The following is a 214,982-nucleotide window of genomic DNA, read 5'->3' as shown; positions in this document are numbered from 1 at the left end:
CGCGCAGGGCCGGGCGTGCGCCCGGCCCCCCCGGCCCGACGCCGTTGTGGGTGCGGGTCAGTGGACGCGGATCAGGCCCCAGAGGCCTTCGGTCAGGGCCCAGCGCCATGCGCCCGATCGGTAGGCGTAGTCCCCTGGGGGACCGGCCCTGAACGTCAGGGTGCGGAGGCTGCCGTTGGTCAGGCCGCCTATCGCGCCCACGCGCGGGGCGTCGAGGTGTTCTTCCATGGGCCAGGTCTGGCCGTGAATGTAGAAGGTGTGATTGCGCGGCCGGTCGGCTCCCACCACGAGGTGGACCCGGACGAGGTCGCCCGAGCGGCAGCGCAGGACCGGAGTGCGCGGGTGCGTGACCGCCAGGGACGGGCGGGTGGGGAGCAGATGGGCGCTGCGGTAGTTGAACGCCTTCTGCCCGGAGTCCTCCGGTTCGTCCTCCAGATCGGTGACGGGCTGGGTGGGATCGCCGTGGTGGTACTGGCGTACGCCGTCCTGGAGGAGCAGGACCAGTTCGTGGACGGTCTCGCCATCAGGGCGCCGGATGGTCGCCTGGTGGCCCGTCCAGGCTCCGCGGTCGGGAGTGGCGTCGGACGGTTCCACCACGAGGGCGCCCACCAGGCCGCGGTGGCGGTGGGTACGGAGGTCGGCGCGGTCCTCCAGGAGGATCACGCCGGGGGTGTCCGCGTACCAGCGGTAGGTGGCCTCACCGCCGGGCTTGACCGTGCCGTTGCCGTTGCGGCCCACGTACGCGCCGTCGCTGTCGCGCACGTCGTAGCGCAGCGGGCCCACCGGATGCAGCGACACCCGTGCAGACACCTCGCGTTCGGCCGGATCGTCCAGGGCCGGGAGCGGTGGATCGTACGGCGTCGGCTGGGGCGGGACGTCCACCTCGTTCGTGAGCGTCACTTCGATCCATTCGCCGGCCCGGCAGCGCAGGACGAGTGGTTCGTCCTGGGGTGACCCGTCGACGGTGTAGACCAGGCCGAACGGGTCGCTGCGCCGGTCGCTGTAGGGGATCTCGCGGGCGACCGCCCGTACGTGGTGGCGCCGGGCGGTACGGGCATCGAACGGCGGGAGTCCGCCGCCGGACGCGCCCGGGAGCGGCGGGAGGTCGTCCTGCGGCTCCTCGTGCAGGCGGAACAGTCCCCAGCAGCCCAGCCAGGTGTCGTCGATGGCGGAGAAGGCCCACATGTGATCGCCCGGCCCGGCCGTGTCGTCGATGTGCAGGCTGAACGCCTCGGAGATGCCGATGGTCTGCTGCGTGCGCAGCGGCGAGCGCGGGTCGTCCCGCCAGGCGTGCCAGCGCATGCCGTGCACCGTGAAGCCGTGCTGCTCCTCGTGCGATCCCTGGTAGAGGCGGACGCGCAGGCGCTCGCCCGGGTACGCGCGCAGCAGCGGGGTCCGCGGGTCGCCGTGCACGTCGCTGGAGAACCAGTCGGACGGGTCGCCGGGGCGCTCGTGGAGGGGCTCGCACCGGTACCCGACGGCCATGGTGCCCTGATCGTCGAGGGCGCCGGGGAACGCGGGCGGGTTGATCGGGTCACCGGCCTCCCCGGCACCGTGCGCGACCAGCGGGACGAAGTCGGCCACCGGGATCACCTGCTCGCGGAACGCGTCCCCGCCGGGCGGCCGCACCACGGCCGTGGCCGCGTTGCGGACCTCCCGGCCGTGATCGTGCGGGTCGAGCCAGACGGCGCCCTCCGGCTCGGCGATCATGGCGCCGAACAGCCCGTGCCGCTGCCGCTCGTTGGCCAGCAGATGGTCGTGGAAGAAGACGACGCCGAACTCCTCGTCGCACAGCCACCGGTAGACCCAGGAGCCGTACCGCTCGTGGTCCTGCTCGCCCGCGTCGGACGTGGTCGTACCGGACAGGTAGTTCCAGCCGACGCTGGCGCCGTCGGCCACCAGCGGGTCGAACTTCACCAGGTGGACGTGCAGCCCGCACTCCGGCTGGAACGGCAGGACGGGATCGAACGCCGTCTCCTCGTGGCACCCGGGTGGGAGCGCGTTGGTCAGGGTGAGTTCGAGGATCTCGCCCTTGTTCGCGCGGATCGCGATCGGTTCGACCTGCCGGGTGCCCTCCTCCAGTTCCCGCTGGAAGTTCTCGATCCCGCCGGCGGCGTCGAGCTCCTCCTGGAGCACGTAGAACACGCCGCGATGGTCGTGCCAGGTGCTCCGGTGCCCGCCCCCGTGCTGGTTGGCACTGTGTTGTCCGGCACCGTGGTCGCGGCTCTCGTAGTAGTGCAGCGTCCCCTGCATGGCCACCAGGTGGTAGCGGCGTACCGGTACGTCCCCGTCCGGCGTGACCTTGGTGAACGCCTCGCCCGGCTGCGGATCGGGGACGAACGCGGCCCGTTCCAGCTCGGTCGGCTCCCGTCCCATGCCCTCCGGCATCGCCGGTGTGCGCGGCGGCCGGGGCGACTTCTGCGGGAACGGCCCCGGCATGAACGCGGGGAAGCCCGGCCGTTCGGTGGTGGGAGCGGGCGGGGACAGGTGGTCCGGCAGCGGGCGGAGCGGCGCGATGGACGTGCCGTCCGGGTACCGTCCGCCGCCGTCCTGGAGCACGTCGAAGACGCGCCACATGCCCCACATTCCGGCGTGGAAGTGCGGATACAGGTGGCAGTGGAAGATGATGTCGCCGGTCGCTCGCTGCATCGAGCCCGCGCCGCCGATCGGCTCGATCGTGAACGCCTGCTGCGGGCCGATGGTGATCGAGTCGATGATGGGCGACTCGTCGTGCCCGGGGACCGCCCTCCACTGGTGCAGGTGGAGGTGGAAGACATGGGTCTCCTTCACCCCGGCGTGCACCACCCTGATCCTGGCCGGGTCGCCGCGGTAGGCACGGAAGATCGGCGTCGCCGGATCCCCGAACAGCCAGGAGCTGTGGTGCTGCTCCTCGCCCACCATCGCGTCCCGTTCCGGGTCGATCGCGCCCGCTTCGAGAAGCCGCTCGTACGCGAGGGAGCGCCAGCCCATCGGCTCGGTGCGGTAGCTCATGAGCATCATCGAGGCGGCGTGCTCGTTCTGCTCGCGGTCGTGCCCGTGGTCGTCGTCGTGGTCCGGGAACAGGACGGGTGCCAGCCGCTCCCCGCCGGCGGCGGGCGCGTGCGTGTGCGGCTGGGGCCGGTCGCATTCGTAGAGCGGGTGTGGCGGGAGGACGGGGTTGTCGTTGGGCGTCTCGTCCTGCATGAACAGCGCGTACTCGCGGAAGCTCGGCTCTCCCGGGACGTGGACGTCGGCGTAGAGGCCGTCCAGCAGGGGACCGCCCGTCACCGGATCGGTCCAGGTCGCGCCCTCGGGTTCGACGACCAGCGCGCCGAACAGGCCGTGCGCCTGGGAGCCGTCCTGGCCGCCGCGCAGATCGGCGAGATCGCCGAGGAAGAAGACGCCCTCCTCCGCGGCGTCCCACTCGTAGGTGATGGCGCCGCCCGGCTCGACGGCCGAGTCCGGGTTCCGGCCGACCGCGCCCCCGTCGGCGGTCCTCACCTCGTACCCGACGCCCTGGGCGTGGATCCCGGCCCGCTGCCGCAGCTTGTTGCGGAAACGGACGATCACCCGTTCCCCGGCGCGGGCCCGCAGCACGAGCGGGCGGACCAGCGGATGCGGGTCCGGAAGCCGTTCCGGCTCGGTCAGCGGGTTCGGGAAGGGCGCGGGAAAGCCCTTCCTGACCTCGTCCAACGCCGCCTCGTGCTCGGCCAGCGTGTAGACCATTCCGTTGCGGTCATGGTCCCCGTGCGCGTCGTAGACGATGGGAACGTGCAGCGCCACGACGTCGTACACCCTCTTCACGGGCATGTGGTTCCCCCTGGAACTCCCGTTGTCTCCGGGCCGCCCGTTCGAGCTGGACGGCCCCCGGCCTGCGCGGGGTGACGGGGTGTGCGGGGTTCACGCGGGGTGCGATGGGTTAGACGCACTCCGCCCACCGAAAGGTTCCGGGCCGGATCCGGCCACTCCGGGACGGCCGGTCCTTCCTCGGGAGCCGGTTCCTCGTTGAGTTTCGTTCAAGTCTGGTTCCGGTCCAGGTCCGGGTCCTCCCTGCAATATCCCTGCGCCTGGACGTCATGAACGCCTCTCAGGGCCGCCCAGGCGATGAAAAGACCCTGCTGTTTCCCAACGGGTGGCAAATCCCGCGGGCCGGGCGGAAGTCCTCCGACGTTTCCCATTCGAGGCCGGTGGAATGACCTGGCGGTTCCAGGTGATCGAGGAAACCGTTCTCGGGTTCCTCAGGGGAAAGCACAGAAACGGGGGAAAGGGATGAGACGAACTCTTGCGGGCTCGCTCGCCACGGTCATGCTGCTGGGCGGGCTCGCCGCCTTCGCGCCCGCCGGGCAGGCGTCGGCGGTACCGTCCGATGGCGGGGGCGAGATTCACGTGGTCAAGCCGGGGCGCTCGATCCAGAAGGCGGTGAACAGGGCCAAGCCGGGTGATGTCATCCAGCTCAAGGCCGGCCACTACAAGGGCGGCGTCCTCGTCCGCAAGCGGCTCACGATCCGGGGCGTGGGCAAGAAGACCGTGCTCAAGCCGGGCGGCCACGACCACTGCAAGAAGGCCAAGGTCCCCGGCATGGGGATCTGCGTGATCGGGACGGCCAAGCGGCCGGTCAAGGGCGTGAAGATCGAGCGGCTGACCGTACGGAAGTTCAAGGGCTCAGGGGTGTTCGGCAACTACACCGACCGGCTGAAGGTGGAGTGGGTCCACGCCAAGCGCAACGGCGAGTACGGCATCGCGGAGTACCGCTCGACCCGTAGCCGGCTCGCGGGGAACCGTACCGTCGGCAACCGTCACGACGCCGGGCTCTACATCGGGGACATCGCCAACTCGCACGGGACCGTCGTCGTCGGGAACCACGCGTCCGGCAACGCGCTGGGCCTACTGATCCGGCACGCCCGCCACATCAAGGTCTGGGGCAACACGTTCGTCGGCAACTGCACGGGCGTCGCGCTGGTCGATGACAGCCAGCCCGGTGGGCAGGGGCACAACCGGATCTGGAAGAACACCATCTCCAAGAACAACCGTTCCTGCGCGCCGTACGGGCGGGTTCCGGCTCTCGGTGGCACCGGGGTCCTGTTCTTCGGTGGTGACCACAACAGGGTCGAGAACAACAGGGTCGAGGGCAACAAGGGGAAGCTGCCCTATTCCGGGGGCATCGTGCTCTTCCCCGGGACGGAGCCGAAGAAGCGGCCGGCCCACCACAACCAGATCGTGCGCAACATCGTCCGCGGCAACTCGCCGTTCGACCTGGTCAACAAGAGTGGCAGCCCCACGAACCGGTTCCACGGCAACAACTGCGTGACCTCCAGCCCAGGCGGTCTCTGCTGAGTCGATTCTGAGGGGGGAGATCGCGCCGTTTCGTTCCGGCGCGATCTCCTCTCCCTTGAGCACGACCAGTGGCGACTATCGGCTTGGTGGGTGGTGCCGTGTCCAGTCGGTCACCGGCTGGACTCCCAATGGTCGGCCCATCGCCTGGTCAGATGAGCGTGCATCAGAACCCAGTCCTCCGAGGTGTCGCGTTGCGCGTTCCGGGCCCATTTGCTCGCGAACACCTTCGTGAACAGGCCGAGGTCGGCGAGGGGCGCCTGTGACCACGAGCCGAACCTCGTCACGAACGCTTCGGCCTCGCGTGGAGAGTGCCCAGCCTTCAGCAACCACGGGATGAGCAGCCCCAGCTCGACCCAGGCCGCGCCACGGGCGACGAAGGCCCAGTCCACCACGTAGGCACGGCCGTCAGAGGTGATGAGGAAGTTGTCCTCGTTCAGGTCCGTGTGCAGCAGGGAACCTCCGGCCATCGGCTGCACGGTCAGGGCCTCGGACGCCCAGCGGCGTTCCACCTGCATCTTCACCACGCTCGGTGCCGCCATGAGCTGGAGAGTGTCAATGACCTTCTCCAGAACCTCCAGATCCCCCGAGCCAGGGGCGAAGTCCGCGGGCCGCCCGGCGACGTGCTCGAACCCCAGAGCGAGCCACTCCCCGGCTTCCACCTTCCAGTGGAGCCGGGGAGCGAACTCGGGCACGAAGGGATTGATGGCAGCCTCACGGCGCAGCGACATGACCTCTGGCCCGTCCTGGTCGGCCAGCTTCCGTGCCGCCTTGACGAACACCGGCCCGCCGGAGGCGTGGAGCGTGGAAGCGATGGCGGCGTGGTTGCCGGTGGGCGCGGGGTCGATCCGGGTGACCGGGCCGGTCTCGGCGAGGATCGCCTCCCGGACCTGGGCGGGCAGATCGGTCCAGTCGATGCGCATGAGGCTCCCTATCGTTCGGACTCGGTCAGAACGCGATGGTCAGCGGCCCGCCGGGGATCCGGCCCTCCCAGGAGCCGAGGAATACGCCGCCCTGGCTAGCGCACTCGGGCGGGCAGCACGACGACCCGGACTCCTCGTTCCAGAACTCCGGATCGACACGCAGGCCCGTACGGTGCAGGTACGGGATGGTGCGCGCGAGCGCGGCCCCGGAGGCGATGTCGTCGTCCATCACGGGCCGGTGGTGGATCACCGAGCCCGCGAAGGCCAGACTCACCGGAAGGTACACCTCGGTCCGCTGGAGCGCCGCGTGCCACGCCTCGTCGACGGGCCTGCTCGGGACGAGCCTGACGTAGCCGGCGGGGTCGCGGCGTGCTTCGCGGCGGATCTGGCCGGCAGCTTTCAGGAACACCAGCAGCTGGCCGACGACGCGCTCGGCGTAGGCGTGTGAGACGTGGTGCTTCTTGCGGAAGTCCTGGGCCAGCAGGCTGAACGCCCAGGTGGGGATCAGTGTGCGCGGATCCCGGACGACCTGTGCCGTCCGCTCTGTCGCGATGGTCATGCGAACCTCCTGCGCGCGGATGGACTGAACGGCTCCGGTTGCGCGCACCTCCGGAGCCGAGATCTGGGTGGGGCGGACCGGGGCGGCCGCCGCGCTGGTCATGGGGGGCGCCAGGGCAGGTGCCGCGGTACGGACGCCGAGGCGCTCCAGGCGTCGGCCGAGTTCGGCGGGGCTGTCGGCGTCGATGAGGCGGTCGGCGCCGAACCGGTCGCGGGTCAGCGCCCACCACTGCTTCGTGGCCTGGCCCCACCACGTGCGCACGCCGGGGAAGCGGCGGCGCAACTCGGCCACCACGCGATCGATGTCGACGCTGGCCGCCGTCCGCGGCGCTACCGCGTTCACTGCCCGGCTCCAGCCCTGATCGCCATGCAGGCACGCAACAGTTGGCCAGGTGCCCCTTGATGGCCACGGCGGCATCGACGAGCTTGTCCGCTTCCGCGATCGGCTTTCCCCAGCCGTTGTAGAACCACATCCGGTCGCCGTCATCGGGACGCGGGCGGCATGTGATCGTCTCTGACGCGCACGCCACGTGGCAGTAGTCGGCGGCGTTGGGGGCCGTCACGGTCAGCCCGAGCGCGGTGAGGTCGATGGCGAACCTGCGGGAGCCGAGGTGCGCACCGAGCGCGGCGAGCCGCCGCTCGGAGGTCGTAACATCTGCCATTGGGCCGGAACCAACTTTCCGGTCAAGGCCCCGGGTTCCTGGTGTTAGCCCACCAGTCCGGGGCCGCTTTGCTGTTCATCGGCTATGCAAGCGGCGTCCGGGCTAGCGTGGAAGATGCTGTCTGCTGCCCGTATCAACAGGCAGGTAGGCAGCATTGGCAGCACGTGGCGGCCCCTGGCGGACGGATCGTTCATGGCGACCTTCTGCGAGACGATGAGAGCCCTCCTGTCCGAGCGCGACATATCGCTGCGCGCACTGGCAGGGATCGTGCACCACACCGACGGCTACCTGTCGCGGCTCTCGCGCGACCTGCGCGTGCCGTCCGCCGAAGTAGCCGCCAGCGTCGACGACGCTCTCGGGGCTGACGGCGAGCTGATCGCCCTCGCTCAGGCAGCGGCGAGCAGTGGTGGCCGGGCGGCTAACGTGGACAGCGAGGCGCACCCGATCCCTGAGGACGACGACGAGATGCAACGACGCCGGCTGCTGCAGGCCTTGGCCACGCTCGGGGCCACGTCTTCCCCGGCGGTCGAAGCCCTTCAGTGCATCCGCTCCGGCGTCGACCGGGCCCTGGCCCGTGACGAGGACAGCCACCTGGACGAGTGGGAGGAGGCGGTCGCCGAGTACGGCTACAGCTATCTGCTGCTTCCCCCGCACCGGCTGTTGCCGGACCTGGCCGCCGACCTGGTGGCGGTACAGCAGATCGCTGCGCGCCACGCCCGTGGGCGGTTGCACGCGGACTGGTGCCGGGTGGCCGGCGGCCTCGCTCTGCTCATGGCCAAGACGCTGTGCAATGCGGGGCAGCCTCGCCTGGCGCGGGACTGGTGGATCACAGCCCAGCACGCGGCGGACTCATCCGGGGACATCGACCTCGGCCTGTGGATCGCCGGGGAGCGTCTCACCCACGGTCTCTATGAGCATCGCCCGGTAGCGGTCCTGCTGCGCAAGGCCGGAGATTTGATCGAGCGCTCTCCCCGTGCCCCCTGCCGCGGCCTGGCCATCGTGGGCACGGTGCGGGCGCAGCTGCTCGCGCTGGAGGGCCGCGCCCGGGAGGCGGCGGCAGAGCTGCGGACCTGCGAGGAGATCTTCCAGGCACTGCCCGTATCGGCCACCGACGTACGGTCGGTCAGGGGGTGGGCCGAGGATCGAGTGCGGCACAGTGAGGCGTGGGTGTACGCCCATGTCGGTGACCGTGTCCGGCTGGAGGAGTCGGTCGCGCGAACCAAGGCGCTCGTGCCGTCCACTGATGCTCGGGTGCACACGCAGCTCGGTCTGCTGCGGGCGTCCGGCCATGTCCGCGAGGGGGACGTGAGCGAGGGGGTCCGGCTCGCTCACAGCGTCTACGAGGCCCACCCGGCCGAGCACCGTACCGCCATGGTGAGCAGCCTGGCCCGTCAGGTCGCCGAGGCCGTCCCCCAGCGCAGCCGCACCGAGCCGGTTGTCGTCGGCTATCGGGAGCTGCTGGCCGCGTCCCGCGGCAAGTCGATCACGTAGATCTCGAACGCTGCTTCAGCTTCACCAGGCTGTCCAGGCGTCCGTCCAACGTGCCTCCACCCCCACCGCCGGTACATTCGCTGGACATCGCGGTCGTCGGGTGCGGTCGCGAGCGTGGCCCGTTCCTCGGCGCGTCCGGCAAGCAGCTCGTCCAGGAGGCGCCGCCCCATGCCTTGGCCGCGGTGGACGGGCCGCACGGCCAGGTCGATCACGGCGAACGTCCGCGCTCCGGTCTCGGTGATGAAGTCGGGAGGTGGGACGGGCTCCAGTCCCTCCCACCAGGACGACCGGGCCGACAGCGGCAGGCCGTAGACGAAGCCGGCGAGTGCGCCGTCAAGGCGGGCCGTCACCGCCTCGAAACCCGAGAAGGTGATCTGGCGTCCCGTGCGGGCCCGCCAGTCGCCGAGGTCGGAGCGCGGGAACGCCTCGGCGTACACGGTTTCGATCTCGCCGAGGCGATCCCGCGTGCCCGCTCCGTCCAGATGCTCCAGGTGCATTCGTCGATCAGATCACAGTGGTCTCCAATGGTGGACGGCGCGCTGCAGGAACTGGCGCCAGTAGTTCCAGATCCTGGCCGTCTGCGGGACGTCACGGTCGATCGCGGGTGCGCTGTCTGTCACGGCGGCTTCCGCGCGACCCTGTTTCCACGCGCCCCTTGCCCGTCGATCGGGACCTATGGCCGCTGGGTGCGGTAGTGCTGGACGATCAGTGCGGTGGCGCAGCCGAGGGTGACGATCCCGAAGAGGATGTTGCCGATGATGTTCAGGCCGCTGGTCGAGACGACCATGTTGCCCGCGGCGCTGATCGCCAGCACGACCCACAGCACCGGCCGTACGGCGCCGTTCCCTGCGGGCGGGGGCTCGGAGGACGGCCGGGAGTGGGCGTCGGGGTCGGGCACGGTCGTCCTCCTCGGTGGGTTCGAGCGAACCCACGCTAGGGACGGGAATGTATCGGGACAATCCAGCCACCCCGCCGGATTTGGTACAGCAGGCTGTACTCCCAGGCCGGAACGGTCTGACAAGATCGACTCGCTGCCCTAGGGTCCGCCAGGTGACTCTCACCAGGCGGACCGGGCGGGCGAGCGCCCTCAAGCGTGCCCGAGCCGTGCTGGACGCGCTCGAACACCTCGTCGGCGGCCTCGGCACGGCACTGCTGGCGTTCATGGTGCTGGCCTGGGTCGTCCTGGTCGCGCTCCTGTGCGCCGTCGGCGTCGGCCTGCTTCTCGCGCGTACGCTGCCCCGGCTCATCCGGGCCCCGGCCGAGCGCGAGCGCGCCCGGCTGTCCCGGTGGGGCCCCGAGATCATCGCGATGGGACCGGCGCCGCCCCAGGTGCGGATGGCCCTCGCCGATCCGGTGATCCGGCGGGAACTGCGCTGGCTGGCGGCACACGGCACGCTGGGCCTGGCCCTCGGCGGGGGTGGGGCGACACTGGCGATGCAGGCCGTGCAGGACGTCACGTACCCGCTGTGGTGGCGGGTGCTGCCCCCCGAGGAGTCCAGCCCCAACTTCGTGTTCTGGAGTGTACGGAACGACATCGACGCCCTGGGCGTCCTGTTCTTCGGCCTGCTGCTGGGTGCGGCCTTCGTGGTCCTCGGACCGGGAATGGCCCGGCTGCAAGCGTGGCCTGGACGGCGGTTGCTGGTACCCCCGCCCGACATCGACCTTTCGATGCAGGTCGCGCGGCTCTCCGCGACCCGAGCCGCGGCTCTGGACGCGCACGCGACGGAGTTGCGGCGCATCGAGCGTTCCCTCCACGACGGGACGCAGAACCGGCTCGTCGCCGTCACCGTCCTGATCGGCGCGACCCGCCGCGCGCTGGCGCGCGACCCGGCCGCCGCCGAGGCCGCGCTCGCGCAGGCCCAGGACGCGGCCGAAGCGGCCCTCGCCGAACTCCGTACGGTCGTGCGCGGGATCCTGCCGCCCGTCCTGGCCGACCGGGGCCTCGCCGGCGCGCTCGCCGGGCTCGCCGCGAACTGCGCCGTACCGTGCCGGACGGACGTCGACCTGCCCGGCCGGTGTGCCGTCTCCGTCGAGGCCACCGCCTACTTCGTGACCGCCGAGGCGCTGACCAACATCTCCCGGCACAGCCGGGCCACGAACGCCTCCGTGATCGGACGGACGCACGGCGGCCTGCTGTCGCTGCGGATCGAGGACGACGGGGTCGGCGGTGCGGACGCGGGCGAAGGGTCCGGGCTCGCCGGCATCCGTAGCCGGATCGAGGCCCACGACGGCACGCTCACGGTGACCAGCCCGCCCGGCGGCCCGACCGTTCTCGAGATGGAGTTGCCATGCGGATCGTGATCGCGGAGGACGACCCGCTGCTGCGCGAGGGGGTCGCGATGCTGCTGCGCGCGGAGTCCCTGGACGTGGTGGCCACCACCGACGGCCCGGATTCCTTCCTGGCGGCCGTGGACCGGCATGACCCGGATGTCGCCATCGTCGACGTCCGGATGCCCCCGACGCACACCGACGAGGGGATCAAGGCGGCGGTCGAGGCCAGGCGCCGCCGTCCCGGCCTGGCCGTGCTCGTCCTGTCCGCCTACGTGGAGCAGGCGTTCGCCACCGAACTGCTCGCGAGCGGCACCGCCCGGCTCGGCTACCTGCTCAAGGAGAGGGTCGGCCGCGTCGAGACGTTCCTCGACGCCCTGCACCGGGTGGCCGGGGGCGGTACGGCCATCGATCCCGACGTCGTCGCGCAGCTGCTGACGAGATCCCGTCCCGACGGCGGGCTGGCACGGCTGACCGCCAGGGAACGCGACGTACTCGCCCTGATGGCGGAGGGCCTGGGCAACGCGGCCATCGCCGAGCGGCTGTTCGTCACCGAGGGCGCCGTGCACAAGCACATCCGCAGCATCTTCGCCAAGCTCGACCTGGCGCCCACCGACCGGGCCGACCGCAGGGTCACCGCCGTCCTGCGCTATTTGGAGAGCACCCAGAGCCGCGGTTGACCACCTCGCGGCCCGACGCGGTGATCATGAATCGATCGTGCACCCGAGCTCCCGGACACCGCCCCGCCAGAACCTAGGTTGACTCGTGGCGTGTTCGCCTTCACGGGCGAAGCCGGGGGCGAACACGCCACGAGTCAACATGAGGGGTTACTCGCGGATGCCGATGCCCTCGACGGGTGGGGTACGCAGGAGCCGGCCGATCGGCAGCACCGTGGCGACCAGCGCGAGCGCGATGGTGCCGCCGATGATGATGACCCAGCCGAGGGCCGGTACGTACGGGACGGGCTGCCCCGCGATGGCGTTGACGATCGAGGACAGCGTGACCGCCGCGATCGCGATGCCGATCGTGAGCGCGACGCCCAGCAGCGCGGCCTGTTCGGCGTGGGCCATCCGCCTCACCTGGCCGCGGGTCACCCCGACCAGGCGCAGCAGGGACAGCTCCCGGGTCCGGGCGAGGGCGGCCATGATCAGGGTGTTCGCAGCCGCGAGCACCGCGTACCCGATCAGCACGGCGACCAGCAGCTTGTTGAGCCAGGAGCTGATCGCCAGGTCCTTGGCCAGCTCGCCGGTGAACTGCTCGCTGCCGGTCACGGTGCTCGCCGGGTACGCGCTCGCGAGCTTCGCCAGGGCCGGCCCCACATTGGCCTCGGGAGCGCTGCGGATCAGCACGTGGTCGTCGAGGCCGGTCGCGGTGTGGCCGGCGAGCGTCTCGTTGTTCAGCGTGACGTCGCCGAAACCGAAGCTCCGCTCGTAGACCGCGACGACCTTCAGGCTGACCGGCGTGCCGTCGCCGAGCCACAGCTTGGCCGTGCCGCCGACCTTCCAGCCGGACGTGTCGGCCTGCGAGGAGGACACCGCCACGGTGCCGGCCCGCAGATCATCGATCTTCCCGGACGTCACGTTCAGGTCCATGGTCCGGCTCGCGCCCTGCTGGTCGATGCCCTGCGCGACCACCGCCATCGCCTCGCTCATGAAGGGCACGAGCACCGACGTGCGCCGGACCCCGGTCGCGGCCACCACCCCCGGGATCTGCCGGGCCTGCGCGGCGGCCGTCGCAGGCAGGCCGGCGCCGCCGACCAGCGAGTGCTGGGCGAGCGTGCCCTGCTCGCTCTGGATCACCGTCTGGCGCTGCAGGTTGTCCTGCAGGAACCAGATGGTGCCGCCGAACCCGACGGAGAGCACCAGTGCGGTCAGGACGGCGACCATGCCGCGCGCGTTCGCCCGCAGGTTCGCGGCGGCCAGGTAACCGCTCGTCCCGAAGACGGCCCGCAGGACCGGGGCGAGCACCATGGCGGCGGCCCGGTTGATCCACGGGGCGAGCAGCGCGACCGCCAGCACGAACGTGTAGAGCATGCCCACGGCGGCGCCCATGGCGGTCTGGCCGCCGGTGCTGCCGGTGAGGACGATCAGGACGACCGCGCCGCCGAGGAACGCCAGTCCGGCGACGATCCGGACCTTGCCGCCCAGGGTCGCCTCGACGGCCGCCTCGCCGAGCGCCTCGGTGGGACGGATCCGCGTCGTACGCCGCGCCGCGATCCAGGCGGAGAGCAGCGCGACGGCCGCCACCGCCAAGGTCACCGCCGGCGAGGACAGGAACCCGCCGCTCATGGTGAAGCTCTCCGGGACGAACCCGCGGGTCACCAGCTGGTCCCGCAGCCATACGGTGGCGAGCAGGCCGATCGGGACGCCCACCACGGCGGCGAGCAGGCTGAGCATGCCCACCTCGCCGAGGATCAGCAGCCGTACCTGGCCCGGGGTCGCCGCGATCGCCCGCAGCAGGGCGAAGTCGCGGCGGCGGTGCCGGACCGAAAGGCCGACCGTCGCGGCGACCACGAAACCGATGATCAGCGCGGCGTAGCCGCCGAACGCGCCGCCGGCCTCCAGGGTGAAGCTCTTCGCGGCGGCCGCCTCCGGCTGCGCGGCCAGCCCCCGCTCGTCTCCCGTGTAGGCCTTGGCCCCCGCACTCTCCGCGACGCGTTCGACAGCGGCGGCCACGGCGTCCCGGTCGGCGCCCTTCGCGGGCAGAACGCCGATCGCGTCGACGTGGCCCGGACGCGGATACAGCCGGGCCGCCTGCGCGTCGGTGAAGAACAGCGCCGCCTGCGGACCGCTCGTACCGGACGCCTTCACGACGCCGCTCACCCGGACCTGCTGAACGGTCCCGCCGGTGAGGATCGCCGTGGCGCTGCCGGGACGCAGCTTCCCCGCCGTGGCGAGCCGCTCGTCGACGGCGATCTCACCCTCGATCCGCGGCGCCGTACCGGACACCACCTTGTACGGGGTGAGCGCCGCGCTACCCCAGCCGTGGCCCATGGCCGGCACCTTCGGCGCGGCCGCCGCCGCGACGGCGATCGAACGGTCCGCCACCGCGCTCGCCACGCCCGGCACCGCGGCGACCTTGCCGACCAGCGATTCCGGGACGCGGCCGCGCTCGGGCAGCGCCATCGTGGCGCTCTCGCGCTCGCCGAACCTCTCCGGACCCTGGATCGTGATGTCGTGCTTGGCGACGACGGTGAGCGCGCCGCCGTACCGCTGCGGCTGCCCGTTGTAGCGCAGCCCCGACTCCACGAGCATCCCGCACACCGTCAGGACCATGACGCCGGCGGCGAGCGCGATGAACGTCGCGACGAAACTGCCCTTGCGGAAGCGCAGCATCTGCGCGGCCAGTCCGAGCACGGCTCAGCCCTCCCGGCTCGCGACGGGCTGCCGGCGGCCGAGCATCGCCAGCTGCTCGGCGATCCGCTGGACGCCGGGCTGCGGCATGTCCCGGACGATCCGGCCATCGGCGAGGACCATGACGCGGTCGGCATAGGACGCGGCGACCGGGTCGTGGGTCACCATGATGACGGTCTGCCCGGTCTCGTCGACCGCCGAGCGGAGCAGCGTCAGCACCTCCGCCGCGGACTGCGTGTCGAGCGCCCCCGTGGGCTCGTCGCAGAACATCACCTCGGGCCTGGTGACGAGTGCGCGGGCGATCGCCACCCGCTGCTGCTGGCCGCCGGACAGCTCCGTCGGCCGGTGCCGGAGCCGCTGCCCCAGTCCGACCCGTTCGACCACCTCGGTGACCCACGCCGGATCCGGGCGGCTGCCCGACAGCCGCGAAGGCAGCAGGATGTTCTGCTCCACGGTGAGCGCGCCCACCAGGTTGAACGCCTGGAACACGAAGCCGACCCGGCTGCGGCGCAGCTTGGTCAGCTGCTTCTCGGACATCGACGACAGATCGGTGGCACCGATCCGGACCCGTCCCGAGGTCGGGCGATCCAGGCCGGCCGCGCAGTGCAGCAGCGTGCTCTTGCCTGAACCGGACGGCCCCATTACCGCCGTCATCGTTCCCCGCTGGAACCGGGCGTCCACCTCGGCCAGCGCCACGACGGACTGCCCGTCTCCGTACGTCTTGCTGACACGTTCGACGCTGACGGCGTCTTCGGGCGGGGGGACTGACATGGCGACTGCCTTCCGGGAGCTCTGTTTTCGGGCCGGACGAATTTCGGACCAGGCGAATCTCGGGCCGGGTGAATCTCGCGTCGGGTGAATTCGACGGTCCCCCGACGCTATGGAGATCGCCGGCCGCTCACCATGCAGCCAGTGGCCCATGCGTAGTAGTGCAGGCACTACCAAGCGCTCCGACACCTCACCTGCCGTAACCACACCTGCCGTAACCATGGCCAGGCCGCAGGGCGCCGCTGCCCGGGACTCGGCCACATCAGTTGCGAACGGGGTGACAACCGGGTGCCGGGCTGCAAGGCTTTCGTCGCACCTTGCTTGCCTTTGTGGTGAGCTTGCCTTTGTGGTGATCGGGATGCCGTCGGCCGGCGCCGCTCTCGGGAGCGCGCGGCACAGGAACACGAGGAGGCGACGGTTGTGACCGTCTCGATGGTGAAGGGCCAGCGGATCTCGCTGGAGAAGCCCGGCGGAGAGCTGCGCATGGTCCGGATGGGCCTGGGCTGGGACGCGGTGCGCAAACAGGGCTTCTTCGGCTCCCGGGAGCGAGAGATCGATCTGGACGCCTCCTGCGTGCTCTTCGCCGACGGCCGCATCGCCGACGTCGTCTACTTCGGCAAGCTGGTCAGCGACGACGGCTCGGTCCGGCACACCGGCGACAACCTGACCGGCGCGGGCGACGGCGACGACGAGTCGGTGATCGTCGATCTGGCCCGGCTGCCGGTGCACGTCACCTCGCTGGTGTTCACCGTCAGCTCGTTCAACGGGCAGACCTTCAACGAGGTGGACAACGCGTTCTGCCGGGTGGTCAACGAGATGGACGGCGGCGAGCTGGCCCGGTACACGCTGACGGGCGGCGGCGCCCACACCGCCATGGTGATGGCCCGGCTCTACCGGCACGGTGACGGATGGAAGATGAACGCCGTCGGCGAGCCGTGCCACGGCCGTACCTTCGAGGACATGCTGCCGACGATCGCCGCGCTGGCCTGACCGATGCTCGAACTCCTGCGCGGTGCCAATACCCCGCTGCCCGCACGCCAGGTGACCGCCACCGTCTCCTGCGCCGTGCCCGTGGACGTCTGCGCCCTGCTGGTGGGGCCTGACCTGCGCGTACGTACCGACGCCGACCTGGTGTTCTTCAACGCCCCCGAGGCACCCGGCGTGCGCTGGACCGACGGCGGCGGCCGCCAGCGCGTCGACCTCGACCTGGACGCCGTTCCCGCGGACGTCCAGGCGGTGCTCATCGCGGTCAGCCTGACCGGGGGCGGGGTCTCGTTCGGGGCGGTGCCGGCACCGCAGCTCCAGCTGACCACGGCCAGTGGCGACACGATGGCCCTGTACACGGTCGCAGGGCTGGGCCCGGAGAAGGCGATCCTCGGGTTCGAGATCTACCGCCGGGCCGACCGGTGGAAGGTGCGCGCCGTCGGGCAGGGGTACGCCGGCGGGCTGTCCGAGCTGGTCGAGGCGCACGGAGTCGAGGTGGACGACCCGGGCGAGGCGGAAGCCGGCATGGGCGCCCCACCTCCCGGCCCTGCCGTAGGGGCGCCGCCGGGACGGCCCCACCTCCCGCCTCTGCCGCAGGCGCCGCCCGTACCGCAGGCACCGTCGTCCACGGAGGTCGGCTACCTGGAACGCTGCTGGATGGTCTGGGAGGACGCGAGCCGTTCGCTGGCCGCGTTCCGCGCGTCCACCGACCACGCGCTCAACATCCGCAACGACGAGGTCGCCGGGCGCGCGCCGCGCGGGCGGTTCGACCAGCTCATGGCGGCGGCCGACCAGCGGCTACGCGCCGATACCGCACAGCTGCGCGACGAGATGGCCCGGGTGGAGCCCCACGTCACCGCTGAGGCGGCGCCGTTCGACGCGCCCTCCTGGCTGACCTGGCTGCCCCGTACCGACCTGGCCGAAGGAGTGCTGCTGGGACGGCTGTCCACCGCCGAACTGCCCGATCTGCGGGTACCGCTCGTCCTGCGAGTGCCCTGGCGGCGCGGCGTGTGGATCGGGCGCGGCACGGTGCCCGGAGACGCCGCCGCCTACGCCTGGTCGCTGGTGACCCGGTTCATGGCCGCCGTACCGCCCGGGCTGGTCGGCCTCGAGGTGATCGACGCGGTGGGACTGTCGGGCGCCGGCTGGCTGAACACGCTCGACCCGGCCGGCGACGGCCGGCTGCTGGGCGGCGGGGTGGCCACCGGACCGGCGGCGGCCGAGCGGCTCCGGCGGCTGCTCGACCTGGTGGACCTGCGCCGGATCGGCGGCCCGGACGAGCAGCTCGCCGGGCCGGGCGGCGGCCCCCCGGTACGGCTCGTGGTGATCATGGACGCCGGCGCCGCCCTCAACGGCGACCAGGCGCACGAACTGCTCCGCCTGGTGGAGGACGGCCCGCTGGTCGGTATGCCGGTGCTGCTGGTGGAGACCGACACCTCGGTCGGCGACTCCGTGCGCGCCATCCGGATCCAGCAGTCCTGCAACAACCTTCCGTCCAGCCCCGGCCCGATCGGCGACTCGTGGGTGGGCATGGACTGGACGCTCACCCCCGAGGTGCTCCCGGACGGCGGCGACGGCACGCGCCCCCCGGCACTGCTCGCGCACGTCCTCGGAGCCCACGCCCGCACCATCGCCTCGTACGACTAGAACGTTGACTCGTGGCATGTTCGCCCCTGGCCTCGCCTGTGGAGGCGAACACGCCACGAGTCAACGTAAGGCAGGCGCTCCGCCTCAGTTGCGCTGGACGGTGAAGGTCGAACAGCCGGTACCGCTGACGTCGCCCTGGATCTGATCGGGCTTAGCGGGTGACAGCTGTGCGCTCAGCGAGACCATCTGGTAGACGCCCGGCCTGTTGATCCAGGAGTCGCCGTCCAGTCGCAGCGAACCGCCGGCGAGGGTCCCGCTCATGTTGTAGGAACCCGTGGGCACCGTGGGGTTGCTCGGATCGGCCGAGAAGCGGAGGATGCCGGCGATCCTCTCGCCCGAGGTGTGGGTGAGCGTGAGATGCAGCCGCGTGAGTCCCTGGTTGCAGGTGTACGTGCCCTCCCAGATGCCGTTCACCGACATCGGCAGGCCATCCGGCGACGACGGGTCCGGCGGGAGCTCCCGGGTGGGCTCCGCGATCGGGTTGAGGCCTTCCAGCGAGCAGCCGGACCCGAGCAACCCCATCGCGGCGATGACCGCGACGACCGCGATGCTCCTGGAACGGCCATGCCGCTGACCTTTGCCGAACTGGCGACTTCGCATGATCCGAACCCTTAGCTGCCGTCATCCACCACGAGCTGCCGTCATCCTGCACGCGACCATTCGGGATGCATCATGCCAGAACCCCCATAGCGCGCCCAGGGCATTCGCGCGTCCTGGCGCGCGGCGGCCAGGCGCGGAGACCAGGAACGAGGAGGCCTGGGCCGCGTCGGCCCGCTCCAGCGCGGGCCGTCAGAACCCTGCTCGGTGGCCAGGGAGACGGCGCTGACGAGCTTCGGTCATCGCCACCACCCACCAGTTTTTTGCGGGAAATGGTAGTGCTGAACTTTATGAATCCTGATGAGCTCTATGCCGCAGGGGATCGTCTCTACTGGCCTGGACTGGCCGTATTTCAGAACAAGGTCGTCATTTCCCTGTCCAATCGAGGCCGACCGGTACATGCTCTCCACGTGGAGAGGGGAAATGATGAAACGTTCCGTTACGGCCATAGTGGTGGTCGGTGTTCTCCTCACCCTTGGCGCCAAGTGTGAGCCGACCGCAACGCCCGCGGCGGCAGGCTCAGAGAGCGCGATGCCGTCCACGCCTGCGAGCACCGCAGCGTCCTCGCCTATGGTCGAGAAGCGCATCGTCACCGAGACCAAGGCGATTCCGTTCAAGACCAAGAAGGTGAGCGACCGCGGACTTGCCGAAGGCAAGAGCAAGGTGAGAAGTCGCGGGGTCGCGGGTGTCAGGACCTTCACGTACGAAGTCACTTTCACCGACGGCGTACGGACAGGCAGAAAGCTGGTACGTCAGGTGGTGACCAAGGCTCCGGTCGCCCGGGTCGTCGCCGTCGGTACCAAGCAGGCGTCACGGTGCGACCCGAACTACAGCGGTTCCTGCGTGCCGGTCGCGAGTGATGTCGACTGCGCGGGTGGCAGCGGAAACGGCCCAACCTATGCGCAAGGGCCCGTTCGCATCGTCGGTTCGGACATCTACGACCTGGACCGCGACGGCGACGGTATCGCCTGTGACGACTGATCTGGCGTTATTGCCGAATCTGCATGTTTGCCTGATCGGCAAATTTTGCTACGGTGGTCCGTATGACGGCTGGTGGGGACGATCGGATCGGGCTGCGTGAGCGCAAGAAGCGGGAGACGCGCGCCGCGCTGAGCCAGGCGGCGATCGGCCTGTGCGTGGAGCGTGGGTGGAACAACGTCACCGTGGACGACATCGCCGCCACGGCGAACGTGTCGGTGCGTACCTTCGGCAACTACTTCGCCAACAAGGCCGAGGCGATCGCCGCCAGGCATCTCGATCGCATGCTGGCGATCGCCGACGAGTTGCGTGCGCGGCCCGCCTCCGAGCCTCTCTGGGACGCGATCGTCATCGCGGCACAGGCCCAGTTCGGGCCGGGAGAGCAGCCAAGTGGAAACTCCGTCGGCGACGATCGCTGGCGGGACGGGCTTCGGTTGATGCTGGCCGAACCGGCGCTGCACGGCGAGGTCGCCAAGGCGAACGCGGCCGCGCAGGACGAGCTGGCCGCGGCGATCGCCGAGCGCACCGGCACCGATGTGGCCCGTGACGTGTACCCGCAACTGGTCGCCGCAGTGGTCGGCGCGGGCAGTGCCGTGGCCGTCACGCGGTGCCTGAGCACCGACCCGCCCGCTCCGCTCGTCCCCACATTGCGTGAGGTGTTCGAGCAGATCGCCGCCGGCCTGCCCGCTCCCTGACACGACTTACCCACCGTTGATGCCGGGCCGCCGTCCGGCCGGTCGGTCATGCCCGTTTTCGTCCATGTCTCATCTTGTCCATCTTCAAGGAGGACGCCCATGCTCGCCGATGCCGTGATCGTCGGAGGCGGCCCGAACGGGCTGATGCTGGCCTGCGAACTGAGCCTGGCCGGTGTACGGCCCATCGTGCTGGAACGCCTGCTGGAGCCGAGCGAGGAGCCGAAGGCCAACGGCCTGCTCGGGCAGGTCGTGAAGATGATCGACCACCGGGGCCTGTACGAGCGCCTCAGCGGTGGATCGGGGCCGCCGCAGCCGAACTCGGCGTACTTCATGTTCGCCGCGATGGGCATGGACCTGAGCCTGCCGGACGCCAGCCCGATCCATACCCTTCCGGCGCCGCAGCGCCACATCGTTCAGGTCCTGGAGGAACGGGCCCTGGAGTTGGGCGTGGAAATCCGGCGGGGGCATCAGGTCGTCGGCCTGTCGCAGGACGACGAAGCGGTCACCGTCGAAGTGGCCGCCCCGGACGCGCCGTACCGGCTCCAGGCCCGGTACCTCATCGGCGCCGACGGCGCGCACAGCCTCACCCGAAAGCTGTCGGGAATCGGATTCCCCGGGATCAGCTATGACCGGACGACCACGCGGACGGCCCATGCCACCGTCCCGGCGGACTGGATCGACCCCGCGACCGGTGCGCTGAACGTGCCTGGATACGGGGCCGTCATGCCGTTCCTGCCGCACCGTACCGAACACGGCGGCTTCTCCTACGCGCCGTTCCCCGGCCACCCGCCATTGATCAGCACCGTCGAGTGGGACCGTCCCGAGACCACGTCCGCGATGAGTCTTGAGGAGATGCGGGCGAGCGTCCGCCGCGTTCTGGACGCGGAGTTGCCACTCGGGTCGCCCTCCGGCGAAGACCCGCACGTGCTGCGCCGGCTGGCCGGGGGCAACACCCGGGTGGCCGAGCGATTCTCCGACCGCAGGGTCTTCCTGATCGGCGACGCCGCGCATGTCTACGCCTCGGGCGGCGGGCCCGGACTCAACCTGGGACTCCAGGACGCGACCAACCTCGGCTGGAAGCTCGCCGTCCAGATCCGCGGCGGCGCACCCGCCGGACTGCTGGACAGCTATGAGACCGAGCGCCGGCAGGCCGCCCGCCGCATGATCGTCAACGCCCAGGCGCAGGCCGCGCTGACGGCCCCGGGTGATGACGTCACCGCCCTGCGCGAGTTGTTCACCGAACTCCTGGGCTACCGGGACACCGTCCAGCACCTCGCCGACCTCACCGCGGGTGCCGACATCCGCTACGACATGGGGATCAATGACGCGCATCCGCTCATCGGCCGATTCGTCCCGGACATGGAGCTGCGTACCCCGGCCGGAACGGTACGGCTGGCGGAGCTGACCAGAGCCGCGCGTCCACTGCTGCTCGACCTGACCGAGAACGCCTCCCTGTCCGGAACGCTGGCCGACCGCGATGACCAGGTCGAGACCATCACCGCACGTTCCCCGTCTCCTGCGGCCACCGGCCTGCTCCTGCGGCCGGACTGCTACGTGGCCTGGGCGACGTCATCACCTGACCCCGATGCGCAAGAGCGAGAGTCGCTTCGGGCCGCCGTACGGCGATGGTTCGGCGTTCCCGCAGGCATAGAACGGTGATTCCGGGCTGCTGCCCGTTCTAGGGTGCGGGCATGTCGTACGTGCTCCAGGGTGTCGTCGGTGACTTCGACCGCCTCCGATCGCTGTCGGACGGTCTGCCGCAAGCTGTGGTCGTGCCGCTCTGGCAACGGCTGGGGCTGCTGCCGGTGACCGACGAGATCTTCGACGAGCTGACCGACGAGCGGCAGGGAGGCGGGCCGTTCATGCTCATGTCCCCGGCGTTCGCCGAGAGGCTGGCGGACTGGTCACGCGGCGGACGTGTCGCTTACGTGGAGGCGGAGTTCTTCGGTGGTGCCGGAACCCAGGCCGCTGCCCTGTGGGAGAACGGCCTTCAGACCTGGGGTCCCGAGCACGCTGAACTCGTTGCGGGACCGCGCGAGAACTGGCCGATCAACGCCGTGCTCGCGCGCCTCGGAGCGGTCGCGACGGGTGCGTTCGACCTCTTCGACACGGTCGGCTTCGGGCAGGAGCGTGGCATGGACGGGTGGCACCAGGCGGGCCTATGTGCCCTGGACGCCGCCGACTATGACGCCTGGGAGGCCGCGTTTCGTACGAAGGAAGAGGCCGATGCCCGCGCGGGCGCCCAGGACCTCTGAGGTAGCGGCCCGCTCATCGGCGTAGTCCCGCGACGAGGATCGCCACCAGTTGGCGCGCGTCGTAGCGGGGGTCGCTGTCGGCGCCGATGCAGAGGTTCCCGATGCCGCGCATGACCTGGTACGGGTCGAGGCCGGAACGGATCTCGCCGGAGGCGGCGGCAGCGTCGAGCAGCTGGGTGCACACCGGCAGCAGGCGGTCGAGGAAGTAGGCGTGCAGCGTCTCGAAGCCGGCGTTGTCGGTCTGCAGTGCGGCCGCGAGGCCGTGCTTGGTGACCAGGAAGTCGACGAAGAGGTCGACCCATTGTCCGAGGGCGGCGTGCGGTGTAGGGCTGGACTGCAGCAGGGCCGGCCCGGCTTCCGCGCAGGCGTCGACCTGGTGGCGGAAGACCGCGATGATCAAGTCCGCCCGGGTGGGGAAGTGGCGGTAGATCGTGCCCATCCCGACGCCGGCCTTGGCCGCGATGTCGCGTACCGGTGCTTCCACTCCCGAGGTGACGAAGACCGCGGCGGCCGCGTCCAGGAGAGCCTGCTGGTTGCGCCGGGCGTCCTTGCGCTTGGATCCGGCCGCGCTTCCCGCGCTCTGGCCGCTGTCGTTCACCACCGGCACTCCTTCCGTGACCGAACCTGCCATGACCGGGCCTGCCATGACCGAACTTGCAAAGCGGAACATTGCTCCGTATTGTTAGCGGAGCACGGTTCCGTTTTGTCCATGGTGGCAGATCGGGCCCCGTCCGTCTATCGGAAGGCACGTCATGTCCGACTTGAACACCGCGAACGCGCAGCAGACCGCGGCTGCGCCCACTCTGGTGGTATCCGCGGGGCCGGTCGTCCTGCCCGCCCCGGGCCGGGGCGAGGACCTCCAGGTCCGCGTGTCCGCACCCGCGACCGGCGGCGACCTACCCGTGATCGTCTTCTCGCACGGCTTCGGCGGGTCGATGAAGGGCTACGCGCCGCTGGCGGACTTCTGGGCCGCGCACGGCTTCGTGGTCCTGCAGCCCACCCACCTCGACTCCAGGACGCTCGGCCTTCTACCCGAGGACCCCCGTACGCCGCGGATCTGGCGCATCCGCATCGAGGACCTCACGCGGGTGCTGGACGGGCTCGACGTTCTGGAAGCCGCCGTGCCCGGCCTCGCCGGGCGCCTCGACCGCAGCCGCATCGCCGTGGCCGGCCACTCCTGGGGAGCCCAGACGGCGAGCACGCTGCTGGGCGCGCGCGTCCTGGACTCCGACGGTGTGCCCGGCGAGGACATGTCCGACCCCCGGGTCAAGGCGGCTGTGCTGCTCGCTCTGACCGGACTGGGCGACGACCTGACGCCTTTCGCCGTCGAGAACTTCTCCTTCATGAGGCCGTCCTTCGACGCCATGACCCCGCCGGCCCTCATCGTCGCCGGAGACCGCGACCAGTCCGCGCTGTCCACCCGCGGCCCGGACTGGTTCACCGACCCCTACGCCTACAGCCCGGGAAGCAAGAGCCTGCTCACGCTGTTCGGCGCGGAGCACTCGCTTGGAGGAATCCCTGGGTACAAGGTCGCGGAAACGACGGACGAGAACCCCGCGCGCGTCGCTCTGATCCAGCAACTCAGCACGGCTTTCCTGCGCAGCGCCCTCAACCCCGGGGACATCAGCTGGAAGGCGGCGGTCACCGCACTGGAGGGGGACCCCGACCCGCTGGGCCGGCTGCAGAGCAAGGAGTGATCGGACGGCTCAGCGGGCCCGGTCGTAGACCATGGTGAGCTCGCCCAATGGGCCGGCCTGCTGCTGGGTGAGCGTCCACTTGGTCGCCGGGAGACCGTCGTCGAACAGCCGCTCCCCGACCCCGGCGATCTCGGGCGTGATCATGAGGTAGAGCCGGTCGAGGAGGTCGGCCGACAGGAGCGCCTTGATGAGGCTCGCGCTGGTGTTGACGAGGATGTCGCCCGTACCGGTGGCCTTGAGGTCGGTGACGACGTCGGCGACGGGAGCGTTCACCACGCGGGTGCGTTCCCAGGGCGCTTCGGTCAGCGTGGTGGAGAAGACCACCTTTTCCGCGTCGACCAGCCACTTCGCGTATCCGCGATCGCGCGGGTCGGCGGTCTCGTCCGCGGCCACCGATGGCCAGAATCCCAGGAACCCCTCGGCGTTGACCCGGCCGAGCAGCGCCGTCGTCGCGCTCTCCCAGATGCGGGTGAGGTGGTCGCGCGCGACGTCGGTGGTCGCGTACGGGACGATCGCGCCCAGGTCACCGGCCCCGCCAGGGCCGTTGTACCGGCCATCGAGGGACAGGTTGATGTTCGCGGTCACCCGGCGGCCGGTGCTCTGCTCCGTCATTTCGTACTCCCTGTGTCGGTGTTGTCGGTGCTGGAGGAATCGGCGGCGATGGTCGCCGCGAGCCTGTCGAGGCTCTGGCCGAAGCCGATCTCGATGCCCGCGATGAAGTCCGCGGACTCGACCGTGCTGTCGGTGAGCCGCAAGTGGACGTCGAGTTCGGTGCCGGCGTCGCCGGGGCGGAGGGTGAGGTCGACGTGGGCGGTGAAGGCCGGGCCGCCGTCGGGACCCAGCGGGGAGAGCCGGTAGGCCAGCCGCTCGCCGGGGCGTACGTCCTCGACGACTCCCTCCGCGCGCCCGGCGACCTGGTCGGAGCCGTCGGTGTCCTCGACGTCGCGGTACTCCTGGACGATCCGCGCGCCCGGCCTCGCCTCGAAGACGAGTTCGGAGACGCGCAGGTCGTCGGGCGTCCACCAGCGGGCGAGCAGCGAGGTCTCGGTCAGGTGCCGCCAGACCAGCTCGGGGCGTCCCGTCAGGGAACGCAGGAACCTGAACGAGCGGCCGTCGGCCCACCCCGGCTCCTGTGCGGCGAGCCGTTCGAGGTCCATGCTGCGCCCGTAGCGGTCGTACGTCTCGCGCGGCGCACCGCCTTGGTCGGCGAGCCGGTTGAGCTCAGCCGCCAGATCACGCAGGGGGCCGGGACGCAGCGCGTAGATGCGGCGCTGGCCGGTGCGCTGGGACGTGACGACGCCGGCGCGTTCGAGGGTCTGCAGGTGCTTGGTCGTCTGCGGCTGGCGCGCCCCGGCGAGCTGGGCCAGGACCCCGACCGGCCGGGGTCGCTCGGCCAGCAGGCTGACCAGCCGCCACCGAGCCGGGTCGGCCAGAGCGGTAAGGAGTGCGTCCATGAGGACAAGTATTCACTATGGAGAATATTCGTGTCAACGAATGAATCGCCGAGAATGAGTGCCTCAGCCACTGCGCGAGCGCGTTACCTGCCCGGTGCGGCGATCGTGCCGTAGGCGCCTCGGTGGAACAGGAGGGGTGTGTCGCCGTCGCCCAGTTGCAGGTGGACGACCCGCCCGATGACGATGTGGTGGTCTCCGGCGTCGTGCAGTTGCTCGGTGACGCAGTCGATCCAGGCGACCGCGCCGTTGATGATCGGGTTGCCGGCGGGGGAGGGCCGCCAGCCGATGTCGTGGAACTTGTCCGTCTTGCGCATCGCCACGGCACGGCAGACATCCTCCTGGTCGGCGGAGAGGACGTTCACGCAGAACCGTTCCCCCGACTCGCGTAGCGCCCGCCATGAGCTGGAGTTCTTGTCGGGCAGGAAGGCCACCAGCGGCGGGTCCAGCGAGACCGAGGTGAACGAGCCGACGGTCATGCCGATGGCGGTCCCGGCCTGGTCGAGCGCGGTCACTACGACGACGCCGGTCGGGTAGTGGCCCAGGACGTTCCGGAAGCGGGCCTGATCGAGGACCGGCGTACCGGCTCCGTTGGCTGTCAGGGGCATGACAGGACTCCTCCCTGTAGTGATCACTACAGAGACTGCCATGAGTGACCCCGGCGTGACAACCGTCGCGTTCCCGTGAGACCCGGGAGATTCGCCCGGCCGGGCGGCGGCGGGGCCGGTCAGGCGGCGGCGACGGCCTGCTCGACGATGGTCACGATGATCGTGATGAAGTCGTCGGGATCCCAGGTGTCGCCGACCTGGTGGGCCAGGAAGAGCCCGTCGGTGGAGGCCACGACGATCCGGGCCAGGTCCATCGCGAGCTCGGGGTGGCGGGCCTGCAGTTCGGTGCTGAAGTACGAGGTGAACCAGGCCGCGATGCTGTTGGTCACCGAGTCGCGGGTGGCCAGGAAGTACTGGCGCCCCTCCGCCTCCACCTCGCGGGACTCCAGCAGCAGCATGTGCCCGATGCGGAGGAAGTCAGGGGCTGCGGGCAGGGTGCGTACCGACCGCGAGAGGATCGCGCGCAGTCCCTCGGCCAGCGAGCGCTCGTCGCGGGGATCGCGCTGCCAGCGCGGCTCGGCGGAGATCCACTGCTCGAAGCTGTGCCGGACGACCTCGGCGAGCAGGTGGTCCTTGTCCCGGAAGAACCAGTAGACGGAGCTGGCCGGCAATCCGGACCGCTTGGTGACCCGCGAGATCGTGGTGCCCTCGTAGCCGCACTCGGCGGCGATCTCGGCGGCGGCCTTGAGAATGCGGACCCGGGAGATCTCCCGGTCGTCGTCGGGGCGGCGGGTGGACGGTGTGGACGGCATCGTGCTCACGCCGCCTCGGCGAGCCAGGTCACGGCCTGCGCGTGCACGCCGGCGGCGATCAGGTCGACCAGCCGCTCCAGGTTCCAGCCCCGGCCGGATCGGACGCCGACGTAGAGCCCGTCCATGACGGCGAGATGGAACCGGGCCAGCCGGTCGGCGACGTCCCGTGCCTGTTCGGGGGAATCTGCGGGCAGTACCTGCTCCCACCAGTCGCGGATGGCATCGCGGGTCTCGGCGCGGACCTCGATGTAGCGCCGCCGTGCCGCCGGCTCCTTCGGACGGTTGGCCAGGCCGAGCATCAGGCCGAGGCTCCAGAACTCCGGGCTGTCGGTGATGGCGCGCGAGGCGCGCTGCAGCCGGTCGCGGATCTCCTCGGCCGGGTCGGAGATCCCGACCCGCCCCTGCCAGGTCGGTGCGGTCTCCCGCCAGCGCCGGTAGCTGAACTCCAGGGTCTCGGCGAGCAGCCCGTCCTTGTTGCGGAAGTGCCAGTAGACGGAGCTGGGGGGTAGCCCGGTGGCCTCCGTGACCAAGGCGATCGAGGTGCCGTCGTAGCCGCGCTCGGCCGCGATGGCGAGGGTGGCCTCCAGGATCCGCAGCCTCGATTCCTCGCCCTGCTGGTGGCGCCGTGCCGTCTTCCGCATCCGCACATCCTTCCTGCTCACCGCGAACCCGGGCTCGGTGGGGGTTGTGTCGACCATCACATCATGGGTACGGTCACCTCGCGTCCCTGTAGCGATCACTCCAATCAATGTAGTGATCAATACGGAGCGAACGGAGACGAACGATGCCCACCCCACCCAGCCATCTCCGCCGTCGGCGGCTGATCGCCCCCCTCCTGGCCACGCTGACGGCGGCCGCGACCCTGACCGCCTGCGGTACCGGTGACGCGGGCGTCACCGCCGCGGACGCCAAGGCCCAGGCCGCCGACCTCGTCAAGGTCCTCAAGCTCCCGGCCGGCACCGGCCTGGGCGGTGACGTCACGTTCAAGCTCGGTGCCGCCCTCACCCTGTCGGGCCCGTCCGCGAGCAACGGCGAGTCGATGCGGAACGCCATCGAGCTCGCGATCGAGCAGATCAAGGCGGCCGGCGGGCCCACGATCGAGCTGAGCGTCAAGGACATCAAGGGCCCCGATCCCGTCGCCGCCAAGCAGGCCGCGTCGGAACTGGCGGCCGAAGGCGTTCCGGCCAAGATCACCTCGATGGGCGACGGCCTCGGCGCGATGCTGGGCGACACCGACAAGAACAAGATCCTCAGCCTGGACGGTGTCGGCGGCGCCCAGGTCTTCACCAAGGGCACGCAGTACTTCTACGGCACCCGCGAGGTCGCGCCGTCCGACGCGGTGCCCGGCGCCCTGGAGTGGTTCAAGCGCACCCGGCCCAAGGGCAAGACCGTCGGCCTGGTCGGCGTCGACCTCGGCCCGCTGAACGCGGCCATCCAGGCGGACATGAAGACGAAGATCGAGGCCGCCGGCCTGACCTTCAACGGCCTGTGGGAGACCGTCGCGCCGAGCTCGCAGGACTACGCGAGCATGATCGCGAAGGTCAAGAAGAACCAGCCGGACCTGCTCTGGGTGGCCTTCGGCGGTGCGGCGCCGGGTGCGTTCGCGGCTCAGGCGAAGAGCGCCGGGCTCGACAGCCAGTTGCTCGGCATCGAGTTCACGCAGGAAGCGGTCAAGTCGTCCAAGGGCGTGCTCGACGCCGACGGCTTCACGTTCGCGATGGACTACTTCGACGCGTCCGCGCCGTCCAACCCGCTGGCCAAGCTCTTCGCCGACGCGTACAAGAAGGCGTACGGCGAACCGGCGGACTTCTACGCGGCGAACGCGTACGAGGAGACCCTGATGATCTGGGACCTCATCCGCCGGGTCAAGGCGGCCGGCGGGAAGCCGGACGACAGCTCGCAGCTCAAGGCGGCGCTGGAGAAGAACCCCGCCTTCGCCTCGGTCTACGGCGGTGACGCCGGCACGGCGGGCGTGCTCGAGATCGACCTGGCGACGCACGGTGTCGCCCGCCGCCCGATGGGGGTCTTCGAGTACAAGGACGGCAAGGTCAAGGCGCTGGCCACCTACGACGTCGAGGGCCAGGACTTCCGCCTCGCGGACTGACCGGCTTCGCGTTTCGGGGGGCGGCCCGCGGCGGGCCGTCCCTCCTCCCTCGATTCCGGAGGATCCATGCAAGCCCTACTGGACAGCGAACTCTGGCAGCTGACCGCCAATGGACTCGTCCGCGGCACGTTCTATGCCGCCCTCGGCGCCGGGCTGGCCCTCGTCATCGGGGTCACCACCCGCTTCCACTTCGCCTACGCGCTGACCTACACCGTGGCGCCCTATGCGGCCTTCTGGATCATGGACGGTGTCGGCGTGCCGTTCTGGCCGGCGGCGCTCATCGGCCTGGCCGCGGCGGTCGCCGTGAGCGTGCTGCTGGAGTCCGGTGTGTACGAGCCCGTCGCGCGCCGCGCGGCCGACCGCGCCATGCTCGCCGTACTGGTGACCTCGATCGGTGTCAGTACCGCCGGGCTCGCGCTGCTCCAGTTGAAGTTCGGTACGAGCGGCCTGCCGTTCGACGGGCCGGAGCCGTCGCGGTACGACCTCGGCCCGGTGCGGATCTCCAGCTTCGACCTCGAGCAGGCGGCCACCTGCCTGGTGCTCGTCATCGGTCTCGCCGCGTTCCTGGCACGGACGCCGATCGGCCGCTCGATCAAGGCGGTCCGCAGCAATCCGGGGCTTGCCGGCGTGCTGGGGATCAGCGTCCGGCGGATCAACCTCGTCTGCTTCGCCGTCGCGGGGCTCATCTCCGGTGCGTGCGCGCTCTGGTACGCCCTGCTCTACACGGCACAGCCGGCCATGGGTGACACGGTGGTCGTCTACGGCTTCGTGGTGGCCTTCCTCGCGGGCACCCGTTCCTCGCCGCTGCGCGCGCTGCCGGTGGGCATCGGGCTCGGGTTGCTGGAGCAGTGGGCATCGCATTGGCTGCCGCTGCAGTGGACCCAGACCGCCGTCTTCATCGTCCTCACCGGCTATCTCGCGTTCCTCGCGGGCAAGGACCGCCTGCCGCGGCTCCGTACCGCCCGTCCCGCACCGTCGAAGCCCGCGCCGCTGGAGCCCGCGCCGCTGGAGCCCGCAACGTCGAAGCGCGCGCCGCTGAAGAAGGTCTGACACCATGTGGATCAACTATCTGGACCAGGCGCTGCTGCTCGCCGCGCTCGCCGTCAGCGTCAACCTGCTCGTCGGGTACGCCGGGCAGGTGTCGGTCGCGCACGCCGCCTTCGCGGGCGTCGGCGGGTACACCGTCTGCTTTCTCGCCGGCGAGCACCGCTGGCCCTACCTCGCCTCGCTCGCCCTCGCCGTACTGATCGCGACCGCGTTCGGCGTCGTGATCGGGCTGATCGCGCTCGGGCTCGCCCAGGAGTTCCTCATCCTGATGACGCTGGCGTTCTCGCTGGGGATCATCGGCGTCTTCGCGACCTTCGACTCGCTCGGCGGCGTCATGGGCATCACCGGTGTCGACGGGCTGCGGCTGTTCGGGGTGGCGTTGGACTCCCCGTCCGACTGGCTGATCCCGTCGGCGGCGGTCCTCGCCCTGGTCTACGCCGTCTGTCGGCGCCTGGGTGAATCGCCGTTCGGTCGGGTGCTCAAGGGCATCCGCGAGGACACCGTGGCCACCCGGGCGCTGGGTAAGAACACCTTCGGCTACAAGATCGGCATTTTCGCGATCACCAGTGGGCTGGCCGGGCTGGTCGGCGGCGTCTACTCGGGCTGGCTCGGCCAGGCGACCCCGTCGGCGTTCGGGTTCCCGCTCGCGATGACGGTTTTCGCGATGGTCATCGTCGGCGGCAGCGCCAACCTCACCGGCTCGATCGTGGCCGGCGTCGCGCTCACGATGATCGAGCCGGCGCTGCGCGAGGGCCTCGGCGTACAGAGCACCCAGGCCGCGCTGCTGCAGGTGGTCCTGTACGGCGTGCTGCTGGTGCTCGTCATGATCGTCCGGCCGCAGGGCCTGTTCCCCGAGCGCTCCCGGCAGCCCGTCGCACCCGCCGCCGGACCCGCCGAGTCGCGCGCGCGGGTATCCCCGCGTCTCGATCTGGCGGGCGAGGCGCCCGGCCGCGTTCCCTACGGCGAGACCGACGTGGTGCTACGGGCGGAGGGGCTGTCCAAGAGCTTCGGCGGCATCACCGCTGCCAAGGACATCGGGCTTGAACTGCGGCGCGGCACCATCACGGCGCTCGTCGGCCCGAACGGTGCCGGCAAGACGACGGCGTTCAACCTGCTCACCGGCACCATCGTCCCGGACGCGGGATCGGTACTGCTGAACGGCACGGAGCTGGTCGGGATGCGCCCGGACCGGATCGTCCGCGCCGGGCTGGTGCGCACCTTCCAGGACGTCCGGCTCCTCGACCGCCTGACCTGCCTGGAGAACGTCATGCTCGCCGTACCCGGGCAGCCGGGGGAGCGGCTGGACCGTCTCTTCGTGCCCGGCCGCAGCGTCTCCCGGGCGGACCGGGAGGTCGCCGAGCAGGCGATGCGGTGGCTGGAGTTCGTCGGCCTGGCCGACCAGGCCGGAACGGCGGCGGACGCGCTCTCCTACGGCCAGTCGAAGCTGGTCTCGCTAGCGCGGGCGCTGGCCACCCGCGCGGATGTGCTGCTGCTCGACGAGCCCGCCTCCGGTGTGGACGCGGCCTGGGTGGACACGATGCTCTCGATGGTCGCCGCCGTACGGGACGAGGGCCGCACCGTCTGCCTGGTCGAGCACAACCTGGACGTGGTGCGCGAGCTGTCCGACCACACCTGCTTCATGGAACTCGGTGAGATCACCGCGTCCGGAACGCTCGCCGAGCTGACCGGCTCGGCCCGGCTCGCCGAGGCCTACTTCGGTGCCCAGTAACACACTTCGTGCCCAGTAAGGAGACTCATGACCCAGGACAGCGCGGTACTGGACGGGCCGCTGCTCGAAGTGAGCGACCTGGTGGCCGGCTACGGACGCAAGGAGGTACTGCACGGGGTCGGCCTCCGGGTCGGGGCCGGTGAGATCGTGACCCTGATGGGGCACAACGGCGCGGGCAAGACCACCATGATCCGATCCGTGCTCGGCGCGGTCCGCCCGCGCTCGGGATCGGTTCGGATCGCAGGCCGGGACACCACCCGCCGGCCGGTTCGTACGGCCGTGGCGGCCGGCGTCGCGATGATCCCGTCGGAACGGTTCGTGTTTCCCGACCTGTCGGTGCACGACAACCTGCTGCTCGGCGCCGCCAACGCGCCGTCCGGCTCCGATACCGCCGAACGGCTCGCGACGGTCATCGAGCTCTTTCCGATCCTGACGGAGCGTGCGAAGCAGCCGGCCGGCTCGATGTCGGGCGGGCAGCAGCGGATGGTCAGCCTGGGCATGGCGCTGATGGCCCGGCCAAAGCTGCTGCTGCTGGACGAGCCGTCCCTGGGGCTCGCTCCCTCGGTGGTGGAGACCATCTTCGGGCGGCTGCGCGCACTCGCCGACGACGAGCGGATCGGCATCCTGCTGCTCGAGCAGAACGTCAAGCAGGCCCTGCGGATCACCGACCGCGCGTACGCCATGCGCTCGGGGCGAGTGATCCTGGAGGAGAGCGCGGAGCAACTGCGGCTCCGCACCGACTTCTGGGATCTGTTCTAGGCGTTGATCGCAGTAGCTCAGCCACCGCGCGAGCGCGTTGACTGCCCGGGCGAGGCGACGCCGGAGGCGAGCCTCACCCGGGCAGATCGCGAAGCGATGCAGCGCTCGCACAAGGCACGGTCAGGTGCGAGCCGCCAGGCGAGTACCTGGGCCGGGACTTAATAAAACCTGTGCTCCATCTCGCCGATGCCTTCCACCCAGGTGCGCAGCGTCTCCCCGGATCGCAGGAAGCGCTGCGGGCTCATCCCGAAGCCGACGCCGTCGGGCGTACCGGTGAAGATCACGTCGCCGGGTCGCAGGGTGATCACCTCCGACAGCTTCGCGATCGTGCGCGGGATGGAGTAGAGCAGCTTGGACGTGCGCCCGCTCTGTACCGTCTCGCCATCGATCGAGCAGCCCAGCGCGAGGTCATCGCGGTCGGCGATCTCGTCCAGGGTCACCAGCCAGGGACCGATCGGCGCGAAGCCCGGGTAGGACTTGGCGAAGCCGAACTGCGGGGCCTGGCCGGTGAACTGCAGGATCCGTTCCGACAGGTCCTGGCCTACCGACAGGCCGGCCACGTGGTCCCAGGCCGCGTCGGCCGTGACCCGGTGGGCCGTCCGGCCGATGACGACGACGACCTCGACCTCCCAGTCGGTGTGGCCGCCGTCCGGCAACTCGATCTCGCCGTAGGGCCCGGTGATGGACGAGGCGAACTTGGTGAAGACCGGTGGCAGGTGCTCCGGCGGCTCGAACCCGGTCTCCGCCGCGTGGTCGGCGTAGTTCAGCCCGATCGCGACCACCTGCGACGGGGCCGGCGACGGCGACCCGAGCCCGGCCTTGCCGAGTTCGACGTCCGGTACGGGGACGGCGGTCGACGCCCAGGCCGTGAAGGCGTCCCAGTCGTCGTAGACGCCCTGCGGGTCCGGGCCGAAGCGGCCGCCCGAGGCGGTCGCGATGTCGGCGGCCTTGCCGTCGGAGCCGACGATCACGGCCCGGCCCTCGTGGTTGGCGATGCGCATGTACGTTCCTTAGATCCGGCCGTCGATCAGGCCCATCAGGAGCCGCTCGAAGGTCTCGGGGTGCTCGATCTGGGTCCAGTGGCCGCACTGCCCGATCACGTAGAGGTCGGCGTTCGGCAGTTTGGCGGCGAAGTACTCGCTCGCGTCGACCGGGATGATCCGGTCGTCGCGCCCGTGGACGCAGAGCACCTCGTGGGGGATGGTCGCGAGCTCCTCGGGAGTGAAGAAGCGGCGGGCCCCGTCCGGGTCGAACGACGCCTCGTGCGACCGGCGGACGTCCTCCCTGGTCACGTACGACATCCGTTCCGCCACAACGCGGTCCACGGTGTCGAGCAGGGGTTCGAGGTCGTACACGAACTCGGTCAGCAGCCCCTTGAGGGACTCCGCGGAGGGGTCCGCGTAGAACTCGCGGAGGTGCTTGAGGCCGGGACTGGCCGGAAGTCCCGGCGCGCCACCGCTGCCCATCAGCAGCACCTTGCCGACCAGTTGCGGCCGGGCCAGCGTCATCAGGAGGGCGAGCTGGCCGCCCATCGAGTTGCCGACCAGGTGGACCTTCTCCAGGCCCAGACCGTCCACCAGCGCCAGCAGCGCCTCGGCCCGCAGGTCGTTGAACGGGCCCATCCCGCGCGGTGCGTCCAGCGGATGCGAGGAGTCCCCGAACCCGATCTGGTCCGGCGCCAGGCACCAGAACCGGTGCCCGAGGTCGGAGATGATCCGTTTCCAGTTCGACAGCCCGGTCGCGCCGGGGCCGGAGCCGTGCAGGAACAGGACGGCCTCCGTACCGCGCTCGCCGGTCTCGTGCAGCCGGAACGTCAGCTCGCCGCCGCGTACCCGGACAGCGACATCCGAGGAGGTGATGGGAGCGGTCACAGGTGCACCACCGCGAGCTTCTCGGCACCGAGGTGCCGGCCGCCCCAGGCCTTGGCCAGCGGGTCGTCGAAGAGGAAAGCGTGGCTGCCGGCCGCGATGGCGTCCTGGAACCTGGCCTGGAGCGGATGGTCGATGAAGGCCGAACGGCCCGACGAGACCCGCATCAGCGCCTGCACCGTGTCGATCGCCGCGTTCGCCGACCGGGCGACGTCCCAGCGCCAGAAGGCGCGCTGCTCCAGGGAGGGGATCTCGCCGCGCTCGGCGTGCTCCATCAGCTCGTCGGCGGTCCGCTTGACCTTCAGGACGGCGGCGTCGAGCTGCCAGGCCCCCTCGGCGAGGTGGTTCTGCACGACGGGCTCCTCGCGGAGCAGCTGGCCGTAGTTGGTGCGGCGGCCGCGGGTCTCGGCGACCCACTGGTCGTAGAAGCCGAGGCAGGCACCGAGCGCCCCGGCGGCGATGATCAGGTTGAAGGTGACGGCCCACGGCGTCCGGTACAGCGGCCCGTCGTTGAGCTCCTGGCCGGGCAGCGGCGTACCGAGGCCGTGCGTGTAGTGGACGTGCGACTGGCCGCGGTGCTCCGGTACGAAGACGCCGTCCACGACGATGTCGTTGGAGCCGGTACCGCGCAGGCCCGCGACGTTCCAGGTCTCCTCGATCCGGTAGTCGGCGCGGTCCAGGATCACGGACGTGAAGTCGGGATATTCGGTCCCGTTCACCTCGCGCCGCCCGGCGATGCCGCCGAGGATGACGCCGGAGCAGATCCCGCTGCCGGAGGAGAAGCTCCACCGGCCCGACACCTGGTAGCCGCCGGACACCTTCTCGATCTTGCCGGTCGGGGTGTACGAGGAGGCGATCCTGCGCGCCGGGTCGGCGCCCCAGATCTCCTGCTGTGCCTGCTCGGAGAAGAGGGCGATCTGCCACGGGTGGACGCCGATGACGGAGGCCACCCAGCCGGCCGACGCGGAGGCGCGGCCGATCTCGATCACCGTCTCGGCGTACTCCGCCAGATGGACCTCGCCGCCGCCCCACCGGGCCGGCTGAAGCGCGCGCAGCACCCCGGTCGAGTCGAGTGCCGCGACGGCCTCGTCGGTGAGCCGCCCCTGGTCCGCGCTCGGCGCGTCGGCGGCGGCGAGGGCGGCCGCGGCGGCCCTCGCCTTGTCGATCATGCTCATGTCCATCCCGTCTCGGTTGCTTCCTGGGGCGGACCCCAGACCCCAGGGCTCCGCCCGAACAGCCCAGTTGCTTTCTGGGGGCGGACCCCCAGACCCCCAGGGCTCCGCCCGAACAGCGGCTTAGTTTTCGACGAAGGTGCGCAGGATCGACTGGAAGCGCGCCGCCTGCTCGATCTGGGTCCAGTGGCCGCACTTGTCGATCACGTAGAGATCCGCCTGCGGCAGGTGCTCGGCCAGGTAGTGGCCGCACTCCAGCGGCACGATGACGTCCTGGCGGCCGTGCACCACCAGCGTCGGCTTGTCGATCTCGGCCAGGTCCTCCGGTGCGAAGCTGAGCATCTCTGGGCCGAACATGGCCCGGTGCCCGGCCTCGATCCAGGGGCGCCGCACGATCGGCATCCGCTCGGCCGCCACCGCCTCGACGGTGTCGCCGAACGCGGCCTTGTCGTGCACGAACCGGATGAGCAGATCGGCCATCGCCTCGACGGTCGGGTCGTCGAAGTAGGTGATGAGCTTGATCAGCTCCGGGGTCGGCTCCAGGCCCGGCATGCCGCCCGAGCCCATCAGCACGATCTTGTCGATGAGGTCCGGCCGCAGCTGCGCCATGCGCAGCGAGTACATCCCGCCCATCGAGTTGCCGACCAGGACGACCTTCTCCAGGCCCAGCGCGTCGATGAGCTGGAACAGCGCTTCGATGCGTACCTCGGCCTGCGCGGCGAAGCCCTGCGGCTGCGGATCCGGGTGGCTGGAGTCGCCGAAGCCCAGGATGTCGGGGGCGACGCAGTGGAACGTGTCGCCGAGGCCCTCGATGACCGCCCGCCAGTTGGACGCGGCGGTCACGCCCGGTCCGGAGCCGTGCAGCAGGAGCAGGGCGGGCGCGCCCAGGGTGCCGGTCTGGTTGACGCGCAGGTGGCGGCCGCCACCGATCGCGATGTCCTCGACGCGGATCGCGGCGGTCATCCGGCCGCCTCCTTCTCGGTGATCGTACGGAAGATTCCGGGCGGTCCGTCGAGGTAGGCCTGGGCGCGGTGGTGCCCCCAGATCGACGGCAGGTCGTGGCTGCCCGCGACCCAGGTGAGGTCGTCCACGGTGACGCCGCCGTGGCCGTACTCGATCTGCATCGAGGACGGGGTCTGCACGTAGATGGAGGTCATCAGGTCGTTGGAGTGCCGGCCGAGCGACAGCAGGATCTCCCGGTCCGGGTCGGCCGTGAACAGGTCGATCGCGGTGCCCAGGTCGTCGAACGACTCGACCTCCAGCATCAGGTGGTTGATGCCGGTCATGCCGGGGATCTCGGCGACGGCCAGTGAGTGGTGGCGGCCGTTGCAGTGGTAGAAGCGCAGGTTGAAGACGTCGCTCTTCACCCGGTCCGACAGCCGGAAGCCCATCGTCTCGGCGTAGAACGCGTCGGCCCGTTCGAGGTCGGGCACGATGAGCACGATGTGGCCCAGGCCGAGGTCGCCGGTGACGAAGCGGCCGCGCATGGGGCGGGCCGGGAAGAACGAGTTGGGCGTGGAGTGCTGGCCCCAGACGATCTCGTGCCGGTTGCCGAACGGGTCGGTGAACCAGTAGAGCTCGGCGACCTGGCGTTCCTTGAGCTCCCCGGCGCCGCCGGCGTGCAGCTCGATGCCCTTGTCCCGCAGTTCGGCGGCGTACGCCCGCAGGCCCGTCTCGTTGCCGCAGTCCCAGCCGACGTAGCGGAGCTCGTCCCGCTCCGCCGGGTGGACGGCGATGCGGTAGCCCTTGTCATCGACCTTGACCCGGACCGCGCCGTCCGCGCCGTCCTCGGCGATGACCGCGCCGAGCAGCCGGGTGGCGTAGTCGCGCCACTCCTCGGCCTTCGGGGACGCGATCCCCAGGTACGCGAGTTGCGAAATCACAGCATGACCTCCGGGGCGGTGGAGCCGAGCAGGGCGGCGCCGTAGTACTGGCCGACGCCGTCGGACACGAGGAACGCGTGGCCGAGTTCGGCGGTCACGTCCTGGAAGAGGCGGTGCAGCGGGTGGTCGACGAAGACGGTGCGGCCCGAGGCGACCCGCATCAGCTTGTTGACCGCGAAGCCGGCCTCCTGGCAGCCCTTGGTGACGTTCCAGCGCAGCCGGGCCCGCTGCCGCTTGTCCAGGAAGACCCCGGCCTCGGCGGCCTCGGTGATCGTGTCGATCGCGTCGTACATCTTCAGGACGGCCGCGTCGTGGATCCACTCGGCCTCGGCCAGGTGCATCTGCATCAGCGGGTCGTCGGCGTAGGTGCCGCCCCAGTTCGCCTTGCGGACGCTGGTGTCGGCCGTCCAGTCGTCCAGGACGCGGCGGCCGAGACCGAGCATCGGCGCGACGAGGACCAGGTTGAACATGACGGCCCACGGCACCTTGTAGAGGGCGGCCGGGTTGGCCTCCATGCCGGGGGCGGGGCGGTCGGGGTTGTACTCGTAGAGCGGGCTGGACAGGAAGCGGCGCGCCGGGATGAACGCGTCCGCGACGACGATGTCCTTGCTTCCCGTACCGCGTGAGCCGCGGACGTGCCAGGTGTCCTCGATGACGTACTGGTCGCGGTACAGCAGCGCGGATCCGTAGTTCGGGACCTCGACGCCCGGCGCGGCCTCGACCTTCCCGGCGAACCCGCCGAGGATCACGCCCTGGGCGTGGTCGCAGCCGGAGGAGAACGACCAGCGGCCGGAGACCCGGTAGCCGCCGTCGACCGGCTCGATCCTGCCGGTGGGGGCGTACGAGGAGGAGGCGTTCCAGTCCGGGTCGGACTCCCAGATCTCGGTCTGCGTCTCCTCGGGGAACAGCGCCAGCTGCCACGGGTGCGATCCCATGACCCCGGCCACCCAGCCCGCCGAGGGGGCGATCCGGCCGAGTTCGTAGACGCCGGTGAGGTGCTCGCGCAGGGACAGTTCGGCGCCGCCCCAGCGCTTGGGCTGGAGGCCGCGCATGAGGCCGGTCTCCTGCATGTGGGTGAAGGCCCGGCCGGTCAGCGAGCGCTGGTCGGCCGAAAGGTCCTCCTCGGCGCGAAACTCCGGCTCGAGCCGGCGGATCTCGTCCAGGACGGTCATCGGCGAGGTTCCTTCGGTTGTGAGGGCGGGGTGGGTGACGTGACCGGCATCTCTGTAACAGTCACTACATGGAACCGTAGAGCGGTCACTCCAGAGAAGGCAAGGGATCGCGCCGGAAATCTCTGCCTGCGAGCACAGTCGAACTTGCCCCGGGCCTGCGGATCGCCGCATGTCGCGGAGGTGTCGCTCCTCTGGTTCGAAGGCGTGGGATCGGAGTTGAGGCAGCCGAACGCCACGGCGGGGCGACGGTCGGCCGGCTTGCCGGGGTTGCGCTACGTGGGTGACTGGTGTCACGGTTAGGCTCTGTAGTAATCGCTACATGGAGGAGTCGCTGTGCCGCATCCCTCACCCTGGGAGCCGGGCCTGCTCCCGTCGCTGACCGGCGTCGGCCCCGGCCCGAGCGCCCGTGACAAGCGGGTCGCGCTGCGCTCCGCGCTGGCCGCAGCGGGGGCCGGGCAGGGCGGGGCGATCGAGCCCTTGGTACTGCCGGGCGCGACCGACGCCCTGGGCGCACGGCTCATCGAGGAGGCCGGGTTCGCCGCCGTCTACGCCACCGGTGCCGGGCTGGCCAACGCCGGCTTCGGCCTGCCCGACATCGGGCTGATCTCCCAGACGGAGGTCGTCGATCATGCAGGCAGGCTCGCCGAGGCGACCCGCGTCCCGCTGATCTGCGACGCCGACACCGGCTACGGCGGCCCGCTCGCCGCGATGCGCACCGTCCGGCTGCTGGAACGCGCCGGGGTGGCCGGCCTCCAGCTGGAGGACCAGGAGATGCCCAAGCGGTGCGGCCATTTCGACTCCCACACGCTCATCCCGGCCGGCCATATGCAGACCAAGATCGCGGCGGCGTGCGAGGCGCGGAGCGCGGGGGCGGGCGCCGATGACGGGCTCGTGATCATCGCCCGTACGGACGCCCGGTCCGCCGACGGGATCGACGAGGCGATCGAGCGTGGCCGCGCCTACGCCGAGGCCGGTGCCGACGTGCTGTTCATCGAGGCGCCCCGGACGGTCGGCGAGCTCGCCCTGGTCGGCCGCGAGCTGGCCGGCGTACCGCTGATCGTCAACGTCGTCGAGGGCGGCAAGACCCCGCAGCTGGAGCTGGCGGAGTACGCCGAGCTTGGCTTCGGTGTCGTGCTGTTCGCCAACTACCTGATGCGCTCGATGCATCTGGCCGGCCGGGAGGCGCTGGAGCATCTGCGCGAGCACGGCGAGACCGCCTCCCGGGCCGACCGGATGGCCGGCTGGTCGGAGCGGCAGAACCTGTTCAACCTGCCGCGGTTCAGCGCCGCCGAGACTGCGCTGGACCGGGAGCTGGGGAGCGCCACGTGAGCTCCGTCCCCGGCCTGCCGGTCGAGACGGACCCGCCCGAGCACGTCGGCGTCCTGGTCCTCGGCGCCGGCCTCGCCGGATGCGCCGCGCTGCTGGCGGCCGCCGAGGCGGGCCGGTACGCCGTACTGCTGGAGAAGACCGGCGAGATCGGCGGCTCCACCGTGAAGTCCGCGGGCCTGTCCGCGTTCGCCGGTACCGACGAGCAGGCCGAGCAGGGCATCGCCGACTCCGTCGAACTGCTCCGCGAGGACCTGCTCGAAGTCGGGAGGCGGCGCAGCGATCCGGCGCTGGTCGAGCTGTACTGCGAGCACCAGCTGGCGACCTACCGCTGGCTGAAGGAGCACGGCGTCCGGTACGGCGAGATCCACGCGGCCTCGGGCCAGTCGGTGCCGCGCAGCCACCCCACCGACACCACCCGCATGCTGGAACTGCTGCTCAAGGCGGCCGGTGGGCTCGGCGCCCGGATCATGTTCGACGCGCCGGCCGCCCGGCTGCTGTGCGACGGCTCCCGGGTGACCGGGGCCCGGCTCGCCGGCGGCCGCGAGGTACGGGCCGACGCCGTCGTGCTCGCCACCGGCGGCTTCTCGATGAACGCGGAACTGCTCGAAACGTTCGCGCCGCAGATGGAGCACGCGCTGCGCCAGGGCGGCACCGGCAACCAGGGCGACGGCCTCAAGATGGCCATGGCGCTGGGAGCGGGAGTACGCGACACCCCGTACATCAAGGGAACCTACGGGCACTTCCACGTCGAGCACCCGGACGAGGACGGCACCGGCATCCTCGCCGTCTACAAGGGCGCGATCGCGGTCAACCGCGAAGGACGCCGGTTCGTCGACGAGTCGAAGAACTACAAGGAGATCGGCGACGCCGCGCTCGCCCAGCCCGGCGTGACCACCTGGCAGGTCTTCGACGCCCGGACGATGGCCCTGGCCAACGACGAGGTACCGATCTACGAGTTCGCCGGACGCGAGCGGGCCGGGATGCTCCTCAAGGCGGACACGATCGCCGGGCTGGAGACCGAGATCGGCCTCCCCGAGGGCTCTCTGCAGCGCACGGTCGGCGAGTACAACACCGCGACCGCACAGGGCCAGGACGACCCGTTCGGACGAGCGCACCTGTCCGGCGGGGTCGGCCGACCGGTACCGATCGACCGGCCGCCCTTCTACGCCCACCCGTCGGGGACCGTCGTGCTCGCCACGTACTGCGGACTCACCGTCGACACCCGCATGCGGGTCACCGACTGGTGGGGCAAGCCGATCGAAGGCCTCTACGCGGCCGGCGAGATCACCGGCGGCTTCCACGGCGTCGGCTACATGACCGGGACCTCCATCGGGAAGTCGGGCGTCTTCGGCCGGCTCGCCGGCCGGAACGCCGCCGGCGAGGAAAGCGAGATCCAGTGGTGACGGTGCTGCCTCTGGGGGCGGACCCCCAGACCCCCGGGGCTTCGCCCGAAGTGCCAGTGCTGCCTCTGGGGGCGGACCCCCAGACCCCCGGGGTGCGTTCTAGGGGACCGTTCGACATGACCGGCCAGGTCGCCTTGGTGGTCGGTGCTGCCGCCGGTGGCCTCGGCGAACGCGCCGCGCAGGCTCTGGCGGGCGCCGGTGCGAAGGTCGCCGTCGCCGACCTGGCTTCGCGCGCCGAGGACCTCGCCGCCACGGCGCGGGCCTGCGAGGCGAGCACGCATGAGGTCGACGTCACCGACGAGGGCTCCGTCGCGGCCCTCATCGACGGCGCCATCGCCGCGCACGGCCGGCTCGACGTCGTGGTCAATGCCGCGGGCGTCATGCTGCGCAAACCGTACGACGAGACCTCGGTCGAGGAGTTCGAACGGGTCGTCCGGGTCAACCTCACCGGGACCTGGCTGGTCGGTCGCGAGGCGGGCAAGGCGCTCACCAGGCAGGGCAGTGGCGGCCGCATCGTCAACCTCACCACCGTCTACGCCGAGCGTGTCGGACCCGTCCCCGAGTCGGCGTACTACGCGTCCAAGGCCGGCGTCGTGAACGTGACCCGGTCGCTGGCCGCCGAACTCGGCCCGCACGGCATCAACGTCAACTGCCTGGCCCCCGGCGTCTTCTACCCCACCCAGATGACCGCCGCGCTCGGCGCCGAGCCCGACCGGCTGCGGTGGTTCGGCGAACGGACCATGCTCGGCCGGCTCGGCGATCCCGACACCGACCTCACCGGCCCCCTGCTCCTGCTCGCGAGCCCCGCCGCCTCGTACATGACCGGCCAGGTCGTGTACGTCGACGGCGGCTGGTCCGCCTGGTAACGCCCATTTCGACCCCCAAGGAGATTGTGATGACCGCAGCAAAGAAGGCCCTGCTCATGCTCGACTACCAGGTCGCGCTCTGCGAGGAGGGGCCCCACCTGCGGATGCCCCCGCTCGCCGCGCAGATCGCCGAACGAGGCGTCCTGGCGACGGCCGAGCGGGTGCTCACCGCCGCCCGCGCGGCCGGGGTGCTCGTCGTCCATGTACGGCTCGCGTTCGACCCGTCCTACAAGCTGCGCACCAACCGGCTGCCCCGCTTCGACCCGTACGAGGAGCAGCGCGCGATGCTCGCGGACTCGCCCGAGGCGCAGATCGTCAAGGCGCTGGCACCGGTCGCGGGCGAGCCCGTCATCGACAAGGGCTGCGTCGACCCGTTCGTGGGGACGGCGCTGCGCGAGGTCCTGGCGGCCGAAGGGGTCACCGAGGTCGTCCTCGGCGGCGTCGCCACCAACCTGGTCGTCGAGTCGGCGGCCCGGCACGCCTCCGACTCCGGCCTGCAGGTGACCGTCGTCGAGGACATGTGCGCTTCGTTCCGTCCCGACTTCCACGAGTTCTCCGTGACGAACATCCTGCCGCTGTTCGGCTCCGTGACCGGTTCCGCCGAGCTCGGGTTCTGAGGGCCGATCATGACCGAGCAGACCCACCGGTACGACGTCGTCGTGGTCGGCGGCGGAGTCGCGGGCCTGTCGGCCGCGGTCGCGGCGGCCGAGGACGGCGCCCGCGTCGCCGTTCTGGAGCGCTCCCCGGAGGCCGAGACCGGCGGCAACACCCGCCACACCGAGGCGTTCCTGCGGATGAAGTCGGCGGAGGAGGTCGCGGACGGCTTCGAGGACGCCCTCGTGGACGACTTCATGGGGCACCCCGATCCGTCCGTCGTCGACGACGCGGTGCTCCCGCCCCGGCGGCAGAGCGCGCTCTACCGCGCCACCCACACCATCGACCCGGACTACGTCGCCACGCTGGCCGAGAGCGCGCCGCCGACGCTGCGCTGGATGTCGGGCCACGGCGTCCGGTTCGACTTCATGCCGACCCCGTTCCTCACCCGGTCGACGACCCGGATGGCGCCGGTCGGCGGCGGCCTCGCCATCGTGGAGACGATGGGCAAGGTCGCGCGCGGGCTCGGTGTGGAGTTCCACTTCGAGACCACGGCCCGCCGGCTCACCTTCTCTGAACGGGGCGTCAGCGGTGTGTTCGCGCACACCTCCGGCGGTCCCGCGACGTTCGAGGGCGCCGTCGTCCTCGCCAGCGGCGGCTACCAGGGCAACGCCGAACTGATGGCCCGCTACCACGGCGACAGGGCGCTGACCTGCCGTCCCGTCGCCAGGGGTGGCAACTACAACAAGGGTGAAGGGCTGGAGATGGCGCTGGCGCTCGGCGCCGCCACCGCCGGGAACTTCGCCCTCTTCCACGCCGAGCCGGTCGACCCGCGCAGCGGCGAGGCCGAGGCCGCGATCTTCTGCTTCCCGTACGGCGTGCTGATCAACAAGGAGGGGCGGCGGTTCGTCGACGAGGCGCGCGGCACCGTCGACGCCTGGTACGAGCGGACCACCCGTGCCATCCAGGACCAGACCGACGGGATCGCCTGGGTGATCCTCGATCAGCAGGGGCTGGCGGTGCCGAACCTGATGGCGGGCGTCCGCACCGACATTCCGCCGGTCACCGCCGGCGGCATCGGCGAACTCGCATCACGGTTGGGACTGCCCGTCGCGGCCGTGGAAACCACCATCGAGGCGTACAACGCCGCCTGCCCTTCCTCGGACGGCTTCGACCCCACCATCCCCGACGGCCTCGCGACCGACGGCCTCGCAACTGACGGGAGCGTCCCCCCGAAGTCGAACTGGAGCCGGCCCATCGCGCAAGGGCCGTTCGCCGCGTACCCGATCATGGCGGCCAACGTCTTCACCTTCGGCGGCCTCAAGACCACCGCCGCCGCCGAGGTCGTCGACCGCGACGGCCGTTCCATGACCGGCCTGTACGCGGCGGGAGAGCTGACCGGGCTGTACTACTCCAACTACACCGGCTCCACCTCGGTGCTGCGCGGCGCGACGTTCGGCCGGATCGCCGGAGTGAACGCGGCCGCGTTCATGGCGGGGGCGTGAGCATGCGGATCTGGCACCAATCGTTCACGGTCCTCGATGACGTACCGCACTACCGCGACGCGCTGGCCCGCCACCTGCGGTCACAGGCGGGTCCCGGCACCGAGATCGACTTTCACGGGATGAAGCCCGGCACGTACCCGTCGGACTACCCGGGGACGCACATCGGCTACGCCTACCTCGCCGGGCTGCATAAGGAGCAGTTCGTGCACGCCGCTCTGCGGGCGGAGGACGAGGGATATGACGCCTTCCTTATCGCGACGATCCCCGACACCGCGTACGAGGAGGTCCGGACGGTCGTCGACATCCCGGTCGTCGCGTTCGGCCAGACCTCGGTACTCATGGCAGGTGCGCTCGGCGACCGTGTCGGGATCGTCAACTTCATCGGCGCCCTGGAACCCCAACTGCGCCGCAACCTGCGCAACTACAGGCTGGACCAGCTCGTCGGCCCCATCGTCCAGGTCGAGGCGGAGTTCACCGACGTGATGGCCGCGTACGCCGACCCGAAGCCCCTGCTGGACGCGTTCGTCCGGGCCGCACGCAAAGCGATCGAGGCAGGCGCGAACGTCATCGTCCCCGGCGAGGGACCGCTCAACGTGTTCCTCGCCGACCAGGGACTGTCCCGGGTCGACGACGTGCCGGTGCTCGACTCCCTCGGTACCTGCGTCCGCGTCGCGGAGCTGCGCGCGGCCCAGTTCCAGACCAGCGGGCTCGCCCCGGCACGGAAGGGGTTCTACGGCGCGCGCCCGCCCCGCCCGCTGATCGACGCCGCGCGGGACTTCTACGGTACGAGCAGGACCCTCACGTGACAGCGGACGGCTGGGACACCGAGGTCGACGTCGCCATAGTCGGCGGCGGGGCGTGCGGTGTGATGGCCGCCCTCCGAGCGGCACGCGATCCCGCCCTCATCGTCGCCGTCTTCGAGAAGTCCACCCGCGAGGGCTGCAACGCCGCCATCTCCTCGGGCTCTCTCGCCGCCGGAGGCACCCGCTGGCAGGCGGCCGCGGGTATCGACGACTCGCCGCGGCGGCACGCCGACGACATCCTCCGCGCCAGCGGCGACGAGGAATGGCGCCCGGTGGTGGAGGCGCTCTGCGCGGCGGCCCCGGAACTCGTGGAATGGATCGCCGACACCGGCTACCCCATCGAGCTCGGCGCCGACATGCCCCGCGCGGGCATGACGGCCCCGCGCCTGCACACCGACACCGGACGGCTCGGTGGCGCCCGTCTCATGCGCCACCTGCGTGCCCTCCTCGAAGCCCACGACAACATCGCCTTCGTCGACGAGGCCCCCGCCGTCGACCTCGTGTCCCACGACGGCGAGGTCGCCGGCGTCGTCATCTCTCAGAACGGCTCCCTGCAACGCGTCCGGGCAGAAGCCGTCGTCCTCGCCACCGACGGCTTCGCAGGCGACCAGGCCCTGGTCAAGGAGCACCTGCCCCACATCGGAACCCCCTTCTACGGCGGGGTCTCCACCTCGACCGGCGACGGGCTCGCCTGGGCGCGCCGTCTCGGCGGGCAGGTGCGGAACATGGGCTCCGGCCTGCGCTCCGGCCTCGTCGTCGTCGACCACGGCACCCGGGTGTCCCCGGCGCTGCCGTTCAACGGCGCGGTCCTGGTCGGCCTCGACGGCGAGCGCTTCGTCGATGAGGAGTCCAAGGGCTACTCGTCCATGGCCGGCATCCTGGCGCGGCAGCCGGGCGAACGCGCCGCGATGATCTGGGACGCCACCGCGATGGCCGCCACCCGCGAGTCGGAGATGATGCGGGAATCCCTCGCCGCAGGCGCCATCCACGACAGCCCCACCATCGAGGACCTGGCCGCCTCGCTGGGCCGGACGCTCGAAGAGACCGAGCGCGCCCTGACCCCGCTGCCCGGCCGCCGCCACCTCACCGCGCCGTACCATCTCGCCTGGGTCACCCACGGCCTGCTCGCCACTCAGGGCGGCCTCGTGATCGACCCGTACGGCCGTGTCCTGGACGGCATGGGCGCACCGATCCCCCGCCTGTACGCCGGCGGCGGCACCGCCTGCGGCCTGGCCGGCCCCCACTCCGACGGCTACCTGTCAGGAAACGGCCTGCTCTCCGCCTTCGGCATGGGCTGGATCATCGGCAACGGACTGGCCGCCGGATGAGCCCGCCAGCTTCGACCCCGCGCGGTCAATCGGCTCGCGCGGGGGCCAGGCGGCTGCCCAGTAGGCGGCCGAAGGAGAGGGCCGGGGTGACGAGCATGCCGCCGCAGAAGCTGTTGCCGCAGGTGGCGGCGGCGCCGATCACTTCGCCGGCGGCGTAGACCCCGTCCATCGGGGTGCCGTCGGTGCGGCGCACGCGCAGCTGCTCGTCGACGTCCAGGCCGGAGAACGTGATGAGCGTGATGGCGTGGTTCTGGATGGCGAAGAACGGGGGTTCCGCGATGGGGGCGGGCAGATGGGTGCGGCCGAACTCGGCGTCGTGCCGGGCTTCGACCGCCTCGTTGTAACGCTCGACGGTGGCGGTGAGGCCGTCCGGGGCGATGCCGGTGAGGGCGGCCAGTTCGGTGAGCGTGTCCGCCTTGTGGATGCCGGGGCGCACGCCCGCCTTGGCCGCGACATCGTCGGGGCTCCAGCCGATGACCATCGGGACCGAGGCGAGCCGCGCCGTGTCGTCGAAGACCGTCCAGAACGTCCCGTCGGCGGAGGTGGCGAGCGCACGTTCCTTGAGGTCGATGCTGGGCTCGTCCTCGGCGACGAACCGGCGGCCGGTGCGGTCGACGTAGATCTCCCACGGGGGGCGTTCGGAGGCGATCAGCAGTGGGCGCTCGTCGTAGTAGGCCTTGCCGGGAGTGGTGGGGTGCGGGAGCCCGCCGAAGGTCGGCAGGTACTGGCCGCGTCCGGCGATCGCCGCGCCCGCCTCCCGCGCGATGACGATGCCGTCGCCGGTGGACGTCGGATGCGCGGCGCTGACGAGGGTCGCTCCCTCGATCTCCTCGAACAGTTCCCGATCGGAGGCGAAGCCGCCGGTGGCGATCACGACCGCCGGGGCATGCACGTCGACCTCCTCGACCCCGTTGCGCAGGACGGTGACGCTCGGGGTGCCGCCGGGCCGTTCGGTGAGGCCGATCGTGGCGCTGCCGAGCCACAGGTCGACGCGTCCGGCGGCGATCTGCTCGTCCAGCAGGCGCCGGAGCACGGCGAGGATGGAGAGGCCGGCGTCCTTGCCGTAGTGGGTCCGGGGGATGCCGTACGGCTCGTGCCCGTAGACCAGCCGGGGCGACTCGGCCGCGAACTCGAATCCCTGGGCGTCCAGCCAGTCGATGGTCTCGGGAGCGTGCCGGGCGGCCAGCTCGACCAGGTCGGAACGGGCGGTGCCGCCGCTGATCCGCTCGATGTCGGCGATGTGCTCCTGCACAGAGTCCTCGATACCGCGCTCCCGCTGCCGCCGGGTGCCGCCGGCCGACATGTGGCCGCCGGTGGTGTGCAGGGTGCCGCCGATCCGGGAGTCCTTCTCCACCAATAGGACTTGTGCGCCCCGGGCCGCGGCCTCGATGGCGCACGGGATGCCGCCGGTACCGGCTCCGACGATGACGAGGTCGTACCGCTGATCCGTCCGCACCTGCTGATCCGTCGGCACGCTCGCTCCTTCGTTCCGTTTAAAGGAACAATGTTCCACTGATCTGGTTCCATGGTGCCCGTGATGGCGTTCCGGTGCAAGGTCATGGCGCTTCGCTGGAAGGTGGACGGTTGACGCCTGCGAACACCCCGGCCTAGGTTGCCGTCGAAATGAAACATTGTTCCACTGGAGGAAATATGCCGCTCGGAGCCGTCATCGAGGCCGTGGTGGCCACGCGTGACCTCGCCGCGTCCGTCGACTTCCACACCCGCGCGTTCGGCCTGGACGTCCTGCACCGGGACGCGGACGGTGCGCTGCTCGGCGCACCGGGAGGCGACACCGGACGGCTCCGGCTGGTGGCGGCGCCGGACGCCCCCGACCTGCCCGCCCCCAGGCTCTGGGACATCGGGCCGCGCCTGCTCGGCATCTACTCGCGCGACCTGGAGCGGACGGCCGCCGCCATCGACGCCGCCGGCGGCCGGTCCCGCGACCGGGTGACCTACCCCTACGGCGCCGCGACGCTCAGCGAGTTCGTCGCGCTCGGCGCGGACGGCGTCTGGTGGACGATCCCGCGAGCCGTCGCCGGCGGCCACCGGCCGAGCCCGGCGCTGGAGGGGGACCCCGCCCGGCCGCACGGCGAACTGCACACCGCGGTGATCGTTCCCGCCGACCACGACGCCGCCGTCGGCTTCTTCGTCGAGGCGGGCGGCCTGCAGATCCTCTTCGAGGGCGAGATGTCGGGCGAGCCGTTCGACCGGATGACCGGGATCCCCGCAGACGGGTCCCTGCGGCTGACGTTCCTCGTCTCGCCCGGTCACGCGCCCGCCCGGCTGGAGATCATGTCGTTCGGCGGGGTGGACGCCGAGGACCTGTCCGGCCGCCCGCTCGGCCTGCGCCGCCTGGTGTTCGCGTCCGACGACCCGGCCGCCACCCTGGCGGACCTGGTCAAGGCGGGCGGTGCCCCTATCGACGCCACCTCGCTGCGGGGCCCGGCCGGTGTCGAGATCGAAGTCCGCCCGACGAAGAGGTCCTGAGCGCTGTCACCACCACCAGGTCACCACCACCAGGGCGCCGCGTCCTCGGGGGAACGGATCAGGAAGGAGCGCTGCCGCTGGAAACGGCGGATGGAGGCGGCGCCCATCCTGGATCCGCCGAGGCCCGAGGACTTGAAGGCGTTCTTCTCGCCGTCCTGGACGAACCCGGTCAGGGACGCGTCGTTGATGCTGATCCCGCCCGCCTCCAGCCGTTCCCCGACCGCGAGGGCGGCCTCGGTGGTGGCGGCGAACACGGCGGCGGACAGGCCGAACTCGCTGTCGTTCGCCAGCGCCACCGCCTCGTCGGTGCCGCTGAACGGCATGACCGGCAGCACCGGCCCGAACGTCTCCTCCCGCATGATCTTCATCGTGTGGTCGACGCCGGTGAGGACGGTGGGCTCCAGGTAGGAGCCGCCGCCGAGGACGCGGATCTCGCCACCGCAGTGGACGGTCGCGCCACGGGCGACCGCGTCGGCGAGTTGCTCCTCGATGATCGCCACCTGGGCTGCGGAGATCACCGGGCCGAGTTCGCCGTCGGTCACCTCGGGGTAGGCCAGGCCGATCTTGCGGGCCCGCCCGACCAGCAGGCCGACGAACTCCTCGAACGCGGGCTCGGCCACGTAGACGCGTTCGATCGACATGCAGGAGTGGCCGGTGTTGACCGCCCCGCCGTACAGGATCGCCCGCGCGGCGCGGTCGAGGTCGGCGTCCGCGCAGACGATCGCGGGGTCCTTGCCGCCGAGTTCGAGGAACGCGGGGATGAACCTGGCCGCCGCCGCGGCGCCGACCGCGCGGCCGGTCCGCACGCTTCCGGTGAAGCAGACCAGGTCCACTGTGCCGACGACGGCCGCGCCGGTCGCGCCGTCCCCGTCGATGACGCCGAGGACGCCGTCCAGCGCGGCGGCCGTGACGCAGTCGCGCAGGACGGCGGCGAAGCGCGGGGTGATCTCGCTCGGTTTGAGCAGGACGGCGGAGCCGGCCAGCAGCGCGGGCACGGTATCGATCATCGCGAGCAGCAGCGGGAAGTTCCACGGGCTGATCACGCCGGTCACCGCGTACGGCAGCGGATCCTGCCGCAGGCCGACCCCCGGCATCGAGGTCGGGACGGTGCCGGGCTCCGGGAGCAGGCCCGGTGCCCGATCGCACCAGCGGTCCAGGGACGCCAGGACGCTGTCGACCTCCAGCCGGGAGACCGCCAGCCGGCCGGTGTCGCGGACCAGCGCGGCCACCATCGCCTCGCCGCGTTCCGCGAGCGCGTCCCGGAACCGGCGCAGCGCGGCCACGCGGCCCGGCACGCCGAGGGCGAGCCACTCCGGCTGCGCGGCGCGGGCCGAGGCGGCCGCCGCGCCGACCTCTGCCGCGTCCGCGCACGTGAGGGTGTGGTCCGCGCGCCCGGTACGGGGATCGCGTACGTCGATCGTTCGTCCCATCGGACCTCCCGAGAGTTCGTTCCGGCGACTGTGCTCGTTCACGTGCGTGATTTTGTTCCGCCGACTGTAACGGTGTTCCGAGAAAACCGGAATGATGGTACGAATAATAGTCTGACGTTTACCCCCCGACGGAGGATCCGTGACCGGCACCCATGGCTGGACCCTGCACAGCTGGGCGATCCTGCTGCACATCGTCCTCTTCGTCTACTGGCTGGGCGGCGACCTCGGCGTCTTCTACTCCAGCCGGTTCATCCTGAAGCGGGAGCTGTCCACCGAGGCCCGCGGGGTCGCGGTGAAGATCATGCACGTCGTCGACATGGCGCCGCGGATCTGCCTGGTGCTCTTCCTGCCCAGCGGCATCACGCTGATGGCCGCTGACGAGCTCGGCCGCGACACCTTCGGCGGTTGGCGGCTCGCCGCGATCTGGGTCCTCGCGCTGATCTGGCTCTGGCTCGTGATCGCCGACTACCGTCGAAAGCCCGGCCGGTTCGGCGACCTGGTGCACCGTACCGACCTGGTGGTGCGCGGCGGCCTCATCGCGGTCCTGCTCGGCGCCGCCGCGTACACCTTCGTGGTGGACGAGCCGTTCGGTGTGACGTCCAACCCCAAGTGGCTGGCGGGCAAGGTCGCCGCCTACGCCCTCTGCATCGCCGCCGGCCTGATGATCCGGGTGAAGCTCCAGCCGTTCGGTGCCGCTTGGGGCACGCTGGTCGCCAAGGGCAGTGACCCCGCAGTGGAACGTGACATCCGTGGCGCCGTGCAGGGCAGCATCCCGTACGTCCTGGCCATCTGGACGCTCGTCGTCGTCGCGGCGGTGCTGGGTGTGGTCAAGCCTGGGATGACGGCGTACTGAATGCGTGACCTCGGCGAACGTTCTCCCGGCGTGCCGGGCCGGTCGGGCGTGCCGGGATGGTCCGGTGTGCCTGGCCGGTCGTCAGGCGGGACGGTGGCCGAACCGCTCCGACAGCCGCCGCACCGCCTGCAGCAGCGCCTCGGCGCAGGCCTCGGCCTCCTGGGTGAACCGGTCGATCGGGCCGCTGACACTGATCACGGCGATCGGCCGGTTCCGCTCGTCCAGGATCGGCGCGGCGACCGACGCCGCGCCCGACTGCCGCTCGGCGGTGGAGCGGGCGTAGCCGCGGGCGCGGATCTCCTCGACCTCGCGGCGCAGCCCGGCGGCGTTCGCGATGGTCGCCGGGGTGAGCTGCTCCAGCGAGGGCTGCGCCAGGTAGTGCTCCACCTCCTCGTCCGACAGGAAGGCCAGGAACGCCTTGGACGACGCGCCGGCGTGCAGCGGGTAGGGGACGCCGAGCGTCACCGACATGATCAGCTCGCGGCGCGGCGGCACCTGGTCGATGTACGAGCGCGTCCAGCCGGACCGGACCGACAGCGTCGCGGTCTCGATCGTGAGCTCGGAGAGGGCGACGAGTTCGGGACGGGCGACCGACCGCACGTCGATCCGTTCCAGATAGGCCATCCCGAGCTTCATCGCGCCGAGGCCGAGCGAGTAGCGCCGGGTCGACTCGTCCAGTTCGATCAGCGCGTGCCCGCGCAGCGAGGTGAGGATGCGGTGCACCGCCGCCTTGGAGAGCCCGAGCGCGTTGGCCACCTCGGTGACGCCGAGGGTCGCCGACCGCTGCTCCGCGAAGTACATGAGGACGTCGGAGGCACGCTCCACCGTGGCGATGGTCTGGCTGGTGCCCCCGCGCTCCTCGGCGAGAGGGGAGGGCTCGCTCGGGCGGACGGTGCTGGTCATGGACGTGGTTCCTTCCAGATCCTCTGGCCGGACGTCGGCCGGACATGAGAGGTGATGGCTGTTTCGTTCAGTGTAAAGCCGTTCCACTGGAAGGCGCCCCCGAGCGCCCTTCCGAAACCGTAGCCGACCCACGAAGGGAACACGAACATGCCCGCTGAACAGGGCGGAAAACCGGCGGGAACCCCGCTCGCCGCGGCCGAGGACATGCTGCGGGCGGTCATCGACCGCGACCTCGACGCCGTACTCGACGCGTTCTCCGGCGAATCCGACGCCTACGTCTTTCCCGAGGGACCGCGCTGGACCACCCGCGGCGGCGACCGGATCCAGCAGGGGTGGCGTGCCTACTTCGAGGCCCCCATCAGGATCGACGCCTACCAGTGGGTCGAGGGCCCGCATGTGTTCGAGTCCGGCTCGCTCGGCCAGGTCACCGGCGTCGTCGACTACGACGTCTGCGGAGACGGCCATGAGGGCCGGCTCCGGATGCGGATGACCTGGCTGCTGCGCCTGGAGGGCGAGCGCTGGCGGATCGTCCACGAGCACGGCTCCCAGCCGCTCGCCGACCCGTACGGTGCGGGCGACTGGTGGCCGGACGGCGCCCGCCCCCTCGGCGCGACGGGCTGACGCGGCGGGCTGAAAGAGCCCTTCCCTCACCCCGCCCGCGATGCGGGCGGGGTGAGGGGATCAGTGGGATCGCTCACTGCCAGCGGGAGCGGCCGTTCAGGTAGCGGCCGGCGTCCTCCAGGTCATGCGGCTGGTACGGGGTGTAGAGGTTCGGCTCGAAGCGGCTCGTGTACTTCTCGAACACCGGCCGGTAGAGGTCCCAGTGGATGTCGGGCTGGCGGTGGGCCGCCCGGAACGACGCGATCGGGATCTGCGCGAGGATCAGCTTCTCGAACTTGCTGTCGGCGGCGGCGATGGCCTGGCCGTCCGGGCCGTAGACGGCCGAGCCGCCCGCCCCGGTGTCCTCGAAGAAGCTCGTCTCGCGGTCCAGCACCGAGTTGTTGACGATGGCGCAGTAGACCCGGTTGTGCAGCGCCGACGCGCGGACGTCCACCTCCGAGAAGCTGCCGCTGGCGGTGCGCAGGAACACCTCCGCCCCCTTGATCGCCAGTGCCCGGAACAACTCCGGTTCCAGTTGGGTGGATGACATCGAGATGTTGCCGAGCCCCGTCCGCGCCACCGGGAGCACCGCGTCCGCCCCGTACATCTCCGCGTACCGGTCCAGCACGTCGTAGGTCGTCGTGGTGAACAGCTCGAAGCCGCGGAACACGCCCTTGACGTTGCGCGCCTTCCAGTGCTTGGCGATGATCTCGCCGTCGGGGCCGATCAGCGTGGTGATGCTGAGCACGTGGCCCGGCCAGTCCGGGTCGCGGACGTAGGCACCGAACGCGATGTGGCAGCCGTGCTCGCGCGCCTTGGCCGAGATCCGCTCGGTCTCCGGCCCGGGGATCTCGATGCAGCGCCGCTCGGTCTCCGCCTTCGTCCACCGGTCCCAGCCACTGATCGGGAACTCGTGGAAGAACAGCAGGTCGGGGGCGGGTCCGAAGCCGGTGTGGAAGGAGTTGTCGATCAGCCGCAGCATGTGCGCGAGGTTGGCCTCCTGCGCCGCGTCGTCGGTGGCCGGATGGACCCGCGACTGGACGACCCCGAGCGTCCAGGCGTCCTTGGCCAGGTCCGCGGTGGCGTATCCGCCGTCGTCCCGCTGGCTGATGCCCCCGTCCCGCGTGGGCTCGGTCATGAGGTCTCCTTCGTCATGTCTGCTCGTTGTCGGCGGCGGGTGATGCGATGGACGTCAGTTCCGCGAGGCGGAGGCAGGCCGCCTGGCGGCCGTCCCCGGAGTCCTCCAGGATGGGCTCGGTCCGCCGGCAGGCGTCGGCGGCGGACGGGCAGCGGGTGTGGAAGCGGCAGCCGGACGGGATGTCGACAGCCGACGGGACGTCCCCGGCCAACGGAGGCGGCGGTACTCCTGCCCCGTCCCCGAGGCCGGCGAGGCCGGGGACGGCCGCCAGCAGCGACCGCGTGTACGGGTGCCGGGGATCGCCGAAGACCTGCTCGGCGTCGCCGTACTCCACGAGCCGGCCCAGGTACATGACCGCGACCTGGTCGGCCATGTGCCGGGCGATCTCGATCTCGTGGGTGATCAGCACATAGCTCAGCCCGAGCCGCCGCTGCAGGTCGAGCAGCAGGTTCACCAGCAGCGCCTTCACGCTGACGTCCAGGCTGGCGGTCGGCTCGTCCAGCACGAGCGCCTCCGGCTCGACCGCGAGGGCGCGCGCGACCGTGACGCGCTGCAGCTCGCCGCCGCTCACCCCACCGGGCCGGCGGGTGAGGTAGTCGGGCGACAGCCCGACCAGGCCGAGCAGCTCCTCGGCCCGCGCGGTACGGGCGGCGCGGCCGGTCGCCAGGCCGTGCACGGCGAGCGGCTGCTCCAGCGCGTGCCGGATGCTCTTGCGGCGGTTGAGCGCCGACCAGGGGTTCTGCGACACGAGCTGGATGGCGCGGGCGTCGATCCGTTCCTCGCCTTGGACGAGGACGCGGCCGGAGGTCGGGCGGACGAGCCGGACGAGCATCCGCGCGATCGTCGACTTGCCGCAGCCGGACTCGCCGACGATCGCCAGCGTCCGTCCCGGCGGCACCTCGAACGAGACGTCGTCGACGGCGTGCACGACGCGTCCCTTCGCCCGGCCGCCCGACCGCACGGGGTAGTGCTTGGTGAGATTCTCCGCGGTGATGGCGTTCATGGGACCTCGTCCGCTCGGTGACAGCTGACCGTGGACGCGCCGAGGGTGCGCGCGGCCGGATGCTCCTCGGCGCAGATGTCGGCGGCCATGTCGCAGCGCGGCGCGAACGGGCAGCCCGGCAGGAGGTTCGCGCCGCCGACCGTGCCGGGAATCGTGCGCAGCGGCTCGCCCCGGGGACGCAGGCCCGGCATCGCGCCGATCAGGGCGCGCGTGTACGGATGGCGGGGGGCGGCGAACAGCTCCCGGACCGGTGCCGTCTCGACCAGCCGTCCCGCGTACATCACCCCGACCCGGTCGCTGATCTGCGAGATCACCCCGAGATCGTGGGTCACGAAGATCATGGACAGCCCGACCCGGTCGCGTAGCTCCAGCAGCAGCCGGAGCACCTGCGCCTGGACGGTCGCGTCGAGCGTCGTGGTCGGCTCGTCGGCCAGCAGCAGCTCGGGGCGGCGGCCGAGCGCGGCGACCGCGATCAGCATCCGCTGGAGCTGGCCGCCGGAGAACTCGAACGGGTAGCCGCCCAGCCGGTCCAGGACGGAGCCGAGCCCGACCTCGCGCAGCAGCTTCGCGAGCAGGTCGTCCTCGCCGCTCCCGTCCCTTCCGCCCGTACCGCCGCCGGCCTTCACGCCCGGTTCCGCGGGCAGGTGCCAGCGGAGCTGGCGGCCGATCGGCGTGGTCGGCGACAGCGACGTCATCGGGCGCTGCGGGATCAGGCCGATGCGATCGCCGCGCAGCCGGCGCATCCGGTCCTCGCGCAGCCCGAGCAGGTCGGTGCCGTCGAAGCGGACGTGCCCGGCGGACGCGGCGGCGTTGCCGGGCAGCATCCGCATCAGCGCGGTCAGCACCGTGCTCTTGCCCGATCCGGACTCGCCGACGAGGCCGAGGATCTCGCCCGGCGCCACATCGAAGGAGACGTCCCGGACCGCGCGGGTCTCTCCCGTCCGGGTCCGGAACGAGACGGACAGGTCCGCGACCGACAGCAGCGCGCCGTCCCGGCGGCCCGCCGCCCCGCCGCCGGAACCGGGACCGGCGGCGGGTACGGTGTCGTCGGTTCCGGTGCCCGCGGCAGGGGCCGGGCGCTCTCGCGAGCGGCGCATCAGGCCGCTCGCACCGAGGCCACGTCGATCCGGCTGACGCTCATCTGCGTCTTGTCCAGCGCGGTGATCTCGGTGCGCTGCGCCATGACGAGCTTGGGGTGGACGGGCGGGATCGCGATGGCGTCGGCGGCGACCAGCCCGTTGATCTCCTTGCAGACGGCGGCGCGCTCGGCGTCGTCGGTGGTCGCCCACGCCTTGGCGAGCAGCGCGTCCACCTTGGCGTTCTTGTAGCCGAAGTTCAGCGGGTTCTCGGAGCTGAGCGCGCCCAGCAGCGTGAACGCGGTCTGCCCGCCGCCGAAGCCGCCGTCGAACCCCGTCATCGCCATCTGGTAGTCGCCGGTGGCCCACTTCTTCACCCAGGGGCTGATGTCGAGCGTCTCCAAAGTGCAGTTGATCCCGGCCTGCTTCCAGCCCTGCGCCAGCACCTGCCCGACGTTCTTCAGCACCGGGTCGCTGGTGACCATCAGGGTGAACTCCAGGCCGGACACTCCGGCCTCGGCGAGCAGCGCCTTGGCCTTGGCGATGTCGGGCGCCTCCCCGTACAGCTTCAGAGCGGCGTCGTGGCCCTCGGTCGCCGGGCCGATCGGGCCCTGGGCGATGTCGGCCGCGCCGCCGTAGACGATGTCGCGGACGGCCTTGCGGTCCATCGCGAACGCGAGCGCCTGCCGGACCTTCACGTCGTCGAACGGCTTCTTGTTCGCGACGAAGTAGGTGACGAGGTCCTTGGGGGCGGCGACCTCGTGCACGCTCACGTCGGCGGACTTCTTCAGCAGCTTGACGCTCTCCGGCGGGACGTCCGTCATGATCTGGATCTTGTCCTCGCGGAGGTTGACCATCCGCGTCGCCGGGTCGGGGACCGCCTGGAAGGTGATCCCGGTGAGGGCCGGCTTCGTCCCGTGGTAGCCGTCGAAGCGGGCCAGCACGACCCGCTGCCCCTGGGTGATGGCGCCCATCGAGAACGGGCCGGTGCCCATGGTGGTACCGGTCTTGGCGACGAAGTCGCGGTGCACGATCGGCAGGTTGGTCAGATGGGAGCGCAGCACCCCGAACGGCGTGGTCAACTTGATCGTGACGGTGTGGTCGTCGGTCGCGGTGGCCTTCTTGACGTAGCCGACGAAGTAGGTGGTCCAGTCGCTCGTGCTCTTCGGGTCGGTGACGAAGTCGAAGGTGGCGACGACGTCGGCGGCGGTGAGCGCGTCGCCGTTGTGGAACGTGATGCCCTTCTTCAGCTTGATCGTCCAGGTCAGCCCGTCGTCGGAGATCTCCGGCTCCCCGTCGGCCAGCAGCGGCACCGACTCCAGCGACGCGTCGAAGGTGTAGAGCGACTCCACGACCGACTCGGTGATCCAGTGGACCCGGCTGGAGGTGGTGCTGAGCGGGTTGAGGTAGTCGGAGATGGAGGTGACGCCGAACGCGAGCGTGCCGGACTTCTTGACGGCGCCGCCGTCCGATGTCCCGTCCCCGCCGCACGCGGCGACGGCGGCGGCTCCGGCGGTCAGGACGCCGGTGGCCACGAGGAAGCGGCGGCGGCTCAGGACCTTGCCGCCGGGGACGTGCTGGTTCGAGTCGGACGGTGAGTCGGGCATCGAGTCGGGCATCGGGTGCTCCTCAGAGAAGGGGGGAGAGAAGGGCCAGTGGTGCGTTGCCGGGACGTTCAGCCGCGGCCGTCGGCGTCGAGGGCGTCGCCGAGGCCGTCGCCGACGAGGTTGAAGCCGACCGTGGCGACGAGGATGACCAGGCCGGGGACGATCGAGTACCACCAGGCGCCGAGCAGCAGGTAGCCGGTCGCGTCGCCGAGGATGTTGCCGAGGCTCGGCTGCGGCGGCTGGATGCCGAGGCCGAGGAAGCTCAGCGCGCTCTCGGCGAAGATCGCCACACCGAGCCAGAGGAACGCCTGGACCAGGACCGGGGGCAGCACGTTCACCAGCAGCTCGCCGCCGATGATCCGCCACCGCGGGACGCCGAGCACGCGCAGCGCGTCGACGTAGTCCTCCTGTGCCTCCACGAGGGTCGCCGACCGCGTGACCCGCGCGAAGTACGGGATGAACCCGACGCCGAGCAGCAGGACGACCTTGGCGGTGGCCGATACCGTCAGCGGCCCGATGTGCGAGTCGCCGGTGCCGGTGACGCCGAGGACGAACAGCGCGAAGACGAACAGCGGCAGGGCCTGCAGCGCCTCCAGGATCCGCATGATCAGGTCGTCCGGCCAGCGCCCGCCGTAGTAGCCGGCGACCAGCCCGGCGGGCACCGCGACGAGGAGGCCGAACGCGACGCCCGCGAAGGCGACCAGCATCGACACCCGCGCGCCGGACGCGGTCCGGGCGAACAGGTCGCGCTGGAGGTGGTCGGTGCCGAACAGGTACTGGAGGCTGGGAGAGGCGAGTTGCTCGCCCGTTCGCGCGCTCGGGTCGCCGGCGAACATCGGGCCGAACACCGCCAGGATCAGGAACAGACCGAGCAGGACGATCCCGCTCCAGGTCAGGGCCGATGGCCGGGGGAGGGCGCGGCGGCGCTCGGACGGTCGCGGCACGGCGGGCCGCGGGGCCGTGGTCAGGGTCTCGGTCGCGTCCATCAGTCCGTCCCGTTCAGGAACCCCGCGCGGATCCGCGGATCGAGCGCGAAGTAGAGGAAGTCGACGGCGAGGTTGGCGACCAGGAACACCACCGCGGTGACCAGGGTGCAGGCGATCGCCAGCGGGTAGTCGTGCTGCCGGAACGCGCCGACGATGGTCTGGCCGATCCCGGGGACGTTGAAGACGGTCTCCACCAGGACCGTTCCACTGATGAACATCCCGACCATCAGGCCGATCACCGTGGCGGTCGGGATGATCGCGTTGCGCAGCGCGATCCGGCGCAGGATGCCGTTCTCGGACATGCCCATCGCGCGGGCGAACGAGACGTAGTCGGTGCGGTGCGTCTCGATCAGCGAGCCGCGCAGCGTGCGGGCGATGACCGCGCTGGAGCCGAGGCCGAGGGCGAGCGCGGGGAGCACGACGCTCCGCAGGTTGCCCGCCGGATCCTCGCCGAACGCGACCCAGCCGCTGGACGGGAGCACGCCCTTGACGTAGAGCCCGAACACGACGACCAGGACCAGGCCCAGCCAGAAGCTCGGGATCGACAGGGCGATGACGCTGACGACGCGGACGGCGCCGTCGACGAGGGAGTCCCGCCGCCGCGCGGCCAGGGTGCCGGCGGCCAGGCCGATGACGACCCAGAACAGCAGGGACAGGATCCCCAGTTCCAGGGTGACGGGCAGCCGTTCCCCGATGATCTCGGTGACCGGGCGGTCGCTGAACAGCGAGTCGCCGAGGTCGCCGCGCAGCAGGTTGCCGACGAACGTGGCGTACTGCGTCCAGATCGGCTGGTCGAGCCCGAACCGGTGCTCGACGGCGGCGCGCTTCTCGGGGGTGGGGTTCATCCCGAGGTAGGCGTCGACGGGGGAGCCGGGCGCGGCCCGCAGCATGAAGAAGACCATGGTGAGGACGAGGAACAGGACCAGTACGAGTCCGGCGATCCGTCGTCCGAGGTACCGCAGCATCCGCTGTCCTCTGTAGTGGGAAGAGCCGCGAGTGAGGCCAAAAACGAAACAGCGTTCCTAGGGATGGAATAGTAGGCCGAGACTCTCCGGCCCGGAAGGGGTTCGGCGCAGAAATCTGGAACGCTGCAATCGGGCGGAACGCGGCAGTGCGGGGCCACTGCGGGGCCAGTGCGGCGGCGGGCGGGGGCCGCCTCGGTGGCCCCCGCGAGCGCCGGCTCAGGCGACCTTGGACTCGCTGATGATCGTGCGCCTGACCAGGCGGTCGCCGTCCATCCAGTGCCAGGTACGGCACTTGTGCAGCCCGTCGCGCGACAGCTGGATGAGCTCGTACAGGTAGTTGTTCGCGTCGTCCTTGTACGACCAGGTCAGGACGATCGACTGGTCGTCCACCTGGCTCATCTCGCCGATGATCCGCTCGTTGTCGAAGTGGCAGACCGCGCCGCGCAGGGTGCCGCCGAACTCCAGCGACTGCACCCGGCCGTCCGGCCAGGTGTAGGTGTTGACCTGGAAGATGTCGTACGAGCCGTCCTCGGGGACCCAGCACCGCAGGTGCGAGGCGTGCCGGTCGATGATCGTTCCGTCGGCGTCGAGGTGGATGTACTCGCCTCGCCATTCGCCGAGGTGCTTGGCGTTGACGGGCATGCCCGGGACTCCGGCGCGCATGGGTCTCCTCCTGGTCGCAGGCGATGGTGGGGGGCGGCCGGCGTTGACAGGCCGCCGCCCGAAGCCTAGCGTCAGCCGGCAGAATAATGGAACGATATTCCGTTCTGAGGAACACAATGAGCCCGGGGAACACAGTGAGCCCGGGGAACATGACGGGACCGAGGAACATGAAGGGATCGCGCATGAGCGACCACGGACCGGCCCCGCTGGTGGAGGGCATCACCGCCGCGATCGTCGGCGTCCGCGACGTCGATCCCCATCTCGCCTTCTACCGCGACCGGCTCGGCTACGAGGTGGCCGCGGAGGGCACCGTCCCCGCCGCCGTCGCGGACGCGCTCTGGGGGACCGGGACCGCCGGCGTCGAGGCCGTCGCCCTGGCCGCGGCCGGCGCGGATACCGGCCGGATCCACCTCGTCCGGGTCCCCGAGCCGCTCGCCCCCGCCGAGCAGCCGCACAACCTCGACGTCGGCCTGATCGGCATCGACATGTACGCCAGGGACATCGAGACCGCCTACGCCCAGTTCACCGAGGCGGGCCTCGCCTGGTCGACCCCGCCCGCCACCTACGGGGTGGCGGTCGGAGAGCAGGAGGTCATGGTCACCCAGGGCGTGTGCCCGGCGCCCGACGGCACGGCGGTCGTGTTCGTGCAGCCCGCCACCGTTCGGGGGACCGCCGCCTGGGACGCCGACCCCGGCCGCCTCTACACCGAGCTGACCTCGGTGGTCTGCCACGTCCCCGACGCGGACGCCGAGGTCGGGTTCTGGGGGCCGGACGGGCTCGGCATGTCCGTCTGGTACGACGTGGTGTTCTCCTCCCCGGGCTTCGACACGGTCGCGGGCCTGCCGTCCGGGACCCGGATGCGGCTGGCGTTCCTCGCCGGGGAGAAGACGGCCCGGATCGAGGTCACGTCGGCGGAGGGCGAGCACGGCGTCGACCGCCGCCCCACCCAGCGTCCGGGCCGTTCGCTCGGACACAGCGGCTGGGCGGTGCGTACCCGCGACCTGGACGCGGCGCTGGACAGTGTCCGGCGCACGGGCGGCAGCGTCCTCGGCGAGCCGGTCGAGACCGCCGACCCGCTGCACGGCAAGGGGGCCGCGGCGTCGGTCACCACACCGAACGGCGTCTCCGTCACCCTCTACGAGCCCCGCGCCTGACAGCGATGATGTAGGTGAGCGTCTCCTGGCGGGGTCTGACCCGACGCCTGATGGTGGCCCCGCGACGGGTCGTCCCGGTGAACGTCCAGCCGGACGGCTCGCCGCGACCCGCCGCGGAGCGAGCGGCTTCAGGCCGTCCAGAGCTCGAGGTGGACGCCGTCCGGGCTGGCGGCGGTGAAGGCGCGGCCACCGCGCAGGCCGCTCTCGACGATGGCGCCGGTACGGGCACCGGCCCCGGTGAGCAGGGCGTGGGCGGCGTCCAGGCCGGGGACGGGGAACACGCCCGCGCGCATGCCCGAGGCGAACGCGTCGTCGCCCTTCGGAAGGTCGAGGGTGGGGAAGCTGATCAGCTCGACGCGGGCGCCGTGACCGTCCCAGAACAGGTCCAGGACGATCTCGGCGTCCGGGTCGTCGAGACCGATGAGCGCGGCCACCGCCGGGTTCACCAGCCGCTGCGAGTAGAGCGACTCCAGGCCGAGCTTCGTCCAGAAGTCCGCGTCGCACCCGTAGGTGAGATGGACGGCGGCCTGCAGTTCGGAGTGCCGGCGGGACGCGTCGCCGTCGAGCAGGCTCGCCCGCCGCGACGTGCCCTCGACCAGGACGGCCCTGATGCCGCCGGGGCCGATGATCCCGCATTCGGCGAAGGGGCGGCCGCCGAGTTCCCAGCGGGCGAGCGGGGACGCGGTGCCGCCCGCCGCGACCAGGTCGGCGACGCTCGCCTCGATGTCGCGGGTGTAGAAGTCGACGCCGTAGCCGCCGGCGGCGATGGCCGTGCTCCCCTCCGGTGCCGCGACGAGGAGAAGGCCCCCGCTCTCGGCGCCCTCAGGGAGGTAGAGGACCTCCTCGGCGGGGCCGGCGAGCCCGTAGAGGGCCGCGGCGGCGCCCGCGTCCAGGACGTCCCGGCGCCGTTCGGTGAAGCCGAGGACGGACAGGAACGGCGCGGCGGCGGTGAGGTCGTGGCATCCGAGGACGGCGTGCCGGGGACTGCTGAGCATGGGCGCTCTCCGGAGATCGGCGACGGGGACGGGCCGGATGCTATCTGAAACGATGTTCCAAAAGAAGAAACACCATCCGGGAGAAGTCAGTGACCCTGTATCTCGATGACGTGGACCCGGCCGGGCCGGGACTGCCCTGGAAGCCGTTCACGATCCCGGGCTCGACCCCGGCCGTGGACCTGATGCGCCTGGAGGCCGACCCGGCGGACGGAGCCTCGACCCTGCTCGTCCGCTTCCCGCCCGGCTGGAACCGTCCCGGCCCGGGGCACTACCTCAGCGGCGAGGAGTTCGTCGTTCTGGAAGGGGCACTCACCGTTTCCGGAGTGCTCTACGGGCCGGGCGATCGCGGCTGGGTTCCGGCTGGCGCCACCCGCCGCGACTCCGGTACGGAGACCGGCGCACTGGCTCTGGCCTGGTTCTCCGGTGCTCCCGCCTACGTCGAGGGCGAGGCCGCCGAGCCGTCCGGCCGGACCGCCGAGCGGACGCCGCTGCTCACCGTACCGATCCCGGACGGCGGGCTGCCGCTGCGCTCGGGGGACACGGGGGAGACCCGGCTGTACGAGCGCGCCCCCGCCTCGTTCGCCGCGGCGGCGCGGGTGCTGTGGCCGGACGGGACGGACGGGCCGCGCTGGACGGCGTTCGGCCCGGGCGATCCGGTCCCGGCAGGGAGGGCCGGCCGCGCCTTCGTCCACCTCAGGTATTCCATTTAACGGAAAGCTGTTACAAGATGTCGGCTGCGACCGTCGCACGTGACGATGTTGCGCCTAGCGGAACAGGTCTAGCGGAACATGGAGGCCACTGCATGATCTATCTCGTCTACCGGATGAAGCTGAGCGAGCGTTCCCGGCGGAACCAGAAGCAGTTCTGGGCCTGGCTGGAGGACCGCGAGCGCTGGTTCTACCGCGACCTGCCCATGGTCAAGGAGGTCCGCTGGTACTACAGCGTGATCGGCGAGGTCTACACGATCGAGAACTGGGCGGCCTTCGAGGACGAGGCCGCGTGGGGCGCGTACCGCACCGCCCTCGGCGGGCTGAAGGGCGATGCCGAGTGGGAGGGCGAGCGCGTCACCCAGGACGACTGGTGGGAGTTCCTGGACACGAGGATCGTCACCGACCCGCCCGTGCCCATCGGCCTGCGCCGGGACTGAGAAGGGACCCCCGCCATGTCCCAGCAGACCGGCGCCTCCGAACGGCTCGGGAAGCCCGAACGGCTCGGGCAGTCGGCCTCGACGGTGGAGCGGGCGGCGGACGTGCTGGTGCTGTTCGCCGAGGCCGGCTCCCGGACGCTGGGCGTCACCGAGATCGCCGACGCGCTCGGGATCTCCAAGCCGGCCGTGCACCGGATCCTCACCTCGCTGCGCAGCCGCCGGCTGGTCCAGGTGGACGAGCAGACCCGCAGGTACGCGCTCGGGCTGACCGCGATGCGGCTCGGCCTGGCCTATCTGGACCACATCGACGTCCGCCGGCTGGCGGCCCCGGACCTGGCCGAACTGTCGCGCGCGACCCGGGAGACCGCGACGCTGTCGTCCCGGATCGGGACGCAGCGCGTCTACGTCGACCAGGTGACCCCGGCCAGGGAAGTGATCATGTCGGTCGCGCTGGGCGTGCCGTACCCGCTGCACGCGGGCGCGTCGTCGAAGGCGTTCCTGGCGTTCCTGCCGGAGGCGGAGATCGACGGCTACCTCTCGGTGGACCATCTCAGCCGGGTCACCGACCGGACGGTCGTCGATCCGGACGAGCTGCGCGAGGAACTGCGCGACATCCGGCGGCGCGGCTACGCCCGCTCGTTCGCCGAGCGACAGTCGGGCGCGGCCTCGGTCGCGGCGCCGGTCTTCGACCACCACGGCCTGCCCGCGGCGGTGGTGAGCGTCTGCGGGCCGGTCGAGCGATTCCGGAACGAGGCCGCGGCGTGCGCCGAGGCGCTGCTCGCCGCCACGGGACGGCTCTCCGCTCTGATGGGCCACGTCACCGAATCGCACTGAGTCACTGAACCGCACTGAGTCACTGAAACGCGAGTCACCGAAACGCACCGGCCGGAGGGCGTCACCCTGCCGTGCCCGCCATCGCGGCCGCTCCCGGCGGGCACGGCAAATCTCGACATTCCCGCAGCTCACCACGTAACAAAAACGTCATCGGCGAAAAAGTCAGACCTATTGACACTCCGAGCGGCCGCTCTATAGCGTCCATCTCTACGGAATCGCGTTCCGTCAAACGGAACACTCTGGCGGAGGTGCCGATGCGCAGATCAGCAGTCACGATCACCGCGGGGCTCGCGGCGCTCGCCGTGACCGCGACCGGATGCTCGGGCAAGAGCGCGGGCGACAAGCCGGAGATCGAGATCGGGTTGATCTCCCCGATGAGCGGCCCCTTCGCGGTGCTGGGCATCTCGCAGCAGAACTCGCTGAACGTGGAGATCGAGCGGATCAACGCCGCCGGCGGGCTGAACGGCTCCCAGCTGAAGCTCGTCGTCCGCGACTCGGGCCTGGACCCGGGCAAGGCCGTCCAGGCCGCCAACGAGATGGCCGGCAACGACGCGGTCAAGCTCGTCATCGGCCCCTCGCTGACCGCGTTCTACGACGCCGCCAAGGGCTCGTACGAGAAGAGCAAGAAGCTCAACTGCCAGCCTGCCGTCTCCACCGGCAGCTTCGCCGACCTGAAGTACGGGTTCCGTTCGCAGGACCCCTTCGACCTCGACGGCAAGATGGTCGTCGACTGGCTGAAGAAGGAGGGCGTCAAGTCGCTCGGTCTCGTCTACGAGGCCGACGACACCGGCGAGAACACCGACGCCCTGATGAAGAAGCTGCTTCCCGAGGCGGGCATCGAGTACCTCGGCTGGGAGAAGAGCCGGGCCGACGACCAGAGCCATCGCGCCTACGTGGACACGTTCAAGGACGCCGGGGCGATCATGGTGTCCAGCAGCGTCGGCGGTTCCAAGACCATGGCCGCCGCGTCGGAGTCCGGCTACAAGGGCAAGCTCGTCGGCGCCGGTTCCGGCATGCAGAACATCTCGTTCATCGAGGCCTCCGGGGACGCCGCCAAGGGCGGGGTCTTCCCGGCGGCGCTCTACCAGTACCCCGAGCGCATCGACCGGGCGCAGTGGAAGCCCGGCTACCGCAAGCACATCGAGGCGATCGAGACCAAGTACGGCAAGAACGTCGGCCCGAAGACCGGGGCGACCTCGCCGAAGGGCGCGGCGATCACCGCCGACTGCGTCTACGCCTTCGAGCAGGTGGTGAAGTCCACCAAGAGCACCGACTCCGCGAAGCTCGCGCCGGCCATCGAGGCGCTGGACCTCACGGCCGAGCAGACCCCGTCCGGCAACGCCATCAAGCCCGGGCCGAGCCACGAGTTCTACCACCAGGTGCACCTCTACCAGTGGACCAAGGACGGCAAGGGCTGGTACACCAAGGAGATCACTCCGTCGTGAGCGCGCAGGTCTGGATCGACGGGCTGTTCGCCGGGTCGGTGTACGCGCTGGTCGCACTGGCGCTGGCGATCGTCTTCCAGCCCACCCGGGTGATGAACTTCGCCCAGGGCGAGCCGATCGTGCTCGGCGCGGCCATCAGCTACCAGGTGGTCGCGCTGTGGCAGTGGGGATGGCCGGCGGCGCTGCTGGTCACCCTCGTCCTCGGCGTGGGAATGGGCCTGCTCAGCGAACGAATGATCATGCTGCCGGTGCGGCTGTCGGGCTCCCGGTACGCCTGGATCATCGCGACGCTCGCGGCGGCGATGATCTTCCAGGCGCTGTTCACCCTCGGCTACTTCGACGTGGACTCGCTGCGGCCGAAGGCGCTGGCACCCGGGCATCTGGAGATCTTCGGGCAGCGGATCGGCTGGCAGCAGCTGCTCACCATCGCCGTCGCGCTGACCGTGATGGCCGGGTACGACGCGTTCCTGCGGCGCACCGCCTACGGGCGGGCCATCCGGGCCGCCTCGCACGACCCGGACGCCGCCGTGATCATGGGCGTCCCGGTCCGCCGGGTGGTCCTGCTCAGCTTCGTGCTCGCGGCGGTGATCTGCGCCTTCGCGGGCCTGCTGGCCGCGCCCCTGCTGTTCATCGGGCCGGCCTCCGGGCTGCTGTTCACCATCAAGGGCTTCACCGCCGCGGTGATCGGCGGCGTCGGCTCGCCGCGCGGCGCGCTGGCGGGCGGCATGATCGTCGGGCTGCTGGACGCCGTCGTCCGCAACCTCGCCGGCGCCACGACCGGCGACTTCGTCGTCTTCGGGCTGCTGGCGCTGATCCTGGTGGCGTTCCCGTCCGGCCTGTTCGGCAAGCCGATGGCGGCGCACTGATGACCGGCGACCCGAAGACCCGCGCACCGATGGAGGCGCACCGATGAGCGCACCGACCAAAGCGCAGGTGAAGCCGCCGGCCAGGGCGTCCCTGCTGGACATCCTGCTGCGCCGGCTGCCCGCGGCACTGACCGTCGTGGTCGCGGCCGTGCTGCTCGCCTGGCCCGCGATCACCGACTTCTACAGCTACAACTCCGCGTACTACAACGGGCTCGTCGCCTCCGCCGCGATCAGCGCGATCCTGACGATCTCGCTGAACCTGTCGATGGGGTACGGCGGGCTGCTGTCGATGATGCACACCGGCATGCAACTGCTCGGCGGCTACGCCGTCGCCGTCACCACCGTCAAGTCGGGCCTGCCGTGGCTCGTCGGGGTGGCGCTGGCGATGGTGCTCGGCGCCGTCTTCTCCGGGCTGGTGCTGGTGATCAGCCTGCGCGCCACCTACCTGTACTTCGGCATGATCACGCTGGCCGCCAACCTGATCATGGTCGAGGGCGGCAAGGCCTGGCACGCGCTCACCGGCGGCGTCACCGGCATCGTCGGGGTGACCCCCGGCGGCTTCAGCAAGATCCAGTTCTACTACGTCACGCTCGCCGCGCTGGTGCTGGTCTACATCGTCCAGCGCAACCTGGTCCGCAGCGGTGTCGGGCGCGCGGTGATGGCGGTCAAGGAGAGCCCCGACACCGCCGCCGCCATGGGGATCAGGCCGACCCGTACCAAGACCCTCGTCTTCACCCTCTCCGGCGCGATCGCCGGGCTGTCCGGCGGCCTGTACGCGCTGCAGCTCGGCTTCATCAACCCGGACGTGGGGATCCTGGACAACGGACTGGTGTTCTTCGTCGGGCTGTTCCTCGGCGGCATCGGGACCCTCGTCGGCCCGGTGCTCGGCGTCGCGGTCATCGCGACCGTCGTCGAGCTGATCAAGGACCATGCCCGGTACACCACCCTGCTCCTCGGCTGCACCCTGCTGCTCGCGATGATGCTGGTCCCGAAGGGGCTCGTCGGTACGTGGCGGAGCAGCCGGCTCGGCCGTCCCGCCGAGGGCGAGGACCGCGAGCCGTCCGGCGGCCTTCCCGAGTCGGTCCTGCCCGGCGCGGTCGACCCCGACGTCCCCGCCCTGGAGGGGCGCGGGCTGGTCAAGCACTTCGGCGGCGTCAAGGCCGTCGACGGCGTCGACATCTCGGTCGCCCCGGGCAGCGTCCACGGCATCATCGGGCCGAACGGATCCGGCAAGTCGACCACCGTCGCCTGCCTCACCCGGTTCCACAAGGCGGACGCGGGCGAGGTGCTGATCTGCGGCGAGCCGGCACCGGACCGCCCGTTCGCGGTCGCCGAGAGCGGCGTCACCCGCGTCTTCCAGGTCCCGCACCTGTTCGACCAGCAGAGCGTTCTGGACAACGTCCTCGCCGGGATGCGCGGGCGCGAGAAGTACGGCCTGCCGTCGGCGATCCTGCGGCTGCCCGCCTACCGGCGCCGCGAGGCCGCCTCCCGCGCGGAGGCCGCCGAACTGCTGGCGTTCGCGGGCCTGTCGGGACGGTCGGAGCAGCTCGCGGGCTCGCTGTCGCATGGCCAGAAGCGCCTCCTGGAGGTGATCAGGGCCGTCGCGTCCGGGCCGCGCGTGCTGATCCTGGACGAGCCCGCCACCGGCCTCGTCCCGGCCGAGATCGACGCGCTCACCCGGCTGTGCCGCGCGTTCCGCGACCACGGCCTCGCGGTCGTGCTGATCGAGCACAACATGGACTTCGTGATGGACGTCTGCGACCGGCTCACCGTCATCGACAGCGGCAAGGTGATCGCCTGCGGCCCGCCACGGGAGGTCCGTGCCGACCCCGCGGTCCTGGACGCCTACCTGGGCCGCCCCGACCTGGTGGAGGACCTGACGTGAGCGCGTTGCTGGAGATGACCGGGATCAAAGCGGGCTACGGCGGCGTCAAGGTCCTGGACGAGGTGGACGTGACGGTGGGGGAGGGCGAGTTCGTCGTCCTGCTCGGCCCGAACGGTGCCGGCAAGAGCACGACCCTCAAGGTCCTGTCGGGCCTGCTGAAGCCGTCCTCGGGGACGGTGTCGTTCGCCGGCAAGGACATCACCCGCGTCCCCGGGTGGCGCCGTACCGGGCTCGGCATCGGCCACGTCCCCGAGGGGCGCCGGATCTTCCCCGACCACACGGTGCTGGAGAACCTCCAGCTCGGGGGCTTCCCCCTGCGCCGCAGCCGGGCCCGGACCCAGAAGCTGATGGACGAGGTGCTGGAGCTGTTCCCGCGCCTGGCCGAACGGCGTGACCAGGCCGGCGGGACCCTGTCCGGCGGTGAGGCGCAGATGCTCGCCGTGGCGCGGGCGCTGATGAGCGAGCCGAAGCTCCTCGTCCTGGACGAGCCGTCCCTGGGCCTGGCCCCGCTCAAGGCCGCCGAGCTGTTCTCCTACATCAAGCGCCTGCACTCCGAGCGCGGCATCTCGGTGCTGCTGGTGGAACAGCTCGCGCTCATCGCCCTGCGGCTGGCCGACCGCGCCTACGTCCTGGAGCGGGGCCGCGTCGGCCTGTCCGGCACGGCCTCGGACGTGGAGGCCGACCCCATGGTCAAAACCCTCTACCTAGGCGGCGAATCCGCAGCCTGACCACCCGCACACACGAGAGTGCCCCGGACCAATCGGCCGGGGCACTTCGCTTACCACTCAGTTGACTCGTGGCGTGTTCGCCTCTCCAAAGCTGCGAACAGGCGAACACGCCACGAGTCAACGACTACATTCCGTCGCCGTTCCAGCGGCCTGCGGAGCGGCTGCGGACGGGGCGGCTGGACAGGATCGGGGCGGGGATGGGGTCGCCCTTCTCCCAGTTGCGGCCGGCGCCCCAGACGTAGGCGAGGTCGTCGGTGCGCTCGTCGGGGTGTTCCAGGGCGCTCGGCTCGGCGCCCCAGTCCGCGCTCACCGGGGCGTGCTCGTGATCGTCGTCGTGGTCATGGTCGTGGTCATGACCGTGGTCGTCGTCGCCGTGGCCGCCCTGGAGACGGGCGGCGTCGATGGCCTTGGCGATGGCGAGGAGGCTCTTGTCGGTGCCGGTACCGTGCTGGACGTAGTCCTCGTCGATCTGGCCCTGCTCGCGCTGGTACTCGACGGAGGCGCGCAGGTCGGCCAGGTCGCGTTCGCTGCGGCCGGGGGATCCGGCGCCCACGTCGTGGGAGGACATGGACCAGCGCATGCGGCTCTCACCGGGGCCGTAGTTGATGGCGTCGCCGCCCCAGCGGGCCCACTCGCTCTGGGTGTACCAGTTGAACAGCTCGCCGTCGGAGCGCAGCAGCCAGGTCGCGCCGCCCTCCATGCTGGTGAAGTGGCCGTGCTTCACGCGCGCGGGACGGAAGAAATAGGTGCCGAGGTCCAGGGTGCCGAAGTTGTACTCCATGTGCCCCTGGACGGTGTAGGCCTCTTCGTAGCACGGGTGGTGCGCGAGGCGGTGGTCGGTCCAGCCCTCCTGCGCGTGCACGAGCCGGGTGTAGAAGCCGGTCTGCGGATCGACGTGCAGGTACTTGATGAACAGGCCGGGCATCGGGCCGGGGTTGGGAACGGCGTCCCACTTCATCGCCTCGGTGTCGATGACGATGACCTCCTCGCGGGCGTCCTTCCAGCGCGGCGCCTTGGTGCTCTGCACCGCGTCGAAGCCGGCGTCGCCGTACTCGCGGTAGTGCAGCAGGCGGGTGCCCTCGCTGAACGTGATGGCCTCGGTCGGGACGCCCTTGGGCGCGTAGACGTAGCCGCCCTTGCCGATCTCCTTGCCGTTGTAGGTCATCGACCCTTCGAGCACGTGGTACTCGGTGTTGGCATGGTGGATGCCGGGGCCGCGTCCCCAGTCGGTGTGGAAGTCGACGCGGATGGAGCAGGAGCCGTCCTCCTCGTCGACCGACAGCCGGCGCTCGCTGGCCCGGCCCTCGCCGCCGACCAGCTCGGCGCCGTGCCAGACGTAGTCGGCCTCCTGGATGAGTTCGACGTGGGGTCGCAAAGGGCACCTCTTTCGTATCCGGTGAATTTGTATCCGGTGTAGGTGGTTCGTGAATCGGTGGTGACGGGCCGGGAGGTCAGCGGTCGCGGAGCTCGCGCTTGAGGACCTTGCCGGCGGCGTTGCGGGGAAGTGCGGTGATGAACTCGACGCTGCGCGGCACCTTCGGGCCGGACAGCCGCTCGCGGCAGTACGCCTCCAGCGACGCGACGTCGACGGAGGCGCCGGGCAGGGTGACGACGTAGGCGGCGACCCGCTCGCCCCACTGCTCGTCCGGCAGCCCGACGACCGCGCAGTCGGCGACGCCGGGGAAGGTGCCGAGGACGTCCTCGACCTCGCGGGGGGCGATGTTCACCCCACCGGAGATGATCATGTCCTTCTTGCGGTCGACCACGTAGATGAAGCCGTCCTCGTCGCGCGTGACGATGTCGCCGCTGGTGAGGAAGCCGTCGCCGGTGGTGCAGGCGTCGGTGGCGCCGTCGTCGCGCAGGTAGCCGTTCATCAGGAACGGGGAGCGGCTGAACAGCTCGCCTCGCTCGCCCGGCCCGACGGGCTCGCCGGCGGGGTCGACGACCCGGACCTCGGTCATGTACCAGGGCAGGCCGACCGATCCGGTACGGGCGGCGTCGGCCGGGCGGCAGTTGGTGACGATGCCCGCCTCGGTGGAGCCGTACAGCTCATGGACCCCCGCGTGGGGGAAGGCCTCCATGACCCAGTCCTTCAGGACGGCGGGCAGGGCCGCCGCGTTGAAGTAGAGGGTGTCGAGGCTGGACGCGTCGTACCGGCCGAGGGCATCGGAGGCGCGGAGCGTCTGCGCGTGGGTCGGGACGAGGAACGCGGACTGGGCGCGGTGCCGCTGGGCGAGCGCGAGCATGTGCTCGGGGTCCCACTTGGGCAGCATGACCACGGTGCCGCCGGCGACGACGGGCGCGTAGTCGAAGACCATCCCGGCGCCGTGGTACATCGGCGCGACGGCGAGGCTGACGCGGCCGGGGCCGAGGCGCCATTCCATGGCGGACAGGTAGCACATCAGCGTCCGGGCACGGTGGCTGCTGAGGACGCCCTTGGGCTTCCCGGTCGTACCCGAGGTGTAGTAGAGGCAGAAGGGGTCGTTCTCGTCGACGGGGACCATCGGGTCAGTGGGCGACGCCGACTCCAGCGCCTGCTCGTACGAGGCGGCGCCCGTTCCGCCGATCTGCAGGACGACGTCGAGCCGTACCGGCGGTTCGGTGTCGGAGATATGGGCGCGGGCGCCGGAGTGCTCCAGGATGTGGGTCGTCTCGGCGTCGGTGAGCCTGGTCCCGATGGGGACCAGGACCAGCCCCGCCTTGGCCGCCGCGGCGATGACCTCCGGGTACTCCAGCCGGTTGCCGAGCCGGACGGCGACGCGGTCGCCGGGCCGGAGCCCGCCCGCGAGCAGGGCCTGTGCCAGCCGGCTCGACCGCTCGTCCAGGGCCCGGTAGGTGAGGTCGCGGTCGCCGTCGATGACGGCGACGGTGCCCGGCGTCGAGGCGGCGAACTCGCGCACGCCCCCGGCCATCGTGAGCGACGCGCCGCCCGGGAGTAGTGCCACGACACCACCTCCGTGTTCAGTGAGCCCGTGATCCGTGAGCCCGTTTTCGGTGAGCCCGCTCCAGCGAGCCGGTGTTCCGCAATATGGAATCGAGTTCCGTTGCGCGTACTCGAGAGCTTGCCGCGTGCCCGTATCGCTCGTCAATGCCTGGCTTCGAGAAAGTCTGACGTTTAACGTACGATGGCCCGCGTGACCGCCGACAGAGCCTCCGACCGGCCGCCCGCTCCCGTTCCGGCGTACGCCGGAATCGCGGCCAAGCTGCGCGCGCGCATCATCGCCGGGGAGTTCAAGCCCGGCGACCGGCTCCCCATCGAACCCGACCTGTCCGCCGAGCACGGGGTCAGCCGGAGCACCGTCCGGGAGGCGCTGCGGCTGCTGGCCAGCCAGAACCTCGTCACCACGACCCGGGGCGTCGCCGGCGGCAGCTTCGTGGCCTACCCGCAGCCCGACCAGATCACCGAGTACCTCGCGACCAGCCTCAACCTGCTCGCCCTGGACACCAAGGTCACGGTCGACCAGCTGCTGGAGATCAGGGAGATGCTGGAGGTGCCCGCCGCCGGGCTGGCCGCCGCGCGCGGGGACGAGGCGGGCCGGGCCGAGCTGCGCGGCTCGCTGTTCGACCCGAGCGCGCTCGACCCGGCGGAGATCTTCGCCCCCAACCGGCACTTCCACACGGTGCTGCTGAAGATGGCCGGCAACCCGTTCCTGGAGGTCGTCACGCAGCCGGTGTTCCGGGTGCTGAACGAGCGGTTTCTGCGGGAGAACGCGCCGTTCCGGTTCTGGTACGGCGTCGACCACGACCACCGGGAGATCCTGTCCCGGATCGAGGCCGGGGACGAGGCGGGCGCGCGCGAGGCGTGCCACGCGCATCTGGAGAACCTGCGCGAGACCTACACGACCATCGACCGCACCCGCCTGACCGACGGCTGACCGGCCGCTCGCGCCAGTGGGCCGGGTGCGAGCCGCCCGGCGCGCCCGCCCGGCCGCCGGACTCAGCCGACCCTGACCTCGTCGATGAGGGTGCGCTGGTAGCAGGCGCCGTCCCTGATCCACTGCCAGACGCGGCTCCGGACGTCGCCGTCCTCGCTGAGATGGATCAGCTCGAACAGCCGCAGGTCCTCGCCCTCCGCCTTGTAGATCCAGTTCAGGTAGATGACGCGCTCGTCCAGTTCCCGGAACTCGCCGCGCAGCCGCTCGGTGTCGAACGTGCAGAGCCCGTCGCCCTGGTAGACGCCGGGGAAGACGCGCTGCTCGGTGCGGCCGTCGGCCCAGGTGTAGTCGTTGACCTGGTGGTAGTCGTACTCGCCGACCTCCGGAAAGCTGCAGGTCAGCAGCGACTCGTGCCGGTCGGTCACGGTGCCGGCGGCATCGACGTAGGTGTAGGTGCCCTTCCACTTGCCCGCGTGCCGGGCCAGCAGCGGCATGTCCTCACGGATCGTTCCCATGGGTCTTCCCTTTCGTGCGGGTCAGGTGTGTGTCAGGTGGAGGCGGGCCCGTGCGAGGCCGGCAGGCGGGCGGCGCGGAGGCGGTCGATCGACTCCTGCTGCCTGGCGGTGAACCAGGCGCGCTCGGGCGCGCGCCCGTCCAGACCGTTCGGCCGCTCGACGTCGTGGCGGGCGTACTCCTCCGCCCACAGGCCCGGCTTGACCCGGGACGGCAGGTTGCCCATGCCGGGACGGGCGCGGTTGCGGCGCAGCGCGGCCAGGTCGATCTCGGCGTAGGCGACGATGCTCTCGCCGCCGGCGGCCTCGGCCAGCACCCGTCCCTCGAAGTCGACGATCTTGGAGCCGCCGGACGTCGAGTCGCCCGGGATCGGGATGCCGTGCAGGCCCCCGCTGTTGGCGGACACGACGTAGGCCAGGTTCTCCACGGCGCGGGCGCGTCTGCCGATCTCCTTCGGGGTCAGCGCGGGGCTGGTCACCTCGGACGTCGAGTGGCAGAACACCTCGGCGCCGCGCAGCGCCAGGGAACGGGCCAGTTCGGGGTAGAGGATCTCCTCCGAGGCGATGCAGGCGAGGTCGCCGATCGCGGTCCTGGCGACGGGGAGCACCGCGTCCATGCCGTAAAGGTCCAGGTAGCGGTCCCACACGTCGTACGGGGACGGCGAGTACAGCGAGTGCAGGCGCCGGTAGCGCAGCACGACCTCGCCGGCCGGGTCGATCACGAAGGACGTCTGGAAGTACAGCTCGGGGAAGTTCGGGTCGCTCTCGTAGGCGTTCCCGGACAGGAACAGCCCCTCGGCGGCGGCCACACCGCCCAGCGCCTCGTACTCGGGGCCGCCCGGGGCGAGCGCGGCCATGTCGCGCCAGCGCTCGACGGGCTCGCCCATCGGAAAGCCGCTGAGGACGTACTCGGGCAGGACCACCAGCCGCAGGTCCGGGCCGACCCAGCGTTTCGCGGCGGCGACCTCGCCGCCGATCCGGGCGATGGAGCCGGCCATCGTCTCCCGCGCCTCGGCGGGGGAGAGCCCGTTCACGGCGCGGGTCCGGGACTGCAGCGCGAGGGCGCGGTAGGCGGTCTCCGTGGGGGCCGGGGACTGGTCCACGAACGTCCACCTCTCAGAGTTTGTCGGAACGCCGTTACGCTAAGCGGAATCAATGTGGCGCGCAAGAGGTCCAGGGACTTGACGGAGGAAAAGTCTGACCTTTAAGTTCGGGTGGCCCCCCGAGGGGCCTTTCCGGAGGAGGCGCGGGTTGACCGTTCACAAAGCCCAGATCGGCCGTTACTACGAGGACTTCGCCCTCGGTGACGTGTTCCAGCACCCGTTCGGCCGCACGATCGGCGAGAGCGACAACACCTGGTTCACCCTGCTCACGCTGAACACGAACCAGAACCACTTCAACGCCGACTTCGCCGCCCGCTCGCCCACCGGCAAGGTCATCGTGAACTCGGGCCTGACGGTCGCGCTCGTGCTCGGCCTGTCGGTGATCGACATCAGCCAGACCGCGCTGCTGAACCTCGGCTGGACCGACATCAGGCTCACCCACCCGGTGTTCGTCGGCGACACGCTGTACGCCGAGTCGCTGATCACCGAGATGCGCGAGTCGGCGTCCCGGCCGTACGCGGGCATCATCACCGCCCGGACCCGCGGCCTGAACCAGGACGGCGACGAGGTCGTCTCCTGGACGCGGACGGTCATGGTCTACAAGCGCGACGCCCCCAACGACAAGAACTACTTCCCCTCGGCCAAGACGGGGCCGATGACGGCATGAGGATCACCTACGGGCCGTGGGGCGAGACCCTGGCGGAGCTGGTCGCCGCGGCCCGGGCCGCCGAGGAGGCGGGGGCCGCGGCGCTGTGGCTGCCCGAGCTGCACCGCAGCGCCACCGTCTCCGCCGCCGCCGTCATCGCCGGTACCGAGCGGGCCCAGGTCGGCACGGCGATCGCGCTGGCCTTCACCCGCAGCCCGATGACCACCGCGCTGGAGGCCCTGGACCTCGCCGAGCTGTCCGGCGGGCGGTTCGTCCTCGGCCTCGGCACCGGCGTGAAGCGGCTCAACGAGGACTGGCACGGCGTCCGGTGGGAGCGTCCCGCCGCGCGGCTGCGCGAGACCGTGGCGATCATCCGGCACTTCGCCGAGCACGCCGGCTCCGGCGAGCCGATGGTCGTCGAGGGCGAGCTGGAGAGCCTGCGCGTGCGCGGCTACCAGCGCCCGTTCCCCGCCACGCGCTTCCCGGTCTACCTGGCGGGGATGGGCCCGGTGATGACGAAGCTGGCCGGAGAGATCGCCGACGGCTGGATCTCGCACGAGCTGTGCTCGCCCGCATGGCTGCGCGAGCGCGCCCTCCCGCTGCTGCGTCCCGGTGTGGACGCCGTCGTGTCCGCGGCCTGCTCGATCGACGCCGACCCGGCCGAGGCGCGCCGCCGCGCGGCCGGGCTGGCCGGCTTCTACGCCTCGGTCCGCTCGTACGCGGACTTCTTCGCCTTCCACGATCTCGCGGCCGAGCAGGAGGCGGTGATCGAGGCGTTCCGCGGCGGGGCCGGCGCCGACGACCTCGCGGCCGCCGTGCCCGATCGGATGGTCGACGCGCTCACCCTCGCCGGCACCGCCGACCAGGTCGCCGAGCGCGTCGCCGGGTACGCCGGGCACGCCACCACGATCAAGCTGACGCCCCCCACCCACGGGCTCGCGCCCGGGGAGATCCGGATCGCGCAGGCCCGGATCATCGACCTGATCAAGGAGCTGGCATGAGGCCGCTGGAGGACGTGCGGATCGTCTCGCTGGAGCAGTACGGCGCGGGACCGTTCGGCTCGCTGCATCTGGCCGACCTCGGCGCCGAGATCATCAAGATCGAGGACCCCCGGACGGGCGGCGACGTCGGCCGCTACGTCCCCCCGTACGCCGAGGACGAGGACTCGCTGTTCCACGAGGCGTTCAACCGCAACAAGCGCTCGGTGTCGGTCGACCTGACCACCGAGGCCGGGCGGACGGTGTTCGAGGAACTGGTCCGGATCTCCGACGCGGTCTACTCCAACCTGCGCGGCGACGTCCCCGCCAAGCTCCGCATCACCTACGACGACCTCAAGCACATCAACCCGCGGATCGTGTGCTGCTCGCTGACCGGGTTCGGGATGACCGGGCCGCGCGCCAAGGAGCCCGGCTACGACTACATCCTGCAGGGCCTCGCCGGGTGGATGCACCTGACCGGTGAGCCGGACGGGCCGCCCGCCAAGTCCGGGCTGTCCCTCGTGGACTACTCGGGCGGCTACGTGGCGGTGGTGTCGCTGCTCGCCGCCCTGCACGCCGCCCGCCGCGACGGCGTCGGGATGGACTGCGACGTCTCGCTGTACGACACGGCGATCTCGATGCTCACCTATCCGGGCGTGTGGCACCTCAACGCCGGGTTCACGCCGTCCCGTACGCGGCAGTCGGCGCACCCGTCGCTGGTGCCGTTCCAGAACTTCCGCGCCAAGGACGGCTGGCTCGTCGTCGGCTGCGCGAAGGAGAAGTTCTGGCAGCGGCTCACGGTCGTCCTGGACCGCTCGGAACTGGCGGACGATCCGCGCTTCGCGACGTTCGCCGACCGCCAGCGCAACGCCGCCGAACTGCTCGGCCTGCTGGAGCCCCTGTTCCTGGCCCGGACGGTCGCCGAGTGGCTGGAACCGCTGTACGCGGCGTCCATCCCCTGCGGGCCGATCAACGACGTGGCCGCCGCGCTCGCCGAGGAGCACACCGCCGCTCGCGGGCTGGTCGTGGAGACCGACCATCCGCGCTACGGGACGCTACAGAACCTCGCCTCTCCCGTCCGGGTCGGCACGCAACCGCCCGCCTACCGCCGCGCGCCGCAGCGCGGCGAGGACCTCGCGCACGTCACCGCCGAGGTCCTCGGCTTCACCGAGGAGCGCGTCGCCGAACTCGCCGCCGCCGGTGCCTTCGGGCCGGAGCACGCCCCATGACCGTCGCCCGCGAGCTGGCGGGATGGGCGCTCGGGCTCACGCTCGACACCGTTCCCGAGTCCGTGCGCCGGGCCGCTGTCCGGCACATCCTGGACGGGCTCGGCTGCGCCGTGGCGGCCGCCCGCAACGGAGCGGCCGACGCGGCGGTCCTGACCGCGCGCGAACTGGGCGGCGGACGTCCCGAGGCGAGCATCATCGGGCAGCCGCGCGGCGCGGAACGCGTGACACGTGCGGAGGCGGCGTTCGCCAACGGCGTCCTGATGCACGCGCTCGACTTCGACGACACCCACGCGGGCGGGCTCGTGCACGCCTCCGCACCGGTCGTCCCCGTCGCGCTGGCCGAGGCCGAGGCGCTCGGCCTCGGCGGGCCCGACCTGCTGCTCGGGACCATCGCCGGGCTGGAGACCATCTGCCGGCTCGGCGCCGCCGTACCGCACGGCTTCCATGCCCGCGGCCTGCACGCCACCGCCGCCTGCGGTGTCCTCGCCGCCGCGCTCGCCTCGTCCCGGATGCGCGGGCTGAGCGTCGACCAGACCGTTCACGCGCTGGGTATTGCGGGCAGCCAGGCGGGCGGGCTGCTGGAGTTCCTCAACACGGGAGCGTCCACCAAGCAGCTGCACCCCGGCTTCGCCGCCCGCGGCGGAGTGCTCGCGGCGACCCTCGCGTCCCATGGCGCGACCGGACCGGACACCGTGGTCGAGGGCGAGTACGGCCTGTACGGAGCGCTGCTGGGCCGTCGCGTCGAGCCGGCGGCGGTCCTGGACGGGCTCGGCGAACGGTGGGAGCTGGCCCGGATCACGGTCAAGCCGTATCCCGCCTGCCAGCTCATGCACGCCCAGCTCGACGCCGCCCGGAAGCTGCACGGTCTCGAGATCGCGAGCGTGACCGCCGAGGTGCATCCCGACGCCGCGTCCATCGTCTGCGGGGACGGCAAGGAACGGCCGCGCACGCCGTACGACGCCAAGTTCAGCCTGCCCTGGAGCGTCGCCGCCATGATCGTCGACGGCGCGGTGACCGCCGGGACCTACGACGAGGTCGACCGTCCCGAGGTCCTCGACCTGGCCCGCCGGATCCGTACCGAGGTCGTCGACTTCGGCGGCGCCGCCGCCGACCAGCCGGGACGGCTCCGCGCCGTCACGCCCGACGGCCGCGAGATCATCGCCGAGGTACCGCGCAGCGGCGGCGGACCGGACGACCCGGACATCGAGCGCGCCGTCCGCGACAAGGCGCGCGCCAACCTCGGCTCCGCCGCACAGGTGGACCGGATCCTCGGCCTGCCCGGCTTCGCGTCGGTCGGGCCGCTGCTCATGGCTTTGGAGGAAGAGTGAGGGGAAGAGTGACCGTTCGCCTGTCCGCTTACGCGGGGACGATCGCAAGCGCGTACGAGAGGGCCTTCGCGGAACTGGCGGCGGCCGGCGCGGTGCCGGGCGACGTCGTCCACGTCATCGAGTACGCCACCGCAACCGCGCTCGGCTCGTACGCCGACGTCGAGGCCGCGCGGGGGGCGGCGCTCGGCGGCCACCGGGTGCCCGTCGCCACCGTGGCGGTGGAGGCACTGCCCGGTGGGGAGGACCTGGCCGTCGAGCTGACCGCGTACCCCGGTGGCGGTGAGCTGATCGAGGCCGCTCCGGACGACGGCATGCACCGAGGCAGCCTCCGGATCGCCGGCGGCATCGTCTACCTGCCGAGCATCCACCCGCGCGGCGGCGACTTCCGCTCCCAGTACCGGCAGTGCCTGGAGCAGGCCGCCGACCTGCTGAAGGCCGCCGGGCTCGGCCTCGGCTCCCTCGTCCAGACCATCGACTACACCGCGAGCGCGACCCGCGCGGAGTACCCGCGCTGCGGCCGTCCCCGCAAGGAGCTGCTCGGCACCGAGAACGGCGTGTTCCCCGGCGCGGCGGGCATCATCGTGGACCGGCCGGTGATGCCGGGCGCGATGGTGTCGCTGGACGCGATCGCCTCCACCGCGACGCTCCGTACCGTGAACCCCGGCTGGAAGCGGTACGACACGCTCACCTACAAGCCCGGTGTGGCGGCGGACGACACGCTGTTCCTGTCGGGCTTCGGCGCGCTCGAACCGGCCACGCAGAAGGGCATCTTCGACGGCGACCTGCTCGCTCAGGCCGAGTACACGTACGCGTCCATCGCCGCGACGCTGCGGGAGGCGGGCCTGGGAGACCGGCCGCCCTACGGGAGCGTGGTCCGGCTCGTCGAGTACATCACCCCCGACGCGGTCGAAGGCTACGACCAGGTCGCCGAGATCCGGCGCAAGTACTTCGGTGACACGCCCGCGCTCTCGTCGGTCGTGTGCTCGGCGCTGCTGCGTCCCGACTTCCTGATCGAGGTCGTCCCCACGGCGGTGCTCGCGTGAGCCTGCTGACCGAGGAGATGCGCGCGCTCATCGGGCGCGAGGTCGCCTACACGGCGCCGGAGGAGCTCGGCCGCGCCTCGATGCGCTACTTCGCCGAGGCCGTCGGCGACGGCAACCCGCTCTACACCGACGACGCGTACGCGCGCGAGAACGGGTACGCGGGCGTGATCGCCCCGCCGACCCTGATCTTCGAGACGAACCAGTACACCGGCCTGCGCCGCGACGACGACGGCTTCGCCGGGCACAGCTGGCATCTGGACGTCCCGGGGACCCGGCTGGTGCGCGGCGGCAACGCCTACGAGTTCCACCGGCCCGTCCGCCCGCACGACGTGATCACCGCGACGTGGCGGATCAGCGACATCACCGAACGGGTCAACGGCCGGGGGCAGGCGATGCTCGTCGTGACGTCCAGGGCCGACTACACCGACCAGTACGGCGAGTCGCTCGCCGGCAACGAGGAGACCCTGATCTACGTGGAGATCGCATGACCGCCGTGGGGGACATGGTCGCCGTGGGGGACGCGGTCCCCGAGCTGGTCCGCCGGATCGAGCTCGCCGACATGGTCGCCTACGCCGGCGCGACCTGGGACTGGCACCGCATGCACTACGACCCGGCGTTCCTGGAGCCGCGCAAGCTGCCCGCCCCCGTCGTGGACGGCCAGGTGTTCGGGGCGCTGCTCGCCGAGCAGGTCCAGGACTGGCTCGGGCCGTCCGCGCGGCTGACCAAGCTCAGCTTCCGGTTCAAGAACCTGGTGTTCGCGGGGGAGACCGTCCGCTGCACCGGAACGGTCACCGCGGTCGGCGACGGCCTGCTGACCATCGAGCAGAAGGTCGAGGTGGTGGAGGACGGGCGCGTCGCCGTCGCGCCCGCCGGCTGCGAGGTCCGGACGTGACCGTCGCCATCGCGGGCGTCGCCGAATCCGACCTCGGCGTGACCGGGACGTCCATCCTCGGGCTCCAGGCACAGGCGATCACCCGGGCGCTGGACGACGCCGGGCTCGCGCTCGCCGACGTCGACGGCATCGCCACCACCGGCGTCTCCCGGTTCTCGGCCACCCAGATGGCCGACTACCTCGGGATCCAGCCGTCCTGGACGGACTCGACGTTCGCCGGCGGGTCCGCGTTCGAGATGTTCGTGGCGCGGGCCGCGCAGGCGATCGAGGCGGGGCAGTGCCACACCGTCCTCATCACGTTCGCGTCCGACCAGCGGTCCGCGCGGTCGCGCTCGCTCGGTGGTGCCGTCGAAGCGCACACCCCCGAGGCGATCTTCGAGTCGCCGTACGCGCCGCTGTACCCGATCTCGTACTACGCGATGGCCGCCCAGCGGTACCTGCACCGCTACGGCGCCTCCCGCGAGCAAATAGCCGAGGTCGCCGTCGCCGCCCGCGAATGGGCGCTGCTCAACCCCAAGGCGTTCCGGTACGGCAAGGGACCGATCAGCGCGGCGGACGTCCTGGCCGCGCCGATGATCTCCACACCGCTGACCACCGCCGACTGCTGCCTGGTCACCGACGGCGGTGGCGCGATCGTGCTCACCTCGCTGGAACGGGCACTCGACCTGCGGAAACGACCGGCGCTCGTGCTCGGCTACGGCGAGTCCACGACCAACAGCAGCATGACCACGGCGGACGACCTGCTGCGGCCCGGCTCGTTCGACTCGGGGCGCCGGGCGTTCGAGATGGCCGGGCTGGAGCCGTCCGACGTGGACGTGGTCGAGGTGTACGACTCGTTCACGATCACCGTCCTGCTGACGCTGGAGGGCCTCGGCTTCTGCGCGCCCGGTGAGGCCGCCGGGTTCATCGCCGGCGGGAGGATCCGTCCCGGCGGCGACTTCCCGCTCAACACCAACGGCGGCGGCCTGTCGTACTGCCATCCGGGCCAGTACGGGCTGCTGCTGCTCGTCGAGGCCGTCCGGCAACTGCGCGGGGAGTCCGGCGACCGGCAGGTCCCCGGCGCCGAGATCGCGCTCGCGCACGGTACCGGCGGCATCCTGTCCAGCCACGCCACCGTCCTGCTGGGAGCGGACCGATGATCGAAGACGAGTGGTGGGACGCCACCCGGGAGCGCCGCCTGGTCGTCCAGCGATGCCCGTGCGGGCACGTGCAGCACTACCCGCGCGAGCTCTGCACCGGCTGCGGCGGTACGTCCCTCACGTTCGCCGACACCTCGGGGCACGGCACCGTCGACTCCTTCACCGCCGTGCACCGCGCGCCCTCGCCCGACCTGGAGGTGCCGTACACGGTGGCGCGGGTCCGGCTCGCCGAGGGCCCGATCATCCTCACCCATCTGGACGGCCCCGGGCCGTGGGCCTGCGACGAGCCCGTCCGGCTCGGCTGGCGGCCGCTCCCGGACGGCCGCAACCTCCCCGTCTTCACTAAGGAAGCCTGATGGACTTCGAACTGACCGAGGAGCAGCGGCTCTTCCGCGACACCCTCCGCGACTTCGTGAACCGCGAGATCCGCCCGGTGGTCCAGGAATGGGAGGCCGCGGACCGGTACCCCGCCGAGATCGTCGAGACGATGAAGGACCTCGGGCTGTTCGGGCTCACCGTTCCCGAGGAGTACGGCGGCCTCGGCGCCGACATGGTCTCCTTCGCCCTGGTCTTCGAGGAGATCTCCAAGGGCTGGATGGGCATCGCGGGGATCCTCGGCAGCCACTCGCTGTCCTGCTGGATGATCGCCAAGCACGGCACCGCCGAGCAGAAGGACCGCTTCCTGCCCGACCTGGCCGCCGGCCGCCGCCGCAGCGGCATCGGCCTCACCGAGCCGGGCGCGGGCACCGACCTGCAGGGCATCACCACCACCGCCCGGCTCGACGGCGACCACTACGTGATCGACGGCCGCAAGACGTGGATCACCAACGCGCGGCACGCCAGCCCGCTGCCCGTCCTGGTCAAGACGGACCCGGCGACCTCCCCGGCGCACCGGGGGATGTCCGTGCTGCTGGTCGAGGACGGCTTCGAGGTGCTGCGCGACCTGCCCAAGCTGGGCTACAAGGGCACCGAGTCCTGCGAGATCGTGTTCGACGGCGTCCGCGTCCCCGCGGCGAACCTGCTCGGCGGGGTCGAAGGGCGCGGCATGCAGCAGGTGCTGTCCGGCCTGGAGACCGGCCGCATCAACGTCGCCGCCCGGTCCCTCGGCATCGCGCAGGCGGCCTACGACGAGGCCCTGCGGTACGCGGCGCAGCGGGAGGCGTTCGGCCGGCCGATCCAGGACTTCCAGGCGATCCAGCTCAAGATCGCCGAAATGGCGATCAAGGTGCAGGCCGCCCGCCTGCTGGTCTACTGGGCCGCGTCCCGGGCCGACGCCGGCGACCGCGTCGACATGCAGGCCGGAATGGCCAAGACGTTCGCCAGCGAGGCCGCGATCGAGTGCGCCCTGACCTCGATGCAGGTCCACGGCGGCTACGGGTACTCCAAGGAGTTCGCCGTCGAGCGCCTCTACCGCGACGCGCCGCTGATGAGCATCGGCGAAGGCACCAACGACATCATGCGCACCGTGATCGCCAAGGCGCTGACGTCGGGCAAGGAGACGGTCGGATGAGGACGACCGCGCTGTACGTACCGGGCGACCGCCCCGACCGGCTCGCCAAGGCCCTGCGCACCGGTGCCGACGAGCTGATCGTCGACCTGGAGGACGCCGTACCCGTCACCGCGAAGGAGCGCACCCGCGAGTCGGTCGCCGCCTGGCTCCGCTCGCTGCCCGCCGACCGCCCGGCCGTCACCGTCCGCGTCAACCCCGGCGAACTCGGCCACGCCGACGTCCGGGCGATCGCCGGTCCCGGCCTGGACGGATTGTGCGTCGCCAAGACCGAGAGCGCCGCCGAGCTGCGTGCCCTGGACGCCGTCCTGACCGGCGCGGGCATGCCCGATCTCCCGGTCGTCCCGCTGCTGGAATCGGCGGCGGCCGTCCTGGCGGCATCGGAGATCGCGGCCGCGCCACGGGTCGACCGGCTCCAGCTCGGCGAGGCCGACCTCGCCGCCGACCTCGGCGTCACGCTCGGACCGGACGAGTCCGAGCTGCTCTGGGCCCGGTCCCAGGTGGTCGCGGCGTCCGCCGCGGCCCGCCTGCACCCGCCGATCGCCCCGGTCTCCACCGAGTTCCGTGATCTGGAGGCGTTCCGTACGACCACGCTGCGCCTCAAGCGGCTCGGATTCCGCGGCCGTGCCTGCATCCACCCCGCCCAGCTCCCGGTCGTCGCGGAGGTCTTCACCCCCACGCCCGCCGAGCTGGACAGGGCCCGCTCCCTGCTGGCCGGTTACGAGGCCTCGCTCGCCGCAGGCTCCGCCGTCTTCGTCGGCGACGACGGCCGCCTCGTCGACGAGGCCGTCATCCGCGCCGCACGGTCGCTACTGGCCTGACGGCCGGTCGCCCTCGGACGAGGATGCGCGCCGGATCCGACGACCAGGGCGCCTGGTGCGCCGTGCGCCGCCAGACCTCCGCGAGCGCTGTCAGACCTCCGCGAGCAGGGAGATTTGGCGCCGCACCCCGTCCGGGCCGCCCAGCTCGGGGAAGTACTGGATCGCCTTGTCGCAGAGGTCGACGAGTTGCTTCTTCTTGGAGCCGCGGCCCTTGGCGAAGTCGTAGTACTCGAAGGACGGCCCGGCATGCCGCCCCTTGTAGGTGCCCGTCGTGATCGGTGTACTGACCAGGGCATGGGCGATGGGGTAGAGGATTCCCTGCATGGCCGCGATGCCGTTGCGCTCGAGCCCGTACCGGCGGCTGTGCCTCTCCTTGCGGCCGCCCGGCAGGGTCGTCGTCTTCACGTCGTGGGTCGAGTGCTGGTAGATCTCGTCGAGCAGGCACAGCGTGTAGCAGTAGGCGGCGTTGAACAGCTCCATCAGGCTGTGGATCGCGGGCTGCTCCCGCTCCGTGAAATCGTCGATCGACGGAGAGGACACGACCGGCCAGGTGACCCTCGGGTCGTCGATGCTCACCTCCATATTGGGGGTTCCGTTGCCGGCCCCGATGCCCTCCTCTCCCCGTTCGATCCGCAGGAACTTCTCGTAGTGCGTGTAGTCGTCGACCCCCGGGCTGATCTGGATGCGCTTGTGATCTCTGACGGTGCCCTCGCCCTGGTCGATGATGATGTTCAGGGCTTCCTTGGCCGTCGCGAGATCGTAGACGCGGATCGGCTTCCCGTTGCCGAACTCGTTCCAGAAGCCGCGCTTGTACTGCTTGCGCACGTCCGAGAGCGCCCACTTGATGTCCCTGTCGAGCTTCTCGAAGCCCAGCTCGATCTCCCGGTAGAACGCCCCCAGGCTGGTGTACTGGCCGGGGGCGTCGGGGTGCTCCTCGGGCTTCTGGCCCGACGGGTCGACGTGGTCCGGCATCTCCACCCGGCGGAACGTGCTCACCTGGCTCGTGGACAGGGGCTCCAGACTGAGCATCAGATCATGCCCGTCCGTGTCCTTGGGGTTGTGGCGGAACATCATGAGGCTCGGGTAGAACGGCAGGAAGTCGGGGTTGTAGAACGTGATGTAGTCCCCGTATCCGATCGCCACCATGAGGTTGCGCACCAGCGCGAGGTGCAGCATCTCCTCGATCGCGATTCCGGTGATCGTGCGCAGGACCCCGCGCGGCGCCGACCACTGGGAATGGCCGCCGACCCGCATGGAGTAGACCGAGTACAGGTACAGCGGAATCGTGGACAGCTCCACCTGCGCGGCCACGTAGAGATGGTCGGCCAGGTCCTGGACGTTCCGAATGCCGACGGCCGCGTTGACGTCCTTGCCCGGCTCCATCCGCGGGGCCTGCTTCGTCTCTGAGGTGGTCATCCTGTCGTCGTCCTTTCCACGGGGGCCGGGATCGTCCCGGCCGTCCAGGAGATGCGCGTCGCGCCGAACCGTTCGACGCGGGTGAAGAAGCCCAGCGCGGCCCAGTGCCGCAGCCACTCCAGGGCCCGTTCCTCGGGTACGCCTCGCAGGGCGATCCCGACCGTGGCGCCGTGAGTGAGCGCCTCCAGTGCCCCGTGGGCCACCGCTCCGAGTTCGCGCACCACGAGGGCGTCGTCACGGCGGCAGACGGCCAGGTGAACGGGGCGAGGGGCGGCCGGCGCCGGATCGTCGCCGCGTCGCATGGCCGCCAGGTACTCGTTCGCAGGGAAGGACAGCCGCGGCAGGCGCAGGCAGGGAGCGGTCACCAGGCACGCACCGGGCAGGGCCTGTACGGAGGGCAGGCCGTCCGGCGCCAGTACGCCGCTCTGCTCCGTTCCAGGCCCGTCCATGACCTCGGTGACGGCGCGCTCCAGGTACGCCAGGTCGGTGATCATGTCCGGCCAGGGCTGCCGCCGGTCCGGCGGTTCCGACGCGTCGGGCCGCGTCCGGCGGAGGTGGTCGACGAACCCCTCGTCCAGCCTGAACAGCGAGTACGCCCGGGGTGGCCGCGCGTCCAGGAAGTCCAGGGCGAACTGATCGAACAGCTGCTCCCCGAGCAGGTGCACCAGGCCCGGGTGCAGGCCGCGCATGCTCTCCAGGAGCCGCAGCCGGTAGCCGCGCCAGTAGATCGCGAGACGGTCCCTCGCGGTCAGCCGGGACGACGCGGAGATGACGCCGGCCGCGTCGCCGGCGATCCCGTCCGGATCCAGGATCGCCGCGTGCATCCAGCGCTGGAGCCCGGCCAGGCCGGACGGCGGCTCATCCATCGCGGGAGCCTCCCGCCCGCGCCGTCACTGCCCGCGCCGTCACCGTCCGCGCCGCGATCCGCCGCGCCTTGTCCAGTTCCGCCGCGAGGGCGGGGAAGGCGGGAAGCTTGTCGTCCCACTCCAGCAGCGTCGGGACGTGCCCCGCCGACTCGATCGCGAGCCGGTACAGGTCCCACACCGGATCGGCGACCGGAGCGTCATGGCTGTCGATGATGTGGGTGCCGTGATCGGTGTGCCCGGCCAGGTGGATCTGCGCCACCCGGTCGAACGGCAGCGCGCGCAGGTACTCCACCGGGTCGACGTCGTGGTTCACCGCCGAGACGTACACGTTGTTGACGTCCAGCAGCAGCCCGCAGTCGGCCTTGTCGGCCATCCGGGACAGGAACTCCTGCTCGGTCATCGTGGAAGCGGTGAACCCCGCGTACGTGCTCGGGTTCTCCAGCACCAGCCTGCGGCCCAGGAAATCCTGGACGACGCGGATCCGTTCCACCACGTGCGCCAGCGCTTCCTCGGTGAACGGCAGGGGCAGCAGATCGTGCGTGTTGCGGCCGAGCACTCCCGTCCAGCACACGTGGTCGGACACCAGCGGCGCCCGCACCGCGTCCGCGAGGTCGCGCAGGCGCGCGAGATAGTCGAAGTCGAGCGGATCGGTGCCACCGATCGAGAGCGAGATCCCGTGCAGGACGACCGGATACCGTTCGGCGATCTCGGCCAGGGCCCGGCGGCGCCGGCCCGCGGAGTCCATGAAGTTCTCCGAGATCACCTCGAAGAACCCCATGGGCGGCGAGTGCCGCAGCACATGGTCCATGTGCTGCGAGCGAAGCCCCACACCGAAGCCGAGCGACCGGCCGTCCGCGTGCGCGCCCGTCACCCGCTCTTCTTGCCTTGTGCCTTGCCGCCGGGCTCGGCCTTCGACGGCGGGATCTCCTCCTTGTCGATGTCGTAGTGCGGCAGCAGGTCGTCCGGAATGCCCTGGCTCGGCGCCGGCCCGAACGCCAGGCCGGCCCGGTACATCCGGTCCTCCATCAGCCGCCGCGCCTGCAGCCAGACGCTCTTGCCCTTCATCGGCCCGCCACTGAACACCCGGCTGATGTTGATCGGGCTCGCGCAGCTGCCGTTGTACCGGCACGCCTGGTCACCGGGCCGCCACTGCTGCTCGTCACTGCCGGCGTAGCCGCAGCCGCCCTGCCCGCGGCACATCCCCTCGCCGTGGCAGACGTGATGCACCGTCGCGCAGTTCCCGGCCCCGGCCATGAACGCCTTCCGGTCCACATCGAACCCGTTGCAGGCGTTCAGCCCCATGCAGACATGCTCTTCAAGGCCTTTGACCGGTGAGGCGCACTCGGCCTCCACAGGGCTCGCGCCGCCCGGTTCGGTGCCGGCGCCGCCCTCCCCGAAGCTTCTGCCGTTCGAGTCGTATCGCAGCTGTACCGCGTAATCCGCGGCGGACAGGATCTCCGGTCCGGAGGTCCTGCCCTGCCCATCGTGACGGCCGTCGCCATCGCTCATGTCGTTCGCCCCCGCGTGTGACACTTTCCGCCCCGGCCGCCATCGACGATGAATGTCGGTGTCGCCGGCCCGTCCTCCACCCTTTCCGGGGCCCGTGACGGGCAATCGGCGCCGGGGCGTTATTGACGAGATCATGGACTGATCACGGGGCGGGCCGGGTCTTTCGCGTGCCGTGCCGTGGGTGGCGAAACCGGCACCGGTCTCGTGGAATCGTCATCTGGCGGAAACAGGTGTTCTCGCCGATGGCCGCACCGCCACCACGCTGGTGGCCGGTGCGGCCCGCCTCGGTGTCAGCCCATGGACTTCGCGCCGTCCAGCGCCTCGCGGATGATGTCTGCGTGGCCGGCGTGCTGGGCGGTCTCGGCGACGACGTGGAGGAACACCCGGCGGGCCGACCAGCGCTCGCCGGGCGGGTTCCAGGGCGCCTTCGGCAGCTCGTGCGAGGCGTCGAGGCCGGGCAGGGACACGACGAGTTCGTCCGTCACGCGCGCCGTCTCCTCGTAGTCCTTCAGTACGCCGGCCAGCGTCTCGCCCGGCAGCATCCGGAACTCATCGGTCCGCTCGGCGAAGTCCTCCTCGGTCATGTCGGCGAAATCGCCGGTCGCGGACGGACCCTCCTGGATGAAGGCGATCCAGTTCCGCTCGACGGACGCGACGTGCTTGACCAGGCCGCCCAGGCACAGCTCGCTCGCGGTCGTACGCAGCCCGGCCTGCTCGTCGGTCAGCTCCCGGGTCGTCAGGCGCAGGAAGTGCCGCTGCTTGGCCAGGGCCGCCAGGAGGTCGGCCCGCTCTCCGGTGACGCTCGGGGTGCTGCTCATGGTTGTCCGCCTTCCACGATCGGATGTCGCTCACCCGTTCGGAGACCACGTTAGAGACCATGGCGGTCACCTTCTGGCCGCTACTGCGACGGCAGGGATCCCGCCGGTACGGGACGCCTCGCGTCAGTGACCGATGTCGTGCTCGCCGGCCTCGATCAGCCCGCTCTCGTACGCGAAGATCACGATCTGGGTCCGGTCGCGCAGGCCGAGCTTGCCGAGGACGCCCGACACGTGCGACTTGACGGTCGCGGGACCGATGAAGAGCTGCCGGGCGATCTCCGAGTTGCTGGCTCCCTGCGCGATGGCCGTCATCACCTCCCGCTCCCGGTCGGTGAGGCGTTCCAGGCGGCCGGCGACGGCGGCGTTGACCGTCAGGCGCCGCGCGAACCTGCCGATGAGGCGCCGGGTGATCGACGGGGCCAGCAGCGCCCCGCCGTCGGCCACGGTACGGACGGCGGTGGCGAGCTGGTCGGGAGGGATGTCCTTGAGCACGAAGCCGCTGGCACCGGCGCGCATCGCCTTGTAGATGTACTCGTCCGGGTCGAAGGTCGTCAGCATCAGCACCCGGACGTTCCAGTCGGACTCGGCCAGGATCCGCGCGGTGGCCTCCAGGCCGTCCATGCCGGGCATCCGGATGTCCATCAGGATCACGTCGGGACGGTGCAGGCGTGTCACCTCGATCGCCTCGAGCCCGGTCCCGGCCTCGGCGACGACCTCGATGTCGTCGTGGATCCGCAGGATCATGCTGAAGCCCCCGCGGACCAGCGCCTGGTCGTCGACCACGGCGACACGGATGCTCACGCCGGCTCACCTCCGGTGGGCAGATGGGCGACGACCGCGAACCCGCCGCCCGGACGCGGCCCGGCGTCGAGGCCGCCGCCTAAGAGTAGAGCCCGCTCCCGCATCCCGACGATGCCATGACCTCGCGTACCGCCTTGGGCGACATCGGGTCCGGGCGTGGCGGTGCCGCCGTGACCGTCGTCGGTCACCTCGATGACGAGCCCGTTCCTGTCGCCGCCGATCCGTACCTCCGCCCGGGCGCCGGGACCGGCGTGCTTGAGCACATTGGTGAGCGCCTCCTGGATGATGCGGTACGCGAACAGGTCCACCCGGGCCGGAGGATCGGCCGCCGCCCCGTTCATCGACAGTGAAACCTCCACCCCCGCCGTGCCGATCTGCTCGACGAGCCGGGGCAGGTCGGCGAGGCCGGGCTGGGGTCCCAGCCCGTCGAGGCCGGCCTCGGGACGCAGGACACCGAGCAGGTGGCGCAGCTCGTCCAGCGCCTGGCGTCCCGCCTCCTCCACCGCACCCATCGCGCGCAGGGCGCTGTCGAGGTCCTGTGCGGCCACGGCCTTGGCCGCGCCCGCCTGCACCGTCATGAGACTCACCCGGTGAGCGACCACATCGTGCAGTTCGCGCGCGATGCGCGTACGTTCCTCGGCCACGATCCTGCGAGCTTCGGTGGCCTGCTCCCGCAGCAGCTCGGCGGCGCGCTCACTACGCAACCTGAGGCGGCGCCCGATGTACCACATTCCGAACATGACGGCGGTCGCGTAGATGACGGCGTCCTGCCACGGGGCCGGATCGACGAGGCCCTCGATGTTGGCCACCAGGACGGCCGCGGCGACGCCCGCCTTGGCCCATCGGTCGTTGGCGGAGTACCGGCCCGCGCTGTACAGCGCGAAGAGCGTCGCCAGCCCGGTCATGTCCTTGTCGACGACGCCGATGAGCGTCGCGGCCCAGGCGGCCACCGTCACGCCCACCACGACCAGCGGCGCGCGCCGGCGCCAGTGCAACGCCCCGGCGGCCGCGCCGAACACCGGTACGGCGGCGAGCGGGACCTCGTCGATGGAACGGAGGGACAGCGTGTCGCGGGGGCCCTCCATCACGAACACCGCCGCGAGGAAGACCGCAAGCGCGAGCACGGCGTCGGCGGCGCGCGGCCAGCGGTCGAAGGGGCCCCGGAACAGCCTGGGGGGTAGTGAACTGTCGTTGATTGTGCGTGTACGAGTGTGCATAGTGTGACTCTGAGTTTCGCTACGATTGCCGTGTGAAGCCGACTGGGTGGGTGCGGGGTGCCTGCCTGTACGGGCGCGGGTCGGCCAAGGGCCGTGCCAGCAGGGTGTTGGAGGCTGCTGAGCGTGGCTGAGATCGGTCGGAGGCCTTTGCGGGAGATTGCTCGGCCTTTTGTTGTCGGTGGGTCGCCTGGTGTCAGTGTCCGGGATCGTCTCAAGGGCCTGACGGCCTGGGACGTGGAGGTGCTGCGGCTGGTCGGCGTTCATATGGGTTCGCTGGCTTCGGGTGATCTGGCCCGGCGCTGCCGGGACGGTCTGGAGCACTCCGCCGACACATGGGCGGCGCGCAAGCGGGACCTGACGGCCGAGTCGTCGTCGCGGTGGGCCGGGTCGGTCACCTCCACCACCCACGATCAATGGGGCCTGTCGCGCCGCGCCCAGTGGCAGCACCTTCAATCGCTGGCCGCCGGTATCCGCACCGTCCGGTACCGCCTGTCCCTGCCGGTCGGAGAGAAGGGTGCCAAGGGGCGGCCCGGTGGTTACCGCAGCAAGCACGAGTGGTTCTGCAAGTCCCGCCGACTGGCGATCTTGGAAACCGAGTATGAACGCGTCAGTGCCGAGCGTGCGGCGGGGCGCGTGTCGGTTGTGCGGGGTGGCGGGCGGCTGCTCAAGCAGCGGCACAATCTGGATGCCGCGGGCAAGACCGAGGCCGGGTGGCGGGCCGAGTGGGAGGCGGCGCGCTGGTTCCTGACCGCCGACGGCGAGTCCGGCAAACGCTTTGGGAACGAGACGATCCGCGTCAGCACCGACGGTCAGATCAGCATCAAGCTGCCCGCCCCGCTCGCCCACCTGGCCAACGCCCCCCATGGCCGCTACGTCCTGGCCCCGCGGGTGTCGTTCCCGCACCGAGGCGAGGAGTGGTGCGACCGCATAGAGGCCAATCGGGCCGTCGCCTACCGCATCCATCTGGACGCGGCCAGAGGCCGCTGGTACCTGGACGCCTCCTGGACCCGCAAAGACCTGCCCATCGTCCCTCTTGATTCGCTGCGGGCCGATGGCGTGGTCGGGGTGGACACCAACGCCGACCACCTGGCCGCCTGGCGCCTGGACCAGCACGGCAACCCGATCGGCACGCCGCGCCGCTTCGGCTACGACCTGACCGGCACCGCCACCCACCGCGACGCCCAACTCCGGCACGCCATCACCCGCCTGCTGCACTGGGCCAAGCGCACCAGCGTGCAGGCCATCGCGATCGAGGACCTGGACTTCACCGACTCCACAACCCGCGAAAAGCACGGCCGCAACAAACGGTTCCGGCAGCTGATCTCCGGCATCCCGACCGGGCGGCTCCGCGCACGGCTGGTGTCGATGTGCGCCGAGGCCGGTCTCGGCGTGATCGCCGTCGACCCTGCCTACACCTCCCGCTGGGGCGCACAGCACTGGCACAGGCCCTCCACCGGCACGAAACGGGCCACTACGCGGCATGAGGCCGCGTCGGTGGCGATCGGACGACGCGCCCTGGGGCACCGTATCCGGCGACGGACGGCACCGCCCCCGCACGACCAGAGCGATCATGCGGGGCATCGGACCGCCCAGGCCCGACACGGCGACCCAGGACGTGAGGGACCCCGCCCCCGCAGTCCCGGACCACCGACACGATCGGTCGGCGCCGAACGCGGCGCGAACGCGGAAGACCAGGACGCCCAACACCGCTCGGAGCGTCCGGCTGAGCATGCGCAACTCATGCTCAGTCCCTAGGAACGGTGCCGTGCGATTCACCATCGCTCCACGGTGAGACGGGCGCCCGACGCTACTCGCCGGCGCACCGGCCCACCGTAAGCCAGGCCATCCGCGCGGTCATCCGCCTGCAGACGGAGGAGGGCTCCGCCGTACGGGGGGAACGGCCCGCGCCGATGCCCTCGTACGACCCGCCTCGCGGCGGAGGGCCGGCCCGTCCACGGGCGGGCGACCGCGCCGGTCCCGGAGCGCACGGTTGGAAACGGCGCCACCGCCGGCGCACCGGACCACCGAAGGAGCACCCTCATGCATCGCGTCATCCGCCGTATCGGCGCCGCGAGCGCGCGCAGACCATGGGTCACGATCGGGACGTGGGTGGTCGTCGCCCTCGTCGTCCTGGGCTTGGCGGGGACCGCCGGTGGCACGTTCGCCGACGACTTCGTCGCGCCCGGCAGCCAGAGCGAGCAGGCGATGGAGCTGCTCGAGGAGCGCTTCCCCGAAGCCGCCGGCGGCAGCGCCATGGCGGTGTTCGCCGCTCCGGAAGGCCGGCGGCTCGAACGGCACCGGCCCGCCATCGACGCCGCCGTCGCCCGGATCGGCGCCGTGGAGCACGTCGCCACGGTGGCCGCTCCGTTCTCCGCAGGCACGGTGTCGCCCGACGGGCGCATCGGCTTCGCCGAGATCACCTTCGAGCTGCCGTCGACGGAACTCGGCCCGGAGGCGATCGCCGCGATCGGTGACGCGCTGAGCCCCGTACGGGACGCCGGCGTCACGGCGGAACTCGGCGGCGACGCCGCGTTCATCAACGCCGAGCCGGTCGGCTCGGGTACCGAGGCGGTCGGGCTGCTGGCCGCGCTGATCATCCTGCTCGTCGCGTTCGGAACGATCGTCGCTGCACTCGTCCCCGTCGCGCTCGCCCTGGTGACGGTCGCCATCGGCGTCGGCGGCATCACGCTGCTGGCCAGCGGGATGGAGGTCTCCGGTGCCGCGCCGACCATCGGCGCGATGATCGGGCTGGGGGTCGGCATCGACTACTCCCTGTTCATCGTGGCCCGCTACCGCGAGAACCGTGCCGGCGGCCAGGACGACCCCACCGCGCTGTCGAACGCCATGGGATCGGCGGGCTCCGCCGTCCTGTTCGCCGGCGGCATCGTCGTCGTGGCGATGGCCGCCCTGGCGCTGACCGGCCTGGGCTTCCTGATCTCGATCGGCCTCAGCACCTCACTGGTCGTCCTCTTCGCCGTGGCCACCGCCCTCACGCTGCTCCCGGCACTGCTGACACTGCTCGGCGACCGCATCGACGCCTGGCGGCTCATAGGCCGGAGGCGCGCCGCGCCGGCGCAGGAGGTCGGGGGGAACTGGTGGCGCTTCGCCCACCGAGTCTCCGGACGGCCATGGCCGTACATGATCGCCGCGTCGGCGGTGCTGTTCGTGCTGGCGGTTCCGGCGCTGTCGATGGAGACGGGCTTCCCGGACGCCGGTGACGACTCGACGAGCACCACGCACCGGCGCGCCTACGACCTGCTGGCGGAGGGCTTCGGCCCCGGCGTCAACGGTCCGCTGCTGATCGTCGCCGACCTGCGCGGCTCGGGCGTGGACGCCGAGGACATCCCCGCGCTGTCCGCGCGCATCGCCGCCGATCCCGGCATCGCCACGGTCGGTACGCCGCGTACCAGCCCGGCCGGAGACACGGTCGTACTGCCGACGATCCCCACCACCGCACCCACGGACGCCGCGACGTCCGAGACCCTCGTCCGCGTCCGTGACCTCGTTCCGGCCGGCGTCTCCGTGTCGGGCCTGACCGCCATGACCGAGGATCTGACCGAGCAGCTGAGCGACACCCTGCCGGTCTTCATCGTCGCGATCCTGATCGCGTCGTTCCTGCTGCTGATGGTGGTGTTCCGCTCCATCGTGGTGCCGCTGAAGGCCGCCGTGATGAACCTGCTGTCCATCGGCGGCGCGTACGGCGTCGTGGTCGCCGTGTTCCAGTGGGGATGGTTCAAGGACCTGTTCGACCTGGACGAGACGATCCCGATCGCGTCCCCGCTGCCCACGATCTTCTTCGCGGTCCTCTTCGGCCTGTCCATGGACTACGAGGTGTTCCTGCTCTCGCGGATCCGGGAGAGCTACGACGCCACGGGCGACACCGCCGAGTCGGTGGCCCGCGGCATGGCCGGCACGGGCCGCGTGATCACCTCCGCCGCACTGATCATGACGGTGGTGTTCCTCGGCTTCGTCGCCAACCCGTCGCCGCTGGTCAAGATGCTGGGCCTGGGGCTGGCGACGGCGATCGTCATCGACGCGACGATCGTACGAATGGTGCTGGTGCCCGCGACCATGTCCCTGCTGGGCCGCGCGAACTGGTGGCTGCCCCGCTGGCTCGACCGCCGGCTGCCCCACATGGGCATGCAAAGCGCTGACGACGTCCACGACGACCGGAGTGTTGTGCTCGGCGAAGACTATGTCCACGCAGGCGAGAGGTAGAAGGGCTCCGGCGCCTGGGACCGACTCACGGCGCCGGAGGCGGCCCGACGATGTCGATCTCGTGCCGCGCCGCGATCTCGCTCAGCAGGGCCGGGTCCGGTGCCGGCCCGGCCGCGTCGCCGGCTTCGATCACGAAGTCGGCGAAGCCCGGGCCGTGGTGCAGCGTCAGGTACCGGGCGGAGTCGCTGGTCACCACGAACCCATGGGGCCGCGCGGCGGGCAGCACGGCGGCGCAGCCAGGACCCGCCCGGTGCTCCTCGCCGTCCACGACCAGCAACAGTTCCCCGTCGAGCACCACGAAGGTCTCGCTGGCGACCCGGTGGACGTGCATCGGACTGCCGTGCCCGCGACCGACCCGGGTCTCGACGACCGCGAACTCACCGCCGGTGTCGTGGCCGGTGACGCGCAGGTGGTAAGCCTCACCGAGGAACGAGACGGTTCGCTGGGTGTCGGGAGTGGTGATCGCCGGTGTCCGGATCCGCGCGGCGTGCGGACGCTTCATCCCGACACAGTGACCCGGCCGCCCCCCGCCTGTCAAAGACGCTCTCCGAACCCCCGAGCAAGAGACGACTCGGGCTCTTGCCGCTGCTGAGTGATCTCCCCAGCGGTCCGTCTCCAGGGCAGGAAGGCACAGGACGCGAGCAGGAGTGCGACCGCGACCGCGATGGCGAACCGCGGCGTGGTGAGGGTTGCCAGCAGGCCCCAGACGAGCGTGCAGACGGCACGGGTGGCGTTGGAGGTGATCGACCAGGACGCCAGGACGCGGGCGAGTTTGCGGTCGGGGGTGCTCTCCAGCCTGTGGGCCGCAAAGACGGGATTGAAGACGCTCATGAAGAAGACGGTGCCGGCGTGGATCGCGGTGACCGCGGCCAGGCCGAGCCAGCCTGGCCCGACGAAGGGAAGCCACGGCAGCCACAGCACCCGAGCGATCCCGGCCGTGAGCATCACCGTCCGAGGCCCTCGGCTCGCCACGAGGCGCCGGCTGAGCCGGGCGCCGACGACACCCGCCACGCAGGGGATGCCCACCGACAGCCCGTACTGGAACGGGCTGAAGTGGAGGTCCTGCAGCATCAGCACGGCCAGGATCGGCGTGATCGCGGTGATGAGCGCACCGACGATCACGGTGTTGAGGAACAGCGGCCGCAGCATGGTGTCGGACCAGATGTGCCGCCAGCCCTCGCCGAGTCCCCGCCACCATCGGCGATCGGCGGCTCTGGGCCGCGGCTCCGGTTCCGGCGTGCCGATCGACCGGATGCCGATCGCGGACAGCAGGTAGCTGACGGCGTCGATCAGGACGGTGACGGTCGGCCCGACCACGGCCATGAGCAGGCCGCCCACCGGCGGGCCCACGGCCGTCGAGGTCCACAGCACGCTCTCGAACCGGCCGTTGGCCTCGACCAGGTGATCGCGGGCGACGAGTGCCTTCAGATGGGAGCCCGAGGCGGCGAGGAAGACGATCTGGCACACCGCAGCCAGCACGCACACCACGACCAGGTGAAAGTAGGTCAGCGCGCCCGCCAGATAGGCGACCGGCACGGTCACCAGGGCGGCGCAGCGCGTCACGTCCGCGAGAATCATCACCGGCCGCTTGCGGCGGAACTCGATCCACGGCCCCAGCGGCAACGCGAGCAGCGCGCCGATCGCCCCGCCGAGGGCGGACAGCAGCGACACCTGCAGCGCATTGCTCGACAGCACGCCCGCCGAGATCAGCATGAAGGCGTGGGTGGCCACCGCGGTGCCGACCGCGCTGACCGTGTACGCCGCCCACAGGCGAGTGAAGTCTGGACCCAGGCGGCTCACGGCAAGACCCTAACCACGCGCTCGCCCCGCTTCTGCTGAACGGGCGTGCGTAGGCTTGCCCGATGCGCATCGTGGCGGTCGCGGACACTCACACGTACCACCACGAGCTCGCGGTCCCTGACGGTGATGTCTTCGTGCACGCGGGTGACCTGGGCCGGTTCGGCAAGGGACTCCATGAGCTCGAGCGCGCTGCCGATTGGATGCAGGGCCTTCCGCATAGAACGAAGGTCGTCGTGGCCGGTAACCACGACTGGATGTTCCTTGACGAGCCCGAGCACGCTCGCGCGATCCTGGCCGAGCGCGGCATCCGCTACCTCCAGGACAGCGGAACCGAGATCGAGGGCGTGCGGTTCTGGGGCAGCCCCTGGCAACCGGAGTTCAACGACTGGGCGTTCAACCTTCCCCGCGGCCGTCCCCTCGCGGACAAGTGGGCGATGATCCCTGAGGGTGTCGACGTCCTGATCACGCACGGTCCTCCGCTGGGCATCGGCGACGCGAACGCCTTTCCCGGACGCCACGGTTGCGAGGATCTCCTGGCCCGCGTGCGGCAGGTTCGCCCCAGGCTGCACCTGTTCGGGCACATCCACCACGACGGCGGCCTCTGGCAGTACGACGGGACGACCTTCGCGAACGTCACCACCTGGGAGTGTGAACGCGGCCCCACCGTCATCCGGCTGGAGCCCTCAGGCGCCGTGGGCGAAACCGTGCCGCCGGCGCGCAGCGGTTGAACGACGAAGTCCCGGCGACGCCGGTTCGCCCCTTCATGGTGATGTGCCCGGTGTCGTGGGTCGCCACCGGTTATCGCGCAGGTCAGGGCGGGCCGGAGCCCGCCCTGACCTTGTGACCATCACGTTTCTCAGGCGTGGACGAGTTCCTCCTCTCGCTGGACGGGGGTTTCGGCCGGTGCGGGGTCACCGGTCGCGGGGATCTTCCGGAGCAGCGTGATCGCCAGGACGGCGGCCAGCGCGGCCAGGACGGCGGCTCCTCCGGCCGCGAGGTTCAGGCCGTCCGCGAAGGCGTCCCTGGCCTGGTCGACCAGCTGGGCGGCCTGGGCGGCGGGCAGGTCGGCGGCGGTGGCCAGCGCGCCCGGCAGCGTGTCGCCCGCCGCGGCACCGGCGTCATCGGGCATCTGCGCGCGGTAGACGGCCGCGCCGATGCTGCCGAGGACGGCGACGCCGAGCGAGACGCCGAGGTCGCTGGCGGTGGTGTTGACCGCGGAGGCGGCACCCGCCTTCTCCGGCGGCGCGGCGCCGATCACCATGCCGGTGGTGAGCGCCATGGTCGGGGCGATACCGGGGTAGAGCAGGTAGAACCCGATGATCAGCAGCGTCAGCCCGGACGCCTCGACCTGGGTCAGGACGAGGTACCCGGCCACCGAGAAGAGCGAGCCGCCGGCCACCACGTACGCCGGGCGCACCCTGCGGGCGATCTTGGGGGACAGCATCGAGACGGCCACCAGGGCGAGCGCCGCGGGCAGGATCCACAGTCCGGACTCCAGCGGCGACAGCCCGGCCACCAGCTGCAGGTACTGGGTGAACAGCAGGTAGACGCCGCCGAGTGCGATCGCCGAGAACAGGAAGACGCCCAGCGCCCCGCTGAAGGTCCGGTTCGCGAACAGCCGCACGTCCAGCAGCGGGCTGTCGAGCCTGAGCTGGCGGCGGACGAACACCACCGAGAACGCCAGGCCGACGAGCGCCGTCACGATCGCGGTCGCGGTGAGCCCGTGCTTGGCGAACTCCTTGATGCCGTACACGATCGGCAGCAGCGACGCCATGGACAGCAGCACGCTCGGTACGTCCAGCGACCCGGCCTGCGGAGCCTTGTACTCGGGGACGAGCAGCGGAGCCGCGACCAGGACCAGTGCCATCACGGGCACGCCGACCAGCAGGGCCGCACCCCACCAGAACGACTCCAGCAGCAGTCCGCCGACCAGCGGGCCGACCGCGACACCGACCGAGACCGACGCGGCCCACAGCCCGATGGCGGTGGCGCGCTGGCGGTCGTTCCGGAACATGTTGCTGATCAGCGACAGCGTGGACGGCATCACGGCCGCCGCGCCGACGCCCATCAGGGCCCGCGAGGCGATCAGCCAGCCCGCGTCGGGCGAGAAGGCCGCCGCGACGGAGGTCGCACCGAAGATCGCGGCGCCGAAGAGCAGGATCCTGCGCCGCCCTATCCGGTCGCCGAGCGTGCCCATGGCGACCAGCAGGCTCGCCATCACCAGGCCGTACACATCATTGATCCACAGCAGCTGGCCGCTGCTGGGCGCCAGATCGGCGGAGATCTGGGGGGTGGCGAGGAACAGCACGGTCATCGCCAGGAACAGCAGAACGGTAGGAAGCAGCAGCACGGTCAGGCCGAGCCACTCCCTCGCCCCAGCGCGGGGGCTCACGACGGTGGAAGACATGGTCATTCACTCCAGGGGGTTTCAGGGGTTCGGGTTTCAGGGGTCTCGCGTGTCCAGGACGCGATCTCGTCGAGCATGTGGTCGGCCTGGTCGGCGCAGGACAGGTCGCCGAAGCGCGCGACCGCGCCGACCGGGACGGCTCCGGCGGAACGGAGCAGTGCGCGCACCTCGCCCTCCGTGGACGGGGACCCGCCGTACCAGGTGAGGCCGACGGGCTTGGCCCGCCAGCACTCGCCGCACCAGGTGAGGGCCGGCCGCAGCAGTTCCGGTGGCCCGTCCTTGAGTACGAGCAGGAAGCCGTCCGCGGCGGTCAGCCACGGGACCAGGTCGTCCACCGCGGGAGGCGGCGGTACCGGCGGACCGTCCGCGGCGCCGGGCAGGCAGGACGGAGCGTCCGGCAGGCACGCGGCGGCGAGATCGAGCACGTCCGCCTCGGCGCCGCCGCGCAGGCGCACCCGCCCGGCGAGCCAGTCGGCCACCGCCCGGTCCGCGTGGTCCGCGTCGCCCGGGATGATGATCGCGATTCGCTGCATCGGTATCGGCCCTCCTTTCGATGCCTCACAGTGCGCGAACCCACTCCAGACGGACTCAGGACGGCCTTTAGGTAGGTTCAGGACATGCGTTTCGGGGTGCTGGGACCGCTCGCCGTGTGGACGGGCGAGGGCGGGCAGGTGCGCATCCCTGAGGTCAAGGTGCGCGCACTGCTGACACAGCTGCTCATCGAGCCGGGACGGGTCGTGCCCGCCGACCGGCTGATCGAGGCACTGTGGGGCGAGGGCCTGCCCGCCAACCCGGCGGCGTCCCTGCAGACACGGGCGTCCCAGCTGCGGCGCGTTCTGGACGACGCCGAGCCGGGCGGACGCAAGCTGCTGGTGTCCAGGCCGCCCGGATACCTGCTGGCGGTTGAGCCCGAGGACGTGGACAGCGGACGGTTCCGCGCCCTGCTCGCCCGTGCGCGTACGGCGGACGGTCCCAGAGCGAGAGCCGGGATCCTCGGGGAGGCCCTGGCGCTGTGGCGTGGCCCGGCGCTGCTGGACTTCGCCGACGAGGAGTTCACCGGCGCCGAACGCACCCTCCTGGACGAGCTGCGCCTGACCGCGTACGAGGAACTCGCCGAGGCCCGCCTGGAACTGGGCGAGCCCGGCGTGCTCGCGGACGAGCTGGGCGATCTGGTCGCCAGGCACCCGCTCAGGGAACGGCTGCGGGCCGCCCATCTGCGAGCGCTCTACCTGGCCGGTCGCCAGAGCGAAGCACTCGACGGCTACCGGGATCTGCGCGAGCGCCTCGCGGACGAGCTGGGCGTGGATCCCGGCCGCGAGATCGCCGCGCTCCACCAGTCGATCCTCGAGCAGGACGCCGGACTGGAAGCCGCGCCGGCGTCCGAACCCCGTACCAACCTGCCCGCGCCGCTGACCGAGCTGGTCGGTCGCGAGAAGGAGCTCGGCCAGGTCACTGAGCTTCTCGACGCCGGCCGTCTGGTGACGTTGACCGGCCCGGGCGGCGTCGGCAAGACGCGGCTCGCGGTGGAGAGCGCGCGGCGGCTCGCCGGCCGCTTTCCCGACGGCGTCTGGCTGGTCGAGCTGGCGACCGCGACCTGCGCCGAAGCGGCGGCCGAGCTGGTGGCGGCCGCCTTGGACGTCCGCGACGAGACCGCGCCGCACCTCACCGCCAGGCTCGCCGAGGCGCTGCGGCCCAAGCGCCTGCTGCTCGTCCTGGACAACTGCGAGCAACTTGCCGCGGACGCCGCCGAGCTGACCGGTGCGCTGCTGCGCGCCGCCCCCGGCCTTCGCGTGCTGGCCACCAGCCAGCGTCCGCTCGCCACGACCGGCGAGGTGCTGTTCGGTGTGCCGCCCCTCGCCGAGCCGAGCGCCGTCGAGCTGTTCACCGCGCGAGCCGCGGCCGCCGCCCCCGGCTTCTCGGTGACGGCGGACGACGCGGCGGCCGTCGCCGCGATCTGCCGCCGCCTGGACGGCCTCCCGCTCGCCCTCGAACTGGCGGCGACCAGGGTCCGCGCCCTCGGCGTGCAGGAGCTGGCCGCCCGGCTCGACGACCGGTTCCGCGTTCTGGGCCGAGGCAGCGGGTACGGGGACGCGCCCGAACGGCAGCGCACCCTGCGGGCGATGATCGACTGGAGCTGGCAGCCCCTCACCGGCGAGCAGCGCACCGTTCTGCGGCGGCTGGCCGTCCACGCGGAGGGCTGCACGCTGGACGCCGCCGAACGGGTGAGCGGCGAGGAGGGCCTGGACGTCCTGGACCTGCTCGCCGGGCTCGTGGACCGTTCGCTGGTCGCCGTCTCCGCCACCGCGTCCGGTACCCGGTACCGGCTGCTGGAGTCGGTCGCCGCGTACTGCCACGAACGGCTGCGCGAAGCCGGTGAGGACGCGGAGATCGAGGACAGGCACCGGCGCTACTACAGCGAGCTGGCGGTCGCCGCCGACGCGCATCTGCGCGGCCCCGCCCAGCGCCAATGGCTACGGAGGCTGGACGCCGAATCGGCGAACATGCGGCTGGCGCTCGGACGCGGCGGCGGAACCGGCCTGGCCAACTCCCTCGCCTGGTACTGGGTCCTGCGCGGACGGCTGGGCGAAGGGCAACGGGCACTGACGGCCGCCCTCGTCACGGCAGGGGACGAGGACGCGATCGGCACGGCGCGCGTCTGGCGCGCCGCGTTCAGCCTCCGCATGGGAACGGCACCGGACCCGGAGGACCTCGCGGCGCTGGACGCGCAGCCGTCCGATCTGACCGCCCTGGCCTCGCGGACGCGCGCCGAGGCGTTCCTGACGCTCGCCCGCCTGGGCGTCGGTGAGCGTACGGCCGGTGAGGAGAGGGCCGCGCACGTGCTGGAGGTGTCCCGCCGCATCGGCGATCGCTGGTGCACGGCGGCCGCGTACAGCTCGCTGGCGCGGCAGGCGCTCGTCCGCAGCGACCTGGAGGCGCTGGCCGGCCACGGTCGGCGGAGCATGGCCCTGTTCACCGAGCTGGGCGACCAGTGGGGACGGCTGCACGCCACGTTCGCGCTGGGCGTGCACGCGGAGATCGTCGGCGACTACGCCGAGGCGGCCCGGCTGCATCGCGACGGGCTGCGGACGGCCGAGGAACTCGGCGTGTGGACGGAGGTCAGCGACAAGCTGTCCATGCTCGGCCGGATCGCGCTGCTCTCCGGAGACCACGCCCAGGCCGACGAGCTGCACGATCGGGCCAGGGCCCACGCGGTGGAACAGGGCTACACGGTCGGCGAGGAGTTCGCCGAGCTGGGGCTCGCGCTGAGCCTGCGCCGCCAGGGCCGCCTGGACGAGGCCGAGCCACTGCTGCTCCGCTGGCTGGAGTGGAACCGCGAGCTGGACTCCGTGCTCGCCCAGGCCCTCATCCTGGCCGAGCTGGGCTTCAACGCGGAACTGCGTGGTGACACCGCCGCCGCGTACAAGTGGCATGAGCAGGGCCTGGAGTGCGCACGAGCCGCGGGAGACCCGCGCTCGGTCGCGCTCGCCTATGAGGGCCTCGCCGGTGCCGACGCCGCCGCGGGCGACCACCGCGCCGCCGCCCGCCGGCTGGGCGCGGCCGCCGCGATCCGCGACCGCGCGAACGCCCCGCTCCCACCCGCCGAGCGCGGCGACGTGGACCGGATCACCCTCGCGATCGAGGCCGCCATCGGCACGGCGGACTTCACCTCCGGCTTCGCCGCCGGACGCACGGATCCCGACGAGGCAGGCTCGTAGCCGGCGCCGATCAGCGCCCGGGCGTGACGACGGGGGAGTTGAACGGGAAGACCAGCAGCGGCCCCGTCACCACCACGCGGTCGGTGTCCGGCACGCCCCAGCCGAGGTCGGCCGTCTGATGACAGGTGCCGCGGTCCTCGATCCAGTACCGGGGGGTCGCGCCGTCGGGCCCGGAACGGAACCGGCCGAAGAGCGAGATGCGGTCCCGGATCTTGCCCTTCCGGTCCACCACGAACCCGTGAATGGGCGCCGTCGACCGGAACCCGCCGTCCCTCGTCCGCGCCTCGTACGCCAGGTCCGAGATCAGGATCCGCAGCGTCTCGCCCGCCTCGTCGGTCACGGTGGCGTCGAACGTGCCCAGGAACGGCGTCACGAAGCCGGGGAACCCGGTGTGGAACCGCTCCGGGTACGGCGCGGGCCGCCGTTCCAGCAGCGAGAACCGCCAGGCGCGCTCGAAGGTGCCCGACGTGACCGTGTACGTGCCGTTCTCGCACACGAACGGCCGGAAGGTGCGCCCGGCCAGGTCGATTACCTGCCGCACGATCTCGTTGCCCGTACCGGGATCGCCGAACTCCTCGTCCACCATGCTCGTGGTGATCCCGTGCCTGGTCAGCTTGAGCGTGAAGCCGGGCCCGACCGCGGCGATGCGCCCCTTGCTCTCCTTGACCCGGATGTCCTGGATCTGGCTGTCCTGGATCTGGTCGTCCTGGATCTCCTGCGCGGAAGCGCTCGGCGCCATCAACCCCGCACCCAGCACCACTCCGGCCACAACGGCGAATCGGATCACGGGGCCTCCCGCCCTCTGCACATCCTCGTACGAGGCTCAACCGTCATACGAGCCTCAACTGTCGTATGAGGCTCACGATCACAAAAAACCCCGGCCTCGCCCAGGCATCGCCACTCGATCGGCCGATACCGGCCTGACCATCAAAGCCGTGCGGACGAACGCCGATCGCCGACCTGGCAGCCCATGGCGCCGTCTCGTACTCACGTTGACTCGTGGCGTGTTCGCCTCCACGGGGGGCTCCGGGGGCGAACACGCCACGAGTCAACGAGGAGGGTGTTGCGGGGAGACGTTGATGGTGCGGCCTTGCGTGGTGTCGATGACGATGGCCAGGCCGGCGGGGAGGACGTCGTCGAGGCGGGCGCGCAGGTCGGAGACCGGTGGTAGCGCGGAGGGCGTGCGGATGGAGATGTGGACGGTCGTTGCCCGTGCCTCGACGCCGATGACGGTGGCGCCGGGTTCGGCGGCCAGCCATTGGGCCGTGGTCTGCCGCACCTGGTTCTCCCAGGCGGCGAACAGGTAGTTGGCGGCGGTGCTGAGGACGAGCGGTACGGCGACGAGCAGGCCGAGTCCGCCGAGCGCGAGGGTGGCGCGGCTACGTGTTCTGCGGGCCGGCGGGATGTCGTGGTAGCCGAGGGTGGCGAAGACGAACGTTCCGGCCAGTACGAGTGAGAGCACGTTGGACAGGAACAGCACCAGCGCGCCGGCCGCGAGTGCGGGTGCGCCGGCTCCGAGGCAGACGCCCGCCACGACCAGGGGCGGGACGAGCGAGATGGCGATCGCCACGCCGGGCAGGACGGCGCCCACGTCGCGGCGGGCGAGGGCGATGGCTCCGGCCAGGCCGGTGGCGAGCGCGGCGAGCAGGTCGGCGAGGCCGGGCGAGGTACGGCCGGAGATCTGGCTGTTGGACAGCAGGTGGTAGGAGGAGGGGACCACGAGCGAGGCGAGCAGTCCCACGGCGACGACGGCGGCCGCCCCGCCGAGGACGAACCTGCCCGCGCCGGTGCTGCGCTGCTTCACCAGGCCGAGAGCCAGTCCCATGATGGGCGTCGACAGCGGCGCGATGATCATCGCGCCGATGACCGTCGCGGTGGAGTCGGACATCACTCCGGCGGCGGCGATCACCGACGACAGGACGAGCATCGTCCAGAACGCCGAGTAGGTGGAGGCACGGTCGCCGGCCCGCAGGTCGAGGGTCTCGGTGAGCTCTTCGAGCGTCCGCCGTTGTGCCGGCGGGACCAGCCGGTCCCGCAGCCGGATCGGCATCACGTCCCCTGGCGGCGAAGGGCCGCCGTCACGGGGTGACGATGTCGAACTCGCGGTCGACGTCGTCCAGGAGGCCGATCAGCGTGGTGAGCGCCTGCGGGTCGCCGTCGGTCTGGATGCCGTCGAGCTTGCCGGTGGCGACGAGCTGGAGCAGTTGCGGCTTGGTGAGGGTCAGGGTGACATCGGCCGGGGTGCCGTCATGGGCGCGGGACGGGGTGAGGACGCCGTTCGCGAGACTGAGCCTGGTCTCCTTCTTGAGGTCGGTGAAGTTCCAGTCGATGGTGAGGCGGGTGTCCCAGGCGCGCGGGCCGTCGACGCGGATGGCCAGGGAGTCGAAGACCTGGTCGATGCTCAGGGCGAGAGCGACGTCGGGGGTCGTGGTGTCGAGGGTGTTGGCGGGCTTGTTGCCGCGTAGCTCTTCGGCGCCCTGCAGGTAGAAGTTGCGCCAGGTGCCGTTCTCGCTGCCCTCGCCGAGCTTGGCGTAGACCTGCGCGAGCAGGTCGCGGGCGGCGGTGTGGTCCGGGTCGGCGAAGACGACGTAGTTGAGGACCTGTGCGGCCCAGCGCCACTCGCCGTCCTCGAAGGCGCCGCTGGCCCTGGAGACGATGGTGTCGGCGCCGCCCATGTACTCCACGTGCTTCTTCGCCGACTCCTCGGGCGGCAGTTCCCACAGGTGGGCGGGGTTGCCGTCGAACCAGCCCATGTAGCGCTGGTAGATGGCCTTGACGTTGTGGGAGACCGAGCCGTAGTAGCCGTGGGTGTGCCAGGCCCGTTCCAGAGCGGGCGGCATCTGGATCATCTCGGCGATCTCGTTGCCGGTGTAGCCCTGGTTGAGCATCCGCAGCGTCTGGTCGTGCAGGTAGGCGTACAGGTCCCGCTGCTGGGACAGGAACGTGGTGAGCTCGCGGGTGCCCCAGGTCGGCCAGTGGTGGGACGCGAACAGCACGTCGGAGTCGGCGGCGAACAGCTCGATCGCCTCGGTGAGGTAGCGGGCCCAGACCCGCGGGTCGCGGACGAGCGCGCCGCGCAGGGTCAGCAGGTTGTGCAGGTTGTGGGTGGCGTTCTCGGCCATGCACAGGGCGCGCCGGTCGGGGAACGAGAAGTTCATCTCGGCCGGGGCCTCGGTGCCAGGGGTCAACTGGAAGACGATCCGGACGCCGTCGATGACCTCTTCCTGGCCGGTCTCGGTGATGGACAGGGTCGGCTCGATCAGCGAGATCGTCCCGGTGGAGGTGGTCTGGCCGAGCCCGGCACCGATCTGGCCGGTGGCGCCCTTGGGCAGCTCCGACCCGTACATGAAGATGGCGCGGCGGTTCATGGCGGCGCCGGCGTAGACGTTCTCGGCGACGGCGTGCTCCAGGAATCCGGCCGGGGCGATGATGGGGATGCCGGCGCCGTCGGGGACGACTCCGCGCACGCCGCCGAAGTGGTCGGCGTGCGAATGGCTGTAGACGACCGCCATCACCGGGCGGTCCCCGCGATGCTCGCGGTAGAGCGACAGGGCGGCCGCGGCGCACTCGGTGGACAGCAGGGGGTCGATGACGATGACGCCCTGGTCGCCTTCGATGAAGGAGATGTTGGACAGGTCGAAGCCGCGTACCTGGTAGATGCCCACGGCGACCTGGTACAGGCCGTGTTTCGCGGTCAGCCGGGACTGCCGCCACAGGCTGGGGTTGGCGGTGTCGGGGCATTCGGAGTCGAGGAACGCGTAGGCGTCCAGGTCCCAGACGGTCCGGCCCGAAGCGTCCTGGATCCTCGGGTGAGGAGCCGTGCCGATGAAGCCCTTGTTCGCGTTGTCGAAGTCGGTCCGGTCCTCGGGCGGCAGCTGAACGTCCACGACTCTCCTTGCGGGCTCTGCGTCGGTGCTGCCACCTCACTTCCCGGACTTATCCCAGTTCAGCCCCATGTCATGGGCAAGAGGTCATGCACCGTCGCGACCCGCTCGTGCAGGTTCAGCCTTGTTCGGAGGTGGGGGCGGTGGTGCCGCCCAGGGGGATCGGGTCCAGGCCGAGCTTGCGGTGGTCCCAGGATCGGGCGCGGTCCACCTCGACACGGACGGCGACCCGCTTGTGCAGCATGAACTCCACGAGCTCGCGTACCTCGTCGCTGTACGGGCCGTTGTAGCGTTCCCAGACGTTCACCCCGACCCGCCAGAGCGCGTCCGGGTCGTCCACGATCACGGCGCGGCCCTCGAAGGAGACGCCGCGGAGCCGGTCGTAGGTCAGGCCGTCCTCGACCAGCACCGTCACCCGCGCATCGCGGCCGATGTTGACGGCCTTCTGCGCCTTGGCCTTGGTCTCGAACCAGATCACTCCGTCCAGCACGGCGAACCACATCGCCACCGCGTGGGGGTGCCCGGCCGGGCCCATCGTCACCAGGGTGGCCGTGCGCTGGGACGCGAGGAACGACTGGATCTCTTCCGGGGTCATCTCGACCTGGGAACGCTGGTTGTTGCCCATGAATGCTCCTTCGTCCGGCCGATGCCGATTGCCCTACGTCCCACCGCGTGGGGTGACGCGCGCCTGCGGCTCACCCTAGACGGGCGGTATGTGCGGGGCGGAGCGTGGTCAGGGCTTGGCGGCGCCGAGATCGATGTGTGCAGCTCACCGGCCGGTACGGCGCTCATCCGCGGAAGTTCAGGATCGCCGCGCGCCCGCGATGACGAGGGCGGCGGTATGCCGCAGGAAGTCATCGGTGAGGGGATGGCCGAGCATCAGCCAGCGGAAGTACAGCGGGCCGGCGGTGGCCTGGACGAGGAAGTCCGGGTCGACGCCGGCCGGGAGGTCGCCGCGCTCCACCGCCCGTACGAAGATCTCCCGCGACAGGTGGAAGCGGGCGGGCCAGATCTTGTCCAGGGCCTGGCGCAGCCCGTCGTCGTCGGCCGTACGGGGGCCGGTCTCCTTGATCAGGGCGGTGATCCAAGGGCTGTCGAAGCCGCGGCGGACCTCGCGCAGGAAGGACAGCAGGTCCTCGTACAGGTCACCGGTGTCCGCGGGAGGCGAGACCTCGGCCTGCCGGGCGGTGAAGGCGGCGGCGACGAGGCTCGGTTTGTCACCCCAGCGCCGGTAGATCGTCGCCCGGTTGACCCCCGCCCGCTCGGCGACCGTCTCGATGCGCAGTGCGGCGTAGCCGACGGCGCCGAGTTCGGTGATCGTGGCGTCCAGGACCGCCTCGGCGGTACGGGCCGTGCGCCCTCCGGGCCGCCGGGTCGCCGCATCGGCCCGAAGCTGTTTGGCCTGGTCCGCGGGCTGGTCGCGCATCTCCGAACGCTACCAAACGCATCACTCTGTCGCAATTACGGTAGGCGTTCGGTGACGGGACGGTCAGTGCGGTTGCCGCCGCGGCGGCGACGGACGGGACGGCCAGCAGCACGGCGACCAGGGCGCGCTTCTTACCGGCCGCGTCCCCCGTGCGCCGTCTCCCGTGGCCCTTCTCACGCGGACGTCGCGCCGCCGTCGGAGGTGCCGCTGCCCTCGTAGGAGCCGAGGTCCTCGATCAGGCCGGCCAGTTCGGGGTGGTCCGCGAACCGGTCGCTGTGCACCTTGGCGATCTTGTCGCCGATCTCGGGGTCCGCGTCGTCGGTGAGGTCCATGGAGATCATGTTGGTGACCAGCGGCAGCCCGACCGTGTCGATCTCGCGGTGCAGCGGGTCGTACATGTACGTGCGGTAGGCATCGATGTCCTTGAGCGCGTACATGGCGCCGTACTCGAACTCGCCGCCGAAGTCACGGCCGACGATGAAGGACTCGACGGCGTCGAGCTCGCCGCCCAGCCTGCGCATCAGGTCGAGCGCGTGCTGGACCTGGTCCTCGGGGGCGTCCGGCTTCACGGCGATCCGGATCTGGTGGTAGATCACGACGGTTCTCCTCCACGGTGGGTCCTTGACGCAACAGTCTGTCGCGTTAGTGACTGTAGCCACCGCGCAGCCTTAATGCAACGTATTGGCGCGTTAATGTATGCAGCGATCCCTATGGGCCGGCGGTCAACGCCCGTTCCAGCCGCGGACGTGGCTCGGTTCGGGGTTTCGGGTGTCCAGGGAGAGCTTCGCGGCGGCGTGGCGGCCGAGGTCGGCTACGCCGGAGTGCTTGATCTCGTCCGGGGACAGATGGACGGTCAGGTCGGCGAAGGCGACCAGGTGTCCGCCGTCGGCGGTGTCGGTGATCCGGAACGCCCGGAGCTCCCTCGGAGCGGACAGGCGTTCGATGGCGAACGCGATCGCCGTCTGCGGGTCGCGGCGGCCGGCGGGGACGAAGGTGCCGTTGCGGAAATGGACCGTGGTCTGGGCGGGGTCACCGGCGGCCAGGGCGGTGGGGGACGCGGTGGGCGGCGGGTCCGCCGGGCGCTGGAGCCGGGCGCCCCGGACGCGCCGTCCCCACACCGTCCGCACCGAGACCGCCGTCCAGACCAAGGTCAACGGCCACAGCACCAGGAGCCAGTCCAAGACCTTGCCTCCGTCGCCGTCCCCACGGTCGGAAAGAACCAGTGCGATGGCCGCCGTGGCCAGGAACACCGGCCATACGGAAATCGCGCAGCGGAACAGGGACGGGACGAAGGGTGACCGATACCGATAAGAGATCGTTTTCTGCACGGGCGAATTGTATGATCTTGCGACGCGAATGGGGAGGCCGTGTGGACATTTTACGTACGGAAATCGACGGTGTGCCGGTTTTCTGGAGCGAGGGCAGGCCAGGTGACGACTATCAGGCGGCCCTGGTGTTCCGGGTGGGACGGGCCGACGAAACCCTTGCCCGAGGTGGAATCACCCATCTAGTGGAGCACCTGGCACTGCACGGCGTGGACAATGCCGACTATCACTACAACGGTAGCGTGGACGCCATCACCACCATGTTCGTCACGAAAGGCGAGCCCGGTAAGGTCGCCGCCTTCCTGGCCGCCGTTTGCGATTCGTTACGCGCTTTGCCCTTGGACCGCCTCGAAGCCGAGAAGAACATCCTGCGTACCGAGGCCGACGGGCGTGACCCGGGCCTGGCCGGGGAGTTGCTGCTGTGGCGTTACGGGGCCGCCACCTACGGCCTGCCCGCCTATCCGGAACACGGCCTGGCCGACTACACCGCCGCCGACGTCCAGGAATGGATGGGACGCTGGTTCACGCGGCAGAACGCGGGACTGGTCCTCATCGGAGGCCCGCCGCCGGAGGGATTGCGGCTCGTCCTTCCCGAGGGTGAACGGCGGCCCGTCCCGGTGCCCACCAGTGCTCTGCCGTACACGCCCGCCTATTTGAACAGCGCCGTCAACGGTGTCGCGCTGAGCGGTATCGTGCCGCGCTCCGCCGCCGCCACGCTCTACAGCGAGATCCTTGAACAGCGCCTGCACCGCGTGCTGCGGCGGGTCGGCGCACTCAGTTACACCACGAACGTCGAGTACCAGCCCCGCACGAACGACACCGCGCAGATCCTGGCGTACGCCGACGGGCTCGCCGAGGTGCAGCCGGAACTGGCGCAGCGGTTCCTCGCCGAACTCGACCGCATCGCCGTCGAGCCTTTGGACGCGTCCGAACTCGCCGAAGCGGTGGCGGCCCGGCATGACCGTCTCGCCTCCGACGAGGCTCGCCGGAACCGCGCCACGGGGCAGTGCATGGACGAACTCATGGGCTCCAAGCCTCGGACCACCGAGGAACTGCTGGCCGAACTGGACGCGATCGAACCGCGGGACATCCAGGCGGTGGGCCGCACCGTCCTGGACAGCGCGCTGCTGATGCTGCCGAACGGCCAGGAGCCGGAGGGAGCGCGCTTCGTTCCCGCGCCGACCGTCGCCACCGCCGCGGTGGAAGGCCGCGTCCACACCAGGCCCGACAACCCCCGGCTCGGTTTCATCGTCGGTCCGGAAGGGGCGACGCTCCTCAGCGGGCCCCAGATGGCGACGGTCCGGTTCGACCAGTGCGCCGCCGTGCTCGGCTGGCCGGACGGAGCGCGCGTACTGATCGGCCTGGACGCCATGAGCGTCGCCATCGAGCCGAACCTCTGGCACGGCGGCTGGACGGCGGTGGCCGAGATCGACCGGCACCTGCCCGCCGGCCTGGGGGTGACCATGCCGGCCCGTTCCCACGACAAGATCCCGCCCCGCCCGCCCAACGTCACCGACGATGTGCCGGCGCCGCCGCACGTCCAGAAGAAGCCGCCGCGCACCATGGCGGAAGCCGGCCTCATCGGCATCCTCCGCGACCGCCGACGCCGTCCCCCTTGGGACGACCCGGCGCTGGCGGCCGTGCTGCCCAGGGTAAGAAGCGGCGACCTTCAGGCGGGCTTGGAACTCCTGTCCCGCACTCGCGGCGACGCGGAGACCCGCTGCCTTCACCTGGAGAACCTGGCCGAAGAAGCCATCGGCCAAAGCGCACAACTGACGTGGCTGGCGAGCAATGACCCCGGCAACCCCGATGCGTACATGTGGCTGGGCACCGTCCGTCTCAAAGAGGCATGGGAGGCACGCTCCGCTTACCGCGCCGAATACGTCAGCGAAGAACAGTTCGCCAACTTCTGGCAGATGCTGGCCCTGGCAGGACCGCCCCTCTACCGCGCCGCCGCACTACTGCCCGCCGACCCCGTCCCCTGGGGCGAGCTGATGTGGCATGGCATCGGCATGCAACTGGACCGCGACGAACAGGACCGCATCTGGGGGGAGCTGACCCGGCGCAGCCCGTTCCTGTACGACGCCCACATCACCCGTTCCCAGGTGCTGGCGCGCAAATGGTGGGGGTCGGACGCCGAGCTCCTGGACTTCGCCGAATCGACCGTCGCAGCCGCCCACCCCGGCGACCCGGTGACCACCGTCCTGGCGGTGGCACATCTGGAGATCGGCGGAGAACTCGGCACCTTCGACGACCTGGACGCCTACCTGGCCCGCCCCAGCGTCCACACCGCCCTGGCGAACGCGGCCGACCGCTGGCAGGCGAATCCCCGCCCGCACCCCCGGACCATGGAGGCCCACCAGTACTTCGGCGCCGTCTTCTACCGCGCGGGCGACCACGACAGAGCCCGCCACCACCTGAGCCGAGCGGGCCGTACCAAAGCAGTCGACAGAGCATGGGGCTATGCGGACGACGCCCAGAGCCTGCTGACGCAGGCCCGCCGGCACGTGCGCGCCTGAGCTTCGATACCTGTGGTGGGTCCTGACCGGACGGTGACCAGTAACACACCGTCCCCGGGTGGCGACTGAAAGTCATTACTGGACAATCGACATCAATGACCTCACAGAACCCCCAAGGCTGGTCCACCGCAGACTCCACCGTTCACCCGCTCGCACCAGGCAGCGTCCCGCCGCCCAACCTCCCTACGAGGTCCGGTGGACCTGCGAGGCCCTGGTCTCCTGACGCGCGGAGCGGCGAGTCTCCGGCTTCCCGCCTGCCCGGCCGGCGCACGGTAGATGCCGGCCGGGCACGATGTCGTACGGCGACGCCTGGACTTAGGCGTCCTGCTTGAACTGGATGATCTGGAGGTAGTTCCCGTCCGGGTCCGCGAACGTCCCGAAGCGGCCGGCGGGGCGATCCGCGGCGGGAGCGATCCACTCCACGCCGGCCGCCCGCAGTTGCGCCTCGACGGCGTCGAAGTCGTCGACGTGGAAGTTCAGGATCATTCGGCCCGGCTCGCTGTTCTTCGCGTCGACGTCGTCGCGCTGATCGATGACCAGCAGGACGCCGCCGAGATCGATCGGCCCGTCGCCCTCGTGCCCCGGGGCGAGCGCCCTGCGGTACCAGTCACGCAGTTCCGCGGGCCGGGTGGTGCCGAGAAGGATGCTGCCGAGTTTCTGCGTGCCCATTCCAGATCTCCTTGTCGTCGAATGCGAATCCCGCATCAAACCCGGGCCGCTTGCATCATGCAAGTAACCGTAGCCCGGACGCTTTCATGACGCAAGTGCCTCGGTAGACTGGGATGCATGCTGGGGAAGACCTATGACTCACAGGTGTGTTCGATCGCCCGCGCCCTGGAGGTCATCGGCGAACGCTGGAGCCTGCTGATCGTCCGCGACGCCCTGTTCGCCGGGGCGACCCGCTACAACGACTTCCAGCGCCGCCTGGGCATCGCGACCAACATCCTCAAGGCCCGGCTCGACGGCCTGGTCGAGGCCGGGATCATGCGGCGCCACAGGTACTCCGAGCAGCCCGAGCTGTACGAGTACCTGCTGACCGACAAGGGGCGTGCGCTCGGACCCGTGCTGGTGACGCTCACCGAGTGGGGCGACCTGTGGGCGACCGACGGGGAGCCGCCGATCCTCTACACCCACTCGGTGTGCGGCACCGGAATCACCCAGCGGACGGTGTGCGCCCACTGCGGTCAGGTGGACGACCCGTCCGAGATCCAGGCCACGATCGGGCCCGGCATGCCCCCCGGACGCGTACCGCCCAAGGCTTGACCTTCAGCGCGATTCGCTCGCGACGGCTCGGCGGTCACCACCTCGGGGTCACCGCCCATCATGCGGCCTTTTCCGAGGCCGGCAGCGGGGTCCGTGCGTAGGCGAGCGCGACCGTCGCGAAGCCGATCGTCGTGAGGCCCCAGGCAAGACCGTCGAGGGCCGCGTTCGGCACCACGACGGCGAACACGAAGTGCAGCGGCTGGGAGATCACAATGGTCAGCGCGGCCCAGGCCGGTACCGCCCCGCCACGCCAGAGCGCCGTACCGAGCAGCACCACGCCGAGGACATGGCCGATGACGAAGACGGCGGTCGCGACGACGGTCGAAGGGTGCGCGTCACCGAGGAGCCGGGCGGCGATGGCGGGGTCGAGCCCGGCCCGTACCGCCGACAGAGCCGTCTGGTCGGTGCCCAGGAGCGCGTACAGCCCGGAGAAGCCGGCGGTCGCCAGGACCAGCCCGGCCGTGCCCAGCCGCGGGCTGTAGCGGGCGGCGTACAGGCCGACGGCGATCACACCGGGAACCGCGGTGAGGACGCCGATGAGCCCGAGCCAGAGCACGGCGCTCTGGGCCCCTTGATGGGCGGTGACCTTGTCGATGACCGCGGCGTAGTCGTCGGTGGTGGTGTACGGGAGGACGGCCCGCAGAATCGCGATGGACAGCGGTCCGATCGGGATGAGCAGGGCGAGTGCGATGCGGCGCACCGGGACCGCCGTCCGGGTGCTCGGCGCCATGGTCGCGGTCATGTGGTCTCTCCTTTGGCTGAGGGCCGTGGTGGCGACAGCCTCCGTCCGTTCGGCACCCACCCGCATGAGTGCCGGGGTGGAGCCGGCCGGGAGAACTTCCCGGGCGTCCTGGGTGCGCGCACCCAGGACAAGCGGGCGCCGGTGACCGCATCATGTGGCCATGGCCACTGACGTCGCGCGGGGACGGACGGCCCTGTGCGCGGTCGCATTGTTCGGTTTAGCGGCCGCCGAGGTCGTCACCGCGGTGATCGGCGTCCTGGTCGTCGGCCGCGGATTCGAGCACGCGCTGAACTCCTTCGTGGTGACCAATTCCGTGATGGGGCTGGCCTTTCCCGTGTGCGGACTCCTGCTGGCCTACCACCGGCCACGCAATCCGATCGGCTGGCTGCTGCTCGCCGACGGCATCGGGCACGCCACCACCGCCGCGGTCGTCCCACTGGCAGAGGGAGGGCTCGCCGCCGGCTGGCCACCGGGACTGCTTCGCGCCCTGGTCACGGTCGGCGCGTACGCGTGGCCGTGGTCGATCGGCCTGTTCCTGCCGCTGATCCTCCAGCTCTTCCCCGACGGCCGTCCGCTCGGACCCGGCTGGCGTTACGTGGCATGGGGAACGGCCCTGACGGCACCGCTGTTCGTCTTGGAGCTGGGAGCCGAACCGGAAGCCCTCGTCCCCGGCATCACCGGGTACCTCACGTTGCCGGACCACGACCGGCTCCAGCCGTTGTGGACCATCGCCGAGTTCCGGTTCGTCGTCACCGCGGCCCTGGGCCTGGCCGCGCTGACCGTCCGCTACCGGCGCGGCGGCGAGGTCCTGCGCCGGCAGCTGCTCTGGCTGCTGCTGGCGGTACTGATCATGCTCGTGGTGACGACACCCTGGGCCCTCATCGCGGGCACCCCCGCCTACGTGCTGTTCTCGATCCCGCTCGTGCCGATCGCCATGACGATCGCGATCCTGCGGCACCGGTTGCTGGACATCCGCCTGGTCGTGTCGCGGACGGTCCTCTACGTCATGCTCACCGCCGGTGTCATCGGCGTCTACCTGGGGCTCGTCCTGCTGCTCGACCAGATCCTGCGGCGTGAGGTGGGGCTCGGCACCTCCGCGCTCGCGACCGTCGTGATCGCGGCCGGGTTCAACCCCGTCCGGGTACGGCTGCAGCGCGGCGTGGACCGGGTGCTCTACGGAGACCGCGCCGATCCCGTCCGGGCCGTGTCGCGGGTCGGCGCGCGGCTGGGCACCGGCCTGCCCGGGGTACTCGAGGCGGTACGGGAGGCGTTGCGGATGCCGTTCGCCGCGCTGCGCGCCGGCGGCGCCGAGGTGGCCGCGTCCGGTTCCGCGCCTGAGGTGCTCCACACGATCCCGCTCGCGTACGGCGAGGAGCGGGTCGGCGAGCTCGTCATCGGCCTGCGGCCGGGCGAGAAGCGGCTGAGCGGCGCCGACCGCGCGCTGCTCGAACTGCTCGCGGCCCCGCTGTCGGTCGCCGTCCGCTCGGTCGCCCTCTCCCAGGAGCTGCAGCGGTCCCGGGAGGCGATCGTCCTGGCCCGCGAGGAGGAGCGGCGGCGCCTCCGCCGCGACCTGCACGACGGGCTCGGCCCGGTGCTCACCGGCGTCACGTACAAGGCCGACGCGGCGGGCAACCTCCTCGGCCCCGATCCGGACGAGGCCCGCAGGCTCCTCGCCGAGCTGCGCACCGAGACGGCCCAGGCCATCGACGACGTCCGGCGGGTGGTCTACGACCTGCGCCCGCCGGCGCTGGACGACCTCGGCCTGGCGGGCGCGATCCGGCAGCGCGCCGCGCACCTGGATCGCGTCGACCTGACCGTACGGGTCACCGCCCCGGAACTGCCCGCACTGCCGGCCGCGATCGAGGCCGCCGCCTACCGCATCGCGGTCGAGGCGCTCACCAACGCCGTGCGCCATGCCGGTGCCGGCCGGATCGATGTACGCATCAACGCCGACGGGAGGCTGCGCGTGGAGGTACAGGACGACGGGGCCGCCCCGGCCGGGCGGTGGCTGCCCGGAGTGGGCATGACGTCCATGCGCGAGCGCGCCGCGGAACTGGGCGGCACCTGCGCCGCCGGACCCTGCCCCGGCGGGGGCCTGGTCGTCGCCGTCCTGCCGCTGGGGGCACCATGATCACGATCGTCCTCGCCGACGACCATCCCATCGTCCGCAGCGGACTGCGGGCGCTGCTCGGCTCCATCGAGGGGCTGCGCGTCGTCGGCGAGGCGGCCGACGGCCACGCGGCGGTCCGCGAAGCGGTCACCCACCGGCCGGACGTCCTCGTCATGGACATCCAGATGCCCGGGCTGGACGGCATCGAGGCCACCCGGCAGGTCACCCGCTCCGCGCCCGAGGTCGCGGTGCTCATGCTCACCATGTACGAGGACGACGACTCGGTGTTCGCCGCCATGCGCTCCGGCGCCCGCGGCTACCTGCTCAAGGGCTCGCACCAGGACGACATCGCCCGCGCCATCCACGCCGTCGCCGCCGGCGAGGCGATCTTCGGTCCGGGCGTCGCCCGGCGGGTGCTCGGCTTCTTCGCCGCGCCGCAGCCCGCCGATCAGCCGTTCCCCGAGCTCACCGACCGCGAACGCCAGGTCCTCGATCTGATCGCCGCCGGCCGTCCCAACGGCGAGATCGGCGGACGGCTGGCCATCGCGCCCAAGACCGTGGCCAACCACATCTCCAGCATCTTCACCAAACTCCAGGTGGCCGACCGGGCCGAGGCCATCGTCCGCGCCCGCCAGGCCGGCCTCGGCCGCCGCCCGCGATGAGCGTCATGGAAGGAAGCCCGATGTCCCGTCCCGAACTCTCCGGAGTCCACCATGTGAAGATCCCCGTCACCGCGCTCGGCCGTGCCGCCGAAGGCTGCAGGGGCTTCGACCCCGTCGGCTTCGGCGTCCAGAGCCCGCCGCTCGACGGGTCGTCGCATCTCTGCTTGCGCGGCGGGTAGGGGCGGTCCGTACGACAACGTAGTCGAGCGCAGGGGGGACGGATTTTCGATGGCCAAGCAGGATAAAGCCGCCAATACCGCAGACAAGGTCAAGGGCAAGGCCAAGGAAGCGGCAGGCAAGACGACCGGGAACGAGCGTCTCCAGGCCGAAGGCAAGTCCGACCAGGTCAAGGGGGACATCAAGCAGACCGGTGAGAAGGCCAAGGACGCCCTCACCGACTAGACCCACCATGACCAGCGGGCCGCAGCTTCTCGAGGTTGCGGTTCGCTGCCATGTGATCCGGCATGGCAACCGCGCTGCTCACCGAGCCACTCGTCCAACGGCCAGAAGCGGGTGAGTTGCCCTGGGCCCCGCAACTCCTGCGGTCAGCGAGTGATCCGCACGCCGGCCGGCGCGCGTTCGGGGCCGGGTCGAACCGGTTGAGTGCCGTCACCAGTCCCATGCGGCACGGTGGGCGGCAGCCCAGGTGGGATGTCTCAGCCGGCGGCGTAGAAGCTCCGCGGGTCGTTCGTCGACACGATCTCACGGCCCAGCGGCGTCAGCGAGACGGGGATCAGCTTGAAGTTCGCGATGCCCAGCGGGATGCCGATGATCGTGATGCACAGCGCGATGCCGGTGACGATGTGCCCCAGCGCCAGCCACCATCCGGCGAAGATCACCCAGATGATGTTGCCGATGGTCGACGCCGCGCCCGCGTCCGTACGCCGGACCAGTGTCCTGCCGAACGGCCAGAGCGCGTAGTTCGCTATCCGGAACGACGCGATGCCGAACGGGATCGTGATGATCAGGACGCAGCAGATGATGCCCGCGATGGCGTAGGAGATGGCCATCCAGATTCCGGCCAGCACCAGCCAGATGACATTGAGTAGGGTGCGCACCGGCACACCGTAGCGAACTCGTCTCACACAGGTGTATCGACGTGAGGCGCCAGGCTCGATGACGGTCCTGACGCGTGGGCCGTGTTTCAGCGACGGCCGCGTCAGGCAGGGCGCGAGCCTCCTCGGGAGCGTTGGGGCGTGAACGGCATCCGTGCCGGTAGCGAGTCGGCCCGCCTGCCCGAGGGTGGGACGGTTGCGGCGCTGTTCTGATCGCGCTGTCGTTGCCGTCCAAGACGGTCCCGCGTTTGCGATCTAGTGTGAACCCAGCAGCTTGCTCGATCATTAGGAGACGGCACCATGCGTGATCTGGTCTACACCGGTTTCATGTCGCTCGACGGCGTCGTGGACTCACCCGGCGGCGGGCCGGGGGAGGAGCACCGCAGCGGCGGCTGGGTGTTCAAGGACCTCGAGTTCGTCCCGGAAGCCTGGTCGCTGAAGGGTGAGGAACTCGCCGACACGACGGCGCTGATGTTCGGCCGCCGCAGCTACGAGGCGTTCGCGCGGGTCTGGCCGGGCTCGGAGGACCACGCCGACTACAAGGAACTGCCCAAGTACGTGGTGTCGACCACGCTGGCGGACGATGCCCTTGTCGATGGGTGGGGGCCGACGACGATCCTGCGCTCGACCGAGGATGTCGCCGCGCTCAAGGAGGGCGAGGGCGGCGCGATCTTCATCCACGGGAGCGCGGAGCTGGCCGGGCGACTGTCGGACGCGGGCCTGATCGACCAGTACAACCTGCTCGTCTTCCCCGTACTGCTCGGTGCCGGGAAGAGCCTGTTCGGACGGGCCGACCGCGACAAGCAGATGCTGAGGCTCCGGGAGTCGGAGAGCTACTCGAACGGGATCCTGAAGCTGGTCTACGACCTCGAGCGCTGATCCAGGTCGAGGGCGATCGCGCCGCCGGCGCGTGCCCTACGCTGAGCGCGTTCCCTCCAGAACGGACCTCCCGATGCCTGCCGAACTGTGTGGACTGACCGTCCACATCGACACGGGCCGGTGGAACGAAACGGTCTTGGACGCCGTCGATCTCGTCGTGCCGGACGGGAAGATCACAGCCCTCCTCGGCGAGTCCGGATGCGGCAAGTCCATGGCGGCCGCGGCGCTCACCGGCTCGCTCCCCGACGCCGCCCGCAGCACGGGGCAGGTACGCATCGACGGCGAGCCGGTGCGCGCTCAGCGCCAGTGGCGGCGCCTTCGTGGCGGCACCGTCGGACTGCTGCCCCAGGCCGGTGTCACGGCTTTCCACGCCGAGGACACCGTCGGCGCGCAGTTGCGTGCTCTGGAAGACCGGTACCGGCGATGGAGCGTCGACCGCGCCTGCGCGGCCGCCCGGTACCCGACCGAGTTGGTCGATCTCTACCCGAACCAGCATTCGGGCGGCCAGATCCAGCGCGCCGCGCTCGCCGCCGCTCTCCTGCCCCAGCCCCGGGTCCTTGTCGCGGACGAACCGGCGGCATCTCTCGACACCGAGACCGCCTACGGTGTCTGGACCGCCCTCCGCCGGTACGCCGACGCCGGAGCCGCGGTCCTCATGATCACCCACGACGTGCCGATGCTCACCGCGGCCGAGATCGCCGACCACGTCGTGCTCATGCGCAGTGGAAAGGTCATCGCCACGGGCGGCCTGACCGACCTGGCCGCCCTCGATGACCCGTATGTGCGCGGCTTCTTCCAGCCGAGCGGTTACTGACCGCGCGATTTGGGCGACCTGCGACAGGCACCGCGTAGCGGATCCGCGCAGGCGTTCCAGGCGTGCGGAGCCGCTCGTCTCGGCCGCTCGCCACCATCTCGTCCGCGGCACGCTATAAAGATCAGCGCTCAGTTTAGAGAGCACTGCTCTTGACGTGATCCGAAGCGTGCGTGATCATTGCTCATGAAAGAACGCACTGAGCTTGGGGAGTGTCATGAAGATCTTCTATGCCGGGCCGTCGCTTGAGCGTCTGCACGAGGAGTACGCCAAGAAGGGGCTGCTCGATGAGAACGCGCCGGTGAAGTCGTCCTCCTCGGCCGTGGTGAACGCTCCCATCGGCAAGGTGTGGAAGCTTCTCGCCGACATGGCGAGCTGGCCGGACTGGCGCTCGGACGCCCACGTCGTCGAACTCGGCGAGATGAAGCCGGATGCGACCTTCCGCTGGAAGATCCGGGGATCGGCTATCAAGTCGACCTTCGCTGTCGTGGAGCCCGAGCGGGAGCTCACCTGGACCGGTGTCGCGATGGGCATGATGAAGGCGATCGACCGGATGACGCTCAGTGAGACCGCGGACGGCCAGACGCTGGTCACCGTCGAGGAGTCGATGTCCGGCCCGCTCCTGACGCTCTTCTACAGCAGCGCCAAACTTCGCAAGGGTCATGAGGACCTGCTCCGCATGCTGAAGACGGCCGCCGAAGAGACCGCGCACGTGTGATCCCCGTTCGCTTGCAGAAGTTCCGCCCGTCGCCGCAGATGAAGAACGTCGCACCCTGCAGTGTCCACTGCTCCCGTCGGCCGCGGAGTTGACGCATGCCGATATCGGCATATGATTGCGCCATGGCACGAGCAGCGACGACGTCGGACGTCTTCAACGCGATCGCCGAGCCGCAGCGCCGGGAGATCCTGCTGCTGCTGCGGACGGGTGAGCGGCCGGTGACCGAGCTGGCCCGGGAGCTGGGAATGACCCAGCCGGGGGCGTCCAAACACCTCCGGGTGCTCCGGGAGGTCGGGCTGGTGCGGGACCGCAGGGCGGGTAAGCAGCGCCTGTACGGCCTTGACGCCCGCGGGCTGCGGCCGGTCCACGAGTGGACCGGCGGGTTCGAGCGGTTCTGGAACGAGGGCTTCGACCGGCTGGACGCGTACGTGCAGGACCTCAAACAGGCGAAACAGGAGGAGTGACCGATGGCGGCGACAGGACGGGACGCGCCGGCGCAGCAGGCGACGGCCGACCGCGAGATCGTGATCTTCCGGGACATCGACGCACCGCGGGAGCTGGTGTTCGAGGCGTTCACCGAGGTCCGGCACCTGTCACGGTGGTGGGGACCGGAGGGGTTCAGCACCACCACGCGGGCGTTCGAGTTCCGCGTCGGCGGAGAGTGGGACTTCGTGATGCACGGACCGGACGGGACGGACTACCAGGAGTGGATCACCTGGACCGAGCTCGCCCCGCCGGACCGGATCGCGATGCTGCACGGTGAGACCCGCGGCGACCCGAACGCCTTCGAGTCGGTCCTCACGTTCACCTCCGACGGTGCGGCGACCCGGATCGAGATGCGCACGGTGTTCCCCACCAAGGAGCTGCGCGACCAGGCGGTCGAGAAGTACCACGCGATCGAGGGCGGCCGGCAGACCCTGAGCAACCTGGCGGCCTACGTCACCGAGATCGTCCGGAAGGGAGCGGAGGGCTGATGGCCGGGAAGGTGTTCTTCAGCGTGTCGATGTCGCTGGACGGGTTCATCGCGCCCGAGTCCAGCGAGGAGTTGATGGGGCGGCAGTGGATGGAGCTGCAGCGGTGGGTCTTCCCGCAGCGGTTCTTCCGGGAGAACCTGAAGCTCGGCGGGGGCGGCGAGGAAGGGCGCGACAACGACATCGTGCGGGAGACGTTCGAGCGCACGGGCGCGAGCGTGATGGGCAAGCGCATGTTCGACGCCGGCGAGCAGATGTGGCCGGAGGAGGCGCCGTTCCACACGCCGGTCTTCGTCGTGACGCACGAGAAGCGCGACCCCTGGGAGCGGCCGGGTGGGACCACCTTCCACTTCGTCAACGACGGCATCGAGTCCGCGCTCGACCAGGCCCGCGAGGCCGCCGGCGATCGGGACGTCCGCATCGCGGGCGGCGGCGCGACGATCCTGGAGTACGTGAACGCCGGCCTGATCGACGAGTTCTCGATCGCGCTCTCACCCGTGCTGTTCGGCTTCGGAATCCGCCTGTTCGAGGGCGTGGACGCGAGCCGCGTGGCCCTGGAGCCGGTCCGTGCGGAGCCCTCCCCGAGGGTGACGCATCTGACCTACGCGGTCCGGGAGCGGTAACTGACGTGTCCATGGCCGCAATCCCGGGTCAATAGTAAAATAGCGGCAAAGTCATTTGCGGACAAACGCGTTCGAATCGGTTCCGACGGCGTATCCGCCGGAAAAATTCAGTCGCTCCGGACGGTGTTCTGGCATATGGCACCATTAGTGCGGTGAAAGGCGGAACTCCACAGGAGGGAATCCGCAGACACCACCTCGGGGCGGTGCTGCGGCAGGTCCATCTGACCGGCCCGATCTCGCGCGCGGCGCTGGCGAACCGGCTGGGCCTGAACCGCAGCACGATCCTGGCGCTGACCACGCAGCTCACGGCGGCGGGGCTGGTGCGCGAGGAGGCCGCAGGGGCGACCGGACGTGCGGGCCGGCCGTCCCTGGTGGTGCGGCCCGAGAGCGGCCGGTGGTACGTGCTGGCCTTCGATGTGGCGGTCGATCGGCTGGTCGCGGCCAGGGTCGGGCTCGGCGGCACGGTACTGGAGCGCAGGGAGGCGCCCCGGCGGCGCAGCAAGCATGCCGATCTTCACGACGTGGCCGGTGTCCTGGCCGGGTTCGGCCGCGCGCTCGTGGACGCGGCGCCCCAGGGCGCGAGGTGCGTCGGGGTCGGCGCGTCGTACTGCGGCCTGGTCAGGGCCGCCGACGGGATGGTGCGCCTGGCTCCCAACATGGGCTGGACCGACCTGGATTTCGCACCCGCGCTCAGCCGGCGACTGGGCCTGGGGCTGCCCGTGGCCGTCGGCAACGAGGCGCATCTGGGCGCGCTGGCCGAGCATGTACGCGGAGCGGGCGTCGGCCATCGGAATCTCGTCTACCTGCATGGGGATGTCGGGGTGGGCGGCGGCATCATCGTCGGCGGCAGGCTGCTGGACGGCGATGACGGCTACGGCGCCGAACTCGGGCACATGATCGTCAATCCGCAGGACGGCCGTCCCTGCAACTGCGGTTCGCGTGGCTGCCTGGAGGCGGAGGTGGGCGAAGCGGCGCTGCTGGAGGAGTCCGGACGCACCGGGGGGCCGGTCGGCCGGGACGGCGTGCGAGCCGTCGTGGAGGCGGCCGAGAACGGTGACGCGGCCGCCCGCAAGTCCCTGGACCGGGTCGGCGAGTGGCTCGGGATCGGCGTGGTCAATCTGATCAACCTCTTCAATCCCGGCGTCGTCGTCTTCGGCGGCACGCTCGGCGGGATCTACCAGGGCACGGCACCCCGGATCCACGCGCGCGTGGCGGCCAGCGTCCTGCCCGTCTCCCGGGAGCGGGTACAGCTGCGCACCGCGGTGCTGGGCGACAACGCCACCCTGGTCGGCGCGGCGGAACTCGCCTTCACCCGCGTCTTGGCCGACCCGTTGGACACCCTCGCCCGCACAACACCGTGAGAGCGTCCGGGCCGCTGGGAAGGTCAGCAGGCGTCGAGTTCCCCAGCGCATGAACGCCCCGGCGCCGCACGGAGGCGGACGGTGCCGGCGCCGGCGTTCACGGCGCCACCGGGAGCGTTCGGCCGTGGGCGCGGCCCTCCACGGCGTCCACGTAAATGCGGGCGACGTCGGCCGCCGGGGTACCGGAGGCGGGGTCCATGCCCAGCGCGTGAAGGGTTTCGCGGACCCATCCGGGGCTGACGCAGTTCAGGCGAACGCCCCGCGGCATCTCGACGGCGGCGGCTCGGACGAACGCCTCCAGGCCCGCGTTGACCAGGTGACCGAGCGAAGCACCTGGGACCGGCTCGAGAAACCTCCCACTGGTGATCGTGACGGATCCGCCGTCCCGTACGTGGGTCAGCGCTCTGCGGACGAGGTTCACCTGTCCGATCAGCTTGCCGTCAAGGCCGCGCCAGTAGTCGGTGTCCGACCGCGTGTTCAGCGGTGCCAGGCCGCCGCTCGCCGCACAGCACACCACCGCGTCCACTCGGCCGATCTCCGAGAAGAGCGCGTCGAGCGATGCGGCGTCGTCCATGTCCGCCCGCACCGGGCCCCGGCGCGACACGCGCACCACGTCGTGGCTCGCTTGCAGCGCCTCGGCGACCGCACCGCCGATGGTCCCCGTCGCACCGATCACAATGATCTTCACTGTATTTCCGTTCCGGAAGGCCTGAAGGGCTGTTGTGCCCGGACACCAGACTGCGACCGGCGGTGAGACCCATCCAGCCCTCCACCAGGTGTGCACCTGCGGTGGCTACACCTGGCAGGTGCAGGCTCAACGGCTGCGAGTCCGCGATACTGCGCGTATGGACGGACAGGGGGAGTTGGGCGAGTTCCTGCGATCGAGGCGGGCGCGGTTGCAGCCCGAGGACGCCGGACTGCCCACGTTCGGGGGACGCCGCCGGGTGCCCGGCCTGCGGCGCGAGGAGCTGGCTCATCTTGCTGGGGTGAGTGCCGGCTACTACACACGCCTGGAACAGGGTCAGAGCCCCAACGCCTCGGACGCCGTGCTCGACGCCGTCGCCCGTGTCCTCCGCCTGGACGAGGCTGAACGCGCCCACCTGTACGCGCTGGCCCGGCCGAAGGCGAGGACGCGACGCGAGCCGGCCAGGCCCGAGCGGATCCGGCCAGGGGTACACCTCATGATCGACTCGTTCGGGGACGTGCCCGCACTGGTCATGGGCCGCTTCCTCGACGTCCTCGGCTGGAACCCGATGGCGCACGCGCTGCTGGCCGGGCACCTGGACTTCGACGCGCCGAACCGGCCTGCCGACCGCCCCAACATCGCCCGCATGCTGTTCCTGGACCCCCACATGCGCGAGTTGTACGGCGACTGGCCCCGCAAAGCGCGCTCCAGCGTCGCCGACCTGCGGCTCATCGCCGGCCGCCATCCCGATGACCCTGGCCTGACCGCTCTCATAGGTGAATTGACGGTCAGAAGCCCGGAATTCGCGAAACTATGGGCGGCGCATTCCGTCGGCGACTGCGGCACTGACACGCGCGTCTACCACCACCCGATGGTGGGCACCATGGCATTGCACGCCGAGTTCATGACCCTTCCGAACGACGGGGGGCAGCGGGTGGCCGTGTTCAATGCCGAACCGGGCTCACCGTCCGAAGCCGCCCTACGCCTTCTCGCCGATCTGACCGCCGCAGGAAGTCCGGGCATCAGCCAGGTATTGGCCAAATAAATGCAGCATTTCCGGCTCCTGTCATGACCCTCTTCACGTCCGGCGGCGTTTTGGGCGGTGGCGCTTGGGGGCGGAGCGCTGGAGCGGTGGCTTCTTACGGGCGGGCTGCTGTTGGGGGTTGCGGCCACGGGAACTGTTGGCAGTGCGGCCGCGGACGATGCCGATCAGTTCCTCCATGAGATCGGACGTCCCGCCCTCGAGCCAGGCCAGGCCGATCTGGGACTGAGGAGCGTCGGTCACGGTGCGGTAGGTGAGGTCCTTGCGGTGGTGGAGGCGGGCCAAAGACTGTGGGAGCAGGAGGATGCCGGCCCCCGTCGCCACCAACTCGATCGCCTCGGCGGTGCTCTCAGGACGGGTGAAGGCGGGCTGCCCGGGGCGGTCGCCCCAGGCCAAGACCTCGTCGAGCGGCTGGAACACGTCCTCGTCCGCGAGAACGGCGAGCTCCACCTCCGCCTCCGTGGCCACCACGTGATCCTTTGGCACCACCACCACGGTCGTCTCCAGGTACAGCGGGATCACATGGAGGGCTTCGCGGTCGACGGGCAGGCGTACGAACGCCGCGTCCACACCACCCTCCCGCAGCAGGGGGACGACGTCGGCGGCGGGCATCTGCACCAGCCGAAGCGGCACCTCCCGCACCCGCTCGGCCCACACCCCGGCCCACTTCCCGGGCGTCACCCCCGGCACGTAGGCCAGCCGGAACTCACCATTGGTCACTTCCTCAGCTTAGTCGCGTCCAGGCAACTCCCTTCCGCTGGCTACCCTTGAGGTCATGACCCCGTCCAAGGCGAAAACCTCGCAGACCATGAAGTCCGCGACCGCGGCCAAGAAGCTGGGGATCCTGCTGTCGGCAGCGCCCGCCGAGTTCCAGGACGGTCCTGTCTCCCGGGACGAATTGAACGCGCTCCAAGCCGACCCGCCCGCTTGGCTCGCCGACCTGCGCCGCGAGGGGCCCCACCCCCGCCAGGTCATCGCCGCCAAGCTCCGCGTGTCCGCCTCAGGTCTGGCCCGGGCCGGCATTACGAGCCCCCTGACCACGGCCGAGATCGAGGATCTGAAGGCCGAAAACCCCGACTGGCTAGAGCGCGAGCAAGCCATCCAAGCCAAAGTGCGCGAAGAGGAACTCCGACTCAAGCAGCAGCGCGCCACGGCCTGACCCGCGTGAGCCCCGGCGTCCGAGGCCTGCGACGCGGCGAGGCTTGCGGACTCGCATGGCCGGACCTCGGCTCCGGCACCGTGCTCCAAGCCCAGCGGGGTGTCAGCTCACGGCCTTCTTGACGAGAGTGGTGATCGTCTTTTCGGCCTCGTCGCTCAGCTCGGTCACGGCGTAGGAGATCGGCCACAGGCCGCTGTCGTCGTCGAAGGCGGCTTCGGCGGTGAAGCTGAAGGTCGAGTAAGGCTCCCCGTCCGCGTGCCCGCTGCGGAAGAAGCACACGACCTTGCCTTTTCTGGCGTAAGCGGGCTGTCCGTACCACAGTCTCGGTGACAGTTCCGGGGCGTTGGCGGTGACGATGGCGTGGATGCGTTCGGCCACCGCGCGGTCCGATGCCTCCATCTCCGCGATCTTCGTCAGCACGTCGAGTTCCGCGGCGGCCGCCTTGCCGCCGCGACTACGGTTCGCCTCCTGCTTCAATTCCGCGGCGCGCTCCTTCATGGCGGCACGTTCCTGCTCGGAGAAGCCGCTGGTGCCCTGGTCGCCGGCGTTCGCGCTCATTGCTGTCGCCCTTCTGATCGTGATCGGTGTGAAGCGCTTTCGACGTTAGCCATGCGGTGCGACCTGGCGCTTCTCGATTCTTGACCGGTGCTCGGAGCCCCCCGCTCGCAGGCCGTCATGGCCTGCTGCGGCCTGTGAAAGGCCACTGACGGCGCCGGTACGGGAGTTAGCGTAGAGGGCGTGACCGGGGACGATCCCGCGTCCCGGACATGGCGGCGTGCTTGGCCCGCCGGACGCCTGGTACCTGAGATCCGCACTGCTCCTTCTCGAAGGCCGATCACATTGCAGCTCGAAACGACCGCCCACCCGCTGGGGAGCGCCCCGTGTCCGGTGTGCGGCACTCCGCCACCCGCCCGCCGCACCGGCCGCCCCGCCACCTGGTGCTCTATTTCCTGCCGCCAGGCCGCCTACCGCGCCCGCCGAGGCGTCGCCCGGGCCCTGCGGACCGCCGCCGAGGTCTCCGACCGGATCGCCGGTGACGGCTATGGCGAGGTTCAGGCCGCCGAGCGCGCCCTGGCCGACGCGGTGCGGGCCATGCACGGGCGGCTCCGCGACGCGGACGCGCTCGCCGACGAGGTCCGCTGGGAGAGCGACCTCGCCGCCAGAGCCCGCGAGCTGGCCCGCGCCGCCGTCGACATGGCCGAGCTGGCCGACCAGCATGTCCGCGCCGCCGCTGACTACCGCGCCGCCTGCGCCGTCTTTCGTCACCCCGGGTCAGCGCTGGTGCCGCGTGACGAAACCGGTGCACGTTGCGTCGCCGACACCACAGAGCATGCCTCGGCCACGAAACCCGCCGGCCCCGTGAGCAGTGGCCCGGACGAGATCGAACTGGCCGAGCGCGAGCCCGACGAGGCTGCCGGGGGGCCCTACGCCCCGCACACCGGAGCGCCGAGTGCGGCCGGCGGCGGAGATGCGGGCAGCGGTCCGCGCAGTGGCCGTACGGGCCTTGGACCTGAGGAGGCGCAACGTGTGCGCGACATCGCCGTGATCCGCCGTGTCCACGACCGGATCGATCGCGAGTACGCCAGGCCGCTGAACATGGAGGCACTGGCCCGTGGGGCGCACCTGTCGGTCGGGCATCTGAGCAGGGAGTTCCGCCGCGTCTACGGTGAGTCTCCGTACTCGTACCTGATGACCCGGCGGATCGAACGGGCGATGACGCTGCTGCGCCGCGGCGACCTCAGCGTCACCGAGATCTGCTTCGCGGTGGGCTCCTCCTCGCTGGGCACGTTCAGCACGAGGTTCACCGAGTTGGTCGGCGTGCCGCCCAGCGTCTATCGCCGCGACCATGCCGAGGCAGGGGCGGGGATCCCGCCGTGCTTTGCCAAGCAGGTGACCAGACCGGTCAGAAATAAAGAAGCACCCCCCGGTAGCTCTGCGTAGCGTGGCGGACATGAGAATCACCATTCACTACGCCTTCCTTCCGCACACCGACGCCGAAGCCGCCCTGGTCTTCTACCGCGACATCCTGGGCTTCGAGGTCCGCAAGGACGTCGGGTACGAGGACATGCGCTGGATCACCGTCGGACCGGTCGGCCAGCCCGGCACCTCCATCGTGCTGCACCCGCCCGCCGCCGACCCGGGCGTCACCGACCAGGAGCGCGGCACCATCCTGGACCTGATCGCCAAGGGCGCCTATACCGCCGTCACGCTGGGCACCGACGACCTCGACGGGCTGTTCGACCGCCTCCAGGCCGCAGACGCGGACGTCGTCCAGGAACCCATCGACCAGGACTACGGAGTCCGCGACTGCGCCTTCCGCGATCCCGCCGGCAACCTCATCCGGATCAACCAGCTCACCGAGTGAGCCGGTCCGCACCCCTGTCCACCACCAGACCGACCGGCCCTGACAGCGCGAAGGAGCCATCCCGATGGCGCTCTCTCTCGACATCATCACGCTCGGTGTACCGCAGGTAGAAGCCGCACGTACCTTCTACGCGTCCGCGTTCTCTTCCGCGGCCACCGGCGACGACCACACCGCAGGCCTGGACCTGAACGGCACCGGACGGCTCGCCGTCGACCAGATCGAGGCACTGGCCACCCACGCCGGGACGAAACCGGCGACCTCGGGCTTCCGCGGCTACGTCCTGTCCTGCATCGTCGACCGGCCCGCGGAGGTCAAGGCCCTCCTCGACACCGCCGCCGCCAACGGCGCGACGGTCGTCAAGCCTGCCAAGAAGGCGCTCTTCGGCGAGTTCGCCGCCGTCTACCAGGCGCCGGACGGAGCCGTCTGGAAGCTGGCCGCCGCCACCAAGAAGGACACCGAACCCGTCCCCGACCCTCCGCAGCCGACCGAGACCGCCGTCTTCCTCGGCGTCGCCAAGCCGAAGGCGTCCAAGGCGTTCTACGAGACGCTGGGCATGAGCGTCGACCGCGACTACGGCGACAAGTTCATCGACTTCACGATCGCCGACGGCGTGTGCCGGCTGGGCCTGCTGCCACGCAAGGGCCTTGCCAAGGACGCCGGTGTCGACGAGCACGGCGACGGCTTCTCCGCGCTCGTCCTCACCCACACCGCCCCTTCACGCGACGATGTCGACACTCTTCTCGCCGCCGCGGCCTCTGCCGGCGGCCGGGTCACCACCCCGGCCACCCAGACCGACGAGGGCCACTACGCCGGGCACTTCACCGACCCGGACGGCTACCACTGGCGAATCACCACCCACCCATGACCACGACCGGCCTGTCACGGCGCGTTCACCAGAGGCCGAGGAGACGATCGCCGCCCTCGGCGAGCGGGCCGTGAGCCGCCCTCGTGTCACTGCGGACCCTGCACGGCATACATCCTGGCGCCTACAGGGCGGTCGCGGTCTCTTCCAGAGATGCCGGCAAGTGCGTCGCAGTCGACGGTAACCGGCTACACCATGCGGGTTCGGCCTTCCCAGAATTCATCGCGCAGGACCCGCTTCAGCACCTTGCCGACGGGGGAGCGCGGAAGTTCGCGGATGATCACGGACTTGGGGGTCTTCACCGGTCCCAGCGCCTCCCTGCAGGTGGCGATGACGAGCGCCGGGTCGATCTCGTACCCGCTCTTGGCCTCGACCACCGCGGTCACCGACTCGCCCCACTTGTCGTCGGGAAGGCCGATCACGGCACAGTCGTTGACCCCGGGGATCGTGTGGATGACCTGTTCGACCTCCCGCGGGAAGACGTTGAAGCCACCGCTGATGATCATGTCCTTCTTGCGGTCGACGATGTAGACGAAGCCGTCGGCATCGCGGTACCCGATGTCACCGGTGCCGTGCCAGCCGTCCGGACGGCGCGTTTCGGCCGTGGCGGCCTCATTGCCGTCGTAGCCGCGCATCACCAGGTCGGAGCGGATGACGATCTCGCCTCGCTCGTCCACGGGGAGCAGCCGGCCGTCCTCTCCCATGATCTGGACGTCGGCGACCAGCGATCGGCGACCGCAGCTCTGCAGCCTGGTGCGCAGCTCGGGACGGGAGGCCGCGGCCGCGATCTGCTCCGGGCCGAAGAAGGTGCAGATGAAGGGTGACTCCGCCTGTCCGTAGACCTGGGTCATGACCGGTCCGAACACCTCGACCGCTTCGGCCAGCCGGTCGGCGGCGATGGGTGCCGCGGCGATCAGGAAGTACCGCAGCGAGGAGAAGTCCCGCTCGCGGACATCGGGGTGCGCGAGAAGGGTGTAGACGGCGGTCGGCGGCAGGAACAGCTGTGTCGCGCGGTGGCGCTCGATCGAAGTGAAGATCTCCTCGGCGACGACACCCTGGTGCACGATGACGGTGCCGCCGGACGCCAGTACGGGGAAGGCGGCCAGGCCCGCGGCGTGGGTCATGGGGGCCGCCAGGATGTAGACCGGCGGCCGGCTCTCGGGCATGTGGGCGTTGAACGCCAGCGACATGAGCTGGACCTGCCGGTTGTTCAGCGGCACGCCCTTGGGCGCCCCGGTGGTCCCTCCGGTTCCGGCGAGCATGGCGACGCCCTCGGGGTCGACCGGCGCGCGGTCCGCGCGTGTGCCGACCGGGGCCATCCAGTCCTCGATGTCCTCCATGGCCAGGACGTGCTGGACGTCGGGCACTCCCTTGAGGAGTTCGTCGGTCTCCGCGAGCAGTGACGGATGGCGGATCACCGACCGGCAGTCGAACAACTGCAGGAGCTCGCCCAGGTCGCGGGGGGTCGAGCGGCTGTTCATGGCGACCCAGGTCGCGCCGGCACGCAGCAGGCCGAGCATGCAGACGAAGGCCATCGGGTCGTTGGGGCTGTACACCCCGACCCGGCTTCCCTGCCCGATACCGAGCCTGGCCAGGCCCGCGGCGACACGGTGGGTGAGGTCCGCCACCTCGGCGTAGGACAGCCGAGCGGAGCCGTCATGCGTCATCAGGCAGTCCCGGTCAGGGTTCAGGACCGCACCACGATCGAGATAGTCGATCAAGTTCATGACCTCACAGCCTTCCTGGACGCCGGCCCGCGGTCTCGGGAGTGCCGCGGCGGGCGCCGCGAGCCGGCGAGCCGGCCCGCCGATCTACCCGGCACCCGCGTGTCCGAACGCGGCCACACTCCGTTCCCTCACGGGCGCGAGGATTAAGTAATTCTCCAGCAGAGTCATCCAACCGATCCTGCTTCCCTGAAGAGTGCCACTAAGTGCACTCTTGTTTCAAGATGTAAATCATGATTAGGCTCTGCCCGCACTGCGAGGCGCGGTGGCCGGATCGAGATCTCGGAGGCAGGATGGACCAGCGGGTGTGTGTGGCCGGTGTCGGGATGATCCCGTTCGCCAAACCGGGGCAGAGCGAGTCCTACGACGTGATGGGAGCCGAGGCCGTACGGGCCGCGCTCGCCGACGCCGGGGTGGAGTACGCGTCGATCCAGCAGGCGTACGCCGGCTTCGTCTACGGCGACTCCACCAGCGGGCAGGTGGCCCTGTACTCCGTGGGACTCAGCGGCATCCCCGTGGTCAACGTGAACAACAACTGCTCGACCGGGTCCTCGGCCCTGTGGCTGGCACGGCAGGCCGTGGCCGGCGGGGCGGCGGAGTGCGTGCTGGTCCTGGGGTTCGAGCAGATGCAGCCCGGGGCCTTGGGCATGCACTGGAAGGATCGGCCCAGCCCGGTCGAGAAGTTCAACGAGGTCATCACCAAGGCCCGCGGCTGGGACCCTGGCGCACCGTTCGCCGCCCAGTATTTCGGCGCCGCCGGCGCCGCGTACGCCGAGCGCCACGGGGTGGCCCCGGACACCTTCGCCAAGATCTCGGTCAAGGCCCGGCGGCACGCGGCCAACAACCCCTACGCCGTGTTCCGCAAGCAGGTCACGCTCGAAGAGGTGCTCGCCTCACCGGTCATCTACGGCCCGCTGACCCGGCTGCAGTGCTGCCCGCCCACCTGCGGCGCGGCGGCGGCGGTGATCTGCAGCGAGGACTACGCCCGGCGCCACGGCCTGCGTACCGACGTGGTGATCCGCGGCCAGGCGATGACGACCGACCGTCCCTCCAGCTTCGACGAGTCCGACCTCACCAAGCTGGTCGGCTACGACATGACCAAGGCCGCGGCGGAGCAGGTCTACGAGTCCACCGGAGTCGGCCCCGAGGACATCGGCGTGGTGGAACTGCACGACTGCTTCACCACCAACGAGGTGCTCAGTTACGAGGCGCTCGGGCTCACTCCGGAGGGAACGGCCGAGAAGTTCATCTCCGACGGAGACAACACCTACGGCGGCCGGGTCGTGACCAACCCGTCCGGCGGCCTGCTGTCCAAGGGCCATCCGCTCGGCGCCACCGGGCTGGCCCAGTGCGCCGAGCTGGTCTGGCAGCTGCGCGGGCAGGCCGGGGCCCGGCAGGTGGACGGCGTGAAGCTCGCGCTCCAGCACAACATCGGGCTCGGCGGCGCCGCCGTCGTGACCCTCTACGAGAAGACCGGCTGATCCACCCGCTCGCGTCCGAGCGTCCAGCGGTCGGAGACCGCACGGCCGGCCACCGGCTGGCGCACGTTCCTTCCAGCAGGCGGCGCACCGCTTCCCCGCTGGAACAGCTCTGTACGAAAGGAGGCGTCCCTGATGCTTGAGATCAACCAGCTCGTCGTGCGCTACGGCCGTGCCGTGCTGGCACTGAGGGGCGTCACTATGCAAGTGGCGGACGCATCGGTCGCGTGCGTCCTCGGTGCCAACGGCGCGGGCAAATCAACGCTGATGCGCGCGATCTCCGGCACCCTGCCGGCTCACCGCGGCTCGATCGACGCGGGCTCCATCACCTGGCGAGGCCGTTCGATCGTGGGCCGGGACCCCGCCGACACCGTCAAGAGCGGGATCGTCCAGGTGCCGGAGGGGAGGCGGATCTTCCGCCGGCTCACGGTGGAGGAGAACCTGCGCGCCGGCGGAATCGGCGCCGCCGACCGCGCCACCCGCACCAGGGCACGGAGCCGGGTCGACGAGCTGTTCCCCGTTCTGGCGGAGCGCCGTCACCAGGCGGCCGGACTCCTGTCCGGCGGCGAGCAGCAGATGCTGGCCATCGGCCGCGCGCTGATGGCGGGCCCCTCGCTGCTGCTGCTCGACGAGCCGTCGCTCGGGCTCGCTCCGAAGATGGTCGCACGGATCGGCGAGGTCATCCGCGAGGTGCATCAGCAGGGCACGGCCGTGATGCTGGTGGAACAGAACGCATCGATGGCACTGGCCGTCTCCGACACCGCGTACGTGCTGGAGGTCGGTGCCGTCTCGCTGACCGGCGCGGCCGCCGAGCTCGCGTCCTCGGATGCGATCCAGCGCATTTACCTGGGCCATGCCGGCACCGACGCGAGTGCCGGCCCCGTACAGGCGCCGGGCGACCGGACGGCGCTGGACGGTGGGCGGTCATGACCGGGGACCGGGCGGACTCACCGAGCGTGCCGCGGCTGCGGGTCACGGACCTGACGCTCGCCTTCGGCGGCATCAGGGCGCTGGACGGGGTGTCCTTCACCGTGCTGCCCAAGAACATTCACGCCCTGATCGGTCCCAACGGCGCGGGCAAGTCCTCGTGCTTCAACGTTCTCACCGGCGTCTACCGGGCCACATCCGGCTCCGTCCGCTTCGGGGACCGTGAACTGACCGGACTGGCCCCGCATCGGATCACCCGGCTCGGGCTGTCGCGCACCTTCCAGAACATCGCGCTGTCGGGCGAGCAGACCGTTCTGGACAACCTCATGGTCGGCCGGCACCACCTGACCCGCTCCGGATTCATCGGCGCGGGGCTGCAACTGCCCTGGTCGCGGCGCGAAGAGCGGCGGCACCGCGAGCGCGTCACCGAGATCGCGGCGGAACTGGGGCTGGCGGGACGGCTGCGGGTCGCCGCGGCGTCGCTGTCCTACGGCGAGCAGAAGCGCGTGGAGATCGCGCGCGCGCTGGCCACCGAGCCGCGGCTGCTGATGCTGGACGAGCCGGTGGCCGGAATGAACGCCTCCGAGAGCGAGGCGATGGCCGAGGCGATCGTCGGCGTACGCGACCGGCTCGGCATCTCGGTGCTGCTCGTCGAGCACGACATGTCGGTGGTCATGCGGATCGCGGACCGGGTCAGCGTGCTGGACTTCGGCCGCCTCATCGCCGACGGCTCCGCGGCCGAGGTCCGCGCGAACCCCGAGGTCGTACGGGCCTATCTCGGCGAGCCACAGCCTGAACGGAGCGAACCGGCATGACCAAGCTCATCGAACTGCTGCTCATCGGGCTCTCGCTGGGAGCGATCTACACGCTGATCGCGCTGGGGTTCGTCGTGATCTACAAGGCCACCCGCGTGGTCAACTTCGCGCAGGGATCCATCCTGCTGCTCGGCGTCTTCCTCACCGCCGACCTCCACGACGACATCGGCTTCTGGCCGGCCATGCTCGCCGGCATCGCCGCCGCCGGTTGCGTCGGAGTGATCGTCCAGCGTGTCCTGTGGAGCCGGATCCGCTCGGAGGACCATCTCGTCGCCTCGATCCTCACCATCGGGGTCGACGTCCTGCTCGCCACCGAACTGGCACGCCGGATCGGGTCCCGCGTCCTCACCACCGGTGACCCGTGGGGGGACCGCGTCATCACGGTGGCCGGATTCACCATCCCCCAGGCGCGCCTGGCGGCCGCCGTCGTGGCGGCCGTGCTCATCGCCGCGTTCTTCTCCCTCTTCAAATACACCAGCTGGGGCGTCGCGATGCGCGCGGCGGCCGAGGACGGGGAGGCGGCCTCGCTCATGGGCATCCGCCTGGGCCGCGTCGCCGCCGCCGCATGGCTGATCGGCGCCGGCCTGGCCGCCGTCGCCGGTGTGTTCCTCGCCGGTTTCCCCGCTGCGGGCGTGGACGCGCATGCCGGGGTACTCGCGCTCAGCGCGGTACCCGCGGTCATCGTCGGCGGGCTCGACTCCACTGGAGGCGCCGTCGTGGGCGGGCTGGTCATCGGCCTGATCGCCACCGTGGTCGCCGGATACGAGGAGAACCTGGCCTTCCTCGGCAACGGAATCGGAAGCGTATCGCCCTACATCGTGGCGGTCCTCGTTCTGATGTGGCGGCCCTCCGGCCTGTTCGGAACCAAGGAGTTCGACCGTGTCTGAACGACGTATCCGCCGCCCGGCGGCGGCCGGCAGCCTGGCCGTCCTCGGCCTCGTGCTCCTGGTGCTGCCGCTGTACCTGCAAGCGTTCTGGCTCCAGGTCGGGCTGATCGCGATGGCCTCGATGGTCGGCGCGCTCGGGCTCAACCTGCTGGTGGGCGTCACCGGCCAGCTGTCGCTGGCGCACGCGTTCTTCCTGGCCGTCGGCGCCTACGGCTACGCGTTCCTCAGCGGCGGCTCCAGCACGGTCGGCGGCGTCACGGTCTCCGGACTGGGCCTGCCCACACCCCTGGCGGCCATCCTGGCCGTGGCGGCGGCGGGACTCGCCGGCGTGCTGTTCGCGCCGATCGCCGGACGGCTGCGCGGCATCTACCTCGGACTGGCCTCCCTCTCCCTGGTGTTCCTGGGGCAGCACCTGCTCTTCAACGTCACTCCCGTGACCGGCGGATTCAGCGGACGAGCCGTACCCGACCTGGAAGTGCTCGGCTTCTCCTTCAACCCCGACCAGCCGACGCTGTCGGTGTTCGGCGTGCCCTTGGGCGCGGCCGAACGCCTGTGGTACCTCGCGCTGGCCGTTCTCGCCTTCGGCTGCGCCTTCGTCTGGAACGTGACCCGGACCCGCCCTGGGCGCGCGCTGCTCATGGTGCGCGACAACGAGATCGCGGCCGGCTGCCTCGGAATCCCCGTCCGCCAGTACAAGGCCGCGGCCTTCGCCGTCTCCTCGATGCTCGCCGGTGCCGCCGGTGTGCTGCTCGCCCTGGCGTTCCGCCGGGTCGTACCGGAGTACTTCGGGCTGCTGCTGTCCATCGACTTCCTGGCGATGATCGTGATCGGCGGGCTCGGATCCGTCACCGGTGCCGCGCTCGGCGCCGCGTTCGTCTCCGCGCTGCCGCTCGCCCTCGCGCACTACAGCGAGCACCTCCCCTTCCTGGCCGCACCCGGGAGCGAGGGAGTCGCCCCCGGAGTCGCCGCACGGCTCATCTTCGGCGCCATGGTCGTGGCGATCCTCCTCGCCGAACCGAAGGGCGCGGTCGCCCTGGCCCGCCGCGTAGGCGGCCTGGTCGGCCGACGCCCCACCGATCCAAGCGACACCGATTCGAACGACCCATCAACCGCGGCCGAAATCCCAGCGGATCTCGTCCAGGGAAGGAGCGCACGGCATGCGTAGATACACCCTGAGGTTCGGAACGGCGGTGGCGGCGCTGGCACTGCTCGCCTCCGGCTGCAGCGCCAAGGCGACCTCCGGAGACGGCCAGAGCGGCGGCGTCAAGGCCGGGCCCGGCGTCACGGCGGACACCATCAGCCTCGGCGTACTGACCGACCTCACCGGCCCCATCGCCGTTCTCGGCAAGCCGATCCTGCACGGCAACCAGCTGTACGTCGACGAGCTCAACACGGCCGGAGGCGTCTGCGGGCGCAAGGTCGAGCTCGTCATCAAGGACCACGGCTACGACGTGCAGAAGGCCGTCAGCGCGTACACCGAGGTCGAGCCGCAGACGCTCGGAGCGATGACGCTGCACGGCTCCGCCATCACCGCGGCGCTCGCCGACCAGCTCACCGAGGACAAGGTCCTCACCGTCCCCACGTCGCTGGCCTCCACCCTCCTGTCCAACCCGCAGCTCATCATCCCGGGCACGACCTACGACCTTCAGATGATCACCGCTCTCGATCACCTGACCAAGGAGAACAAGCTCAAGGCCGGCGACAAGGTGGGGCAGATCTACTTCGAGGGCGAGGCCGGCAACAACGCGCTCCAAGGAGCCCGCCACGCCGCCCAGAAGCTCGGGCTGACGCTGCGGGCCACCGAGATCAAGGTCACCGACGTGGACCTGACCGCGCAGGTCACCGCACTCAAATCGGAGGGCGCCAAGGCGATCCTCGTCTCCACCGGCCCACGCCAGGTCGCATCCGCGGCCAGCGTCGCCAAGTCCCTGGGGTACGACGTCCCCATCGTGACCAGCGACCCCGGCTGGCATCCGTCCGTTCTGCAGACACCCGCCGCGCCGGCGCTGGAGGCCAACGTCCTGGTCTTCTCCTCGATCGGTCCCCTCAGCGCCGGCACCGAGGCGGCCAAACGGCTGATCGATGCCTACAAGGCGAAGTTCCCCAAGGACGAGCCGAACGCCTGGGTCAACTGGGGGTACGTGAGCGCCAAGATCTACGGTGAGGTGCTGCGGAAGGCGTGCGCGGACAAGGACCTCACTCGCGACGGCCTCGGGCGAGCCGTGAGAGGACTCCAGGCCATCGACAGTGGCGGACTCTTCCCGACGCTCGACTTCTCCAAGCCCGGCCGGCCGTCCTCGTCCCAGGTCTACATCGGCCGCCCCAGCCGGAAGGCACCGGGCGGACTCGAAGTGGTCAAGCCGTTCTTCGGCTCCGACCTGGCCGCGGGATACCAGATTCCGAAGTCGTAACCACAAACCTGCCAAGGGTGCAGTTCGTGCGCCCGGATGTGACCTCGCCGACACGGCTGGTGTTCACGTCCGGGCGCACCGACGATCCCGGTCGACCCCGAGGGATACTCGGATCCAGCCGTACCAATACCGCCCCATCGCCGCAGATACCCGAACGCCTTCGTTACGATCGAGCGGGGATGATGTGAGCGTACGGGGAAAGCGGGGAACGAGTCATGGCGACCGACGACGCCGTTCAGCAATCGCGGCGACGCCCCAAAGACCGAAAGCAGCAGATTCTCGCCGCCGCGGCCCGTCAATTCAGGGAGCTCGGTTACAGCAATGTGAGCATGGCCGACATCGCCGACGAGGTCGGCATCACGGCGGGCGCCCTTTATCGCCATTTCCGCAGCAAGCAGGACCTGCTGCTGGGTGCGATGTGGAGGACGTTCCGGCATGTCGAGGTCGCACTCGACGGTACGGACGTGGACCTCGACGACCTGCTGGACACGCTCGCGACGTTCTCCGTGGAGGAACGGGCGATCGGTGTCCTCTGGCAACGCGAAGCGCGAAATCTCCCCGAGGAGGACCGGCAACGGCTGCGCAAGGCATTGCGGGCCATCAGCGCCAGCGCGGTCAAAGCCATCGTCGGAGCCCGCCCTCAGGCGACTCCGGCCGACCTGGACCTGCTGGGCTGGGCCGTGCTCTCGATTCTGGCCAGCCCCGGCTACCACACCGTCGAACTCAAGCCCGAACGATTCGTCACCCTGCTCGACCATGCGATCCGCGCCGTCTGCGCAGCCGAGCTCACCTCCACGGGCGGCACACCTCCGACCCGCGAGCGCGTCCGTGGCACCGGCCGCCCCCCGCTGCACCCGGTATCCCGCCGCGAAACACTGCTGTCCGTCGCGATACATCAGTTCAGTCAACAGGGATTCCAGGCAGTCGGGATATCGGACATCGGAGCCGCCGCCAGCATCACCGGCGCGAGCGTATACCACTATTTCTCCAACAAACTGGAGATCCTGCTCACCGCCCTGAACCGGGCACACGAAACGCTATGGCTCGGGCTCCACTACGCCTTGGAAAGCGCAGGCACCCCTAGCCGCGCCTTGGAATTGGCCCTGCACTCGTACATCGATTTCGGCGTCCGGCATCCGGAGCTGCTGAACCTGATGGTAACCGAGATCCTGAACGTACCGGAAGAACAGCGGCATGAACTCGAGCGCAGACAGCACTCGTACATGCTCGAATGGGCCTCGCTCCTTCGCGGCCGGCGCGAAACCCTCGACGCACCCGAAGCAGAACTCCTGGTGCACATCGCATTCGCCCTCGTGAACGACCTCACACGCATCGACCATCTGCATGAGCGGCCCACCTTGGCGGACGACCTGGTCACCCTGTGCCTCTGTGTCCTCAACGCTCCCACCTGAGGACGGCGGTGCGTGAACGGGCCGCACCACGGTGCCCGTTCCGGATGCCGCGCCCGTGCCCGACCTGCTGCGGCTCGTCTATCCGGAACTGGACTACAACATCCCCCTGGCCGCGCACCGCTTCATGGCCGAACGCGCCGGCTCACGCGAGAGTGTCGAACTGTCCGGCGCCTCGCACGCGATTCCGGCCTCGGAGCCCGAGGCGGTGGCAGCCGTGATCATCGCCGCGGCGAAGACGATCAGCTGATCTCAACTGGATACTGCGGTGCGTTGGTGCGCTCGTGTCGATGAGATACAGCAACGGTGTCGTAGCTCAGTTGGGCGATCACGGCTCACGCGAGGGGCTGAGCCGTTCACGCAACTGGTCACGGGAGATGCTCAGGGTCGCGATAATCGCGAAGTGAGGCCGTCTCCTTAAGGTCATGGACCTGTGTGGGCCTAGTCTTCTCACATGGGAGTGGACATTACAGTTCTCATCATCGATTGGGAGCACATCGAGGAGGCCCCGCCTGATCAGCGCATGGGGCTGCTGGAAGACGCCCTGTACCCGGAAGATGATTGGGACCTTGAGGGGCTCGAGCGGGGATGGGTATGGCCTTCGGCGCCGGGTGCACCTTGGGTTGCCCGGTATGAGTTTTACCGGACGCTCGGCTCGTTCAAGCCGCATTTTTGGGCTGGTGAAGCGTGGGAGAAGTTCCGGGACTTCGTCGACCCGGGGCTGCGGGCGACGCTGGACGGGTTCTTGTCAGCGCTGATCTGGGACGGACCCGATCGCGGCAACGACGCTGCTCCCGTGCACGGCCTCGTACTATGCGGCCTGGAGACCAGCCTCGCTTACCCACCACAAGCCGTGCCCGCCCTGGTCCAACTCTGGGCTGATGCCGCACCGCGCCTAGAGGAACTCCGTGATCCATTCGCCATCCACGGCGCACGCCCGGAAGGCTGGATGAAGACCTTTGATGAATTCGCCGACCTGCTCCGCGATTGGGGCGAGGTCGTTGGCGAGGCGAATCGCCGCAGGTGGGGGCTGATCAAAGAGGTGCAATGACCCACATCCTCGATGGTTCACGCCCTGCCCCAACTCATAGATAAACGTTGCCGCTACATGCGGATGAAAACCAAGCGGTAGACCCGGGTGGCCCGGGACGCGCGGCCCGCGACACGTCCATTCACGGCACCGTAGTGGAAGAGCATCCCGACCTGCGGCCAGGCCACCCCTTCCCCTTCCGATCCGGGGCCGGAGTGTACGGCCGCACCGGATCCCGTTCAGCCGGCGCTGCTGGGCGCGGCGTGCCATGAGCGAGTTCTGGCGTCCCATCGGTGTTCACCGAATCTCGCATCAGGGGGTACCGAATGAGATTCGGAAAACCGTCGTGATTGAGTGGATCTTGGTGGATATGCGATCGATCGGCTGCCCCTGGACGGTTCTGGGTTCCCCTTGCGGGTGGCCGACGTTGAAGGGAACCGATGATGAGTCTCACCGTGGACGAGGCGGGCCGTGCGCTCGCCGATCCGGCGGCGTACGCCGACGATGAGCGGCTGCACGCCGCGCTGGCGCTGCTGCGCCGCGAGAGTCCGGTGCATTGGGTCGAGCGGCCGGGCTACAACCCGTTCTGGGCGATCACCAAGCATGCCGACGTGCTGGAGATCGAGCGCGAGCACAAGACCTTCCTGAACGCGCCGCGCCCGCAGCTGCTGCCTGCGGCGGTCGATGAGGAGATCAAGCGACAGGCCGAGGCGGGCGCCGGGCTGCGCACGCTGATCCACATGGACGACCCGGATCACCGGGTGATCCGGGCGATCGGTGCCGACTGGTTCCGGCCCAAGGCGATGCGTGATCTGGAGCCGCGGATCCGGGAGCTGGCCCGCCGGTACGTGGACCGGATGGCGGTTCTCGGTGACAGCTGCGACTTCGTCAAGCAGGTCTCGGTGCACTACCCGCTGTATGTGATCCTGTCGCTGCTGGGGATGCCCGAATCCGACTTCGACCGGATGCTCAAGCTCACCCAGGAACTGTTCGGCGGCGACGACAGCGAGATGCGTCGTGGTGAGAGCCCCGAGGAGAAGCTCAAGGTCCTGATGGACTTCTTCGGCTACTTCCAGGAGCTGACCGAGGCTCGGCGCGCGAACCCGACCGATGACCTGGCCTCGGCGATCGCCAATGCCCGGATCGACGGTGAGCCGCTGAACGACTTCGACACCACCTCGTACTACGTGATCGTGGCCACCGCCGGGCACGACACCACCAGCTCCACGATCTCCGGTGGCCTGCAGGCCCTGATCCAGAACCCCCGCCAGCTCACCCGGCTGCGCGCCGATCCGGGCCTGATGCCGCTGGCGGTCGACGAGATGATCCGCTGGGTCACCCCGGTCAAGGAGTTCATGCGGACCGCCACCCGCGACTACAAACTGCGCGACGTCACCATCCGCGAAGGCCAGTCGGTGCTGCTGTCCTACCCCTCGGCGAACCGCGACGAGGACGTCTTCGACGACCCGTTCAGCTTCGACGTCGGCCGCGACCCCAACAAACACCTGGCCTTCGGATTCGGCGTGCACTACTGCCTGGGCGCCGCACTCGCCCGAATCGAAGCCCGCGCCTTCTTCGAAGAACTACTCCCCCGCCTGGAGTCGATCGAACTCGCCGGAACACCCGAGAGCACCGCCACCACCTTCGTCGGCGGCCTCAAACGCCTACCCATCCGCTACTCCCTGCGAAGCTGACCGACCTGCTGCGGACCGAATGTCGGCGGCGGTATGCACCGTCGGCGTTCCGGCCGACGGGCGCGCTGCTTGGTGCCACGGCGCTGGAGCAGGCCAGAGTGGCCGCCCAAGACGGCCTTCCTCCAACTGATGAATCCAGGCCTTCGCCGGTGATCTCGCTGACTCAGCGGCGCTTGGCCTCGCTGCCTTCGGACAACCGGCCGCTGCCGTCGGGGGCCTTGCGGCGCCGGGTTAAAAGCGACGGTGGCGACCGTGCCCGGTGTGTTCACCGATGAGTGCCGACGTGCTTGACGCGGGACGACAGGCTCACTGACGCGGCTTTTGTGACTATCGACGATATGTGCGGTGACACCATGAAATGATGAGAAGGTCTTGTGGGACTCTCATTTGCGGGCTCCGGATACCGCGTCGCCTATCGGGCTGCCGGGGCTGCCAGGGGGACAGCTGAATATGGAACCGCTACGCCGATCCGATCCTCGGATCCTCGGTCGGTACCGCTTGTTCGGACGGCTTGGCAGTGGTGGCATGGGCCGGGTCTACCTTGGGCGTTCTCCCGGCGGGCGCCCGGTCGCGGTCAAAATGATCCATCCGTCGGTCGCGGACGAACCCTCCTTCCGCGCCCGGTTCCGACGTGAGGTGGAGGCGGCGCGCCGGGTCGGCGGGTTCCACACCGCGCAGGTGGTGGACGTGGACGCCGATGCGGACCCGCCGTGGATCGTCAGCGCCTACATCCCGGGCCCGTCCCTGCGAGACGCGGTGAATGAGCACGGGCCGTTGCCTCCCGCGAGCGTGCTGGCCCTCGGCGCGGGGATCGCCGAGGGCCTGTCGGCGGTGCACGCGTGCGGGCTGGTGCACCGCGATCTCAAGCCGGGCAACGTCCTGATCGCTGCCGACGGACCGCGCATTCTCGACTTCGGCATCGCCCACCTGGTGGACGCGTCCACGCTGACGGCATCGGGCGCGCTGATCGGCACGCCCGCGTACATGTCTCCCGAACAGGCGCGCGGGGACGACGACGAGCTCGGCCCGGCCAGCGACGTCTTCTCCCTGGGCGCGGTGCTGGCGTTCGCGGCGACCGGACGCAGCCCGTTCGCCGCGACCTCGATCGCGGCGGCGGTCTACCGGATCCTGGACAAGGAACCGGACCTGACCGGCATGCCGGAGCCGCTGCGCGGTCTCGTCGCCGGATGCCTCGCCAAGGCACCGGCGGACCGTCCGGACGTGGCCGAACTGATCGAACGCCTGGCCCCGGACGCCAGGCATGAGGAATGGCTGCCCACGTCCATCATCGAGATGGTCACCGAACACTCGCTGACGGCATCCGACGCCGCGGCCCCGGCGCCGGGCCCCGGGACGCCGCCCGAACCCGAGACGTCACAGCCCACCGAGACGTCACAGCCCACCGAGACGTCACAGCCCGCTGAGACGCCACGGCCCACCGAGACGCCACAGCCCACCGAGGTGCCGCAGGGGGGCGCCGGTCCGATCATTCCGGACAAGGCCGACGCCGCAGCGGCTATGCCCCGGCAGGCCGCCATGAACACCGTCGAGGACCGGTCGCCCGTCCGCCAAGTGGCAGAGGCCCCGCCGCCGGCCGCGGACCCGGTGCCGCCCGTGGCCGCGCCACGACGTCCCGGGAGTGACGGACCCTCTCGCCGCAAGTGGCTGATCGCGATTTCGGCCTCCGCCGCGGTGGCCCTGCTCGTGACGACCGGTGTGGTAGCCGCCTGCGTCCCATTCGGGTCGGAACCGGGAGCGAATCAGCCGGGCCCGGTGGTGACGACGGCCAGACCGACCATGGCCGTGAAGCCGAGGGCCGAACCGACCAAGGCGGTGACGCCCACGGTCACGCCCACCAAGCCCAGGCGCACGCCGACCACGTCCAAGCCCACGTCCCGTTCCGTGTCGTCGAGGCGGCCGGTAGGGCCGGTCGCCGTCCTCACCCGCGGCCGGACCGGCGACTACAACGAGTCCTGCCAGGCGCCGGAGTGCGCGAAGATGCACATCGTGATGTCCGGCTTCGAGCCGAACACGGAGTACCACGTCGAGCCTGTCTCTCCCACCGACGACTACTCCAACCCCGGCGCGACGGTGACCACGAACAGCAGCGGCTACGCGGACGCGGACCGCTTCGACTACAACGGCGTGGGCGAGAGGGTCTACATCGTGGTGGAGAAGAACGGCACCGAAGTGGCCAGGTCCAAGACCATTGTTTGGCCCAGCGGCTGATGCGGACGATAGTGAACGAGGGCAATCCGGCAGAGGCCGCGGCGGCCAACGTCCAGCAGGTGGTCAAGGGCGATCCGAAGCTGATCCAGAAGGCGCTGGTCCTCCTGACCGCGAAGTAGGCCGATTCGATCTATCACCCCAGCGTTGGCGACAAAGCTCGACCAGCCGATGGCCGGGCGTCGGCGCGGGACGAGCAGCATGGTGGCCAGCCGGTGACCGCCGGTGTGGGAGTCGGCGTGAACTACGGGTCCAAGCTGGGAGTGCGCCGAGCATCGCCGGTGAACCGCAGATGATCGAGTCCGGTCAGCCGATCCGGTGGTGACCATGCTTGGACGGGTAGCGGCAGAAGCCCGGTGGGTGTGGCTCGAACTCAGTGAGTCCGTGACCTGGGCTTTTGTGCTCGTGGGCTGTTGAGCTCCCTCACGTATGTGCGAACTTCTGTCTGTAGGCGGAAGGGCTGAGACCGGTCTGGCGTCGCAGTTGTGTCCGTAGGTTGGCGGTGGTGCCGAGTCCGCTGGCCCGGGCCACCGCGTCCATCCTGGGCTCGCCGCGTTCGATGATCCTGCAGGCTACGGAGACGCGTTCGGTGGTGAGCCAGGCGAGTGGGGTGGTGCCGAGTTCTGCTTGGAACCGCCGGTGCAGGGTCGCTGGGCTGACCGCTGCGTGAGCTGCCAGGTCGGCGATGGTCAAGGGGCGGTTCAGGTGTTCCTGGGCCCAGGCGAGCAGGGGCGCCAGCGAGGTGCCGGACACCTCGGGCATGGGACGTTCGATGAACTGCCGCTGGCCGCCGTCGCGGTGGACGGCGAAGACCAGGCGGCGGCTCACGGCGTTGGCGATTTCGGCGCCGTGGTCGCGGCGGATGAGATGCAGGCCGAGGTCGAGCGCGGCCGCGCTGCCTGCGGCGGTCAGCAGGTCGCCGTCGTCGACGAAGAGCACGTCCGGTTCGAGCCGTACGGCGGGGAAGCGGGTCCGGAACAGTCCGGCCCAGCGCCAGTGCGTGGTGGCCCGGCGGCCGTCCAGCACGCCCGCCGCCGCCAGGGTGAACGCGCCGGTGCAGAAGCTGACCAGCCGGGTGCCGCGTTCGGCGGCTCCCCGGATGGCGTCCAGTACGGCTGGTGCGGGTGCGGCTTGCGGATCCGGCCTGTTGGGCACGATCACGGTGTCGGCGCGTTCCACTGCCTCCAAGTCGGCGATGCCCGACATGGTGAACAGCCCGGCGTGCATGACCGCCTGGCCGCCTGCGGCGCAGAGCGTGAAGTCGTACCAGAGCCTGTCCAACTCGGGACGGCCTAGACCGAAGAGCTCGGTGGCGACCCCCAGTTCGAACGGGTTCGAGCCGGCATCGACGATCATCACGACCCGGTGCGAGGATTCTTGCGACATATGCGATTCCTAGCACTCACTCCTGCGTCCGGTCCAACGGCAGGGTGGAGGCATGAGCGATGAGCCGATAGAACTGCATGCTGCGCTGGCCTCCTTCACCGCTGTCTGGAGCCCGCGGATCGTCACGCGGGTGAACGACTACGACGTCCGGATCGCCAAGGTCAAGGGCGAACACCTCTGGCACGTCCACGCCGACACCGACGAGTTCTTCTTGGTGCTGGACGGCGAGTTGGCCATCGCCCTGCGCGATGGCGGCGACGACTCAGGCGGCGAACGGTCCGTCACCTTGCCCAAGGGGGCGGTGTTCGTCGTACCGCGCGGTATTGAGCACAAGCCGGCCTCGCCTGCAGGGGCTTCGATTTTGATGTTCGAGCCGACCGGCACCCTGACCGTGGGCGATCATCATGAGGCGGTGCCCTCTCATGTCGACGCCACCACGGGCCACGCTCTTTCCCGCCCACCTCAAGCGTGAGCTGGGCAGTTGTGGCCCGGGCTGTTTGGTCGCGAGACTGAGCTTCCCCCGTTCGGCGGCCACTTGACGCCTTAACAACATCGGATGTCTGGGTTGAGTCGACCAGTTCGTTGGCGTCATCGATCGCCGCGTTCCCTACGCCGAGCGCGACGGCCGCGCGCCACAGCAGCGCCGGATCGCCGAGGGCTCGGCGCGGGGGAGTTCGAGCAGCGCGAGCGGGTTGCCACGCGCCTCGAAGAGGAAGCGGTCGCGCACCCGCTCGTTCAGCCAGCTGGGGACGATGCGGCCGACGAGCATCCGGGCGTCGGGCAGTCCGCCGACCCCTCCATCGGAGGGGGGCCCGGCAGGACTCATGCATCTGATGCATTTGTATCCCGTTTTCGGTAGCCCGCTTATGGGGCTGACGGCTCCCTCGTCGTCTCGACCCGGAGTTGGGCTCTCAGGTCTGCCGGAGGCGGTTCGGACCGCTAGCGCGTGGGAGTCCGGCCCTCGGCTTCGGGGTTGTGATCGTTGTGGTGCAGGTGGGCGAGGCACAGGTTGGGTTCGACCAGCGGGTCCAGTCGTTCCGCGGTGATGGGGGCGTTCATTTCGGCGAGTGCGCCCTGGATGAGGCCCAGGTGGAGTGGACAGATGATGTCCTGGTGGCGTTCGGCGATCTCGCGGAAGGGGCAGTGCACGAGCTTGATCAGGACTGGGTCGCGGTCGGTGTCGGTCTGTGCTTGAAATCCGATCTTGGTGAGCAGATCGGTGAGGCGGTCGAGGATGCGCTCCGAGTCGAGCTGTTCGAAGGGGGCGGGCCGGTCGGTCAGGTAGCGTCCCCAGGCGTGGCCGGCCTGGGTTGCCGAAGCGGTGGGGTCGGGCATGGTTCCGGCGATGAGGCTGGTGAGGATCTGGGCCAGCAACTGGTAGCTGCGGACGCCGTCCTCGCTGGCGGAAGCGTGGTAGAGGGTGCGGGGCCGTCCGGGCTGGGAGCGCGCCTCAGCGGCGCGCTCGGCCAGGCCGGCTTCGACCAGCCCGTCGAGGTGGAAGCGGGCGGTGTTGAGATGCAGGCCGGTTCGTTCCGCGGCTTCCTGTGCTGTCAGCGGTCCGAACGCGCGCAGGGTGCGCAGCACGCCGGCGCGGCTGTCGCCGAGCGCCCCGTGGGGCTCGGCATCGACGAGATCACGCTTAGCCATACCCCCGATTTTATATGGAGATCGGTCGTTAGAACTAGTCATGCACCCAGTCCGCCCAGCCGGGTGTGGTGAACAGGAACGGGATCAGGTCTCCTGCCGTCGGGTGGGTTGCAGCGTCAGAGCCTGGCGGCGTTGGTGGACGGTCAGGTACGTGAGTCCGCGGGCGTCGGCGGTGAATTCCCGCTGGGAGTGCCGGGGGAGCAGCACGAGAGCTCCGGGGCGGAGCTCCAGGGCGCCGAGTTCGGTGCGGAGGCTTCCCGCGCCGTCCAGGACGTGGAGCAGCACATCGAGGTCGGGGCCGGCGTGGGAGGCGATGACCCCGTTCGGCGGCAGGTGGATGATATTGGAGTCCAGGTCGCGTTCGCGGGTGCGGAGCTTCCAGATCGCGCCGGTCGTGTCGGCGGCACCGGTGTCGGCGACGTCCGCGGTGTCGTACAGCACCCGGGGCAGCGGGTTGGTGGCCAGCTTGCCGATGCGGATCCGCCATTCCTTGGGTCCCCTGGCGACGTACTCCCAGCGGTAGCCGCCTGGGTGGTCGATCTCGAACTCCTCCCGCAGATGCCGCGGGTCGTGGTTGTTGACCAGTACGAACGACTCGCCGACGGCGAGGTCCGCGTAGGTGGCGAAGATCGTCGGGTGCTTGTCGGGCTTGCGCAGCGTGCGCACGTCCAGCTCAAGATCGGGCACGGCCGTCCTCTCGTCTTGTTTTGATCGTTTATACAAGTATGTTCGTGCAAATTCAACCGCCGCCGCCCGTCGCCGCGGCGCCACCGCAGTGAGGTCGAGCAAGGTGTGGACCCGCCGCCAAGCTTCGACCACGTAGCCGCAGGCCACGCCAGGGCCGCGCGAGGGGCCGCCACGTGACTGTCACAGGCACGGCCACTGCGCGGTCATATGTGCAGCCGCCTGACAGACATCGCGCGTGGGAGGCCTGCCAAAGCGTGCGGGTGTTCCCGTCGGCACTCAACGTAGGAGGAGACCATGTCGCACCACCTCGACTCACCGGCCTCGCGCCGGGACCCGCGACTGAACGTGACCGACGTCTACGTGTTCGACGGCCAGGACGCGACCGTCATGGCCATGATCGTGAACACCTCACTGGCCGGCGCCGGCCGCACCCCGGGCTTGCACCCCGAGGGCCGCTACGAGTTCAAGATCCACCTCGACGGTTCGGCGACCGAACAGCTGACCTACCGATTCTCGTTCGGCCCGGTCGGCCCGACGGGGACCCAGCAGGTCGCCATCGACCGGCTGACCGGTGCCGATGACGCTGCCGGCACTCGCATCACCGAGGGCACAACCGGCCAGGTGGTCACCGGCTCCGGCGTGCGTAGCTGGACCGGCGCCGCGCTCGACCCGTTCTACCTCGACCTGCGCCATCTCGCGCACATCCTGGACGGATTGCAGAACGAGAAGCCGATCGACAACGGCGAATGGAGCCCGGAGCAGGCGGCCAGCAGCTTCACCGGCTCACAGATCTGCGCCATCGTGCTGGAGATCGGGCACGGCGACGGTGAGCTGCGGCCGGGCCGCCGGATCGGCGTCTGGGGCCGCGCGTTGCTCGCCACCGACGCCGGCGGCTGGCGCCAGGTCAACCGGGCCGGCATCCCGATGGTCTGGCCGCTGTTCCGGGCGCTGGGCGGCGACGATGACAGCGCGGAGTACCGGCGTGACACCATCGCGCAGCCGGCCGACGACCCGGCCAACGACGCCGGCCGGATCGCGGCCTTCGTCGCCGCGGCCGTGCGCCGCACCGGCATCGGGAACCCGGAGGGCTACGGCCGCGCCGTCGCGGCCTGGATACTGCCCGACATCCTGCCGTACGAGGTCGGCACCCCTGCGGCATTCAGTTTCGCCGGCTTCAACGGCCGCGGGCTGGCCGACAACGCCCCCGAGGTGATCTACGGCCTCATCACCAACTCGGCCATCCCCACCGGCCTCGTCGCCGAATCGGCGGCCGAGACCCGCCAGGAGGGATTCCCGTTTGTCGTCCCTGCGTAAGCCTGGCCCGCCTGCTCACTCCGGGGCCAGGCAACGGGTTTCGTCACGCAGGTCGTAGAAGAGGGTGTCGTCGGGGTCGCCGAACAACGGTCCGGGGACGGCCGGCGGGACATCCAGCGCGCCGGGCCCGTTGGCGGGCACGAGATCGGGGCAGCCGGGCACGAGTCGGCGGCAGCCAAGCACGCGTTCGTCCTCGCCGAGGGCGACTTCCGCTGGGTGCAGTACCGGCTCGGCGCGATCTCACCGGAGCGGGAACGCCAATTGCGCGCCGAGCGTCTGGCCCGGGGGACCGGCCCACACGCTGACCCGGCGGTCGGCGGCCGCGTCGCCGAGGCGAACGGCTCAGTGGAGACTGAACTCGTTGCCCTCGATGTCCTGCATCACGATGGTGGACTCATCGACGCGGGCTGCCAGAGCAACGAGCAAGTCGAACTCGTCCAGCCGCTGCTGGGCGGGGCGAGCGGGCGAGCTCAGGCCGTGGCGGAGGTGCGTCGGCTGCTGGCGTTCTTGCCCGACGCGACTGGAGAGGTGCTGGACTGGGCCGGTGCCGAGGACGTGGTGTTCATCGACCTGCGGATCACCGGGACGGTCGGCGGGAAACCATTGTCCTTCCGCACCCTCGACAAGCTCCGGATCGATCGATCCGGCCAGATCGTGCGCCGTGATGCGTTCTTCGACTCGGTGCCCTTGCTGCTGACCCTCACCCGCCGGCCATCGGCATGGCTGCCGTGGTGGCGTTCCGGCATCGGCCCGTTGGCCTCCCGCCGTCGCCTGCTGCGAAACTAACAGTTCAACACTCGGCATGGTCGAGGCGACCTGGCCTTCCGCGGCCTGTGCCGCGGCGAATCTTGCGGCCTGCAACTCCACCGGCTCCGTGCCCGGACATCGACTTCCCCGCCCAATGGGAACTCTTCGCCGATCGCTTCTTCCAAGCGGGCACGGCCTCGGACACCCTCTGACCAGGCAGTCCAGACAGAGTGCACGCAAGCGCAAGGTCGGATGATGATCCGAAGTGCGCCAGGATCATGAGCCCTGCTGCAGGACGTACTCGGCGACCTGGGCGTGGGTGGCGTACCAGACGCCCTGCTGTGCGTCGATGTGCTCCAGCAGCTCGCGCAGTACGGCCATGCGGGAGCGGTGGCCGATGATGTGCGGGTGCATGGTGAGCTGGAACAGCCCGCCCTCCTCGAGCGCGGCGTCGAACTCGTCGCGCCAGATCCCCGCCACCTCCCGCGGCGGCGGGCACGCCCGCAGCATGCCGTCGTGCTCCAGCAACATGTAGGGGACGTCGTCTCTGATCCATTCGACCGGGATCTCCACGACGCCGGTGGGCTCGCCGTCGGCCAGCAGTTCGTACGGCTCGTCGTCGGCCATGAGGGAGGAGTCGTAGAGCAGGCCCAGCTCCCGCGTTATGGCCAGGGTGTGGTCGGAGAAGTCCCACGCCGGAGTGCGGATGCCGACCGGGCGGGTGCCCGACAGATTCTCCAGGGTGTCGGCCGCGCGCAGGGCGAGCTCGCGCTCGTCGGCCGGATCCAGCAGCCTGTTGCTCTCGTGGATCCAGCCGTGCATGGCGATCTCGTGGCCGGCGGCGACGTAGTCGCGTACCTCCTCCGGGTACAGCAGTGCCGAGACCCCCGGAATGAAGAACGAGGCCGGGATGCCGAAGCGCTCCAGCAGGCGAAGCACGCGGGGGGCGCCGACGCGGGAGCCGTACTCACCCTGGGCGAGTCTGCCCGGCGCGGTATCGCCGGTGCGCAAGGTGATCGTCTCGTGGTCGCAGTCGAAGGAGAGCGCGACCGCGACGCGGGCGCCTCCCGGCCAGGAGGCGGGGTGCAGGGAGCGGCCGGCGCGGACCCGCGCCACGTGGCCACGCCAGGTCTGCTCGTCCCACTGCCAAGGCTGCTGTCCGGCCATGTGAGGTTCTCCGTTTCGCAGGGGTGGAGCGGCCTACGCGCCGTCGTGGTCCTGGACGGGCAGCGCCTGTGCGAGCTGGTTGCGAGAGGTGATGGCGAGCTTGGTGAACACCTTGCTCAGGTGGTATTCGACGGTGCGCGGGCTGAGGAACAGCTGGGCACCGATCTCCGGGTTCGACAGGCCCTTCCGCGCCAGTCGGGCGATCTGACCTTCCTGAGGAGTGAGGCCGTCGGGCGTGCCCGCGGTGCGCTTGCGGACGGTATCGCCGGCGGCCAGGAGTTCGCGGTGGGCGCGGTCGGCGAAAGCTTGGGCGCCGAAACCCTGCAGCATCTCGTAGGCGGTGCGCAGGTGCTCGCGCGCGTCGAGGCGCCGGTTCTCGCGACGCAGCCACTCGCCGTACACCAGGTGGGTGCGGGCGAGGTATACGGCGGCCCGGCTGCGCTGAAGGCGTTCGATGGCCTCGCGGTACAGCAGGTCGGCGGCCTGGCCGCCGGAGAGCAGCGCCTTCGACCGGGCGAGCACGCCGAGGGCCCAGTCGGTGCCGCTGGCGGTGGTGCGTTCCTCGAGCCGTCGCAACGCGGTCGTGGCCGCTTCGGGGGTGTTGCTGTAGGCGGCCGCCTCGACCAGCTCGACGAGGACGTACCCGGTGAGCCCGAGATCGTCGTGCTCGCACGCCCGTTCCGCCTGGGCCAGAGCGTCCTGGTACTTGCCGATGGCGTTGTACGCCAACGCGCTCATGAAGAAGCACCCGCTGATCGCTCGCCCCTCACCCCAGGTACTCGACCATTCGGCGGCGGCCTCGAACTGCGCCAGTGCCTCGGCATCGCCACGCCAGCCCAGGAGCAGGCTGGAGGCGAAGCCGTAGTAGGCGTGGCCGGTCACCTTCAAGATCGCGTCGGACTCCTCGACGAGCGCGGCCGCCGCGTCGAACTGGCCGGCGTAAATGTGTACGGCGGCGCGGTAGGTGAGGGCTTGGGGAAGGAAGCTGAGCGCGCCGATCTCGCGAGCCGCCTGGACCGCGTACGCGGCCAGCTCGTGCAAGGTCTGGTCGTCCCACAGGTCCGCGGCGACCAGGTGGGTCAGCCAGAGCCGGCGCATGTTGTCGTCCGGATTGCGTTGGGCTTCCTGCCGAAACGTCAGCAGGACACGCTTCAACCGCGGCGCCGACTCGCCGAAGCCCTCGGCGAACCGCGCCACCAGCCCGTCGAGCAGTGCGTCGACCGGTCGTGCGGGCTGAGGTCCCGCAGGCGCGGTGCGGGCGGCCTCGGCCACTGTTCGCAGAAGACCGGGTTCGCCCAGCCTGCCGGCGAAGACCGCTGATCCGATGGCGTCGACGTAGGCCTCACGTGCCTGTCCCGCATCGACGCGGGCCAGCCGGTCGGCCGCCTCCAGCAGCGGCGGCAGGGCTTCACCGCCGCGCCTGCGCGCGAAGACGACCTGGGCGCGCAGCCAGGCCGCCCGTCCCCGCTGGAATTCGGTCAACGGGCCCATCTCCGCGGAGGTGAGCAGTTCCAGCGCCATGTCCGGGGCGCCGGCGCCGAAGGTGGCCTGTGCCGCCGCCAGCGCCCTTGCTCCGCGTCTGGCCGGATCGGGCGTCAGCTCGGTCGCCCGCCTCAGGAACGCCGCCGCCGCCGCGATGCCGCCGCGTACCTGGGCCCGGTCGGCCAGCTGCTCCAGCTCACCGGCCACGGACTCGTCAGACTCCAGTGCCGCGTGCGCGCGATGCCAGGCCCGGCGATCGGGGGCGGATGCGGGATCGGTCGCCGCGGCCAGTGCTCCGTGCGCCGCCCGCCGCTCCGACAACGACGCGGCCGAGTACACCGCCGACCGCACCAGGGGATGCCGGAACCGCGCCCACGCCCCGAGCTCCAGCAACCCATCGGCCTGCGCGGGCTCCACCGCGGAAGCGGGAACCCCGAGCCGCCCGGCCGCGCGCCAGATCAGCACGGGGTCGCCGGTCGGCTCGGCCGCCGCGATCAGCATGAGCGACCGGGTCTCGGCCGGCAGCGCCGCCAGCCGCCGGCGGAAGCCCTCTTCGACCCGCGCCGGGACCGCCTGAGCCTCCACCAACCCGAACCCGCCGGCCAGCTGCGCGGGGCTCATCCCGCGCGGCAGTTCCAGCAGCGCCAGCGGGTTCCCGTTCGTCTCGGCCAGGATCCGGGCCCTGATCCGTTCGTCCAGCGGAAAGCGGACCACCGAGCGCAGCAGCGCCTGCGCGTCCTGCTCGGCCAGGCCGCGCACCTCCAGATCCACCAGCCCGTGGAACTGCTCGCCCGGCTCGCGCGCCGCGAAGATCAGTCCCACCGGCTCGGCCAGCAGCCGCCGGGCGACGAACGCCAGCACCTGGGCCGACGACTGGTCCAGCCACTGCGCATCATCGATCACGCAGAGCAGGGCGCGCTCCTCCGCCGCCTCCGCCAGCAGGGTCAACACCGCCAGCCCGATCATGAACCGGTCAGGCGCGTCCCCCGTGTGCAGCCCGAACGCGACCGCGAGCGCGTCACGCTGCGGGCCGGGAAGCTTCTCGATCCGGTCCAGGAGCGGCGTGAGCAGAAGATGCAGGCCGGCGAACGCCAGCTCCATCTCCGATTCCGCCCCTACGGTGCGAACCACGCGCATATCGGTTGCCCGTCCCACCGTATGCCGCAGCAGGGCCGACTTGCCCACGCCCGCCTCTCCACGCAGCACCAGGACCCGCCCGCGTCCGGAGCGCACATCCCCCAGCAGGCCATCCAGCTCAGCTCGCTCTCGCTCCCGATTCAGCAGCGGCGCGCGCCCAGACAGCGTCCCCATGCCTCGCATGCCCCCGTTCAATGCCCATCCGTCGGCGCGACCGAATCAGCAGCCTTTGGGAGCTTTGCCAGGATGCCACTTCCGTCCGACTTCGATCAAGAGTCGCCCGATAGCGCCCCAACTGTATCGATATGGGTGTTCCGCATTCCTTCACGGCCCCATCGACGGCAGGCTGCGGCCGGGCGGCATGCGGGCAGGAACCGCAGGCCGTGCATGCGTGCGGTGTCGTCGGAGGGGCGTAGCGGACGGGGCGGGAGGATGCCGCGCTCGCCATCGGGCCTCGAAGCGGGCCATCCGGCCGGCCGTTTCAGTGGCGCACCGGTCTCCGGTGCTGGTCCGTACACGCGCACGATGGCGATGAAGGGGACCCGCGGTGGCCGAAGGGGTCCTTGTCGATCACATGCCGCCCGGTGCGGGTCTGCACGTTCCGGGCTTCGCCGAAACCGGCGTTCAGGATTCGGGGGGGAGTCCAGCGGAACGGGAACCTTCGACCATCGGTTCAGGAACGTGGCAGGTCGCCAGGGCGCAAGCGGTACTCCTGGAGCCGTAGCCGGCGATACTTGTCCGTTTCGCCGACCCATTCCATGCCGATCCGCTCGACCGTCGCGGCGGCGCGCTTGTTCGCCGGCCGGACGAGCGAGACCACCTCTTCAAGCCCCTGAGCGAACGCCCACCGCGCCACGATCAGCCCGGCCTCGGTGGCGTAGCCGTGGCCCCAGGCTCCGGGGTGGAGTTGCCACCCCATCTCGTACGCCTCGTCGGGGGACAGCGGCAGCAGGGTCGCGCCGCCGACCAGGGTGCCGGTCTCGCGGCTCTCGATCGCCCACCGGCCACCGGGTACATCCAGCCGCGCGGCGTCGTCGATCCACCGCTGCAGCACCTGGTGCATGGCCGCCAGGTCCGGTACGCGCTCCATCGCCGGGCTGAGCCAGCGCGCGACGTCGGCGGTGCCGTAGACGCCGAGCGCGGCGTCGGCGTCGTCCACCGTCCACGGCCGAAGGACCAGGCGTTCGGAGAGCAGTCTGTGCGTCATCTCGTGTCCCTCGATGGAGCAGGCCGCAGGGCCGCGGTCGAGTTGGGGGATCCGTCGACGCCGACGATCACGCATCGCCGGGCGGGCGTCAGCTGCATGTGGACCTCCTTCGTAGGTTCCCCATCCCAGCCCAGCGCGCGGGCCGGCCCCAGAGCCGAGCGACCCGAACGCACCGGGCCTTTGGTCCTTTCCGGATGTGAATGGCCGGGGACGTTCGCGAGGACGAAGGTCTCTATCTGGCCGGGTCAGATATTCGCAGCATTGGCGGTATCCGCAATCGTCGATGGAGCACGAAGAACATGCGCTCAATTGCAGAACTCCAGATTCCCGACCCGCTTCGCCGGCACCATCGGCGCTGCCTGGCCGCGATGACGCGCCTCACGTTGGCGGTGGACGAGCCGTTCCCGGGCCAGGACCACGGCGCTGTGGCGGCGGAGGCGGTCACCGAACTCCGTGCCGCGGCCCTCATTCTCCAGTGCATCCGAGCCGAGGCCGGCGAGAACGCACCGATCGCGCGTTTCCTGACATGCCGTCTCGATCGGCTGGCGGTCGGGGCCGACGGCATCACGGCGGCGTCCACCGCGGGCGACCTGGCCGTGCTCCGGCGCCGCGTCATCCAGTTCCGGGCGCTGGTGGCGTCGATGTGGAAGGTGCAACTCGCCGTCGGCGCGAAGCCGCCGGGCCGCCCGGCTCGACCGGTAGCGAGGGAGAGGGCCTACCGGTGAACGCCGCATCGTACGTGCTCGTCGGCTACGACGGACTCCCGGCGAGCGAGCACGCCCTGCGATGGGCGGTACGGGAGGCGCGGCTGCGCAGGCTTGGGCTGCGTGTCGTTCATGCGTGGTACTGGCCTTATCCGGCCGAATACGACGATTACCAGGTCAGGGCGATCGTCAGGCGGACGGGCGAGCATGTTCTCGACCGTGGGGTGGCACTCGCCCGGCGGATGGCGCCCGAGGTGCGAGTGCGCAAGCGGTTGATGGACGGGCCGCCCCATGCGGCGCTGATGTCCGAGGGGCACGACGCCGAGCTGATCGTGGTCGGCTCGCACGAGAAGGGCGTGCTGCCCGTGGGATCCACGGCATCGTGGCTGCCCGCCCGCGCGCACCGTCCCGTGGTGGCCGTACGCACGAGCGGGTTCGAGCATGCCGTCGTATGCGTGGACGGTGCGGCCGGCGGCGAGAGGGCGCTGGCCTTCGCCTTCGAGCAGGCGGCCCTGCGCGGGTGGCGGCTGGACGCCGTCTGCGGAAGCCGGGACCCGGACTCGGTGCAGGACCGCGGGCCGTTCGACGACGACGAGTTCAGGTGGGGCGCCGCCCGGCTTGAGCGGGCGGTGCGGCCGTGGCTGGAGAAGTACCGGGTGAACGTGCGCCTGGCGGTGCTGCCGAAGACGCCCCGCGAGGCGATGCTCGAGGCAGCCGCGAGCGCCGGTCTGGTGGTGGTCGGCCACCGGGGCGCGACCGGTCCGGATCCACTGGGGCTGACTGCGACCAGCGGTGCACTACTGCGCAACGCGCCGTGCACGGTCGCGGTCGTTCGGGCGGAGTAACGGCCTATGGCGTTCGGTCGCCCCCGAGCCACCGAACGCCATAGGGCGAGGGTCACGCGTACGGGCGGCGCTGTGCGGCGAGGTCGTCGGTGCGCCAGTCGAGGTGGGAGCACGCGGACACGACTTCTTCTGCTCGCTATGGCGGCGTGCCGTAGTGAAGGTGGGCACCCCTGGGACGGGATCGGGATGCTGGACGTGATCTTGACCCCGCTGTTCTTGGGAGCGTTCCCAAACATGGCTGGTGATGGTGAAATAGGAGCGGGCCGTTCGAGTTGCCAGGAGGCCGATGTCCCGTGGGCGAAGAATCCACGCTTGATGCGCGCGGGGGCACTGGCTGATGCCAGAGGGGCACCACTCCGGCGATGAGCACGCCGGGCCGATCCTGCCGCAGCTCCAGATGGACGCCCTCTTGGCGGAATCGCCGACGCGGCCGGACACGGCGCGCGGAACGCGGGACCGGATGCACGCGCTCTTGGAGGCCGTGGTCTCCATTGGTGGCGAGCTGGACCTGAACACGGTGCTGCGCCGGATCACCGAGGCGGCCTCCACGCTGGTCGAGGCCCGGTACGCGGCGCTGGGAACGATATCTGACGAGGGTGAGCGGCCGGCGCACTTCGTCACCGTGGGGCTGACGGACGAGGAGATCGAGGCGATCGGGTCCTGGCCGCACGGTCACGGCATCCTCGGCCTGCTGATCAGCGAGCCGCGGCCGCTGCGGCTGGCGGACCTCGCCGACCATCCCGAGTCGCACGGCTTTCCCGCCGACCATCCGCCGATGCGCAGCTTCCTGGGGGTACCGATCCGGGTACGGGGCGAGGTGTTCGGCAACCTGTACATGACCGAGAAGGCCGGCGGCGGGCCGTTCGAGCCCGAGGACGAGATCGTGGTCGCCGCGCTGGCCACGGCGGCCGGGGTGGCGATCGAGAACGCCCGGCTGTACGAGGAGACGCGGTGGCGCGAGCGATGGCTGGAGGCGGCGGCGGAGGTGTCCACCACGCTGCTGTCGGGCACCGACCCTGACGAGGCGATCGCCCTGGTGGTGCTACGGGTCCGGGAGATCACCGGGGCCGCCCTGGCGGCGATCGCCCTGGCCGATGAGGCGGCAGGGGAGCTCGTGGTGGTCGCGGCCGACGGCGAACACGCCGATGTGCTGAAGGGGCTGCGCCGCCCCGTGGACCAAGCCCTCGTGGGCAGCGTCTACGCCACCGGTACGCCTCTGCGGCTGGCCGATGCCGGAAAGCCTCTCCCGGACTCGAAGGTGGACGCCGGCCCGCTGCTGTCGGTCCCGCTGGGCCAGGGAGCCGCGGTGCGTGGCGTGCTGACGGTGATCAACCCACCCGGCGGCACGCCGTTCAGCGATTCGGCGCAGCGGCTCCTGGAGGCTTTCGCGGCGCAGGCGGCGGTGGCACTGGAGCTGGCCGACCGGCGCCGCGACGCCGAGCGGCTGACGTTGCTGGAGGACCGCGACCGGATCGCCCGGGACCTGCACGACACGGTGATCCAGCAGCTGTTCGCCACCGCGATGTCGCTGATGAGCGCGATCAAGATGACCCGGCGCCCTGAGGTCGCGGCCCGGATCCAGCGGTCGGTGGACGACCTGGACGGCACCATCCGCCAGATCCGTTCCACCATCTTCGCCCTGCAGGCCACCGCGGACATGGAAGAGACCCTGCGCAGCCGCCTGCACTCGGTGATCGACGCCGCCACCGAGCATCTGGGCTTCGCCCCGTCCCAGCGCTTGGACGGGTTGATGGACACCCTCGTCCCGGACGAGATCGCGGAGCATCTGCTCGCGGTGGTGCAGGAGGCGCTGTCCAACATCGCCCGGCATGCGCGCGCCACCGAGGCCGCCGTGGTGATCGAGATCGGCGACGACCTGGTGCTGCGGGTCGAGGACGATGGCGTCGGCATCCCCGAGAACGGCCGCCGCAGCGGGCTGCGCAACATGCGGCAGCGGGCCCGGACCCTGCGCGGCTCGTTCGACGTCGGCCCGCGCCCCGAAGGGGGCACGGCCCTGTGCTGGAGCGTTCCCCTGGATCACGGAGCGGAGTAGGTTGTTGGATCAGTAACGGGCATGGACGACGCGCTTTTGGTGAAGGAAGGTGAGCGGGGGGCGTGTGAGCACCCTGCGGACGGCGATCCGGCCCGGCCAGTCGCCGTACCTGATCCGGCCGAGGAGCGCACCCTCACCGGGCAGCAGCGTCCGCTCGTCCAACTCGGCTCCGAAGTAGCGCGCGCCCGGGTCGGTGAGGACCTCGCGGTGGTCGTTCCAGCCGGCCAGGGCGTGCCGGAAGAACCTGTCCATCCTGAACCGCTCGGGCCCGGCGACCTCGATCCGCTCGTTCAGCGGCGGCCGCACCGCGATCCTTCCGACCGCCTGGGCGACCTCGTCGCCGGCGATGGGCTGGAAGAAGGCCGGAGCCATCCGTATCTTGCCGTCCTCCGCAGCCGACTCGGCGATGCGGCGGGTGAACTCGAAGAACTGTGTGGCATGCACGATCGAATACGGGATGGACGAGTTCTCGACCAGTTTCTCCTGGGTGCTCTTCGCCCGGAAGTAACTCCGCTCAGGCAGCCGTCCGGTCCCCACCACCGACAGAGCGACGTGGTGGGCCACCCCTGCCGCAGCCTCCGCGGCCAGCAGGTTGCGGGTGGAGGTCTCGAAGAACTCCAGCACCGCGACGTCCTCCGGGGACGGTGAATCCGACACGTCGATCACCACGGCCGCACCGGCCAGGGCGTCGCCGAGTCCTTCGCCGGTCAGGGTGTCGACGCCGGTCGTCGGTGATGCCGCCACCACCTCATGGCCCTGCTCGCCGAGTCCGGTCACCAGCTTCGATCCGATCAGGCCAGTGCCACCGACCACCACTATCCTCATGGCGTACCCTCCCGCTCGCCGGGGCATCTTTCGCCGTCCGGTCACCAGGTACGACCGGACAGCCATTGGGCCTGTGACAACTCCGGCCGCATTCGTCCGTTCACGCGCGTACCGGCGTCGGGGTGTCACAGATCGGACCGCTGTCCTGTCGTCATGAGGCGTGCACTCCTGGAGTGACGGGAGTGGGAACGTTTCGGGCGGTCCCCTGGCTCCCGCCTTCCTCCTTACGGGATCTGGACATCACCGCTGGTGACGAGTCGGCCTTGCGCGTCGTACACGGTCGCGTGCGCGGCTTCCAGCGCAGGACGGGAAGCGATGAAGTGGTGACGGCAGAACAGCAGTTCCGTCGGCCTGCCCTTCGCCCGGGTCAGGACGGCTGCGACCACGGGACCGGCGGTGCAGCAGCAGGCATGCTCCGCCTTCGCGATGGCGGACGACCACCGAATTCCGGATTCGAAGGGATGGACATTCGCGTCGATCTGTTCGCCGGGGTGCGGGTCGAAGGGGCGAAGGAGTCTCGTGTTCACACGTTTCATTCGTTCAACCTCGCCGGACGGGCCACCGCCGGGGTAGAGACCAAGGGCCCGCGCGGAAACGCAAAAGGCCCTTCGCCGCCGCCGGCTGTCGGTGATCATTCGCCTTTCCGTACGTTCAGGACCTTTGTCCTATCGCCTAGGGACCTGCGGCCTTCCTGGGGGCCCGGAGCGCCCGGTAGCGTCCATCGCAGTCGATCTACGCGATTCCACCATCATCTGCGGCGAGGAGAACGGTGCCATGGGCGGCCGGACCGGGCGGAGCATCCGGGTGTTCCTGATGGACGATCACGAGGTCGTCCGCCGTGGCGTGGCCGCCCTGCTGTCGTCCGAGGACGACATCGAGATCGTGGGGGAGGCCGGCACCGCGGCCCACGCCCTGGCCCGCGTCCCCGCGGCCCGCCCGGACGTGGCCGTCCTGGACGTACGGCTGCCCGACGGCGACGGAGTCACCGTCTGCCGCGAGATCCGATCGGCCATGCCCGAGGTCGCCTGCCTCATGCTGACCTCCTTCGACGACGAGGACGCCCTGTTCGACGCCGTCATGGCCGGTGCCGCCGGGTACGTGCTCAAGCAGATCCACGGCTCGGACCTGGTCGGCGCGGTGCGCACCGTCGCCTCCGGCCAGTCCCTGCTCGACCCTCGCTCCACCGCCCGGATGCTGCAGCGCATCCGCGAGCGCCAGGAGCGCAAGGACCCGCTGCAGGCCCTCACTGATCAGGAACGCCAGATCTTCGAGCTCATCGGGGAGGGACTGACGAACCGGCAGATCGGCGAACGGATGTTCCTGGCCGAGAAGACCGTGAAGAACTACGTCTCGAACCTGTTCGCCAAGCTGGGTATGCAGCGCCGTACCCAGGCGGCGGCCTACGCGGCCCAACTCAAGGCCGAGGCAGTCAAGGGCCAGGAACCGGAATGACCGGCCGGGCCGGCCTCCGCCCTGGGCGACGAGGGCTTGCGGCTCCTCCGGACGGGACCTTCGCCTCTGATATCCGGCCTCGCGCGGACGCGAGGCTGGGAGCGTGACGATGACGACCGACCCCGGCCCGCCGTACCAGCGCACCGCCTCTGAGGTGGCGAGTGACCTGGTCACCGACATCGGCCGCGGGCTCACCTCCGAAGAGGCCGCCGCGCGGCTGGTCGCGCACGGGCCCAACACCCTCCCAGTGGCACGCCGGCGCGGGCCGGTGCTGCGCTTCCTCCTGCAGTTCCACAGCCCGCTGATCTACGTGCTGCTGGTCTCCGCGGTCATCACCACCGTCCTGGGCGAGCACGTCGATGCCTCGGTGATCCTGGGCGTGGTCCTGGTCAACGCGATCGTCGGGTTCGTCCAGGAGGCGCGGGCCGAGCGGGCGCTGGCCGCGCTCGCCGCGCTGACCCGCACCATCGCCACGGCCGTCCGGGACGGGCGGCGCGCCCGCGTGTCATCGGACGACCTGGTCCCCGGGGACGTGGTGGTGCTGGAGGCCGGCGACAGGATGCCCGCCGACCTGCGCCTGGTCCAGGTCGCCGAGCTCAAGGTGGACGAGTCGGCGCTGACCGGCGAGTCCGCCCCGGTCGCCAAGGATCCCGCTCCGCTGGGCGAGTCCGTGCTGGCCGACCGCCGCGACATGGCCTATTCCGGGACGTTCGCCACCTACGGCACCGCGACCGGCATCGTCACCGCCACCGGCGCGGACACCGAGATCGGCCTGGTGCATCGGCTCGTCGACCAGGCGGTCTCGGTCCAGACGCCGCTGACGCGCAAGATCGCCCGGTTCAGCCGGGTGGTCACCGTGGCGATTCTTGGGCTCGCGGCCGTCACGTTCACCGTCGGGGTGCTGCGCGGACAGCCCGCCGCGCAGATGCTGACCGCCGCGGTGGCCCTTGCGGTCGGCGCCATCCCCGAGGGACTCCCGGCGGTCGTGACGATCACCCTGGCGTTCGGGGTGGCGCGCATGGTGCGGCGCAACGCCATCGTCCGTCACCTCCCGGCCGTGGAGACGCTGGGCAGCGTCACCGTGATCTGTACCGACAAGACCGGGACGCTGACCCGCAACCAGATGACCGTCACCGGCGTCGCCGCGGCCGGCCGCCTGTACGAGGTGACCGGTATCGGGTACGCCCCGCGCGGTGAGATCGTGCCGGCCGACCCGGCCGCGGCCCAGGCGGTGCGCGAGTGCCTGCTGGCCGGGCTGGCCTGCAACGACGCGCGGATCACCCATGACGGAGAAGGCGAAGACGGGGCCGGCCTGGTCGGTGATCCGACCGAGGGCGCGCTGGTCGTCAGCGCGGCCAAGGCGGGCATCGGCGAGGCCCCCGAGCGGCTGGGCACGATCCCGTTCAGCTCCCAGCGCCAGTACATGGCCACGTTGCACCCGGGCGGCACCATCTACGTCAAGGGTTCGGTGGAACGGGTCCTGGCCATGTGCGACACCCAACTCGGCCAGAGTGGCGAGCCCGAACCGCTCGACCACGAAGGCATCACCGAGCTCGCCCACGCGTACGGTGGCCAGGCCCTGCGTGTGCTCGCCTTCGCCCGCGCCCGCACCGATCCCGCGGCCGACCGGCTCGGCGACCTGCCCCGGCTGGTCTTCCTGGGGTTGCAGGCCATGCACGACCCGCCCCGGGACGAGGCGGCGCGCGCCGTCCGCGCCTGCCGGACCGCGGGCGTCCAGGTCAAGATGATCACCGGTGACCATGCCGCCACCGCCCGCGCCATCGGTGCGCGGATCGGCCTGGGCGGCCCGGTTCTGACGGGGACGGATCTGGCCGCTTGCAATGATGCCGAGCTGGCCGCCGCGGTCGAGGAGACCGCCGTGTTCGCCCGGGTCTCTCCGGAGCAGAAGCTCCGCCTCGTTCAGGCACTGCAGAGCCGGTCGCACGTCATCGCGATGACCGGGGACGGCGTCAACGACGCTCCGGCGCTCAAGCAGGCCGATATCGGTGTGGCGATGGGACGCGGCGGCACCGAGGTCGCCAAGGAGTCGTCCGACATCGTCCTCACCGACGACGACTTCGCCTCCATCGTGGCCGCCGTCGAGGAGGGGCGCGGCGTCTTCGACAACCTGGTCAAGTTCATCGTCTGGGCGCTGCCCGCCAACATCGGCCTTGGCCTGGTGCTGATGGCGGCGATCCTCGGCGGCGGCGAGCTGCCGATCCTGTCCACCCAGGTGCTGTGGCTGAACATGACCGCCGTGCTCGTGCTCGGGCTGCCGTTCGCCGTCGAGCCCCGCGACGAGAACATCATGCGGCGCCCACCCCGCGACCCCGCCCTGCCCCTCATCACCCGTCCCTTGACCGCCCGCATCCTCCTGGTCTCGGCGTTCCTGCTGGCCGGCGCCTTCGGCCTCTTCCACTGGGAACAGGCCCACGGCGCCTCCCTCGACCAAGCCCGCACCGTCGTGGTGAACGTGTTCGCGGCGACGCTGCTGGCCTACCTGTTCAACTGCTTGTCGCTGGACCGGCCACTGCTGTGGCGTGGCGTCCGCCGCAACCCCTGGGTCGGCGCGGGTGCCCTCGCCCTCATCGCCATCCAGATCCTGTACACCTACGCACCCGTCATGAACGACGTGTTCCACTCCGCGCCCCTGGCCGCCCCGGCCTGGGCACGCATCGCCGCCGTGGCCGTCCTCACGTACGCGGTCGTCGAACTCGCCAAATGGGCGTCGGTCCGTACCGCGCACCATGTCCGTCCCGAAATCAGGGACTTCGGTCCCTGACAGGGGTCCCGCGAACCAGGAAGCCTGAGGCCGCCATGCGACTCGACCACGGCGGGCTGGAGATCCTCGGCACCGGGGAATGCCGGGCTCTGCTCGCCGCCACGCCGCTCGGGCGCATCGTCTTCACCGACAGCGCCCTTCCCGCCGTCCAGCCGGTCAACTACGTCCTCGCCGAGGGCGACGTGATCATACGCACCTGTCCCGCGTCCCGGCTCGCCACCGCCGTCCACGATGCGGTCGTCGCCTTCGAGATCGACGACTACGACGCCGTCTCCCGTACCGGCTGGTCCGTCGCGGTCATCGGGCGGGCCCGGGGGGTGACCGACCCGGCCGACCTGACCACCCTGCGCGCCCTGCCCCTCCACTCCTGGGCGCCCGGCGAAAGCGGGCACTACATCCGCATCCACCCCCAGATCATCTCCGGCCGCCGCACCCTCTCGTGAATTCCGCTCGGCGGACTCCAGCATCAGCGGCTGGTGCCGCTCTCGGTCGCCGCCATCTGGTCAGGCCGATGGACCTGGTGGGCTGGAGCCAGATCGACCGCTGTCGCGAGCGACAGCGGTCGACCGAAGCCCTGGCCGGCTACCGCCGGGTCAGCAGGTCCTGGTACTCGGGGTGGCGTTTGATCCAGGCGGCGTAGAACGGGCACACCGCGCGCACTGTCAAGCCGTGTGCCCGGGCGGCGTCCAGTGAGGCGCGGACCAGCGCCGTTCCGATCCCGTGTCCTTCATACGCCGGGTTCACCTGCGTGTGCACGAACGTGATCCGAGTGGGTTTTCGCGCGTACTCGGCGAATCCGGCCAGGTTGCCGTCGAGCCAGGCCTCGTAGCGTCTGTCGATCGGGTTGTCGGTGACCTTCACGGTGGTGATCAGGGCCTCGTCCGCTTGGGCGGCCGGTGGTGCTGTTCGACGGGGGATCACGCGCGGATCAGGGGTGTGTCGACCAGGTGCTCGGCGAGGAACCAGGTCTGGGCTTCGCCGGTGCGGACCACCGAGGAGACGATCAGGTCGTTGCTGCCGTCGTCGCCGAGCTCGGCGACGCGGGCGGCCGCGTCGCGCGCGTCGATCAGGATCAGCTCGTGTGCCTCAAGCAGCCGCGAGAGCATGGCGGGCACCTCCTCCACGCCGTTGGGCGGGCGCGGGACGCCGGTGATCTCGGCGGTGTGGCGTGGGTCGCCGACCGCGACACCGCCGAGGCTCTGTACCCGTTCGGCCAGCGTGTCGACGAGGGCGAGCTGCTCGTCGGCGTGCTTGTCGAGCACGAGGTGCAGCTGATAGAAGGTGGCGCCGCGTACGAGCCAGTGATGCTTCTTGTAGAGCGAGTACAGCATCTGCGTGTCGGCCAGGATGCGGTTCAGGCGCTGGCAGGAGTACATGCGGGTGTCGTGGGACAGGCCGATCGGAAGCTGCTTGACGGTGCCGAAGGCCTGCAGTTCACGGCCTTTCTGGTGCAGCAGAGGCTGGGTTCCGCCAGGGATGGACGTCGCGGCGGTGGCTGATGTGGTCATGAAAGGCTCCTTGAGGGCGAGACCGATTTCGCTGGGGTCATCGGAGGGCTGGCGGATCAGGTGATGTCGGCCTTCTGGGCGTGAGGATGCGCGGGACGGCCGGCTCTTCGGCCCGCCCGGAGCCGGCGGCGCTCGTCGGGGGTGGTGCCGGCCCAGATGCCGTCCGGCTCACCTGTACTCAAGGCCCACTCCAGGCACGGGCTCGCGGCGGGGCAGGCGGCGCAGATCCGCCGGATCGCCGCGATCTGTGTCGTGTAGACGGACTCCCCGGCCACCGGAAAGAACAGATCGGGGTCGAGTGAACGGCACGACGTCGACTCCTCCCAGTTCAAGGTCGTCTTGGTCATGGCCGCACCCGAGCGGGATAAGGGCGTCCGGGGTGGTCCGGTGTCGGCCCCGTCGTTGGTCGTCACTGTCCCTCCAGTCACTGCTCGTTTCATGGGAATCATTCGGTGGGAACGGGCACCTGCGGGATCCAGGGCCTGCGGCCGCCTTTCGGAAGGATGGTGATGATGGTCGTCAGGACGCAGACGCCCGCGATCGCCGCGATGACGGAGGCCACTCCGATCCGCGGTGCCGCGAGCGGCAGGATCAGGACGGCGGTGGCGGCGGACAGCACCGCGGCGGGGTGGGTGACCGGTTCGGTGACGATGGGCCTGTGGAAGAGCCAGTGCGTGACGACGAACGTCGCGGCGGGGATGGCCACGGCGTAGCAGATGGCGAGGGGTGTGGCCTTGAGGTCGTGACCGGTCTGCTCGACCGCTACCTCGAGGCCGGCGCCGAGGGCCGTGAGGGCGGCGAAGATGGCGTAGTGGCCGTACCCCCACAGGTAGGACCGGTGCCGCCGGTCGTCGAGACCTTCGCCTGCCGGGGCGAGGAAGTAGAGCCACCAGAGGGCGAACAGCAGGACGAGGCCGGAGCCGGCGATGATGACGAGGGGGGCGCTGACCTCGGCCGCTTCGAGCGCTCCTTCGACTCCGTTCGAGGCGGCCAGGACGCTCTCACCGAAGAGGATGATCGTGAACAGGCCGTAGCGTTCGGCGATGTGGTGCGGGTGCCAGTTGGTGGGCCTGGCCCGCTCCGCCCACCGCGGCACCGCCAGTTCCAGGACGGCCAGGCCGATGAAGGTCGGCAGCTGGATCGCTGACGGAACGTTTCCCGTCTCGGTGAGGACGAGACGCAGGACCCATCCTGCTTGGAGGGCGGAGATGCCGGCGGCGTAGCGCAGCGCGGTGCGGCGGCCCGCGGAGTCCTCGGCGCCGGCCCGCAGCCATTGGGCGACGAGTGCGATCCGCATGATGAAGTAGCCGAGCGTGATCGCGCGGTAGTCGGAGTCGTCGGCCGCGGCGGGTACCCCCGCGGCGAGGACCAGGGCACCGGCCATCTGCACCATGGTCAGCAGCCGGTAGGCGACGTCGTCGGTGTCGTACGACGACGCGAACCAGGTGAAGTTCATCCACGCCCACCACACCGCGAAGAAGACCTGCAGGAACGGGGCGAGCCCGGCCATGGCGTGTCCGTCGGCGATGTCGTGGGCGAACTGGCCGGTGACGGCCGCGACGGCCACCACGAAGGTGAGATCGAAAAGCAGTTCGAGCGGGCTGGCGCTGCGGTGCGGCTCGTCGACCGGGCGCGCGGTCATCCGGACCCGGATCCGGTACCTGGTGTCTGCCGGCGGCACGATGTCGCTCCCGTCGCTCCATGAGTCCGTCCTTTGAAAGACAGGGCAGCGCCCCCGCCTGTGACACCTCGCGTCGAAAGCGCGACTTCGAAGATCTCTGGCCGGAGTTGTCACAGCCATGAGGGGTGCCCTGTCTTAACTGGCGACCGGGGCGCGCACCGAGCGCCCCGGGCGAGAAGGAAGGACTCTCATGAAGATCGTGGTAATCGGCGGTACCGGCATGATCGGGTCGAAGCTCGTGGCGAAGCTCGGCGAGCACGGCCATGAGGCGGTGGCCGCCGCGCCGAACACCGGCGTCGACACGCTCACCGGCAAGGGACTGGACGAGGTCCTGACCGGTGCTTCCGTGGTGATCGACGTGTCGAACTCCCCCTCGTTCGAGGACGCCGCGGTACTGGAGTTCTTCGAGACCTCGACCCGCAACCTGCTGGCGGCGGAGGCGAAGGCGGGGGTGCGCCACCATGTCGTGCTGTCGGTGGTGGGCACCGACCGGCGGCCCGACATCGGCTACTTCCGGGCCAAGCTCGCCCAGGAGAACCTGATCAAGAAGTCGTCGATCCCGTTCTCGATCGTGCACTCGACGCAGTTCTTCGAGTTCACCCGCAGGATCGCGGACGGGGCCACGGACGGCGCCAGCGTCGCGATGCCGCCGGTGGCCTTCCAGCCCATCGCGGGTGACGAGGTCGCCAAGGCGGTCGGCAGGACCGCGGTGGGCTCGCCGCTGAACGGGACGATCGAGATCGCCGGACCCGAGCGGCTCCAGATGGACGAGTTCTTCCGGAACGCCCTCGACGCCTGGGACGACCCGCGCAAGGTCGTCACCGACACGCACGCGCACTACTTCGGAGCGGAGCTGAACGAGCCGGACCTCGTGCCGGCCGGCGAGGCGACCCTCGGCGAGATCACGTACGCCGACTGGTTGAAGTCCTCCGGCGAATAGCGCCTCAGCCCGTCCCACGCCCATCGGTCAGAAAGGTTGTCCCATGTCCGGCACTGATCCGGTCACCGAACCGGAAGCCAGGTCGTCCGCGTGGCAGACGGCGCTCACCGTCCTCCAGGAGGCCGAGCCGCCCTTCATCCCACCGGGCGCGCACGTGATGACCGTGGTCATCGAGTACCCGCCCGGCGATCCCGGTACGCCGCCGCACCGGCACTCGGGACCCGCCTTCGGGTACGTGCTGGAGGGCGAGATGCGGCTGGAGATCGAAGGGCGGCCGGAGCGGGCCGTCGGCGCCGGCGAGGCGTTCTGGGAGACCGGCGGCGACGTCATCCACTACCAGGACGGCAACGGCCGCGACGATGTCCCGCTCCGTTTCACCGTCACGATGCTCTGCGAACCCGGCAAGCCCATGCTCACCCTGGTGGACGAGGCGGAGCTCGCCCAGCGCGCCCACCTCCGGGCCCCTCGCGATTCCTGACCCACCACCACATCACGACAGCGGGCGGTCCGCCGGGAGAGCCGGCGCCGTCGACCGGACAGGAGACCTGCTGTGACCGCATCGGCAATGGTCGCCGAGTTCGATGACGTCGCCGGCTGGACCGCTGACGCCGTCGAGCAACTGGGGGAGCGGCACGCGATTCCGGCCGCCTGCCGCGGCAGCGCGAATCCGGCCGCACTCGTCTGGCTGGCGGAGGCGTGCGAACTGTCGGCAGGGACCAGGCTGCTGGACGTCGGCGCCGGAACCGGAGGTCCGGCGGCCTGGGCGGCCAAGCGGTTCGGGGTCCGGCCCATCCTGCTGGAGCCGATGCCGGCCGCGTGCCGCGCCGCCGCCCGGCTGTTCGGGCTGCCGGTCATCCAGGCGAGTGGCGACCGGATGCCGCTCCGCACGGAGTCGGCCGACGCCGCCTGGTGCCTGGGAGTGCTGGACACCGTCCAGGACAAGGCCGCTCTGCTCCGCGAAATCCACCGGGTGCTGATGCCGGGTTCCCCGCTGGGTCTTCTGGTGGTCGTCGCCCGGGGCCCGTGGGTGTTCCCGGCTCCGGACGGGAACGTCTTCCCCACTCAGCGGGAGCTCGTGGAACTCCTCGCCGGTACGGGGTTCGAACTGGTCGAACAGATCGACCGGCCCGACGGCGCGCCGCTGTCGTGGTCCCAGCGCGCCGAGCAGGTCGCCGCTGTCGTGGCCGACAGGCACCGCCACGACCGCGCCTTCGCGCTGGCGGTCCGCCAGGGCGAGAGCCTCACCCGCCTGTTCGCCTCCGGACAGGTCTCGATGCAGCTGATCCATGCGGTCAAGCGCCCGGCCCACGGGCGTCCGTCCAAGCCCTTCCTGGAGGAACGATGAGCACGAAGACCGGCGACGACGGCTTCGAGATCGAACTCGAGATCGAAATCAAGGCGGAACTGCACCTGGCCGAGTCGAGCCGGCCGCAGGAGGTCGCCGGCCTACCGGCCTCGGAGTGGCCGTTCGATCCCGTCGACGTCCAGCGCGAGGAGATCGGACTCCGCAACCTGCTCGGTGCGATCGAGGAGCTGGAAGGCCACTCCCGTCCCGGCCGGCACGGCTCCGGCGAAGGCGCCTGAGCCCGCGGAGGCCGGAGAGTTCAGCCGTTCCGATCCAACCTTCGACAGCCGAAGCGAGACACCCGTGAATCATCCAGGACAGAACCAGCATGCCGTTGTCCCCGCCACGCCGGCGCGGATCGCGACACTCGACGATCTGCGTGAGCACCTGCAGTGGGCGATCGAGCTCGAACACGCGACCCTGCCGCCGTACCTGTGCGCGCTCTACTCGCTCGACCCGCGACGCAACCCCGAGGCCGTCGGGGTGGTGGCGAGCGTCTTCACCGAAGAGATGCTGCACCTGGCGCTGGCCGCCAACCTGCTCAACGCCATCGGCGGACACCCGCGGCTGGACCTGCCGCGGATGCTGCAGCCCCACCCGCGCCGGCTGCCGCACGGTGACCGCACCCTGGAGCTGTCGCTGCTCCCGTTCGGCCCGGAGGCTCTGGACGTCTTCCTCCGGCTCGAACGGCCGGCACCGCCCGGCGCCCCGGCGGAGAGCGACGGCTACGAGACGATCGGGCAGTTCTACGCCGCGATCGAGGACGGGCTGCGCCGCTTGTGCGACGAACTCGGCGAGGAGGAGGTCTTCCGCGGCGATCCTGGCCGCCAGGTGACCAACGTCCACTTCCGCAACACCGCCGGCCGGCTGACGGCGGTCGCCGATCTCGCGTCGGCGCTGGCCGCGCTGGAGGTGATCGTCGAACAGGGTGAGGGCACGGCCCGCGGCGAGGTCTGGGACGGCGACCCGGACGTCCACCATCCCGACCGGGACGAGGTCGCGCACTACTACCGCTTCCAGGAGCTGAGAGCCGGCCGGCGCTACCGGCGCGGCGACACCCCGCACTCCGGCCCCACCGGCGAGCCGATCGGTGTGGACCTCGACGGCGTCCGTCCGATGAGGCGCGACCCGCGACTCGCCGACCACGCTCCGGGCAGCGCGATCCGTACGGCCCAGGAGGAGTTCAACCACACCTACTGCGCGATCCTGCACCTGTTGGAGCAGGCCTTCAACGGCAGCCCGAGGATGCTCGCGGTCGCCACCGGCACCATGTACGGGCTCAAGGCGCAAGCCGAGGCCCTGATGCGGATGCCCGACGGAGAGGGCACGACCGCCGGGCCCACCTTCGAGTACGTGCCGCCCGAACTCCGCCGGTGGAGCATCGGCGATCAGCGCCGGATCGTCGTCCTCCCCGACGGCCCCTACCTCGTGTACGGCGGAGTGCCGCTCAGCCGCAAGCGCAAGATCGTCTCGGCTGGGGGCGACGCGCTGACCTGGAAGACCGGCGAGGCTCTGCCCACCGAGGAGACCTACGCGCTGTGCCGCTGCGGCCGCTCCGGCTCGAAACCGTTCTGCGACGGCACCCACGCCGTGATCGGCTTCGACGGCACCGAGAACGCCGTCACCCGGCCCTACGAGGAACTCCAGCACGTCCACGACGGGATCGGCATCTCCGCCCAGCGGGTCGGCGAACTGTGCATCCACGCCGCCTTCTGCATCGGACGCACCCGGCCCATCGCCAAGATGCTCGACGACACCGGCGACAGCGATGTGCGCTCCAACATCATGGGCCGCATCGACCACTGCCCCTCCGGTTCCTACAGCTACGCCCTCGAACGCGGCGGCGAGACCATCGAACCCGACCTCCCCCAGGCCATCTCCGTACTCGAGGAGGAGGACGGCCTGGCCAGCGCCCTGTGGGTCACCGGCGGCGTGCCCGTCCTGCGTGCGGACGGGCGGCCCCTGGAGACCCGCAACCGGATGACCCTGTGCCGCTGCGGCCACTCCGCCGGCAAACCGCTGTGCGACGGCACCCACCGGGAGATCCATTTCCGCGAGGAGGCCGCCCCGGCAACCGCCCCGGCCGACGAAGCGGCCGCCGCGAAGGAGGCCCCCACCGGGCAGGAAAGGGCCGCTTGATTCCGCTCGGCTCGCCTTGCCCCGACACCTCGCTCCAGGCCGAAAGGAAATGATGAACACCACCTTGGACGGAAGGGACGCCCTCATCACCGGAGCTTCGTCCGGCATCGGTGCGGCCACCGCCCTGGCACTGTCGGCGGAGGGCGCCCGCGTGGCGGTCGGGGCCCGGCGCGCCGACCCGTTGAAGTCGCCGGCGGCCGAAGCGCCCGGCGAGGTGCTCATCCGACCTACCGACCAGGTCCCATAGGCGCGTACGCCGCGACGAGACCGCGGCACCGATCGCCCGCTAGACCGGGGCCGGGCCGCGCTGCTTGCTGATCAGCTGGAACCACCACGATCCGCCGAGCCGAGGAGGCACTCATGAGCGCGAAACCCGCCCGCCGGAAGCTGGGGTTGTGGATGGCCACGGCCCTGGTGGTGGGCAACATGATCGGGTCGGGGGTGTTCCTGCTCCCCAGTTCGCTCGCCGCGTACGGGCCGATCAGCCTGGTCGCGTGGGGGTTCACCGCGACCGGCGCGATCCTGCTGGCCCTGGTGTTCGCCCGCATGGCCCGGGCCTACCCGCGTACCGGCGGCCCGTACGCCTACGCGCGGCGGGCGTTCGGGGACTTCGTCGGGTTCCAGACCGCCTGGGGCTACTGGATCGCGGTGTGGGCCGGCAACGCGGCGATCGCGATCGCGTTCGTCGGCTACCTCACCCACTTCTGGCCGGCGCTGGGCGATGACAAGCTCCTCGCCGCCGGTGTGGGTGTGGCGACGATCTGGCTGCTGACCGCAGTCAACGCCTACGGCGTCCGCGGGGGCGGCGCCGTCCAGGTCGTGACGACGGTGATCAAGCTGGTGCCGCTGCTGCTGATCGCGGTGGGCGGGCTGTTCTTCATCGAGGCCGGCAACTTCGGTGAGTTCAACGCCAGTGGGGGCAGCGCCTTCTCGGCGGTGACCGCCGCCGCGGCCCTCACCCTGTGGGCGTTCATCGGCCTGGAGTCGGCGACCGTCCCGGCCGAGGACGTCAAGGACCCGGAGAAGACCATCCCGCGCGCCACCATCGCCGGGACCGCCCTCACCGCGCTGATCTACATCCTCGGCACCGTCGCGGTCCTCGGCCTGGTACCGGCGGCCGCGCTGGCCACCTCCACCGCCCCGTTCGCCGACGCCGCCGACGCCGCCTTCGGCGGGTGGGCCGCCGACCTGGTCGCCGCGGGCGCCGCCATCAGCGCGTTCGGCGCGCTCAACGGCTGGATCCTGCTCCAGGGCCAGGTCCCGTTCGCCGCCGCGCGCGACGGGCTGTTCCCCCGGGTGTTCGCCCGCACCGGACGCGGCGGCACCCCGATCGTCGGGCTCGTCGTGTCCAGCGTCCTGGCCTCCGGGCTGATGCTGATGAACTACAACGCCAGCCTCGTCGACCAGTTCACCTTCATCATCCTGCTGGCCACGCTCACCACCGTCATCCCCTATGCCTACGCCGCCGTCGCCGAGTTGGTGCTGCTGGCCACCGACCGCGCCGCGTTCTCCGGCGGACGGCTCGCCCGGGACGCGGTGATCGCGCTGCTGGCGTTCGGCTACTCGGCCTGGGCGATCGCCGGCGCCGGCTACGAGGTCGTCTACAAGGGCACGCTGCTGATCTTCGCCGGCATGCCGGTCTACGCCTGGCTGAAGTACCGCAACCAGCACGTCCACTCCCAGGCGATGGACGACGCGGTCGAAGCCGCGGTCGACGACGCGGAACTCTATGGCCCGCCGCCCGGCCGGCCCGACCAGCCCGAACCGCCCGCTCAGGCCGCCTGAAAGGACCCCCTTCCATGTTCACCGTCTCCTCCGAGGTCGGACGGCTGCGGCAGGTCCTGCTGCACCGTCCCGACCTGGAACTCCTCCGCCTCACCCCGGCCAACAAGGACGACCTGCTCTTCGACGAGGTGCTGTGGGCCAAGCGCGCCCGCCAGGAGCACGACGTGTTCGCCGACACGCTCCGCGAACGCGGCGTCCAGGTGCACTACCTCGCCGACCTGCTCGCCGAGACCCTCAAGATCGATGAGGCCCGCGCCCAGGTCCTCGGGCGCACCGCGTCCGAGGCGGCGCTGGGGCCGACACTGGCCGAGCCGGTACGGGCCGTACTGGACGGCATGGACCCCCAGACCCTGACCCGCCACCTGATCGGCGGCCTCACCAAGGCCGAGCTGGGGCTGGCCGTGCACAGCCTGCTGCTGTCGGGCATGGACGACGGCGACTTCGTGCTGCCGCCGCTGCCCAACCACCTGTTCACCCGCGACCCGTCCGCGTGGATCTACGGCGGAGTGACGCTGCACCCGATGGCCAAGGCCGCACGGCGCCGCGAGAGCGTCCACCTGGCCGCCGTCTACCGGCACCACCCGATGTTCACCGGCGGCGACCTCCCGGTCTGGTACCCGGGCACCGACGTCGCGCTGCCTTCCCTGGAAGGCGGCGACGTCCACGTCCTCGGCGACGGCGTGGTCCTGATCGGGATCAGCGAGCGGACCACGGCGCAGGCCATCGAACTGCTCGCCCGGCGGCTGTTCACCGCCGGTGCCGCCCGGGAGGTCATCGCCGCGCAACTGCCGCGGAGCCGCGCCTTCATGCACCTGGACACCGTGATGACCATGGTCGACCGGGACGCCTTCACCGTCTACCGAGGACTGCCGGCGCTGCGCTCCTACAGCCTCACCCCCGGCGCCGGTGGCGAGGTCCTCGTGCAGGAGAACGAGAAGCTGTGCTCAGCGATCGCCCGCGCGCTCGGCCTGCCCCGCGTGCGCGTCCTGACCGCCGAGCAGGACGTGAGCGCCGCGGAGCGCGAGCAGTGGGACGACGGCGACAACGTGCTGGCCCTCGAACCCGGAGTGGTCGTCGCCTACGAGCGCAACGTCACCACCAACACCATGCTCCGCCGCCACGGGATCGAGGTCATCACCATCCCCGGCGGCGAACTCGGACGCGGACGCGGCGGCCCCCGCTGCATGAGCTGCCCCCTCCAGCGCGACGACGTGACCCCCGGAAATGAGGCGACACCGTGAAAGACCTGCTGCGCACAGCCGACCTGACCGGCGACGACCTGACCCTTCTGCTTCGGCTGGCGGCCGATTTCCAGGACGCTCCCGAGTCCGCGCACGACCTGCTCACCCACCGGATCGTCCCGATGTACTTCGCCAAGCCGTCCACCCGGACCCGGCTGTCGACGGCCGCGGCGGTGGCCCGGCTCGGCGGGACGGCCGTCGCCCTCGGGCCCGACGAGCTCCAGCTCCGCCGCGGCGAGACCATCGCCGACACCGCCCGGGTGATGGGCTCCTATGCCGCCGCGATCGTGATCCGCACCTTCGCCGACGCCGACGTCGCCGACCTGGCCGCCGCGGCTCCCGTCCCGGTGATCAACGCGCTGACCGACGGCCACCATCCGCTGCAGTCGGTGGCGGACCTGCTCACCGTCCAGGAGCACTTCGGCCATCTGCGCGGCCACCGCATCGCCTACCTCGGCGACGGCGGCAACGTCGCCCGCAGCCTGATGGAGGCCGCGGCCCTCGCCGGGATGGACGTCGCCGTCGCGACCCCGCCGGGCTACGCACCGGCGACGGAGGCCGTCGCGTTCGCGACCGCCGAGGCGGTACGGCGCGGCGGAGCCGTCACGCTCACCGATGATCCCTTCGAAGCGGTCAAAGGTGCGAGCGTCGTGTACACCGATGTCTGGCTGTCCATGGGCGACGCCGACGACGAGCGGACTCGCCGTGCCGGAGAGCTCGCGCCCTATCAGGTGAACGAGCAGGTGATGGCGCACGCCCGCGACCAGGCGGTCTTCATGCACTGCCTGCCGGCGCACCGCGGCCAGGAAGTCACCGCCGAGGTCATCGACGGCCCGCAATCGCTGGCCTTCCGACAGGCCGCCAACCGGCTGCCCGCCGCGCAGGCGGTGCTGCACGCGCTGCTCACCGAACGGCTGGAGGGACGGCGATGAGGATCGTCGCCGCCCTGGGCGGCAACGCGCTGCTGCGCCGCGGTGAGCCGCCGGACGCGGCGGTGCAGATAGCCCACGTCCGTGAGGCCGTCCGCGGGCTGGCCACGCTGGCGGACGGCAACGACCTGATCGTCACGCACGGCAACGGCCCGCAGATCGGGCTGCTGGCCGTCGAGAGCGCCGCAGACCCGGCGCTGTCGGCTCCGTACCCGCTCGACGTGCTCGGCGCCGAGACGCAAGGCATGATCGGCTACTGGCTGGCCCGCGAGCTGCGCCGCGCCCTTCCCGGCCGCGAGATCGTCGCCGTCCTCACCGAGACCGTGGTCGACCCCCGCGATCCGGCGTTCGGCGACCCGACCAAATTCGTCGGCCGCACGTACAGCGCCTCCGAAGCCGAGCGGATGCGCGCCGAGCACGGCTGGACCATGCGCCAGGACGGCACCACCCGGCGCCGTGTCGTCCCGTCCCCGGAGCCGCGCGACATCGTCGAACTGCCGACCATCGCCCGCCTCACCGATGACGGGTGCCTGGTCATCGCCGCCGGCGGAGGCGGCGTCCCCACCGGCCGCGACCATCGCGGCATCGAGGCCGTGGTCGACAAGGACCTGGCCGCCGCCCTGCTCGCGACCCGGCTCAAGGCCGACGCGCTGCTGCTCCTCACCGACGTCCCGGCCATCATGCGCGACCACGGCACCGCGCACGCCCGGCCCATCCGCCACATCACCCCCGGGCGACTGCGGCAGCTGCCACTGCCGGCCGGCTCCATGGGCCCCAAGGCGGAAGCGGCCTGCCGATTCGCCGAGTACCGCCACGGCGCCCTCGCGATGATCGGCGCCCTCACCGACGCACCCGCGCTCCTGTCCGGAGCCGCGGGCACCCGCATCGAACAGCGACTGAGCAACGAGAAAGAGGAGAAATCATGAGTGGTCAGGTTGATGTGGTGGTCGTGGGGCTGGGGCCGGGCGGCGAGCTCGCCGCCGGCGCGCTGGCCGAGGCGGGCCTGGACGTGGTCGGGATCGAGGCGGGGCTCGTGGGGGGCGAGTGCCCGTACTGGGGATGCGTTCCGAGCAAGATGATGATCCGCGCCGGGAACGTGCTCGCCGAGGCCGGGCGCGTCCCGGACCTGGCCGGTGAGGCCAAGGCGGTCCCCGACTGGAGCCTGGTCGCCGGCCGTATCCGGTCGGAGGCCACCGACGGCTGGAACGACCAGATCGCCGCCGACCGCCTTGAGGCCAAGGGCGTGCGGCTGGTCCGCGGAACGGGACGGCTGGCGGGCCCGGGCCGGGTGAGCGCCGGGGACCGCACGTTCCAGGCCGGGCGCGGTGTCGTCCTGGCCACCGGGTCCAAGCCCCGCATCCCTCCGGTGCCGGGCCTGGAGGGGACGCCGTACTGGACCAACCGGGACGCCATCGAGACCGAGGAGGTCCCGGCCTCGATGCTCGTGCTCGGCGGCGGCGCGATCGGCGTGGAACTCGCCCAGGTCTTCGCGCGCTTCGGATGCGCGGTCACGATCCTGGAAGGCGGGGACCGGCTGCTGTCCCAGGAGGAACCCCAAGCCGGGGAACTGGCCGCGCAGGCCCTTCGGGCCGATGGCGTCACCGTGCGCACCGGCGCCCGAGCCGCCCAGATCGAGCATGACGGCACCACCTTCGAGGCCCTGCTCGAAGGTGGCCTGGAACCGTTGCGCGCCGAACGCCTGCTGGTCGCGACGGGCCGCCGTACCGACCTGGCCGCTTTGGCGGTCGACACTGTGGGGATCGACCCCGCCGCACGCGCCGTGCGCACCGACGGGCAGATGCGGGCCGGTGAAGGGCTGTGGGCGGTCGGCGACATCACCGGCCGCGGCGCCTTCACCCACGTCTCGATGTACCAGGCGCAGATCGCCGTCCGCGACATCCTGGGTGAGCCGGGCCCCGACGCCGACTACCGCGCGCTGCCCCGCGTCACCTTCACCGACCCCGAGATCGGCGCCGTGGGAATGACCGAACGGCAGGCACGCGACCAGGGCCTGCGGGTGCGCACCGCCGTGGTGCCGATCGCCTCGTCCGCGCGCGGCCTGGTCCACGGGCCCGGCAACGAGGGGTTCATCAAGCTCGTCGAGGACGCCGACCGCGGCGTCCTGATCGGCGCGACCTCCGCCGGCCCCGCAGGAGGCGAGGTCCTGTACGGACTGAACATCGCCGTCCACGCCCAGACCCCCACCGGCCACCTCAAGCACATGATCTACACCTACCCGACCTTCCATCGAACCGTAGAAACCGCACTCAACACCCTCCAATGACTCCAGCGAAGAACTGAACGGGACGCTTCACCGGTCCGCCCAGCGGCTTCGCCGCTGGGCGGACCCTTGTCCTAACGCCCGCGCTGCGAGATCTACGTCGGCCCATGGCCGATCGAACCTGTCAGCGTCGGCCGCCCCACCTGTCGGCGGCCGCCGCGCTGAGGTCCTCGGCTTCGTGGTCCTGCTGGACGAACTCTCACCCACGGAAAGTGCGGCACACGTGCTACGGGAGGCGTTGGACTACGCAATTCCCAGAACGCAGATAGCCTCCAGGTCAGCGACGTGGGGCCCGGAAGCTCGTCAGCATGGCCACTTCGTCCCTCCCCTGCGCCGGAGATGGCACGACTCGGCGAGCTGCGGCAACGTGTGTGGCCTGGAGCGGGCGGCCCCAGGGCTTTCACTTGGCGATCATTTGGGTCACGATTAGGCAGTCCTAACATGCGGTCGACCAGGGGCCGGGCGCGACGAAGGCGGTCATGGTGCGACAACGGAGCCGCGGCGCGGGGCACGGGGATGACGTCGCGTTGCTCGGTCGGGGAGCAGAGCGTGCCGTCGTCGATCAGACGCTCGCAGCCGTTGAGACGGGGGAGAGCCGCGTCCTCGTGTTGCACGGTGCCCCGGGATTCGGAAAATCAGCGCTTCTCGGGTATGCGGAGAACGCGGCGACGGGCATGCATGTGCTCCGTGCGGCCGGTGTCGAGTCCGAGATGGAGCTGCCGTTCGCCACGCTGCATCAGTTGTGTGCGCCGCTGCTGGACCGGCTGGAGTACCTTCCGGCTCCACAGCGTGCCGCGCTCGAGACGGTGTTCGGGATACGTGCGGGGGTGCCGCCCGAACGCTTCCTGGTCGGGCTGGCGGTGCTCGGTCTTCTGTCGGAGGCCTCGGAGCGGCGTCCGCTGCTGTGCGTGGTCGATGACGCACAGTGGGTCGATCAGGCCTCGTCGCAGGTCCTGGGCTTCGTGGCCCGCCGGCTGCTGGCGGAGTCGGTGATCCTTCTCTTCGGCGCCCGTGAACGGCCCCAGGACCTGCTCGGGCTCCCCGAACTGGAGATCACCGGCATCCAGGACGCCGACGCGCACACCCTCCTGGACTCGGTCACCTACGGCCGTCTTGATCAGCACGTTCGCGATCGGATCGTCACCGAGACCAGGGGCAATCCTCTGGCCTTGCTGGAGCTGCCGCACGGGCTGACCGTGACCCAGTTGGCGGGAGGGTTCGGTCTCCTGAGTGCGGACACGCTGCCGGGCCGGATCGAGCAGAGCTTTCTGACCCGGATCGGCGGCCTGCCCGAGCAGACCCGGCTGCTCCTGCTGATCGCCGCGGCCGAGCCGGTCGGCGACCCCGCCCTGGTGTGGGGTGCCGCCGGGCGGCTCGGCGTGGCACCGGGGGCGGTGCTCCTCGACGGTACGCAGGAGTGGCTGTCGTTGAACACACGCGTGACGTTCCGTCATCCGCTCGTGCGGTCGGCGGTGTACCGGTCGGCGACGAAGGAGGACCTCCGGGTGGTGCACCTGGCGCTGGCGGAGGTCACCGACCCGCAGGTCGATCCCGACCGGCGTGCCTGGCACCTGGCGTCCGCGGCGGCCGCGCCCGATGAGTCCGTGGCCGAGGAACTGGAGCGCTCCGCCGACCGGGCGCAGGCGCGCGGTGGGCTGGCCGCGGCGGCGGCGTTCCGGCAACGATGTGTAGCACTCACCGTCGATTCGTCGCGGCGTGCCGAGCGCGCTGTGGCGGCGGCCGACGCCACGCTCCAGGCCGGCGACCTCGAAGCCGCGCGCCGATACACCGAGATCGCCGATCGGACCGCCGAGAGCGAGTTCCAGCGCGTCAAAGCGCATCTGGTCCGGAGCCGCATCACGTTCGCGGCCGGCCTCAACCAGGAGGCGCCACCGCTGCTGCTGACGGCCGCGCAGCGGCTCGAGCCCTTCGACATGGAACTGGCGCGCGAGACCTACCTGATCGCCTGGGGCGCCACGGCGCTGGTCGCCGCACACTCCGACAGCCTCATGGCGATATCGAAAGCGATGAGAGCGCTCCCATCCCCGACCGGAACTCCGCACGCGCTCGATCTCGTGCTCGAGGGCTACGCGCTGCTGGTCACCGAGAGCCGGTCCGCCGCCGTTCCCGTGCTGCAGCGGGCGCTGGCGGCGCTCGCGGACCTTCCGGTACGTGAGGTACTGAAGTGGGGCTGGGTGGCCAACGGCGTCAGTGCGGCCGTCTGGGACGACGAGGCCATGCGCGTCATCGTCGGCCGGGTCGTCGAGGGGGTGCGCGCCGCCGGCGCCCTGACGGAACTTCCGTTCTGCCTGACATCGCTGGGGATCGCGATCTCCTGGACCGGGGACTTCACCGCCGCGGCGTCGATCGTCGCGGAGATCGAGGACGTCTCCGCGGCGACCGGTGTTCCCATCGCGCCGCACGTCGAGCTCAGGTTGAGCGCCCTGCGGGGCCGGGCGGCCGAGGCCGAGGCGCTGATCGCCGCCACGATCGAGGAGGCCGGCGCGGGCGGTCAGCTGATGGGGGTCACGGTCGCCCAGTGGGCGGCAGCGGTCCTGTACAACGGTCTCGGCCATTACCAGCAGGCGCTGTCGGCGGCTCAGGTCTGCACTCGGATGGCCGAGCTGTGGGTATCGGTCTGGGCGTTGCCCGAACTGGTCGAGGCGGCTATGCGTGCCGGTGACGACGACGCCGCGCGCGCGGCGCTCGAAGACCTGGCGGACGCGACACGGGCACCTGGTACGGATTGGGCGCTCGGTGTGCTCGCCCGCTCCCGGGCGCTGCTGAGCGACGGGGCGGCCGCAGAGAAACTCTACCGGGAGGCGATCGAGCGGCTGGGCCGCACGGAACTGCGCCCGGAGCTCGCGCGCGCTCACCTGCTGTACGGCGAGTGGCTGCGCCGGAGCCGTCAGCGGGTCGAGGCGCGGGAGCAACTGCGCACCGCTTACGAGATGTTCACGGCTATCGGGATGGAGGCGTTCGCCGGGCGGGCACACCGCGAACTGCTCGCCACGGGCGAGAGCATCCGCAAGCACGCGGTCGAGGCCGGGTCCGGCGATGAGCTGACCCCGCAGGAGCGCCAGATCGCACTGCTCGTGCGGGAGGGCCTGTCCAACCCGGAGATCGGCACGCGGCTCTTCATCAGCCCGCGCACGGTCGAGTGGCACCTGCGCAAGGTCTTCGCCAAGCTGTCGATCAGCTCGCGCAGGCAGCTGCGCGACGTCCTGCCGCCCGGCGAGCACATTTTCACCCCTGGATGAGGAAAGGCCGGCTTCGGCAAGACCGCGCCGCCGGGGCGTACGGCGGTGCGTGCCGGGGCCCATGCGCAGGTCGAGCGTGGCGTCGGATGCGCGGCGGTCGAGTCCGGATCTTGATTGAGCCCCGCACATCAGGTTCATAGTCGGACATAATTGAACACGCAACAGCATTGTCCGCAATAAAGGCGGGGTAGCGGGTGGGTGCACGTACAGGCGGGGCTGGGCGCGCAGGGAATGTCGGGCTGCTCGGGCGGGGGCCGGAGTGCGCCTTTCTTGATGAGATGATCGCGGCCGTCCGCACGGGACAGAGCCGCGTGCTCGTGGTCCACGGCGCGGCGGGCGTCGGGAAGTCGGCGCTGCTGGAGCACGTGGAGAACGCGGCGACGGACATGCAGGTGCTGCGTGCGGGCGGCGTCGAATCCGAGATGGAGCTGGCATACGCCACCCTGCATCAGCTGTGCGCGCCGCTGTTGGACCGGCTGGAGCACCTTCCCTCACCGCAGCGCCATGCGCTCGAGACCGTGTTCGGGACACGGGCAGGGCCCCCGCCGGAACGCTTCCTGGTCGGGCTGGCCGTGCTGGGTCTGCTGTCCGCAGCCTCCGAAGAGAGGCCCCTGCTGTGCGTGGTCGATGACGCGCAGTGGGCCGACCGGACCTCCGCGCAGGTCCTCGGCTTCGTCGCCCGCCGGCTGCTGGCCGAGTCGGTCGCCCTCGTGTTCGGCGCCCGGCGGCAGCCAAGTGACCTCCTCGGACTTCCGGAACTGGAGGTCTCAGGGCTGAATGACGCCGACGCCTACGCCCTCCTGGACTCGGTGATGCCCGACCGGCTCGATCGGTACATCCGTGAGCGGTTGGTGGCCGAGGCCCAGGGAAACCCGCTCGCACTGCTGGAACTGCCGCGTGGGCTGACCTTGACCCAGATGGCGGGCGGATTCGGCCTGCTGCACACTGACACGCTGCCGGGCCGGATCGAGCAAAGCTTCCTGTCCCGGATCGAGGACCTGCCCGAGCAGACCCGCCTGCTCCTGCTGCTCGCCGCTGCCGAGCCGACCGGCGACCCGTCCCTGGTATGGCACGCCGCCGAACGGCTCGGGATCTCCCCGGCGACGGCGCTGGCGCACGGGACGGACAGCCTGCTGGTGTTCGACACGCGCGTCGTGTTCCGCCACCCGCTCGTCCGCTCCGCCGTGTACAAGTCGGCGGAGCAGAAGGACCGCCGGGCGGTCCATCTGGCGCTGGCGGAGGTCACCGACCCGAAGGCCGACCCGGACCGCCGCGCCTGGCACCTCGCGTCCGCGACGACCATGCTGGACGAGTCCGTCGCTGCGGAATTGGAGCGGTCCGCCGACCGAGCGCAGGCGCGCGGCGGGCTGGCGACGGCGGCGGCGTTCCTGCAGCGGTCCGTGGCGCTGACCGCGGACGACTCGCGGCGGGCCGAGCGCGCCCTGGCGGCCGCCGACGCGAGCCTGCACGCGGGCGACCTCGATGCCGGCCGGAACCTCGCCGAGATCGCCGACCGGGACGCCCAGAGCGAGTTCCAGCACGTGCGCGCCCACCTCGTCCGCAGCCACATCACCTTCGCCGCCGGTTTCAACAACGAGGCGCCGCCGATGCTGCTTGCGGCCGCGCAGCGGCTGGAACCCTTCGACATGACCCTGGCGCGGGAGACCTACCTCATCGCCTGGGGGAGCGCGGCGTTCGCCGCCGGGGACCGGAACAGCCTCATGGCGATATCCCGGGCGATAAGGAGGCTCCCCTCCCCCGAAGGCGAACCGAGCGCCGTCGATCTCGCGCTCGAAGGTTACGCGCTGCTCATCACCGACGGCCGGAGCGCCGCGCTTCCCGCGCTGCGAAGGGGCGTGCGAGCGCTCCTCGAGGCTCCTGTGCAGAACCTCATGAAGTGGAGCTGGGTCGCAGGCGCGCTACCGGCACTCGTCTGGGAGGACCGGCCCACGGCCGAGTGGCCGATCAGGGTGATCGAGGAGGTTCGCACGGTCGGTGCCCTGTCCGAGCTTCCGCTCTATCTGCACTCGCGGGGGGTAACGGCCTCGCTGACCGGCGACTTCGACACCGCGGCCGCGATGGTCGCGGAGGCCGACGCCGTCACCGCCGCGACGGGCGGGCCCATGACCCAGCACACCCGGCTCCTGCTGACGGCGATGCAGGGCAAGGCGGCCGAGGCCGCGACCTTGATCGCCGCCACGATCGAGGAGGCCGGTGCCACCGGTCAGTTGAACGGCGTCGCGTCGGCGCACTGGGCGGCCGCGATCCTCCACAACGGCCTCGCCGACCATGAGCGGGCCGTGACGGAGGCTCAGGCCACCGTCCAGAGCGCCAACGCGCTCGTCTCCCAATGGGCGCTGCCCGAGTTCGTCGAGGCGGCGGCGCGCGCCGGGGACGACAGGGCCGCCCACGGGGCTCTCGAAGACCTGGCGGACGTGGCGGAACCGTGCGACACGGACTGGGCTCAGGGGATCCTGACACGCTGCCGGGCCCTGCTGAGCGACGGCGCCGCCGCGGACGGCCTCTACCGCGAGGCGATCGAGCGGCTGGGCAGGACGATCATGCGTCCCGAACTGGCGCGCGCACACCTGCTGTACGGCGAGTGGTTGCGTCGGGACGCTCAGCGGGCCGAGGCGCGGGTTCACCTGCGTACCGCCTACGAGATGTTCACGTCGATCGGGATGGAGGCGTTCGCCGAGCGTGCCCGGCGCGAACTCATCGCCACCGGCGAGACCGTCCGCAAACGCAAGAACGAGACCTCGACGAGCGAGGCGCTGACGCCGCAGGAACGGCAGATCGCCTTGCTCGTGCGGGACGGCCTGTCCAATCCGGAGGTCGGAGCCCGTCTCTTCCTGAGCCCCCGTACCGTCGAGTGGCACCTCCGCAAGGTCTTCACCAAGCTCGGGATCAGCTCCCGGAGGCAGCTCCCCGACGCCCTGCCTTGCCGCGAGTCCGACTCCACACCTCAGTGAACTCCAGGAAATGAACTGCCCGCAGGCCCTTGGCGAGGGCCTGCCTGCCCGCCGGACGGCCAAGGCTCAGTGGCGGACACCAACGGTCTTCCGTACGGACTCAGGCTGACGGCCGCCCGCGTGCGGGCGTTCCCTGGGCCGGGCAGCACCAGGGAGACACCCTGGTGCGATCCGGGGGCCATCCCGGCGAACCTTGTCGTGGTCGGCATTTCGCCGAGCGCGGGAGGCTCAGGTCATGGAATCGAAGCACGGAGTCGTCGTGGTGCCGGTCACACCGGGACCGGCGCCCGGGACGGTCGTATTCCTCGGTCACCGCGCTGTCTTCGAACGCGAGAGGGAATGAGGCAGTCATGTCCGAGCAGCCGCTGGACGGAGCCGTCGCGCTCGTCACCGGCGCCAGCAGCGGGATAGGCGCCGCGACCGCGCGCCGCCTGGCTCGGGAGGGCGCGGCGGTCGCCCTGGTCGCCCGCCGTGGCGACCGCCTGCGCCAGGTCGCGAACGACATCGCGGCGGCGGGCGGGCACGCCGTCACGGTAGCGGCCGACATCACCGAGCCCCAGCGCGCCGAGGACGCGGTGCAGGAGACACTGGACCGGCTCGGGCGCCTGGACATCCTGGTCAACAACGCCGGGATCATGCTGCTCAGCTCGGCGCTGCACACATCCGTCGAGGAGTGGGATCGGATGGTGTCGCTCAACGTGGCGGCGCTGTTGCACATCACGCACGCCGCCGTCCCGCACCTGATCTACGCGGCGTCGACATCGCCGCGCCAGGTGGCGGATCTGGTGAACGTCGGCGCGACGGCCGGACGGGTCGCCCGGCCGGGAAGCAGCGTCTACAGCCTGACCAAGGCCGGCCTGAACGCGTTCGCCGAGTCGCTCCGCCAGGAACTGGTCAGGGAACGGGTCCGGGTCAGCGTGGTGGAGCCCGGCACCGTTGAGACCGAACTGGTGAACCACCTCAACGAGGTCACCCGGGACGCGGCCCGCCTGCAGGTCGCCGGCATCGAAGCGCTGCGGCCGGAGGACATCGCGGACGCCATCGGCTACATCGTCACGCGCGAGCGGCGGGTCGTCGTCAACCAGATGCAGGTTCGCGCCGGCGACGAAACATGGTGACCGCAAGCCCACGAAGCCGATGTCCGCGAAGGCCGATGTCCGCGCCGCCGGGTGACTGGAATCCTCGTGCCTTCGGTACCAAGGACAGGCGCAGGATGCCCAGGAGCCGTCCTCCGGTGTTCCTGGCCAGCGGCGTAGCGGCGGCGACACCACCCATGGTGTCGCCGCCGCCGGCTGTCACTGAAGGTAACCCTCGACCCGACTCGCCGGTCTGACCCGTGCCTCCTCGGGGTTCTGGCCCGAGGAGGCACGGGCCCTGCGTTGCCGCAACAGGTCCCAGCACTGATCCAGTGCCTCCCCCAGCCGCCGGAGACGGTCCGGGTCGACCGCCGTCTCGGATGCCGCGTGCAGTCGGCGCAGGTCATGCTCTTCCGCGACGAGATCGCGGACGCGGTCGAGGATCTCCTGGTCCTTCACCAGCGTTCCCTTCCGTCGAGCGGAGGCCCGTCCGGCCGAGCGGTGATGGCGTGGCCGGCCCGGGGTCCTTGTGGCGATCGGTCAGTTCGTCGCGCGCGCGGCCTTCCTGATGACGGCGGCGACCGCGTCGGCGTGGGAGATCAGGGTGGCGTGCGAGCCGTTGATCTCCACGGTCCGGGACCCGGCACGGCCGGTCATGAAGCGCTGCGCGGCCACGGGGATCACGTTGTCGCCGCGCGAGACCACGGCCCAGGACGGCAGGCGCTTCCAGGCCGGGGCGCCGGACGGCTCGTTCAGCGCCCCGTTGGTCACGGGTCGTTGGGTGACGGCGAGCCGGGCCGCGACCTGATGCGGCAGATCGGCGCCGAACACCCGGTGGAAGGTGACGGGCCGCAGGTAGACGTCGGCGTCGCCTGACGGCAGCGGTACCGTCTGGATCGTGTCCGGCCCGATCAGGCTGCCCGCGTAGCGGCCGGCCAGATCGAAGACGCTCTCACCCTGATCCGGGATGACCGCCGAGACATAGGCCAGCGCCTTCACGTCCGGGTCGGCGGCGGTATTGGTGATCACGGCGGCGCCGTAGGAGTGGCCGACCAGGACGATCGGCCCGTTGAGGGTCTTCAGGAGACCGTCGAGGTAGGCGGCGTCCGCGGCGACGCCGCGCAACGGAAGGCCGGCCGCGACCACGGGATGGCCTTCGGCCTGGAGCCGGGAGATCACTCCGTTCCAGCCGGAGGAATCGGCCCAGGCGCCGTGGACCAGGACGATGGTCGGCTTGGACGTCCACCGATGGTGGCTGCTCTCCGCGGCGTACACGTCGCCACCGCCGAGCGTTACGGCGGACACGATGAGGGCCAGTGCGCCGGCCAGTGCCGCCAAAGAGTGGCGAGGACGGATGGTGAGACTGCCTTTCATGATTGTCCTTTCTCGGACCAAGAGGATGGGGCCGACACCACGATGACCTTCGGTTCCTGAAGGGCGCATGACACGAACACGTGACTTCTTGGACCGGCCAGTGACCCCGGGGCAGCCCACGCTCCTCCCTAGGGACCCGGCCAGGTAGCTCCCTGGTGTGATCGCCGCCCCTGCCCGGCAACAGTGAGGCATGCCGGCGACGAGCGTCCGCGGGCAGGTCGAACGGAGGGGTCATGGCGGTCGAGGAGTTGATGCGCGGGCGATGCGGCAGAGCGCGAAGCGTTCCGGTACCGCCGCCCGGTACGACCGGCGATCTTCCGCTGCGCGGCCGCGAGCCCGAAGTGGGGCTGCTGCTGGAGCGGTTCACCGCGCTGGCTGAGGGAGAGGGCGGGGTGGTCGTGGTCGAGGGCCCGCCGGGCTCGGGGAGGACGCGACTGCTCGCGGAGACTCGTGCGGGAGCTCTCGCCGCGGGCCTGTCCTGCCGGCACGGGGCCGGGGTGCCCGGTGGGTTCCCGGTCCCTTTCGGCCCGCTGCTGGAGGCGCTGTACACCGGCCCGGTGGCGTTGCCTGACGCCTCGGCTCTTCGTACCGTCGGCGGGGCCGACCTGCGGTCCTGGACGCTGCGGGAGGTCCGGAACAGACTGGTGGACAGCGCGGAACAGGGACCGCTGGTGGTCTGGCTCGACGACGTGCAGTGGTGCGATCCGGTGACGTTGGCGGCACTGCCAGCGCTCCTGGACGACCTGGCGGACTTCCCGCTCCTGTGGGTGTTGGCGATGTGGCCGGTCCGCGCTGACGCGTCGGGGCCCATTTCGGCGCTGAGGCGAATACGGGAGCGCGGTGGCCATCGGATCGTTCTCGGCCCGCTGGCAGACGGCGCCGTCGCCGCGCTGGCCACCGACGTGCTCAAAGCCGAGCCCGATGACACCGTGATGCGCGCGGCGCGGCGTGCTCAGGGCACGCCGCGACTGGTCGTCGAGCTCCTCAGGGGCATGCGGGAGGACGGGCTCATCACGATCCGTGACGGCGTCGCCTCGGCGGCCGGTGAGACGATCCCGCGCCGGCTCGACGCCATGGTTCGTGGCCGGCTCGACCGGCTGTCTCCGGCCGGTCGCCGGGGCCTGCAGGTCGCCTCGGTGCTCGGCCGGCCTTTCACCCCCGCGGAATTGAGGGGGCTCACCGGGGCGACGGCCGAGGAGATCACCGCGGTGACCGACGAGGCGGTCGGCGCCGGATTCCTCTCCGGGACGGGTACCTTCCTGGCCTTCCGGCACGACCTGGTCCGGCAGGCGATCTCCGAAACCCTTCCCGCGGCGCTGCGCCGCACCCTGAGGCGCCAGGCGGTGGACGTCCACCTGGCCCAGGGCGGAAGGGCGGCGGACGTCGCCGCCCTGCTCGCCGAGACCGCGGTGCCCGGCGACCACCAGGCCGTGGACCTGCTGCGCGAGGTCGCGACGGGGCTGGCCGCCACCGCGCCTACGGAGGCGGTGGCGTTGAGCCGCAGGGCGCTGGAGCTCGCGGGGCCGGCCGGGCCGCACACCGCCGAGATCGTCGGTGAGACGGTCGAACTGCTGGGACGGACCGGCCGGTATGCCGAGGCCAGGGCACTGGCCGACACCGCGCTCGAAGGCGTCCTCGCGCCAGAGGCCGAGGCCCGGCTGCGGTTGAGAGTGGCACGCCTATCGGGCCACTCCTCCTTCGCCGAGGCCGTCCGCCAGTGCCGGATCGGCCTGTCATTGCCTGGACTACCGCAGGCGCTGCGCGCTGGGCTTTCGGCCGTCCAGGCACTCCACCTCTCCCACATGGGGGAAGCCGAGCAGGCCATCGCCGCCGCCGGGCGGCTCGCTGAGGGCTCCGACGACGCCGCGGCCACGGCGCTCGCCGCGCTCTCCAGAGTCGAGCTGTCCAGGCTGAACCTGGACCTTGCCTTCGAGCTCCAGGAGCGGGCCGACTCCCTCACCACCGACTCCCTCACCACCGGCTCCCGGACGCCGCAACCGCCGTGGCCTGAGGCATGCGGGAGAGCGTTCCTCCTCACTGCCTCGGGGCAGGTCCGGGCGGCGCTCAAGGAGACCGACGCGGGCGTCCGGACGGCACGGCGGACCGGCGATGCGGCCACGGCGTCCCTGTGGTCGATGAGCCGCGCGAGGATCCTGCTCGACGCGGGCCGGCTCGCCGCGGCCCGTACGGAGGCCGACGCCGCCCTGGCCTCGGCCGGCGAACTGGGGTCGGGCGACTTCGCCGACACCACGGCCCGGTACGCGTTCGGCCGGGCGGCGGTGCAGCTGGGGGACCGGGAAGGCATCCGCCGTTGCGCCGCCGACGGTGCGGAGATGATGGGCGCCGAGGCGCCGGTGGTGCGGCGCACCGGCGCGTGGCTGGCCGCGCTGGCGGCCGATGCCATGGGCGACACCGCCCGCGTCGCCGAGGTGATCAAGCTTGCCTGGGTGGGTGAGGGCGCGCTGGACCCGTCGCCCGGAGTTCCGCCCGACCCCGCCGACCACGTCGTGCTCGCGCGCCTCGCGCTGCGTGCCGGGCTGCCCGGCCTCGCGGCGGCCGCCAAGGACCGCGCCGCCGATCTCGATCCCGGATTCCCCTTCCTGCGGGGCGTCGCCGTCCATACGCGCGGGATCGTCGACGGCGATCCCGATCTGCTGTTGCATGCCGTCAAGCTGCTCGAGGATGCCGAACGGCCGCTGATCCATGCTTCGGCGGCCGAGGATGCGGGCCGCGCTCTCGGCTCCCACGGTGACCCGGCCGCGCGAGGTCTCCTGGCCACCGCACTCGACCTGTACGAGGAGTCGAACGCCGCACGTGATGCCGCCCGCGTACGGAGGCGCCTGCGCCTGCTCGGTGTGCGCCGCACGGACCGAACCGGTGACAGCGCGCGGGAAGGTCAGTGGGGATTGACGGCGGCTGAGGCCAGGGTGGCCCGGTTGGTGGCGCAGGGAGCCACCAACCCGCAGGTCGCCGAGCAGTTGTTCGTGTCACGCCACACGGTCAACACTCACCTGCGGCGCATTTTCGCCAAATGGGACATCAACTCCCGGGTGGATCTGGCCCGCCTCGTGCTGGCGCACGAGGCCGTATCGCCCCCTTCCACCGGCACCTGAGACTTACCGCCCGAAGTCCTACGGCTGCTTACGGAGCAAGTCGCCGCATGCACCGCGCAAATAGATGACTCATCGAGGCTGCCGTGCGCACCGGCCGGATACCGCCTGCGCGAGGTCTTCGCGAAACTCGGCGTCACCTCGCGCCACCAGCCGGAACCCCTGTCATCGCCCCTCGGGTGAAGCCCTGGAGTCTGAGGCCCAATCCCAGAACGGCGCGGTCGGTCCGTGACACCGGGGATGGACGGGCTCTCCCTAGGGACCGGGCCAGGCATTCCCCTGATGCGATGGCGGCACATCCCGGGCCAAGGTTGTGTCTGTCGGCGGCGGTCGTCCGCCGGCAGGGCGATCGGGAGGGCTCATGACGGTCGAGGAGATGGTGCGGAGGCGGTGCGGGGGCGCAAGGCGCGCTCCGGTACCGCCGTCCAATATGGCCGGCGATCCGCCGCTGCGCGGGTGCGAGCCGGAGCTGCGCGGGCGTGACGCCGAGGTCGCCGACCTGACCGGGTGGATCTCGCGGTTGTGCGAAGGACGCGGAGGGGTCTTCCTCGTCGAGGGGGTTCCGGGAGCCGGCAAGAGCCGCCTCGCGCGGGAGGCGCAGGCCATCGCGGAGGGCTCACCGATCCGCGTTCTCAGCGGGACGGGCGAGCGCGACCGGCAGAGCGTCCCGTTCGGCGCGCTGCTCGAGGCGCTGGCCTCCGACGGGCCTGTTGTCGTCGACGAAAGGGTCCTGCTGACGCTGTCGGAGTCCGCCGAACAACCGTTCTGGCTGTTCCGGGCGGTGCAGGACCAATTGAAGCGGGCGGCGCTGGACAGGCCGCTGCTCGTCGTCATCGACGATCTGCAGTGGTGCGACGCCGGGACGCTCCTGGCGCTGCGCACCCTTCCGGCACGGCTGTCCTCGGACGCGATCGGCTGGCTGGTCACCGTCCGCACCGGGTCGTCCGACGCCGACGTGCGGGGGACCGTTGCGAAGCTCGCCGAGACCGATGCCTGCACGCTGCGCCTCGGCCGGCTGCCGGAGGACGCGGTCACCCGGATCACCCGCGACCTGCTCGACGCCGAACCGGGAGGGGACATCCTCGATCTTCTCCGGCAGGCCGAGGGCCGGCCGCTTCTGGTGACAGAGACCATCCGCGGGCTCCTCGGTGAGGGCGCCATCACCCGGACGGGCGCGGTCGCGCATCTGACCGGGCGGCATTCGCCGATCCACTCTTACGGCTCGGCGCAGCGCCTCTTGGGCCATCTGTCGCCGCTCGCCAGGGAGGTGCTCCAGCTCGCGTCGGTGCTCGGCCGCGACCTGGAGGCCGACCGGCTCGCCGACCTTAGTGGGCACACCATCGCCGAGCTCGTGGCGGCGCTCCAGGACGCCGTCGACGCCGACCTCGTCCGCCCCACCGACCCCCTCACGTTCCGGCACGACATCGTGCGCGAGACCATCCGCGGGACGGTGCCGGTGTCGCTGCGCCGGGCAATGCGCAAGCAGGCCGCCGACCTCAGGCTGGCGCAGGGCGTGCCCATCGGCCAGGTCGCCCTGACCATGGCCGAGACCGCCGAGCCCGGCGACGCCGAGGCGGTCGCGCTGCTGCGCAGGGCCTTGGCCGAACTCGCCCAGGTCTCACCGGACGCTGCCGTGCCGATCGCCCGGCAGGCTGTCGCGCTCGCCCCGGCGGGCTCGGCGGAACGCGCCGACGCCGTCGCGGAGGCCCTCCCTCTGCTCGCGCGCATCGGCTTGGGCGGTGAGGGCCTGATGCTCGCCGAGCCGGTCCTGGACGGCCCGTTGCCCGCGACGGTCGAAGGGCGGGTCCGCCTGGGTGCGGCGATGTCGGCGATGCAGGGCTCGTTCGCCGAGGTGCTGCGGCACAGCCGGGCGGGAACCCGCCTTGACTGCGTGCCTGACGGCCTGCGCGCCCCGCTGATGGCCTTGCGGTGCCTCGCCACGCTGCTGACAGGCGACGTCCCGGCCGCCGAGCGGCTGCTCGCGCCCGCCACCGAGAGCGCTTTGCGGGCCGGGAGCGACACGGCCCTGGCGCTGATTCGTACCACGGACTCTCTGATCCGGGCCGACAGGCTGGATTTCACCGCGGCCGAGCGGCTCGCCGCCGAGGCCGCCGCCTCCGCGCCGGACGCCTCCGCGATCTTCTTCCCTGCCATCTGGCGGGCCCTGCTGCACGGCATGACCGGCAAGGTGGAGGAGGGCCTGCGCGAAACGGCGGAGGGCGTCGCGGCGGCGCGGCGGCCTGGCCACGCCCAGGGCCTGAACTTGTGGCTGACCGCCCACGCCCGGCTTCTCCTTGCCGGAGGACGACTGGCCGAGGCACGTGCGGCGGCCGAGGCCGCGCTCGCGATGACACGGGAGTCCGGCGCGGGCGATGTCGTCTCCTTCGACGCACTTTCCGTCATCGGACGCGTCGGGGCACTGACGGGCGACTCCGCCGCACTGCAGCGCGCCACCGCGCATGCCGAGCGGATGCTCGCGAGCGAGGTCGGGCCGAGGCGCCAGGCGGGCGCGTGGCCGGCGGCACAAGTCGCCAACGCGGTGGGCGACCCCCGCCGCGCCCCCGTCCTGCTGGACCAGGCCGCGGCCACCTGCGGACCGCCGGTATGCACCACGGGCCCGGCGGACGATCCGTCGTTCGTACGGTTGGCGCTGCGTGCAGGTCGGGCCGGCCACGCCGCCGCCGTGGTCACTGAGGCCGAGCACAGGGCAGCGCGTAACCCTGACATCCCGCTCTTCGCGGCGGTCGCCGCGCACGCGCGCGGCCTGCTGGACGAAGACGTCGAAGCGGTCCAGCGAGCCGTTGGGATCCTTGACGGGCTCCCGTGCCTCCTGCCGCTCTCCTCCGCCTTGGAGGACGCCGGGAGGTTGCTTCTGAAGTCCGACCGCGGCGCCGCCATCGAATACCTCAACCAGGCAGAGAGCATCTACGCGCGCATGGGCGCCGGGAACGAAACCGCGAGGGTACGGCGCAGGCTGGACGCCGCAGGACACCGGCAACGGGCGAAGCGGCGCAGGACGGCACAGGGGTGGGACGCGCTCACCCCCGCCGAGCAACGGGTCGCCTCGCTTGTGGCCGAGGGGGCGACCAACCGCCAAGCCGCCGACAAGCTCTTCCTGTCGCCGGCGACGGTCGGCACGCACGTGATGCATGCCTTCCGTAAACTCGGCGTGAATTCACGCGTGGGACTGGCGCGCATTTATCTGGAGCGCGGAAGTACCGTCGGCTGACGGACCTGGAAGGCAAAGCCGGAACCGTTCCGCCAGAACGGTTCCGGCCATTTGGCATGCCCGTAGAAGCTTTCAACCATGGCCATCCTAAAGGTGGTGATCAGTCCCCCGAGCTGCTGCCCGTCGATCTCATGCGTTCGTGTCATGCCATATCGTGCCCCGCGCGAGATGGTGAGGTTACACGTTTTGTACGTCCGATTGAACGCCTGATCCATCTGCGGGAGACGGCCCGCAGCATATGAAAGTCGGTGATCAGAATGAACGGTCTGGCCAGCGCGCTCCACGAACTGCCATCACCTGTCCACGAGCTGCCATCACCTGTCCACGAGCCGCTACCGACCAGGTCATCGCCGTCTGGCCCGACATGCCATTCCACTAACGCGCCCGTGAGCATGCATCTTGAAGGACAAGATCAGACCAGTTCGCTCGACCAGGCCGCCGTCATTTTCATGGAAGTGCGTCCGCGCCTGTTCGGTATCGCCTACCGGATGCTCGCCAGCTCGGCGGAGGCCGAAGACCTCGTCCAGGAGACCTGGGTTCGCTGGCAGAACAGCGAACGCTCGACCATCGCCAATCCGGCGGCGTTCCTGGCCCTGATCACGACGCGGCTGTCCATCAACACCGTGCAGTCCGCCCGTGCCCGCCATGAGACCAACTACATCGGCCCGTGGCTGCCCGAGCCCATCGATACCAGCAACGACCCCGCAGCCGGCGCCGAGCGCGGCGAGGCGCTTGGATCCGCTTTGCTGCTGCTGCTCGAAAAGCTCACCCCGGCCCAGCGGGCCGCCTATATCCTCCGTGAAGCCTTTCTCTATCCCTACGAAGAGATCGCTGAGATCATTCAGCTCAGCCCGGCTAACGTCCGCCAGCTTGTGAGCCGTGCCCGCAAGCACCTGAGCACCCCCCGGCGCGAGCCGATCGACACCGACGAGCACCGTCGCCTCCTGTCGACCTTCCTCGACGCCGCACGGGAGGGGAACGTGACGGCACTGGAAGATCTCTTCGCCGCGGACGTCGTCAGCTCCTCCGACGGCCGCGGTATCAGGGAGGCGGCGCGGTTTCCATCGACCGGCAGTGATCGGCGGCGTACGTCGTCGCGGCCTACGCGCCACCCATCCGGCCAGCGCCGACGTAGCCTGTTTCGAGACGAACGGCCGCACGTCGTCCTGTCGTCTTGACCGTGGCAGGCCGGCACGCGCCGACCAGGGCCACAGCACATTCCTGCCTGCCGGGAGGGTGGGACGGCCCGTCCTATGGGTCCGGGTGATCAGCCCGCGACGTTGATCGTGGCCGGGGTGTCCTGGCGGGTCGTCCGGTCAGTGCCGTCTTGCGGCGCTATGCCCTGCAGGTGACAAGGCGGGGCCAGGGCGGGGCCGTGGCCGACGAATCACGGGTGGCGGTGCGCTCGGACAGGCGCCACCACCGTCGGAGTAGACCCATGTCAGCGGCGGGGCGTTCCTCCAAGGCGGCGAGGTCGCCGACACGGGCGACGGTCAGCACTAGGCGCTGCCCGGCTAGGGGAACGCGGGCGAGAACAGGTTCCGTCCACTTGCGGCGCCGCAGGTCGCAGTGGCCGCCGTCATGGTGGCGATCGCAGGCGTCTGCACCCTGACGACCACCGTCACCCTCCTGCCGAAAGCCGACCGCGAGCCTTCAACCCCATCCGGGTCCATTCCTGCCTGCCGCGCTCGTCTCGGCACGGGGGAGCAGGAGCAAGTTGGAGATCTGGCTCCATCCCACCAGGTCCATCAGCCTGATCAGGTGGGGGGCGACCGAGCGCAGCACCAGCCGCCGCTCCTGAAGTCCTAGCCGGCAGGCGGCACCGGCCAGGGCGCGGAGTCCGCCGACATCGATGAAGCTCAGCCTCTCCACATCGACCCAGACGTCGCCGGAACCGTGTTCGAGCATGCTGGACAGCGCGTCGGTGAAGGCGGCGAGCGTGCTGATGTCGACCTCCCCATCGACGACCAGGTGTGGCGGTGCGAAGGCGCCGTCCAGTCGCAGCAGCGCACTGCGCACTCGCACACCCTCCATCGCGAAGCCCGAGTCCTTCCAACCCTGCAACCGGACACCGCCGGTCCTCGCTGGATCGAGTGTGCTCGCCACGGTTTGTTCGGTCATGTCGTCTCCTTGATCGGTTCGCGTTCCGGCGATGCGGGAACGAATCCGGGCTGTGATGGCTGCGCCCGACGGAAGGTGGATGCGTCCCGCCGCCGTCCCAGCCGTCGGCTGAGCGAGCGCTCCGGATGGTGGGGTTTCGTGTGCGGGCGGTCTCTACTCCACGAGCTTTCCGTCGGAGGAGACATGGCGCATGAGTGCGGCGATCTGTTCGGGGATCGGCGGTATCTCCTGGCGTTCGATCTTGCCCGGCCCCGACCACACCAGGTTGACCTGGAACGACTCGTCGAGATCGGGGTGGTCCGAGCGGTTGTGGCAGCCGCGGGTCTCGCGGCGTTCCAGGGCCGCTTCGAGGGTCGCCCGGGCGGCCAGCGCCGTGGACTTCAGGTCGAAGGCGTGCGCGAGGTCCTGGTAGCCGGCGTTGTCGGGGTGGACGCCCAGATCGCCGGTCCGCGCCTCGATCGCGTCCAGCTCGGCGAGGCCCTTGAGCAGGCCCGCCTCGTCGCGGACGACGCCGCAGTGTTCGGTCATGGTGTTGCGGACCGCGCGCTGCAGCAGTCGCACGTTCTCCGGGCCGTCGCAGGCCAGGAGTTCGTCGACCTCGCGTCGTGCCTGGGCGAGCGCGTCGGCGCACCGGCGCTGGGTTTGGAGGCCGGCCGAGTAGGCGGCCGCGGCCTCGCCGACGATCCGGCCGAACACCAGCAGTTCGATCAGGGAGTTGCCGCCCAGCCGGTTGGCGCCGTGCAGTCCGCTGGCGGCCTCCCCGATCGCGTACAGGCCCTGGATGTCGGTGCTGTGGTCTTCGGGCCGTACCCATACACCGCCCATGGAGTAGTGCGCGGTGGGGGCGACCTCGATCGGGTCCTCGGTGATGTCGAGCATCTGCAGTTCGAGGAGGGTCTGGTGGACGCGCGGCAGCCGGGTCATGATCGTTTCGCGAGGGAGGTGGGACACGTCCAGCAGGACGCCGCCGCCCGGGGTGCCCCGGCCCTCCTTGATCTCGGTGTAGGCGGCCAGCGCGACGCGGTCGCGGGTGGACAGCTCCATCCGCTCGGGGTCGTAGCGGGTCATGAACCGTTCGCCGATGTCGTTCAGGAGTATTCCGCCCTCGCCGCGGGCGGCTTCGGAGACCAGGGTGCCCGCGACGTCCTCGGGTTCGATGAGGCCGGAGGGGTGGAACTGGACGAGCTCCGGGTCGCGGATGCGGGCGCCGGCGAGCACGGCCAGGCGGAAGGAATCGCCGGTGTTCTCATCGCGCCGCGAGGAGGTGTGCCGCCAGATCCGGGTGTGACCGCCGGTGGCCAGGATCACCACGTCGGCCTGGATGACGTAGCGGGTTCCGTCACCCAGGTCGAAGCCGTAGGCGCCGAAGACCGCGCCGTCGCGCACCAGCAGGCGGGTGATGTGGACGGTGTCCAGGATCGGGATGTCGAGCTGGGCCGCCCGGTTCACCAGCGTGCGCTGGATCTCCAGTCCGGTGTAGTCGCCGCTGAAGGCGGTGCGCCGCCAGGTGTGGGCGCCGAAGAACCGCTGCGAGATCCGCCCGTCGGACTCGCGCGCGAACGGCATCCCGTACCGGTCGAGGTCGGCGATGCCGCGGGCGGCGCCCTCGGTCACGATCCGCACCGTCTCCGGATGGGCCAGCAGGTAGCTCTCCTGCAGAGTGTCGGCCGCGTGCTGCTGCCAGGTGTCCCGCGGGTCCATCGTGGCCAGGGCCGCGTTGATCCCCCCGGCGGCGAGCGTGGTGTGGGCGTCGGTCTTGAGCCGCTTTCCCACCGCGAGCACACCGACGCCCCGCTCGGCGAGTTCGATCGCGGCACGCAGCCCCGCGCCCCCGGTCCCGATCACCAGAACCGGCGCCGCGATCCGCCGTTCCAAAACGTCCATGCTCGCGCTCCTTGAAGACTGAGGAATTCGATGGTCGCCCTTCACCCTCGGCCGCAGCGCCGGAATCATCGGCGAATGGAGCACGAGTCCGAGGACTTCGGTCCCACGTTTCTCTCATTCGGCGAGGGGTGAATTCCAAACGCTTCGTTCAGATCCGCCGCACCGCACAAGGGCAGGATTCGCGAGCGTGCTGCGCTGAAGAAAGAGCTACCACCTGAGACAAGGCAGCGGCCCGTGCTGTGACACCGACAGCACCCGAACGGGCACATCTGGCAAATGTGGCCGGGAACTGTCACACCTCGAAGGGCTGTCCTGTCATACCTGTCGACTGGATGGCGAGGGCCGCCCCGGCAGGCAGGAAGGCACGTCATGAGGATCGTGGTAGTCGATGGCGCCGGTCTGATCGGGCCGAAGACGGTGATCGGTAACACCGTGAGCCGCCCGGGCGGACCAGCCACGCAAAGACAGAAAATGAGCACCGGCCCGCTCGAGAACGCGTGGATTCCGCCTCCGCGGGGACGGGATCCGCCTCCGACACCTCGTCGCGGCGCTCGGCGATGGAGCGCAGGAATTCCTGGGTGGCCCCTGCTCGCTCAGGCGCGAAACGGCACAGAAAACGTGCACAAGATGAATCTGGACGGAAGGTAGCAGCACATGACCAGCCACTTCCTGGAGCCGGCCGCGCAGGAGATCGCGGACGCGACCTCCAAGCCCCCGTTCCTCTACGAGCTCGGTACCCAGGGCGCCCGAAAGGCCCTGGACGACATGCAGGCCACCCCGATCGACAAGCCCGACGTGAACGAGAAGTGGATCACGGTGCCCGCCGACGTCGGCGACGTGCGGGTGCGGATCCTCAAGCCTGTCGGGTCGGCCGGCGCACTGCCGGTCGTCCTTTACGTCCACGGTGGCGGCTGGGTCCTCGGCAACACCGGCACGCACGACCGTCTGGTGCGCGAACTGGCCGTCGGCGTGAACGCCGCGGTCGTGTTCGTGGAGTACGACCGTTCGCCCGAGGCTCGCTACCCGGTCGCGATCGAGCAGGCCTACTCCACCGCCCAGTGGATCACCCGGCACGGCGACACCGAGGGACTGGACGCGTCCCGGATGGCGGTCGCGGGAGACTCGGTCGGCGGCAACATGACCGCGGCGCTGGCCCTGCTCGCCAAGCAGCGCGGCGATGTCGCCTTCGTGCACCAGTCGATGTACTACCCGGTAACCGACGCTGCCCAGGACACCGACAGCTACCGCGAGTTCGCCGCCGGCCCGTTCCTGACCGCCAAGGGCATGGCCTGGTTCTGGGACGCCTACACCACCGACCCGGCCCAGCGCGCCGAGATCACCGCCTCACCCCTGCGGGCCACCCTGGACGACCTGGCCGGACTTCCGCCCGCGTTCCTGATCGTCGACGAGAACGACGTGCTGCGCGACGAAGGCGAGGCCTACGCCCGCCGCCTCACCGAGGCGGGCGTCCCGACCACCAGCGTTCGCTACAACGGCATCATCCACGACTTCATGATGCTCAACCCCGTTCGCGGGACTCGCGCGGCCACGGCCGCCATCGCCCAGGCCATCGAAGTACTGAAGGCCGCCCTTCACACTGGAAAGGTGAACTCGTGAGCACCACCGACCGACCCGTCATCGTCCTGGTCCACGGAGCCTTCGCCGAATCGGCGAGCTGGAACCGGGTGGCCCGCCGGCTGCGTGAGCGCGGACTGGACGTCCTCGCGGTGGCCAACCCGTTGCGCAGTGTGGCGAGCGACGCGGCGTACGTGCGCGACGTGATCGACGGGCTCGGGCGGCCGGTCGTCCTGGCCGGTCACTCCTACGGGGGCATGGTGATCAGCGAGGCCGCGGCCGGCAATCCCGCGGTCCGCGCCCTGGTCTACGTCGCCGGCTTCGCGCCCGAGCCCGGGGAGAACGCGTTCCTGCTGTCCGGCAAGTTCGAAGGCAGCACGCTGGGCGAGGCGCTGGCCGCCTACCCGGTCTCCTCCGGAGGCAACGAGTTCCGCATCACCGAGGACAAGTTCCACCACCAGTTCTGCGCCGACCTGGACGCCGACGAGGCCGCCCTGATGGCGGTTACCCAGCGGCCGGTGACCGAGAAGGCGCTGACCGATGGGCTGACGGTCAACGAGCCGGCCTGGCGCACCAAGCCGTCCTGGTTCGTCTTCGGCGACCGCGACCTCAACATCCCGGCCGAGCTGATGCGGTTCATGGCCGAGCGGGCCTCCTCGCGAGGGACCCGCGAGATCGCGGGGGCCTCGCACGCGATCGCGGCATCGCAGCCCGACGCCGTGGCCGACGTCGTGATCGAGGCCGCCGGGGGCGTGAAGGACTGAGAGGAACCTTCACCCGATCGAACGGCCTGACGCCGCCGGGGTTCCCGAATCTCTGGATCAAGCGGGGGTTCCAGGAACCCCGGCAGAGTTGCCGGCGTCCAACTCAACGGCCGCCTACAGCAAGGCCCGCCGATCGGCTCTGGCTTACCGCGTTGTCCCGGCTGGTGAACCGCCACTGGTGGGCGGACATCTTTCCAGTCACTCCGGCGACGATCCTGCGCCGGCACCGCAACCTGGTCGCGTGCAAGTGGGCCTACACCGACCGGGCTCGGGCGTCCTCTCCCGGGACCTCACCCAGGCGGCGAAGGCCTCGATCGCGTCGACGACCGCCTCGAAGCGGAAGGAGTGGTACAGGTCGAAGGCGTGGTGCCCGCCCTTCAACTCGGCATAGACGACGGGGGCGGCCGAGGTCTGGCGTAGCCGGTCGGCGAAGTGCCGGGGGTCCGCTGCGGGCACCAGCGTGTCCTTGTCGCCGTGTGCCAGGAAGAAGGGCGGTGCGTCCGCGGTGATGCGGGCCAGCTGCGAGGACTCGGGCCCCTGGCCGAAATAGGGGCGTACCAGCCGTTCAGGTAGATGGCGCCGGTCACGGAGGTGTCGGCGTCCTCGAAGCCCGCCTGGAAGGCGGGGTCGTTCTGGGTGAGCGCGGCCAGCCCCGCCATGTGCCCGCCCGCCGAACTGCCCGCGACGAACAGCGTCGTCGGATCGGCGCCGTACTCGTGGGCGTGCTCGCGCACCCAGGCGATGACCCTCTTGAGGTCGATCAGGTGGTCGGGATGCTGGAACTCGGGCCGCAGCCGGTAGTTGGCGCTGACGCACACCCAGCCCTGACCGGCGAGCCGGTAGATCAGCGGCAGCGACTGGCTGTTCTTGTGGCCTCCATCGTAGTGGCCCCCGTGCACGTGGATCAGGACAGGCGCGCCTTGCGGCCCAGCCGCGCATCGCCACGTTCAGGCAACGGCTCCACCGAGCCCAGGACGCCGGTCAACTGCACCCGGACGCCGACCTCGACATCGCCCTCGACCTGCTGTACGGCCCGCTCTACCACCGCATGGCCCTTCACCTCGGCATGCCCGACTCCGCCTACCTCCACTCCCTCATCACCCACGCCCTGCGCGCTCTCACCCCGCCTACCTCCACCGCCCCCCACTGACGCATCCGAGAGGCTCCTGATCCTGCGGATCGGGGAAGAGGGCCGACAGAGCCGAGAACTCGGGCACCCCCTCTGGTGAAGGCGGGCGGCGGCTCGACCATGGCGGACAGGAAGCCGCGCAGCGCGGCGGTCACCTCCTCTGGCGCGTTCACGTTGCGGGGCGCACTGCCATTGGCCGGTCGGTTGCTGCTCATGTCCCTTGTTGTGGGGATAGGCGTGGTGAGTTGCACCCGAGACTGGGCTATCCGCCGGTGCGGACTCGGCCGGTGAGCGCGGCGAGCCTCTCGCGGAGTTCGGTGTAGGGCTCGGCCGCGCGGACGCTCTCCAGTACGTCGACGGCCTCCGGTGGGAACTGCTCGGGGGACCAGCGCTGGAGGGTGAGCACGGCCAGGCTGCGGTAGCTGTGCACATGGCTCCGCAAGGCGGTGTGGATGATCTCCCACCCGTGGCCGGGATAGGTGCGCAACCGGCTGAGGACCAGGTCGAGGATCTTCTCGTAGGGATCCGCGTCCCCGGCGGGCTCCGGCGGCCCGGTCATCAACCGCCGCAGCGGCAGTAGCCGTCCGGCGGCGGCGAGCGCCACGTCGATGCCTTCAGCGGTGTTGGGGACGCCGACCCTCGCGGCGGGGCCGCCGTCGAGGAGCCAGCACCAGACCCACTCGTTCAGGGGGTCGGACTCCAGCCGGCGCAGCAGGTGGTCCTGGACGGGCGGTCCGGCGTGCCCGGCGACCCAGGCCGCCTTGACGAATACCTGCTGCTCGGCCGCTGCCAGGCTCGCTTGCACGATTTCCTGGGCCGCCGGTGACGACAGGAGGTCCCGGTATAGGTCACGTACGCGAGACAGTCCTTCGGTGCTCCAGTGACCTTCCCCGGCACGAGGGCTGCACACGAGCGCGTACACCGGCACCAGCTGGCACAGACGGTTCAGTGTCAGCGGCCGTGCGGCGACATGCCGGGCATAGTGCTGCACGGCGGCCTCGGCGTCGCGGTAGTCCAGAATGCCGAGCTCGGGCGATTCGAGCTCACACAGCGCGTACAGCACCAGTTCGGCGCCGCGCAGGAGATCGTCGTCGACGGTGTCGGCGGCGAGCGTTCCGGCCAGGTCCCCGGTCTCGGCGACGACCTCGGCGAAGTAGACGTCCAGGAAGCCGCCGTCGCAGGCGTCGCGGATCAGCCAGTCCTTGTCGCGCTGCTCCACCTGTGCTCCACGCAGGCCCCTGATCGCGTCCACTCGTTCCCAGTCGCTGGTCCGGCGGGCCATTTCCAGCAGCGCTTCGTGCGGGCGCGACTGTGAGGCGGCCAGGGCTTCAGCTGCGCCGCTGACGCCGCTCAGCGAGGCGAGGGTGAGGATGAGGTCGCGGTCGTCGTCGTGCCCGGCCACGCCCAGCAGGATCAGACCGAGGTCGACCGCGCTCCGATGGGTACCGGTCCCGGCCAGCCATCGCCCCAGCAGACGAAGACGGTCCGCGGGCACATGACCGAGTTCCCGGATCCCGGCCGCCAGTTCGTCGCGGACGCCATGGACGTACAGTGGCCGGATCCGGTCGTCGAGCATCGACAGCGGTTCACGGTCCGGTGGCCAGTGAGTGACCGCCCGGTCCAGCGTCTGGACGAGTTCCGCGATGTCGGCACGGGTCGGATCGCGCCGATGGGGCTCTTCCTCCCCGTCCGCCGGCGCGTCCGGCATCGGACGGCCGCCTTGGGGCAATGGACCGGAGCCGTGCATCCGTCGCAGCCGCTGAGCGTGTTCGTAGTAGGGGAGCCCGTCCCCGATGGGGCCGCCGAGCTCCCACTGTCCCCGGCCGCTCATGCGAGCGCGGCCTGGACGTCCCTTCTATAAATCATGGATGAAACGTACACCCTGGGCGGCGAATGGATGAGCCAGACAGCAGCGGACCAGGATGCGGCCGTGCCGTGGGCTTCTTCACGCCCGGGCGTGCCGGCAGAACCCTGACTCATCGCGCGCGCTCGCGCATGGAAGTGGCGCTCGGCCCCCTACAGGTGCCCGAAAACCTCGTTGAAGACCCGATCGAGGTCGACACGCTCCTTCTTGGCGTCGTAGTACTTGCCTTTGGTGGCGATGCTGATGTCCTTGAGTGCGTTGGCATCCTTGTCCGGATCTATGACGCCGTAACCGATCGTGTAGACGCGCGGTACGGGCGTCTCCTCCGCTTCGTCGGCCAGCCGCTTCCTGAGTTGGTCGAGAGTTAGAGACTTTCGCGTGTCGTAGCCATCGGACAGGAGGATGATCGTTGGCGTCAGTCCGTCGCGACCACTCGATTCCTTTCGGAGTTCGCGGACGGCCGCCAGCACGGTGTCGTGGAGTGCGGTGTTCCCACCAGAGGCGATGCCGGAAATTTTATCATCAAATTCTTGTTTGCTTTTATTTTCCTTCAGGTCCTTGCCGGGCGTCGCGGAGAATTCCTTCCGGTAGTTATCGGCAAAAGACCAGACCGTGAGTTCGTCATTATCCCCCAACTGGTCGATCAGCTTGTCCTGCAACTGCTCTTTGACGATCTCCAAGCCGGTCTTGAATGCGCCTTGATCGGGCGACCCCATGGAACCGGACCGGTCGATGAGCAGGAGCACTCTGGCAGACCGGCGCAGACTTCCAACATTCTCATGAATGGTCCGCAGGGCCTCGGTGTCGGGCTTCGGAAGAAAAGGGGTACCGCTGCGATTGTCAGGCAGGCCGGCCTGCTTGGCCACCTTGTCGGAGAACATCCTGCCGTCATGGCCGCGAAAGCCCTTCTGCCGGAAACGGTCCTGCCGGTCGGTGTCTCGCAGGAAGTCACGGAAATCGCGGGCGACCTTGCCCTGCGCGGAGTTCATGGTGGACAACAGGGTGTAGGGGTGGTCCATCACGACCGTGCCGTCCCGAGGATAGAAGACTCGCAACGGTTCCTGACGCGGTGACGGGGGTTGCTTCTGGGACACCTCAGGATCACCGCTGTTGTAGAGGTAGGACAACTCCTCCTGCATGATCACGCCGCTGAGATAGGACGAGGCCTGTCCTTCGCCGTCCTCCTCTCCCAGGTTCTTCAGCAGGTCCATCACGTCGTCCAGTCGGTACTGCATGGAGGACTCGACATTGCGCACGTCATTGGTGATCTGCCGGTCCCTGACATGATCGACCGTCAATTTTCCTGGCTTGTGGTGCTGAGATGCGGCAGCGTAATAGGACGCCACGGTGGCGGCGAAGGCGGACGTCGACCTCTCCGGATTCTCTTTGGCCAGAAAGAACCGCTCAGTCAGCCCGGGATTCCTCAGCCGTTTCTGCTCCCAGCTTTCGGGATCGCGCGCATACCCCAGCACCTCCTGCCATCCGAACGTCCGCTGGTTCCAGCCGAACGCCGAGGCGACCTTCTCCGGCATGGCGATGACCAGCGGGCTCTGGGCAACCGACTCCACTTTGCCGACCGGCTCGATCGGTGCGTCGTTACGGGCACGCAGGAGATCCACCCACATCGAGGAGCTCGGCATCCATACATGGGGGAGTGGATCGGGCTGATCCTTGCTGCTCAGATCTTCCAGCGCGGCCCCCGACGTCAACTCGACCACGGAGATGTTGGAGCAGGTTCGCCTGGTTCCGTCGTACTCGTCGGCCAGGTCCTTGAGGAGGAGGTCCTTCTCCGCGCTCACCATGATCGTCAGTGGTGTACGGGTACTGCAGACCTTGGACAGGTTGTCCACCAGGCGTATCACGTTGCTGACACCCAGCGCGAAAAAGGCTACAAAGGCCACCATGATGAGGATTCTCCTCGCCAAATTCGGTTGAGTAGGGCGGAGGCGACGCAGCGCCCGCCAGCCTCGGCCGACCCACGACCGGAGGCGCCCTGACCACGTCTGTCCTTCAGACTCTCCGGGGTTCTGTTCTCCAGGCCCTCCGGGGTTCGGAATGTTGGGATTGGCGATCCTGGCGGCCTTGATCGTTCCGTACATCCCGATCACAGCGACGATGATCGAGCCGATGATGTTGATCAGGACATCACGCATCGTCGGGTCCAATCCTGTGTCTCGCCCATGGAAGATCCTTCGGGATGAAAGACGCTAGCGCAGGTACGTTTCAGATATGACGACATTGATGCGATGCGCCATAGGCGATTCAGGGACTCGTTTCCCTCGTTGTGGTGTCACCGCGACCCGGAGCCGTCCTACCTTCGACGAAGCATTCACCTCGCCGGTGCCCGAGTGCCGAGGTGATCCGGAACCCCGTCCGGGTGCCACGGGCGAGGCCGATCGCCGAACGCCGGGCCGGCACCGTACGGGCGCGAGTGCACCGATCGGTTGTTGATCTATAACGCGTTCCGGGCCGCGGGCCGTCACCACTCTGCCGAGGCCGCAGGACCGGTGCCGCCCGTACCGCCGGCTGCCAAGGTTTCCCCATCTCGGTCACCTGGATGCGGGTGAGGCCGGAGCGCCTGCGTCAGAATCGACGGGCCCGACGGCCTGCAGCACACCCGCCAGGACGCGTACGGCGAGGTCGCGGAGTTCGTCGCGATTCATGCCCGGCTCGGTGAGCCAGGAGGTGGTGGCGCCTTCCACGAAGGAGAGCCAGCCTTCCAGCGCGATGCGCAGGGTGGGGCCGGGCGTGGTGTCGCCGGTGATGCCGTACGACAGCGCGGCGAGCAGGCGCCCGCGGACGCGGTGGTGAAGGCCGCTCACCTCGGAGTCCACGCCGACGCCGCCGCTCGTGATGGCCTGGAACGCCGGGCGATGGGTGTCGGCCCAGCGTAGGAAGCCGTCCAGCGTACGGGTCAGCCGCTCGGCCGGGGACAGTTCGCCGAACTCCTCGGCCAGCGCGTTCAGATGGCCGGTCGCCTCCTCGATGACGGCCAGGAAGAGACCGCGCTTGCTGCCGAAGTAGTAGTAGATCAGGCCCTTGGCGACGCCGGCGGAGGCCGCGATCTCGTCGATGGACAGGGCGTCGTAGGGGCGGTCGGCGAAGAGCCGGGCGGCGGCCTCCTGGATCGTGGCGCGCCGGCCGGGCCGCGTGCCGGTGTGGCGTCGGTCCGCCATCGTGCCCCCTCGCTCCGTTCGGCCGATCCTACTGGATTTGCGTCTAATAAGATGCCTGAGCTTCTTGACTTTCGTTCAGGTCCGCCGCGATATTGGACACTTAATCCAATTGCGGCGTCGGTGACCACCGGACGGAGTGTGCGGCGATGAGTGAGGGCCTGCGGCGGTTTCGGGACCTGCAGAGGCTGGCCTACGAGGCGGCCGAGGCCGTGGCGGCCGGCCTGGAGCCGGGGGTGACCGAACGGCAGGCGGCCAGGCGGATGCGGCGGTGGCTGGCCGATCGCGGGGTGGACGACTGGTTCCATGTCCCGTTCGCGTGGTTCGGGGACCGTACGGCCTTCCGCGGGATCGTGCTGCCGCACCAGTTCCTGCCGACCGACCGGCGGCTGGCCGAGGGCATGCCCTTCATCCTGGACGCGGCGCCGATCGCCGGCGGCTACACCGCCGACATCGGCTACGCGGGATGCCTGGGCGCCAACGAGCCGTGGGAGCGCCTGGTGGCCGACCTGGCCGACTACCGGCGGCTGATCGTGGACCTGGTCCGCGAGCGGCGCACCTTCGCCGACATCTACGCCGCGGTCGACCGGCAGATCGTCCGGCACGGGTACCAGAACCGGCACCGCAAGTATCCCGGCCGGGTGATCGGCCACCAGGTCGGGCAGGTCACCAGCCGGCTGCCCCGCAATCTCATCGTCGGGGCCTTCGGCGTCCGTACGGCCCAGACCCTCGGACGCGAGCTGGTCAAGGAACGCCTTCAGGGGCGCTCCACGCTGTGGAACGGCTCGCGGCGGTCGCAGCACCCGCCGACACCGGGCCTGTGGGCGGTGGAACCGCACCTGGCTCTGGGCGATGTGGGCGCCAAGTTCGAGGAGCTGCTGGTGGTCACCGAGGACGACGCGTACTGGCTGGACGACGACCTGCCGCATGTGCACCGCTGGGCGGCCGGAGCCGACGCCGTCCGGGAGGATCGTGCATGAGCGACTTCAGCAGGAGCACGGTCAAGTCCGAAGGGGCCGAGCTGGCCGTGCGCGAGTTCGGCGACCGGGACCGGGTGACCGTCGTGTTGCTGCACGGCTATCCCGATACCCAGGCGGTGTGGGAGCCGGTCGCGGGGATCCTGGCCGGGGAGTTCCACGTCGTCACCTATGACGTGCGCGGCGCCGGTGACTCCACGCGCCCGCGCCGCACCGGGTCGTACGCGATGGAGAAGCTGAGCGGGGATCTGCGCGCGGTGGTGGACGCGGTCTCGCCGGGACGGGCCGTGCATCTGGTCGGGCACGACTGGGGATCGGTGCAGGGCTGGGGGGCCGTCACGGGGGCACGGCTCACCGGCAGGGTGGCCTCGTTCACCTCCATCTCGGGGCCGTGCATCGAGCATTTCGGCCAGTGGGTACGCGATCGTCTGCGCCGTCCCACGCCCCGGAACCTGAAGCAGCTGTCCGGCCAGTTCGCCCGGTCGTGGTATCTGATGGGCGGCCTCATCCCCGGGGTCGGGCAGCTGGTGTGGCGGCTGGGTGGCGTCCGGCTGTTCCCGGTGCTCATCGGGCGGCTGGAGGGCATCGAGCGCAAGCCCGCCCCGACGTTCCGCAGGGACGCGCTGGACGGGATGAAGCTCTACAAGGCCAACGGCCTGCGCTTCCTGCGGCCCGGCCGGTCGGCCCGTACCGACGTGCCCGTCCAGGTCATCGCACCGACCAAGGACCTGTTCGTCTCGCCCGAGCAGTCCAAGGACCTGAACCGCTACACCGAGCGGCTGTGGCGGCGGGAGATCCCGGCCGGGCATTGGGGCTCCATCGGCGCGCAGGGGCCGGCCGTGGCGGTGGCCGTCTCTGAACTGGTCCACCACATCGAAGGCCGGGCGCAACCGGAGGCGCTCGAGCACGCCGCCGTTGCGGCGCTGACGCCATGACCAAGACCTACGACGGCAAGACCGTCGTGGTGACCGGCGCGGGCAGCGGCATCGGCCGGGCCACGGCCCTGGCGTTCGCCGGGCGGGGCGCCCGGATCGTGGCCGCCGACATCGACACCGAGTCGGCGTCCCGTACGGCCGCGCTGGCCAAGGCGCTGGGTGCCGCCGCCCACCCGTTCACCGTCGATGTGGCTCGCGAGGAGTCGATGGCCGGGTTCGCCGACGAGGTCGCGAACCTGACCGACACGCCCGACGTCGTTGTCAACAATGCGGGGATCGGGATGGTGGGCTCGCTGCTGGACACCAGCCCCGAGGCCTGGGAACGGATCGTGCAGATCAACCTGGGCGGGGTGGCTCGCGGCTGCCGGCTGTTCGGCGTCCAGATGGTCGAACGAGGACAGGGCGGCCACATCGTCGATCTCGCGTCGGCCGCCGGGTTCACCCCGAACCGTGCCATGGCCGCGTACGCCACCACCGAGGCCAGAGCCGACCATGCCCTGTCCCGCCTGTCCCCGGGGACGATGCGGCTGATGGCCCGCGTCGACCCCACATCGCGATGGAAGCGCGAACCGAAGGGAAGGAAGTCATGACCGAGTCTCCTGGCACGGCGGCCATCGACGAGCGGCACCCGGCCATCGTTCCGCGGCGGGTGAAGTTCGACTGGACCGGCACGCCCTTGCACTGGATCCCCGGCGAACCGGTCGCCACCCACTTCATCAACACCCTGCACCTGCTGCTGCCGGCGGGCGAGCGCTGGTTCGTCCATGTCTACAAGCAGACGCTGCCGCTGATCGGCGAGGACGATGTCCAGCTCCGCAAGGAGATCAAGGGGTTCATGGGCCAGGAGGCCGTGCACGCCTACTCCCACCAGGGCGTCCTGGACCACCAGATGCTCGAGCGCGGGCTTGATCCCCGGTCGCTCACCCGCAGGATCGAATGGCTGTTCAAGGTCATCCTCGGCGACCGGCCACCGTTCCCGGTCATCTCGCGCCGGCGCTGGCTGAACCTGCGCATCGGCATCATCGCCGGGATCGAGCACTACACCGCCGTGCTCGGCCAGTGGATCCTGGACGCCCGCGAACTGGACGAGGCCGGCTCCGACGCGACCATGATGGACCTGCTGCGCTGGCACGGCGCCGAAGAAGTCGAACACCGCTCCGTCGCCTTCGACGTCTACCAGCACGTCTCCGGCGCGTACTGGCGGCGGTTCGGGACGTTCTTCATCGGCGTGCTCGCGTTGCCGCTGGCCGTGTACTTCGGTGCCGCCTACTTGTGCGCCAAGGATCCGGAGCTGCACGGCGTGCGGCCCCGGATCCGGGACTACCGCCGCGCCGTCCGCCGAGGGCTGCTGCCCAGCAACCGGTTCATGATCCGCGCAGCCCGCACGTATCTCAAGCGGAGCTACCACCCGTCCGCCGAATGCTCCACCCAGAAGGCCCTGGATTACCTGGCCACCTCGCTCGCCGCGCGAGCGACCCGTACCGAACGGGCTTCCTGACCGGTCGCGGTTCCGTGCACGGCTCCTCGCTCAAAAAGGCGCTCAGGCGATGAGCCGTGCACGGGCCGCGGCCTCCCCTGGCACATCAGCGACACGGTAAGGCCGTTCTGATGAGCGATGAGATCCTCTCGTCCCGTTCACGTTCGATGTTCGCCCTCACCGGACGGCTCCTCAGTCCTTCTTCGGCGGTTCAGGGAGCAGCGGACCGTCGCCGTTCTTCTCGGCCGGGTCGCTCTTGGCGGGCTTGCCGTCCGGGCCGCTGCTGGAGGGCTCGCTCGGCGACGACCCGCTGGCGGCCGAGCCGGCGGTGGTCCGGGCTGTTCGCCGACGCTCCTCAGACGGGGAAGCAGGCGGTCTGCTCGTTGTGGCGGAAGGGCGTCACCCATGGCCGGTGGTCGGTCGTGCTGCCGCCGCTGCCGCGCGGGCCGTCGTTCCACCGGCGTCGACCTTGAGCGTCACTTTGGTGTGCTGCCAAATGTCGTAGTGGTCGAGGGTGAGGATCCCGCAGTCGCCGTGGGGATCGTAGACGAACGCGTCGGCGTAGCGGCCGTTCGTGAAGTTGTAGATCTCCGCTCCTGACGGGAAGGTGCCGAGGCGGCTGTAGTTGTAGGAGCCGTCGGCGGCTCGGTTCCAGAACGAGATGGAACCTGAGGCGTGGTTCTTGAAGGACAGCATCTTGTTCATGTAGTAGCTGCCTTCGAACCGGACGCCGTGGCAGGGGAGGATGGGGCCGCCGAAGAAGCGCCGGCCGGTGTAGATCCAGTCGGTGTTCGGCCATATGCAGACGCTGTTCTGAGCGCACCCTGGCCCGGTGATCGGTTCCTGGTTCCATCCGGTCCGGTAGGGCGGGATGAGGTCGGCCGAAGCCGGCGCCGTCCCCAGAAACGCGGGCGCTACCACGGCCAAAGCCACCACGGTGGCCTTTGCCGCCAGTTTCCTCGTCGCCATGAGTACTCTCCTTGTTTCCCCAAGTGGCCCATTTCGATTCCACGTGGGCGTCCCATCGGGTGGGTGAGAACCGGCGGAGAATCTGGTTTTCCCCGCGCCAGACTTCATGGTCGGGCAACGAGGCAGGGCGCTTCCAGTGACGAAGCAGCATGACATCCTGGGACATTTGTCATACGAGAAGGTGATTGGTGCACAAATAGTCGTGCATCATCGTTGGATGAGGGGCCTGGACCTCGCCGTGGTGAACGCGGAGATGATCCGAATCGCCGCGGGGTTTGATCTGGTGTGATGCGGCTGAGAGAGGCTGTGTGCATCAGGACAGCCACTTAACCATCATGTGTGAGGACAAACAGAATTCGCTAGCTTGGTGGCTGCCGTACTAGGGTCCGTCTTCCACTTCTGCTTTAGCCACCGTTGCCGATGGCTGAGGTGCCGGTCGTGGTGTCCTTGGCCTCGAAGCGCAGCAGGTCTCCCGGCTGGCAGTCGAGCGCCTCGCAGAGCGCGGCGAGTGTCGCGAAGCGCACCGCTTTGGCGCGGCCGTTCTTGAGTACCGCCAGGTTCGCGGGGGTGATCCCGACGCGGTCCGCGAGTTCGCCCACCGACATCTTTCGTTTGGCCAGCATCACGTCGATGTCGACGGTGATCGGCATCAGATCACCTCGTCCAGCTCGGCCTGCATCAGCGTCGCTTCGGCGTCGCGCGCGACGGCCTGAGCGAGCAGCATCCGCAGCACGAGCACGAGGAGCGCGACCCCCAGGATGGCGAGGCCGATCCCGCCCATGATGACGGTGACGCCCGGGTCGTCTCGCTGGCCCGGCGCATTGAGGGCCGTGACTGCGAACCACACGAGGGCGGCCGCCACTACCGCGCCGATGATGACGTCCACGTACCGGAAGGCGGCGTGGGAGAACACGGTTCCGCGTCGCACCATCGTCACCAGTCGCCATACGCAGACCCCGATGACCTGGACCGTCCCGATGCCCAGGATCGTGATCACGCGCAGCGGGGTCAGCGGGAGCGAGCCGTCCTCCGGGTCGCTCCCGCTGACCAACGCCCACACCATCAATGCCTGTACGAACACGGTGCCGGTGAGCACCACCACGAGTACGGCGCGCAGCGCGCGCACTGTCAGCTTCCCCATGACTCACCTTCCATCGCGATACGATCGAAATCTATCGAAACTCGATAGATTGGGCAAGGGGTCGGCTGAGGAGGCAGGACTTGCTCTGATGTCACTTCTGGCCGGGTGAGAAAGCGATGCGATGCCGCAGGCGAGGTGCGCCTGCAGGACTTTCGATCTTGCATACCGGCCGAACTCGCATGTTCCCTGGTCAGGCTGGGTCGCGTGGGACTCGAACCCACAATCTACGGATCAAAGGGCCAGCCATTCTGGTGCCGCTCGATGCCATTCGTAGCAGCCCTCCTGCGCGACGTTCTCGGTGGAGCTTGCGGAGTCTCAGTGAGTCGGCGTGGGGTTGTCGTTTCTGAGGGGGCGGGACTGGTGTTGGACGGCTGTGGCGAGTGCGCGGATGCCCCGCCTGATCTGGTGCTCGCTGACATTGCCGAAGCCGAGCACGAGGGCGGGCGGGCGCGGGTCCGGTTCAGCTTCGGCGTCTGCGGCCGCGAATCGGTAGTGGCCGAGTCCGTTGACCCGTACGCCCAGGGTGGCCGCGGTCGCCACGACGGCGCGCTCGGATGCCCCGTCCGGGAGGCGCAGCAGGGCGTGACAGCCGGCCGCCAGCCCGTGTAGCCGGCCCGGCCCGAAGGCGGCCTCGGCCTCGGCTGCCAGCACGTCCCGGCGTGCGCGGTAGATCTCGCGCACGCGTCGCAGGTGGCGGTCGAAACGGCCCGACTCCATGAGCAGCGCCAGCGCTTCCTGATCCAGCCCGGGGGCGCCGCGACAGCTGAGCCGTTTCTCCTCGACGATCCCCGCCACGAATCGCGGTGGCGCGAGCACCCAGCCCAGCCGGATCGCGGGTGCGAGCGTCTTGCTGACCGACCCCAGAGCGATCACGCGGGCAGGGTCGAGGCCCTGCAGTGAGCCGACCGGCTGACGGTCGTATCGGAACTCGGCGTCGTAGTCGTCCTCGATGATCACCCCGTCGACCTCGTTCGCCCAGGCGACCAGGTCGCGTCGCCGCGACGGGCCGAGCGCGACACCGGTGGGGCATTGGTGGGCCGGCGTCAGCAACACCGCCCGTGCTCCGGACTGGTGCAGGCGGCCCACGTCGAGGCCGTGGTCGTCGACGGGAACCGGCACGGCGTCCAGGCCCGCGCGGCGGGCGATGACGTCGTGCTCGCGGGGGCCGGGATCCTCCAGCGCGATGCGCTGGATGCCGTGCCGCGCAAGCGTCGCGAGGGCGAAAGCCAGCCCCTGCCGGAAACCCGAAACGATGACGGCGTCCTCGGCTACCGCGCAGCCCGACCGAACGCGACGGTGGTAGGCGGTGACGACCTTTCTCAGGTGCCTGGAACCGGCCGGGTCCTCGTCACCCAACTCGGCGGTCGGAAGGGTCCGGGTCGCCTCCGACACCGCACGACTCCAGTCCGTCAACGGCACCGAGCCGAGATCGGGGATGCCGTACCCGAAGTCGGCCTCGGCCGGTCCGGTCGACGACGCCGACGCCGACGCCGACGCCGACGCCGCTACGATGTCGGGCGGTTGCCGGGCAGGCAAGCCGGACGGTATCGCGGCCACCCGCGTCCCGGAGCCGGCCGCCGCCTCGATGTACCCCTCGGCCAGCAATTGTTGGTAGACATCGACGACTGTGCCGCGTGAGACGCCGAGCAGTTCGGCCAGGCGTCGAGTCGACGGCAGGCGTTCTTCGGCGCCGAGCCGTCGATCGCGGATCGCCGCCCGTAACTGGTCCTGGATCTGAATCCCGAGCGGACCAGCGCCGCGTTCCAGCGCCACCAGAAGGTCGGGCCCACCTCGCGCCCACTCCACTGTCATGCCACCAGTACATCAGGTGGTCTACTCAGCCGATCCGCGACTGGACCTACAGCCTGGACCGGATCGGCCCCAGGCTCGTTTCCATGAACCTCGGGATCCTCCTGGCCCTCTCGTCGGCTCTCGCCTACGGCGCCGCAGACTTCATCGGCGGCGCCGGCTCGCGTCGGTACTCCTCATGGCAGGTCGTTCTGGTCGGGCAGGCCGCCGGCGCGCTCGTCATGCTCGTGGCCGGGCTGACGCTGCCGGGTAGCCCGGCGACACCCGACTTCGCCTGGGCGCTCCTGGCCGGGGTCGGCTCGGCGACCGGCAGCATCTTCCTGTTCCGCGGGCTCGCCCGCGGAAGGATGGGCCTGGTGGCGCCGATCTCGGCGGTCGGGGCCGCGGTCCTTCCCGTGCTGGTGGGCGTAGTCGTCGGTGAGCGCCCCAGTTGGCTGGTCTGGGTCGGTGTGCTCGCCGCGCTTCCGGGGATCTGGTTGATCTCCCGTGAGACCGCGCCGGACCGACCGGAGCGTACGCGGGGAGCGCTCGTCGACGGCGCCATCGCGGGCGTGGGCTTCGGAATCCTCTTCATCGCGCTCGCGCAGATCCAGGCTGACGCCGGCCTGCTGCCGCTTGCCGCCAACCAACTGATCGGCGCGATCCTCACCGTCCTCGCCGCCACGAGCCTCCGACAGCGATGGCGTCCCTGCCGCGGTGTGGTCGGATGGGGGAGTGCCTCCGGCGTGCTCGGCGCCTTGGGCACTCTCGCGTTCATGGTCGCCACCGGGGTGACCAGCCTCGGCATCGCCGGAGTCCTGGCCTCCCTCTACCCGGCCGTCACCGTACTGCTCGCGGCCGGCGTGCTCGGAGAACGGATCGGCACCGGACAGCGAACAGGCCTCGGGATCTGCACCCTCGCAGTTGCCGCCTTGGCTCTCGGCTGACCTCAACACATCACCACAGCCCTACAACGAGAGGTCACGGGATCGCCCGCATGACATCCAAGCCAGCGGCCATGCAGGCCGCGCCAGCAAACCAGGATGACCCTGGCAGGCAGAATCAAGGCAGGAGTCAACGAATGAACGACACCAAGGTGCTCTGGCACTTCACGATGTCATCGGGCGGTTTCGTAGCCGGCCCGGAAGGAGCCACCCCGTGCTGAGGCAGATCGCGGAGGGCGTGCTGGTCCACGAGAGCGAGTTCGTGCAGAGCAACGCCGTTGTCGTGCACGGCCGGGCCGGCGCGTTGCTAATCGACCCCGGAATCACGGGCGAGGAAATGGCCTGCCTCGCCAACGACCTGTCCGATTCGGGCCAGACCGTTGCGGCAGGCTTCTCGACGCATCCGGATTGGGATCACCTACTCTGGCACGCCCAGCTCGGCGCGGCCCCTCGCTACGGTACGGCTCGCTGCGCGGCCACCGTCCGGGATCAGCTCTCCGACCCGGATGCGAAGGCCCGCACCGCCGACCACCTGCTCGAGACGGAAGTCGCCGGGCAGGTCCCGATGGACCTGCTCGGCCTCATTACCGCCCTGCCCGCCGGAACCACGCTGATGCCCTGGGACGGCCCTCAAGCCCGGATCATCGAGCACCAAGCGCACGCCCCGGGCCACGCGGCGCTGTTCATCGAGGAACGCGGTGTTCTCGTCGCCGGTGACATGCTTTCCGATGTCCTGGTTCCGATGCTCGACCTGGACACCGCCGACCCGATCGAGGACTACCTCGCAGCGCTGCGGCTGCTGGAAGAAGTGGCGGGCGGCGTCGATGTCGTCGTCCCGGGCCACGGGTCGGTCGGCGGAGCTGGTCAGGTACACGCACGGATCGAGCTGGATCGGGCGTACGTACTCGCCTTGCGCGAGGGCCATGTTCCCAGTGACCCGCGGATCGGCCCATCGGCCAAGCCCGGCTGGGAGTGGGTAAGCGATGTGCACACAGGGCAACTCCAGAGCCTCGCCCGAAAAAGCGAGCCCGACCGGACACCCGGCTAACGATCGGGCTGCAGCACACGATGACCCTGCCAACTGCTGACGCAAGACAGCCGGCGCTGTAACGGCCCCTCATCGTGGCTTCGGCGAGAACACGCGTACCGGCACAGGAGGTGCGGCGGAAGTCGTCACTCGACCGAGTCTTCCGCCGCACCGGCAGTCAGTAAGGCAAGTGAACTCTCAACAAGAAGAAGAGGAGGAATGAATAATGCCGGAGAAGATTCTCGGCCATTTGCCGACGAAGGACCTGGAGAAGGCTGAGAGCTTCTCAGCCGCGCTCGGCTACTCCATGAACCCGGATTTCACCGACGAGGACGTGGGCCTGCGTTGTGATCAGCGACGAGATCCAGGTGGTAGTCCTGGTCGAGCCGCTCTCCAGGCGCTTCACCCAGCGTGACGTGGCCGATGCCACGAAGGTCACCGAGACCGTCCTCGCTGTGCGCGACGTGGATGACGCCGTCGGAGTCCGCGGCCGCCTCCATGAGCCCGTCGAGATCCTTCAGGTCGCTGCGGCGCACCTTCGCGCCGAGCGCTGACACCGCTGCCGCGGCCGTGTCCGACCGGGCCAGGCCGGTGACCTCGTGCCCGGCGGCGATGAGCTCGGGGATGATGGAGGAACCGGAATGGCCGGACCGGTGACGTCGGTCTGCTGTCACCGGTCCAG

Annotated in this window: 201 protein-coding genes; 114 read left to right on the top strand and 87 right to left on the bottom strand. The window is 70.5% G+C overall.

From position 1 onward, the window contains the following. Nucleotides 1-57 precede the first annotated feature (57 nt). Entirely contained in the window at nt 58-3,789 is a 3,732-nt protein-coding gene (locus ACH34Q_RS23515; RefSeq protein ID WP_395985180.1) for a multicopper oxidase domain-containing protein, read from the bottom strand. 459 nt (nt 3,790-4,248) lie between these two features. On the opposite strand from ACH34Q_RS23515, the gene ACH34Q_RS23510 reads away from it, so the two are divergent. Then, on the top strand, nt 4,249-5,313 hold the full coding sequence (locus ACH34Q_RS23510) for a nitrous oxide reductase family maturation protein NosD (protein ID WP_395985179.1): 1,065 nt from the start codon (nt 4,249-4,251) through the stop codon (nt 5,311-5,313). 110 nt (nt 5,314-5,423) lie between these two features. Here ACH34Q_RS23510 and ACH34Q_RS23505 read toward each other — a convergent pair whose 3' ends face one another. Both ACH34Q_RS23505 and ACH34Q_RS23500 read right to left on the bottom strand, forming a co-directional pair. Continuing rightward, nucleotides 5,424-6,233: a phosphotransferase family protein gene (locus ACH34Q_RS23505; RefSeq protein WP_395985178.1), complete on the bottom strand. Its 810-nt coding sequence runs from the start codon at nt 6,231-6,233 to the stop codon at nt 5,424-5,426. Nucleotides 6,234-6,258: 25 nt separating this feature from the next. Next, on the bottom strand, nt 6,259-7,134 hold the full coding sequence (locus ACH34Q_RS23500; RefSeq protein ID WP_395985177.1) for a hypothetical protein: 876 nt from the start codon (nt 7,132-7,134) through the stop codon (nt 6,259-6,261). Nucleotides 7,135-7,645: 511 nt separating this feature from the next. On the opposite strand from ACH34Q_RS23500, the gene ACH34Q_RS23495 reads away from it, so the two are divergent. After that, nucleotides 7,646-8,944: a hypothetical protein gene (locus ACH34Q_RS23495; RefSeq protein ID WP_395985176.1), complete on the top strand. Its 1,299-nt coding sequence runs from the start codon at nt 7,646-7,648 to the stop codon at nt 8,942-8,944. Here the strand turns inward: ACH34Q_RS23495 and ACH34Q_RS23490 are convergent. Together ACH34Q_RS23490 and ACH34Q_RS23485 are read right to left on the bottom strand one after the other, a co-directional pair. Then, nucleotides 8,899-9,441 (bottom strand): GNAT family N-acetyltransferase, encoded by a 543-nt coding sequence (locus ACH34Q_RS23490; protein WP_395985175.1) that lies wholly within the window; start codon nt 9,439-9,441, stop codon nt 8,899-8,901. The genes ACH34Q_RS23495 and ACH34Q_RS23490 overlap by 46 nt on opposite strands. A 176-nt stretch (nt 9,442-9,617) precedes the next feature. Continuing rightward, nucleotides 9,618-9,842, bottom strand: a complete 225-nt coding sequence (locus ACH34Q_RS23485; protein WP_395985174.1) for a hypothetical protein — start codon at nt 9,840-9,842, stop codon at nt 9,618-9,620. A 152-nt stretch (nt 9,843-9,994) separates the two neighbouring features. Between ACH34Q_RS23485 and ACH34Q_RS23480 the strand changes: the two genes are divergently transcribed. Both ACH34Q_RS23480 and ACH34Q_RS23475 read left to right on the top strand, forming a co-directional pair. Further along, nucleotides 9,995-11,245, top strand: coding sequence for a sensor histidine kinase (locus tag ACH34Q_RS23480; RefSeq protein ID WP_395985173.1), 1,251 nt, complete (start codon nt 9,995-9,997; stop codon nt 11,243-11,245). After that, nucleotides 11,233-11,892, top strand: coding sequence for a response regulator (locus ACH34Q_RS23475; protein ID WP_395985172.1), 660 nt, complete (start codon nt 11,233-11,235; stop codon nt 11,890-11,892). The genes ACH34Q_RS23480 and ACH34Q_RS23475 overlap by 13 nt, the downstream gene beginning before the upstream one ends. Nucleotides 11,893-12,039: 147 nt before the next feature. Here the strand turns inward: ACH34Q_RS23475 and ACH34Q_RS23470 are convergent, their stop codons facing one another. Both ACH34Q_RS23470 and ACH34Q_RS23465 read right to left on the bottom strand, forming a co-directional pair. Next, entirely contained in the window at nt 12,040-14,568 is a 2,529-nt protein-coding gene (locus ACH34Q_RS23470; RefSeq protein WP_395985171.1) for an FtsX-like permease family protein, read from the bottom strand. Nucleotides 14,569-14,571: 3 nt separating this feature from the next. Then, the gene (locus ACH34Q_RS23465; protein WP_395985170.1) at nt 14,572-15,336 is read right to left on the bottom strand and encodes an ABC transporter ATP-binding protein; all 765 of its coding nucleotides are present in this window, start codon (nt 15,334-15,336) and stop codon (nt 14,572-14,574) included. 417 nt (nt 15,337-15,753) lie between these two features. Between ACH34Q_RS23465 and ACH34Q_RS23460 the strand changes: the two genes are divergently transcribed. Beyond that, entirely contained in the window at nt 15,754-16,323 is a 570-nt protein-coding gene (locus ACH34Q_RS23460; RefSeq protein WP_395985169.1) for a TerD family protein, read from the top strand. A gap of 3 nt (nt 16,324-16,326) precedes the next feature. After that, on the top strand, nt 16,327-17,964 hold the full coding sequence (locus ACH34Q_RS23455) for a TerD family protein (RefSeq protein ID WP_395985168.1): 1,638 nt from the start codon (nt 16,327-16,329) through the stop codon (nt 17,962-17,964). 84 nt (nt 17,965-18,048) lie between these two features. Here the strand turns inward: ACH34Q_RS23455 and ACH34Q_RS23450 are convergent, their stop codons facing one another. Continuing rightward, nucleotides 18,049-18,564, bottom strand: coding sequence for a hypothetical protein (locus tag ACH34Q_RS23450; RefSeq protein WP_395985167.1), 516 nt, complete (start codon nt 18,562-18,564; stop codon nt 18,049-18,051). 567 nt (nt 18,565-19,131) lie between these two features. On the opposite strand from ACH34Q_RS23450, the gene ACH34Q_RS23445 reads away from it, so the two are divergent. The 4 genes from ACH34Q_RS23445 (at nt 19,132) to ACH34Q_RS23430 (ending at nt 22,489) form a co-directional block, all read left to right on the top strand. Next, complete coding sequence (locus ACH34Q_RS23445) at nt 19,132-19,542, top strand: G5 domain-containing protein (RefSeq protein ID WP_395985166.1); 411 nt, start codon at nt 19,132-19,134, stop codon at nt 19,540-19,542. A gap of 62 nt (nt 19,543-19,604) precedes the next feature. Continuing rightward, nucleotides 19,605-20,234 carry a TetR family transcriptional regulator gene (locus ACH34Q_RS23440; RefSeq protein ID WP_395985165.1) on the top strand — a complete coding sequence of 210 codons (630 nt, stop codon included), beginning with the start codon at nt 19,605-19,607 and terminating at the stop codon, nt 20,232-20,234. A gap of 99 nt (nt 20,235-20,333) precedes the next feature. Continuing rightward, nucleotides 20,334-21,893, top strand: a complete 1,560-nt coding sequence (locus tag ACH34Q_RS23435; protein ID WP_395985164.1) for an FAD-dependent monooxygenase — start codon at nt 20,334-20,336, stop codon at nt 21,891-21,893. A gap of 32 nt (nt 21,894-21,925) precedes the next feature. Beyond that, entirely contained in the window at nt 21,926-22,489 is a 564-nt protein-coding gene (locus ACH34Q_RS23430; protein WP_395985163.1) for a hypothetical protein, read from the top strand. A gap of 13 nt (nt 22,490-22,502) precedes the next feature. Here the strand turns inward: ACH34Q_RS23430 and ACH34Q_RS23425 are convergent, their stop codons facing one another. After that, a complete protein-coding gene (locus ACH34Q_RS23425; protein WP_395985187.1) occupies nt 22,503-23,087 on the bottom strand; it encodes a TetR/AcrR family transcriptional regulator in 585 nt (194 codons plus the stop codon). 154 nt (nt 23,088-23,241) lie between these two features. Here ACH34Q_RS23425 and ACH34Q_RS23420 point away from each other — a divergent pair, with 154 nt between their 5' ends. Continuing rightward, the gene (locus tag ACH34Q_RS23420) at nt 23,242-24,186 is read left to right on the top strand and encodes an alpha/beta hydrolase family protein (RefSeq protein ID WP_395985162.1); all 945 of its coding nucleotides are present in this window, start codon (nt 23,242-23,244) and stop codon (nt 24,184-24,186) included. A gap of 9 nt (nt 24,187-24,195) precedes the next feature. Here ACH34Q_RS23420 and ACH34Q_RS23415 read toward each other — a convergent pair whose 3' ends face one another. The 5 genes from ACH34Q_RS23415 to ACH34Q_RS23395 all read right to left on the bottom strand — a co-directional run bounded on the left by ACH34Q_RS23415 (nt 24,196) and on the right by ACH34Q_RS23395 (nt 27,638). Further along, the gene (locus ACH34Q_RS23415; protein WP_395985161.1) at nt 24,196-24,798 is read right to left on the bottom strand and encodes a dihydrofolate reductase family protein; all 603 of its coding nucleotides are present in this window, start codon (nt 24,796-24,798) and stop codon (nt 24,196-24,198) included. Beyond that, nucleotides 24,795-25,640: a metalloregulator ArsR/SmtB family transcription factor gene (locus tag ACH34Q_RS23410; RefSeq protein ID WP_395985160.1), complete on the bottom strand. Its 846-nt coding sequence runs from the start codon at nt 25,638-25,640 to the stop codon at nt 24,795-24,797. Before ACH34Q_RS23410 ends, ACH34Q_RS23415 begins: the two co-directional genes overlap by 4 nt. Before the next feature lie 83 nt (nt 25,641-25,723). After that, entirely contained in the window at nt 25,724-26,245 is a 522-nt protein-coding gene (locus ACH34Q_RS23405) for a flavin reductase family protein (protein WP_395985159.1), read from the bottom strand. A 119-nt stretch (nt 26,246-26,364) separates the two neighbouring features. After that, complete coding sequence (locus ACH34Q_RS23400) at nt 26,365-26,997, bottom strand: TetR/AcrR family transcriptional regulator (protein WP_395985186.1); 633 nt, start codon at nt 26,995-26,997, stop codon at nt 26,365-26,367. Between the two features lie 5 nt (nt 26,998-27,002). Then, nucleotides 27,003-27,638: a TetR/AcrR family transcriptional regulator gene (locus tag ACH34Q_RS23395; RefSeq protein ID WP_395985158.1), complete on the bottom strand. Its 636-nt coding sequence runs from the start codon at nt 27,636-27,638 to the stop codon at nt 27,003-27,005. Nucleotides 27,639-27,781: 143 nt separating this feature from the next. On the opposite strand from ACH34Q_RS23395, the gene ACH34Q_RS23390 reads away from it, so the two are divergent. The 4 genes from ACH34Q_RS23390 to ACH34Q_RS23375 all read left to right on the top strand — a co-directional run bounded on the left by ACH34Q_RS23390 (nt 27,782) and on the right by ACH34Q_RS23375 (nt 32,636). Further along, nucleotides 27,782-29,101, top strand: a complete 1,320-nt coding sequence (locus tag ACH34Q_RS23390) for an ABC transporter substrate-binding protein (RefSeq protein WP_395985157.1) — start codon at nt 27,782-27,784, stop codon at nt 29,099-29,101. 66 nt (nt 29,102-29,167) lie between these two features. Beyond that, entirely contained in the window at nt 29,168-30,151 is a 984-nt protein-coding gene (locus ACH34Q_RS23385; RefSeq protein WP_395985156.1) for a branched-chain amino acid ABC transporter permease, read from the top strand. A 4-nt stretch (nt 30,152-30,155) separates the two neighbouring features. Beyond that, on the top strand, nt 30,156-31,877 hold the full coding sequence (locus ACH34Q_RS23380; protein ID WP_395985155.1) for an ATP-binding cassette domain-containing protein: 1,722 nt from the start codon (nt 30,156-30,158) through the stop codon (nt 31,875-31,877). A gap of 27 nt (nt 31,878-31,904) precedes the next feature. Next, nucleotides 31,905-32,636, top strand: coding sequence for an ABC transporter ATP-binding protein (locus ACH34Q_RS23375; RefSeq protein WP_395985154.1), 732 nt, complete (start codon nt 31,905-31,907; stop codon nt 32,634-32,636). A 158-nt stretch (nt 32,637-32,794) separates the two neighbouring features. Here the strand turns inward: ACH34Q_RS23375 and ACH34Q_RS23370 are convergent, their stop codons facing one another. The 6 genes from ACH34Q_RS23370 to ACH34Q_RS23345 all read right to left on the bottom strand — a co-directional run bounded on the left by ACH34Q_RS23370 (nt 32,795) and on the right by ACH34Q_RS23345 (nt 38,731). Further along, on the bottom strand, nt 32,795-33,637 hold the full coding sequence (locus ACH34Q_RS23370; protein WP_395985153.1) for a fumarylacetoacetate hydrolase family protein: 843 nt from the start codon (nt 33,635-33,637) through the stop codon (nt 32,795-32,797). Nucleotides 33,638-33,646: 9 nt separating this feature from the next. Then, the gene (locus ACH34Q_RS23365) at nt 33,647-34,507 is read right to left on the bottom strand and encodes an alpha/beta fold hydrolase (protein WP_395985152.1); all 861 of its coding nucleotides are present in this window, start codon (nt 34,505-34,507) and stop codon (nt 33,647-33,649) included. Continuing rightward, nucleotides 34,504-35,673, bottom strand: a complete 1,170-nt coding sequence (locus ACH34Q_RS23360) for an acyl-CoA dehydrogenase family protein (protein ID WP_395985151.1) — start codon at nt 35,671-35,673, stop codon at nt 34,504-34,506. The genes ACH34Q_RS23365 and ACH34Q_RS23360 overlap by 4 nt, the downstream gene beginning before the upstream one ends. A gap of 126 nt (nt 35,674-35,799) precedes the next feature. Further along, nucleotides 35,800-36,639, bottom strand: coding sequence for an alpha/beta fold hydrolase (locus ACH34Q_RS23355; protein WP_395985150.1), 840 nt, complete (start codon nt 36,637-36,639; stop codon nt 35,800-35,802). After that, nucleotides 36,636-37,559: a VOC family protein gene (locus ACH34Q_RS23350; RefSeq protein ID WP_395985149.1), complete on the bottom strand. Its 924-nt coding sequence runs from the start codon at nt 37,557-37,559 to the stop codon at nt 36,636-36,638. Before ACH34Q_RS23350 ends, ACH34Q_RS23355 begins: the two co-directional genes overlap by 4 nt. Further along, nucleotides 37,556-38,731, bottom strand: a complete 1,176-nt coding sequence (locus tag ACH34Q_RS23345) for a hypothetical protein (protein ID WP_395985148.1) — start codon at nt 38,729-38,731, stop codon at nt 37,556-37,558. Before ACH34Q_RS23345 ends, ACH34Q_RS23350 begins: the two co-directional genes overlap by 4 nt. A gap of 333 nt (nt 38,732-39,064) precedes the next feature. Between ACH34Q_RS23345 and ACH34Q_RS23340 the strand changes: the two genes are divergently transcribed. The 7 genes from ACH34Q_RS23340 (at nt 39,065) to ACH34Q_RS23310 (ending at nt 46,559) form a co-directional block, all read left to right on the top strand. Then, a complete protein-coding gene (locus tag ACH34Q_RS23340; RefSeq protein WP_395985147.1) occupies nt 39,065-40,060 on the top strand; it encodes an oxaloacetate decarboxylase in 996 nt (331 codons plus the stop codon). Then, nucleotides 40,057-41,463, top strand: a complete 1,407-nt coding sequence (locus tag ACH34Q_RS23335; RefSeq protein WP_395985146.1) for an FAD-dependent oxidoreductase — start codon at nt 40,057-40,059, stop codon at nt 41,461-41,463. The genes ACH34Q_RS23340 and ACH34Q_RS23335 overlap by 4 nt, the downstream gene beginning before the upstream one ends. 116 nt (nt 41,464-41,579) lie before the next feature. Next, nucleotides 41,580-42,329, top strand: coding sequence for an SDR family NAD(P)-dependent oxidoreductase (locus ACH34Q_RS23330; protein ID WP_395985145.1), 750 nt, complete (start codon nt 41,580-41,582; stop codon nt 42,327-42,329). 29 nt (nt 42,330-42,358) lie between these two features. Continuing rightward, on the top strand, nt 42,359-42,946 hold the full coding sequence (locus tag ACH34Q_RS23325; protein WP_395985144.1) for a cysteine hydrolase family protein: 588 nt from the start codon (nt 42,359-42,361) through the stop codon (nt 42,944-42,946). A 9-nt stretch (nt 42,947-42,955) separates the two neighbouring features. Continuing rightward, complete coding sequence (locus tag ACH34Q_RS23320) at nt 42,956-44,428, top strand: FAD-dependent oxidoreductase (protein ID WP_395985143.1); 1,473 nt, start codon at nt 42,956-42,958, stop codon at nt 44,426-44,428. 2 nt (nt 44,429-44,430) lie between these two features. Beyond that, complete coding sequence (locus tag ACH34Q_RS23315; RefSeq protein WP_395985185.1) at nt 44,431-45,234, top strand: aspartate/glutamate racemase family protein; 804 nt, start codon at nt 44,431-44,433, stop codon at nt 45,232-45,234. Beyond that, nucleotides 45,231-46,559, top strand: a complete 1,329-nt coding sequence (locus ACH34Q_RS23310; RefSeq protein WP_395985142.1) for an FAD-dependent oxidoreductase — start codon at nt 45,231-45,233, stop codon at nt 46,557-46,559. Before ACH34Q_RS23315 ends, ACH34Q_RS23310 begins: the two co-directional genes overlap by 4 nt. A 25-nt stretch (nt 46,560-46,584) precedes the next feature. Here ACH34Q_RS23310 and ACH34Q_RS23305 read toward each other — a convergent pair whose 3' ends face one another. Beyond that, nucleotides 46,585-48,033: an FAD-dependent oxidoreductase gene (locus ACH34Q_RS23305; RefSeq protein WP_395985141.1), complete on the bottom strand. Its 1,449-nt coding sequence runs from the start codon at nt 48,031-48,033 to the stop codon at nt 46,585-46,587. Nucleotides 48,034-48,209: 176 nt separating this feature from the next. On the opposite strand from ACH34Q_RS23305, the gene ACH34Q_RS23300 reads away from it, so the two are divergent. Further along, nucleotides 48,210-49,046, top strand: a complete 837-nt coding sequence (locus ACH34Q_RS23300; RefSeq protein ID WP_395985140.1) for a VOC family protein — start codon at nt 48,210-48,212, stop codon at nt 49,044-49,046. A gap of 20 nt (nt 49,047-49,066) precedes the next feature. Here the strand turns inward: ACH34Q_RS23300 and ACH34Q_RS23295 are convergent, their stop codons facing one another. Next, nucleotides 49,067-50,476 carry an aldehyde dehydrogenase family protein gene (locus ACH34Q_RS23295; protein WP_395985139.1) on the bottom strand — a complete coding sequence of 470 codons (1,410 nt, stop codon included), beginning with the start codon at nt 50,474-50,476 and terminating at the stop codon, nt 49,067-49,069. A 139-nt stretch (nt 50,477-50,615) separates the two neighbouring features. Here ACH34Q_RS23295 and ACH34Q_RS23290 point away from each other — a divergent pair, with 139 nt between their 5' ends. Next, entirely contained in the window at nt 50,616-51,329 is a 714-nt protein-coding gene (locus ACH34Q_RS23290; RefSeq protein ID WP_395985138.1) for a hypothetical protein, read from the top strand. Between the two features lie 81 nt (nt 51,330-51,410). Here ACH34Q_RS23290 and ACH34Q_RS23285 read toward each other — a convergent pair whose 3' ends face one another. After that, complete coding sequence (locus ACH34Q_RS23285) at nt 51,411-52,232, bottom strand: IclR family transcriptional regulator (protein WP_395985137.1); 822 nt, start codon at nt 52,230-52,232, stop codon at nt 51,411-51,413. A gap of 147 nt (nt 52,233-52,379) precedes the next feature. Here ACH34Q_RS23285 and ACH34Q_RS23280 point away from each other — a divergent pair, with 147 nt between their 5' ends. Beyond that, nucleotides 52,380-52,853, top strand: a complete 474-nt coding sequence (locus ACH34Q_RS23280; RefSeq protein ID WP_395985136.1) for a nuclear transport factor 2 family protein — start codon at nt 52,380-52,382, stop codon at nt 52,851-52,853. Nucleotides 52,854-52,926: 73 nt separating this feature from the next. Here ACH34Q_RS23280 and ACH34Q_RS23275 read toward each other — a convergent pair whose 3' ends face one another. From ACH34Q_RS23275 to ACH34Q_RS23245, 7 genes are all read right to left on the bottom strand, one after another. Further along, nucleotides 52,927-53,970, bottom strand: coding sequence for a nitrilase-related carbon-nitrogen hydrolase (locus ACH34Q_RS23275; RefSeq protein ID WP_395985135.1), 1,044 nt, complete (start codon nt 53,968-53,970; stop codon nt 52,927-52,929). A 13-nt stretch (nt 53,971-53,983) separates the two neighbouring features. After that, nucleotides 53,984-54,973 carry an oligopeptide/dipeptide ABC transporter ATP-binding protein gene (locus tag ACH34Q_RS23270; RefSeq protein ID WP_395985134.1) on the bottom strand — a complete coding sequence of 330 codons (990 nt, stop codon included), beginning with the start codon at nt 54,971-54,973 and terminating at the stop codon, nt 53,984-53,986. Beyond that, nucleotides 54,970-56,070, bottom strand: a complete 1,101-nt coding sequence (locus ACH34Q_RS23265) for an ABC transporter ATP-binding protein (RefSeq protein WP_395985133.1) — start codon at nt 56,068-56,070, stop codon at nt 54,970-54,972. The genes ACH34Q_RS23270 and ACH34Q_RS23265 overlap by 4 nt, the downstream gene beginning before the upstream one ends. After that, nucleotides 56,070-57,668, bottom strand: coding sequence for an ABC transporter substrate-binding protein (locus ACH34Q_RS23260; RefSeq protein WP_395985132.1), 1,599 nt, complete (start codon nt 57,666-57,668; stop codon nt 56,070-56,072). The genes ACH34Q_RS23265 and ACH34Q_RS23260 overlap by 1 nt, the downstream gene beginning before the upstream one ends. Nucleotides 57,669-57,724: 56 nt before the next feature. Beyond that, nucleotides 57,725-58,642, bottom strand: a complete 918-nt coding sequence (locus tag ACH34Q_RS23255) for an ABC transporter permease (RefSeq protein ID WP_395985131.1) — start codon at nt 58,640-58,642, stop codon at nt 57,725-57,727. Continuing rightward, nucleotides 58,642-59,607: an ABC transporter permease gene (locus ACH34Q_RS23250; RefSeq protein ID WP_395985130.1), complete on the bottom strand. Its 966-nt coding sequence runs from the start codon at nt 59,605-59,607 to the stop codon at nt 58,642-58,644. Before ACH34Q_RS23250 ends, ACH34Q_RS23255 begins: the two co-directional genes overlap by 1 nt. 216 nt (nt 59,608-59,823) lie before the next feature. Further along, nucleotides 59,824-60,270 (bottom strand): hypothetical protein, encoded by a 447-nt coding sequence (locus ACH34Q_RS23245; protein WP_395985129.1) that lies wholly within the window; start codon nt 60,268-60,270, stop codon nt 59,824-59,826. A 182-nt stretch (nt 60,271-60,452) separates the two neighbouring features. On the opposite strand from ACH34Q_RS23245, the gene ACH34Q_RS23240 reads away from it, so the two are divergent. Continuing rightward, nucleotides 60,453-61,424 (top strand): VOC family protein, encoded by a 972-nt coding sequence (locus tag ACH34Q_RS23240; protein WP_395985128.1) that lies wholly within the window; start codon nt 60,453-60,455, stop codon nt 61,422-61,424. 128 nt (nt 61,425-61,552) lie between these two features. On the opposite strand, the gene ACH34Q_RS23235 is transcribed toward ACH34Q_RS23240, so the two are convergent. After that, nucleotides 61,553-62,419, bottom strand: a complete 867-nt coding sequence (locus ACH34Q_RS23235; RefSeq protein ID WP_395985127.1) for a hypothetical protein — start codon at nt 62,417-62,419, stop codon at nt 61,553-61,555. 89 nt (nt 62,420-62,508) lie between these two features. Here ACH34Q_RS23235 and ACH34Q_RS23230 point away from each other — a divergent pair, with 89 nt between their 5' ends. The 7 genes from ACH34Q_RS23230 to ACH34Q_RS23200 all read left to right on the top strand — a co-directional run bounded on the left by ACH34Q_RS23230 (nt 62,509) and on the right by ACH34Q_RS23200 (nt 69,324). Then, on the top strand, nt 62,509-63,129 hold the full coding sequence (locus tag ACH34Q_RS23230; RefSeq protein ID WP_395985126.1) for a hypothetical protein: 621 nt from the start codon (nt 62,509-62,511) through the stop codon (nt 63,127-63,129). 92 nt (nt 63,130-63,221) lie between these two features. Next, complete coding sequence (locus ACH34Q_RS23225; RefSeq protein WP_395985125.1) at nt 63,222-63,566, top strand: hypothetical protein; 345 nt, start codon at nt 63,222-63,224, stop codon at nt 63,564-63,566. Between the two features lie 15 nt (nt 63,567-63,581). After that, nucleotides 63,582-64,400 (top strand): IclR family transcriptional regulator, encoded by an 819-nt coding sequence (locus ACH34Q_RS23220; protein WP_395985124.1) that lies wholly within the window; start codon nt 63,582-63,584, stop codon nt 64,398-64,400. Nucleotides 64,401-64,654: 254 nt separating this feature from the next. Further along, nucleotides 64,655-65,845, top strand: a complete 1,191-nt coding sequence (locus ACH34Q_RS23215; RefSeq protein ID WP_395985123.1) for an ABC transporter substrate-binding protein — start codon at nt 64,655-64,657, stop codon at nt 65,843-65,845. Beyond that, nucleotides 65,842-66,711: a branched-chain amino acid ABC transporter permease gene (locus ACH34Q_RS23210; RefSeq protein ID WP_395985122.1), complete on the top strand. Its 870-nt coding sequence runs from the start codon at nt 65,842-65,844 to the stop codon at nt 66,709-66,711. Before ACH34Q_RS23215 ends, ACH34Q_RS23210 begins: the two co-directional genes overlap by 4 nt. A 43-nt stretch (nt 66,712-66,754) precedes the next feature. Next, a complete protein-coding gene (locus tag ACH34Q_RS23205; RefSeq protein WP_395985121.1) occupies nt 66,755-68,596 on the top strand; it encodes an ATP-binding cassette domain-containing protein in 1,842 nt (613 codons plus the stop codon). Further along, nucleotides 68,593-69,324 (top strand): ABC transporter ATP-binding protein, encoded by a 732-nt coding sequence (locus ACH34Q_RS23200; protein WP_395985120.1) that lies wholly within the window; start codon nt 68,593-68,595, stop codon nt 69,322-69,324. Before ACH34Q_RS23205 ends, ACH34Q_RS23200 begins: the two co-directional genes overlap by 4 nt. A 124-nt stretch (nt 69,325-69,448) precedes the next feature. Here ACH34Q_RS23200 and ACH34Q_RS23195 read toward each other — a convergent pair whose 3' ends face one another. Both ACH34Q_RS23195 and ACH34Q_RS23190 read right to left on the bottom strand, forming a co-directional pair. Continuing rightward, a complete protein-coding gene (locus ACH34Q_RS23195) occupies nt 69,449-70,699 on the bottom strand; it encodes a DUF4437 domain-containing protein (protein ID WP_395985119.1) in 1,251 nt (416 codons plus the stop codon). A 76-nt stretch (nt 70,700-70,775) separates the two neighbouring features. Continuing rightward, entirely contained in the window at nt 70,776-72,269 is a 1,494-nt protein-coding gene (locus ACH34Q_RS23190) for a class I adenylate-forming enzyme family protein (RefSeq protein WP_395985118.1), read from the bottom strand. 189 nt (nt 72,270-72,458) lie between these two features. Here ACH34Q_RS23190 and ACH34Q_RS23185 point away from each other — a divergent pair, with 189 nt between their 5' ends. After that, nucleotides 72,459-73,199, top strand: coding sequence for a FadR/GntR family transcriptional regulator (locus tag ACH34Q_RS23185; protein ID WP_395985117.1), 741 nt, complete (start codon nt 72,459-72,461; stop codon nt 73,197-73,199). 62 nt (nt 73,200-73,261) lie between these two features. On the opposite strand, the gene ACH34Q_RS23180 is transcribed toward ACH34Q_RS23185, so the two are convergent. Continuing rightward, nucleotides 73,262-73,714: a DUF3598 family protein gene (locus ACH34Q_RS23180; protein WP_395985116.1), complete on the bottom strand. Its 453-nt coding sequence runs from the start codon at nt 73,712-73,714 to the stop codon at nt 73,262-73,264. Between the two features lie 32 nt (nt 73,715-73,746). After that, nucleotides 73,747-74,814 (bottom strand): nitrilase-related carbon-nitrogen hydrolase, encoded by a 1,068-nt coding sequence (locus ACH34Q_RS23175; protein WP_395985115.1) that lies wholly within the window; start codon nt 74,812-74,814, stop codon nt 73,747-73,749. 148 nt (nt 74,815-74,962) lie between these two features. Here ACH34Q_RS23175 and ACH34Q_RS23170 point away from each other — a divergent pair, with 148 nt between their 5' ends. From ACH34Q_RS23170 to ACH34Q_RS23120, 11 genes are read left to right on the top strand one after another with little or no spacing between them, the layout of a single operon-like run. Beyond that, on the top strand, nt 74,963-75,481 hold the full coding sequence (locus ACH34Q_RS23170; RefSeq protein WP_395985114.1) for a MaoC family dehydratase: 519 nt from the start codon (nt 74,963-74,965) through the stop codon (nt 75,479-75,481). Beyond that, nucleotides 75,478-76,461 carry an LLM class flavin-dependent oxidoreductase gene (locus tag ACH34Q_RS23165; RefSeq protein WP_395985113.1) on the top strand — a complete coding sequence of 328 codons (984 nt, stop codon included), beginning with the start codon at nt 75,478-75,480 and terminating at the stop codon, nt 76,459-76,461. Before ACH34Q_RS23170 ends, ACH34Q_RS23165 begins: the two co-directional genes overlap by 4 nt. Beyond that, nucleotides 76,458-77,666, top strand: a complete 1,209-nt coding sequence (locus tag ACH34Q_RS23160) for a CaiB/BaiF CoA transferase family protein (protein ID WP_395985112.1) — start codon at nt 76,458-76,460, stop codon at nt 77,664-77,666. The genes ACH34Q_RS23165 and ACH34Q_RS23160 overlap by 4 nt, the downstream gene beginning before the upstream one ends. Next, a complete protein-coding gene (locus tag ACH34Q_RS23155) occupies nt 77,663-78,994 on the top strand; it encodes an MmgE/PrpD family protein (RefSeq protein WP_395985111.1) in 1,332 nt (443 codons plus the stop codon). The genes ACH34Q_RS23160 and ACH34Q_RS23155 overlap by 4 nt, the downstream gene beginning before the upstream one ends. A gap of 8 nt (nt 78,995-79,002) precedes the next feature. Beyond that, nucleotides 79,003-80,037, top strand: coding sequence for a RidA family protein (locus tag ACH34Q_RS23150; RefSeq protein ID WP_395985110.1), 1,035 nt, complete (start codon nt 79,003-79,005; stop codon nt 80,035-80,037). Next, entirely contained in the window at nt 80,034-80,525 is a 492-nt protein-coding gene (locus ACH34Q_RS23145; protein ID WP_395985109.1) for a MaoC family dehydratase N-terminal domain-containing protein, read from the top strand. The genes ACH34Q_RS23150 and ACH34Q_RS23145 overlap by 4 nt, the downstream gene beginning before the upstream one ends. Further along, the gene (locus tag ACH34Q_RS23140; RefSeq protein WP_395985108.1) at nt 80,522-80,929 is read left to right on the top strand and encodes a MaoC/PaaZ C-terminal domain-containing protein; all 408 of its coding nucleotides are present in this window, start codon (nt 80,522-80,524) and stop codon (nt 80,927-80,929) included. Before ACH34Q_RS23145 ends, ACH34Q_RS23140 begins: the two co-directional genes overlap by 4 nt. Continuing rightward, nucleotides 80,926-82,068 (top strand): acetyl-CoA acetyltransferase, encoded by a 1,143-nt coding sequence (locus ACH34Q_RS23135; RefSeq protein WP_395985107.1) that lies wholly within the window; start codon nt 80,926-80,928, stop codon nt 82,066-82,068. The genes ACH34Q_RS23140 and ACH34Q_RS23135 overlap by 4 nt, the downstream gene beginning before the upstream one ends. After that, entirely contained in the window at nt 82,065-82,424 is a 360-nt protein-coding gene (locus ACH34Q_RS23130) for a Zn-ribbon domain-containing OB-fold protein (protein WP_395985106.1), read from the top strand. The genes ACH34Q_RS23135 and ACH34Q_RS23130 overlap by 4 nt, the downstream gene beginning before the upstream one ends. Continuing rightward, nucleotides 82,424-83,578 carry an acyl-CoA dehydrogenase family protein gene (locus tag ACH34Q_RS23125; RefSeq protein ID WP_395985105.1) on the top strand — a complete coding sequence of 385 codons (1,155 nt, stop codon included), beginning with the start codon at nt 82,424-82,426 and terminating at the stop codon, nt 83,576-83,578. Before ACH34Q_RS23130 ends, ACH34Q_RS23125 begins: the two co-directional genes overlap by 1 nt. Then, the gene (locus tag ACH34Q_RS23120) at nt 83,575-84,396 is read left to right on the top strand and encodes an HpcH/HpaI aldolase/citrate lyase family protein (protein ID WP_395985104.1); all 822 of its coding nucleotides are present in this window, start codon (nt 83,575-83,577) and stop codon (nt 84,394-84,396) included. The genes ACH34Q_RS23125 and ACH34Q_RS23120 overlap by 4 nt, the downstream gene beginning before the upstream one ends. Nucleotides 84,397-84,486: 90 nt before the next feature. Here the strand turns inward: ACH34Q_RS23120 and ACH34Q_RS23115 are convergent, their stop codons facing one another. The 7 genes from ACH34Q_RS23115 to ACH34Q_RS23085 form a co-directional block, all read right to left on the bottom strand. Further along, nucleotides 84,487-85,812: a ferritin-like protein gene (locus ACH34Q_RS23115; RefSeq protein WP_395985103.1), complete on the bottom strand. Its 1,326-nt coding sequence runs from the start codon at nt 85,810-85,812 to the stop codon at nt 84,487-84,489. Further along, nucleotides 85,809-86,678: a putative DNA-binding domain-containing protein gene (locus ACH34Q_RS23110; protein ID WP_395985102.1), complete on the bottom strand. Its 870-nt coding sequence runs from the start codon at nt 86,676-86,678 to the stop codon at nt 85,809-85,811. Before ACH34Q_RS23110 ends, ACH34Q_RS23115 begins: the two co-directional genes overlap by 4 nt. Beyond that, nucleotides 86,671-87,549, bottom strand: coding sequence for a DUF692 domain-containing protein (locus ACH34Q_RS23105; RefSeq protein ID WP_395985101.1), 879 nt, complete (start codon nt 87,547-87,549; stop codon nt 86,671-86,673). The genes ACH34Q_RS23110 and ACH34Q_RS23105 overlap by 8 nt, the downstream gene beginning before the upstream one ends. Continuing rightward, on the bottom strand, nt 87,546-88,187 hold the full coding sequence (locus tag ACH34Q_RS23100; RefSeq protein WP_395985100.1) for a hypothetical protein: 642 nt from the start codon (nt 88,185-88,187) through the stop codon (nt 87,546-87,548). The genes ACH34Q_RS23105 and ACH34Q_RS23100 overlap by 4 nt, the downstream gene beginning before the upstream one ends. Before the next feature lie 290 nt (nt 88,188-88,477). Beyond that, nucleotides 88,478-89,005: a DinB family protein gene (locus ACH34Q_RS23095; protein ID WP_395985099.1), complete on the bottom strand. Its 528-nt coding sequence runs from the start codon at nt 89,003-89,005 to the stop codon at nt 88,478-88,480. Between the two features lie 123 nt (nt 89,006-89,128). Then, entirely contained in the window at nt 89,129-89,806 is a 678-nt protein-coding gene (locus ACH34Q_RS23090; protein WP_395985098.1) for a response regulator, read from the bottom strand. After that, a complete protein-coding gene (locus ACH34Q_RS23085) occupies nt 89,803-91,023 on the bottom strand; it encodes a sensor histidine kinase (protein ID WP_395985097.1) in 1,221 nt (406 codons plus the stop codon). Before ACH34Q_RS23085 ends, ACH34Q_RS23090 begins: the two co-directional genes overlap by 4 nt. A 234-nt stretch (nt 91,024-91,257) precedes the next feature. On the opposite strand from ACH34Q_RS23085, the gene ACH34Q_RS23080 reads away from it, so the two are divergent. Next, nucleotides 91,258-92,778, top strand: a complete 1,521-nt coding sequence (locus ACH34Q_RS23080) for an IS200/IS605 family accessory protein TnpB-related protein (protein ID WP_395985096.1) — start codon at nt 91,258-91,260, stop codon at nt 92,776-92,778. A gap of 285 nt (nt 92,779-93,063) precedes the next feature. Then, nucleotides 93,064-95,241, top strand: a complete 2,178-nt coding sequence (locus tag ACH34Q_RS23075) for an MMPL family transporter (protein WP_395985095.1) — start codon at nt 93,064-93,066, stop codon at nt 95,239-95,241. 25 nt (nt 95,242-95,266) lie between these two features. On the opposite strand, the gene ACH34Q_RS23070 is transcribed toward ACH34Q_RS23075, so the two are convergent. Beyond that, nucleotides 95,267-95,743, bottom strand: a complete 477-nt coding sequence (locus tag ACH34Q_RS23070) for a cupin domain-containing protein (protein ID WP_395985094.1) — start codon at nt 95,741-95,743, stop codon at nt 95,267-95,269. A gap of 32 nt (nt 95,744-95,775) precedes the next feature. Beyond that, nucleotides 95,776-97,041, bottom strand: coding sequence for an MFS transporter (locus tag ACH34Q_RS23065; RefSeq protein ID WP_395985093.1), 1,266 nt, complete (start codon nt 97,039-97,041; stop codon nt 95,776-95,778). Nucleotides 97,042-97,103: 62 nt separating this feature from the next. On the opposite strand from ACH34Q_RS23065, the gene ACH34Q_RS23060 reads away from it, so the two are divergent. Then, on the top strand, nt 97,104-97,769 hold the full coding sequence (locus ACH34Q_RS23060; RefSeq protein ID WP_395985092.1) for a metallophosphatase domain-containing protein: 666 nt from the start codon (nt 97,104-97,106) through the stop codon (nt 97,767-97,769). A gap of 128 nt (nt 97,770-97,897) precedes the next feature. Here ACH34Q_RS23060 and ACH34Q_RS23055 read toward each other — a convergent pair whose 3' ends face one another. Beyond that, on the bottom strand, nt 97,898-99,448 hold the full coding sequence (locus ACH34Q_RS23055) for an MFS transporter (RefSeq protein ID WP_395985091.1): 1,551 nt from the start codon (nt 99,446-99,448) through the stop codon (nt 97,898-97,900). A gap of 2 nt (nt 99,449-99,450) precedes the next feature. Then, complete coding sequence (locus ACH34Q_RS23050; RefSeq protein ID WP_395985090.1) at nt 99,451-99,981, bottom strand: NAD(P)H-dependent oxidoreductase; 531 nt, start codon at nt 99,979-99,981, stop codon at nt 99,451-99,453. Between the two features lie 84 nt (nt 99,982-100,065). Between ACH34Q_RS23050 and ACH34Q_RS23045 the strand changes: the two genes are divergently transcribed. Then, entirely contained in the window at nt 100,066-103,164 is a 3,099-nt protein-coding gene (locus ACH34Q_RS23045; protein ID WP_395985089.1) for a BTAD domain-containing putative transcriptional regulator, read from the top strand. A 10-nt stretch (nt 103,165-103,174) separates the two neighbouring features. On the opposite strand, the gene ACH34Q_RS23040 is transcribed toward ACH34Q_RS23045, so the two are convergent. The 7 genes from ACH34Q_RS23040 to ACH34Q_RS23010 all read right to left on the bottom strand — a co-directional run bounded on the left by ACH34Q_RS23040 (nt 103,175) and on the right by ACH34Q_RS23010 (nt 109,655). Then, nucleotides 103,175-103,951, bottom strand: a complete 777-nt coding sequence (locus ACH34Q_RS23040) for a hypothetical protein (protein WP_395985088.1) — start codon at nt 103,949-103,951, stop codon at nt 103,175-103,177. A gap of 261 nt (nt 103,952-104,212) precedes the next feature. After that, the gene (locus ACH34Q_RS23035; protein ID WP_395985087.1) at nt 104,213-105,214 is read right to left on the bottom strand and encodes a DUF389 domain-containing protein; all 1,002 of its coding nucleotides are present in this window, start codon (nt 105,212-105,214) and stop codon (nt 104,213-104,215) included. A 28-nt stretch (nt 105,215-105,242) separates the two neighbouring features. Beyond that, nucleotides 105,243-107,051 carry an alkyl/aryl-sulfatase gene (locus tag ACH34Q_RS23030; protein ID WP_395985086.1) on the bottom strand — a complete coding sequence of 603 codons (1,809 nt, stop codon included), beginning with the start codon at nt 107,049-107,051 and terminating at the stop codon, nt 105,243-105,245. Nucleotides 107,052-107,166: 115 nt separating this feature from the next. Beyond that, nucleotides 107,167-107,673 carry a pyridoxamine 5'-phosphate oxidase family protein gene (locus ACH34Q_RS23025; RefSeq protein WP_395985085.1) on the bottom strand — a complete coding sequence of 169 codons (507 nt, stop codon included), beginning with the start codon at nt 107,671-107,673 and terminating at the stop codon, nt 107,167-107,169. A gap of 177 nt (nt 107,674-107,850) precedes the next feature. After that, complete coding sequence (locus tag ACH34Q_RS23020; RefSeq protein WP_395985084.1) at nt 107,851-108,474, bottom strand: TetR/AcrR family transcriptional regulator; 624 nt, start codon at nt 108,472-108,474, stop codon at nt 107,851-107,853. 173 nt (nt 108,475-108,647) lie between these two features. Then, a complete protein-coding gene (locus ACH34Q_RS23015) occupies nt 108,648-109,070 on the bottom strand; it encodes a Dabb family protein (protein WP_395985083.1) in 423 nt (140 codons plus the stop codon). A gap of 126 nt (nt 109,071-109,196) precedes the next feature. After that, the gene (locus ACH34Q_RS23010; protein ID WP_395985082.1) at nt 109,197-109,655 is read right to left on the bottom strand and encodes a hypothetical protein; all 459 of its coding nucleotides are present in this window, start codon (nt 109,653-109,655) and stop codon (nt 109,197-109,199) included. Between the two features lie 158 nt (nt 109,656-109,813). On the opposite strand from ACH34Q_RS23010, the gene ACH34Q_RS23005 reads away from it, so the two are divergent. Further along, entirely contained in the window at nt 109,814-112,318 is a 2,505-nt protein-coding gene (locus ACH34Q_RS23005; protein ID WP_395985081.1) for a M16 family metallopeptidase, read from the top strand. Nucleotides 112,319-112,633: 315 nt separating this feature from the next. Here the strand turns inward: ACH34Q_RS23005 and ACH34Q_RS23000 are convergent, their stop codons facing one another. After that, entirely contained in the window at nt 112,634-112,987 is a 354-nt protein-coding gene (locus ACH34Q_RS23000) for a VOC family protein (RefSeq protein WP_395985080.1), read from the bottom strand. 117 nt (nt 112,988-113,104) lie between these two features. Between ACH34Q_RS23000 and ACH34Q_RS22995 the strand changes: the two genes are divergently transcribed. Then, nucleotides 113,105-113,581, top strand: a complete 477-nt coding sequence (locus tag ACH34Q_RS22995) for a winged helix-turn-helix transcriptional regulator (RefSeq protein ID WP_395985079.1) — start codon at nt 113,105-113,107, stop codon at nt 113,579-113,581. Between the two features lie 58 nt (nt 113,582-113,639). Here ACH34Q_RS22995 and ACH34Q_RS22990 read toward each other — a convergent pair whose 3' ends face one another. Continuing rightward, entirely contained in the window at nt 113,640-114,323 is a 684-nt protein-coding gene (locus ACH34Q_RS22990; protein WP_395985078.1) for a hypothetical protein, read from the bottom strand. A 160-nt stretch (nt 114,324-114,483) separates the two neighbouring features. On the opposite strand from ACH34Q_RS22990, the gene ACH34Q_RS22985 reads away from it, so the two are divergent. Genes ACH34Q_RS22985 through ACH34Q_RS22970 form a run of 4 tightly spaced genes read left to right on the top strand, consistent with a single transcriptional unit; the run spans nt 114,484 to nt 117,497 of the window. Next, entirely contained in the window at nt 114,484-116,454 is a 1,971-nt protein-coding gene (locus tag ACH34Q_RS22985) for a sensor histidine kinase (protein WP_395985077.1), read from the top strand. Next, on the top strand, nt 116,451-117,095 hold the full coding sequence (locus tag ACH34Q_RS22980; RefSeq protein WP_395985076.1) for a response regulator: 645 nt from the start codon (nt 116,451-116,453) through the stop codon (nt 117,093-117,095). Before ACH34Q_RS22985 ends, ACH34Q_RS22980 begins: the two co-directional genes overlap by 4 nt. A gap of 20 nt (nt 117,096-117,115) precedes the next feature. After that, complete coding sequence (locus tag ACH34Q_RS22975; RefSeq protein ID WP_395985075.1) at nt 117,116-117,274, top strand: hypothetical protein; 159 nt, start codon at nt 117,116-117,118, stop codon at nt 117,272-117,274. A gap of 49 nt (nt 117,275-117,323) precedes the next feature. Then, nucleotides 117,324-117,497 carry a CsbD family protein gene (locus ACH34Q_RS22970; protein WP_395985074.1) on the top strand — a complete coding sequence of 58 codons (174 nt, stop codon included), beginning with the start codon at nt 117,324-117,326 and terminating at the stop codon, nt 117,495-117,497. A 254-nt stretch (nt 117,498-117,751) separates the two neighbouring features. On the opposite strand, the gene ACH34Q_RS22965 is transcribed toward ACH34Q_RS22970, so the two are convergent. Continuing rightward, nucleotides 117,752-118,153: a YccF domain-containing protein gene (locus ACH34Q_RS22965; RefSeq protein ID WP_395985073.1), complete on the bottom strand. Its 402-nt coding sequence runs from the start codon at nt 118,151-118,153 to the stop codon at nt 117,752-117,754. A 297-nt stretch (nt 118,154-118,450) separates the two neighbouring features. Here ACH34Q_RS22965 and ACH34Q_RS22960 point away from each other — a divergent pair, with 297 nt between their 5' ends. From ACH34Q_RS22960 to ACH34Q_RS22930, 7 genes are all read left to right on the top strand, one after another. Further along, nucleotides 118,451-119,029: a dihydrofolate reductase family protein gene (locus ACH34Q_RS22960; protein WP_395985072.1), complete on the top strand. Its 579-nt coding sequence runs from the start codon at nt 118,451-118,453 to the stop codon at nt 119,027-119,029. Nucleotides 119,030-119,102: 73 nt separating this feature from the next. Further along, nucleotides 119,103-119,843, top strand: coding sequence for an ATP-binding cassette domain-containing protein (locus ACH34Q_RS22955; RefSeq protein ID WP_395985071.1), 741 nt, complete (start codon nt 119,103-119,105; stop codon nt 119,841-119,843). Between the two features lie 214 nt (nt 119,844-120,057). After that, on the top strand, nt 120,058-120,558 hold the full coding sequence (locus ACH34Q_RS22950) for an SRPBCC family protein (RefSeq protein ID WP_395985070.1): 501 nt from the start codon (nt 120,058-120,060) through the stop codon (nt 120,556-120,558). 122 nt (nt 120,559-120,680) lie between these two features. Beyond that, entirely contained in the window at nt 120,681-121,022 is a 342-nt protein-coding gene (locus ACH34Q_RS22945) for an ArsR/SmtB family transcription factor (RefSeq protein ID WP_395985069.1), read from the top strand. A gap of 3 nt (nt 121,023-121,025) precedes the next feature. Further along, the gene (locus ACH34Q_RS22940) at nt 121,026-121,532 is read left to right on the top strand and encodes an SRPBCC family protein (RefSeq protein WP_395985068.1); all 507 of its coding nucleotides are present in this window, start codon (nt 121,026-121,028) and stop codon (nt 121,530-121,532) included. Beyond that, entirely contained in the window at nt 121,532-122,152 is a 621-nt protein-coding gene (locus ACH34Q_RS22935) for a dihydrofolate reductase family protein (RefSeq protein ID WP_395985067.1), read from the top strand. Before ACH34Q_RS22940 ends, ACH34Q_RS22935 begins: the two co-directional genes overlap by 1 nt. A gap of 203 nt (nt 122,153-122,355) precedes the next feature. Beyond that, nucleotides 122,356-123,513 carry an ROK family protein gene (locus ACH34Q_RS22930; protein ID WP_395985066.1) on the top strand — a complete coding sequence of 386 codons (1,158 nt, stop codon included), beginning with the start codon at nt 122,356-122,358 and terminating at the stop codon, nt 123,511-123,513. 97 nt (nt 123,514-123,610) lie between these two features. Here ACH34Q_RS22930 and ACH34Q_RS22925 read toward each other — a convergent pair whose 3' ends face one another. After that, a complete protein-coding gene (locus ACH34Q_RS22925) occupies nt 123,611-124,201 on the bottom strand; it encodes a short chain dehydrogenase (protein WP_395985065.1) in 591 nt (196 codons plus the stop codon). A 157-nt stretch (nt 124,202-124,358) separates the two neighbouring features. Here ACH34Q_RS22925 and ACH34Q_RS22920 point away from each other — a divergent pair, with 157 nt between their 5' ends. After that, nucleotides 124,359-125,243: a helix-turn-helix transcriptional regulator gene (locus tag ACH34Q_RS22920; protein WP_395985064.1), complete on the top strand. Its 885-nt coding sequence runs from the start codon at nt 124,359-124,361 to the stop codon at nt 125,241-125,243. Between the two features lie 33 nt (nt 125,244-125,276). Here ACH34Q_RS22920 and ACH34Q_RS22915 read toward each other — a convergent pair whose 3' ends face one another. After that, nucleotides 125,277-125,960 (bottom strand): LysR family transcriptional regulator substrate-binding protein, encoded by a 684-nt coding sequence (locus tag ACH34Q_RS22915; RefSeq protein ID WP_395985063.1) that lies wholly within the window; start codon nt 125,958-125,960, stop codon nt 125,277-125,279. A gap of 55 nt (nt 125,961-126,015) precedes the next feature. On the opposite strand from ACH34Q_RS22915, the gene ACH34Q_RS22910 reads away from it, so the two are divergent. Further along, nucleotides 126,016-126,399 carry a DUF5997 family protein gene (locus ACH34Q_RS22910; RefSeq protein ID WP_395985062.1) on the top strand — a complete coding sequence of 128 codons (384 nt, stop codon included), beginning with the start codon at nt 126,016-126,018 and terminating at the stop codon, nt 126,397-126,399. Nucleotides 126,400-126,501: 102 nt separating this feature from the next. On the opposite strand, the gene ACH34Q_RS22905 is transcribed toward ACH34Q_RS22910, so the two are convergent. After that, the gene (locus tag ACH34Q_RS22905) at nt 126,502-126,897 is read right to left on the bottom strand and encodes a DUF1801 domain-containing protein (RefSeq protein WP_395985061.1); all 396 of its coding nucleotides are present in this window, start codon (nt 126,895-126,897) and stop codon (nt 126,502-126,504) included. Nucleotides 126,898-127,926: 1,029 nt separating this feature from the next. Here ACH34Q_RS22905 and ACH34Q_RS22900 point away from each other — a divergent pair. The 3 genes from ACH34Q_RS22900 to ACH34Q_RS22890 all read left to right on the top strand — a co-directional run bounded on the left by ACH34Q_RS22900 (nt 127,927) and on the right by ACH34Q_RS22890 (nt 129,629). Next, nucleotides 127,927-128,340 carry a helix-turn-helix transcriptional regulator gene (locus tag ACH34Q_RS22900; RefSeq protein WP_395985184.1) on the top strand — a complete coding sequence of 138 codons (414 nt, stop codon included), beginning with the start codon at nt 127,927-127,929 and terminating at the stop codon, nt 128,338-128,340. Between the two features lie 10 nt (nt 128,341-128,350). Beyond that, the gene (locus ACH34Q_RS22895) at nt 128,351-128,764 is read left to right on the top strand and encodes a VOC family protein (protein ID WP_395985060.1); all 414 of its coding nucleotides are present in this window, start codon (nt 128,351-128,353) and stop codon (nt 128,762-128,764) included. A gap of 64 nt (nt 128,765-128,828) precedes the next feature. Then, a complete protein-coding gene (locus ACH34Q_RS22890) occupies nt 128,829-129,629 on the top strand; it encodes a VOC family protein (protein ID WP_395985059.1) in 801 nt (266 codons plus the stop codon). Between the two features lie 185 nt (nt 129,630-129,814). Here ACH34Q_RS22890 and ACH34Q_RS22885 read toward each other — a convergent pair whose 3' ends face one another. Beyond that, on the bottom strand, nt 129,815-131,353 hold the full coding sequence (locus tag ACH34Q_RS22885) for a class I adenylate-forming enzyme family protein (protein ID WP_395985058.1): 1,539 nt from the start codon (nt 131,351-131,353) through the stop codon (nt 129,815-129,817). A gap of 290 nt (nt 131,354-131,643) precedes the next feature. On the opposite strand from ACH34Q_RS22885, the gene ACH34Q_RS22880 reads away from it, so the two are divergent. The 11 genes from ACH34Q_RS22880 to ACH34Q_RS22830 all read left to right on the top strand — a co-directional run bounded on the left by ACH34Q_RS22880 (nt 131,644) and on the right by ACH34Q_RS22830 (nt 144,230). Then, entirely contained in the window at nt 131,644-132,831 is a 1,188-nt protein-coding gene (locus tag ACH34Q_RS22880; protein WP_395985057.1) for a lipid-transfer protein, read from the top strand. Between the two features lie 132 nt (nt 132,832-132,963). Further along, nucleotides 132,964-133,758, top strand: coding sequence for an ABC transporter ATP-binding protein (locus ACH34Q_RS22875; RefSeq protein ID WP_395985056.1), 795 nt, complete (start codon nt 132,964-132,966; stop codon nt 133,756-133,758). Then, complete coding sequence (locus tag ACH34Q_RS22870) at nt 133,755-134,570, top strand: ABC transporter ATP-binding protein (RefSeq protein WP_395985055.1); 816 nt, start codon at nt 133,755-133,757, stop codon at nt 134,568-134,570. The genes ACH34Q_RS22875 and ACH34Q_RS22870 overlap by 4 nt, the downstream gene beginning before the upstream one ends. Further along, nucleotides 134,567-135,457, top strand: coding sequence for a branched-chain amino acid ABC transporter permease (locus tag ACH34Q_RS22865; protein ID WP_395985054.1), 891 nt, complete (start codon nt 134,567-134,569; stop codon nt 135,455-135,457). Before ACH34Q_RS22870 ends, ACH34Q_RS22865 begins: the two co-directional genes overlap by 4 nt. Then, a complete protein-coding gene (locus tag ACH34Q_RS22860; protein ID WP_395985053.1) occupies nt 135,450-136,622 on the top strand; it encodes a branched-chain amino acid ABC transporter permease in 1,173 nt (390 codons plus the stop codon). The genes ACH34Q_RS22865 and ACH34Q_RS22860 overlap by 8 nt, the downstream gene beginning before the upstream one ends. Continuing rightward, complete coding sequence (locus ACH34Q_RS22855) at nt 136,615-137,868, top strand: ABC transporter substrate-binding protein (protein WP_395985052.1); 1,254 nt, start codon at nt 136,615-136,617, stop codon at nt 137,866-137,868. The genes ACH34Q_RS22860 and ACH34Q_RS22855 overlap by 8 nt, the downstream gene beginning before the upstream one ends. 215 nt (nt 137,869-138,083) lie before the next feature. Further along, entirely contained in the window at nt 138,084-139,280 is a 1,197-nt protein-coding gene (locus ACH34Q_RS22850) for a TetR/AcrR family transcriptional regulator (protein WP_395985051.1), read from the top strand. 55 nt (nt 139,281-139,335) lie between these two features. Then, complete coding sequence (locus tag ACH34Q_RS22845; protein ID WP_395985050.1) at nt 139,336-139,527, top strand: hypothetical protein; 192 nt, start codon at nt 139,336-139,338, stop codon at nt 139,525-139,527. A 204-nt stretch (nt 139,528-139,731) separates the two neighbouring features. Further along, nucleotides 139,732-140,328, top strand: coding sequence for a hypothetical protein (locus ACH34Q_RS22840; RefSeq protein WP_395985049.1), 597 nt, complete (start codon nt 139,732-139,734; stop codon nt 140,326-140,328). Nucleotides 140,329-140,750: 422 nt separating this feature from the next. Continuing rightward, nucleotides 140,751-142,001, top strand: a complete 1,251-nt coding sequence (locus ACH34Q_RS22835) for a cytochrome P450 (protein ID WP_395985048.1) — start codon at nt 140,751-140,753, stop codon at nt 141,999-142,001. Nucleotides 142,002-142,451: 450 nt separating this feature from the next. Then, the gene (locus ACH34Q_RS22830) at nt 142,452-144,230 is read left to right on the top strand and encodes a serine/threonine-protein kinase (RefSeq protein ID WP_395985047.1); all 1,779 of its coding nucleotides are present in this window, start codon (nt 142,452-142,454) and stop codon (nt 144,228-144,230) included. A gap of 420 nt (nt 144,231-144,650) precedes the next feature. On the opposite strand, the gene ACH34Q_RS22825 is transcribed toward ACH34Q_RS22830, so the two are convergent. Then, nucleotides 144,651-145,613 (bottom strand): helix-turn-helix domain-containing protein, encoded by a 963-nt coding sequence (locus ACH34Q_RS22825; RefSeq protein WP_395985046.1) that lies wholly within the window; start codon nt 145,611-145,613, stop codon nt 144,651-144,653. A gap of 52 nt (nt 145,614-145,665) precedes the next feature. Here ACH34Q_RS22825 and ACH34Q_RS22820 point away from each other — a divergent pair, with 52 nt between their 5' ends. Then, complete coding sequence (locus tag ACH34Q_RS22820; RefSeq protein WP_395985045.1) at nt 145,666-146,085, top strand: cupin domain-containing protein; 420 nt, start codon at nt 145,666-145,668, stop codon at nt 146,083-146,085. A gap of 135 nt (nt 146,086-146,220) precedes the next feature. Here ACH34Q_RS22820 and ACH34Q_RS22815 read toward each other — a convergent pair whose 3' ends face one another. From ACH34Q_RS22815 to ACH34Q_RS22805, 3 genes are all read right to left on the bottom strand, one after another. After that, nucleotides 146,221-146,439 (bottom strand): hypothetical protein, encoded by a 219-nt coding sequence (locus tag ACH34Q_RS22815; RefSeq protein ID WP_395985044.1) that lies wholly within the window; start codon nt 146,437-146,439, stop codon nt 146,221-146,223. 113 nt (nt 146,440-146,552) lie between these two features. Further along, nucleotides 146,553-147,260 carry a helix-turn-helix transcriptional regulator gene (locus ACH34Q_RS22810; RefSeq protein WP_395985043.1) on the bottom strand — a complete coding sequence of 236 codons (708 nt, stop codon included), beginning with the start codon at nt 147,258-147,260 and terminating at the stop codon, nt 146,553-146,555. Nucleotides 147,261-147,344: 84 nt separating this feature from the next. After that, entirely contained in the window at nt 147,345-147,947 is a 603-nt protein-coding gene (locus ACH34Q_RS22805; RefSeq protein ID WP_395985042.1) for a DUF2249 domain-containing protein, read from the bottom strand. Between the two features lie 294 nt (nt 147,948-148,241). On the opposite strand from ACH34Q_RS22805, the gene ACH34Q_RS22800 reads away from it, so the two are divergent. After that, a complete protein-coding gene (locus ACH34Q_RS22800; protein ID WP_395985041.1) occupies nt 148,242-149,261 on the top strand; it encodes a DUF4331 family protein in 1,020 nt (339 codons plus the stop codon). 15 nt (nt 149,262-149,276) lie between these two features. Here the strand turns inward: ACH34Q_RS22800 and ACH34Q_RS22795 are convergent, their stop codons facing one another. After that, nucleotides 149,277-149,444: a hypothetical protein gene (locus ACH34Q_RS22795; RefSeq protein ID WP_395985040.1), complete on the bottom strand. Its 168-nt coding sequence runs from the start codon at nt 149,442-149,444 to the stop codon at nt 149,277-149,279. A 33-nt stretch (nt 149,445-149,477) separates the two neighbouring features. Between ACH34Q_RS22795 and ACH34Q_RS22790 the strand changes: the two genes are divergently transcribed. Continuing rightward, entirely contained in the window at nt 149,478-150,047 is a 570-nt protein-coding gene (locus ACH34Q_RS22790) for a nuclear transport factor 2 family protein (protein WP_395985039.1), read from the top strand. A gap of 237 nt (nt 150,048-150,284) precedes the next feature. Here the strand turns inward: ACH34Q_RS22790 and ACH34Q_RS22785 are convergent, their stop codons facing one another. The 3 genes from ACH34Q_RS22785 to ACH34Q_RS22775 form a co-directional block, all read right to left on the bottom strand. Beyond that, nucleotides 150,285-151,175, bottom strand: coding sequence for a polysaccharide deacetylase (locus tag ACH34Q_RS22785; RefSeq protein WP_395985038.1), 891 nt, complete (start codon nt 151,173-151,175; stop codon nt 150,285-150,287). 33 nt (nt 151,176-151,208) lie between these two features. Further along, the gene (locus ACH34Q_RS22780) at nt 151,209-153,968 is read right to left on the bottom strand and encodes an AAA family ATPase (RefSeq protein ID WP_395985037.1); all 2,760 of its coding nucleotides are present in this window, start codon (nt 153,966-153,968) and stop codon (nt 151,209-151,211) included. Between the two features lie 499 nt (nt 153,969-154,467). After that, nucleotides 154,468-155,001 carry a GNAT family N-acetyltransferase gene (locus ACH34Q_RS22775; protein WP_395985036.1) on the bottom strand — a complete coding sequence of 178 codons (534 nt, stop codon included), beginning with the start codon at nt 154,999-155,001 and terminating at the stop codon, nt 154,468-154,470. Nucleotides 155,002-155,201: 200 nt separating this feature from the next. Between ACH34Q_RS22775 and ACH34Q_RS22770 the strand changes: the two genes are divergently transcribed. From ACH34Q_RS22770 to ACH34Q_RS22760, 3 genes are all read left to right on the top strand, one after another. Continuing rightward, nucleotides 155,202-155,726: a hypothetical protein gene (locus ACH34Q_RS22770; RefSeq protein WP_395985035.1), complete on the top strand. Its 525-nt coding sequence runs from the start codon at nt 155,202-155,204 to the stop codon at nt 155,724-155,726. Continuing rightward, on the top strand, nt 155,723-156,550 hold the full coding sequence (locus ACH34Q_RS22765) for a universal stress protein (protein WP_395985034.1): 828 nt from the start codon (nt 155,723-155,725) through the stop codon (nt 156,548-156,550). Before ACH34Q_RS22770 ends, ACH34Q_RS22765 begins: the two co-directional genes overlap by 4 nt. Before the next feature lie 337 nt (nt 156,551-156,887). Further along, complete coding sequence (locus ACH34Q_RS22760) at nt 156,888-158,603, top strand: GAF domain-containing protein (protein WP_395985033.1); 1,716 nt, start codon at nt 156,888-156,890, stop codon at nt 158,601-158,603. Between the two features lie 9 nt (nt 158,604-158,612). Here ACH34Q_RS22760 and ACH34Q_RS22755 read toward each other — a convergent pair whose 3' ends face one another. Together ACH34Q_RS22755 and ACH34Q_RS22750 are read right to left on the bottom strand one after the other, a co-directional pair. Further along, a complete protein-coding gene (locus ACH34Q_RS22755; protein ID WP_395985032.1) occupies nt 158,613-159,428 on the bottom strand; it encodes an SDR family oxidoreductase in 816 nt (271 codons plus the stop codon). 224 nt (nt 159,429-159,652) lie between these two features. Further along, complete coding sequence (locus ACH34Q_RS22750; RefSeq protein WP_395985031.1) at nt 159,653-160,063, bottom strand: hypothetical protein; 411 nt, start codon at nt 160,061-160,063, stop codon at nt 159,653-159,655. Nucleotides 160,064-160,202: 139 nt separating this feature from the next. Here ACH34Q_RS22750 and ACH34Q_RS22745 point away from each other — a divergent pair, with 139 nt between their 5' ends. The 3 genes from ACH34Q_RS22745 (at nt 160,203) to ACH34Q_RS22735 (ending at nt 164,105) form a co-directional block, all read left to right on the top strand. Then, a complete protein-coding gene (locus tag ACH34Q_RS22745; RefSeq protein ID WP_395985030.1) occupies nt 160,203-160,880 on the top strand; it encodes a response regulator in 678 nt (225 codons plus the stop codon). Nucleotides 160,881-160,989: 109 nt separating this feature from the next. After that, on the top strand, nt 160,990-163,662 hold the full coding sequence (locus ACH34Q_RS22740; RefSeq protein ID WP_395985183.1) for an HAD-IC family P-type ATPase: 2,673 nt from the start codon (nt 160,990-160,992) through the stop codon (nt 163,660-163,662). A 35-nt stretch (nt 163,663-163,697) separates the two neighbouring features. Then, on the top strand, nt 163,698-164,105 hold the full coding sequence (locus ACH34Q_RS22735) for a pyridoxamine 5'-phosphate oxidase family protein (RefSeq protein WP_395985029.1): 408 nt from the start codon (nt 163,698-163,700) through the stop codon (nt 164,103-164,105). A 139-nt stretch (nt 164,106-164,244) separates the two neighbouring features. Here ACH34Q_RS22735 and ACH34Q_RS22730 read toward each other — a convergent pair whose 3' ends face one another. The 4 genes from ACH34Q_RS22730 to ACH34Q_RS22715 form a co-directional block, all read right to left on the bottom strand. After that, nucleotides 164,245-164,583, bottom strand: a complete 339-nt coding sequence (locus ACH34Q_RS22730; RefSeq protein ID WP_395985028.1) for a GNAT family N-acetyltransferase — start codon at nt 164,581-164,583, stop codon at nt 164,245-164,247. Next, nucleotides 164,580-165,170: a Dps family protein gene (locus ACH34Q_RS22725; protein ID WP_395985027.1), complete on the bottom strand. Its 591-nt coding sequence runs from the start codon at nt 165,168-165,170 to the stop codon at nt 164,580-164,582. The genes ACH34Q_RS22730 and ACH34Q_RS22725 overlap by 4 nt, the downstream gene beginning before the upstream one ends. Before the next feature lie 56 nt (nt 165,171-165,226). Next, nucleotides 165,227-165,517 (bottom strand): WhiB family transcriptional regulator, encoded by a 291-nt coding sequence (locus ACH34Q_RS22720; RefSeq protein WP_395985026.1) that lies wholly within the window; start codon nt 165,515-165,517, stop codon nt 165,227-165,229. Between the two features lie 98 nt (nt 165,518-165,615). Then, nucleotides 165,616-166,851: a low temperature requirement protein A gene (locus tag ACH34Q_RS22715; protein WP_395985025.1), complete on the bottom strand. Its 1,236-nt coding sequence runs from the start codon at nt 166,849-166,851 to the stop codon at nt 165,616-165,618. A 190-nt stretch (nt 166,852-167,041) separates the two neighbouring features. Here ACH34Q_RS22715 and ACH34Q_RS22710 point away from each other — a divergent pair, with 190 nt between their 5' ends. The 14 genes from ACH34Q_RS22710 (at nt 167,042) to ACH34Q_RS22645 (ending at nt 184,861) form a co-directional block, all read left to right on the top strand. After that, complete coding sequence (locus ACH34Q_RS22710; protein WP_395985024.1) at nt 167,042-167,791, top strand: SDR family oxidoreductase; 750 nt, start codon at nt 167,042-167,044, stop codon at nt 167,789-167,791. A gap of 43 nt (nt 167,792-167,834) precedes the next feature. Next, nucleotides 167,835-168,269, top strand: a complete 435-nt coding sequence (locus ACH34Q_RS22705; RefSeq protein WP_395985023.1) for a cupin domain-containing protein — start codon at nt 167,835-167,837, stop codon at nt 168,267-168,269. 72 nt (nt 168,270-168,341) lie between these two features. Continuing rightward, nucleotides 168,342-169,136, top strand: coding sequence for a class I SAM-dependent methyltransferase (locus ACH34Q_RS22700; RefSeq protein ID WP_395985022.1), 795 nt, complete (start codon nt 168,342-168,344; stop codon nt 169,134-169,136). Beyond that, a complete protein-coding gene (locus tag ACH34Q_RS22695; protein WP_395985021.1) occupies nt 169,133-169,375 on the top strand; it encodes a hypothetical protein in 243 nt (80 codons plus the stop codon). Before ACH34Q_RS22700 ends, ACH34Q_RS22695 begins: the two co-directional genes overlap by 4 nt. Before the next feature lie 64 nt (nt 169,376-169,439). Beyond that, nucleotides 169,440-171,275, top strand: a complete 1,836-nt coding sequence (locus tag ACH34Q_RS22690; protein WP_395985020.1) for a ferritin-like domain-containing protein — start codon at nt 169,440-169,442, stop codon at nt 171,273-171,275. A 52-nt stretch (nt 171,276-171,327) separates the two neighbouring features. Further along, nucleotides 171,328-171,522 carry an SDR family NAD(P)-dependent oxidoreductase gene (locus ACH34Q_RS22685; protein ID WP_395985019.1) on the top strand — a complete coding sequence of 65 codons (195 nt, stop codon included), beginning with the start codon at nt 171,328-171,330 and terminating at the stop codon, nt 171,520-171,522. A gap of 113 nt (nt 171,523-171,635) precedes the next feature. Beyond that, on the top strand, nt 171,636-173,060 hold the full coding sequence (locus ACH34Q_RS22680; RefSeq protein ID WP_395985018.1) for an amino acid permease: 1,425 nt from the start codon (nt 171,636-171,638) through the stop codon (nt 173,058-173,060). Nucleotides 173,061-173,074: 14 nt separating this feature from the next. Beyond that, on the top strand, nt 173,075-174,301 hold the full coding sequence (locus tag ACH34Q_RS22675; RefSeq protein ID WP_395985017.1) for an arginine deiminase: 1,227 nt from the start codon (nt 173,075-173,077) through the stop codon (nt 174,299-174,301). After that, entirely contained in the window at nt 174,298-175,233 is a 936-nt protein-coding gene (gene argF, locus ACH34Q_RS22670) for an ornithine carbamoyltransferase (protein WP_395985016.1), read from the top strand. The genes ACH34Q_RS22675 and argF overlap by 4 nt, the downstream gene beginning before the upstream one ends. Beyond that, entirely contained in the window at nt 175,230-176,156 is a 927-nt protein-coding gene (locus tag ACH34Q_RS22665) for a carbamate kinase (protein WP_395985015.1), read from the top strand. Before argF ends, ACH34Q_RS22665 begins: the two co-directional genes overlap by 4 nt. Continuing rightward, nucleotides 176,153-177,514 carry a dihydrolipoyl dehydrogenase family protein gene (locus tag ACH34Q_RS22660; RefSeq protein WP_395985014.1) on the top strand — a complete coding sequence of 454 codons (1,362 nt, stop codon included), beginning with the start codon at nt 176,153-176,155 and terminating at the stop codon, nt 177,512-177,514. Before ACH34Q_RS22665 ends, ACH34Q_RS22660 begins: the two co-directional genes overlap by 4 nt. A gap of 476 nt (nt 177,515-177,990) precedes the next feature. Then, a complete protein-coding gene (locus tag ACH34Q_RS22655; RefSeq protein WP_395985013.1) occupies nt 177,991-180,771 on the top strand; it encodes an AAA family ATPase in 2,781 nt (926 codons plus the stop codon). Between the two features lie 194 nt (nt 180,772-180,965). Then, a complete protein-coding gene (locus ACH34Q_RS22650; protein ID WP_395985012.1) occupies nt 180,966-183,743 on the top strand; it encodes an ATP-binding protein in 2,778 nt (925 codons plus the stop codon). A gap of 350 nt (nt 183,744-184,093) precedes the next feature. Then, on the top strand, nt 184,094-184,861 hold the full coding sequence (locus ACH34Q_RS22645) for an SDR family NAD(P)-dependent oxidoreductase (protein WP_395985011.1): 768 nt from the start codon (nt 184,094-184,096) through the stop codon (nt 184,859-184,861). A 177-nt stretch (nt 184,862-185,038) separates the two neighbouring features. Here ACH34Q_RS22645 and ACH34Q_RS22640 read toward each other — a convergent pair whose 3' ends face one another. Further along, the gene (locus ACH34Q_RS22640; RefSeq protein WP_395985010.1) at nt 185,039-185,278 is read right to left on the bottom strand and encodes a DUF2630 family protein; all 240 of its coding nucleotides are present in this window, start codon (nt 185,276-185,278) and stop codon (nt 185,039-185,041) included. A gap of 81 nt (nt 185,279-185,359) precedes the next feature. Further along, nucleotides 185,360-186,193: an alpha/beta fold hydrolase gene (locus tag ACH34Q_RS22635; RefSeq protein ID WP_395985009.1), complete on the bottom strand. Its 834-nt coding sequence runs from the start codon at nt 186,191-186,193 to the stop codon at nt 185,360-185,362. Nucleotides 186,194-186,426: 233 nt separating this feature from the next. Here ACH34Q_RS22635 and ACH34Q_RS22630 point away from each other — a divergent pair, with 233 nt between their 5' ends. The 3 genes from ACH34Q_RS22630 to ACH34Q_RS22620 all read left to right on the top strand — a co-directional run bounded on the left by ACH34Q_RS22630 (nt 186,427) and on the right by ACH34Q_RS22620 (nt 193,710). After that, nucleotides 186,427-189,306, top strand: coding sequence for an AAA family ATPase (locus ACH34Q_RS22630; protein WP_395985008.1), 2,880 nt, complete (start codon nt 186,427-186,429; stop codon nt 189,304-189,306). A 427-nt stretch (nt 189,307-189,733) separates the two neighbouring features. Continuing rightward, a complete protein-coding gene (locus ACH34Q_RS22625; RefSeq protein WP_395985007.1) occupies nt 189,734-192,532 on the top strand; it encodes a helix-turn-helix transcriptional regulator in 2,799 nt (932 codons plus the stop codon). 392 nt (nt 192,533-192,924) lie between these two features. Beyond that, complete coding sequence (locus tag ACH34Q_RS22620; RefSeq protein WP_395985182.1) at nt 192,925-193,710, top strand: sigma-70 family RNA polymerase sigma factor; 786 nt, start codon at nt 192,925-192,927, stop codon at nt 193,708-193,710. Nucleotides 193,711-194,185: 475 nt separating this feature from the next. Here the strand turns inward: ACH34Q_RS22620 and ACH34Q_RS22615 are convergent, their stop codons facing one another. Both ACH34Q_RS22615 and ACH34Q_RS22610 read right to left on the bottom strand, forming a co-directional pair. Continuing rightward, entirely contained in the window at nt 194,186-194,653 is a 468-nt protein-coding gene (locus ACH34Q_RS22615) for an STAS domain-containing protein (protein WP_395985006.1), read from the bottom strand. A 153-nt stretch (nt 194,654-194,806) separates the two neighbouring features. Beyond that, on the bottom strand, nt 194,807-196,537 hold the full coding sequence (locus tag ACH34Q_RS22610; protein ID WP_395985005.1) for an L-aspartate oxidase: 1,731 nt from the start codon (nt 196,535-196,537) through the stop codon (nt 194,807-194,809). Between the two features lie 654 nt (nt 196,538-197,191). Between ACH34Q_RS22610 and ACH34Q_RS22605 the strand changes: the two genes are divergently transcribed. Both ACH34Q_RS22605 and ACH34Q_RS22600 read left to right on the top strand, forming a co-directional pair. Next, a complete protein-coding gene (locus ACH34Q_RS22605) occupies nt 197,192-198,154 on the top strand; it encodes an alpha/beta hydrolase (RefSeq protein ID WP_395985004.1) in 963 nt (320 codons plus the stop codon). Next, nucleotides 198,151-198,876: an alpha/beta fold hydrolase gene (locus tag ACH34Q_RS22600; protein WP_395985003.1), complete on the top strand. Its 726-nt coding sequence runs from the start codon at nt 198,151-198,153 to the stop codon at nt 198,874-198,876. The genes ACH34Q_RS22605 and ACH34Q_RS22600 overlap by 4 nt, the downstream gene beginning before the upstream one ends. Nucleotides 198,877-199,253: 377 nt before the next feature. Here the strand turns inward: ACH34Q_RS22600 and ACH34Q_RS22595 are convergent, their stop codons facing one another. Continuing rightward, entirely contained in the window at nt 199,254-199,775 is a 522-nt protein-coding gene (locus ACH34Q_RS22595; protein WP_395985002.1) for an alpha/beta hydrolase, read from the bottom strand. A gap of 38 nt (nt 199,776-199,813) precedes the next feature. Between ACH34Q_RS22595 and ACH34Q_RS22590 the strand changes: the two genes are divergently transcribed. Beyond that, the gene (locus ACH34Q_RS22590; RefSeq protein ID WP_395985181.1) at nt 199,814-200,026 is read left to right on the top strand and encodes a TetR-like C-terminal domain-containing protein; all 213 of its coding nucleotides are present in this window, start codon (nt 199,814-199,816) and stop codon (nt 200,024-200,026) included. A 241-nt stretch (nt 200,027-200,267) separates the two neighbouring features. On the opposite strand, the gene ACH34Q_RS22585 is transcribed toward ACH34Q_RS22590, so the two are convergent. The 3 genes from ACH34Q_RS22585 to ACH34Q_RS22575 all read right to left on the bottom strand — a co-directional run bounded on the left by ACH34Q_RS22585 (nt 200,268) and on the right by ACH34Q_RS22575 (nt 205,045). Next, on the bottom strand, nt 200,268-201,836 hold the full coding sequence (locus ACH34Q_RS22585; RefSeq protein WP_395985001.1) for a hypothetical protein: 1,569 nt from the start codon (nt 201,834-201,836) through the stop codon (nt 200,268-200,270). 185 nt (nt 201,837-202,021) lie between these two features. Then, entirely contained in the window at nt 202,022-204,022 is a 2,001-nt protein-coding gene (locus tag ACH34Q_RS22580; protein ID WP_395985000.1) for a substrate-binding domain-containing protein, read from the bottom strand. 396 nt (nt 204,023-204,418) lie between these two features. Beyond that, nucleotides 204,419-205,045, bottom strand: coding sequence for a TetR/AcrR family transcriptional regulator (locus ACH34Q_RS22575; RefSeq protein WP_395984999.1), 627 nt, complete (start codon nt 205,043-205,045; stop codon nt 204,419-204,421). Nucleotides 205,046-205,191: 146 nt separating this feature from the next. Between ACH34Q_RS22575 and ACH34Q_RS22570 the strand changes: the two genes are divergently transcribed. Genes ACH34Q_RS22570 through ACH34Q_RS22555 form a run of 4 tightly spaced genes read left to right on the top strand, consistent with a single transcriptional unit; the run spans nt 205,192 to nt 208,452 of the window. Further along, nucleotides 205,192-206,022 carry a M24 family metallopeptidase gene (locus tag ACH34Q_RS22570; protein WP_395984998.1) on the top strand — a complete coding sequence of 277 codons (831 nt, stop codon included), beginning with the start codon at nt 205,192-205,194 and terminating at the stop codon, nt 206,020-206,022. Then, nucleotides 206,019-206,954: an alpha/beta fold hydrolase gene (locus ACH34Q_RS22565; RefSeq protein ID WP_395984997.1), complete on the top strand. Its 936-nt coding sequence runs from the start codon at nt 206,019-206,021 to the stop codon at nt 206,952-206,954. Before ACH34Q_RS22570 ends, ACH34Q_RS22565 begins: the two co-directional genes overlap by 4 nt. Next, nucleotides 206,951-207,544 (top strand): SDR family NAD(P)-dependent oxidoreductase, encoded by a 594-nt coding sequence (locus ACH34Q_RS22560; protein WP_395984996.1) that lies wholly within the window; start codon nt 206,951-206,953, stop codon nt 207,542-207,544. Before ACH34Q_RS22565 ends, ACH34Q_RS22560 begins: the two co-directional genes overlap by 4 nt. After that, nucleotides 207,541-208,452, top strand: coding sequence for a metal-dependent hydrolase (locus tag ACH34Q_RS22555; protein ID WP_395984995.1), 912 nt, complete (start codon nt 207,541-207,543; stop codon nt 208,450-208,452). Before ACH34Q_RS22560 ends, ACH34Q_RS22555 begins: the two co-directional genes overlap by 4 nt. Before the next feature lie 378 nt (nt 208,453-208,830). Here ACH34Q_RS22555 and ACH34Q_RS22550 read toward each other — a convergent pair whose 3' ends face one another. After that, on the bottom strand, nt 208,831-209,400 hold the full coding sequence (locus ACH34Q_RS22550) for a hypothetical protein (RefSeq protein WP_395984994.1): 570 nt from the start codon (nt 209,398-209,400) through the stop codon (nt 208,831-208,833). A 136-nt stretch (nt 209,401-209,536) separates the two neighbouring features. On the opposite strand from ACH34Q_RS22550, the gene ACH34Q_RS22545 reads away from it, so the two are divergent. Continuing rightward, complete coding sequence (locus ACH34Q_RS22545; protein ID WP_395984993.1) at nt 209,537-209,689, top strand: hypothetical protein; 153 nt, start codon at nt 209,537-209,539, stop codon at nt 209,687-209,689. 115 nt (nt 209,690-209,804) lie between these two features. Here ACH34Q_RS22545 and ACH34Q_RS22540 read toward each other — a convergent pair whose 3' ends face one another. The 3 genes from ACH34Q_RS22540 to ACH34Q_RS22530 form a co-directional block, all read right to left on the bottom strand. Further along, entirely contained in the window at nt 209,805-210,050 is a 246-nt protein-coding gene (locus tag ACH34Q_RS22540; protein ID WP_395984992.1) for a helix-turn-helix domain-containing protein, read from the bottom strand. Continuing rightward, the gene (locus tag ACH34Q_RS22535) at nt 210,050-210,541 is read right to left on the bottom strand and encodes a DUF2975 domain-containing protein (RefSeq protein WP_395984991.1); all 492 of its coding nucleotides are present in this window, start codon (nt 210,539-210,541) and stop codon (nt 210,050-210,052) included. Before ACH34Q_RS22535 ends, ACH34Q_RS22540 begins: the two co-directional genes overlap by 1 nt. A gap of 315 nt (nt 210,542-210,856) precedes the next feature. After that, entirely contained in the window at nt 210,857-212,314 is a 1,458-nt protein-coding gene (locus ACH34Q_RS22530) for a PLP-dependent aminotransferase family protein (protein WP_395984990.1), read from the bottom strand. Nucleotides 212,315-212,436: 122 nt separating this feature from the next. Between ACH34Q_RS22530 and ACH34Q_RS22525 the strand changes: the two genes are divergently transcribed. Next, nucleotides 212,437-213,276 (top strand): EamA family transporter, encoded by an 840-nt coding sequence (locus ACH34Q_RS22525; RefSeq protein ID WP_395984989.1) that lies wholly within the window; start codon nt 212,437-212,439, stop codon nt 213,274-213,276. A 211-nt stretch (nt 213,277-213,487) separates the two neighbouring features. Beyond that, entirely contained in the window at nt 213,488-214,321 is an 834-nt protein-coding gene (locus tag ACH34Q_RS22520) for an MBL fold metallo-hydrolase (protein WP_395984988.1), read from the top strand. A gap of 299 nt (nt 214,322-214,620) precedes the next feature. Here the strand turns inward: ACH34Q_RS22520 and ACH34Q_RS22515 are convergent. Beyond that, on the bottom strand, nt 214,621-214,982 hold a 362-nt coding region (locus ACH34Q_RS22515), incomplete at its 5' end, for an NAD(P)H-binding protein (protein WP_395984987.1).

The organism is Actinomadura sp. 9N407, from assembly GCF_044326315.1.
Classification (GTDB): Bacteria; Actinomycetota; Actinomycetes; order Streptosporangiales; family Streptosporangiaceae; genus Spirillospora.
This window is presented reverse-complemented; position numbering and strand designations above follow the sequence as displayed.

What these genes read in the sequence shown, in the direction of transcription:
- ACH34Q_RS22710 (WP_395985024.1), top strand. Translation starts at nt 167,042, where the DNA reads ATGAAGATCGTGGTAATCGGCGGTACCGGCATGATCGGGTCGAAGCTC.
- ACH34Q_RS23155 (WP_395985111.1), top strand. Translation starts at nt 77,663, where the DNA reads ATGACCGTCGCCCGCGAGCTGGCGGGATGGGCGCTCGGGCTCACGCTC.
- ACH34Q_RS23390 (WP_395985157.1), top strand. Translation starts at nt 27,782, where the DNA reads ATGCCCACCCCACCCAGCCATCTCCGCCGTCGGCGGCTGATCGCCCCC.
- ACH34Q_RS22970 (WP_395985074.1), top strand. Translation starts at nt 117,324, where the DNA reads ATGGCCAAGCAGGATAAAGCCGCCAATACCGCAGACAAGGTCAAGGGC.
- ACH34Q_RS22575 (WP_395984999.1), bottom strand. Translation starts at nt 205,045, where the DNA reads ATGGCGGACCGACGCCACACCGGCACGCGGCCCGGCCGGCGCGCCACG.
- ACH34Q_RS22635 (WP_395985009.1), bottom strand. Translation starts at nt 186,193, where the DNA reads ATGAAAGGCAGTCTCACCATCCGTCCTCGCCACTCTTTGGCGGCACTG.
- ACH34Q_RS22665 (WP_395985015.1), top strand. Translation starts at nt 175,230, where the DNA reads ATGAGGATCGTCGCCGCCCTGGGCGGCAACGCGCTGCTGCGCCGCGGT.
- ACH34Q_RS23025 (WP_395985085.1), bottom strand. Translation starts at nt 107,673, where the DNA reads ATGGGCAACAACCAGCGTTCCCAGGTCGAGATGACCCCGGAAGAGATC.
- ACH34Q_RS22565 (WP_395984997.1), top strand. Translation starts at nt 206,019, where the DNA reads ATGAGCGACTTCAGCAGGAGCACGGTCAAGTCCGAAGGGGCCGAGCTG.
- ACH34Q_RS23020 (WP_395985084.1), bottom strand. Translation starts at nt 108,474, where the DNA reads ATGCGCGACCAGCCCGCGGACCAGGCCAAACAGCTTCGGGCCGATGCG.
- ACH34Q_RS22750 (WP_395985031.1), bottom strand. Translation starts at nt 160,063, where the DNA reads ATGATCACCGACAGCCGGCGGCGGCGAAGGGCCTTTTGCGTTTCCGCG.
- ACH34Q_RS22760 (WP_395985033.1), top strand. Translation starts at nt 156,888, where the DNA reads ATGCCAGAGGGGCACCACTCCGGCGATGAGCACGCCGGGCCGATCCTG.
- ACH34Q_RS23420 (WP_395985162.1), top strand. Translation starts at nt 23,242, where the DNA reads ATGTCCGACTTGAACACCGCGAACGCGCAGCAGACCGCGGCTGCGCCC.
- ACH34Q_RS23215 (WP_395985123.1), top strand. Translation starts at nt 64,655, where the DNA reads ATGCGCAGATCAGCAGTCACGATCACCGCGGGGCTCGCGGCGCTCGCC.
- ACH34Q_RS23465 (WP_395985170.1), bottom strand. Translation starts at nt 15,336, where the DNA reads ATGTCAGTCCCCCCGCCCGAAGACGCCGTCAGCGTCGAACGTGTCAGC.
- ACH34Q_RS23440 (WP_395985165.1), top strand. Translation starts at nt 19,605, where the DNA reads ATGACGGCTGGTGGGGACGATCGGATCGGGCTGCGTGAGCGCAAGAAG.
- ACH34Q_RS23515 (WP_395985180.1), bottom strand. Translation starts at nt 3,789, where the DNA reads ATGCCCGTGAAGAGGGTGTACGACGTCGTGGCGCTGCACGTTCCCATC.
- ACH34Q_RS22705 (WP_395985023.1), top strand. Translation starts at nt 167,835, where the DNA reads ATGTCCGGCACTGATCCGGTCACCGAACCGGAAGCCAGGTCGTCCGCG.
- ACH34Q_RS23045 (WP_395985089.1), top strand. Translation starts at nt 100,066, where the DNA reads ATGCGTTTCGGGGTGCTGGGACCGCTCGCCGTGTGGACGGGCGAGGGC.
- ACH34Q_RS22870 (WP_395985055.1), top strand. Translation starts at nt 133,755, where the DNA reads ATGACCGGGGACCGGGCGGACTCACCGAGCGTGCCGCGGCTGCGGGTC.
- ACH34Q_RS23110 (WP_395985102.1), bottom strand. Translation starts at nt 86,678, where the DNA reads ATGGATGAGCCGCCGTCCGGCCTGGCCGGGCTCCAGCGCTGGATGCAC.
- ACH34Q_RS23075 (WP_395985095.1), top strand. Translation starts at nt 93,064, where the DNA reads ATGCATCGCGTCATCCGCCGTATCGGCGCCGCGAGCGCGCGCAGACCA.
- ACH34Q_RS23505 (WP_395985178.1), bottom strand. Translation starts at nt 6,233, where the DNA reads ATGCGCATCGACTGGACCGATCTGCCCGCCCAGGTCCGGGAGGCGATC.
- ACH34Q_RS22605 (WP_395985004.1), top strand. Translation starts at nt 197,192, where the DNA reads ATGACCAGCCACTTCCTGGAGCCGGCCGCGCAGGAGATCGCGGACGCG.
- ACH34Q_RS23235 (WP_395985127.1), bottom strand. Translation starts at nt 62,419, where the DNA reads ATGCTCAGCAGTCCCCGGCACGCCGTCCTCGGATGCCACGACCTCACC.
- ACH34Q_RS23405 (WP_395985159.1), bottom strand. Translation starts at nt 26,245, where the DNA reads ATGCCCCTGACAGCCAACGGAGCCGGTACGCCGGTCCTCGATCAGGCC.
- ACH34Q_RS23120 (WP_395985104.1), top strand. Translation starts at nt 83,575, where the DNA reads ATGAGGACGACCGCGCTGTACGTACCGGGCGACCGCCCCGACCGGCTC.
- ACH34Q_RS22910 (WP_395985062.1), top strand. Translation starts at nt 126,016, where the DNA reads ATGACCCCGTCCAAGGCGAAAACCTCGCAGACCATGAAGTCCGCGACC.
- ACH34Q_RS22775 (WP_395985036.1), bottom strand. Translation starts at nt 155,001, where the DNA reads ATGACGCACAGACTGCTCTCCGAACGCCTGGTCCTTCGGCCGTGGACG.
- ACH34Q_RS22825 (WP_395985046.1), bottom strand. Translation starts at nt 145,613, where the DNA reads ATGTCGCAAGAATCCTCGCACCGGGTCGTGATGATCGTCGATGCCGGC.
- ACH34Q_RS22980 (WP_395985076.1), top strand. Translation starts at nt 116,451, where the DNA reads ATGATCACGATCGTCCTCGCCGACGACCATCCCATCGTCCGCAGCGGA.
- ACH34Q_RS22655 (WP_395985013.1), top strand. Translation starts at nt 177,991, where the DNA reads ATGGTGCGACAACGGAGCCGCGGCGCGGGGCACGGGGATGACGTCGCG.
- ACH34Q_RS23445 (WP_395985166.1), top strand. Translation starts at nt 19,132, where the DNA reads ATGGTCGAGAAGCGCATCGTCACCGAGACCAAGGCGATTCCGTTCAAG.
- ACH34Q_RS22840 (WP_395985049.1), top strand. Translation starts at nt 139,732, where the DNA reads ATGGGAGTGGACATTACAGTTCTCATCATCGATTGGGAGCACATCGAG.
- ACH34Q_RS22890 (WP_395985059.1), top strand. Translation starts at nt 128,829, where the DNA reads ATGGCGCTCTCTCTCGACATCATCACGCTCGGTGTACCGCAGGTAGAA.
- ACH34Q_RS23005 (WP_395985081.1), top strand. Translation starts at nt 109,814, where the DNA reads ATGATCTTGCGACGCGAATGGGGAGGCCGTGTGGACATTTTACGTACG.
- ACH34Q_RS22820 (WP_395985045.1), top strand. Translation starts at nt 145,666, where the DNA reads ATGAGCGATGAGCCGATAGAACTGCATGCTGCGCTGGCCTCCTTCACC.
- ACH34Q_RS22630 (WP_395985008.1), top strand. Translation starts at nt 186,427, where the DNA reads ATGGCGGTCGAGGAGTTGATGCGCGGGCGATGCGGCAGAGCGCGAAGC.
- ACH34Q_RS22740 (WP_395985183.1), top strand. Translation starts at nt 160,990, where the DNA reads ATGACGACCGACCCCGGCCCGCCGTACCAGCGCACCGCCTCTGAGGTG.
- ACH34Q_RS22835 (WP_395985048.1), top strand. Translation starts at nt 140,751, where the DNA reads ATGAGTCTCACCGTGGACGAGGCGGGCCGTGCGCTCGCCGATCCGGCG.
- ACH34Q_RS22975 (WP_395985075.1), top strand. Translation starts at nt 117,116, where the DNA reads ATGTCCCGTCCCGAACTCTCCGGAGTCCACCATGTGAAGATCCCCGTC.
- ACH34Q_RS22990 (WP_395985078.1), bottom strand. Translation starts at nt 114,323, where the DNA reads ATGACCGCGACCATGGCGCCGAGCACCCGGACGGCGGTCCCGGTGCGC.
- ACH34Q_RS22955 (WP_395985071.1), top strand. Translation starts at nt 119,103, where the DNA reads ATGCCTGCCGAACTGTGTGGACTGACCGTCCACATCGACACGGGCCGG.
- ACH34Q_RS22555 (WP_395984995.1), top strand. Translation starts at nt 207,541, where the DNA reads ATGACCGAGTCTCCTGGCACGGCGGCCATCGACGAGCGGCACCCGGCC.
- ACH34Q_RS23255 (WP_395985131.1), bottom strand. Translation starts at nt 58,642, where the DNA reads ATGGACGCGACCGAGACCCTGACCACGGCCCCGCGGCCCGCCGTGCCG.
- ACH34Q_RS23140 (WP_395985108.1), top strand. Translation starts at nt 80,522, where the DNA reads ATGACCGCCGTGGGGGACATGGTCGCCGTGGGGGACGCGGTCCCCGAG.
- ACH34Q_RS23240 (WP_395985128.1), top strand. Translation starts at nt 60,453, where the DNA reads ATGAGCGACCACGGACCGGCCCCGCTGGTGGAGGGCATCACCGCCGCG.
- ACH34Q_RS22720 (WP_395985026.1), bottom strand. Translation starts at nt 165,517, where the DNA reads ATGACCAAGACGACCTTGAACTGGGAGGAGTCGACGTCGTGCCGTTCA.
- ACH34Q_RS22685 (WP_395985019.1), top strand. Translation starts at nt 171,328, where the DNA reads ATGAACACCACCTTGGACGGAAGGGACGCCCTCATCACCGGAGCTTCG.
- ACH34Q_RS23330 (WP_395985145.1), top strand. Translation starts at nt 41,580, where the DNA reads ATGACCGGCCAGGTCGCCTTGGTGGTCGGTGCTGCCGCCGGTGGCCTC.
- ACH34Q_RS23095 (WP_395985099.1), bottom strand. Translation starts at nt 89,005, where the DNA reads ATGAGCAGCACCCCGAGCGTCACCGGAGAGCGGGCCGACCTCCTGGCG.
- ACH34Q_RS22920 (WP_395985064.1), top strand. Translation starts at nt 124,359, where the DNA reads ATGGACGGACAGGGGGAGTTGGGCGAGTTCCTGCGATCGAGGCGGGCG.
- ACH34Q_RS23345 (WP_395985148.1), bottom strand. Translation starts at nt 38,731, where the DNA reads ATGACCGTCCTGGACGAGATCCGCCGGCTCGAGCCGGAGTTTCGCGCC.
- ACH34Q_RS23070 (WP_395985094.1), bottom strand. Translation starts at nt 95,743, where the DNA reads ATGAAGCGTCCGCACGCCGCGCGGATCCGGACACCGGCGATCACCACT.
- ACH34Q_RS22660 (WP_395985014.1), top strand. Translation starts at nt 176,153, where the DNA reads ATGAGTGGTCAGGTTGATGTGGTGGTCGTGGGGCTGGGGCCGGGCGGC.
- ACH34Q_RS22610 (WP_395985005.1), bottom strand. Translation starts at nt 196,537, where the DNA reads ATGGACGTTTTGGAACGGCGGATCGCGGCGCCGGTTCTGGTGATCGGG.
- ACH34Q_RS23050 (WP_395985090.1), bottom strand. Translation starts at nt 99,981, where the DNA reads ATGCAGCGAATCGCGATCATCATCCCGGGCGACGCGGACCACGCGGAC.
- ACH34Q_RS23265 (WP_395985133.1), bottom strand. Translation starts at nt 56,070, where the DNA reads ATGCGCCGCTCGCGAGAGCGCCCGGCCCCTGCCGCGGGCACCGGAACC.
- ACH34Q_RS22935 (WP_395985067.1), top strand. Translation starts at nt 121,532, where the DNA reads ATGGCCGGGAAGGTGTTCTTCAGCGTGTCGATGTCGCTGGACGGGTTC.
- ACH34Q_RS22830 (WP_395985047.1), top strand. Translation starts at nt 142,452, where the DNA reads ATGGAACCGCTACGCCGATCCGATCCTCGGATCCTCGGTCGGTACCGC.
- ACH34Q_RS23475 (WP_395985172.1), top strand. Translation starts at nt 11,233, where the DNA reads ATGCGGATCGTGATCGCGGAGGACGACCCGCTGCTGCGCGAGGGGGTC.
- ACH34Q_RS23280 (WP_395985136.1), top strand. Translation starts at nt 52,380, where the DNA reads ATGCCCGCTGAACAGGGCGGAAAACCGGCGGGAACCCCGCTCGCCGCG.
- ACH34Q_RS22755 (WP_395985032.1), bottom strand. Translation starts at nt 159,428, where the DNA reads ATGAGGATAGTGGTGGTCGGTGGCACTGGCCTGATCGGATCGAAGCTG.
- ACH34Q_RS22850 (WP_395985051.1), top strand. Translation starts at nt 138,084, where the DNA reads ATGGCGACCGACGACGCCGTTCAGCAATCGCGGCGACGCCCCAAAGAC.
- ACH34Q_RS22895 (WP_395985060.1), top strand. Translation starts at nt 128,351, where the DNA reads ATGAGAATCACCATTCACTACGCCTTCCTTCCGCACACCGACGCCGAA.
- ACH34Q_RS22725 (WP_395985027.1), bottom strand. Translation starts at nt 165,170, where the DNA reads ATGACCACATCAGCCACCGCCGCGACGTCCATCCCTGGCGGAACCCAG.
- ACH34Q_RS23085 (WP_395985097.1), bottom strand. Translation starts at nt 91,023, where the DNA reads ATGCACACTCGTACACGCACAATCAACGACAGTTCACTACCCCCCAGG.
- ACH34Q_RS22985 (WP_395985077.1), top strand. Translation starts at nt 114,484, where the DNA reads ATGGCCACTGACGTCGCGCGGGGACGGACGGCCCTGTGCGCGGTCGCA.
- ACH34Q_RS23315 (WP_395985185.1), top strand. Translation starts at nt 44,431, where the DNA reads ATGCGGATCTGGCACCAATCGTTCACGGTCCTCGATGACGTACCGCAC.
- ACH34Q_RS23430 (WP_395985163.1), top strand. Translation starts at nt 21,926, where the DNA reads ATGTCGTACGTGCTCCAGGGTGTCGTCGGTGACTTCGACCGCCTCCGA.
- ACH34Q_RS23160 (WP_395985112.1), top strand. Translation starts at nt 76,458, where the DNA reads ATGAGGCCGCTGGAGGACGTGCGGATCGTCTCGCTGGAGCAGTACGGC.
- ACH34Q_RS23320 (WP_395985143.1), top strand. Translation starts at nt 42,956, where the DNA reads ATGACCGAGCAGACCCACCGGTACGACGTCGTCGTGGTCGGCGGCGGA.
- ACH34Q_RS23415 (WP_395985161.1), bottom strand. Translation starts at nt 24,798, where the DNA reads ATGACGGAGCAGAGCACCGGCCGCCGGGTGACCGCGAACATCAACCTG.
- ACH34Q_RS22680 (WP_395985018.1), top strand. Translation starts at nt 171,636, where the DNA reads ATGAGCGCGAAACCCGCCCGCCGGAAGCTGGGGTTGTGGATGGCCACG.
- ACH34Q_RS23260 (WP_395985132.1), bottom strand. Translation starts at nt 57,668, where the DNA reads ATGCCCGACTCGATGCCCGACTCACCGTCCGACTCGAACCAGCACGTC.
- ACH34Q_RS23055 (WP_395985091.1), bottom strand. Translation starts at nt 99,448, where the DNA reads ATGTCTTCCACCGTCGTGAGCCCCCGCGCTGGGGCGAGGGAGTGGCTC.
- ACH34Q_RS23250 (WP_395985130.1), bottom strand. Translation starts at nt 59,607, where the DNA reads ATGCTGCGGTACCTCGGACGACGGATCGCCGGACTCGTACTGGTCCTG.
- ACH34Q_RS23295 (WP_395985139.1), bottom strand. Translation starts at nt 50,476, where the DNA reads ATGGGACGAACGATCGACGTACGCGATCCCCGTACCGGGCGCGCGGAC.
- ACH34Q_RS22855 (WP_395985052.1), top strand. Translation starts at nt 136,615, where the DNA reads ATGCGTAGATACACCCTGAGGTTCGGAACGGCGGTGGCGGCGCTGGCA.
- ACH34Q_RS23300 (WP_395985140.1), top strand. Translation starts at nt 48,210, where the DNA reads ATGCCGCTCGGAGCCGTCATCGAGGCCGTGGTGGCCACGCGTGACCTC.
- ACH34Q_RS22810 (WP_395985043.1), bottom strand. Translation starts at nt 147,260, where the DNA reads ATGGCTAAGCGTGATCTCGTCGATGCCGAGCCCCACGGGGCGCTCGGC.
- ACH34Q_RS23115 (WP_395985103.1), bottom strand. Translation starts at nt 85,812, where the DNA reads ATGACCACCTCAGAGACGAAGCAGGCCCCGCGGATGGAGCCGGGCAAG.
- ACH34Q_RS22770 (WP_395985035.1), top strand. Translation starts at nt 155,202, where the DNA reads ATGGCCGGGGACGTTCGCGAGGACGAAGGTCTCTATCTGGCCGGGTCA.
- ACH34Q_RS23435 (WP_395985164.1), top strand. Translation starts at nt 20,334, where the DNA reads ATGCTCGCCGATGCCGTGATCGTCGGAGGCGGCCCGAACGGGCTGATG.
- ACH34Q_RS23125 (WP_395985105.1), top strand. Translation starts at nt 82,424, where the DNA reads ATGGACTTCGAACTGACCGAGGAGCAGCGGCTCTTCCGCGACACCCTC.
- ACH34Q_RS23490 (WP_395985175.1), bottom strand. Translation starts at nt 9,441, where the DNA reads ATGCACCTGGAGCATCTGGACGGAGCGGGCACGCGGGATCGCCTCGGC.
- ACH34Q_RS23270 (WP_395985134.1), bottom strand. Translation starts at nt 54,973, where the DNA reads ATGAACGCCATCACCGCGGAGAATCTCACCAAGCACTACCCCGTGCGG.
- ACH34Q_RS23245 (WP_395985129.1), bottom strand. Translation starts at nt 60,270, where the DNA reads ATGCGCGCCGGAGTCCCGGGCATGCCCGTCAACGCCAAGCACCTCGGC.
- ACH34Q_RS23275 (WP_395985135.1), bottom strand. Translation starts at nt 53,970, where the DNA reads ATGACCGAGCCCACGCGGGACGGGGGCATCAGCCAGCGGGACGACGGC.
- ACH34Q_RS23355 (WP_395985150.1), bottom strand. Translation starts at nt 36,639, where the DNA reads ATGACCGCCGCGATCCGCGTCGAGGACATCGCGATCGGTGGCGGCCGC.
- ACH34Q_RS22625 (WP_395985007.1), top strand. Translation starts at nt 189,734, where the DNA reads ATGGCCGGCGATCCGCCGCTGCGCGGGTGCGAGCCGGAGCTGCGCGGG.
- ACH34Q_RS22815 (WP_395985044.1), bottom strand. Translation starts at nt 146,439, where the DNA reads ATGAGTCCTGCCGGGCCCCCCTCCGATGGAGGGGTCGGCGGACTGCCC.
- ACH34Q_RS23400 (WP_395985186.1), bottom strand. Translation starts at nt 26,997, where the DNA reads ATGCCGTCCACACCGTCCACCCGCCGCCCCGACGACGACCGGGAGATC.
- ACH34Q_RS23455 (WP_395985168.1), top strand. Translation starts at nt 16,327, where the DNA reads ATGCTCGAACTCCTGCGCGGTGCCAATACCCCGCTGCCCGCACGCCAG.
- ACH34Q_RS22780 (WP_395985037.1), bottom strand. Translation starts at nt 153,968, where the DNA reads ATGGGGACGCTGTCTGGGCGCGCGCCGCTGCTGAATCGGGAGCGAGAG.
- ACH34Q_RS22875 (WP_395985056.1), top strand. Translation starts at nt 132,964, where the DNA reads ATGCTTGAGATCAACCAGCTCGTCGTGCGCTACGGCCGTGCCGTGCTG.
- ACH34Q_RS22695 (WP_395985021.1), top strand. Translation starts at nt 169,133, where the DNA reads ATGAGCACGAAGACCGGCGACGACGGCTTCGAGATCGAACTCGAGATC.
- ACH34Q_RS23180 (WP_395985116.1), bottom strand. Translation starts at nt 73,714, where the DNA reads ATGGGAACGATCCGTGAGGACATGCCGCTGCTGGCCCGGCACGCGGGC.
- ACH34Q_RS22615 (WP_395985006.1), bottom strand. Translation starts at nt 194,653, where the DNA reads ATGACCGAACAAACCGTGGCGAGCACACTCGATCCAGCGAGGACCGGC.
- ACH34Q_RS22560 (WP_395984996.1), top strand. Translation starts at nt 206,951, where the DNA reads ATGACCAAGACCTACGACGGCAAGACCGTCGTGGTGACCGGCGCGGGC.
- ACH34Q_RS22675 (WP_395985017.1), top strand. Translation starts at nt 173,075, where the DNA reads ATGTTCACCGTCTCCTCCGAGGTCGGACGGCTGCGGCAGGTCCTGCTG.
- ACH34Q_RS23370 (WP_395985153.1), bottom strand. Translation starts at nt 33,637, where the DNA reads ATGCGCATCGCCAACCACGAGGGCCGGGCCGTGATCGTCGGCTCCGAC.
- ACH34Q_RS22580 (WP_395985000.1), bottom strand. Translation starts at nt 204,022, where the DNA reads ATGCGTGATGTCCTGATCAACATCATCGGCTCGATCATCGTCGCTGTG.
- ACH34Q_RS23000 (WP_395985080.1), bottom strand. Translation starts at nt 112,987, where the DNA reads ATGGGCACGCAGAAACTCGGCAGCATCCTTCTCGGCACCACCCGGCCC.
- ACH34Q_RS23375 (WP_395985154.1), top strand. Translation starts at nt 31,905, where the DNA reads ATGACCCAGGACAGCGCGGTACTGGACGGGCCGCTGCTCGAAGTGAGC.
- ACH34Q_RS23205 (WP_395985121.1), top strand. Translation starts at nt 66,755, where the DNA reads ATGAGCGCACCGACCAAAGCGCAGGTGAAGCCGCCGGCCAGGGCGTCC.
- ACH34Q_RS22570 (WP_395984998.1), top strand. Translation starts at nt 205,192, where the DNA reads ATGAGTGAGGGCCTGCGGCGGTTTCGGGACCTGCAGAGGCTGGCCTAC.
- ACH34Q_RS22945 (WP_395985069.1), top strand. Translation starts at nt 120,681, where the DNA reads ATGGCACGAGCAGCGACGACGTCGGACGTCTTCAACGCGATCGCCGAG.
- ACH34Q_RS22960 (WP_395985072.1), top strand. Translation starts at nt 118,451, where the DNA reads ATGCGTGATCTGGTCTACACCGGTTTCATGTCGCTCGACGGCGTCGTG.
- ACH34Q_RS23510 (WP_395985179.1), top strand. Translation starts at nt 4,249, where the DNA reads ATGAGACGAACTCTTGCGGGCTCGCTCGCCACGGTCATGCTGCTGGGC.
- ACH34Q_RS22950 (WP_395985070.1), top strand. Translation starts at nt 120,058, where the DNA reads ATGAAGATCTTCTATGCCGGGCCGTCGCTTGAGCGTCTGCACGAGGAG.
- ACH34Q_RS22525 (WP_395984989.1), top strand. Translation starts at nt 212,437, where the DNA reads ATGAACCTCGGGATCCTCCTGGCCCTCTCGTCGGCTCTCGCCTACGGC.
- ACH34Q_RS22865 (WP_395985054.1), top strand. Translation starts at nt 134,567, where the DNA reads ATGACCAAGCTCATCGAACTGCTGCTCATCGGGCTCTCGCTGGGAGCG.
- ACH34Q_RS22540 (WP_395984992.1), bottom strand. Translation starts at nt 210,050, where the DNA reads ATGCCGATCACCGTCGACATCGACGTGATGCTGGCCAAACGAAAGATG.
- ACH34Q_RS22800 (WP_395985041.1), top strand. Translation starts at nt 148,242, where the DNA reads ATGTCGCACCACCTCGACTCACCGGCCTCGCGCCGGGACCCGCGACTG.
- ACH34Q_RS23220 (WP_395985124.1), top strand. Translation starts at nt 63,582, where the DNA reads ATGTCCCAGCAGACCGGCGCCTCCGAACGGCTCGGGAAGCCCGAACGG.
- ACH34Q_RS23450 (WP_395985167.1), bottom strand. Translation starts at nt 18,564, where the DNA reads ATGCGAAGTCGCCAGTTCGGCAAAGGTCAGCGGCATGGCCGTTCCAGG.
- ACH34Q_RS23285 (WP_395985137.1), bottom strand. Translation starts at nt 52,232, where the DNA reads ATGACCAGCACCGTCCGCCCGAGCGAGCCCTCCCCTCTCGCCGAGGAG.
- ACH34Q_RS22645 (WP_395985011.1), top strand. Translation starts at nt 184,094, where the DNA reads ATGTCCGAGCAGCCGCTGGACGGAGCCGTCGCGCTCGTCACCGGCGCC.
- ACH34Q_RS23385 (WP_395985156.1), top strand. Translation starts at nt 29,168, where the DNA reads ATGCAAGCCCTACTGGACAGCGAACTCTGGCAGCTGACCGCCAATGGA.
- ACH34Q_RS23100 (WP_395985100.1), bottom strand. Translation starts at nt 88,187, where the DNA reads ATGAGCGATGGCGACGGCCGTCACGATGGGCAGGGCAGGACCTCCGGA.
- ACH34Q_RS22880 (WP_395985057.1), top strand. Translation starts at nt 131,644, where the DNA reads ATGGACCAGCGGGTGTGTGTGGCCGGTGTCGGGATGATCCCGTTCGCC.
- ACH34Q_RS23360 (WP_395985151.1), bottom strand. Translation starts at nt 35,673, where the DNA reads ATGATCGACAAGGCGAGGGCCGCCGCGGCCGCCCTCGCCGCCGCCGAC.
- ACH34Q_RS22905 (WP_395985061.1), bottom strand. Translation starts at nt 126,897, where the DNA reads ATGAAGGAGCGCGCCGCGGAATTGAAGCAGGAGGCGAACCGTAGTCGC.
- ACH34Q_RS23130 (WP_395985106.1), top strand. Translation starts at nt 82,065, where the DNA reads ATGATCGAAGACGAGTGGTGGGACGCCACCCGGGAGCGCCGCCTGGTC.
- ACH34Q_RS23060 (WP_395985092.1), top strand. Translation starts at nt 97,104, where the DNA reads ATGCGCATCGTGGCGGTCGCGGACACTCACACGTACCACCACGAGCTC.
- ACH34Q_RS22785 (WP_395985038.1), bottom strand. Translation starts at nt 151,175, where the DNA reads ATGGCCGGACAGCAGCCTTGGCAGTGGGACGAGCAGACCTGGCGTGGC.
- ACH34Q_RS22550 (WP_395984994.1), bottom strand. Translation starts at nt 209,400, where the DNA reads ATGGCGACGAGGAAACTGGCGGCAAAGGCCACCGTGGTGGCTTTGGCC.
- ACH34Q_RS22585 (WP_395985001.1), bottom strand. Translation starts at nt 201,836, where the DNA reads ATGAGCGGCCGGGGACAGTGGGAGCTCGGCGGCCCCATCGGGGACGGG.
- ACH34Q_RS23225 (WP_395985125.1), top strand. Translation starts at nt 63,222, where the DNA reads ATGATCTATCTCGTCTACCGGATGAAGCTGAGCGAGCGTTCCCGGCGG.
- ACH34Q_RS22995 (WP_395985079.1), top strand. Translation starts at nt 113,105, where the DNA reads ATGCTGGGGAAGACCTATGACTCACAGGTGTGTTCGATCGCCCGCGCC.
- ACH34Q_RS22940 (WP_395985068.1), top strand. Translation starts at nt 121,026, where the DNA reads ATGGCGGCGACAGGACGGGACGCGCCGGCGCAGCAGGCGACGGCCGAC.
- ACH34Q_RS23495 (WP_395985176.1), top strand. Translation starts at nt 7,646, where the DNA reads ATGGCGACCTTCTGCGAGACGATGAGAGCCCTCCTGTCCGAGCGCGAC.
- ACH34Q_RS23035 (WP_395985087.1), bottom strand. Translation starts at nt 105,214, where the DNA reads ATGCCGATCCGGCTGCGGGACCGGCTGGTCCCGCCGGCACAACGGCGG.
- ACH34Q_RS23380 (WP_395985155.1), top strand. Translation starts at nt 30,156, where the DNA reads ATGTGGATCAACTATCTGGACCAGGCGCTGCTGCTCGCCGCGCTCGCC.
- ACH34Q_RS22745 (WP_395985030.1), top strand. Translation starts at nt 160,203, where the DNA reads ATGGGCGGCCGGACCGGGCGGAGCATCCGGGTGTTCCTGATGGACGAT.
- ACH34Q_RS23410 (WP_395985160.1), bottom strand. Translation starts at nt 25,640, where the DNA reads ATGGACGCACTCCTTACCGCTCTGGCCGACCCGGCTCGGTGGCGGCTG.
- ACH34Q_RS22735 (WP_395985029.1), top strand. Translation starts at nt 163,698, where the DNA reads ATGCGACTCGACCACGGCGGGCTGGAGATCCTCGGCACCGGGGAATGC.
- ACH34Q_RS23165 (WP_395985113.1), top strand. Translation starts at nt 75,478, where the DNA reads ATGAGGATCACCTACGGGCCGTGGGGCGAGACCCTGGCGGAGCTGGTC.
- ACH34Q_RS22535 (WP_395984991.1), bottom strand. Translation starts at nt 210,541, where the DNA reads ATGGGGAAGCTGACAGTGCGCGCGCTGCGCGCCGTACTCGTGGTGGTG.
- ACH34Q_RS23395 (WP_395985158.1), bottom strand. Translation starts at nt 27,638, where the DNA reads ATGCGGAAGACGGCACGGCGCCACCAGCAGGGCGAGGAATCGAGGCTG.
- ACH34Q_RS22885 (WP_395985058.1), bottom strand. Translation starts at nt 131,353, where the DNA reads ATGAACTTGATCGACTATCTCGATCGTGGTGCGGTCCTGAACCCTGAC.
- ACH34Q_RS22620 (WP_395985182.1), top strand. Translation starts at nt 192,925, where the DNA reads ATGCATCTTGAAGGACAAGATCAGACCAGTTCGCTCGACCAGGCCGCC.
- ACH34Q_RS23325 (WP_395985144.1), top strand. Translation starts at nt 42,359, where the DNA reads ATGACCGCAGCAAAGAAGGCCCTGCTCATGCTCGACTACCAGGTCGCG.